This window comes from Bradyrhizobium sp. NBAIM08 (genome assembly GCF_020193935.1).
GTDB classification, from domain to species: Bacteria; Pseudomonadota; Alphaproteobacteria; order Rhizobiales; family Xanthobacteraceae; genus Bradyrhizobium; species Bradyrhizobium yuanmingense.
In genome coordinates this window covers 1-222,595 of the sequence record NZ_JADYVR010000008.1, presented here as the reverse complement: position 1 = coordinate 222,595, position 222,595 = coordinate 1, and the positions used below count along the sequence as shown (strand labels likewise).

At 65.2% G+C, this 222,595-nt stretch carries 215 protein-coding genes and 2 tRNA genes (1 of these 217 cut by a window edge); 90 read left to right on the top strand and 127 right to left on the bottom strand.

The window, feature by feature from the left end; translation table 11 throughout:
* From I6F37_RS26485 to I6F37_RS26475, 3 genes are all read left to right on the top strand, one after another.
* Nucleotides 1-2,296 carry the 3' portion of a DNA translocase FtsK gene (locus I6F37_RS26485; protein WP_225127960.1) on the top strand. It extends 185 nt beyond the left edge of the window, so only the last 2,296 of its 2,481 coding nucleotides appear in the window; its start codon lies beyond the left edge, outside the window; the stop codon is at nucleotides 2,294-2,296.
* A 152-nt stretch (nucleotides 2,297-2,448) separates the two neighbouring features.
* Nucleotides 2,449-3,207: an outer membrane lipoprotein carrier protein LolA gene (locus I6F37_RS26480; RefSeq protein ID WP_036003066.1), complete on the top strand. Its 759-nt coding sequence runs from the start codon at nucleotides 2,449-2,451 to the stop codon at nucleotides 3,205-3,207.
* Nucleotides 3,208-3,367: 160 nt separating this feature from the next.
* Nucleotides 3,368-4,183, top strand: coding sequence for an exodeoxyribonuclease III (locus I6F37_RS26475; RefSeq protein WP_036003067.1), 816 nt, complete (start codon nucleotides 3,368-3,370; stop codon nucleotides 4,181-4,183).
* Nucleotides 4,184-4,331: 148 nt separating this feature from the next.
* Here the strand turns inward: I6F37_RS26475 and I6F37_RS26470 are convergent, their stop codons facing one another.
* Together I6F37_RS26470 and I6F37_RS26465 are read right to left on the bottom strand one after the other, a co-directional pair.
* Nucleotides 4,332-4,775, bottom strand: a complete 444-nt coding sequence (locus I6F37_RS26470; RefSeq protein ID WP_025033074.1) for a Crp/Fnr family transcriptional regulator — start codon at nucleotides 4,773-4,775, stop codon at nucleotides 4,332-4,334.
* A gap of 58 nt (nucleotides 4,776-4,833) precedes the next feature.
* A complete protein-coding gene (locus I6F37_RS26465; protein ID WP_008142830.1) occupies nucleotides 4,834-5,520 on the bottom strand; it encodes a response regulator transcription factor in 687 nt (228 codons plus the stop codon).
* Nucleotides 5,521-5,723: 203 nt separating this feature from the next.
* Here I6F37_RS26465 and I6F37_RS26460 point away from each other — a divergent pair, with 203 nt between their 5' ends.
* The gene (locus I6F37_RS26460) at nucleotides 5,724-6,293 is read left to right on the top strand and encodes a L,D-transpeptidase (RefSeq protein ID WP_036003068.1); all 570 of its coding nucleotides are present in this window, start codon (nucleotides 5,724-5,726) and stop codon (nucleotides 6,291-6,293) included.
* Nucleotides 6,294-6,372: 79 nt separating this feature from the next.
* Here the strand turns inward: I6F37_RS26460 and I6F37_RS26455 are convergent, their stop codons facing one another.
* Complete coding sequence (locus tag I6F37_RS26455) at nucleotides 6,373-7,062, bottom strand: YggS family pyridoxal phosphate-dependent enzyme (protein WP_036003069.1); 690 nt, start codon at nucleotides 7,060-7,062, stop codon at nucleotides 6,373-6,375.
* Nucleotides 7,063-7,172: 110 nt separating this feature from the next.
* On the opposite strand from I6F37_RS26455, the gene I6F37_RS26450 reads away from it, so the two are divergent.
* Nucleotides 7,173-8,876: a diguanylate cyclase gene (locus I6F37_RS26450; protein ID WP_036003074.1), complete on the top strand. Its 1,704-nt coding sequence runs from the start codon at nucleotides 7,173-7,175 to the stop codon at nucleotides 8,874-8,876.
* Nucleotides 8,877-8,934: 58 nt separating this feature from the next.
* Here I6F37_RS26450 and I6F37_RS26445 read toward each other — a convergent pair whose 3' ends face one another.
* Complete coding sequence (locus I6F37_RS26445) at nucleotides 8,935-9,912, bottom strand: GGDEF domain-containing protein (protein WP_225153174.1); 978 nt, start codon at nucleotides 9,910-9,912, stop codon at nucleotides 8,935-8,937.
* Between the two features lie 258 nt (nucleotides 9,913-10,170).
* On the opposite strand from I6F37_RS26445, the gene leuS reads away from it, so the two are divergent.
* From leuS to holA, 3 genes are all read left to right on the top strand, one after another.
* The gene (gene leuS / locus I6F37_RS26440) at nucleotides 10,171-12,807 is read left to right on the top strand and encodes a leucine--tRNA ligase (protein WP_225153132.1); all 2,637 of its coding nucleotides are present in this window, start codon (nucleotides 10,171-10,173) and stop codon (nucleotides 12,805-12,807) included.
* Nucleotides 12,794-13,345: an LPS assembly lipoprotein LptE gene (gene lptE, locus I6F37_RS26435; RefSeq protein WP_225127968.1), complete on the top strand. Its 552-nt coding sequence runs from the start codon at nucleotides 12,794-12,796 to the stop codon at nucleotides 13,343-13,345. The genes leuS and lptE overlap by 14 nt, the downstream gene beginning before the upstream one ends.
* Nucleotides 13,346-13,410: 65 nt before the next feature.
* Nucleotides 13,411-14,439 carry a DNA polymerase III subunit delta gene (holA, locus tag I6F37_RS26430; protein ID WP_036024285.1) on the top strand — a complete coding sequence of 343 codons (1,029 nt, stop codon included), beginning with the start codon at nucleotides 13,411-13,413 and terminating at the stop codon, nucleotides 14,437-14,439.
* 160 nt (nucleotides 14,440-14,599) lie between these two features.
* Here the strand turns inward: holA and I6F37_RS26425 are convergent, their stop codons facing one another.
* The 7 genes from I6F37_RS26425 to hemJ all read right to left on the bottom strand — a co-directional run bounded on the left by I6F37_RS26425 (nucleotide 14,600) and on the right by hemJ (nucleotide 23,350).
* Complete coding sequence (locus tag I6F37_RS26425) at nucleotides 14,600-15,487, bottom strand: ParB/RepB/Spo0J family partition protein (protein ID WP_036024286.1); 888 nt, start codon at nucleotides 15,485-15,487, stop codon at nucleotides 14,600-14,602.
* 148 nt (nucleotides 15,488-15,635) lie between these two features.
* On the bottom strand, nucleotides 15,636-16,502 hold the full coding sequence (locus tag I6F37_RS26420; protein WP_025033064.1) for a ParA family protein: 867 nt from the start codon (nucleotides 16,500-16,502) through the stop codon (nucleotides 15,636-15,638).
* A 28-nt stretch (nucleotides 16,503-16,530) separates the two neighbouring features.
* On the bottom strand, nucleotides 16,531-17,163 hold the full coding sequence (gene rsmG / locus I6F37_RS26415) for a 16S rRNA (guanine(527)-N(7))-methyltransferase RsmG (RefSeq protein WP_225128102.1): 633 nt from the start codon (nucleotides 17,161-17,163) through the stop codon (nucleotides 16,531-16,533).
* 150 nt (nucleotides 17,164-17,313) lie between these two features.
* Nucleotides 17,314-19,194: a tRNA uridine-5-carboxymethylaminomethyl(34) synthesis enzyme MnmG gene (mnmG, locus tag I6F37_RS26410; RefSeq protein WP_225153130.1), complete on the bottom strand. Its 1,881-nt coding sequence runs from the start codon at nucleotides 19,192-19,194 to the stop codon at nucleotides 17,314-17,316.
* Nucleotides 19,195-19,727: 533 nt separating this feature from the next.
* Entirely contained in the window at nucleotides 19,728-21,083 is a 1,356-nt protein-coding gene (gene mnmE / locus I6F37_RS26405) for a tRNA uridine-5-carboxymethylaminomethyl(34) synthesis GTPase MnmE (protein WP_225127972.1), read from the bottom strand.
* 310 nt (nucleotides 21,084-21,393) lie between these two features.
* Nucleotides 21,394-22,659: a transcription termination factor Rho gene (rho, locus tag I6F37_RS26400; RefSeq protein ID WP_008133567.1), complete on the bottom strand. Its 1,266-nt coding sequence runs from the start codon at nucleotides 22,657-22,659 to the stop codon at nucleotides 21,394-21,396.
* 256 nt (nucleotides 22,660-22,915) lie between these two features.
* A complete protein-coding gene (gene hemJ, locus I6F37_RS26395; RefSeq protein WP_036003118.1) occupies nucleotides 22,916-23,350 on the bottom strand; it encodes a protoporphyrinogen oxidase HemJ in 435 nt (144 codons plus the stop codon).
* A 461-nt stretch (nucleotides 23,351-23,811) separates the two neighbouring features.
* Here hemJ and I6F37_RS26390 point away from each other — a divergent pair, with 461 nt between their 5' ends.
* The 4 genes from I6F37_RS26390 to dnaQ are packed head-to-tail and all read left to right on the top strand — an operon-like array spanning nucleotide 23,812 to nucleotide 26,650.
* Nucleotides 23,812-24,657 (top strand): pyruvate, water dikinase regulatory protein, encoded by an 846-nt coding sequence (locus I6F37_RS26390; protein ID WP_036003121.1) that lies wholly within the window; start codon nucleotides 23,812-23,814, stop codon nucleotides 24,655-24,657.
* A 9-nt stretch (nucleotides 24,658-24,666) separates the two neighbouring features.
* Nucleotides 24,667-25,275, top strand: coding sequence for a Maf family nucleotide pyrophosphatase (locus I6F37_RS26385; RefSeq protein WP_036024366.1), 609 nt, complete (start codon nucleotides 24,667-24,669; stop codon nucleotides 25,273-25,275).
* 23 nt (nucleotides 25,276-25,298) lie between these two features.
* The gene (coaE, locus tag I6F37_RS26380; RefSeq protein WP_225153172.1) at nucleotides 25,299-25,898 is read left to right on the top strand and encodes a dephospho-CoA kinase; all 600 of its coding nucleotides are present in this window, start codon (nucleotides 25,299-25,301) and stop codon (nucleotides 25,896-25,898) included.
* 29 nt (nucleotides 25,899-25,927) lie between these two features.
* Nucleotides 25,928-26,650 (top strand): DNA polymerase III subunit epsilon, encoded by a 723-nt coding sequence (gene dnaQ / locus I6F37_RS26375; RefSeq protein WP_036024295.1) that lies wholly within the window; start codon nucleotides 25,928-25,930, stop codon nucleotides 26,648-26,650.
* Here dnaQ and secB read toward each other — a convergent pair.
* Entirely contained in the window at nucleotides 26,641-27,129 is a 489-nt protein-coding gene (secB, locus tag I6F37_RS26370; RefSeq protein WP_109141965.1) for a protein-export chaperone SecB, read from the bottom strand. The two genes, dnaQ and secB, sit on opposite strands and share 10 nt — an antisense overlap.
* Before the next feature lie 397 nt (nucleotides 27,130-27,526).
* Here secB and I6F37_RS26365 point away from each other — a divergent pair, with 397 nt between their 5' ends.
* The 3 genes from I6F37_RS26365 to I6F37_RS26355 are packed head-to-tail and all read left to right on the top strand — an operon-like array spanning nucleotide 27,527 to nucleotide 30,331.
* Nucleotides 27,527-28,234, top strand: a complete 708-nt coding sequence (locus I6F37_RS26365; RefSeq protein WP_036044972.1) for a Tim44/TimA family putative adaptor protein — start codon at nucleotides 27,527-27,529, stop codon at nucleotides 28,232-28,234.
* Nucleotides 28,212-29,744, top strand: coding sequence for a murein transglycosylase A (locus I6F37_RS26360; RefSeq protein ID WP_225153128.1), 1,533 nt, complete (start codon nucleotides 28,212-28,214; stop codon nucleotides 29,742-29,744). The genes I6F37_RS26365 and I6F37_RS26360 overlap by 23 nt, the downstream gene beginning before the upstream one ends.
* Nucleotides 29,741-30,331 (top strand): Smr/MutS family protein, encoded by a 591-nt coding sequence (locus tag I6F37_RS26355; protein ID WP_036003140.1) that lies wholly within the window; start codon nucleotides 29,741-29,743, stop codon nucleotides 30,329-30,331. The genes I6F37_RS26360 and I6F37_RS26355 overlap by 4 nt, the downstream gene beginning before the upstream one ends.
* A 395-nt stretch (nucleotides 30,332-30,726) precedes the next feature.
* On the opposite strand, the gene I6F37_RS26350 is transcribed toward I6F37_RS26355, so the two are convergent.
* The 5 genes from I6F37_RS26350 to hslV all read right to left on the bottom strand — a co-directional run bounded on the left by I6F37_RS26350 (nucleotide 30,727) and on the right by hslV (nucleotide 35,069).
* Nucleotides 30,727-31,851, bottom strand: a complete 1,125-nt coding sequence (locus I6F37_RS26350; RefSeq protein ID WP_225153126.1) for a hypothetical protein — start codon at nucleotides 31,849-31,851, stop codon at nucleotides 30,727-30,729.
* A 28-nt stretch (nucleotides 31,852-31,879) separates the two neighbouring features.
* Nucleotides 31,880-33,184: an ATP-dependent protease ATPase subunit HslU gene (gene hslU, locus I6F37_RS26345; protein ID WP_225153124.1), complete on the bottom strand. Its 1,305-nt coding sequence runs from the start codon at nucleotides 33,182-33,184 to the stop codon at nucleotides 31,880-31,882.
* Between the two features lie 49 nt (nucleotides 33,185-33,233).
* A complete protein-coding gene (locus tag I6F37_RS26340; RefSeq protein WP_225153122.1) occupies nucleotides 33,234-33,851 on the bottom strand; it encodes a DUF2585 domain-containing protein in 618 nt (205 codons plus the stop codon).
* Nucleotides 33,848-34,330 carry a GNAT family N-acetyltransferase gene (locus I6F37_RS26335; RefSeq protein WP_225153120.1) on the bottom strand — a complete coding sequence of 161 codons (483 nt, stop codon included), beginning with the start codon at nucleotides 34,328-34,330 and terminating at the stop codon, nucleotides 33,848-33,850. The genes I6F37_RS26340 and I6F37_RS26335 overlap by 4 nt, the downstream gene beginning before the upstream one ends.
* 178 nt (nucleotides 34,331-34,508) lie before the next feature.
* Nucleotides 34,509-35,069: an ATP-dependent protease subunit HslV gene (gene hslV / locus I6F37_RS26330; RefSeq protein WP_036003154.1), complete on the bottom strand. Its 561-nt coding sequence runs from the start codon at nucleotides 35,067-35,069 to the stop codon at nucleotides 34,509-34,511.
* 192 nt (nucleotides 35,070-35,261) lie between these two features.
* On the opposite strand from hslV, the gene hisB reads away from it, so the two are divergent.
* The 8 genes from hisB (at nucleotide 35,262) to I6F37_RS26290 (ending at nucleotide 40,367) form a co-directional block, all read left to right on the top strand.
* Nucleotides 35,262-35,855 (top strand): imidazoleglycerol-phosphate dehydratase HisB, encoded by a 594-nt coding sequence (gene hisB, locus I6F37_RS26325; RefSeq protein ID WP_036044988.1) that lies wholly within the window; start codon nucleotides 35,262-35,264, stop codon nucleotides 35,853-35,855.
* 63 nt (nucleotides 35,856-35,918) lie between these two features.
* Nucleotides 35,919-36,449 (top strand): DUF2628 domain-containing protein, encoded by a 531-nt coding sequence (locus I6F37_RS26320; RefSeq protein ID WP_109141959.1) that lies wholly within the window; start codon nucleotides 35,919-35,921, stop codon nucleotides 36,447-36,449.
* Complete coding sequence (hisH, locus tag I6F37_RS26315; protein ID WP_036003163.1) at nucleotides 36,446-37,096, top strand: imidazole glycerol phosphate synthase subunit HisH; 651 nt, start codon at nucleotides 36,446-36,448, stop codon at nucleotides 37,094-37,096. The genes I6F37_RS26320 and hisH overlap by 4 nt, the downstream gene beginning before the upstream one ends.
* Nucleotides 37,093-37,830, top strand: coding sequence for a 1-(5-phosphoribosyl)-5-[(5-phosphoribosylamino)methylideneamino]imidazole-4-carboxamide isomerase (hisA, locus tag I6F37_RS26310; RefSeq protein ID WP_225153118.1), 738 nt, complete (start codon nucleotides 37,093-37,095; stop codon nucleotides 37,828-37,830). Before hisH ends, hisA begins: the two co-directional genes overlap by 4 nt.
* A 3-nt stretch (nucleotides 37,831-37,833) precedes the next feature.
* Nucleotides 37,834-38,607 (top strand): imidazole glycerol phosphate synthase subunit HisF, encoded by a 774-nt coding sequence (hisF, locus tag I6F37_RS26305; RefSeq protein WP_018646048.1) that lies wholly within the window; start codon nucleotides 37,834-37,836, stop codon nucleotides 38,605-38,607.
* A 102-nt stretch (nucleotides 38,608-38,709) separates the two neighbouring features.
* Nucleotides 38,710-39,033: a phosphoribosyl-ATP diphosphatase gene (locus tag I6F37_RS26300; protein WP_036044993.1), complete on the top strand. Its 324-nt coding sequence runs from the start codon at nucleotides 38,710-38,712 to the stop codon at nucleotides 39,031-39,033.
* Nucleotides 39,034-39,069: 36 nt separating this feature from the next.
* The gene (gene coaA, locus I6F37_RS26295; protein WP_036003185.1) at nucleotides 39,070-40,026 is read left to right on the top strand and encodes a type I pantothenate kinase; all 957 of its coding nucleotides are present in this window, start codon (nucleotides 39,070-39,072) and stop codon (nucleotides 40,024-40,026) included.
* 101 nt (nucleotides 40,027-40,127) lie between these two features.
* Nucleotides 40,128-40,367: a hypothetical protein gene (locus I6F37_RS26290; RefSeq protein WP_036003274.1), complete on the top strand. Its 240-nt coding sequence runs from the start codon at nucleotides 40,128-40,130 to the stop codon at nucleotides 40,365-40,367.
* A gap of 45 nt (nucleotides 40,368-40,412) precedes the next feature.
* Here I6F37_RS26290 and I6F37_RS26285 read toward each other — a convergent pair whose 3' ends face one another.
* The 5 genes from I6F37_RS26285 to I6F37_RS26265 form a co-directional block, all read right to left on the bottom strand.
* Nucleotides 40,413-41,471, bottom strand: coding sequence for an AI-2E family transporter (locus I6F37_RS26285; RefSeq protein ID WP_225153116.1), 1,059 nt, complete (start codon nucleotides 41,469-41,471; stop codon nucleotides 40,413-40,415).
* 71 nt (nucleotides 41,472-41,542) lie between these two features.
* A complete protein-coding gene (locus tag I6F37_RS26280; RefSeq protein WP_036024309.1) occupies nucleotides 41,543-42,172 on the bottom strand; it encodes a histidine phosphatase family protein in 630 nt (209 codons plus the stop codon).
* Between the two features lie 84 nt (nucleotides 42,173-42,256).
* Nucleotides 42,257-44,500, bottom strand: coding sequence for a PAS domain-containing hybrid sensor histidine kinase/response regulator (locus I6F37_RS26275; RefSeq protein WP_225153114.1), 2,244 nt, complete (start codon nucleotides 44,498-44,500; stop codon nucleotides 42,257-42,259).
* 228 nt (nucleotides 44,501-44,728) lie between these two features.
* Entirely contained in the window at nucleotides 44,729-45,196 is a 468-nt protein-coding gene (locus tag I6F37_RS26270; RefSeq protein ID WP_036003195.1) for a hypothetical protein, read from the bottom strand.
* A 108-nt stretch (nucleotides 45,197-45,304) separates the two neighbouring features.
* On the bottom strand, nucleotides 45,305-46,843 hold the full coding sequence (locus I6F37_RS26265) for a YifB family Mg chelatase-like AAA ATPase (protein WP_036003197.1): 1,539 nt from the start codon (nucleotides 46,841-46,843) through the stop codon (nucleotides 45,305-45,307).
* Nucleotides 46,844-47,071: 228 nt separating this feature from the next.
* Between I6F37_RS26265 and I6F37_RS26260 the strand changes: the two genes are divergently transcribed.
* On the top strand, nucleotides 47,072-47,317 hold the full coding sequence (locus I6F37_RS26260; RefSeq protein ID WP_018644993.1) for a PilZ domain-containing protein: 246 nt from the start codon (nucleotides 47,072-47,074) through the stop codon (nucleotides 47,315-47,317).
* Nucleotides 47,318-47,397: 80 nt separating this feature from the next.
* A complete protein-coding gene (locus tag I6F37_RS26255) occupies nucleotides 47,398-48,195 on the top strand; it encodes a tetratricopeptide repeat protein (protein ID WP_109141931.1) in 798 nt (265 codons plus the stop codon).
* A 119-nt stretch (nucleotides 48,196-48,314) separates the two neighbouring features.
* Here I6F37_RS26255 and I6F37_RS26250 read toward each other — a convergent pair whose 3' ends face one another.
* From I6F37_RS26250 to rsmI, 7 genes are all read right to left on the bottom strand, one after another.
* A complete protein-coding gene (locus I6F37_RS26250) occupies nucleotides 48,315-49,604 on the bottom strand; it encodes an AAA family ATPase (RefSeq protein WP_036003204.1) in 1,290 nt (429 codons plus the stop codon).
* Complete coding sequence (locus I6F37_RS26245) at nucleotides 49,601-50,332, bottom strand: CpaD family pilus assembly protein (protein WP_225127983.1); 732 nt, start codon at nucleotides 50,330-50,332, stop codon at nucleotides 49,601-49,603. Before I6F37_RS26245 ends, I6F37_RS26250 begins: the two co-directional genes overlap by 4 nt.
* A 49-nt stretch (nucleotides 50,333-50,381) precedes the next feature.
* Entirely contained in the window at nucleotides 50,382-51,899 is a 1,518-nt protein-coding gene (locus I6F37_RS26240) for a type II and III secretion system protein family protein (protein ID WP_057030542.1), read from the bottom strand.
* Between the two features lie 10 nt (nucleotides 51,900-51,909).
* A complete protein-coding gene (gene cpaB, locus I6F37_RS26235) occupies nucleotides 51,910-52,731 on the bottom strand; it encodes a Flp pilus assembly protein CpaB (RefSeq protein ID WP_036024324.1) in 822 nt (273 codons plus the stop codon).
* Nucleotides 52,732-53,089: 358 nt separating this feature from the next.
* The gene (gshB, locus tag I6F37_RS26230; RefSeq protein WP_036045008.1) at nucleotides 53,090-54,034 is read right to left on the bottom strand and encodes a glutathione synthase; all 945 of its coding nucleotides are present in this window, start codon (nucleotides 54,032-54,034) and stop codon (nucleotides 53,090-53,092) included.
* Nucleotides 54,035-54,044: 10 nt separating this feature from the next.
* Nucleotides 54,045-54,446: a YraN family protein gene (locus I6F37_RS26225; RefSeq protein WP_036003220.1), complete on the bottom strand. Its 402-nt coding sequence runs from the start codon at nucleotides 54,444-54,446 to the stop codon at nucleotides 54,045-54,047.
* On the bottom strand, nucleotides 54,433-55,383 hold the full coding sequence (gene rsmI / locus I6F37_RS26220) for a 16S rRNA (cytidine(1402)-2'-O)-methyltransferase (RefSeq protein ID WP_225153112.1): 951 nt from the start codon (nucleotides 55,381-55,383) through the stop codon (nucleotides 54,433-54,435). Before rsmI ends, I6F37_RS26225 begins: the two co-directional genes overlap by 14 nt.
* Before the next feature lie 354 nt (nucleotides 55,384-55,737).
* On the opposite strand from rsmI, the gene I6F37_RS26215 reads away from it, so the two are divergent.
* The gene (locus I6F37_RS26215; protein ID WP_225153110.1) at nucleotides 55,738-56,970 is read left to right on the top strand and encodes a penicillin-binding protein activator; all 1,233 of its coding nucleotides are present in this window, start codon (nucleotides 55,738-55,740) and stop codon (nucleotides 56,968-56,970) included.
* Between the two features lie 100 nt (nucleotides 56,971-57,070).
* On the opposite strand, the gene hemW is transcribed toward I6F37_RS26215, so the two are convergent.
* Genes hemW through rph form a run of 3 tightly spaced genes read right to left on the bottom strand, consistent with a single transcriptional unit; the run spans nucleotide 57,071 to nucleotide 59,575 of the window.
* A complete protein-coding gene (hemW, locus tag I6F37_RS26210) occupies nucleotides 57,071-58,228 on the bottom strand; it encodes a radical SAM family heme chaperone HemW (RefSeq protein ID WP_036003226.1) in 1,158 nt (385 codons plus the stop codon).
* The gene (rdgB, locus tag I6F37_RS26205) at nucleotides 58,215-58,850 is read right to left on the bottom strand and encodes an RdgB/HAM1 family non-canonical purine NTP pyrophosphatase (protein ID WP_036003228.1); all 636 of its coding nucleotides are present in this window, start codon (nucleotides 58,848-58,850) and stop codon (nucleotides 58,215-58,217) included. The genes hemW and rdgB overlap by 14 nt, the downstream gene beginning before the upstream one ends.
* A gap of 11 nt (nucleotides 58,851-58,861) precedes the next feature.
* A complete protein-coding gene (gene rph / locus I6F37_RS26200) occupies nucleotides 58,862-59,575 on the bottom strand; it encodes a ribonuclease PH (protein WP_036003231.1) in 714 nt (237 codons plus the stop codon).
* A gap of 168 nt (nucleotides 59,576-59,743) precedes the next feature.
* Here rph and hrcA point away from each other — a divergent pair, with 168 nt between their 5' ends.
* Nucleotides 59,744-60,832: a heat-inducible transcriptional repressor HrcA gene (gene hrcA, locus I6F37_RS26195; protein ID WP_036003234.1), complete on the top strand. Its 1,089-nt coding sequence runs from the start codon at nucleotides 59,744-59,746 to the stop codon at nucleotides 60,830-60,832.
* 94 nt (nucleotides 60,833-60,926) lie between these two features.
* Nucleotides 60,927-61,544 carry a nucleotide exchange factor GrpE gene (grpE, locus tag I6F37_RS26190; RefSeq protein ID WP_036003237.1) on the top strand — a complete coding sequence of 206 codons (618 nt, stop codon included), beginning with the start codon at nucleotides 60,927-60,929 and terminating at the stop codon, nucleotides 61,542-61,544.
* 151 nt (nucleotides 61,545-61,695) lie between these two features.
* Here grpE and pncA read toward each other — a convergent pair whose 3' ends face one another.
* Nucleotides 61,696-62,418, bottom strand: coding sequence for a bifunctional nicotinamidase/pyrazinamidase (pncA, locus tag I6F37_RS26185; protein ID WP_036003240.1), 723 nt, complete (start codon nucleotides 62,416-62,418; stop codon nucleotides 61,696-61,698).
* A 230-nt stretch (nucleotides 62,419-62,648) separates the two neighbouring features.
* Nucleotides 62,649-63,590, bottom strand: coding sequence for a hypothetical protein (locus I6F37_RS26180; RefSeq protein ID WP_225153108.1), 942 nt, complete (start codon nucleotides 63,588-63,590; stop codon nucleotides 62,649-62,651).
* A gap of 394 nt (nucleotides 63,591-63,984) precedes the next feature.
* On the opposite strand from I6F37_RS26180, the gene dnaK reads away from it, so the two are divergent.
* The 8 genes from dnaK to I6F37_RS26140 all read left to right on the top strand — a co-directional run bounded on the left by dnaK (nucleotide 63,985) and on the right by I6F37_RS26140 (nucleotide 71,423).
* Nucleotides 63,985-65,886 (top strand): molecular chaperone DnaK, encoded by a 1,902-nt coding sequence (dnaK, locus tag I6F37_RS26175; RefSeq protein WP_225113134.1) that lies wholly within the window; start codon nucleotides 63,985-63,987, stop codon nucleotides 65,884-65,886.
* A 272-nt stretch (nucleotides 65,887-66,158) separates the two neighbouring features.
* Nucleotides 66,159-67,295 (top strand): molecular chaperone DnaJ, encoded by a 1,137-nt coding sequence (dnaJ, locus tag I6F37_RS26170; RefSeq protein ID WP_225113133.1) that lies wholly within the window; start codon nucleotides 66,159-66,161, stop codon nucleotides 67,293-67,295.
* Between the two features lie 88 nt (nucleotides 67,296-67,383).
* Entirely contained in the window at nucleotides 67,384-67,983 is a 600-nt protein-coding gene (locus tag I6F37_RS26165; RefSeq protein ID WP_036003251.1) for a class I SAM-dependent methyltransferase, read from the top strand.
* Between the two features lie 55 nt (nucleotides 67,984-68,038).
* Nucleotides 68,039-68,617 (top strand): NADPH-dependent FMN reductase, encoded by a 579-nt coding sequence (locus I6F37_RS26160; protein WP_036024345.1) that lies wholly within the window; start codon nucleotides 68,039-68,041, stop codon nucleotides 68,615-68,617.
* 6 nt (nucleotides 68,618-68,623) lie between these two features.
* On the top strand, nucleotides 68,624-69,334 hold the full coding sequence (pyrF, locus tag I6F37_RS26155; RefSeq protein WP_036024347.1) for an orotidine-5'-phosphate decarboxylase: 711 nt from the start codon (nucleotides 68,624-68,626) through the stop codon (nucleotides 69,332-69,334).
* Between the two features lie 26 nt (nucleotides 69,335-69,360).
* Entirely contained in the window at nucleotides 69,361-69,672 is a 312-nt protein-coding gene (locus I6F37_RS26150) for a DUF1330 domain-containing protein (RefSeq protein WP_036003256.1), read from the top strand.
* A gap of 285 nt (nucleotides 69,673-69,957) precedes the next feature.
* A complete protein-coding gene (gene dapB, locus I6F37_RS26145) occupies nucleotides 69,958-70,773 on the top strand; it encodes a 4-hydroxy-tetrahydrodipicolinate reductase (protein ID WP_225114660.1) in 816 nt (271 codons plus the stop codon).
* A gap of 26 nt (nucleotides 70,774-70,799) precedes the next feature.
* Entirely contained in the window at nucleotides 70,800-71,423 is a 624-nt protein-coding gene (locus I6F37_RS26140; protein ID WP_036003261.1) for a 2,3-bisphosphoglycerate-dependent phosphoglycerate mutase, read from the top strand.
* 151 nt (nucleotides 71,424-71,574) lie between these two features.
* Here the strand turns inward: I6F37_RS26140 and I6F37_RS26135 are convergent, their stop codons facing one another.
* Both I6F37_RS26135 and I6F37_RS26130 read right to left on the bottom strand, forming a co-directional pair.
* Nucleotides 71,575-72,471, bottom strand: coding sequence for a bifunctional helix-turn-helix domain-containing protein/methylated-DNA--[protein]-cysteine S-methyltransferase (locus I6F37_RS26135; RefSeq protein ID WP_036024351.1), 897 nt, complete (start codon nucleotides 72,469-72,471; stop codon nucleotides 71,575-71,577).
* 54 nt (nucleotides 72,472-72,525) lie between these two features.
* The gene (locus I6F37_RS26130; RefSeq protein WP_036024353.1) at nucleotides 72,526-73,059 is read right to left on the bottom strand and encodes a DUF2244 domain-containing protein; all 534 of its coding nucleotides are present in this window, start codon (nucleotides 73,057-73,059) and stop codon (nucleotides 72,526-72,528) included.
* Between the two features lie 22 nt (nucleotides 73,060-73,081).
* Here I6F37_RS26130 and nth point away from each other — a divergent pair, with 22 nt between their 5' ends.
* Nucleotides 73,082-73,834 carry an endonuclease III gene (nth, locus tag I6F37_RS26125; RefSeq protein ID WP_225153106.1) on the top strand — a complete coding sequence of 251 codons (753 nt, stop codon included), beginning with the start codon at nucleotides 73,082-73,084 and terminating at the stop codon, nucleotides 73,832-73,834.
* Between the two features lie 20 nt (nucleotides 73,835-73,854).
* Here the strand turns inward: nth and I6F37_RS26120 are convergent, their stop codons facing one another.
* From I6F37_RS26120 to I6F37_RS26110, 3 genes are all read right to left on the bottom strand, one after another.
* Nucleotides 73,855-74,595 carry a sulfate transporter family protein gene (locus I6F37_RS26120; protein WP_225153103.1) on the bottom strand — a complete coding sequence of 247 codons (741 nt, stop codon included), beginning with the start codon at nucleotides 74,593-74,595 and terminating at the stop codon, nucleotides 73,855-73,857.
* A 137-nt stretch (nucleotides 74,596-74,732) separates the two neighbouring features.
* On the bottom strand, nucleotides 74,733-75,179 hold the full coding sequence (nikR, locus tag I6F37_RS26115) for a nickel-responsive transcriptional regulator NikR (protein WP_036003294.1): 447 nt from the start codon (nucleotides 75,177-75,179) through the stop codon (nucleotides 74,733-74,735).
* A gap of 124 nt (nucleotides 75,180-75,303) precedes the next feature.
* Complete coding sequence (locus tag I6F37_RS26110) at nucleotides 75,304-77,754, bottom strand: heavy metal translocating P-type ATPase (RefSeq protein WP_225114662.1); 2,451 nt, start codon at nucleotides 77,752-77,754, stop codon at nucleotides 75,304-75,306.
* 63 nt (nucleotides 77,755-77,817) lie between these two features.
* Between I6F37_RS26110 and I6F37_RS26105 the strand changes: the two genes are divergently transcribed.
* On the top strand, nucleotides 77,818-78,093 hold the full coding sequence (locus I6F37_RS26105) for a metal-sensitive transcriptional regulator (protein ID WP_036003300.1): 276 nt from the start codon (nucleotides 77,818-77,820) through the stop codon (nucleotides 78,091-78,093).
* A gap of 90 nt (nucleotides 78,094-78,183) precedes the next feature.
* On the opposite strand, the gene I6F37_RS26100 is transcribed toward I6F37_RS26105, so the two are convergent.
* Nucleotides 78,184-79,149, bottom strand: a complete 966-nt coding sequence (locus I6F37_RS26100) for a YiiX/YebB-like N1pC/P60 family cysteine hydrolase (protein WP_057030555.1) — start codon at nucleotides 79,147-79,149, stop codon at nucleotides 78,184-78,186.
* Nucleotides 79,150-79,338: 189 nt separating this feature from the next.
* On the opposite strand from I6F37_RS26100, the gene I6F37_RS26095 reads away from it, so the two are divergent.
* A complete protein-coding gene (locus tag I6F37_RS26095) occupies nucleotides 79,339-80,727 on the top strand; it encodes an NAD(P)/FAD-dependent oxidoreductase (RefSeq protein WP_225153101.1) in 1,389 nt (462 codons plus the stop codon).
* Nucleotides 80,728-80,917: 190 nt separating this feature from the next.
* Here I6F37_RS26095 and I6F37_RS26090 read toward each other — a convergent pair whose 3' ends face one another.
* The 5 genes from I6F37_RS26090 to rpmI form a co-directional block, all read right to left on the bottom strand.
* The gene (locus I6F37_RS26090) at nucleotides 80,918-81,688 is read right to left on the bottom strand and encodes a sulfite exporter TauE/SafE family protein (protein WP_225153099.1); all 771 of its coding nucleotides are present in this window, start codon (nucleotides 81,686-81,688) and stop codon (nucleotides 80,918-80,920) included.
* A complete protein-coding gene (pheT, locus tag I6F37_RS26085; protein ID WP_225153097.1) occupies nucleotides 81,685-84,093 on the bottom strand; it encodes a phenylalanine--tRNA ligase subunit beta in 2,409 nt (802 codons plus the stop codon). Before pheT ends, I6F37_RS26090 begins: the two co-directional genes overlap by 4 nt.
* Nucleotides 84,090-85,172 (bottom strand): phenylalanine--tRNA ligase subunit alpha, encoded by a 1,083-nt coding sequence (pheS, locus tag I6F37_RS26080; protein ID WP_057030559.1) that lies wholly within the window; start codon nucleotides 85,170-85,172, stop codon nucleotides 84,090-84,092. Before pheS ends, pheT begins: the two co-directional genes overlap by 4 nt.
* A gap of 214 nt (nucleotides 85,173-85,386) precedes the next feature.
* Nucleotides 85,387-85,746, bottom strand: coding sequence for a 50S ribosomal protein L20 (gene rplT / locus I6F37_RS26075; protein ID WP_027550107.1), 360 nt, complete (start codon nucleotides 85,744-85,746; stop codon nucleotides 85,387-85,389).
* A gap of 79 nt (nucleotides 85,747-85,825) precedes the next feature.
* Nucleotides 85,826-86,026, bottom strand: coding sequence for a 50S ribosomal protein L35 (gene rpmI, locus I6F37_RS26070; protein WP_008539890.1), 201 nt, complete (start codon nucleotides 86,024-86,026; stop codon nucleotides 85,826-85,828).
* A gap of 275 nt (nucleotides 86,027-86,301) precedes the next feature.
* Between rpmI and I6F37_RS26065 the strand changes: the two genes are divergently transcribed.
* Nucleotides 86,302-86,697, top strand: a complete 396-nt coding sequence (locus tag I6F37_RS26065) for a hypothetical protein (protein WP_036024380.1) — start codon at nucleotides 86,302-86,304, stop codon at nucleotides 86,695-86,697.
* Between the two features lie 68 nt (nucleotides 86,698-86,765).
* On the opposite strand, the gene infC is transcribed toward I6F37_RS26065, so the two are convergent.
* Nucleotides 86,766-87,305 carry a translation initiation factor IF-3 gene (infC, locus tag I6F37_RS26060; RefSeq protein ID WP_074447655.1) on the bottom strand — a complete coding sequence of 180 codons (540 nt, stop codon included), beginning with the start codon at nucleotides 87,303-87,305 and terminating at the stop codon, nucleotides 86,766-86,768.
* A 251-nt stretch (nucleotides 87,306-87,556) separates the two neighbouring features.
* Between infC and I6F37_RS26055 the strand changes: the two genes are divergently transcribed.
* Both I6F37_RS26055 and I6F37_RS26050 read left to right on the top strand, forming a co-directional pair.
* Nucleotides 87,557-88,345, top strand: a complete 789-nt coding sequence (locus I6F37_RS26055; protein WP_225153095.1) for a carboxylesterase — start codon at nucleotides 87,557-87,559, stop codon at nucleotides 88,343-88,345.
* Between the two features lie 194 nt (nucleotides 88,346-88,539).
* The gene (locus I6F37_RS26050; protein ID WP_225153093.1) at nucleotides 88,540-89,007 is read left to right on the top strand and encodes a nuclear transport factor 2 family protein; all 468 of its coding nucleotides are present in this window, start codon (nucleotides 88,540-88,542) and stop codon (nucleotides 89,005-89,007) included.
* Between the two features lie 129 nt (nucleotides 89,008-89,136).
* Here I6F37_RS26050 and I6F37_RS26045 read toward each other — a convergent pair whose 3' ends face one another.
* From I6F37_RS26045 to I6F37_RS26035, 3 genes are all read right to left on the bottom strand, one after another.
* Nucleotides 89,137-89,934, bottom strand: coding sequence for an acyl-CoA thioesterase domain-containing protein (locus I6F37_RS26045; protein WP_225153091.1), 798 nt, complete (start codon nucleotides 89,932-89,934; stop codon nucleotides 89,137-89,139).
* A 180-nt stretch (nucleotides 89,935-90,114) separates the two neighbouring features.
* On the bottom strand, nucleotides 90,115-91,290 hold the full coding sequence (gene queG, locus I6F37_RS26040) for a tRNA epoxyqueuosine(34) reductase QueG (protein WP_225153089.1): 1,176 nt from the start codon (nucleotides 91,288-91,290) through the stop codon (nucleotides 90,115-90,117).
* Complete coding sequence (locus I6F37_RS26035; RefSeq protein ID WP_036024387.1) at nucleotides 91,239-91,931, bottom strand: glutathione S-transferase family protein; 693 nt, start codon at nucleotides 91,929-91,931, stop codon at nucleotides 91,239-91,241. The genes queG and I6F37_RS26035 overlap by 52 nt, the downstream gene beginning before the upstream one ends.
* A 169-nt stretch (nucleotides 91,932-92,100) precedes the next feature.
* Here I6F37_RS26035 and I6F37_RS26030 point away from each other — a divergent pair, with 169 nt between their 5' ends.
* From I6F37_RS26030 to I6F37_RS26020, 3 genes are all read left to right on the top strand, one after another.
* Nucleotides 92,101-92,907, top strand: coding sequence for an undecaprenyl-diphosphate phosphatase (locus I6F37_RS26030; protein WP_225153087.1), 807 nt, complete (start codon nucleotides 92,101-92,103; stop codon nucleotides 92,905-92,907).
* 173 nt (nucleotides 92,908-93,080) lie between these two features.
* Nucleotides 93,081-94,406, top strand: a complete 1,326-nt coding sequence (locus I6F37_RS26025) for an FAD-binding oxidoreductase (RefSeq protein WP_225153085.1) — start codon at nucleotides 93,081-93,083, stop codon at nucleotides 94,404-94,406.
* Between the two features lie 3 nt (nucleotides 94,407-94,409).
* Nucleotides 94,410-95,150, top strand: coding sequence for an SDR family oxidoreductase (locus I6F37_RS26020; protein ID WP_225153083.1), 741 nt, complete (start codon nucleotides 94,410-94,412; stop codon nucleotides 95,148-95,150).
* Nucleotides 95,151-95,333: 183 nt separating this feature from the next.
* Here the strand turns inward: I6F37_RS26020 and I6F37_RS26015 are convergent, their stop codons facing one another.
* The gene (locus I6F37_RS26015; protein ID WP_225153081.1) at nucleotides 95,334-96,299 is read right to left on the bottom strand and encodes a complex I NDUFA9 subunit family protein; all 966 of its coding nucleotides are present in this window, start codon (nucleotides 96,297-96,299) and stop codon (nucleotides 95,334-95,336) included.
* 151 nt (nucleotides 96,300-96,450) lie between these two features.
* On the opposite strand from I6F37_RS26015, the gene I6F37_RS26010 reads away from it, so the two are divergent.
* Nucleotides 96,451-96,537: transfer RNA gene (locus tag I6F37_RS26010), tRNA-Leu, on the top strand.
* Nucleotides 96,538-96,694: 157 nt separating this feature from the next.
* Here the strand turns inward: I6F37_RS26010 and I6F37_RS26005 are convergent.
* The 3 genes from I6F37_RS26005 to I6F37_RS25995 form a co-directional block, all read right to left on the bottom strand.
* Nucleotides 96,695-97,192, bottom strand: a complete 498-nt coding sequence (locus I6F37_RS26005) for a lysozyme inhibitor LprI family protein (protein WP_057030568.1) — start codon at nucleotides 97,190-97,192, stop codon at nucleotides 96,695-96,697.
* A gap of 295 nt (nucleotides 97,193-97,487) precedes the next feature.
* Nucleotides 97,488-98,441 (bottom strand): tripartite tricarboxylate transporter substrate binding protein, encoded by a 954-nt coding sequence (locus I6F37_RS26000; RefSeq protein ID WP_050995914.1) that lies wholly within the window; start codon nucleotides 98,439-98,441, stop codon nucleotides 97,488-97,490.
* A 189-nt stretch (nucleotides 98,442-98,630) separates the two neighbouring features.
* A complete protein-coding gene (locus I6F37_RS25995; protein ID WP_225153079.1) occupies nucleotides 98,631-99,896 on the bottom strand; it encodes an MFS transporter in 1,266 nt (421 codons plus the stop codon).
* A 275-nt stretch (nucleotides 99,897-100,171) separates the two neighbouring features.
* Between I6F37_RS25995 and I6F37_RS25990 the strand changes: the two genes are divergently transcribed.
* From I6F37_RS25990 to I6F37_RS25940, 11 genes are all read left to right on the top strand, one after another.
* Nucleotides 100,172-101,482, top strand: coding sequence for a UbiA family prenyltransferase (locus I6F37_RS25990; RefSeq protein ID WP_225153077.1), 1,311 nt, complete (start codon nucleotides 100,172-100,174; stop codon nucleotides 101,480-101,482).
* 207 nt (nucleotides 101,483-101,689) lie between these two features.
* Nucleotides 101,690-102,304: a ribonuclease D gene (locus I6F37_RS25985; RefSeq protein ID WP_197955110.1), complete on the top strand. Its 615-nt coding sequence runs from the start codon at nucleotides 101,690-101,692 to the stop codon at nucleotides 102,302-102,304.
* 163 nt (nucleotides 102,305-102,467) lie between these two features.
* A complete protein-coding gene (gene lptC / locus I6F37_RS25980; protein ID WP_225153075.1) occupies nucleotides 102,468-103,199 on the top strand; it encodes an LPS export ABC transporter periplasmic protein LptC in 732 nt (243 codons plus the stop codon).
* Nucleotides 103,200-103,203: 4 nt separating this feature from the next.
* Complete coding sequence (locus I6F37_RS25975) at nucleotides 103,204-103,905, top strand: LptA/OstA family protein (RefSeq protein WP_225153074.1); 702 nt, start codon at nucleotides 103,204-103,206, stop codon at nucleotides 103,903-103,905.
* Nucleotides 103,906-104,129: 224 nt separating this feature from the next.
* Entirely contained in the window at nucleotides 104,130-105,143 is a 1,014-nt protein-coding gene (lptB, locus tag I6F37_RS25970) for an LPS export ABC transporter ATP-binding protein (protein ID WP_036024403.1), read from the top strand.
* Between the two features lie 90 nt (nucleotides 105,144-105,233).
* Nucleotides 105,234-106,856 (top strand): RNA polymerase factor sigma-54, encoded by a 1,623-nt coding sequence (rpoN, locus tag I6F37_RS25965; RefSeq protein WP_225153072.1) that lies wholly within the window; start codon nucleotides 105,234-105,236, stop codon nucleotides 106,854-106,856.
* A gap of 81 nt (nucleotides 106,857-106,937) precedes the next feature.
* Complete coding sequence (gene raiA / locus I6F37_RS25960; protein WP_036009184.1) at nucleotides 106,938-107,543, top strand: ribosome-associated translation inhibitor RaiA; 606 nt, start codon at nucleotides 106,938-106,940, stop codon at nucleotides 107,541-107,543.
* A gap of 219 nt (nucleotides 107,544-107,762) precedes the next feature.
* Nucleotides 107,763-108,224 (top strand): PTS IIA-like nitrogen regulatory protein PtsN, encoded by a 462-nt coding sequence (gene ptsN / locus I6F37_RS25955; RefSeq protein ID WP_008141251.1) that lies wholly within the window; start codon nucleotides 107,763-107,765, stop codon nucleotides 108,222-108,224.
* A gap of 347 nt (nucleotides 108,225-108,571) precedes the next feature.
* Entirely contained in the window at nucleotides 108,572-109,855 is a 1,284-nt protein-coding gene (locus I6F37_RS25950) for an O-antigen ligase family protein (RefSeq protein WP_225153070.1), read from the top strand.
* A 13-nt stretch (nucleotides 109,856-109,868) separates the two neighbouring features.
* Nucleotides 109,869-110,888, top strand: a complete 1,020-nt coding sequence (locus I6F37_RS25945; RefSeq protein ID WP_225153068.1) for a glycoside hydrolase family 5 protein — start codon at nucleotides 109,869-109,871, stop codon at nucleotides 110,886-110,888.
* A gap of 231 nt (nucleotides 110,889-111,119) precedes the next feature.
* Nucleotides 111,120-111,959, top strand: a complete 840-nt coding sequence (locus I6F37_RS25940; protein ID WP_225113822.1) for an outer membrane protein — start codon at nucleotides 111,120-111,122, stop codon at nucleotides 111,957-111,959.
* Between the two features lie 36 nt (nucleotides 111,960-111,995).
* Here I6F37_RS25940 and I6F37_RS25935 read toward each other — a convergent pair whose 3' ends face one another.
* Complete coding sequence (locus I6F37_RS25935; RefSeq protein WP_225113821.1) at nucleotides 111,996-112,622, bottom strand: GNAT family N-acetyltransferase; 627 nt, start codon at nucleotides 112,620-112,622, stop codon at nucleotides 111,996-111,998.
* A gap of 97 nt (nucleotides 112,623-112,719) precedes the next feature.
* A complete protein-coding gene (locus I6F37_RS25930) occupies nucleotides 112,720-113,355 on the bottom strand; it encodes a TetR/AcrR family transcriptional regulator (protein ID WP_050991851.1) in 636 nt (211 codons plus the stop codon).
* 316 nt (nucleotides 113,356-113,671) lie between these two features.
* On the opposite strand from I6F37_RS25930, the gene I6F37_RS25925 reads away from it, so the two are divergent.
* Genes I6F37_RS25925 through I6F37_RS25915 form a run of 3 tightly spaced genes read left to right on the top strand, consistent with a single transcriptional unit; the run spans nucleotide 113,672 to nucleotide 117,240 of the window.
* Nucleotides 113,672-114,475 (top strand): SDR family NAD(P)-dependent oxidoreductase, encoded by an 804-nt coding sequence (locus tag I6F37_RS25925; protein ID WP_057026597.1) that lies wholly within the window; start codon nucleotides 113,672-113,674, stop codon nucleotides 114,473-114,475.
* A 38-nt stretch (nucleotides 114,476-114,513) separates the two neighbouring features.
* Complete coding sequence (locus tag I6F37_RS25920) at nucleotides 114,514-115,644, top strand: DUF5938 domain-containing protein (protein WP_036024411.1); 1,131 nt, start codon at nucleotides 114,514-114,516, stop codon at nucleotides 115,642-115,644.
* 57 nt (nucleotides 115,645-115,701) lie between these two features.
* Nucleotides 115,702-117,240 carry an AMP-binding protein gene (locus I6F37_RS25915; RefSeq protein WP_225153066.1) on the top strand — a complete coding sequence of 513 codons (1,539 nt, stop codon included), beginning with the start codon at nucleotides 115,702-115,704 and terminating at the stop codon, nucleotides 117,238-117,240.
* Between the two features lie 210 nt (nucleotides 117,241-117,450).
* On the opposite strand, the gene I6F37_RS25910 is transcribed toward I6F37_RS25915, so the two are convergent.
* The 11 genes from I6F37_RS25910 to I6F37_RS25860 form a co-directional block, all read right to left on the bottom strand.
* Nucleotides 117,451-118,371 (bottom strand): xanthine dehydrogenase family protein subunit M, encoded by a 921-nt coding sequence (locus tag I6F37_RS25910; protein ID WP_225153063.1) that lies wholly within the window; start codon nucleotides 118,369-118,371, stop codon nucleotides 117,451-117,453.
* Nucleotides 118,368-121,055, bottom strand: a complete 2,688-nt coding sequence (locus I6F37_RS25905) for a molybdopterin-dependent oxidoreductase (protein WP_225153062.1) — start codon at nucleotides 121,053-121,055, stop codon at nucleotides 118,368-118,370. The genes I6F37_RS25910 and I6F37_RS25905 overlap by 4 nt, the downstream gene beginning before the upstream one ends.
* The gene (locus I6F37_RS25900) at nucleotides 121,052-121,693 is read right to left on the bottom strand and encodes a TetR/AcrR family transcriptional regulator (RefSeq protein ID WP_225153060.1); all 642 of its coding nucleotides are present in this window, start codon (nucleotides 121,691-121,693) and stop codon (nucleotides 121,052-121,054) included. Before I6F37_RS25900 ends, I6F37_RS25905 begins: the two co-directional genes overlap by 4 nt.
* 217 nt (nucleotides 121,694-121,910) lie before the next feature.
* Nucleotides 121,911-122,183: a DUF1150 domain-containing protein gene (locus tag I6F37_RS25895; RefSeq protein ID WP_007598581.1), complete on the bottom strand. Its 273-nt coding sequence runs from the start codon at nucleotides 122,181-122,183 to the stop codon at nucleotides 121,911-121,913.
* Nucleotides 122,184-122,233: 50 nt separating this feature from the next.
* Nucleotides 122,234-122,659: an Hsp20 family protein gene (locus I6F37_RS25890; protein WP_024338612.1), complete on the bottom strand. Its 426-nt coding sequence runs from the start codon at nucleotides 122,657-122,659 to the stop codon at nucleotides 122,234-122,236.
* A gap of 267 nt (nucleotides 122,660-122,926) precedes the next feature.
* Nucleotides 122,927-124,015, bottom strand: coding sequence for a sn-glycerol-3-phosphate import ATP-binding protein UgpC (locus I6F37_RS25885; RefSeq protein WP_225153058.1), 1,089 nt, complete (start codon nucleotides 124,013-124,015; stop codon nucleotides 122,927-122,929).
* A gap of 6 nt (nucleotides 124,016-124,021) precedes the next feature.
* A complete protein-coding gene (ugpE, locus tag I6F37_RS25880; protein WP_225153056.1) occupies nucleotides 124,022-124,870 on the bottom strand; it encodes a sn-glycerol-3-phosphate ABC transporter permease UgpE in 849 nt (282 codons plus the stop codon).
* On the bottom strand, nucleotides 124,870-125,751 hold the full coding sequence (ugpA, locus tag I6F37_RS25875; RefSeq protein WP_036009149.1) for a sn-glycerol-3-phosphate ABC transporter permease UgpA: 882 nt from the start codon (nucleotides 125,749-125,751) through the stop codon (nucleotides 124,870-124,872). Before ugpA ends, ugpE begins: the two co-directional genes overlap by 1 nt.
* Nucleotides 125,752-125,798: 47 nt before the next feature.
* Nucleotides 125,799-127,115, bottom strand: coding sequence for a sn-glycerol-3-phosphate ABC transporter substrate-binding protein UgpB (gene ugpB, locus I6F37_RS25870; protein ID WP_036009146.1), 1,317 nt, complete (start codon nucleotides 127,113-127,115; stop codon nucleotides 125,799-125,801).
* Between the two features lie 283 nt (nucleotides 127,116-127,398).
* On the bottom strand, nucleotides 127,399-128,601 hold the full coding sequence (locus tag I6F37_RS25865) for a CaiB/BaiF CoA-transferase family protein (RefSeq protein WP_036009143.1): 1,203 nt from the start codon (nucleotides 128,599-128,601) through the stop codon (nucleotides 127,399-127,401).
* A 178-nt stretch (nucleotides 128,602-128,779) separates the two neighbouring features.
* Entirely contained in the window at nucleotides 128,780-129,205 is a 426-nt protein-coding gene (locus tag I6F37_RS25860; protein ID WP_036009140.1) for an organic hydroperoxide resistance protein, read from the bottom strand.
* A gap of 156 nt (nucleotides 129,206-129,361) precedes the next feature.
* Here I6F37_RS25860 and I6F37_RS25855 point away from each other — a divergent pair, with 156 nt between their 5' ends.
* Nucleotides 129,362-129,820 (top strand): MarR family winged helix-turn-helix transcriptional regulator, encoded by a 459-nt coding sequence (locus tag I6F37_RS25855; protein ID WP_074447577.1) that lies wholly within the window; start codon nucleotides 129,362-129,364, stop codon nucleotides 129,818-129,820.
* Between the two features lie 3 nt (nucleotides 129,821-129,823).
* On the opposite strand, the gene I6F37_RS25850 is transcribed toward I6F37_RS25855, so the two are convergent.
* The 3 genes from I6F37_RS25850 to I6F37_RS25840 form a co-directional block, all read right to left on the bottom strand.
* Nucleotides 129,824-130,060, bottom strand: coding sequence for a GIY-YIG nuclease family protein (locus I6F37_RS25850; RefSeq protein WP_225142425.1), 237 nt, complete (start codon nucleotides 130,058-130,060; stop codon nucleotides 129,824-129,826).
* A 148-nt stretch (nucleotides 130,061-130,208) separates the two neighbouring features.
* A tRNA-Ala gene (locus tag I6F37_RS25845) sits at nucleotides 130,209-130,284 on the bottom strand.
* A gap of 97 nt (nucleotides 130,285-130,381) precedes the next feature.
* Nucleotides 130,382-130,789, bottom strand: coding sequence for a TIGR02300 family protein (locus tag I6F37_RS25840; RefSeq protein ID WP_036009126.1), 408 nt, complete (start codon nucleotides 130,787-130,789; stop codon nucleotides 130,382-130,384).
* 158 nt (nucleotides 130,790-130,947) lie between these two features.
* On the opposite strand from I6F37_RS25840, the gene aroA reads away from it, so the two are divergent.
* The 12 genes from aroA (at nucleotide 130,948) to I6F37_RS25780 (ending at nucleotide 143,273) form a co-directional block, all read left to right on the top strand.
* On the top strand, nucleotides 130,948-132,285 hold the full coding sequence (gene aroA, locus I6F37_RS25835; protein ID WP_225153054.1) for a 3-phosphoshikimate 1-carboxyvinyltransferase: 1,338 nt from the start codon (nucleotides 130,948-130,950) through the stop codon (nucleotides 132,283-132,285).
* Nucleotides 132,282-132,920 (top strand): (d)CMP kinase, encoded by a 639-nt coding sequence (gene cmk / locus I6F37_RS25830; protein ID WP_036024437.1) that lies wholly within the window; start codon nucleotides 132,282-132,284, stop codon nucleotides 132,918-132,920. Before aroA ends, cmk begins: the two co-directional genes overlap by 4 nt.
* 266 nt (nucleotides 132,921-133,186) lie before the next feature.
* A complete protein-coding gene (gene rpsA / locus I6F37_RS25825) occupies nucleotides 133,187-134,893 on the top strand; it encodes a 30S ribosomal protein S1 (protein WP_036009120.1) in 1,707 nt (568 codons plus the stop codon).
* Between the two features lie 377 nt (nucleotides 134,894-135,270).
* Entirely contained in the window at nucleotides 135,271-136,251 is a 981-nt protein-coding gene (gene sppA, locus I6F37_RS25820; protein ID WP_036024439.1) for a signal peptide peptidase SppA, read from the top strand.
* 172 nt (nucleotides 136,252-136,423) lie between these two features.
* A complete protein-coding gene (locus I6F37_RS25815) occupies nucleotides 136,424-136,729 on the top strand; it encodes an integration host factor subunit beta (protein ID WP_025032949.1) in 306 nt (101 codons plus the stop codon).
* Nucleotides 136,730-136,811: 82 nt separating this feature from the next.
* A complete protein-coding gene (locus tag I6F37_RS25810; RefSeq protein ID WP_036009133.1) occupies nucleotides 136,812-137,204 on the top strand; it encodes a lipopolysaccharide assembly protein LapA domain-containing protein in 393 nt (130 codons plus the stop codon).
* Between the two features lie 67 nt (nucleotides 137,205-137,271).
* Nucleotides 137,272-137,931: a phosphoribosylanthranilate isomerase gene (locus I6F37_RS25805; RefSeq protein WP_225153052.1), complete on the top strand. Its 660-nt coding sequence runs from the start codon at nucleotides 137,272-137,274 to the stop codon at nucleotides 137,929-137,931.
* The gene (trpB, locus tag I6F37_RS25800; RefSeq protein ID WP_225153050.1) at nucleotides 137,928-139,142 is read left to right on the top strand and encodes a tryptophan synthase subunit beta; all 1,215 of its coding nucleotides are present in this window, start codon (nucleotides 137,928-137,930) and stop codon (nucleotides 139,140-139,142) included. The genes I6F37_RS25805 and trpB overlap by 4 nt, the downstream gene beginning before the upstream one ends.
* Complete coding sequence (gene trpA / locus I6F37_RS25795) at nucleotides 139,139-139,975, top strand: tryptophan synthase subunit alpha (RefSeq protein ID WP_036009108.1); 837 nt, start codon at nucleotides 139,139-139,141, stop codon at nucleotides 139,973-139,975. The genes trpB and trpA overlap by 4 nt, the downstream gene beginning before the upstream one ends.
* A 171-nt stretch (nucleotides 139,976-140,146) precedes the next feature.
* The gene (gene accD / locus I6F37_RS25790) at nucleotides 140,147-141,088 is read left to right on the top strand and encodes an acetyl-CoA carboxylase, carboxyltransferase subunit beta (RefSeq protein ID WP_036009106.1); all 942 of its coding nucleotides are present in this window, start codon (nucleotides 140,147-140,149) and stop codon (nucleotides 141,086-141,088) included.
* Nucleotides 141,085-142,428: a folylpolyglutamate synthase/dihydrofolate synthase family protein gene (locus tag I6F37_RS25785; RefSeq protein ID WP_225153048.1), complete on the top strand. Its 1,344-nt coding sequence runs from the start codon at nucleotides 141,085-141,087 to the stop codon at nucleotides 142,426-142,428. Before accD ends, I6F37_RS25785 begins: the two co-directional genes overlap by 4 nt.
* A gap of 104 nt (nucleotides 142,429-142,532) precedes the next feature.
* Complete coding sequence (locus I6F37_RS25780) at nucleotides 142,533-143,273, top strand: metallophosphoesterase (RefSeq protein WP_225153046.1); 741 nt, start codon at nucleotides 142,533-142,535, stop codon at nucleotides 143,271-143,273.
* 99 nt (nucleotides 143,274-143,372) lie between these two features.
* Here the strand turns inward: I6F37_RS25780 and I6F37_RS25775 are convergent, their stop codons facing one another.
* The 12 genes from I6F37_RS25775 to ubiE form a co-directional block, all read right to left on the bottom strand.
* Nucleotides 143,373-144,380, bottom strand: a complete 1,008-nt coding sequence (locus tag I6F37_RS25775; protein ID WP_225128106.1) for an ATP-dependent DNA ligase — start codon at nucleotides 144,378-144,380, stop codon at nucleotides 143,373-143,375.
* Between the two features lie 157 nt (nucleotides 144,381-144,537).
* Nucleotides 144,538-144,858 (bottom strand): thioredoxin, encoded by a 321-nt coding sequence (gene trxA, locus I6F37_RS25770; protein ID WP_008540017.1) that lies wholly within the window; start codon nucleotides 144,856-144,858, stop codon nucleotides 144,538-144,540.
* A 70-nt stretch (nucleotides 144,859-144,928) separates the two neighbouring features.
* Complete coding sequence (gene addA / locus I6F37_RS25765; protein WP_225153044.1) at nucleotides 144,929-148,438, bottom strand: double-strand break repair helicase AddA; 3,510 nt, start codon at nucleotides 148,436-148,438, stop codon at nucleotides 144,929-144,931.
* Nucleotides 148,432-151,575, bottom strand: a complete 3,144-nt coding sequence (addB, locus tag I6F37_RS25760) for a double-strand break repair protein AddB (protein ID WP_225153042.1) — start codon at nucleotides 151,573-151,575, stop codon at nucleotides 148,432-148,434. Before addB ends, addA begins: the two co-directional genes overlap by 7 nt.
* A gap of 197 nt (nucleotides 151,576-151,772) precedes the next feature.
* Complete coding sequence (locus tag I6F37_RS25755; protein WP_225153040.1) at nucleotides 151,773-152,495, bottom strand: nucleotidyltransferase family protein; 723 nt, start codon at nucleotides 152,493-152,495, stop codon at nucleotides 151,773-151,775.
* Between the two features lie 118 nt (nucleotides 152,496-152,613).
* Entirely contained in the window at nucleotides 152,614-152,931 is a 318-nt protein-coding gene (locus I6F37_RS25750; protein WP_036009083.1) for a PilZ domain-containing protein, read from the bottom strand.
* 87 nt (nucleotides 152,932-153,018) lie between these two features.
* Nucleotides 153,019-154,536 (bottom strand): tRNA (adenosine(37)-N6)-threonylcarbamoyltransferase complex ATPase subunit type 1 TsaE, encoded by a 1,518-nt coding sequence (gene tsaE / locus I6F37_RS25745; RefSeq protein WP_036009080.1) that lies wholly within the window; start codon nucleotides 154,534-154,536, stop codon nucleotides 153,019-153,021.
* A complete protein-coding gene (locus tag I6F37_RS25740) occupies nucleotides 154,533-157,037 on the bottom strand; it encodes a PAS domain-containing sensor histidine kinase (protein WP_036009077.1) in 2,505 nt (834 codons plus the stop codon). Before I6F37_RS25740 ends, tsaE begins: the two co-directional genes overlap by 4 nt.
* A gap of 205 nt (nucleotides 157,038-157,242) precedes the next feature.
* Nucleotides 157,243-157,701 (bottom strand): dUTP diphosphatase, encoded by a 459-nt coding sequence (gene dut, locus I6F37_RS25735; protein ID WP_036009075.1) that lies wholly within the window; start codon nucleotides 157,699-157,701, stop codon nucleotides 157,243-157,245.
* On the bottom strand, nucleotides 157,698-159,140 hold the full coding sequence (gene coaBC / locus I6F37_RS25730; RefSeq protein WP_225153038.1) for a bifunctional phosphopantothenoylcysteine decarboxylase/phosphopantothenate--cysteine ligase CoaBC: 1,443 nt from the start codon (nucleotides 159,138-159,140) through the stop codon (nucleotides 157,698-157,700). The genes dut and coaBC overlap by 4 nt, the downstream gene beginning before the upstream one ends.
* Before the next feature lie 56 nt (nucleotides 159,141-159,196).
* Nucleotides 159,197-160,771, bottom strand: coding sequence for a 2-polyprenylphenol 6-hydroxylase (gene ubiB / locus I6F37_RS25725; protein WP_036009056.1), 1,575 nt, complete (start codon nucleotides 160,769-160,771; stop codon nucleotides 159,197-159,199).
* Nucleotides 160,768-161,529 (bottom strand): bifunctional demethylmenaquinone methyltransferase/2-methoxy-6-polyprenyl-1,4-benzoquinol methylase UbiE, encoded by a 762-nt coding sequence (gene ubiE / locus I6F37_RS25720; RefSeq protein WP_036009053.1) that lies wholly within the window; start codon nucleotides 161,527-161,529, stop codon nucleotides 160,768-160,770. Before ubiE ends, ubiB begins: the two co-directional genes overlap by 4 nt.
* Before the next feature lie 81 nt (nucleotides 161,530-161,610).
* On the opposite strand from ubiE, the gene mutM reads away from it, so the two are divergent.
* Nucleotides 161,611-162,492 carry a bifunctional DNA-formamidopyrimidine glycosylase/DNA-(apurinic or apyrimidinic site) lyase gene (mutM, locus tag I6F37_RS25715; RefSeq protein ID WP_036009051.1) on the top strand — a complete coding sequence of 294 codons (882 nt, stop codon included), beginning with the start codon at nucleotides 161,611-161,613 and terminating at the stop codon, nucleotides 162,490-162,492.
* 234 nt (nucleotides 162,493-162,726) lie between these two features.
* Here the strand turns inward: mutM and I6F37_RS25710 are convergent, their stop codons facing one another.
* The gene (locus tag I6F37_RS25710) at nucleotides 162,727-163,470 is read right to left on the bottom strand and encodes a ParA family protein (protein ID WP_036009049.1); all 744 of its coding nucleotides are present in this window, start codon (nucleotides 163,468-163,470) and stop codon (nucleotides 162,727-162,729) included.
* A gap of 273 nt (nucleotides 163,471-163,743) precedes the next feature.
* Entirely contained in the window at nucleotides 163,744-165,102 is a 1,359-nt protein-coding gene (locus tag I6F37_RS25705; RefSeq protein ID WP_036009066.1) for a serine protease, read from the bottom strand.
* Nucleotides 165,103-165,363: 261 nt separating this feature from the next.
* Here I6F37_RS25705 and I6F37_RS25700 point away from each other — a divergent pair, with 261 nt between their 5' ends.
* A complete protein-coding gene (locus I6F37_RS25700) occupies nucleotides 165,364-166,167 on the top strand; it encodes a molybdopterin-synthase adenylyltransferase MoeB (RefSeq protein WP_036009047.1) in 804 nt (267 codons plus the stop codon).
* Nucleotides 166,168-166,176: 9 nt separating this feature from the next.
* Here the strand turns inward: I6F37_RS25700 and I6F37_RS25695 are convergent, their stop codons facing one another.
* On the bottom strand, nucleotides 166,177-167,184 hold the full coding sequence (locus tag I6F37_RS25695; protein WP_036009063.1) for an aldo/keto reductase: 1,008 nt from the start codon (nucleotides 167,182-167,184) through the stop codon (nucleotides 166,177-166,179).
* Between the two features lie 112 nt (nucleotides 167,185-167,296).
* On the opposite strand from I6F37_RS25695, the gene I6F37_RS25690 reads away from it, so the two are divergent.
* Nucleotides 167,297-168,208, top strand: coding sequence for a LysR family transcriptional regulator (locus tag I6F37_RS25690; RefSeq protein ID WP_036009045.1), 912 nt, complete (start codon nucleotides 167,297-167,299; stop codon nucleotides 168,206-168,208).
* Nucleotides 168,209-168,211: 3 nt separating this feature from the next.
* On the opposite strand, the gene I6F37_RS25685 is transcribed toward I6F37_RS25690, so the two are convergent.
* Nucleotides 168,212-169,213 (bottom strand): D-glycerate dehydrogenase, encoded by a 1,002-nt coding sequence (locus I6F37_RS25685; protein WP_036009043.1) that lies wholly within the window; start codon nucleotides 169,211-169,213, stop codon nucleotides 168,212-168,214.
* 322 nt (nucleotides 169,214-169,535) lie between these two features.
* Between I6F37_RS25685 and I6F37_RS25680 the strand changes: the two genes are divergently transcribed.
* Complete coding sequence (locus tag I6F37_RS25680; protein ID WP_036009040.1) at nucleotides 169,536-170,066, top strand: SH3 domain-containing protein; 531 nt, start codon at nucleotides 169,536-169,538, stop codon at nucleotides 170,064-170,066.
* 182 nt (nucleotides 170,067-170,248) lie between these two features.
* Here I6F37_RS25680 and irrA read toward each other — a convergent pair whose 3' ends face one another.
* Complete coding sequence (gene irrA / locus I6F37_RS25675) at nucleotides 170,249-170,737, bottom strand: iron response transcriptional regulator IrrA (RefSeq protein WP_036009037.1); 489 nt, start codon at nucleotides 170,735-170,737, stop codon at nucleotides 170,249-170,251.
* Nucleotides 170,738-171,085: 348 nt separating this feature from the next.
* Between irrA and fabA the strand changes: the two genes are divergently transcribed.
* From fabA to fabI, 3 genes are all read left to right on the top strand, one after another.
* The gene (fabA, locus tag I6F37_RS25670) at nucleotides 171,086-171,607 is read left to right on the top strand and encodes a bifunctional 3-hydroxydecanoyl-ACP dehydratase/trans-2-decenoyl-ACP isomerase (RefSeq protein ID WP_036009034.1); all 522 of its coding nucleotides are present in this window, start codon (nucleotides 171,086-171,088) and stop codon (nucleotides 171,605-171,607) included.
* 39 nt (nucleotides 171,608-171,646) lie between these two features.
* Nucleotides 171,647-172,870, top strand: coding sequence for a beta-ketoacyl-ACP synthase I (gene fabB, locus I6F37_RS25665; RefSeq protein WP_036024480.1), 1,224 nt, complete (start codon nucleotides 171,647-171,649; stop codon nucleotides 172,868-172,870).
* A 136-nt stretch (nucleotides 172,871-173,006) separates the two neighbouring features.
* Nucleotides 173,007-173,807, top strand: a complete 801-nt coding sequence (fabI, locus tag I6F37_RS25660) for an enoyl-ACP reductase FabI (protein ID WP_036024482.1) — start codon at nucleotides 173,007-173,009, stop codon at nucleotides 173,805-173,807.
* A 130-nt stretch (nucleotides 173,808-173,937) separates the two neighbouring features.
* Here fabI and I6F37_RS25655 read toward each other — a convergent pair whose 3' ends face one another.
* Genes I6F37_RS25655 through I6F37_RS25640 form a run of 4 tightly spaced genes read right to left on the bottom strand, consistent with a single transcriptional unit; the run spans nucleotide 173,938 to nucleotide 176,858 of the window.
* Nucleotides 173,938-174,534: a glutathione S-transferase family protein gene (locus tag I6F37_RS25655; RefSeq protein ID WP_036024484.1), complete on the bottom strand. Its 597-nt coding sequence runs from the start codon at nucleotides 174,532-174,534 to the stop codon at nucleotides 173,938-173,940.
* Nucleotides 174,535-174,545: 11 nt separating this feature from the next.
* Nucleotides 174,546-175,409, bottom strand: coding sequence for a hypothetical protein (locus tag I6F37_RS25650; protein ID WP_146207651.1), 864 nt, complete (start codon nucleotides 175,407-175,409; stop codon nucleotides 174,546-174,548).
* 47 nt (nucleotides 175,410-175,456) lie between these two features.
* Nucleotides 175,457-175,924: a GNAT family N-acetyltransferase gene (locus I6F37_RS25645; RefSeq protein ID WP_036009017.1), complete on the bottom strand. Its 468-nt coding sequence runs from the start codon at nucleotides 175,922-175,924 to the stop codon at nucleotides 175,457-175,459.
* A gap of 7 nt (nucleotides 175,925-175,931) precedes the next feature.
* Nucleotides 175,932-176,858: a hydrogen peroxide-inducible genes activator gene (locus I6F37_RS25640; protein WP_036009013.1), complete on the bottom strand. Its 927-nt coding sequence runs from the start codon at nucleotides 176,856-176,858 to the stop codon at nucleotides 175,932-175,934.
* A gap of 114 nt (nucleotides 176,859-176,972) precedes the next feature.
* Between I6F37_RS25640 and katG the strand changes: the two genes are divergently transcribed.
* Nucleotides 176,973-179,147 carry a catalase/peroxidase HPI gene (gene katG, locus I6F37_RS25635; RefSeq protein ID WP_036009010.1) on the top strand — a complete coding sequence of 725 codons (2,175 nt, stop codon included), beginning with the start codon at nucleotides 176,973-176,975 and terminating at the stop codon, nucleotides 179,145-179,147.
* 64 nt (nucleotides 179,148-179,211) lie between these two features.
* On the opposite strand, the gene I6F37_RS25630 is transcribed toward katG, so the two are convergent.
* From I6F37_RS25630 to rimP, 9 genes are all read right to left on the bottom strand, one after another.
* The gene (locus I6F37_RS25630; RefSeq protein WP_036009007.1) at nucleotides 179,212-179,943 is read right to left on the bottom strand and encodes a superoxide dismutase; all 732 of its coding nucleotides are present in this window, start codon (nucleotides 179,941-179,943) and stop codon (nucleotides 179,212-179,214) included.
* Between the two features lie 203 nt (nucleotides 179,944-180,146).
* Nucleotides 180,147-182,309 carry a polyribonucleotide nucleotidyltransferase gene (pnp, locus tag I6F37_RS25625; RefSeq protein ID WP_036009004.1) on the bottom strand — a complete coding sequence of 721 codons (2,163 nt, stop codon included), beginning with the start codon at nucleotides 182,307-182,309 and terminating at the stop codon, nucleotides 180,147-180,149.
* Between the two features lie 376 nt (nucleotides 182,310-182,685).
* Nucleotides 182,686-182,955: a 30S ribosomal protein S15 gene (rpsO, locus tag I6F37_RS25620; protein WP_008540131.1), complete on the bottom strand. Its 270-nt coding sequence runs from the start codon at nucleotides 182,953-182,955 to the stop codon at nucleotides 182,686-182,688.
* Between the two features lie 2 nt (nucleotides 182,956-182,957).
* A complete protein-coding gene (truB, locus tag I6F37_RS25615) occupies nucleotides 182,958-184,076 on the bottom strand; it encodes a tRNA pseudouridine(55) synthase TruB (RefSeq protein WP_036009001.1) in 1,119 nt (372 codons plus the stop codon).
* A complete protein-coding gene (rbfA, locus tag I6F37_RS25610; RefSeq protein ID WP_036008998.1) occupies nucleotides 184,073-184,504 on the bottom strand; it encodes a 30S ribosome-binding factor RbfA in 432 nt (143 codons plus the stop codon). The genes truB and rbfA overlap by 4 nt, the downstream gene beginning before the upstream one ends.
* Nucleotides 184,505-184,661: 157 nt before the next feature.
* Nucleotides 184,662-187,370 carry a translation initiation factor IF-2 gene (gene infB, locus I6F37_RS25605; RefSeq protein ID WP_225144089.1) on the bottom strand — a complete coding sequence of 903 codons (2,709 nt, stop codon included), beginning with the start codon at nucleotides 187,368-187,370 and terminating at the stop codon, nucleotides 184,662-184,664.
* A gap of 70 nt (nucleotides 187,371-187,440) precedes the next feature.
* Nucleotides 187,441-188,124, bottom strand: coding sequence for an RNA-binding protein (locus tag I6F37_RS25600; protein ID WP_025032907.1), 684 nt, complete (start codon nucleotides 188,122-188,124; stop codon nucleotides 187,441-187,443).
* A 23-nt stretch (nucleotides 188,125-188,147) separates the two neighbouring features.
* Nucleotides 188,148-189,758, bottom strand: coding sequence for a transcription termination factor NusA (nusA, locus tag I6F37_RS25595; RefSeq protein ID WP_036008974.1), 1,611 nt, complete (start codon nucleotides 189,756-189,758; stop codon nucleotides 188,148-188,150).
* A gap of 2 nt (nucleotides 189,759-189,760) precedes the next feature.
* Nucleotides 189,761-190,516, bottom strand: a complete 756-nt coding sequence (gene rimP / locus I6F37_RS25590; protein WP_225153036.1) for a ribosome maturation factor RimP — start codon at nucleotides 190,514-190,516, stop codon at nucleotides 189,761-189,763.
* Between the two features lie 367 nt (nucleotides 190,517-190,883).
* Between rimP and I6F37_RS25585 the strand changes: the two genes are divergently transcribed.
* Nucleotides 190,884-191,966, top strand: coding sequence for a DUF2336 domain-containing protein (locus I6F37_RS25585; protein ID WP_225153034.1), 1,083 nt, complete (start codon nucleotides 190,884-190,886; stop codon nucleotides 191,964-191,966).
* 125 nt (nucleotides 191,967-192,091) lie between these two features.
* Here I6F37_RS25585 and trmB read toward each other — a convergent pair whose 3' ends face one another.
* From trmB to I6F37_RS25520, 13 genes are all read right to left on the bottom strand, one after another.
* On the bottom strand, nucleotides 192,092-192,805 hold the full coding sequence (trmB, locus tag I6F37_RS25580; RefSeq protein ID WP_225153033.1) for a tRNA (guanosine(46)-N7)-methyltransferase TrmB: 714 nt from the start codon (nucleotides 192,803-192,805) through the stop codon (nucleotides 192,092-192,094).
* Nucleotides 192,802-193,959 (bottom strand): M20 family metallopeptidase, encoded by a 1,158-nt coding sequence (locus I6F37_RS25575; protein ID WP_225153031.1) that lies wholly within the window; start codon nucleotides 193,957-193,959, stop codon nucleotides 192,802-192,804. Before I6F37_RS25575 ends, trmB begins: the two co-directional genes overlap by 4 nt.
* 85 nt (nucleotides 193,960-194,044) lie before the next feature.
* Nucleotides 194,045-194,458, bottom strand: coding sequence for a helix-turn-helix domain-containing protein (locus I6F37_RS25570; RefSeq protein ID WP_018319423.1), 414 nt, complete (start codon nucleotides 194,456-194,458; stop codon nucleotides 194,045-194,047).
* Between the two features lie 219 nt (nucleotides 194,459-194,677).
* A complete protein-coding gene (lnt, locus tag I6F37_RS25565; RefSeq protein WP_225153030.1) occupies nucleotides 194,678-196,291 on the bottom strand; it encodes an apolipoprotein N-acyltransferase in 1,614 nt (537 codons plus the stop codon).
* Nucleotides 196,288-197,406: a hemolysin family protein gene (locus I6F37_RS25560; RefSeq protein WP_036008986.1), complete on the bottom strand. Its 1,119-nt coding sequence runs from the start codon at nucleotides 197,404-197,406 to the stop codon at nucleotides 196,288-196,290. The genes lnt and I6F37_RS25560 overlap by 4 nt, the downstream gene beginning before the upstream one ends.
* Before the next feature lies 1 nt (nucleotide 197,407).
* Entirely contained in the window at nucleotides 197,408-197,917 is a 510-nt protein-coding gene (gene ybeY / locus I6F37_RS25555; RefSeq protein WP_225153028.1) for an rRNA maturation RNase YbeY, read from the bottom strand.
* Between the two features lie 59 nt (nucleotides 197,918-197,976).
* Nucleotides 197,977-198,972, bottom strand: coding sequence for a PhoH family protein (locus I6F37_RS25550; RefSeq protein WP_036008958.1), 996 nt, complete (start codon nucleotides 198,970-198,972; stop codon nucleotides 197,977-197,979).
* A gap of 64 nt (nucleotides 198,973-199,036) precedes the next feature.
* On the bottom strand, nucleotides 199,037-200,431 hold the full coding sequence (gene miaB / locus I6F37_RS25545; protein ID WP_225128081.1) for a tRNA (N6-isopentenyl adenosine(37)-C2)-methylthiotransferase MiaB: 1,395 nt from the start codon (nucleotides 200,429-200,431) through the stop codon (nucleotides 199,037-199,039).
* Between the two features lie 189 nt (nucleotides 200,432-200,620).
* Nucleotides 200,621-201,301: an HAD family hydrolase gene (locus I6F37_RS25540; protein WP_036024524.1), complete on the bottom strand. Its 681-nt coding sequence runs from the start codon at nucleotides 201,299-201,301 to the stop codon at nucleotides 200,621-200,623.
* Between the two features lie 53 nt (nucleotides 201,302-201,354).
* Nucleotides 201,355-201,810: a Fur family transcriptional regulator gene (locus I6F37_RS25535; protein WP_036024527.1), complete on the bottom strand. Its 456-nt coding sequence runs from the start codon at nucleotides 201,808-201,810 to the stop codon at nucleotides 201,355-201,357.
* Nucleotides 201,811-201,849: 39 nt separating this feature from the next.
* On the bottom strand, nucleotides 201,850-202,335 hold the full coding sequence (gene rimI, locus I6F37_RS25530) for a ribosomal protein S18-alanine N-acetyltransferase (protein ID WP_225153026.1): 486 nt from the start codon (nucleotides 202,333-202,335) through the stop codon (nucleotides 201,850-201,852).
* Nucleotides 202,332-203,027, bottom strand: a complete 696-nt coding sequence (tsaB, locus tag I6F37_RS25525) for a tRNA (adenosine(37)-N6)-threonylcarbamoyltransferase complex dimerization subunit type 1 TsaB (RefSeq protein WP_225113780.1) — start codon at nucleotides 203,025-203,027, stop codon at nucleotides 202,332-202,334. Before tsaB ends, rimI begins: the two co-directional genes overlap by 4 nt.
* A gap of 337 nt (nucleotides 203,028-203,364) precedes the next feature.
* On the bottom strand, nucleotides 203,365-204,006 hold the full coding sequence (locus tag I6F37_RS25520) for a carbonic anhydrase (RefSeq protein WP_036008941.1): 642 nt from the start codon (nucleotides 204,004-204,006) through the stop codon (nucleotides 203,365-203,367).
* A 101-nt stretch (nucleotides 204,007-204,107) separates the two neighbouring features.
* On the opposite strand from I6F37_RS25520, the gene I6F37_RS25515 reads away from it, so the two are divergent.
* Nucleotides 204,108-204,989: a CoA ester lyase gene (locus tag I6F37_RS25515; protein WP_225153024.1), complete on the top strand. Its 882-nt coding sequence runs from the start codon at nucleotides 204,108-204,110 to the stop codon at nucleotides 204,987-204,989.
* Between the two features lie 41 nt (nucleotides 204,990-205,030).
* Here I6F37_RS25515 and I6F37_RS25510 read toward each other — a convergent pair whose 3' ends face one another.
* Nucleotides 205,031-205,903, bottom strand: coding sequence for a Crp/Fnr family transcriptional regulator (locus I6F37_RS25510; RefSeq protein WP_225144079.1), 873 nt, complete (start codon nucleotides 205,901-205,903; stop codon nucleotides 205,031-205,033).
* Nucleotides 205,904-205,981: 78 nt separating this feature from the next.
* Here I6F37_RS25510 and I6F37_RS25505 point away from each other — a divergent pair, with 78 nt between their 5' ends.
* A complete protein-coding gene (locus I6F37_RS25505; protein WP_141697564.1) occupies nucleotides 205,982-206,170 on the top strand; it encodes a hypothetical protein in 189 nt (62 codons plus the stop codon).
* Nucleotides 206,171-206,221: 51 nt separating this feature from the next.
* Here the strand turns inward: I6F37_RS25505 and I6F37_RS25500 are convergent, their stop codons facing one another.
* A complete protein-coding gene (locus I6F37_RS25500) occupies nucleotides 206,222-206,977 on the bottom strand; it encodes an SDR family NAD(P)-dependent oxidoreductase (protein ID WP_036008930.1) in 756 nt (251 codons plus the stop codon).
* 194 nt (nucleotides 206,978-207,171) lie between these two features.
* Between I6F37_RS25500 and I6F37_RS25495 the strand changes: the two genes are divergently transcribed.
* Together I6F37_RS25495 and I6F37_RS25490 are read left to right on the top strand one after the other, a co-directional pair.
* Complete coding sequence (locus I6F37_RS25495) at nucleotides 207,172-208,065, top strand: AraC family transcriptional regulator (RefSeq protein WP_036008929.1); 894 nt, start codon at nucleotides 207,172-207,174, stop codon at nucleotides 208,063-208,065.
* Nucleotides 208,066-208,076: 11 nt separating this feature from the next.
* Nucleotides 208,077-208,850 (top strand): N-acyl homoserine lactonase family protein, encoded by a 774-nt coding sequence (locus I6F37_RS25490; protein WP_081494558.1) that lies wholly within the window; start codon nucleotides 208,077-208,079, stop codon nucleotides 208,848-208,850.
* A 9-nt stretch (nucleotides 208,851-208,859) separates the two neighbouring features.
* Here the strand turns inward: I6F37_RS25490 and I6F37_RS25485 are convergent, their stop codons facing one another.
* From I6F37_RS25485 to I6F37_RS25470, 4 genes are all read right to left on the bottom strand, one after another.
* Nucleotides 208,860-209,279: a hypothetical protein gene (locus tag I6F37_RS25485; RefSeq protein WP_036008979.1), complete on the bottom strand. Its 420-nt coding sequence runs from the start codon at nucleotides 209,277-209,279 to the stop codon at nucleotides 208,860-208,862.
* A 237-nt stretch (nucleotides 209,280-209,516) separates the two neighbouring features.
* Complete coding sequence (locus I6F37_RS25480; RefSeq protein WP_225153022.1) at nucleotides 209,517-210,302, bottom strand: hypothetical protein; 786 nt, start codon at nucleotides 210,300-210,302, stop codon at nucleotides 209,517-209,519.
* Nucleotides 210,303-210,381: 79 nt separating this feature from the next.
* Nucleotides 210,382-210,987, bottom strand: a complete 606-nt coding sequence (gene leuD, locus I6F37_RS25475; RefSeq protein WP_027573022.1) for a 3-isopropylmalate dehydratase small subunit — start codon at nucleotides 210,985-210,987, stop codon at nucleotides 210,382-210,384.
* 170 nt (nucleotides 210,988-211,157) lie between these two features.
* Nucleotides 211,158-211,556, bottom strand: a complete 399-nt coding sequence (locus tag I6F37_RS25470; protein WP_036008911.1) for a metallopeptidase family protein — start codon at nucleotides 211,554-211,556, stop codon at nucleotides 211,158-211,160.
* A gap of 156 nt (nucleotides 211,557-211,712) precedes the next feature.
* On the opposite strand from I6F37_RS25470, the gene I6F37_RS25465 reads away from it, so the two are divergent.
* The gene (locus I6F37_RS25465) at nucleotides 211,713-211,988 is read left to right on the top strand and encodes a hypothetical protein (protein WP_036008907.1); all 276 of its coding nucleotides are present in this window, start codon (nucleotides 211,713-211,715) and stop codon (nucleotides 211,986-211,988) included.
* Nucleotides 211,989-212,462: 474 nt separating this feature from the next.
* On the top strand, nucleotides 212,463-213,002 hold the full coding sequence (locus I6F37_RS25455) for a hypothetical protein (RefSeq protein WP_036040773.1): 540 nt from the start codon (nucleotides 212,463-212,465) through the stop codon (nucleotides 213,000-213,002).
* A 161-nt stretch (nucleotides 213,003-213,163) separates the two neighbouring features.
* Here the strand turns inward: I6F37_RS25455 and I6F37_RS25450 are convergent, their stop codons facing one another.
* The 7 genes from I6F37_RS25450 to ffh form a co-directional block, all read right to left on the bottom strand.
* Complete coding sequence (locus tag I6F37_RS25450; RefSeq protein ID WP_036008898.1) at nucleotides 213,164-213,373, bottom strand: hypothetical protein; 210 nt, start codon at nucleotides 213,371-213,373, stop codon at nucleotides 213,164-213,166.
* A 90-nt stretch (nucleotides 213,374-213,463) separates the two neighbouring features.
* Nucleotides 213,464-214,870 carry a 3-isopropylmalate dehydratase large subunit gene (leuC, locus tag I6F37_RS25445; protein ID WP_036008917.1) on the bottom strand — a complete coding sequence of 469 codons (1,407 nt, stop codon included), beginning with the start codon at nucleotides 214,868-214,870 and terminating at the stop codon, nucleotides 213,464-213,466.
* A gap of 409 nt (nucleotides 214,871-215,279) precedes the next feature.
* Nucleotides 215,280-215,660, bottom strand: a complete 381-nt coding sequence (gene rplS, locus I6F37_RS25440; RefSeq protein ID WP_036008895.1) for a 50S ribosomal protein L19 — start codon at nucleotides 215,658-215,660, stop codon at nucleotides 215,280-215,282.
* Between the two features lie 110 nt (nucleotides 215,661-215,770).
* Nucleotides 215,771-216,526, bottom strand: coding sequence for a tRNA (guanosine(37)-N1)-methyltransferase TrmD (gene trmD / locus I6F37_RS25435; RefSeq protein WP_036008892.1), 756 nt, complete (start codon nucleotides 216,524-216,526; stop codon nucleotides 215,771-215,773).
* Between the two features lie 117 nt (nucleotides 216,527-216,643).
* Complete coding sequence (gene rimM / locus I6F37_RS25430; protein WP_036008886.1) at nucleotides 216,644-217,201, bottom strand: ribosome maturation factor RimM; 558 nt, start codon at nucleotides 217,199-217,201, stop codon at nucleotides 216,644-216,646.
* Nucleotides 217,202-217,210: 9 nt separating this feature from the next.
* Nucleotides 217,211-217,543, bottom strand: a complete 333-nt coding sequence (gene rpsP / locus I6F37_RS25425) for a 30S ribosomal protein S16 (protein ID WP_025032875.1) — start codon at nucleotides 217,541-217,543, stop codon at nucleotides 217,211-217,213.
* Nucleotides 217,544-217,643: 100 nt separating this feature from the next.
* Complete coding sequence (gene ffh / locus I6F37_RS25420; RefSeq protein ID WP_036008883.1) at nucleotides 217,644-219,194, bottom strand: signal recognition particle protein; 1,551 nt, start codon at nucleotides 219,192-219,194, stop codon at nucleotides 217,644-217,646.
* Between the two features lie 454 nt (nucleotides 219,195-219,648).
* Between ffh and I6F37_RS25415 the strand changes: the two genes are divergently transcribed.
* Nucleotides 219,649-220,713 carry an MBL fold metallo-hydrolase gene (locus tag I6F37_RS25415; protein WP_036008880.1) on the top strand — a complete coding sequence of 355 codons (1,065 nt, stop codon included), beginning with the start codon at nucleotides 219,649-219,651 and terminating at the stop codon, nucleotides 220,711-220,713.
* A 176-nt stretch (nucleotides 220,714-220,889) separates the two neighbouring features.
* Nucleotides 220,890-221,300, top strand: coding sequence for a hypothetical protein (locus I6F37_RS25410; protein WP_225113772.1), 411 nt, complete (start codon nucleotides 220,890-220,892; stop codon nucleotides 221,298-221,300).
* 89 nt (nucleotides 221,301-221,389) lie between these two features.
* On the opposite strand, the gene I6F37_RS25405 is transcribed toward I6F37_RS25410, so the two are convergent.
* Complete coding sequence (locus I6F37_RS25405) at nucleotides 221,390-222,094, bottom strand: SIMPL domain-containing protein (RefSeq protein WP_225128100.1); 705 nt, start codon at nucleotides 222,092-222,094, stop codon at nucleotides 221,390-221,392.
* 5 nt (nucleotides 222,095-222,099) lie between these two features.
* On the bottom strand, nucleotides 222,100-222,595 hold a 496-nt coding region (locus I6F37_RS25400; protein ID WP_225153020.1), incomplete at its 5' end, for a GyrI-like domain-containing protein.

Below are 222,595 nucleotides of genomic sequence, written 5' to 3'. Positions count from 1 at the left end.
GCGGCCGATCCGCAACATCCTCGGCTATGCCGGCGCGATCGGCGCCGATCTCGCCATGCAGATCCTGGGGCTCGGCGCGATCATGCTGGTCCTGACCGCTGCGGTCTGGGGCTGGCGTATGATGACGCATCGGCCGTTCGACCGCGAGGCGCTGCGGCTCGGCTCCTGGATTCTCTGCACGGTGATCGCGGCAGGCTTCGTCAGTTGCTTTCAGCATGGCGGGGCCTGGCCGCTGCCGACCGGCCTCGGCGGTGTGGTCGGCGATGCGCTGGTGCGCGCGCCCGCGGTGATCTTCGGGCCGGCCGGTACGATCTATCGCATCGTGCTGGGCACGATCCTGTTCGCCGCGATGACAGCGACCTTCCTGATCGCCTGCGGCCTCGGCGCGCGCGAGCAAGACGACGAGATCGCTGAGGTCGCCGATGACGACAAGCCGCTCGACGAAGACGAGGAGAGCGATCGGGGTTCGGTCTCGCTGGGCTGGCTGTTCCATGCATTGATGAGCGCCAAGGCGCGGCTGATCTGGCTGTGTGGTGCCGCCTACCGCTCGCTGGTCTCGAGCGGACCGAAGACCAAGGCCGCCCAGTTCAGCCGGCAGGAGCCGAATCTCGGCGGCGGCCGCTCGGCGCCGTCGATCTCGCCGCAGTCTCAAGACGAGGACTACGAGGACGAGCACGAAGACGAATTGGAGGACGAGGAGGAGGAAGAGGAGGAGCCCGCCGCGCGCGCCCCGAAGAAAAAAGCCGCGCCGAAGCCCGCTTCCAAGAAATCCTCCGACAAGTTCGACCTCCCGTCCGTCTCCATGCTGGCCGCACCAAAGGCCGGCGATCGCCAGCCGCTCAGCAAGGCCGAGCTGGAGAACAATTCCCGTTCGCTCGAAGGCGTGCTGCAGGATTTCGGCGTGCGCGGCGAGATCGTGAAGGCCAATCCCGGTCCGGTCGTTACGCTGTACGAGCTGGAGCCGGCGCCCGGCATCAAGTCCTCGCGCGTGATCGGCCTTGCCGACGACATCGCCCGCTCGATGAGCGCGCTGTCGGCACGCGTCGCCGTCGTGCCCGGCCGCAACGCGATCGGCATCGAGCTGCCGAACGCGCATCGCGAGAAAGTGTATTTGCGCGAATTGCTGGTGGCGAAGGAGGCGACCGACACGGTGGCGAAGCTGCCGCTCTGCCTCGGCAAGACCATCGGCGGCGACCCCGTCATCATCGACCTCGCGCGCACCCCGCACATGCTGATCGCCGGTACCACCGGCTCGGGCAAGTCGGTCGCGATCAACACCATGATCCTCAGCCTGGTCTACCGGCTGCGGCCGGACCAGTGCCGCCTGATCATGGTCGATCCGAAGATGCTCGAGCTCTCCGTCTATGACGGCATTCCCCATCTGCTCACGCCTGTTGTGACCGACCCGAAGAAGGCGGTGGTCGCGCTGAAATGGGCCGTGCGCGAGATGGAAGAGCGCTACAAGAACATGGCCAAGCTCGGTGTGCGCAACATCGACGGTTACAACACGCGCCTGCTCGAATTGAAGGCCAAGGGCGAGGAGCCGACGCGCACGGTGCATACCGGCTTCGACAAGGAGACCGGCAAGGCGATCTACGAGGAAGAGAAGCTCTCGCTCGATCCGCTGCCCTACATCGTCATCATCGTCGACGAAATGGCCGACCTGATGATGGTCGCCGGCAAGGACATCGAAGGCGCGGTGCAGCGTCTGGCGCAGATGGCGCGCGCCGCCGGCCTGCACGTGATCCTGGCGACGCAGCGTCCGTCGGTCGACGTCATCACCGGCACCATCAAGGCGAACTTCCCGACCCGTATCGCCTTCCAGGTCACGTCCAAGATCGACAGCCGCACCATTCTCGGCGAGATGGGCGCCGAGCAGCTGCTCGGCCAGGGCGACATGCTCTACATGGCGGGCGGCGGCCGCATCAGCCGCGTGCACGGACCGTTCGCCTCCGACGAGGAAGTCGAGAAGGTGGTGCGTCACCTCAAGACCCAGGGACAGCCGGAATATCTCGAAGCCGTCACCGCCGAAGAGCCGACCGAGGACGAGGACGGTGCCGTGTTCGACGCCACCGGCATGGGCGGCGATGGCGGCGGCGATCTCTTCCAGCAGGCGGTCGCGATCGTCAAACGCGATCGCAAGGCCTCGACCAGCTACATCCAGCGCCGCCTGCAAATCGGCTACAACCGCGCCGCATCGCTGATGGAGCGCATGGAACTGGAGGGCATCGTCGGTCCCGCCAACCATGCCGGCAAGCGCGAGATTCTGGTCGAGGAAGAAGACAGCCATATGTGAGGCGAGGAGCCTCTGAGCAACATTTCACGCAAATTCGATATCTGCTTTTGCCCGAAATCACGGTAAAAGGGCGCCCAGCCACACAGGACGACGCGTTGATCAGACATCCGGACATTCGATTCGCTGCCACCATCGCCGCGCGAAGCGCGCGCATGGCCGGCGTGCTTCTCGTCACCGCCGCGATGGTGACCGCTGCGTCTTTCGCGCAGACCGTGCCGGTGCCGAAGCCCGCGCCGAAGGGGCGTGACGGCGGCGCGACCGCCGGTGGGCCGGCCGTCACCGGCGCGACGCAGGCGCCGCCCAATCCGGTGATCCCGGATCCGCGGCGCAACGTTCCGAGCAGCATCTTCCAGACCTTCGACGCCAACCAGAAAGCGCAGGCGGCCAAGGTCAGCGCCTATCTGTCGTCGCTGCAGACGTTGGTCGGGAATTTCGTCCAGGTCGGTCCCGACGGCAGCAAGACGCAGGGCGACTTCTACATCCAGAAACCCGGCAAGGTACGCTTCGAATATGATGCGCCGAGCCCGATCGACATCGTCGCCGACGGATCCTCGCTCGTGGTGCGCGACCGCAAGCTCGCGACCCAGGACGTCTACCCGCTGTCGCAGACGCCGCTGCGCTTTCTATTGTCCGACCGCATCGACCTGATGAGGGACACCAATGTCGTTGGCGTCTCGGCCGACGACGTCTTCGTCAGCGTCACCATCGAGGAGAAGCAGGCCCTGGTCGGCACCAGCCGCTTGCTGCTGATGTTCGGCGCCAAGGACGGCCAGCTCAAGCAGTGGACCGTCACCGATCCGCAGGGCTACGACACGACGATTGCGGTGTACAATCTGGACTCGAGCAAGAAGCTCGACCCCAACATGTTCAAGATCGATTTCACCAATTACAACACGCCGTCGCGGGGTTGAGCGCTCCGCTGCCGTAGGGTGGGCAAAGGCGCTCTTGCGCCGTGCCCACCACCTCTCCTCACGGCCATCACGGTGGGCACGCTTCGCTTCGCCCACCCTACGAGAGCTCGCTGTGGACAAGCATTTTCCCCACGCCAATCCATGCTAAGACGCATTTCCTATGCGTCTTTCCCTGACAACCTGGAACATCAATTCGGTGCGGCTACGCATCGACCTGGTCGCGAAATTTCTCAAGAGCGCGCGGCCAGAAGTGCTGTGCCTGCAGGAGACCAAGTGCATCGACGATGCTTTTCCGCTGAAGCGCTTCAAGCGGCTCGGCTACGAGCACGTCGCGCTGAACGGTCAGAAGGGCTATCACGGCGTCGCCATCATCTCGAAGATCCCGTTCGAATCGAAGGACATCCGCACCTTCTGCGACAAGGTGGATTCGCGCCACATCTCGGTGTCGTTCGGTGAAAAGGCGGGCATCGCAAAACCACTGGTGCTGCATAATTTCTACGTGCCCGCGGGCGGCGACATTCCCGATCCCGCGCTGAACGAGAAATTCGACCACAAGCTCCGCTTCCTCGACGAGATGAAAGCGTGCGAGCCGCTGCATCCGCGCGGTGAGGACCGCCACATCCTGGTCGGCGATCTCAACGTCGCCCCGCACGAGAACGACGTGTGGTCGCACAAGCAGCTGCTGAAAGTGGTCTCGCACACGCCTGTCGAAACGGAGAAGCTGAAGGCGGCGCTCGCGGCCGGCGAATGGGTCGACGTCGCGCGCGAGCGCATCCCGATGTCGGAGAAGGTCTATACGTGGTGGAGCTACCGCTCCGCCGACTGGACCATCGGCGATCGCGGCCGCAGGCTCGACCACATCTGGGTCTCGCGCGCGCTGAAGGATGCAGTCAGCGATTTCAGGATTCTGCGCGATGCGCGCAGCTGGGAGCGGCCATCGGACCACGTGCCTGTGACGGTGACGCTGGAGGTGTGAGCCGCCCTCGTCATTCCGGGGCGCGCCACTTGGCGCGAGCCCGGAATCCATTCATCAACTGACTCTGCCGCTCAATGGATTCTCAGGTGCGCAATTGCGCACCATAGTTCGCGACTTCGTCGCGCCCCGGAATGACGAGTGGAGAGAGCTACGACGTCAGCTTCGCACCCGCCATCAAAATATCGCTGGCGATCTGGCTGGAGCGCACCGCGAACTCGTCGCGCAGGCGCACCGCCGCAGCGGGATCGCTTTCGAGCACGCGCTGGAACAGGCTGCGGGCGACGCGGATGACGGAGGAATGCTCCAGCGCGACCGCGCTCGACGGCCGCTTCATCGGCACCACCAGCGCGAGCTCGCCGATCAACGCGCCGGGACCGGCGATCATTTCGGCGCCGGCGCCGTCTTCAACCCGGAAGGCGCCGCGCTGGACCACGAAGCCGGCGTCGGCGTCGTCGCCGAGATTGAACAGCACGTCGCCGCGGACGAAATCACGCTGCTCCGAGCCGATCGCCAGCATGCGCAACGAGGCGTCTCCCAACAGGCGCAGTGTCGGGACACGCTCGAGAAGCGCTACATCATCGTCGATTGACATTCAGGTCCGAGGCTCGAAGGCGTGCGATCTAAAACGATTCGCACGCCATCGAAGCGTATCACGGCACCAGCTTGTAGCCACCGGCTTCCGTCACCAGGATCTCCGGGTTGGCGGCGTCCTTCTCGATCTTCTGGCGGAGGCGGTAGATGTGGGTTTCCAGCGTGTGCGTGGTGACGCCGGAATTATAGCCCCAAACCTCCTGGAGCAGGGTCTCGCGCGACACCGGCATCTGGCCGGCCCGGTAGAGGAAGCGGAGAATTGCGGTTTCCTTCTCGGTGAGGCGGACCTTGCGGGCATTGGCCGCGGTGAGCATCTTCGAGCCGGGACGGAAGGAGTAGGGTCCGACCGAGAACACCGCGTCCTCGCTGGCTTCATGCTGACGGAGCTGGGCGCGGATGCGCGCCAGCAGCACCGCGAAACGGAAGGGCTTTGCCACATAGTCGTTGGCGCCGGATTCCAGGCCCAGGATCGTGTCGGAATCGGTGTCGTGCCCGGTCAGCATGATGATCGGGGCCTTGAAGCCGCCCTTCCGCAGCGAGCGGACAACCTCGCGGCCGTCGGTGTCGGGCAGGCCGACATCCATCAGAACCAGATCGGGGGAATTGGCCTTCGCGGCGCTGGCGCCCTTGGCGCCGGTATCGACCGCAGAGGCTTCGAATTCTTCGTGTAGCGATAATTGCTCCACCAACGTGTCGCGCAGATCGGTATCGTCATCCACGATCAGGATCTTGCGGGCATTGGCCATGGGGGGTCATCCTTTTGGGGTCCGGCTCGGCGGCACATCCATGCCGCACCCAGCCGCGAGGGGAAGTTTAAGGTCGCCGTGATTATTGTTGTTCGTGTTGAAGTAGTGGGCTGTTACCGATTCACAAGCCAGAAGCACTCTAACTCAGAATAGCAGGACGTTTTGATGAATGTCCTGTAATGAATTCGACATTGCACGTTCACATGAAAAACAAAGCAGCTTCAGTCGGTTACATCAGGAATCGAGGCCCCGGGCCGCTCTCGGCGATCCGCGTTAAGCCTGCTGCCGGCAACCCGCGCCGAGGCTGGCTGACGGCGGGAGCGCTGACCATTCCGGTTGCGCTGGGGCGAGGCGGCATTCTCGCCAACAAGCGCGAGGGCGATGGCGGCACCCCCAGAGGCAGCTTCCGGCCCAGGCAATTGTGGTGGCGGGGCGACCGGCACAGCCGTCCCCGGACGTTCCTGCCGGCCCGGATGATCACCGGCGTGGACGCCTGGTGCGAGGATCCGCGGGACCGCCGTTACAACCAGAGCATCCGGCTCGGCGAGGGGCAGGGCGGCGACCGGCTCCGGCGCGCCGACCATCTCTACGACTTCATCATCGAGATCGACCACAACACCCGACCCCGCATCGCCGGCCGCGGCAGCGCGGTGTTCCTGCACCTTGCACGCGACAATTTCGGCCCGACCGCCGGCTGCGTCTCCATGACGAAATCCGCCATGCTGCAATTGCTGCGGCGCCTGGGCCCGCGCACAAAGATCATCATCGGGTGAGGCACACCGCCGTCATTGCGAGGAGCCCTTGCGACAATATTGACAGCGTTCGGGCGGCATCGGCCCTCGCCAACGGCAACTAACGATGACCGAAGATCGCGCTGCCGACGCGCACATGGGTGGCGCCGAGCATGATCGCGGTCGCGAAATCGGCGCTCATGCCCATCGAGAGATTCGTCAAGCCATTGCGCGCGGCGATCTTGGCCGTGAGCGCAAAGTGGGCGGCGGGCGGCTCGTCGACCGGCGGGATGCACATCAATCCGGAGATCGTCAGCCCGTAGGTGTCGCGGCAGCTTGCAATGAAGGCATCGGCCTCGCCCGGGGCAATCCCGGCCTTCTGCGGCTCCTCGCCGGTGTTGATCTGGACGAACAGCTGCGGGTGCCTGTTCTGGGATTCGATTTCCTTGGCTAACGCTTGGCAAATGCTCGGACGGTCGACCGAATGGATGGCGTCGAACAGCGCAACCGCCTCTTTCGCCTTGTTGGATTGCAGCGGCCCGATCAGATGCAGCGCGATATCGGGGTAAGCAGACGTTAACGCCGGCCACTTGGCTTTGGCCTCCTGCACCCGATTCTCGCCAAATACGCGCTGTCCTGCGGCGATAACCGGGATAATTGCATCCGCCGCGAACGTCTTGGACACGGCGATCAGCGTGACCGAGGCGCGGTCACGCTGCGCGTCCCTGCAGGCGCGTGCAATTTCGGCTTCGACCGCGGCGAGCGCGTTTGGTGAATGGCCGGTGACCGGCGCGACGTTGGCTTCCGTCATGACGTCTCTTGGTTGTGACCTTAAGCCCGAGTTAGGTCCAATTTTACCGAGTTCAAGAAACAGTTTTTGAACCCTTCGCTTTACCTTAGCCCGCGGGGTGGGTAGCGAAAATGGCAAGCGTCAGTCTCAACCGCAAGCGCGCGAAACTCAAGCAGGTTCTCGGTATCCGGGCGCGGCTTGCGTTGCTCGCGGTGATTCTTGTGACGCCCTTGATGATCGAGCGCATCCGTTCCCTCGAAGACACGCGCGCGCGGCAAGTTGCGCAGGCCGCGGCTGAATTCACCACGGTGGCGAGGCACAGCGCCGATGCGCAGCGCCAGGTGATCTCGTCAGTCGAGACCATTCTGAAATCGGAGGCCTTCATCCGCGCCTCCGCCGGCGGCATCAGCAAGAGCTGCGACGTGCTGCGCGCGAGCCTGCCGTCGAGCCTGCCCTGGATCCGCACGCTTCTGATCGCCGGCCAGGACGGCCGCATCCAATGCGCCACCAACAACATGTATGTCGGCCTCGATCTCAGCGACCGACCGTACTTCCAGCAGGCCCAGGAAACCGGCCGCTTCGTGCTGAGCGACTTCATCATGTCGCGACCGGTACCGTCGCCAACGGTGATGGCGGTCTATCCGGTCTCCGCCTTCAGCGGTGTGGCCGATGCCGTCGTGCTCGCCACCGTCAATCTCGACTGGATGTCGAAGGTCATGAACAATCTGGGCGGTCGCGCCGGCATCACTGCGGTGCTGGTCGACAGCGCGGGCACCGTGCTGGCGGCCCCGGCCGATCAGCACAGCGCGGTCGGCCGTCCGCTCGACAACATGCCGCTGATGTCCGCGATCGCCGACAAGGCGCTGCGCTCCGATCAGGATGAGGGTTCGCTGTCCTTCCTCGCCGCCGACGGCTCCCGCCGCGCGGTCAGCTATATCCGCATCGCCGGCACCAATGCCCGCCTGATCGCCAGCATCGACGAAGACAAGGTATCCGCAGCGGTCAGCCGCGACATCCGCACCGCCTATCTGCAGCTCGCCTTCGTGCTCATGTTCGTCCTGCTCGGCGCGCTGATCGCCGCCGAAAAGCTCGTGATCAAGCCGATCGAGATGCTCGCCGACATGGCCAAGCGGCTCGGCGAGGGCGACCTGTCGGCGCGCGCCGCGCGCAATCGCCTGCCCGCCGAGTTCGTGCCGCTGGCCCGCGCGTTCAACGCGATGGCCGCGCAGCTGAGCCAGCGCGAGCGCGAGCTGATCGCAAGCAACGACCGCCTGACGGTGATGGCTTCGATCGACATGCTGTCCGGTCTCGCCAACCGCCGCGGCTTCCAGAGCCGGCTGGATTTCGAATGGATGCGCGCGCAGCAATATGGCAGCGAGCTGGCGCTTCTGATGATCGACGTCGACCATTTCAAGCTGTTCAACGACACCTACGGCCATCTCGAAGGCGATTCCTGCCTGACGCGGCTCGGCGAATCACTGTCCGGCATCGCCGCCGACACGATGGGCTTCGCGGCCCGCTACGGCGGCGAGGAGTTCTGCCTGCTGCTGCCGAACACCGACGTGACGCGCGCCGTCGCGATCGGCGAGCAGGTGCGTTCGGCCGTGCTGAGGCTCTGCCTGCCTCACATCACCTCGAACCACATGATCGTCACGGTCTCGATCGGCGTCGCCGCGACCAAGCCGAGCGAATCCTTGCGTCCCGGCGACCTGATCGAAGCCGCCGACGCCGCGCTCTACGCCGCCAAGCATCGTGGCCGCAACAATGTCGTCGAGCACGGCGTGCAGGCGATCGCGACCGGCACGGCCGAGATGATGATGGTGGCGAGCGCCTAAAGCGCTGGTCATCACCTCTCCCTGCTTGCGGGGAGAGTGAGCATACCGTCGCTGGCCGCTAGCCCGCAGCGCCGGCGCGATCGAGCTCGATCTCCGTCACCACACGATTGCGGCCGCCGCCCTTGGCGAGATAGAGCGCACGGTCGCAGCGTTCGATCAGATCCGTGATCGCCTCGCCGGCCCGGTATTGCGCCACGCCGATCGACACGCTGATGCCGGGCAGGGTCTCGCCGGTCGAACGACGCGTGAGCGTGCAATCTGCGATCGCGCGCCTGATCCGTTCGGCGATCTCGGCGCAAGCGGCCAGGTCGGCGTCCGGCAGCACCGCGATCAGCTCCTCGCCGCCATAGCGGGCCGGCAGATCTTGCGCGCGAACCTTCTCGCGCAGGACCTTGGCCATCAGGCGCAGCACCTGGTCGCCGACACCGTGGCCGAAATTGTCGTTGAACGACTTGAAGTGGTCGATGTCGAGCATCAGCACGCTGAGCGGCTCGCCCCATTCCGCCGTCGTCTGCGCCTTGCGCAGGAATTCGTCGAGGGCCCGCCGGTTCGCCAGCCCGGTCAGCGTGTCGGTCCGGGCGCGCTGCTCGGACCGCGACAGCGAATCGCGGATCACGTCGAGTTCGCGGGTCTTTTCCGCAAAGCCTGCCTCCAGCCGCGTCGCCCGCGTGGCCGCCCGCGCCAGCTCGTTCATGAGCTGGGCAACCAGCAGCTTTGGATCGACGCCGGCCTTGCCCTGGTCAGCCACCTGGCTGATGACCTGCATTTGCGAATGATTGTCGGCGATCGCCGTCGTCAGAAACTCCTTCGCCGTCCCCATCAGCGCCTGCAGCCGCTCGGAGGTGTCGACCACGGCGGCACTCACCTGGGGCGCGACGTAGGTCTCGAACAGATCCTGATTGGTTTGGGCGTCGAAGGGACGATTGTGGTCGATCAGGAGATCGATCGCGTTGCGCAGATCGTCATGGCTGCCCGCGAAATACTGGAACCAGACGGCAAAGTTGGCCGGGGTCGGTGCAATCCGCTGTTCGGCCATGCTCCGCATCGCCCGCCCGGCGACGGACGCGGCATAGTCGTGATCGGGATCGTCGAAGCTGGAATCCATGTGCGGTAACGCGACCTTGTCGGGCTGCAACTTGGCATCGACGCCTTAATCACACCCCAACGCGGACCTCGTAGTTATGCGGAGGGGTTGTCAAAGTTCCAAAACGCGGCAACCCATTGACCCCTTAAGGTCTTCTATGGCCTAGTCCGCCGTCTTGAGACGGCCGAACCACGAAAACCCAACGATTCCATGACCTCCGAACGCTATAACGCCCGCGACGCCGAACCGCGCTGGCAACGCCTCTGGGACGAGCAGGCGATCTTCGTCTCCAAGAACGACGATCCGCGGCCGAAATATTACGTGCTCGAGATGTTCCCCTACCCGTCCGGGCGCATCCATATCGGCCATGTCCGGAATTACACGCTCGGCGACGTGCTGGCCCGCTTCATGCGCGCCAAGGGGTTCAACGTGCTGCATCCGATGGGCTGGGACGCCTTCGGCCTGCCGGCCGAGAACGCCGCGATCGAGCGCAAGGTGGCGCCGAAGGCCTGGACCTACGACAACATCGCCGCGATGAAGAAGCAGCTCCGCTCGATCGGGCTGTCGCTGGACTGGTCCAGGGAGATCGCGACCTGCGACCCCTCCTACTACAAGCACCAGCAGAAGATGTTCCTGGATTTCCTGCGCGCAGGGCTTGCCGAGCGCGAGAAGCGCAAGGTGAACTGGGACCCCGTCGACATGACCGTGCTCGCCAACGAGCAGGTGATCGACGGCCGCGGCTGGCGCTCGGGCGCCGTTGTCGAGCAGCGCGAGATGAACCAGTGGGTCTTCAAGATCACGAAGTACTCGCAGGAGCTGCTGTCGGCGCTCGACGGGCTGGACCGCTGGCCCGACAAGGTGCGGCTGATGCAGCGCAACTGGATCGGTCGTTCGGAAGGCCTGTTGATCCGCTTCGCGCTGGATGCGGCGACGACGCCGGCCGGCGAGAGCGAGCTGAAGATCTTCACGACGCGGCCGGATACGCTGTTCGGCGCCAAGTTCATGGCGATCTCGGCGGATCATCCGCTGGCGCAGGCCGCCGCCGCAAAGAACCTTGAGCTTGCGGAGTTCATCGCAGAGATCAAGAAGATCGGCACCGCGCAGGAGATCATCGACACCGCGGAGAAGCAGGGTTTCGACACCGGCATCCGCGCCGTGCATCCGTTCGATCCGTCCTGGAAGCTGCCGGTCTATGTCGCCAATTTCGTGCTGATGGAATACGGCACCGGCGCCATCTTCGGCTGCCCGGCGCACGATCAGCGCGACCTCGACTTCGTCAACAAGTACGCTCTCGGCAACACGCCCGTCGTATGCCCGGAAGGCCAGGACCCGAAGAGCTTCGTCATCACCGACACCGCTTATGACGGCGACGGCCGCATGATCAATTCGCGCTTCCTCGACGGCATGACCATCGAGCAGGCGAAGGAAGAGGTGGCGAAGCGGCTCGAGACGGAGCTGCGCGGCAACGCGCCGGTCGGCGAGCGCCAGGTGAATTTCCGTCTGCGCGACTGGGGCATTTCGCGCCAGCGCTATTGGGGCTGCCCGATTCCCGTCATTCACTGTCCGAAATGCGACGTGGTGCCGGTGCCGGATGCCGACCTGCCCGTGAAGCTGCCGGACGATGCGACCTTCGACAAGCCGGGCAACGCACTCGATCATCATCCGAGCTGGAAGCACGTCACCTGCCCGCAATGCGGCGGCAAGGCTCAACGCGAAACCGACACCATGGACACGTTCGTGGACTCGTCCTGGTACTTTGCGCGCTTCACCGATCCCTGGAACGAGGCTTCGCCGACCACGCCTGCGGTCGCCAACCGGATGCTGCCGGTCGACCAATATATCGGCGGCGTCGAGCACGCGATCCTGCATCTGCTCTACAGCCGCTTCTTCACCCGCGCGATGAAAGCGACCGGGCATATCGCGCTGGACGAGCCGTTCGCCGGCATGTTCACGCAAGGCATGGTGGTGCACGAGACCTACCAGAAGGCCGACGGCAGCTATGTGCAGCCGGCCGAGGTGAAGGTCGAGGTCGGCGGCAACGGACGCCGCGCCACGCTGCTGACGACGGGCGAAGACATCGCGATCGGCCCGATCGAGAAGATGTCCAAGTCGAAGAAGAACACGGTCGACCCCGACGACATCATCGAGACCTATGGCGCCGACGTCGCCCGCTGGTTCATGCTGTCGGACTCCCCGCCCGACCGCGACGTGATCTGGAGCGACGAGCGCGTCCAGGGTGCCTCGCGCTTCGTGCAGCGGCTGTGGCGGCTGGTGAACGATGCCGCCACCCTCGGCAAGGCTGCGCCGGCAGCCCGGCCGGCCAGCTTCGGCCCGGACGCCACCGCCTTGCGCAAGGCCGCCCACGGCGCGCTGGACAAGGTCACCGCCGGCATCGAGCGGCTGCACTTCAACGTTTGCCTCGCCCATATCCGCGAATTCACCAATGCCTTCTCGGAGGTGCTCCAGCGCCCCGGCCAGCCTGCCCCGGACCTCGCTCCAGATTTGGCTTGGGCGATCCAGGAGGCCAGCCAGATCCTGGTCCAGCTGTTCTCGCCGATGATGCCGCATCTGGCCGAGGAGTGCTGGCAGGTTCTGGACCAAAAGGGGCTGGTTTCGGAGGCCGATTGGCCGCAAATCGAACGCGATTTGCTGGTTGAAGACAGCGTGACCCTGGTGGTGCAGGTCAACGGCAAGAAGCGGGGTGAGGTCACAGTTGCAACAGCGGCCCAAAATCCGGAAATCGAGGCTGCCGTTTTGGCCCTCGATGCGGTAAAGCTGGCCCTGGACGGCAAGCCCGTCCGCAAGGTGATCATTGTCCCCAAGAGGATCGTGAATGTTGTCGGCTAGGATCCGTATCGCAGCCCGCTTGCTGGCAGTTGCCGCACTGGCGGCGCTGACGGCCGGCTGCTTCCAGCCGATGTATGCCGAGCGCAGCGACGGCACCCCGGGCCTGCGCGAGAAGCTGATGGGGGTCGAGCTGCCCCCGATCAACAAGCCCAATGCCTCCCGCGAGGCCCGCGTCGGCGTCGAAATCCGCAACGCGCTGGCCTTCAAGCTTTACGGCACGGCGACGGGCATGCCGCCGACCCACCGGCTCGACATCCGCTTCACCACCAGCCGTTCCTCCCTGATCGTCAGCTCCGCGACGGGATTGCCGACCAGCGAAAATCTCGGCATCGACGCCCAGTACAATCTGGTCGAAGTCGTAACCGGCAAGTCTGTGATGACCGGCTCGACCTTCTCGCGCGTGTCCTATGACATGCCGGGGTCCTATCAGCGCTTCTCGCGCACCCGCGCCGTGCGCGATGCCGAAGACCGGGCCGCCAACGAGATCGCCGAGAACATCACCACCCGGCTCGCCTCGTTCTTCACCGCGGGAACGTAATACGCTTCCGTCATTCCGGGTTCGCCTTCTGACGAGGCATTCCGGAATGACGAGTATCGGACGATATGGTCGCACTGCGCGGAAAAGAGATCGACGCCTTCCTCGCCCGCCCCGATGCGGGCCGTCCGATCATCCTGCTCTACGGTCCCGATGCCGGCCTCGTGCGCGAGCGCGCCGACGCGCTGATCGCGTCCGGCGTCGACGATCCCAACGATCCGTTCTCGCTGGTCAAGCTCGACGGCGACGAGCTCTCCGCCGAGCCTTCGCGCCTCGTCGACGAAGCCATGACCGTGCCGCTGTTCGGCGGCCGACGCGCCATCCGCGTTCGCGCCGGCTCGCGCAGCTTTGCCTCCGGCATCGAGACCCTGGCCGAGATGAACGTGAAGGATTGCCGCATCGTGATCGAGGCCGGCGAGCTCCGCCCGGAATCGCCGCTGCGCAAGACCTGCGAGAAAGCCAAGACCGCCGTGGCGATCGGCTGTTATCCCGACACCGAGCGCGATCTTGCCAAGCTGATGGACGACGAGCTGCGTATCGCGAATTTGCGCATCGCGCCGGACGCCCGCGCGGCGCTGATGTCGTTCCTCGGCGGCGACCGTCAGGCCTCGCGTAACGAGCTGCGCAAGCTGACGCTCTACGCCCACGGCAAGGGCGAGGTCACGCTGGATGACGTCATGGCCGTGGTCGCCGATGCCTCGGAGCTGAAGCTCGATCCGATCGTCGACGGCGCGTTTGCCGGTCGGCCCGACATCGTCGAGACCGAGTTTGCAAAGGCGATGATCGCCGGGACCTATCCCGGCGTGATCATCTCGGCCGCGCAGCGCCAGGCCGCGTGGCTGCACAAATCCGCGCTGGCGATTGCAGACGGCACGCCTGCCTCCGCCGTGCTCGACGGCGGCTTTCCGCGCCTGCATTTTTCACGAAAGCCCGCGGTCGAAACCGCGCTGCGCAATTTCAGCCCGGCGCGGCTCGCCGCTGTGATCGAGCAGCTGGCGACCGCCGCCCTCGACACGCGCAAGCAGTCCACCCTCGCCGCCGCCATCGCCCAACGCGCGCTGATGGCGATCGCCGCGAATGCGAAACGGCGGGGCTAGACCTCCGCTCTCTCCACGTCATTGCGAGCGCAGCGAAGCAATCCAGAGTCCCTACGCGGAAAGATTCTGGATTGCTTCGTCGCTTCAGCGCAAAATTGCTTCGCAATTTTGTCGCGAGCTCCTCGCAATGACGCGTGGAGAGAGTGGCGTGAAAATGGCTCTACAGCGCGCCCTTGGCCAGCCGCTTCATCACCTCGTCGAGCTGATCGAGGTTGCGGTAGTTGATCTGCACGGAGCCGCCGGGATCGCGGTGATTGACGGTGACCTTGAGGCCGAGCGCGTCGCTGACGCGCTTCTCCAGATCGATCGTGTCGGGATCCTTCTCCTTGCCCCCGCTGGCGCGCGCCTTCTGCGGCTTGCGCTCCGGCACGCCCTCTTCATGCGCAAGCGCCTCGGCCTGGCGGACGTTGAGACCTTCCTCGACGATGCGCTTGGCGGCGGCGAGTGGATCGGGCACGCCGATCAGCGCGCGGGCGTGGCCGGCCGTCAGCTCGCCGGTCGCGATGAAGGCCTGCACTTCCGCCGGCAGCTTGGTCAGCCGCATCATGTTGGCGACGTGACTGCGGCTCTTGCCGACGACCTTGGCGATGTCCTCCTGGCTGCGTTTGAACTCGTTGGCGAGCGCATGATAGCCCTGCGCCTCTTCCATCGGATTGAGGTCCTCGCGCTGCACGTTCTCGACGATCGCGAATTCCAGCGCATCGCTGTCGCTGATGTCGACCGGGACGATCGGCACCTCGTGCAGCCCGGCCATCTGCGAGGCGCGCCAGCGTCGTTCGCCGGCAATGATCTCGAAGCGGTCCTGCGCGCCTTTCACCGGACGCACCACGATCGGCTGGATCACGCCATGCTGCTTGATGGACTCCGAGAGCTCCTTCAGCTCGGTGTCCGAAAAGGTGCGGCGCGGGTTGCGCGGATTGGCCTTGATGAATTCGATCGGCACCTTGCGCTGCGCGCGCGGACGATCGACGTGCTGAGCCTCGCCGCCGACGTCACCGATCAGACTTGCAAGACCCCGGCCCAGTCGCGAACGCGCTTCGTCGGCCATCGCCAGCTCCCTTGGATTCACGGTGCAGCACTCCAGAACTGAATTTCGAATCGTAGGGTGGGTTAGCGAAGCGTAACCCACCTCCTCTGTTTCCATTGAGATAGACCGTGGTGGGTTACGCCTTCCGCTAACCCACCCTACGGCATTGTCAATGCGTGGTGCGCAACTCGCGCTCGCGCTGGATCACTTCGGTGGCGAGGCGCAAGTAAGCTTCGCTGCCGACGCATTTGAGGTCGTAGACCAGCACCGGCTTGCCGTAGGACGGCGCTTCCGAGATGCGCACGTTGCGCGGGATCATGGTCTTGTAGACCTTCTCGCCCATGAACTGGCGGACGTCGGCGACGACCTGGTTCGACAGGTTGTTGCGCGAGTCGAACATGGTCAGCACGATGCCGTGGATCGACAGGTTCGGATTGAGCGTCGAGCGCACCTGCTCGACCGTCTGCAACAATTGCGACAGACCTTCGAGCGCGAAGAACTCGCATTGCAGCGGCACCAGGATCGCATCCGAGGCCGCCATGGCGTTGACCGTGAGCAGGTTGAGCGAGGGCGGGCAGTCGATCAGCACGTAGGTGTAGTCGGCGTCCGGGGAGACGTTGTTGTTGAGCGCGCCGATCGCATCGCGCAACTTGAAGGCGCGGCCGGGCGTAGTGCCGAGCTCGAGCTCGAGGCCAGAGAGATCCATGGTCGATGGTGCGATGTGCAGCCGCGGCACCGCGGTCGAGACCACCGCCTCGCGCAGGGCGGCTTCGCCGATCAACACGTCGTAGGTCGAGCAGGAGCGGTTGCGGCGATCGATGCCGAGGCCGGTCGAGGCGTTGCCCTGAGGATCGAGATCGACGATCAGGACGCGCTCCCCGATCGCCGCGAGCGCCGTGCCCAAGTTGATCGCTGTGGTTGTTTTCCCCACCCCGCCCTTTTGATTCGCCAGCGCGAGGATGCGCGGATGGCCGTGGGGGACCTCGTCGGTCTTTTGGGCCGTCTGTTCTTGCTGCGGTTCGTCAATCACGCTCATCGCAATTCCCCACTCACCCCTCAACGCCTCAGCTGCGCCGTTCGGCGGCATTGAGCTCCACGATCCAGCCGTCGCCCGTGCGGCTTTGGTGGAGCTGCGGCCGAATATTCCAATATTTAGCGGCTTCGGTCAATTCAGCCTCTACATCTTGACCCTTGGGAAACAACGCTTTTGCGCCCTGGCGCATCAGCGGCTCCGCAAAGCCGATGAGTTGATGTAGCGGAGCCAGCGCACGCGCGGTGACGCAATCGACGGGGCCGGTGATTCTATCCACATTATCCCCGATCTCAGCGAGATGTACGACTCCCGGAGATGTGGTGACGCGGATCGCTTCGCGCAAAAAAGCGGCCTTCTTGGCGATTCGCTCGACCAGATGGACGCTCGCGCCAGACGTGCCGGCCATGGCGCAGGCGAGCACCACGCCGGGAAATCCGCCGCCGCTCCCGAGATCAGCCCACCGTTTTGCAGCCGGTGCGAGATCGACGAGCTGGAGCGAGTCAGCGATGTGCCGGGTCCAGAGGTTTGGCAAAGTCGATGGCGCGACGAGATTGGTCTTGGCCTGCCACTCCCGGAGTAGCGCGATGTAGCGATCAAGCCGCTCCTCGGTTTCACGTGAAACGGGAGCGAGCTTGAGGGCGGCGATCTTGTCCGCGGCGATGATGGAATCGAGCGTCTTGTCGTTGGCTGTGGCCTTGCTGATCTTCGGGCTGGCCGACCCAAGTTCAATTCGCCGCCCAGCACCCTCACCCCCGCCGGGCTGTCGCGATGGCGGTCGATCCCCGCCCGATCCGCGCTGTTTCACGTGAAACGCCTATGCGATTGCTTTGGAAGTCTTCCGTGCCTCGCGGCGGAGATAGGCCGCGAGAATGCCGAGCGCCGCCGGCGTCATCCCGTCGATCCGGCCGGCCTGGCCGACGGTGAACGGTCGTGCCTTCTCCAGCTTGGCGCGCACTTCATTGGAGAGACCGGGAACGAGTTGGTAATCGACATTCGCCAGCACCATGCCCTCGTCGCGCCGGAAGGCTTCGACGTCGGCGCTCTGGCGCTCCAGGTAGACGTCGTACTTGGCGTCGATCTCGAGATGGGTCGCGATGACGGGATCGATGGCCGACAGCTCAGGCCAGATCGCGCGGACTTGGCTCCAGCCGATCTCCGGATAGGCCATCAGCTCGAACGCCGAGCGGCGTTGGCCATCCCGGTTCAGCGACAGCCCGTGCTTGATGGCTTCGTTCGGGGTGATGGTCAGGGACTTCGACAACGTCCGGGCAGCATTCAGGGCGTCCATCTTGGCGCGATGATGTCTGATCCGGGCGCTGCCGACACATCCCAGAGCGATCCCTTTCTCGGTCAGACGCTGGTCGGCATTGTCGGCCCGCAGGGTCAGCCGGTACTCGGCCCTGGAGGTGAACATGCGATAGGGCTCGCTGATCCCGCGGGTGACGAGGTCGTCGATCATCACACCGAGATAGCCGTCGGCACGGTCGAACACTGTGAGCGCGGCACCGCTGGCGGAGAGCGCGGCATTCAGGCCGGCGACAACGCCCTGCCCGGCGGCTTCCTCATATCCGGTGGTGCCATTGATCTGCCCGGCCAGGAAGAGACCGCGCAGACGCTTGGTCTGGAGGGTCGGATCGAGCTCGCGGGGATCGATGTGGTCGTATTCGATGGCGTAGCCGGGACGGACCATCCTCACCCGCTCCAGGCCGGGGATGCTGGCGAGGATCGCGAGCTGGACCTCTTCGGGAAGCGAGGTCGAGATGCCGTTGGGATAGACGGTCGTGTCGTCGAGCCCTTCCGGCTCCAGAAAGATCTGGTGACCGTCGCGGTCGCCGAAGCGGACGATCTTGTCCTCGATCGAGGGGCAATAGCGCGGTCCGGAGCTCTTGATCTGGCCGGAGTACATCGGAGAGCGATGGACATTGGCCCGGATCACCTCATGGGTCGCGACCGTGGTCCGGGTGATCCCGCACTGGATCTGCGGCGTCGTGATCCGCTCGGTCATCACCGAGAACGGCTCCGGCGGCTCGTCGCCGGGCTGCATCTCGACTGCGGACCAGTCGATGGTAGTGCCGTCGAGACGCGGCGGCGTCCCGGTCTTGAGACGTCCAAGAGTGAAGCCGGCGCGCTCGAAGGAGCTGGAAAGGCCCATCGCAGGCGCCTCGCCGACGCGTCCGGCGGGCCAGTTCTTCTCGCCGAGATGGATGAGACCGCGGAGGAAGGTGCCGGTGGTCACGACAACGGCCCCTGCCCGCAGCTCCCGGCCGTCGGCCAGGCGAAGCCCGGACACCCGGCCATCGACTACAACCAGCTCGTCGGCTTCGCCCTCGATGACGGAAAGACCTTCGGTCTGGCGGATCGCGGCCTGCATCGCCGCCGCGTAGAGCTTGCGGTCGGCCTGGGCCCGCGGACCGCGGACGGCCGGACCTTTCCGACGATTAAGAACGCGAAACTGAATGCCGCCGGCATCGCCCACACGGCCCATCAGGCCGTCGAGCGCATCGACCTCGCGGACCAGATGCCCTTTGCCGAGCCCGCCGATGGCGGGATTGCAGGACATCGCGCCAACGGTCGAGAAACGGTGCGTTACCAGAGCGGTCGTCGCACCCATCCGGGCAGAAGCAGCCGCGGCCTCACAGCCGGCGTGACCGCCGCCGATGACGATGACGTCGAAGCTCTCTCGCTCTGTTCGCATGGACGGACTTCTAGCTTAGCGGCGAGAAAGCCGGAAGTAGAAACTCGGGTGAAGTGTTTCACGTGGAACAAGCGCGGTCCAGGTCAGAAGCACTTTCGCGAAAACAACCCCATGCACAGTAGGAGCGGCATCGAGCCATATGGTGTTTCACGTGAAACACGATCGGGAGCTCACAGCGGCAGATGGCCAAGCACACAAGCCTTTATCACGTGCTCCTTGCCTGGTTACCGGAGCTGCGAGACGAACGCGGGCAGCTGCATCATAGGTCAATGCGAGCGCAGCGAAGCAATCCAGAATCTCGCGGCGAAGACAGTCTAGATTGCCTCGCCACAAGGGCTCCTCGCAATGACGAGATTCGAAGCACGGTCGTCGCCCTGACGCTCTCTTCGGGAATCGGAACGGCCGACCGACACGCGCCCCGGCGCAGTTTCACGTGAAACAACTAAAAAGACCACTGCGCGGAACCGGGGTCCCTGTTTCACGTGAAACAGAAGAAATGGAACCAGCGCTAGTTCTACAATGAAGAACTAGCGCTACTTTCCGATGCAGAACTTCTGGAAGATGGCCCCAAGGACGTCCTCGACGTCTACCCGGCCCAAGAGCCGGCCCAAGGCATAGGCGGCCGCCCGCAGCTCTTCGGCCGCGAGCTCCTCACCGTGTTCTACAAGGTCCAGACTCCGGCGCAAGCTGGCTGAGGCCCGGCTCAACAATTCGCGCTGGCGCGCCCGGGTCACCATGGCGCCCTCGGTGGTTCCGAAGAACTCCGAAGCGAATTTCACCAGGGCCTCGACCAGTTCGGGGATGCCGTCGCCCCGGCCTGCCGAGATCCCGAACTCGCTCGGCCTGGCTGCTCCGACCCTGCCGAGATCAATCTTGTTGCGCACGATCCAGACCGAGCCGCCGGACGGAACAGCACCGTCCGCCAATGTCCAGCGCGAGCGCATTGTATCCGGATCGATGGCTTGTCCGCCCTCCACCAGCCACAGCACCAGGTCGGCGTCCTCGGCGCGCGCGCGGGCGCGGCGCACGCCTTCCTGCTCGACCGGATCGTCGGTCTCGCGGATGCCAGCGGTGTCGATGACCGTGACGGGATAGCCGTCGAGATCGAGCTGCACCTCGATGACGTCGCGCGTCGTGCCGGCATGCGGCGAGACGATCGCGACCTCGCGGCGCGCGAGCTGGTTGATCAGCGTCGACTTGCCGACATTCGGCTCGCCGGCGATGGCAACGACAAGGCCCTCGCGCAGCCGTTCAGAATGCCCCTGTGCCGCAAGCACTTTCGTGATTTCGTCGTGAAGCGCTCTGATCGCTTTCACCGCCGGTGCCCTCAGCTCCGCCGGCACGTCGCCTTCATCGGAAAAATCGATGCCGGCCTCGATCAGCGCGGAGGCCTCGATGATGCGCTCGCGCCAGTCGCGCGCGCGGTCGCCAAGCAGGCCTTGCAATTGGCGCAGCGCTTGGCGGCGCTGGCGGTCGGTGTCGGCGTGAATGAGGTCGTCGAGCCCCTCGGCCTCGGTCAGGTCGAGCTTGCCATTCTCGAAGGCGCGGCGCGTGAACTCGCCGGGGTCGGCCGCACGCGTATTCGGGATATCGGAAATTGCAGCGAAGAGCGCCGCGAGCACCGCCCGGCCGCCATGAACGTGAAACTCGGCAACATCCTCGCCGGTGGCGCTGGCCGGTCCTGGAAACCAGAGCACGACCGCATCGTCGATCGGCTGGCCCGCGTCGTCCCGGAGCAGCCGACGGCTCGCCTGTCGCGGCGCCGGCAGCCGGCCCGCAAGCGCCGTCAGCACGAGGCCTGCTTGTGGGCCGGAGACGCGGACCACGGCGATCGCGCTCGGCGCCCGGCCGGATGACAGCGCAAAAATGGTCTGGTCTCGCGGATGCATGTCCTATTTGTCCAGCCGCTGCCGAAAACGCAAACATCCGATTGCTGCGATCAAGCTATGGCACTTTGCTGCACCAGGTTCCGCGGTAAATCGTATATTGCGATGCAACATAACCGCGCAATTTTGCAGCAGATTGCCTGAGCATCGGCGGAGAGGCCGACAAAAATCCACGATTAGTGCTATATATCAATGGATTAAGTAGACACGCAGATCGGGCATCGGCTGCCACTCATGCTGCACCTTCGCTGCAGCAAAGCCGCAACAAAAAGGGGCGCCCGAAGGCGCCCCAGAATTCTTTGTTGCAGTGCACTCAGGTGTTCATGGAGTCGAAGAACTCCGAATTGCTCTTGGTCGAGCGCAGCTTGTCGAGCAGGAAGTCGATCGCGTCCATCGTCCCCATCGGATTGAGGATGCGGCGGAGCACGTACATCTTCTTGAGCACCTGCGGATCGGTGATGAGTTCCTCCTTGCGGGTGCCGGAGCGCGAGATATCGATCGCCGGGAAGGTGCGCTTGTCCGAGACCTTGCGGTCCAGGATTAGCTCCGAATTACCGGTGCCCTTGAACTCTTCGAAGATGACTTCGTCCATGCGGCTGCCGGTATCGACCAGCGCGGTCGCGATGATGGTCAGGGAGCCGCCCTCCTCAATGTTGCGGGCCGCGCCGAAGAAGCGCTTCGGACGCTGCAGCGCGTTGGCGTCGACACCGCCGGTCAGCACCTTGCCGGATGACGGCACCACGGTGTTGTAGGCGCGGCCGAGGCGCGTGATCGAATCGAGCAGGATCACGACGTCGCGACCGTGCTCGACCAGGCGTTTTGCCTTCTCGATCACCATCTCGGCGACCTGGACGTGGCGCACCGCCGGCTCGTCGAAGGTCGAGGACACGACCTCGCCCTTCACCGAGCGCTGCATGTCCGTGACTTCTTCCGGACGCTCGTCGATCAAGAGCACGATCAAATAGCATTCGGGGTGATTGTGCGTGATCGAATGCGCGATGTTCTGCATCAGCACGGTTTTACCGGTACGCGGCGGTGCCACGATCAAGGCGCGCTGGCCCTTGCCGATGGGCGCGACGATGTCGATCACGCGTGCAGACAGGTCTTTCCGCGTGGGATCGTCGATCTCCATGCGGAAACGCTGATTCGGAAACAGCGGCGTGAGGTTGTCGAAATTGACCTTGTGCTTGGCCTTTTCCGGATCCTCGAAATTGAGCGTGTTGACCTTCAGCAGCGCGAAGTAGCGCTCGCCCTCTTTCGGGCTGCGGATGTGACCTTCGATGGTGTCGCCGGTGCGCAGGCCGAAACGGCGGATCTGCGAGGGCGACACGTAGATGTCGTCAGGACCCGGCAGATAATTCGCGTCGGGCGAGCGGAGAAAGCCGAAGCCGTCGGAGAGAACTTCGACGACGCCCTGGCCGACAATATCGGTCTCGGCGAGCGCCAGCTGCTTGAGGATGGCGAACAGCAGCTCCTGCTTGCGCATGGTGCTGGCATTTTCGACCCCATTCTCCTCCGCGAACGAGACGAGCTCGGCCGGCGTTTTGGACTTGAGGTCTTCGAGTTTGATTTCCCGCATTGGGGTGGTCCTGTGGGGTAACCTGAAAAGAAGGGGGTGCGAGGAGGCTCTGAAATGCGGACGCGAGCAGGTGCAGGTAAGGTCCGCAGGTCTGGCAAGGTGAACGCCGGTGAGGCTTCAATCCTGATGCGGGGTCCGGCCTCTGGAAGGCTCGGACACAACCACATCCGCCTGCGTTGGGTGGGATATCGATAATATAGAAAATCGCCTAGCGCTCCGCAAGCCGAAGCGCTGAGCGAATCGTCGCGCAGTTTGCCTAGAACGGCTTCACGATCACCATGATAACGATGAAAATCATCAGGACGGTCGGCACCTCGTTGATAATCCGATAGAATTTCTGGCTTCGCGGGCGGCGATCGGCGGCGAAATCCTTGACCCAGCGTGAAAAATAGCCGTGGACCGCCGAGAGCACCAGGACCAGTGCCAGTTTGACGTGCAGCCAGCCGAACGAGAACCAATGGCCGGACCAGGCGAGATAGAGCCCGGCGAGCCAGGTGACCATCATCGCGGGGTTGATGATCGCCTTGAGCAGCCGGCGTTCCATCACCTTGAACGTCTCCGACTGCTTCGAGCCGATTTCGGCCTCGCAGTGATAGACGAACAGCCGCGGCAGGTAGAGCATGCCGGCCATCCAGGAGATGACGGCGATCACGTGCAGCGCCTTGATCCAGAGATAGACGTCTTCGAACATTTTCGGGGGTCCGGCTTGCTGCCCAGCGCGGGGAACGCTGGGGATAGTAAGAACCCGTTAAGGTCTTACCCCGCACACATATCCCTCTGTAGCGCCTTCCTCAAATCTAGAATCTTAGATTCTTAAGGTTTGAGTCTATGTGACCGTGGATTGGACTCACGCAATTCCGTCCGCGCGTTCACGCGCGCTTGTTCACATCCATCCACATATTCCGGACAGCCTTTGTCGACTTCCGATAAGTCAGCCGGCTTCAAAGGCTTGCGCGATTGTATCGGCAGCTTATCAAGGGACTTGTCCGCGCAATCCCGCTTCCCTCTCGGCGGGGCGTCGGATTTGTCCTGACCGGCAGCGGTGTGAAGAAAATCACGCCTTGTCCCGCCCCTGGTGTCGCACATCCCTTTCCGAGAGGTTAAGCTCCACAGAAATCCACAAACCGCCCCAACGAAATTCAAAGGGTTTTTGTGCCGACCTCGAACAATTATTTCCATCTCCACCTGGTCTCGGACTCCACGGGTGAGACGCTCATCACCGTGGCGCGCGCGGTCGCGGCCCAATACGCCAACGTGACGCCGGTCGAGCACGTCTATCCGCTGGTGCGCAGCCAGAAGCAGCTCGACCGCGTGCTTGATGAGATCGAGGAAGCGCCAGGGATCGTGCTGTTCACGCTGCTCGAGAAGGATCTGGTCGCCAGACTCGAGGATAAGTGCAAGCAGATCAATGTTCCGAGCCTGTCGATCATCGGACCGGTGATGCAGCTGTTCGAGGCCTATCTGGGAGCAGCGACCACCGGCCGTGTCGGCGCCCAGCACGTGCTCAACGCGGAATATTTCAAGCGCATCGATGCCTTGAACTACACGATGATCCATGACGACGGTCAGCATGTCGAAGGTCTCGACGAGGCCGACGTGGTACTGGTCGGGGTGTCCCGGACATCGAAGACGCCGACATCGATCTATCTCGCCAATCGCGGCATTCGCACCGCCAACGTGCCGCTGGTGCCGGGCATTCCGGTGCCCCCGCAATTGGAGACGCTGACGCGGCCGCTGGTGGTCAGCCTGCACGCGACGCCGGAACGCCTGATTCAGATCCGGCAGAACCGCCTGCTGTCCATGGGCGCCGAGTCCAGCAGCGGTAGCGATACCTACACCGACAAGCAGTCGGTCACGGAGGAGGTCGCGTTCGCGCGCAAGCTGAGCGCCAAGCATGACTGGCCGCTGCTGGACGTCACGCGCCGCTCCATCGAGGAAACCGCGGCGGCGATCATGAAGCTGTATAGCGATCGCCAGCGCAACCGGCCGTCCGAGTAAGTGTCGCCGATGAGTCTGTGGCGCGGCAAAAGTCCGTTGATCCTGGCCTCGCAAAGCAGCGCGCGCAAAATGCTGCTGGCCAATGCCGGGCTCGAATTCGAAGCCGTCACCGCTGATATCGACGAGCGTGGCATCCAGGCCGCGTCAAAGCTCTCCAACCCGCGCGAGATCGCCCTGCTGTTGGCCCGCGAAAAGGCCAAGGCTGTTTCTGCCTGTTATCCCGGACATTATGTGATCGGCGCCGACCAGACGCTGGCGCTCGGGAGCCGTCTCTTCAACAAGCCGGCAGGCCGCACCCAGGCGCTGGCGCAATTGCGCGATCTCGCCGGTCAGACGCACGAGCTGAATTCCGCCGTCGCCGTGGCGCAGGATGGCAGGATCCTCTTCGAGGACGTTTCCGTGGCGCGCATGACCATGCGGGGAATGAGCGAAGCCGATCTTTCAGCCTATCTCGACGCCGCGGGCGACGCTGTGACCAGAAGCGTCGGCGCCTATCAGCTCGAGGGCCTCGGCATCCATCTGTTCGAGCGCATCGAGGGCGACCATTTCACCATTCTCGGCCTGCCGCTGCTGCCGCTGCTTGCGTATCTGCGCAGCGAGCAGCTAATTGCGGTGTAGATGCGAGAGAAGGCTGGGTGCTGATGCGAATTCTCGGACTGACCGGCTCGATCGGGATGGGCAAATCCACCACCGCGACATTGTTCGCGGAGGCCGGCGTCCCCGTCTACGACGCCGATGCCGCCGTGCATCAGCTCTATGAGGGCGAGGCCGCCCCCGCGATCGAGGCGGCCTTCCCCGGCACCACCGCGAATGGCAAGGTCGACCGGCAAAAGCTGTCGGCGCGTGTCGTGCACGATCCCGCCGCGATCAAGCAGCTCGAGCAGATCGTTCATCCCATGCTCGGCGCTTCCCGGCAGAAATTCTTTGCCGACGCCGAGGCCGCCAAGGCGCCGGTCGTGGTGCTGGACATCCCGCTGCTGTTCGAGACCGGCGGCGAGAAGCGGGTCGATGCCGTGGTCGTGGTCTCGACCTCGCCCGAGCTGCAGCGCGAGCGGGTGCTGGCGCGCGGCACGATGGACGAGGCCAAGCTCGATGCCATCATCGCCAAGCAGATGCCGGATGCCGAGAAGCGCAAGCGGGCCGATTTCGTAGTGGATACCTCACACGGACTTGACCCCGTGCGGGCCCAAATCGCGCACATCCTGGCCGAGGTCGTTAAGATGCCGCAGCGGCGGACCTGATTCGCCGCCTCACACGGCTTCCAAGAGACATGCGCGAAATCGTCCTCGACACCGAAACCACCGGCCTCGATCCGCTGCGCGGCGATCGGTTGGTCGAGATCGGCTGCGTCGAGATCTTCAATCGCATGCCGACCGGACAGACGTATCACGTCTACATCAACCCCGAGCGGGACATGCCGGCGGAAGCGTTTGCGGTACACGGATTGTCGTCCGAATTCCTGGCGACCAAGCCGTTGTTCCACGAGGTCGCCGACGACTTTCTCGCCTTCATCGGCGACGCCCCGCTGGTGATCCACAACGCCTCGTTCGACATCGGCTTCATCAACGCCGAGCTCGACCGCATCAAGCGCGCTGCGATCCCGCGCGAGCGCCTGGTCGATACGCTGCTGCTGGCGCGTCGCAAGCATCCCGGCGTGTCCAACCGGCTCGACGATCTCTGCTCGCGCTATTCGATCGACAATTCACACCGTACCAAGCACGGCGCGCTGCTGGACGCCGAGCTGCTCGCCGAGGTCTATGTCGATCTGGTTGGAGCGCGGCAGTCGCAGCTGCTGCTGGCCTCGGACGCCGAGGAGATCAGGGTCAATAGCGCCGGCGATGCGCCGCGGCGGCAACGCCCGGTGCCGCTCGCGCCGCGGATTTCCGAAGCCGAGCGCGAGGCCCATCGGGCCTTCATCGCAACGCTCGGCGACAAGGCGATCTGGAACGAGTACCTGCCCGCTCCAGTCGCGCTGGCGGCGGCTCAGGCCTGACCGGCCTGTCCGCCCTGAGCGGCCATTTGCCGCTCCATGTTCTGGCGGTAGAGACCGACGAAGTCGACCGGATCCAGCATCAGCGGCGGGAACCCGCCATCGCGCACCGCCGTCGCAATGATCTCGCGTGCGAACGGGAACAACAGGCGCGGGCACTCGATCATGACCAGCGGGTGCAGGTTCTCCTTGGGCACGTTGACGATCCGGAACACGCCGGCATAGGCGAGCTCGAACGAGAACATCACTTTACCGGCGGTCTCGGCTTTGCCCTCGACCGACAACGTCACCTCGAATTCCTGTTCATTGAGATTGTTGGCGTTGACGTTGATCTGGATGTTGATCTGCGGCGGCTGGCTCTGCGGCTGCAGCGAGCTCGGCGCGTTGGGATTTTCGAACGAGAGGTCCTTGGTGTATTGCGCCAGCACATTGAGCTGGGGAGCCTGGGCCGCCTCGGGAGGGGTACCGTTACCGTTGGTCATGAAAGTGTCTCCTTACCCGATTGGGGCTGAATTTCGCGGCGGTTGGCTAACATAGGGCCGGCTCGTTCCACAAGGACGAACGGTCCCGGACCGGGAATTCGGGCCGCAATCGCGCCTTTGACGTTCCTCCTGCCTTTTCCGCGAAATTTCGCCTTAAACGATTGAAGATGCGCCATTTCCGGGCAGGATCGGGTTTCCCCTTAAGCATAAAACGCGCTACACTTGGCGCTGTGCCAAAAGGCGCCATTGGCCGGGCCAGATTTCGTGCCTACATCCCACGGACCTGACGTGGACCCAAAATGGTGATGTAGACTTGCCGTTTCCGTAAGGAACGGTCTACTGGCCGGATTGATTTTCCCGGCAACGAGCCCTGCAAAGACCAGAAAGCGAATACGACGTGGACATCTACACCATCATATTCCTGGCGCTGGCCGTCTTCATCTTCTTGCGGCTGCGTAGCGTGCTGGGGCAGCGCACCGGCAACGAGCGGCCGCCGTTCGATCGCACCGCCGCCCGCAACGCGCTCGGAGGCGCCCAGGACAACAACGTCGTGACCATGCCGGGCAAGGTGATCGACCAGGCCCCGCTGGCGCCGACGGCCGAGCCGACCGCGCCGGCCGATCGCTGGAAGGGGCTGACCGAGCCGGGCACGCCGCTGGCGCAGGGTCTCGATGCTATCGTCGAGAAGGATTCCAGCTTCGACCCGCGCCATTTCCTCTCGGGCGCGCGCGGCGCCTACGAGATGATCGTGCTGGCCTTCGCCAATGGCGACCGCCGCGCGCTGCGCGATCTGTTGTCGTCGGACGTCTATGACAGCTTCGACGCCGCGATCAAGGAACGCGAGAAGAACGAGCAGAAGACCGAGACGCGGTTCGTGTCGATCGACAAGGCCGAGCTCGTCGGCGCCGAGTTGCGCGATCGCAGTGCGCAGCTCACCGTGCGCTTCGTCTCGCAGATGATCTCGGCCACCCGCGACAAGGCCGGCAACATCGTCGACGGCAGCGCCGACACGGTCGCCGATATCACCGATATCTGGACTTTCGCCCGCGACACCTCCTCTCGCGATCCGAACTGGAAGCTGGTTGGCACCGGAAGCGCGAATTAAGATCTTCCTGAAGAACGGCGCGACGGCGCTTTGCGCAGCCGCCGTCGCGCTGTCGTCGTTTTCGCTCGGTGCCGAGGCGGCGCGGCGTCACCATCGCAGCCACCACCATCTGCCGCGAACGCCTGCCGCTCCGCCGCGGGCCTTGCCCTATCCGCAGCTCACCCTGCCGTTCGAAATTCCCGGCGCGCAATATCTGCCGCTGGCCTGGGCGGACGTGAAGGGGTGGGGCGACGACAATCATCTCGCCGCGTACAAGACCTTCCGCGCCAGCTGCAAGCCGATCAATGCGCAGAACGGCGAAGCCAAGGCCGAGCCCAAAGCTTTGGGCACCTCGCTGGGCGAGCCCTGCCGGATTGCCAAAACCCTCGACCTCGCCGACGACGGCAAAGCGAAAGCCTTCTTCGAGGAGAATTTCACGCCGCTGCGGATCTCGCGGCTCGGCGAGCCCGAAGGCTTCGTCACCGGCTATTACGAGCCGGTGCTGGAGGGATCGCGAACGCCGACCGATGTCTACAACGTGCCGGTCTATCGCCGTCCCTCGAACTTGTTTGTGCGCGGCTACAAGCAGGATGCGCTCAGCCTGCCCAACAAGGGCCCGGTCTATCGCAAGATCGGCCGCCGCAAGCTGGTGCCCTATTACGACCGCGGCGAGATCGAGGACGGCAAGATCGCCGGCCGGGGGCTCGAGATCGCCTGGCTAAAGGATCCGACCGATCTGTTGTTCGCGCAGATCCAGGGCTCGGCCCGCATCAAGTTCGACGACGGCAGCTCGGTTCGACTCAATTACGACGCCTATAACGGCTATCCCTACACGGCGGTCGGCCGCATCCTGATCGAGCGCGGCATCATCCCGAGAGAGGAGATGTCGATGCAGAAGATCAGGGAGTGGATGGCGCAGAACCCCGACGGCGCCAAGGAGCTGCGCCGCGCGAACCGCGCCTACATCTTCTTCCGCGAGGTCAACCTCTCCGACAAGGACGAGGCGGTGGGCGCGCAGGGGATTCCGCTGACGGCGGGACGCTCGATCGCGGTCGACAAGGCGCTGCATGTCTACGGCACGCCGTTCTTCATCGAGGGCGAGCTTCCGATCGAGTCAGAACGCGCCAAGACGCCGTTCCGCCGGCTGATGATCGCGCAGGACACCGGCTCTGCCATCATCGGGCCCGCACGGGCTGATCTGTTTTTCGGCGCCGGCGCGGATGCCGGCCGTGTCTCCGGCCGGCTGCGCCACCCCATGCAATTCGTGATGCTGGTGCCGAAGAGCCTCGATCCCGCCCCGCGCGCCGCGAAGCTGCCGATCCCGGACCCCAGGCCCGCCGAGAAGATCGCAAAGCTGTTTCCGCAGACCGATCCGGCAAAGACCGGCACGCCCGTCGCCGCGGCGGCGCAAGGCAAGACCGAAACAGTCGCCGTCGCCGGCCCGGTTCCGCTGCCGGTGCCGCGTCCCGCGATCGAGCCTGCCCCTGAGCCGCGCCGTCCGGCAAAGAATCGTCCTCATCGCCCGCAATGAAACGGCCGTCCCGTCCGCCCGTGCTGGAGCCTCGCCCCTCGCCGCGCCGTCGCGCGCTGAGCGAGGAGGAGCGCGAGCTGTGGGATCTCGTCGCAAAGCATGTCAAGCCGCTGCGGAAGCATCGCGCGGCCAAGGCGCATGCTACCCCGCGCGCCGAATCTTCGCCCGGGTCCCAGGTGACGAGGACTTCGCCACCGTCAAGGCCGGTTGCCGCTGCACCGGCGCCGCGCGCTGCAAAGCCGTCGATTCCGCCGCTAGCGCCGCTCGGCAAGCGCGAGCGAACCAAGCTGTCGCGCGGCCGCAGCGAGATCGAGGCACGGCTCGATCTGCACGGCATGACTCAGATGCGCGCCCATCGCGCGCTGGCCGGCTTCCTGCACCGCGCCCATCAGGACGGCCTCACCTTCGTGCTCGTCATCACCGGCAAGGGACGCAGCGGCGGCGAAAGCGGCGTGCTCCGCCGCCAAGTGCCGGAATGGCTCAGCCTGCCGGAATTCCGCGCCTTCGTGGTCGGCTTCGAGGAAGCCGCGATCGGCCACGGCGGCGAGGGGGCGCTGTATGTGCGGATCAGGCGGGCGAGAGGGTAGCAGTCTCGGCGCATGCGGCTTCCCTTGCCTCTCCCGCTTGCTGGAGAGGCCGACGCGCGAAGCGCGCGGGTGAGGGTTCTCTCCTCTTGGGGAATCCCTCTGCGGAGACACCCTCTCCCCAACCCTCCCCCGCAAGCGCAGGGCAATCGCATATGACTTGTGGCGGCGGTCTGCGCGCACGGCTCGTCCTTCGAGACGGCGCTGACGCGCCTCCTCAGGATGAGGCTAATCGGTGTCAGTGCCCGTTGAAACTGCTGCCGCGCACTCCGACCTCATCCTGAGGAGCCCGCCTCAAGCGGGCGTCTCGAAGGATGGCCGCAGGGAAAATCTCAAATGCGATAGCCCTGCCCGCAAGCGGGTGAGGGAGCTCACCTTCTCTGAGGCTGGGTCTACCTCTAAAACGGTCGGATGATTCCGACGCGTGGGATCAGCGTGAGGATCAAACCGAAAATGTTGGTCTTGCGATCCTCCGCCGGAATCAGCGCAGCTTCCTGCTTGGCCGGCAGCATCTTCACCGCGTGCAGGATCAGGAACATGCAGACCGCCCAGTTCGAGATCCAGCGTGAATAGTCGAACACCATCGCGAACATCACGAGATAGGCGACACTGATGCCGACCAGTGCTGCGATGACGAGCCGCTTGTGCAGATCGCTGGCGAGCGCGCCGATCAGGCTGGCAAAGAAGCGCCACAGCGGCGCGTGCAGCCAGATCAGAGCTGCGAACACGGGCACGCCGAGGATGTTGTGCGGCAGGCGGCCCCAGGTGTCGGCAACCTCCTTCGCCAGCGGCTGGTACCAGATGTAGGCAAATTGCAAGAGGTCGATGCGCGCAGGATCGGCCATCCGGCTTTTGAGATAGGCGACGAAGTCCGCTTCGGGGACCGGCATCGTTCCCAGAAACTGCGCGGCGAAGAACAGCGCGGAGACAATGGCGAGAGCGACCCCGCCGAAGACAACATTGCTGCGGTCACAACCGTAAGCAAGGTAATGCCGGATCACGACGATGGTGATGATCGTCGGCACGTACATCAAGAGATGAATGTGGTGGATCAGCACGAGAACGATCGAGAACAGCGCAGCCGTCGCCACGAAGACCAGCGAGCCCGCCGGCATCAGCAGCAGGATGATCGCCAGCGCGCAGCCATAGATGTCGAAATGGCCGAGCGTGTGCATGAAGTTCTTCAGGAAGAACGGCGAGCCCGCGGTGAAGACGAACAGCGGCAGCGTTTTCGCGGAGAAGCCGAACGTGTTCTGGAAGAGCCTGGCATAGAGGCCCAGCGTTGCAAGCCACGTCGCCCCGCCGAGCGCGAACACCAGCCATACCGGCACCTTGTCGGTGAACAGCGCGACGATTGCCCCGATCAGCGCGCGCTTGATGAAGCCAAAATGATAATCGACCAGGAGGTGGATGTAGGGGACGTAAGGCGGCAGCTGGATCTTGTGAATGAGCACGCCGACGATGACCGCCGCGTTGATCGCGAGCAGGAGCCGCCAGGGATTTTGCAGGATGCGTACGGTCACGCCGCATCAATAGCGTGACCGCTCCGAATCACAAAATGAAGCGGCTCAGATCCGCATTCTTGGCGAGGTCGCCGATGTGCTTTTGCACGTAATCCGCATCGAGCCGGACCGTCTCGCCGTTGCGGTCGGGGGCGGTGAAGGAGATCTCGTCCAGCACCCGCTCCATCACGGTCTGCAGCCGCCGGGCGCCGATATTCTCGACCGTTGAATTGACGGCAACCGCAATGTCGGCCAGCGCATCGATGGCGCTGTCGGTGATGTCGAGTGTCACGCCTTCGGTCTGCATCAGGGCGACATATTGCTTGATCAGCGAGGCCTCGGGCTCGGTCAGGATGCGGCGCATGTCGTCGCGGGTCAGCGCCTGCAATTCGACGCGGATCGGCAGGCGGCCCTGCAATTCCGGCAAGAGGTCGGACGGCTTGGCGACGTGGAAGGCGCCGGAAGCGATGAACAGGATGTGGTCGGTCTTGACCGCGCCGTGCTTGGTCGAGACCGTGGTGCCCTCGATCAGCGGCAGGAGATCGCGCTGCACGCCCTCGCGCGAGACGTCGCCGCCGACCCGGCCGTCGCGGGCGCAGATCTTGTCGATCTCGTCGAGGAACACGATGCCGTTGTTCTCGACCGCGCTGATCGCCTCGAGGGTCAGTTGCTCGGTGTCCAAGAGCTTGTCGGATTCCTCGTTGACGAGGATCTCGTGCGAGCTCTCCACCGTCAGCCGGCGCGTCTTGCTGCGGCCGCCGAGCTTGCCGAAGATGTCGCCGAGCGAGATCGCGCCCATCTGGGCGCCCGGCATGCCCGGAATCTCGAACATCGGCATGCCGCCGCCCGACGACTGCGTCTCGATCTCGATTTCCTTGTCGTTCAGTTCGCCGGCGCGCAGCTTCTTGCGGAAGGATTCGCGCGTCGCCGAGCTCGCATTGGCGCCGACCAGCGCATCGAGCACGCGCTCCTCGGCGGCAAGCTGGGCGCGCGCCTGCACGTCCTTGCGCTTTCGCTCGCGCACTTGCGCGATTGCGACCTCGACGAGATCGCGGATAATCTGCTCGACGTCGCGGCCGACATAGCCGACCTCGGTGAACTTGGTCGCTTCGACCTTCAGGAACGGCGCATTCGCGAGCTTGGCGAGTCGCCGCGCGATTTCCGTCTTGCCGACGCCGGTGGGGCCGATCATCAGGATGTTCTTCGGCAGCACCTCCTCGCGAAGTGAGCCTTCGAGCTGTTGCCGGCGCCAGCGGTTGCGCAGCGCGATCGAGACGGCGCGCTTGGCGTCGGCCTGGCCGACGATGAAACGGTCGAGTTCGGAAACGATTTCGCGGGGCGAGAAGTCTGTCATGTCTGCTTAGCTAGGGCGGGAGACGGCCAAGGACAAGCCGCATTTTGGGTCAGATGATCGGCGGGCCGGATTGCCACTGCTTCACGGCATCGATCGGATGGATCAGCATCAGGATATTGAGCGTCAGATTGTCGCGAATGTGGAGCGCCAGCACGATCTCGAAGGCGATGCCGAGCAGCACGGTCGCGGTGACAGGCAGCGCGCGAGCGGCCAGGAACCCCAAGATCATGGCCAGATTGTCCGAGACCGAATTGAGGATGCTGTCGCCGTAATAATCCAGCGAGATCGTGCCGGCGCGGTAGCGCTCGATGATGAAGGGCGAGTTCTCGACGATCTCCCAGGCGCCTTCGATCAGCATCGCGATGATCAGCCGTGCGGGCCAGGAGAGAGGCAGCAAGGGTAACCGCGCGAACAGCAGCCAGGTCAGGCCGTAGAACAGGAAGCCGTGCAGGACGTGTGAGAACGTGTACCAGTCTGCAATCTGCTGAGAATTCTCCGAGCTGTTCACCACGCCGTGCCACAGCTTGATCGTGCCGCAGGCGCAGATCGGCACCCGCCCCATCGCAAGCAGGATCCCCGCCTGCAGCGCCAGCAGCAGTAGCGCGATGCCGGCCCAGGCGAGCGGTGGGAATGTGGTCTTGGCGGCGGGGCTTGCGGCGAGCGTCATGGGTCTCGGATCATCAGGAGTGCGGGACCATCGGGCGTGACGATCTCGTGCTGCGGCACGAAGCCAGCTTTCTCATAGGCACGAATCGCGCGCGCATTGGAAGGACTCGGGTCTATCACGATGCGCGGCACACCGCGCGCGAAGAGCTGGTCGATGAAGGCGCGGATGAAAGCGGAGCCGTGGCCGCATCCGAGCATGTCGGCCTCGCCGATGAACTGATCGAGGCCGCGAGTGCCCACGGGCTGCGGGCCGAAGCTGATATGCCAATCGCCGAGCCGGTAGCACTGCAGGTAGGCGAAAGGCCGGCCGTCAAGGCTGACGATGAACTGCGCCAGGTCAGGATGATCGAGGTCGCCGCCGACGAATTCAAGCGTCTCCGGATCATGCCACCATTCGGCGACATGCGGTGCGGCGAGCCAGCGCCGGATCAGCGGCATGTCGGCCGCGGTCATGGGGCGGAAGGTGTAGCTTTGCGTCATCTAGCGCCCACAGCGGTGCTGCTCTCCCTCTCCCGCTTGCGGGAGAGGGTGTTTCCGCAATGGGCCAATCCCCCAGAGGGAAGAGCCCCCACCCGGCGCTTCGCGCCGACCTCCCCCGCAAGCGGGAGAGGTTGCACCGACCGTGCGGAGAGGCACTCGGACAAATGACCCCTCCGCCCTACCCCGTAGCCAGGCTCTCGATCGTCAGATTCCGGTTGGTGTAGACGCAGATGTCCGCGGCGATGTCCAGGGAGCGGCGGACGATGGTCTCGGCGTCCTTGTCGGTGTCGAGCAGGGCCCGGGCCGCCGCCAGCGCGTAATTGCCGCCGGAGCCGATCGCCATCACGCCGGCCTCGGGTTCGAGCACGTCGCCGGTGCCTGTCAGCACCAGGGAGACGTCCCTGTCAGCCACGATCATCATGGCCTCCAGCCGCCGCAAATAGCGGTCGGTGCGCCAGTCCTTGGCGAGCTCCACCGCCGCCCGGGTCAGCTGCCCCGGATATTGCTCGAGCTTGGATTCGAGCCGCTCGAACAGCGTGAAGGCGTCAGCCGTGGCGCCGGCAAAGCCGCCGATCACGTCGCCCTTGCCAAGCTTGCGGACCTTCTTGGCATTGGACTTGATTACGGTCTGGCCGATCGAGACCTGGCCGTCGCCGCCGACCACCACCTTGCCGCCCTTGCGGACCGTTAGAATCGTGGTGCCGTGCCAGCCCGGCGAGCTGTTCTGGGAGTCCTGCATGAATGATCCTCGTTGTCCGGCCTGATTTAGGCGGTCGGGACCAATGGCACAACGGGCCGTTCCGGGCCGAATTCGCTCACCATAGGCAGAAGTAGAGGTCCGGCCGGCCGTTCCCGCAGTAGCGAAGGTGTCATTTGGCTGTTAAGAGACTGGCGTTTTCGGCTCCCTAGCTAGGATGAAAGCCAGCTTTCAATGCGCACCGCGACGATCAAGCGCAAGACCAAGGAAACCGACATCGAGGTCTCCGTGAACCTCGATGGCACCGGCGTGGCCAATATCGCGACCGGCATCGGCTTTTTCGACCATATGCTCGATCTCCTCGCCCGCCATTCCCGCATCGACCTCACGGTCAAGGCGGTGGGCGATCTGCACATTGATTATCACCATACCACCGAGGACACCGGCATCGCGCTTGGCCAGGCGGTCAAGCAGGCGCTCGGCAACATGGCGGGTATCACCCGCTACGCCGGCGTGCACATGCCCATGGACGAGACGCTGACGCGCGTGGTGATCGACATCTCGGGCCGCCCGTTCCTGGTGTTCAAGGCCGACTTCCCCCGGCACAAGATCGGCGAGTTCGACACCGAGCTGGTGCGCGAGTGGTTCCAGGCTTTTGCCATCAACGCCGGCGTGACTCTCCACGTCGAGACCCTATATGGCGATAACAGCCATCATATCGCCGAGTCCTGCTTCAAGGGTCTGGCGCGGGCGCTGCGCACGGCCGTGGCGATCGATCCGAAGGCGGCGGGCGAAATCCCGTCCACCAAGGGCTCGCTCGGCGGCTGACATCTTCCGTCTTGCGGCGAACGCTGCTGGCGGCATCACTGAATTCGAGAACGGGGCATCACCATGCCTGTCTACACAGTTCACGCTCCCTCACCCGCAGGAGCCGACCCGCGCGCGACCGACAAGTTCGTGTTCGTGCGCGACGGCTTTCATTTCTGGGCGATGATCTTCGGTCCGTTCTGGCTGTTGTGGAATCGGCTGTGGCTGGCGCTGATCGGCTATCTGATCTTCCTGGCCGCGTTCAACGCGGGGCTGTCGAGCCTCGGCGTCGGGCGCTCCTCGATCTTCTTCGCCGATTGCATCGTCGCGGTGCTGATGGGCCTCGAAGCCTCGAGCCTGCGCCGCTGGACCTTGTCGCGCGGAAAGTGGCGGCAGCTGGATATCGTCGTCGCCGACGACAGCGACACTGCGGAGCGCCGCTTCTTCGAACGCTGGAGCCAGAAGCAGAACGGCAGCGCTGGCGATCAATGGGCCGTCGATCGCGGCGGCCCGCCGCCGACCCGGAATGTGCCGGGCCAGCCATTCTCGAACCCGCCGCCGATTCCAGCCGGCGGCATCATTGGGTTGTTTCCAGAACCGGGAGGGTCAAGATGAGCGTCGCCATCATCGATTACGGTTCCGGCAATCTGCATTCCGCCGCGAAAGCCTTCGAGCGCGCCGCGCGCAGCCTGGAGAGCCCGCAAAAGGTCTTTGTTACCAGCGATCCGGACCAGGCTTACGAGGCCGATCGCCTGGTGCTGCCGGGTGTCGGTGCCTTCGCCGATTGCCGCCGCGGGCTCGATGCCGTCAACGGCATGGTCGAGGCCATCACCGAAGCGGTGCGCGTCAAGGCGCGGCCGTTCTTCGGCATCTGCGTCGGCATGCAGCTGATGGCGAGCCGCGGCAAGGAACACGTCGTCACCGAGGGCTTGAACTGGATCGGCGGCGACGTCGAGAAGATCACGCCGCGCGATGAAAGCCTGAAGATCCCGCACATGGGCTGGAATACGCTGGACCTGCTGCAGGAGCATCCGGTGCTGAACAAGCTGCCGCTCGGTCCCAAGGGCCAGCACGCTTATTTCGTGCACTCCTACCATCTCAACGCCGCCAGCGAGGCGGACGTGCTTGCGCGCGCCGATTACGGGGGGCCCGTCACGGCGATCGTCGGCAAGGACACCGCCATCGGCACGCAATTCCACCCCGAGAAGAGCCAGCGCTTCGGGCTGGCCCTGATCTCGAACTTCTTGCGATGGAAACCGTGATTCTCTTTCCCGCGATCGACCTCAAGAACGGCCAGTGCGTGCGCCTCGAGCAAGGCGACATGGCGCGCGCGACCGTGTTCAATCTCAATCCGGCCGCACAGGCGCAGAGCTTTGCCGAGCAGGGGTTTGAGTTTCTTCACGTCGTCGACCTCGATGGTGCCTTCGCCGGCAAGCCGGTGAATGCTGACGCCGTCGAGGCGATGCTGAAGACGATCGAGATCCCGGTCCAGCTCGGCGGCGGCATTCGGGATCTCGCGACCGTCGAAGCCTGGCTCGACAAGGGCATCACCCGCGTCATCATCGGCACCGCCGCGGTGCGCGATCCTGAATTGGTGAAAAGCGCCGCCAAAAAATTCCCCGGCCGCGTCGCGGTCGGGCTCGATGCGCGCGACGGCAAGGTCGCGGTCGAAGGCTGGGCCGAGACCTCGCAAGTGACTGTGCTCGAGATCGCCAAGCGCTTCGAGGATGCCGGCGTTGCCGCCATCATCTTCACCGACATCGCGCGCGACGGCTTGCTCAAGGGCTTGAACTTAGAGGCGACCATCGCGCTCGCCGAGGCCATCTCGATTCCCGTGATCGCCTCCGGCGGCCTCGCCTCGATCGAGGACGTGAAAGCCATGCTGACGCCGCGCGCGAAGAAGCTCGCCGGCGCGATCGCCGGGCGCGCGCTCTATGACGGCCGGCTCGATCCCGCCGCCGCCCTCACGTTGATCCGCGACGCGCGCAGGAGCTGACCCATGTTCAAGGTGCGCGTGATCCCCTGCCTCGACGTCAAGGACGGCCGCGTCGTCAAGGGCGTCAACTTCGTCGATCTCAGGGATGCCGGCGATCCCGTCGAAGCCGCCATCGCCTATGACGCCGCCGGCGCCGACGAGCTCACCTTCCTCGACATCACCGCGACCCATGAGAACCGCGGCATCATGCTGGACGTGGTCCGGCGCACGGCGGAAGCCTGCTTCATGCCTGTCACCGTCGGCGGCGGCGTGCGCGAGGTCAACGACATCAAGACGCTGCTGCGCGCCGGCGCCGACAAGGTGTCGATTAACAGCGCCGCGGTGTCGCGGCGCGAATTCGTCAAGGAAGCCGCTGAAAAATTCGGCGAGCAGTGCGTGGTGGTCGCGATCGATGCCAAGCGCGTCAAGCGTCCGGGCGGCGACCGCTGGGAGATCTTCACCCATGGCGGGCGCAACTCGACCGGCATCGACGCGATCGAATACGCGCAGGAGGTGGTTTCGCTCGGCGCCGGTGAAATCCTGCTCACCTCGATGGACCGCGACGGCACAAGGCAGGGATTCGATATTCCGCTGACCCGCGCGATCGCCGACAGCGTTCCCGTTCCCGTGATCGCCTCGGGCGGCGTCGGCAATCTCGACCATCTCGTCGACGGTATCCGCGACGGGCACGCCACGGCGGTGCTGGCGGCTTCGATCTTCCATTTCGGGGAATTTACGATTCGTGAGGCCAAGGAGCACATGGCGCGGCGTGGGCTGCCGATGCGCCTGGATGCCTGACGACTCCGGTTCGTAACGATGCTAACATTGGCGGACGGGGATGGCCGCCGTGGCCAAATCTGTTGCCAAGCTTGCTTTCAAGCGTGTTTCCGAGTGAGTCCGATGCCGCGTTTCACGATCCATGATCTGGCCGAAACCATCGACGCCCGCGCAGCGTCCGGCGGCGAAGCATCGTATACCCGCAAGCTGCTCGACAAAGGTCCCGAGCATTGCGCCAAGAAGTTCGGCGAGGAAGCAGTCGAAACCGTAATCGCTGCAGTCGAAAACGATCGCGCGCATCTGATCGCTGAAAGTGCCGACCTGCTCTATCATTTCCTTGTGCTGCTGAAGGCGCGCGGCATAAAGCTGGAAGAGGTCGAGGCCGCGCTGGACAAGCGGACCTCGATGTCGGGGCTGGAAGAGAAGGCGTCGCGCAAGGGCGGCTAGGCAAGGGCGAATAGATCGCAACGGAAAGGCGGCGTCATGGATATCCGCGCACCCGAGCAGCAGTACAATCCCTACCGCGTTTATACGCGCGAGGAATGGGCGCGACTGCGCGACGATACGCCGATGACGCTCGAGCCGGGCGAGTTCGACCGGCTGCGTTCGCTGCACGATCGCCTCGACCTGCAGGAGGTCGAAGACATCTATCTGCCGCTGTCGCGCCTGTTGTCGATCTACGTCGATGCCATGCAGCGGCTGTACTACGCCGAGCGCCAGTTCCTCAACATCAGGGACCGCAAGGTGCCCTACATCATCGGCGTCGCCGGCTCGGTGGCGGTCGGGAAATCCACCACGGCACGCGTGCTCCAGGCCCTCTTGGCGCGCTGGTCGCCGCGGCCGAAAGTCGAGCTGATCACCACGGACGGATTTCTCTATCCCAATGCGGTGCTCGAGCGGCACGGCATCATGCAGAAGAAGGGTTTTCCGGAGAGCTACGATCTGCCGATGCTGCTCAACTTCCTCTCCGACATCAAGGCCGGCCGCCGCCACGTCCGTGCGCCGGTCTATTCGCATCTGACCTACGACATCGTGCCGAACCAATGGGCCGAGATCGACCAGCCCGACATCCTGATCGTCGAAGGCGTCAACGTGCTGCAGACCGGCAAGCTGCCGCGCGACGGCAAGGCGGTGCCGGTGGTTTCCGACTTCTTCGATTTCTCGGTCTATATCGACGCCGACGAGGCGGCGCTGCGGCAATGGTACATCAAGCGCTTCCTGGCGCTGCGCGACACCGCATTCACCAATCCAAAATCCTACTTCAACCGCTATGCTCTGTTGTCGGACGAGGAAGCCACCGCGACCGCGATCGCGATCTGGGAGCGTACCAACCTCGCCAATCTCGAGGACAACATCCTGCCGACCCGGCCCCGTGCGACGCTGATCCTCAAGAAGGGCGCCGACCACACGGTGGAGAGCGTGGCGCTCAGGCGGCTGTAATCGCCTTGGTGCCCGGGCCCTGCCCATTCGCGCAGAGTATCTTTTGATGCAGACCAACGATGGGTATTCCGCTATTCCTTGGAAAACGGCGGGGGCACACCATGGTTGATCGTCTCAGGAGCGCTGCGGAGCAGCTGGAAGCTCCGGTCTGCCCGGACTGCCATGTCGAGATGAAGTGGTTCCGCTCGGAATTGCTCACGGACGAGCCGACCCCGGTCATCGCGCATCTCTTCGTGTGCCCCCATTGCAAGCGCGCCGCGCAGGCAAATACCGTCTTCCGGGGAGGCCAGACGACGCCGGACAAGCTGTCTGCACCGCGCTTTATTGTCTCTGCTGCATGAGATTGCGCATCGGCCGGATCGCCCGCTCCAGGCCCGGCATGACGATCATTTCGGGGCCCCCTGTTTCGACTTCGAGACGACGAAGATGTGCCACGTCGTCAGAAACATTGCAGCGACGAGCGGGCCGATCACGAACCCGTTCGCTCCGAACGTCGCAAGGCCGCCCAGCGTGGCGAGCAGCACGATATAGCTCGGCATCTGGATCGACTGGCCGACCAGGATCGGGCGGAGAAAATTGTCCGCAAGGCCGATCACGAAGGTGCCGAAAGCGAGCAGGATGAGTCCCTTCGTGACCGAACCTGCCACAAGCAGGTAAAGCGCAACCGGAACCCAGACCAGCGCGGAGCCGAGCACCGGCAGCAGCGAGAGCAGCGCCATCAGCGCGCCCGCCAGCAGCGGCGCGGTGAGGCCGAGCAGCCAGAAGATGAGCCCGCCGAGTGCTCCCTGTATCAACGCGACGAGAACGATCCCCTTGATCGTTCCACGAACCGCCAGGGTGAAGACATCGAGAATTTCCGCGGTATGGTTCGGGCTCAGCGGGAGCGCCTCGCGAATGCGGGCATTGAGCTCGTCACCGTCGCGCAGCAGGAAGAACAGCAGGTACAGCATCACGAGCAGGCTTGCGACGAACTCCAGCGTCACCTGACCGATGTTGATCGCATGCCCGGCCAGCTGTTGGCCGGCAGGGACGACCAGACCCGACAGGCGTTCCCTCAGGGCCGAAAAATCGATGCCGGCCAGGCGGTCCCCGAGCGACGCAGCCCAGGCGGGCAGCGCGGATTTCAGCTGCTGCAGGGGATGAACGAGGCTGGTCTCCCCGCTCTGAACGCGCTGATACAGCTCCCCGCCCTGGTCGATCAGCGACGCGATGATGATCGCCACGGGGATCAGGACCATAACGACCACCACGATGACGGTGACGAGGGCGGCAAGGTTGTGCTTTTCGGGCACGGATTTCAGGATCCGTCGATAGAACGGGGCGAAGATGATAGCCAGCAGCGTGGCCCACAACACGGCACCGGAGAACGGCCAAAGCACCCAGACGAACGCGACGGAGATCGCGCCGAGCAGGATGAGGAATGAACGATTCTCCGATGTTCTCACGTGTTCGCCAGCTCTTCGCTCGTTCGCCAGATGATGTCCGTAGCACAACATCGTGGCGGAGCGGCAGGTCCTCACCTGCCCGCTTTTGCGATCCAATCCGCAAGCGTGATGCGCCCTGCGAAGGTGGCGGGACCCGAGCTGCCGGCCTTGTAGACGAAGGCCTCGCCTTCCCCGACGTTGCCGGCGTCCTTGCCGAAGGCATCGGCGATGTTGGTCTTGTGGGTGACCAGGACGGTGTTGGTGCCGGACTGCGGCGGCGCATCGACGAGCTGACGCACGGCCTGCCCGGCCTTGGCATTGGCGCCGGTCGGGTTTGCCATTCCCGATGCGCTGGCGTTGCTGCTGTCGGTCAGGGCATCGACCGGCTTGACCTCACGGCCGGAGATCAGCTTGCCGGCCTCGACCGCGCGGTTCAGCCGGCTGGTGTAGACGTCGCCGATGGGGATCGCGAGGTCCTTGATCGCCGTCCCGATCTGGCGCGCCGCGTCCCTGCCCTTCTCGCTGAGCTGACGCTGGGCACTCATGTCGTCGAACTTGAAGGGATAGACATCCTTCTGGCTGTCGTCAGTTGCGGTGTGTCGGAAGATCAGGACGTAGCCGCCCTGCTTGAGCGACGAGATGAGGTCCGGTGTGTCGGCGGCTGCGTGGCGGGAGATTCCAGCCAGGAGAACAATCAGGGCGAGGCGGCAAAGCACGTTCATGCGCAAATCCTTTGGTTGCAAAATGCCCCCGGTGGGATCGTGACGCGCAACGCGCTCAATTTCAATTGCGATCGTCAGACGAGATCAGGTTCCCGTGAGATCCGGAACCGTCTGGTGCCGGGATGCGGCGAGGCCCGCCAGAGCCTCCTCGAGTTTCTCACGGTCGACCGGCTTGATCAGAAATCCGTTCATGCCTGCCTCGAAGCAGGCATAACGATCCTCCACCAGCGTGTTGGCGGTGAGCGCCAGGATCGGCGTCCGGGAATCGCCCAGCGCGGCCTCGTGCGCGCGGATGCGCTTTGTCGCCTCGATGCCGTCGAGCTGCGGCATCTGGATGTCCATCAGCACGAGATCGTAGGGCGTGCCGGCCGATGAGGCGGCGAGCCAGGATTCCAGCGCGGCCTCGCCTTGGACGGCAATGACGACGCGGTGGCCGAGCTTGGTCAGCAGCGAGCGCATCAGCAAGGCGTTGATCTCGTTGTCCTCGGCAACGAGGATCGACAGGCCTTTCACCGGCGCGGGGCCGGCGGAGGCCGGCGGCGGCTCCGGCGCGAGATCGGGCGAGGCGACCTCCGGCGTCAAAGCGAGGCGTGCGGCAAGCGAGGCCGCGCGCAGCGGCTTCACCAGAAAGCCGGTGAAGGCCGCCGACAGCTTCTCGTGCCGCGAGCTCGACGTCAGCAGCACGAGGCGCTGCAAGGCATGCGCGCGGGCGGCCTCACCGAGCTGATCGGCCGCGGCGGGGCCGATCGCCCGATCGATCAGCACCGTGTGCCAGGAGCGTTCCGGCAGCAATGCTTCGGCGACCGCCGCATCTGCAACCAGGCAGGTCTGGCCGCCCCAGCGTTCGAGCCGCCGCGCGATGAGCGAGGCTTCGATGCCGTCGGCGACGAGGAGCATCGACTTGCCGGTGAGGTCGGGACTCGGAAATGCGGTCTGCCCGGCGCCGCCTTGCGACGGCGGAAGCGGCACCGCGACCTCGAAGGTCGAGCCCCTGCCCGGCTCGCTCGTGAGCGTGATCCGGCCGCCCATGCGCTTGACGATGCGCTCGCTGATGGCGAGGCCAAGTCCGGTGCCGCCATAGGTGCGGGCGACGCGCTCGTCGGCCTGCTCGAATTCGCGGAAGATGCGCTGCTGGGCTTCGGCTGCGATGCCGATGCCGGTGTCGCGAACCAGGAAGCTGATCTCGTTCGGCCAGATGCCGGGCTCGACGATCAGCGCCACGCCGCCGCTGCTCGTGAACTTGATGGCGTTGCCGGCGAGGTTGAGCAGCACCTGGCGCAACCGCGCGGCGTCGCCGACCACTTCGAGCGGCAGGCGCTCGTCGACATAGGCGGCGATCTCGAGCGACTTCGCCTGCGCGCGCGGCGCGAGCAGCTCGGTGATCTCTTCGACAAGTGTCGAGAGCGCGAAGGGACGTTGATCGAGGTCGAGCTTGCCGGCCTCGATCTTGGAATAGTCGAGCAGCTCCTCGATCAGCGCCATCAAGGCTTCGCCCGAGGTCTTCACCGCCCTGGCATAGGTCGCCTGCTCCGGCGTCAGATCGGTGTCGAGCAACAGGCCGCCCATACCGATGATGCCGTTCAGGGGGGTGCGGATCTCGTGCGAGGCCATCGCCAGGAAGCGCGACTTGGCGCGGTTGGCGGCGTCGGCCTGGTCGCGCGCGTCGGACAATGCGCGCTCGGTCTCGGTGCGGTCGGTGACGTCGCGTCCGACGCTCTGCAACTCGGCGGGCTGGCCGGCATCGAGGCGGACATAGCCCTCGCGCCAGGCGATCCAGCGCGCGCCGAGCGGGGTTGCGATCTTCTGGTCGTGGATGCGCGTGCCGCTGCTCTCGCGGGCACTGTCGCCCTGCTCCAGCACGTCGAAATCGAATCGCGTGCCGACCAGCGCGCTGCGCGCCTGTCCCGCGAGCGCGCAATAGGCCTCGTTGGCAAAGGTGACGCGGCCGTCGGTAGCGCGCAGCACGATGAGGTCGCCCTGCTGCTCGAACAGGCTGCGGGCGCGCTCTTCCGCTTCCTTCAGCTCCCAATTGCGGTCGATCAAGGCTTCGTTGTGGGCGGCGAGCGTCCGCAGCCGCTTATTGACGAAGCGCAGACGCATGCTCAGCGTCGCAAGGCCGAGGCAGGCGAGCGCGAACAGGAAGCTGGCGCCGATCGCAAAGGTGTGGGGATCGTAGCCGGAATTGTCGGACCGGCTGCCGGAGACGAAACCATAGGCGCCGCCGAACGTCGCCGAGAAGATCATGAAGGAGCGGATCGCGAAAGCGAGCCTCGGATGCCGTCGCCTGAAACGACGCATGCGCACTTTGATCCGGAACGTCCGACCCATCGCAACCGACCCTTGCCTGAAACCCCGCCGCCGCGTGCGACGATGGCCCGCCGACCTTGCGAACAAATTGCGGCGGTGGCGCCGCCTCCGAACAGGGTTGACGAGACGTTAACGGGTCAGAGCATGATCCGGACCCGAAGGGCCGCGTTAGCGAAAAGTGTGCAGCGGTTTTCCTTCGCGACAAACGCGGAACGCGTTTGCGCGGAGATCATGCTCAAACACAAAGCTCTAAAGCGATGCCGCCTGGAAGCGGCCATGGCCGCCGCGGGCGCCGACGATCAGCGCCGCCGCCTCGCGCGGCGAGAACGTCTTTGAGCGCACATAGATGCGGTAATCCGCCGGTCCTTCGCTGGAGAGATAGACCACCTGGCCGCCGTCGACCGGCTGCGCGGCGATCGAGACGAGACGCGTCGAAGGGCTGGCCTGGCAGGTGTCAGGCTCGGAGCCGAGGCCGTCGTCGACCACGGCAAAATCCGCGGCGTCGGCATCCTCGGTGATCTGGACCCGCACCGTTGCCCGCGCGGGATCGTCGGTGAAGGCGACATGCACACCGGCGGTCCAGAACAGCGAGGTGAGCTCGACCGATGTGTCGCCCAGCGCGATGCAGGGATGCGACACCGATCCGATCTCGGCGCGGGCGAACACCGCAGCCGCCAACAGGGGAACAGCCGAGGCCAGGAACTTGAAACGCAACATGACGCTCTACTCGCTAGGCCCCGGGAACTCACAACCGAAACGCGTCGGGCCTTATGGTTTGCAGAGCGTAAAGGAAAGTCGTTACCGCCGGGTTGATGCGCGGAATGATCAAGCCAGCTGGCGCACATCCTCCGCGAGTGCGCGGTACGACAGCGCTTCGGCGAGGTGCAGCCGGCCGATCTTGTCGGCATGGTCGAGGTCGGCCAGCGTGCGCGCCACCCGCAGCACGCGGTGATAGCCGCGCGCCGACAGGCGCATGGTCTCCGCGGCGTCGCGCAGCAGTTTTTGGCCCTGCGCGTCCGGCTTTGCGATCTCCTCCAGCACGGAGGCGGGGGCTTCAGCATTGGTGCGGACATGGGGCAGGCCTGCATCCGCATAGCGCGCCAGCTGGATGTCGCGCGCCGCCGCCACGCGGGCAGCGACCTCGGCCGATCCTTCCGACGGCGGCGGCAGGATCAGGTCGGCGGCCGTCACCGCCGGCACCTCGATGCGCAGATCGATGCGGTCCATCAGCGGACCGGAGATGCGCGCCTGGTAATCGCCGGTGCAGCGGTCGATGCGGCCGCGCTTGCAGGCATAGCCGGGCTCGAACGCATTGCCGCAGCGGCAGGGATTCATCGCCGCGACCAGCATGAAGCGGGCAGGGTAGGTGACGCGATGATTGGCGCGCGACACCGCGACCTCGCCGTTCTCCAGCGGCTGGCGCAGCGAATCCAGCACGCGCGGATCGAACTCCGGCAATTCGTCGAGGAACAGCACGCCCTGATGTGCCAGCGAGATCTCGCCGGGCTTGGCGCGCGCGCCGCCGCCGGTGAGCGCGGCCATGCTGGCGGAATGGTGCGGCGAGCGGAACGGGCGCCGCGCCGTCAGCGCGCCGCCTTCGATCTCGCCGGCGACCGAGGCGATCATGGAGACCTCGAGCAGCTCGCTCGGCGACAGCGGCGGCAGGATCGAGGGCAGGCGCGCGGCCAGCATCGATTTGCCCGCGCCCGGCGCGCCGATCATGAGCAGGTGGTGCCCGCCGGCGGCCGCGATCTCCAGCGCGCGCTTGGCGCTTTCCTGGCCCTTGATGTCGCGCAGGTCGAGCGTCGAGGCGGCGGCCTCGTGCACCTTCGGCGTCGGCCGCGACAGCACCTGGGTGCCCTTGAAATGGTTGGCGATCTGGATCAGCGAGTGTGCGGCAATGATCTGGATGTCCGGGCTCGCCCACGCCGCCTCGGAGCCGCAGGACGCCGGGCAGATCAGTCCTTCCTCGCGCATATTGGCGCCGATCGCGGCGGGAAGGACGCCGGCCACCGGCGCGATCGAGCCGTCGAGGCCGAGCTCGCCGAGCACGGTGAAGCCGGTCAGCGCATCGGGCGGGATGGCGCCTATCGCGGCCATCAGCCCAAGCGCAATCGGCAGGTCGTAATGGCTGCCCTCCTTCGGGAGGTCGGCCGGGGCCAGATTGACGATGATCCGCCGCGCCGGCAGCGCCAGCCCCGAGGCGATCAGCGCCGAGCGCACCCGCTCGCGCGCCTCCGACACCGCCTTGTCCGGCAAGCCGACGATGGCAAAGGCCGGCAGGCCAGGCGCGACCTGCACCTGCACGTCGACCGCGCGGGCCTCGATCCCCTCAAAGGCGACGGTAGAAACCCGCTGAACCATGCCGAACCAGCCTGCCCATTGCTGCAATTAGGGGTAGCAGAGCGCGGCCGTTTCCGCAAGAACAATACGGGAACAATCGCTTGGCGGCCGGTCAAATCCTAACCAATCGTAAACGCAGCCCAGACACTACGTCTCGAATGCCGCCTTCTCTCCTCAGCACATTCCAACGAATGTCCGCTACTCCTAGGGCTGCGGGATGGGCCGTGGTCTAACGGGTGAACAGTTCAAATGCTTGCAAATCGCCGGAGAAGCGAACGTCGGGTGTGCAGCCGCCTCGCCAAGATCCATTTTGGCGCGGGCTCGCTGCCGCGGGATTGCACGATCACGGACATTTCGGATGGCGGCGTGAAAGTGGTGGCGGAATTTCTGGAAGTGCCGCCGCAATTCACCATCATCTTCGCGCCTGATTATTCCCGCCAATGCCGCCTGCGCTGGCGCATCGGCTGCGAATTCGGCGCCGAGTTCGTCGACTGAACCTCAACAGGCGCGCCTCCTTAACGGGACTTTAGCGTTAATGGGTAAGCATCTCTGATCAGTTGCCGAGTGATCAGAGTATGCCCAAGCGTTCGTTCCTCGCCTTATCCCCGGCGGGATATCTGTGTTCCGCCGTCCTGATCCTCGCCCTCGGCGGCTGTCAGACGGCCGGCATCGACGACGTCACCGGTGCGCTCGGCGGCAAGCGGGAGTCCGCCGCCAAGTTTGACGGCAAGTCCGACAGCAAGGCCGACCCCACGCCGGAGATGGACGCACTTCGCGAGCGTTATCGCGCCAAGCCGAGCGATCCCGCCATTGCTCTCGAATACGGCAAGGCGCTGCGTGGCAGCGGCCAGCGCGCGCAGGCGGTCGCAGTGCTGGAGCAGGCCGTGCTCGCCCGTCCTGGCAACAAGGCGCTGCTCGCCGGCTACGGCCGCGCGCTCGCCGACAACGGCAATTTCCAGCAGGCCTTCGACGTCCTCGGCCGGGCGCATTCGCCCGAGGATCCCGATTGGCGCATCCTGTCGGCGCAGGGCGCTGTGCTCGACCAGCTCGGCCGCAACGAGGAAGCCCAGCAATATTACGCTGCGGCGTTGAAGATCGTGCCGAACGAGCCGACCGTGCTGTCCAATCTCGGCCTGTCCTACATGCTGCAGAATAATCTATCGAAGGCCGAACAGGTGCTCGGCCGCGCCCATCAGCGCAATCAGAACGATGCGCGGGTCCGCGCCAATCTGGCGCTCGTGCTGGGATTGCAGGGTCGCGAGGCCGAGGCCGAAATCCTCGTCAAGGCAGATCTGCCGCCGGACCAGGCCGCGGCCAAGGTCGCGGCGCTGAAGCAGCTGCTGGCGAAAAAGCAGCAGCGGGCGGACAGGTAGTCCGCCCTAGAGCATGATCCGGACCCGAAGGGCCGCGTCAGCGCAAAGTGTGAAGCGGTTTTCCCTCGCGACAAACGCGGAAGGCGTTTGCGCGGAGATCATGCTCAAATAAGCCGCGCCTACGACGCCTTGCGATGCGGGGCCGAGCTGCGCCCCGACTTGCCCTTCAGCTTCTTCAAAAGCGGCTCGAGCAGCGAGCGCTTCGGCTTCTTCACCTCGCCGCGGCCGGCGAGGCGGTTCGCCATATTCTGGAACAGAACGGTGGTGCGGTGGGTCCTGGAGACCTCCGCGATCATCTGGCCGTTATTGGCCGCGGTCGAGAACAGTTTCGAATCGAACGGGATCACCGCGATCGGCTGGCTCTCCATGGTCTTGGCGAAGGCCTTGACCTCGATCTCCGCACGCTTGTGCATGCCGACCTGGTTGAGGCAGTACAGCGGCGGCCGGTCGTTCGGTCGCGCCGCCTTCAGCACGCTCAGCATGTTCTTGGTGTTGCGTAGATTGGCGAGATCGGGCTCGGCCACGATCACGATGTCGTCGGCGTTCACCAGCGCGCGCCGGGTCCAGCCGGACCATTGATGGGGCACGTCGAGCACGATGCAGGGCGTCGTCATGCGCAGCGTGTCGAACACGGCATCGAAGGCTTCAGCACCGAAATCGTAGACGCGGTCGAGCGTGGCGGGCGCCGCCAGGAGGCTGAGGCGATCGGTGCATTTGGCGAGCAGGCGCTCCATCAGCGCCGTGTCCGGCCGGTCCTGCGACAGCACCGCGTTGGCGATGCCCTGCACCGGATCCTGGTTGTAGTCGAGGCCCGCGGTGCCGAAGGCGAGGTCGAGATCGATCACGACGGAATCGAGCGAGAGATCGCGGGCGATGGTCCAGGCCAGATTATGCGCGACGGTGGACGCGCCGACGCCGCCTTTGGCGCCGACCACGGCGATGACGCGGCCGGTGATGATGGCTTCCGAGGCCGAGAACAGGCTGCAGATCGAGCGGACCACGTCGATGGTTTCGACCGGGCCGACCACGTAGTCGTTGACGCCGCGGCGCACCAGCTCGCGATAGGGCGCGGTGTCGCTGGGGCTACCGATCACGACCACGCGTGTGCCGGGATCGCAGACGCCGGCGAGGTCGTCCAGTCCTTCGAGGATGTCGCGCGTGCCGTCGGACTCGATGACGATCACGTTCGGCGTCGGCATCGATTCATAGGCTTCGATCGCCGCGGCGAGGCCGCCATCCTTGGCGCTGAGATGGGCCTTGGCGAGCCGGCGGTCCTGGCCAGCCGCGGTCACCGCCTTGAGCGTCTGCTCGGTCTCGCAGAAGGCTTGCACCGAAATGCGAGGAACCGGGGCGATGTGTTCCTCGGGATGCTGCGGATCGTCCGCGTCTTCGTCGTGGATGCCTGTCATTTGGCGGTATCGCTGAGTTTGGCCTTGTCGGATTCGGGATAGGTGGTCGTCGTCGTCGTGCCCTTGCGATAGCGATCGAACGCGATCTCGCGCCGTGCGGTATAGGCGGGCGTCTCGGCGCGCGGTTGCTCGAGGTCAGCCGGGTTGTCGATCATCGCGGCGAGATTGCGCTGGCTGGCGCAGCCCAGATTGAAATAGGGGCGGTTCTCGGTGTAGCCGGGGTTGAGGATGTTGGGGCCGACGTCTTCGGGCCAAAGCCCGCAGGGGCCGGCGACCGCGGTGATCTTGGAATAGCTCAGGCGGATGGTGGGCAGCAGCCCGGGATCATCGGGGCGATAGGGCCGCCGGACGATGGCGCGCGACGGCACGCCGCCGGACATGAGCACCGAGCGGATCTCCTGATAGGTTGCGGCGGCCGCGCGCGAATTGGCGGTGTCGACCGGCACATCGACGGCGACCGAGCCGGTGCCTTCGCGCATCCAGTCCCGCGCGATGCCCGCGACGTCCGAATGCTGCGCAGCCGAGAGGCCGCCCCTGCTATTGCCGACGAAGATCACGATCGACTTCTTGCCTTCCTGCACCGCAATCGGATGGCGCTGGCGATAATCGGTCGGCACCGTCTGGGTGACGATCTCGGTGGTGTTGCAGGCGCCGAGCATGACGGAGAGGCCCGTCAGTGCCAGTGCGAACCGCAAATTGCGCCGTCGATCGGCTGATGTTGTCGTCATCCCCTGATCCCTCCTGCCCCTGCCTTGCCCGGTCCCCGAACCGTTCGTCTCAGTCGATGATGAAGCCGAAATCGCCCGGCGTGCCGGCGACCGGATCGACACGGCTCGCGATGCCATAGAGGCGGTTGACCCGGCCGAGCAGCGCCCTCTGTGCGTCCGAGGCCGGCGCGAAGCCGTCGTCGGGCCGCGACAATTCCTTCTGGGCAACCGCGCGCACCACGTAAGGCGTCACGATCACCATCAGCTCGGTCTCGTTGTTGACGAAGTCCTGGCTGCGGAACAGCGCGCCGATGATCGGCACCTGGTCGACACCGGGCAGTCCGTTGATCGCCTGCTTGGTCTGCTGCTGGATCAGGCCGGCCATCGCCATCGAGCCGCCCGAGGGAATCTCCAGGGTCGTTTCGGCGCGGCGGGTCTGGATCGATGGAATGGTGATCGAGTTGGTCGAGGACCCGGTCACGGCCTGCGTCAACGTGATCGAGTTGGTGTTCGACAGCTCCGAGACCTCGGTCATCACGCGCAGGCTGATGCGGCCTTCGCTGAGCACGACCGGGGTGAAGTTCAGCGAGATGCCGAACTTCTTGTAGGTGACCTGGGTGGTACAGACGTGAGTGACCGGATCGCAGGCGTAGCCCCCGGGAATCGGGAATTCGCCGCCGGCGATGAAAGTGGCGGATTCGCCCGAGATCGCGGTCAGACTCGGTTCGGCCAGGGTCCGCATGACGCCGGCGCTTTCCATTGCCCGCATCGTGGCGTTGACGGTGGCGACGCCCTTGGCGAGGCCGGTGACGCCGAGCCCATTACTGCTGACGATCGGTCCGCCAGAGACCGAGAATGGGTTGGAATTGTTGAAATTCACCACCGCCGTGCCGGCATTCAGGCTGGCGCTGAGATCGACGCCGAGCTGCTTGACGATGTCGCGGCGGACTTCGCCGACCACGACCTTGAGCATGACCTGGTCGCGGCCGCGCACGACGATGTTGTTGACGACCTTGTCCGCGCCGCCGACCAGCTTTGCGGCAACGTCGCCGGCCTGCTGGGCCTCGACCGGGCTCGACACCGAGCCGGTCAGCATCACGCTGTCGCCGACGCCCTCGATCTGGACGCCCGGCAGCGACTGGCGCAGCGCTGCTCGCATGCCGTTGAGGTCGCGCTTCACCGCGATGTCATAGGAGGCGACCTGCTGGCCGTCGGCGGCGAAGAACACGACGTTGGTCTGGCCGACCTGGCCGCCGATGATATAGGCGCGCTGGGCCGAGCGGATCACCGCATTGGCGATCTTGGGATCGGCCACCAGCACGTCCTTGACCTCGCGCGGCAGGTCGATGACGACGGACTTGCCGATGCCGAGCGACAGAAAGCGCGACCGCGCCGGTGCGATAGTCCCAACCGACGATAAGCCGAGATCCGACGCCTGCATCGGCGCCTGGTCGCCGACCGGCGCCTCCGCAGCACTGAGGACGCCGGAAGCCGCGAGCAGCCCCAGCACCAACATCGTCCCCGCCAGGACCGAGCGCACGCGCTTCCCCCGAATGCGCAAGCCCGTCCGATCACCCCCGTAGTTCATGCTGTCCCCATCACTTCTGTGACGTCAGTTGCCGTGCCTGGACGCCGTAACGGATTACGTTCACGCCGCCCGGGCGCTTGATCGCCTGGTCCTCGGGCGTGCCGTCGACTGCGTTGGCATCGACGATGCTGCGCAGCGCGAGTGTCAGAGTGCCGCCCTGGCGTGCGGCCGAAAGCGTAGCGATCTGGTCGGGCCGCAGCTCGAGCGTGACGGTCTTGCCGACCACCGCGTTCTGGCCCTCCTTTTCCTTCGGGGCCTGGTCGATCGCGAGCACACGAATGTTGGTGAGAATGACCTCGGACAGGATGAGGTCGTTGCCGCCGGTCGGGCCGTTGGTGTTGCCGCCGTCCGGATTCTTCAGCCGGCGGGTCAGGACGATGTCGACGCGGTCATTCGGCAGGATGAAGCCGCCGGCGCCGGTTTCGGCTGAAATCTCGGTGGAGACGGCACGCATCCCGGACGGCAGGATCGCGGCCATGAAGCCGGAGCCTTCGGCCTTGACCAGCTTCTGCTCGCGGATCGGCTCGCCCTGCATCAACGGCACGCGCGCGATCGAGCCCGCGATCTGGGTCGGTGCCTCGGGCCTGCTGTCGCGGCGGATGAAGGCGCTGCTGGCTGTTGCCGCGGGCCAGGCCTGCCATTGCAGGTCCTCGGGCTTGACGGCCTGGCCGAGCTGGATGTCGTTCTTGGCGATGAGGACCTCGACCGTCGGCAGCTTCTCGGCGACGGGCAGGACGGCCGCGGGCGGATTCTGATAGCCGCTCGCCAGATATGCAGCGACGCCGCCGGCGCCGAGAGCGATGACGAGAACGACAATGCGTGCGGTATTCATACGCTTCTACTCTTACGCGGGGCACTCGAACCGCACCTGGCGTGTTCCCCCGCGTCGATGAGTAGGCAGCAAAAGTATAAGGGGTGTTGCGAGGCCGAACGTGATCGCCGGCCGCGATGCTGGTTTTCGGCAGATGGTGAACGCGGCGTTATTGGGTCGGCCAACGGCCCCGTAGTTTCACCTACGCGGGCACGTACGTTCGCATGACGCGCGCGGCGTCATGGTGAATACGTCGTTAGCGCGCGAGGTGGCCGCGAGCGTCGTCCGTAGCCGGGATGGAGACCAAGCGTAATCCGGGGCCGGTGCAAGTGGGGGGCGTCAGATTCTCTAACGCTCCATCCGGGCTGCGCGCAGAGCTCTACTTCTTCCGCTTCGCTTCGATCACGTCCCAGATCTTCGCCGCGACATCCGGGCCGCCGAGCCGTGCGATGGCGCGGATGCCGGTCGGTGAGGTCACGTTGATCTCGGTGAGATTGCCGTTGATGACGTCGATGCCGACGAACAGCAGGCCGCGCTCGCGCAGCGCCGGGCCGACCGTGGCGCAGATCTCGCGCTCGCGCGGGGTGAGCTCCGTCTCCTGCGCCGCGCCGCCGCGCACCATGTTGGAGCGGAGGTCGTCGGCGGCCGGCACGCGGTTCACCGCGCCGGCGAACTCGCCGTCGACCAGGATGATGCGCTTGTCGCCGTGCTTCACCTCGGGGATGAATTGCTGGATCACCCAGGGCTCCCTGAACGTCACCGAGAACATGTCGAACAGCGAGCCGAAATTCATGTCCTGCGGCATCACGCGGAACACCGCCGCGCCGCCATGGCCGTGCAGCGGCTTCATGACGACCGCGCCGTACTTGTCGCGGAACGCGTTGATCTCATCCAGGTCGCGCGAGATCAGCGTCGGCGGCATCAGTTGCGGAAAATTCATCACGAACAGCTTTTCCGGCGCGTTGCGCACCGAGGCGGGATCGTTGACGACCAGCGTCTTCGGATGGATGCGCTCCAGGAAATGCGTCGAGGTGATGTAGGCGAGGTCGAACGGCGGATCCTGGCGCAGCAGCACCACGTCGAAGGCGTTCAGCGCCTCGCGCCTGGGCTCGCCAAGGGTGAAATGGTCGCCGGGCTCGTCGCGCACGGTCAGGAGCTGAACCGGCGCGACCAGCTCCTCGCCGACCATCGAGAGCTTGTCGGGCGTGTAATAAGACAGGCCATGGCCGCGCTTCTGCGCCTCCAAGAGCAGCGCGAAGGTGGAATCGCCCTTGATGTTGATGCGGGCGATGGGGTCCATCTGGACGGCGACGTTCAGTTTCATGGGCTGCCTTTCAGGTCGAGGCGTCGAATGCCGCCAACACATGGCGCGGAAGCGAGCGCGGCGCAATCAGCATGGCGTCGAATCGCAATTCGAATTCGGCATGCTCGGGATGCGCTGCGAGCCAGCCTTGGGCGGCGTCGATGATGCGCTGCTGCTGGCGCGGCGTCACGGCGAATGCGGCCTCGTCCAGCGTGGCGCGGGCCTTAACCTCGACGAAGGCGATCAGATTGCGGCGCCGCGCCACGATATCGATCTCGCCATGCGGCGTGCGGTAACGTTTGGCGAGAATGCGGTAGCCCTTGGCCATGAGGTAGGCGGCGGCACGGCTCTCAGCGGAAATACCGGTCTGGAACGCTGCGACGCGCTCGGGCGACGCGACCTTCGGTTCCGCAGGAATCTCAGTCTTCGCCATCGCTGCTCCGCGAATCCTTTGCGAGCTCGAGCGCGCGGGCATAGACCTCGCGGCGCGGCCGGCCCGACAACGCGACCGCGTGCGCCACGGCATCCTTGACGCTGTGCGCGGCAAGCTGCTCGCGCAACAGACTATCGAGCGCGTCCGATGTCAGAACCTCGGCGTCGGCCGCGGGCGGAGCGATCACCAGCACGAATTCGCCGCGTGTCTCCAGCGTTGCAGCCTCGCGCGCCAGCTCGCTCAGCGTTGCGCGCGAAATCTCCTCATGCAGCTTGGTCAGCTCGCGGCAGATCGCGGCCTCGCGCGGTCCCATGATCTCGGCGAGATCGGCCAGCGTATCCTGCACGCGGTTGCCTGACTCGAACATCACCAGCGTCGCGTCGATGCGGGCGAGCTCGGCGAGACGGCTGCGCCGCGCGGCTGATTTCGCCGGCAAGAAGCCTTCGAAGAAAAAGCGGTCGGTCGGCAGGGCGGCGACCGACAGCGCGGCCAGCACCGAGGACGGGCCGGGCAGCGCATACACCGCATGGCCGGCGGCGCAGACCTCGCGCACCAGCTTGAAGCCGGGATCGGAGATCAGCGGCGTGCCGGCGTCCGACACCAGCGCGACCGAGCCGCCTTGCCCGAGGGCTTCGAGGATTTTGGGACGCGCGGCCTCCGCATTGTGCTCGTGATATGGCTTGAGCTGGGCCGTGATCGCATAGCGCTCGGTCAGGCGGCGCGTGATGCGGGTGTCCTCACAGGCGATGACGTCGACGCCGGCGAGCGTCTGCAGCGCCCGCAGGGTGATGTCGCCGAGATTGCCGATCGGGGTCGCGACCAGATGGAGGCCCGGCGCGGCCTTCGGCGCCGCGAGCCGATGGGCATCGATGGAGAAACCGCGCGAGGCGGCGTCTTGAGCTTCAGGCGTATTTATCGGGGCCGGCTTTGCGCGCATAATGGAGCCAACTTAGGCACGATCGCTAAGGCTGGGAACCGGCTCGCCGAAAAAGATCGTGCCCAAAGATCGTATCCAGGTGAGGGGCGAGGAACGGACGGGAATGTGATCGGTCGAGATCGCGCCGGGAGGCAGGAGGGGCCCTCGCGCCATATTCGCGACGGAAACGCCGCCTTGATGAGTGAATGAGTGACGGCGAAGAGCTGCCGGGACGGGATTGCGGCCGCGTTAAGCGGTTGTTATCCTTTTGTTTTGGTTAACTATTTGCCGACACACTGCCTGAATCCGCGGCCCCCCGTCGCGGAAAGCAATGTCGTGATCAGCCGGCGACGGCGGGTCGGAAGAGAAGCTGCCATGGTCGGCCCGCGTCATCCAAAGTCTCACCTTCCGGGATCCCCATCGCCAGGGGCGACCCGGCGGACTGCGCTCGGCCTGTTGCTCGGCGCGCCCGTGCTGTCGGCCTGCGCCGGCGTGCAGCAAAGCCTCAGCCAGTTCTCCAACCCGTTCTCGAGCTCCGCGCCGCCGGCCCAGCCGGCAGGACCGCAGCAGCAGGCGACGACCGCCGGCACCGGCGGCGTGAAGGTCGGCCTGATCCTGCCGCTCTCCGCAGCCGGCAATGCCGGGCTCGCCGCGCAATCGATGCGCAACGCCGCCGAGATGGCGCTGGCCGAGTTCCAGAACCCGAACATCCAGCTCCTGATCAAGGACGACAATGGCAGCCCGCAAGGCGCGCAGGCCGGCGCGCAGCAGGCGGTCGACGAGGGCGCCGAGATCATCCTCGGGCCGCTGTTCGCGCAATCGGTGCCGGCGGTGGCGCAGGTCGCGCGCACGCGCGGCATTTCCGTCATCGCCTTCTCGACCGATTCCAGCATCGCCGGACGCGGCGTCTATCTGCTCTCGTTCCTGCCGGAGTCCGACGTCAACCGCATCGTCGAATATTCCGCCGGCATCGGAAAGCGCTCCGTCGCGGTGCTGGTGCGCGACAACGCCTATGGCAATGTCGTCGAGGCCGCGGTGAAGGCGGCGGTGCCGCGGCGCGGCGGGCGCATCGTTGCGTTCGAGAAATACGGTGCCGATCGCGCCACGCCCGCGCGCACCGTGGCGCAGCAGCTCGGCAGTGCGGACGCGCTATTCATTGCCGATGACGGCGATGCCGTCGTGTCAGTGGCGGATGCGATGACGGCCGCGGGCGCGAACCTGCGCAACATCCAGCTGCTCGGCACCGGCCTGTGGGACAATCCGCGCGTCTATGCCAGCGCCGCGCTGCAGGGCGGCCTTTACGCCGCGCCCGATCCGGCCGGCTTCCGCGCCTTCTCCGGCCGCTACCGCACGAAATACGGCGCCGAGCCGATCCGCACCGCGACCCTTTCCTATGACGCGGTCGCGCTCGTTGCCGCGCTGGCGCGCACGCAAGGCGTCCAGCGCTTCTCCTCCGACGTGCTCACCAACCCCTCAGGCTTCGCCGGCATCGACGGCCTGTTCCGCTTCCGTGCTGATGGCACGAATGAACGCGGACTTGCCGTGATGAAGGTGACGCAAGGCGGCGGCGTTGCGGTGGCGGGCTCGCCGAAGAGCTTTGGGGCGTAATGGTTTCGTAGCCCGGATGGAGCGCAGCGTAATCCGGGTTCTGTCCACGCGGTGAGACCGTCCCGGATTGCGCTACGCTCCATCCGGGCTACGAGATCCGCTAAGCCGCCAAATCCGCGACCACGGCATCCAGCACCGGAAAACCGCTGCTGGTCACGCGCAGCCGTCCCGTCGCATCCACGGTGATCGCGCCTTCCTCGCGCAAGAGCGCGATGCGGCGGGGGTCGAGCGGGCGGCCGGCGAGGGCCTTGTAGCGTTCGGGATCGATGCCTTCGGCGAGCCGCAATCCCATCAGCAGGAATTCGTCGGCGCGCTCCTCGCTGTTGAGGAGCTCGTCGCTGACGACACCGTCGCCGTTGGTCTCGACCCGCATCAGCCAGGCCTCGGGACGCTTCTCGGTGGCGGTGGCGTGGCGCACGCCGTCGATGTCGAGACGGCCATGTGCGCCGGGGCCGATGCCGGCATATTCCTCGCCGCGCCAGTACACCAGATTGTGCCGGCATTCGGCACCGCGCCGCGCGTGATTGGAGATCTCGTAGGCGGGCAGCCCGAGCTTGTCGCAGGTCTCCTGCGTGACGTCGTAGAGCGCGCGGGCGACCGCTTCGTCCGGCGTCTTCAGCTTGCCGGCCTGGTGCAGGCCGAAGAAGGGCGTGCCTTCCTCGATCGTCAATTGATAGAGCGACAGATGCTCGGCCGCTTCATCGATGGCGTGCCGCAGCTCGCCCGCCCACATCGCCGGCGTCTGGTCGGGGCGGGCGTAGATCAGGTCGAACGAATAGCGGTCGAACGCGCGGCGCGCGATGGCGACGGCATCGAGCGCTTCGCGCGCGCTGTGCATGCGGCCGAGCGCTTTGAGCGAGGCGTCATCGAGCGCCTGCACGCCGAGCGAGACGCGGTTGACGCCGGCGATGCGATAACCGGCAAAGCGCGTGGCTTCGACGCTGGTCGGGTTCGCTTCCAGAGTCACCTCGACGTCGCCTGCGACGGACCAGTGCTTGCCGATCGCGTCTAACACCGCGCCGACGGTGGCGGGCTGCATCAGTGACGGCGTGCCACCGCCGAGGAAGATCGAGGTGACCTCGCGGCCGGGCGCGCGCTCGGCGGTCGTTGCGATCTCGCGGGCGAAGGCGGCGGCGAAGCGCGTCTCGTCGATCGCGGCGTGGCGGACGTGGCTGTTGAAGTCGCAATAGGGGCACTTCGACAGGCAGAACGGCCAGTGCACATAGACGCCAAACGCATCCTTGTTAGCGCGGCTCAAGGCAGATCTCCGCCAGTTTCCGAAAAGCGCGGGCGCGGTGCGACAGGCCGAGCCCAAGCGGCGGCAGGCCGTGCTTCTCGATGCTGGTCATCTCGCCGAAGGTGCGGCTGTGCCCGTCCGGCAGGAACATCGGGTCGTAGCCGAAGCCGGCTGTGCCGCGCGGTGGCCAGATCAGCGTGCCGTCGACGCGCGCCTCGACCTCCTCGCGATGATCGTCGGGCCAGGCCACACAAAGCGCCGAGACGAAGTGGGCTTTGCGCTTGTCCGGCGTGGTGGCGCCGCGCTCCTGCAGCAGGCGCTCGATCTGCGCCATCGCCGCGTTGAAATCCTTGGTCGGGCCGGCCCAGCGCGCGCTGTAGATTCCCGGCGCACCGTCGAGTGCGTCGACGACGATGCCGGAATCGTCGGCGAAGGAGGGCAGCTTGGTCGCCTCCGCCGCGGCGATCGCCTTGATCGCGGCGTTGCTGCGGAAATCGTTGCCGGTTTCCTCGGGCTCGTCTAGGCCGAGCTCGCCGGCCGACACCGCCTCGATCCCGTACGGCGCGAGCAGCTCCCTCATCTCGGCGAGCTTGCCGGGATTGTGGGTGGCGATGACGAGCTTGTCGGTGATTCGGCGGTGCATGGGCTTATTGACTACGCCACGGCCAGTTTCTGCAAGTCCACCAGGCGCGCAATGCCCTTCTGCGCCAGGGCGATCAGCTTCAGGAACTCGTCCTGCGTGAACGGCTCGCGTTCCGCGGTGCCCTGCACCTCGATGATGCGGCCATCGCCGGTCATGACGAAATTGGCGTCGGTCTCGGCTTCCGAATCCTCGGCATAGTCGAGATCGAGCACCGGCGTGCCGTTGTAGATGCCGCAGGAGATCGCGGCGACGTTGTCGCGCATCACGTTGGCCTTCACCATGGTGCGCGCCTTCATCCAGTTGAGGCAATCGGCAAGCGCGACCCAGGCGCCGGTGATCGAGGCCGTGCGCGTGCCGCCGTCGGCCTGGAGCACGTCGCAATCGACCGTGATCTGGCGCTCGCCGAGAGCTTCGAGATCGACGATGGTGCGAAGCGAGCGGCCGATCAGGCGTTGGATCTCGACGGTGCGGCCGCTCTGCTTGCCGGCGGAGGCCTCGCGGCGGGTGCGTTCGGAGGTCGCGCGCGGCAGCATGCCGTATTCGGCGGTGACCCAGCCGCGGCCCTGCCCCTTCAGCCACGGCGGCAGGCGGTCCTCCAGCGTGGCGGTGACCAGCACATGGGTGTCGCCGAATTTAACGAGGCACGAGCCTTCCGCATATTTGACCACGCCGCGCTCCAGCGTCACGGGGCGCAATTCGTCGGGCGCACGGCGGCTTGGCCGCATGGGAAATCTCCAAAACTCACGGGAATAGGCTGTTCGCGGTGCTTGTAGGTGGGGCGGGGGTGGGCGGCAAGGGCTTATTCACCCCCTGACCGTCGGCCTGCAAACGCCACGCTTGTCAGACGCGGCCCGGATGGACAAATTATAAGGATCTGAGAGGAGTTACCGTCTGTGGCCCATCACGATCCGATCCATCTGATCGCGCCGCGCGCAGGCCTTGCCCAGCTCAACGAGCGTTCCCGCGACATCTTTCGTCAAATTGTCGAAAGCTATCTCGCGACCGGTGAGCCGGTCGGCTCGCGCAACATTTCCCGCCTGATTGCGATGCCGCTGTCGCCGGCATCTGTGCGCAACGTCATGGCCGATCTGGAACAGCTCGGCCTGATCTATGCCCCGCACACCTCCGCCGGCCGGCTGCCGACGGAATTGGGCCTGCGCTTCTTCGTCGATGCCCTGATGCAGGTCGGCGACCTCAACGAGGCCGAGCGGCAGGCGATCCAGAGCCAGCTCTCGTCCGTCGGCGAGGCGCAATCGGTCGAGGCGGCGCTGGACCAGGCCTTGATGCGGCTCTCCGGCCTGACCCGGGCCGCCGCCGTCGTGCTGACGCCGAAATCCAATGCGCGGCTGAAGCACATCGAATTCGTCCGCCTGGAACCGGAAAAAGCGCTGGTGATCCTGGTCGGCGAAGACGGCCAGGTTGAAAACCGCGTGTTGACGCTGCCGCCCGGAGTTCCCTCTTCGGCGCTGACAGAGGCCGGCAATTTCCTCAATGCGCGGATCCGCGGCCGGACCTTGGCCGAAGCGCGGCTCGAGCTCGAGACCGCACTCGGCGAGGCCCGTGCCGAGCTCGATCAGCTGACACAGAAAGTGATCTCGGCCGGCATTGCCAGCTGGTCCGGCGGCGAGAGCGAGGACCGTCAGCTCATCGTCCGCGGCCACGCCAATCTGCTCGAAGATCTGCACGCGCTGGAGGATCTGGAGCGGGTTCGCCTGTTGTTCGACGACCTCGAGACCAAGCGCGGCGTGATCGATCTGCTCGGCCGGGCCGAGACCGCCGAAGGCGTGCGCATCTTCATCGGCAGTGAGAACAAGCTGTTCTCGCTGTCGGGGTCCTCCACCATCATCTCGCCCTATCGGGATGCCGCCGGCCACATCGTCGGCGTTCTCGGCGTGATCGGCCCGACGCGGCTGAATTATGCCCGCGTGATCCCGACCGTGGACTACGCCGCCCGCATCGTCAGCCGCCTGTTGGGGGGCTGACCGGCCTTTCTGCCGATCACGGGCGCTTGATTTTCGCGGGCTTAAGCACGATATCCGGGCCAACATCCCTGAAACGAGTTCGAGATCAGAGCCGATGACCGAGCAAGACCGGCAACCCCAAGACACGACTGCAGCGACCGGCGAGCCCGTGGTGTCGAAACCCTACATCATGCCCGACGATCCCGAGCCGGGTTCGGTCGAAACCCTGCAAAAGGAAGCGGCTGAAGCGCGCGACCGCATGCTGCGGACGCTGGCCGAGATGGAGAATTTGCGCAAGCGCACCGCAAAGGAAGTCGCCGACGCCCGCCTCTACGGCATCACCGGCTTCGCGCGCGACGTGCTCGACATCGCCGACAATCTCCAGCGCGCACTCGATGCCGTTCCGGCGGAGGCGCGTGCTGCGGCCGATCCCGGCCTGGTCTCGTTGATCGAGGGCGTCGAGCTCACGGAGCGCGCGCTGCTCAACGCGCTGGAAAAACACGGCGTGAAGAAGCTCGATCCTCAGGGCCAGAAGTTCGACCCGAACTTCCACCAGGCAATGTACGAAGTGCCTGACGCGTCGGTGCCGTCGGGCACCGTGGTGCAGATCATGCAGGCCGGCTACACCATCGGTGACCGCGTGCTGCGCCCGGCGCTGGTCGGCGTCGCCAAGGGCGGCGCGAAGACTGCGCCCGCGGCGAACAACAACGAATCGAGCAGCGCGGCGAACTGAGTGTTGGCGTCATTCCGGGGCTCGACGAAGTCGAGAACCCGGAATCCATTGAACAGCAGAGACAACCGCACAATGGATTCTCAGGTGCGCAAATTGCGCACCATAGCTCGCGCTGAAGCGCGCCCCGGAATGACGGAGGATAGCGCGCCGCCTACGCGCTCACCGCGATATCCGCAGACTGAATCCGCTTCACGCCCGCCTTGGCCATGTCGGCCCAGGCCTTGGCGAGCGAGCCCTGCGTGTCGATGCCGCGGCAGGCGTCTTCCACCACATAGACCTCGAAGCCCGCCTTGCGCCCGTCGAGCGCGGTCCAGGCGACGCAGAAGTCTGTCGCAAGACCAGCGACGAAGACGCGCTTGATCTTGCGGCCCCGCAGGTAGCCGGCGAGCCCGGTCGAGGTCTTGCCGTCGGCCTCGAGGAAGGCCGAATAGCTGTCGACGTTCTTGTGAAATCCCTTGCGGATGATGAGCTCGGCGTGCGGGATCGACAGGTCCTTCGACAGCGCCGCGCCCTCGGTGCCCTGCACGCAATGGTCCGGCCACAGCACCTGCTTGCCGTAGGGCAGGTCGACCGTTTCGAACGGCTTCTTGCCGGAATGAACCGACGCAAACGAAACGTGGCCCGGCGTGTGCCAGTCCTGCGTCAGCACCACATTCGCAAATGCCTTCGAGATCTTGTTGATGACCGGCACCACCTGCTCGCCTTCCTTTACCGCGAGGCTCCCGCCGGGCAGGAAGCAGTTCTGCACGTCGATCACGAGCAGCGCGGACGCTTCGTCCGGCTTGATCGGTGCGGCCGCGAACAGCGCGCTTGGCGCGAGCGTCGCCAGCGCCGTCGTTCCAAGCATTGCCAAGACCTGTCGCCGAACCAGCATGTCTACCTCCCCTCCAGGATGATCCAACGGGAGGAAGCCTAGTTCCGTTCGTGTACGAACAGAAGCCCGAAAATGCGGCCGGTTCTGTCCAGCGCGTGGGCTGACAAAGCCCATAGCGCCGTCATCCCGGGGCGCGCAAAGCGCGAACCCGGGATCCATAACCACAGGGAGAAGTTGGGCGAAGGTTCTTCGTGAAACTGCGACCAACCACGATTAGCGCCGGCTTCGTCCTACCCCTTCGGCTGAATCCCGTCGCGTACGGTGCGGAAGCGGGTGAAGGCGGCTTGCCATTGGTCGCGCGGGGCGCTGGCGATGATGCGCAATGATGCGCCGCCGCTCGAGAAGCGGATCCACTGCACCACCGTCACCGGGACCTTGTCCTTGCCGCTGACGCCGTCGATCCGGGTCTCGAAGCCTTGCTGGCCGTTGATGCGGATCGGCTCGGACATAGTGATGCGCGACTCGCGCACGCCGGGAATCTGGAGCGCCGCCTCCCGGGCGAAGCGGGCGCGGTCGTCGGCGGCTTGCGGGGTGGCGCCGATCAGGCCGAGGATCATGAACGGCCTCGCCTCGTAGCCCACGCTCTCATCGCCGTCGGCCAGGATGATGCTCGAGCCCGGTGCCAGGGTCTTGATGTCCTTGAAGTCGGCGAGATCGGTGATCTTGAACGGCAGCAGCGCGATCTGCTCCTCGGCAGAGACCTGCCTGCGGGTCGTGGCGCTCGCGAACATCTGCCGCACCGCCTCGTCGGTGTAGATCTTGGTCGCATTCTCCGGGATCTGCACCGCGACATAGCCGGAGAAGCCGGCGCCGGGCACGATCATCGAATAGCGCTTCACCGGAGTGTCGCCGGCCTTGCCGCTTTCGGTGGTGAAATAGGCAAGGCCTGCGGGGGTCTCGACCTTGTCCTGCTTGACGCCGCCGGTCCCCCCGGGATTGGAATTGAAGGCGCTCACGACCTCGCCATAGGCGGCCGGCGGCAGCTCGGTGACCAGCACCTTGACGTTGCCGTCCTCGCTCTCGAAGCCCGGAAAGGTCTTGGCCGTGCTGAGGCCGATCAGCGGCACCATGCCGAGACGCAAGCCGGGTGGGAAAACGACGTCGGCGGCGAAGGCCGGAAGCGCTGTTACGGTGAGGAGGGCGAGCGCGGCGAGGGGGCGGATCAGCTTCATGGCCACTCTGATTGGTTCACATTGAGGCCGTTCGATGGTCGGCCACGGGGCCGCTTTGTCGCGCGAAGCAGCTGCGCCGGCTGTGCGGTCGGTCCGCCTTTTAGCCGGTTTGGCCTCGCCGCAACAGGGCGGGCGGGCTTGCGGGTGCGGGGGCTTGCCGACGCCCGGACCTGTTAATAATTCCTCACCCGCAAGGGCGGTTGAGCCCGGATATCACCTTCCAAAACCCGATGTTTTAGCGGCAGAAACCTAGCTTCGGTCCTTGCGGGCCCCTCCCCCCCTCCTATATGAGCCTCAATCATCGCAATATCGCGGATGTTTGATCTTAGGGGGTTTCGGTTCGGGTGCCTCTTGGGCCCAGCCAACCTGCCGCAAAAAGAAGGATATCAGGACCATGGGAAAGGTCATTGGGATCGACCTCGGCACCACGAATTCGTGCGTCGCCGTGATGGATGGCAAGAACGCCAAAGTCATCGAGAATTCCGAAGGCATGCGCACGACGCCTTCGATCGTCGCCGTCACGGATGACGGTGAGCGCCTCGTCGGTCAGCCCGCCAAGCGCCAGGCCGTCACCAATCCCGAGCGCACCTTCTTCGCAGTGAAGCGCCTCATCGGCCGCCGCTACGACGACCCGATGGTCGAGAAGGACAAGAAGCTCGTTCCCTACAAGATCGTGAAGGCTTCCAACGGCGACGCCTGGGTCGAGGCCGACGGCCAGACCTACTCGCCCTCGCAAGTCTCGGCTTTCATCCTGCAGAAGATGAAGGAGACCGCCGAAGCCCATCTCGGCCAGAAGGTCGAGCAGGCCGTCATCACCGTTCCTGCCTACTTCAACGACGCTCAGCGCCAGGCGACCAAGGACGCCGGCAAGATCGCGGGCCTCGAAGTGCTGCGCATCATCAACGAGCCGACCGCGGCCGCGCTCGCCTATGGCCTTGACAAGACCAAGGCCGGCACCATCGCGGTATATGACCTCGGCGGCGGTACGTTCGATATCTCCATTCTCGAAATCGGCGACGGCGTGTTCGAGGTGAAGTCGACCAACGGCGATACCTTCCTCGGCGGCGAAGACTTCGACATGCGCCTCGTGGGTTATCTCGCCGACGAGTTCCAGAAGGAGCAGGGCATCAACCTGCGCAACGACAAGCTCGCGCTGCAGCGCCTGAAGGAAGCCGCTGAAAAGGCCAAGATCGAGCTGTCGTCGACGACGCAGACCGAGATCAACCTGCCCTTCATCACCGCGGACCAGACCGGCCCGAAGCATCTGACGATGAAGCTCACCCGCGCCAAGTTCGAGGCGCTGGTCGACGACCTCATCCAGAAGACCGTCGAGCCCTGCCGCAAGGCGCTGAAGGACGCCGGCGTCACCGCCGGTGAGATCGGCGAGGTCGTGCTGGTCGGCGGCATGTCGCGCATGCCGAAGGTCCAGGAAGTCGTGAAGCAGCTGTTCGGCAAGGAGCCGCACAAGGGTGTCAACCCGGACGAAGTCGTGGCGATCGGCGCTGCGATCCAGGCCGGCGTGCTCCAGGGCGACGTCAAGGACGTGCTGCTGCTCGACGTCACCCCGCTGTCGCTGGGCATCGAGACGCTGGGCGGCGTGTTCACCCGCATCATCGACCGCAACACCACGATCCCGACCAAGAAGAGCCAGGTGTTTTCGACGGCTGAGGACAACCAGAACGCCGTCACCATCCGCGTCTTCCAGGGCGAGCGTGAAATGGCGGCCGACAACAAGATGCTTGGTCAGTTCGACCTGATGGGCATTCCGCCGGCGCCGCGCGGCATGCCGCAGATCGAGGTGACCTTCGACATCGACGCCAACGGCATCGTCAACGTCTCGGCCAAGGACAAGGCCACGGGCAAGGAGCAGCAGATCCGCATCCAGGCCTCCGGCGGTCTGTCGGAAGCCGACATCGAGAAGATGGTCAAGGACGCCGAGGCCAATGCCGAGGCGGACAAGAAGCGCCGCGAGGCCGTCACCGCCAAGAACGAGGCGGATGGCCTGGTGCATTCGACCGAGAAGGCTTTGGCCGAGCACGGCTCGAAGGTTGCCGAGACCGAGCGCCGCGCCATCGAGGATGCCGTCAGCGACCTCAAGGAAGCGCTGAAGGGCGACGATGCCGAGGCGATCAAGGCCAAGACCCAGACGCTGGCGCAGGCTTCGATGAAGCTCGGCGAGGCCATGTACAAGCAGCAGGCCGAGGCCGACGCCAAGAAGGATGCGGCCAAGGACGACGTCGTCGACGCGGAATTCACCGAGGTCGACGACGACAAGAACAACAAGAAGTCCGCTTAAGCCCCGAGAGGGTGACGATGCGGACGGCTTGGACCCCACACACGCTACCGGCCTCCTCCCTCGCGGGGGAGGCCGTCGTGTCGGGACGGACGGGCCAGGACTCCTTTCAAGGCTCCTTCAAAGTCGGCCCCGTTACGATCGATCAATTCCCAGCCGTTATTCTCAGCGCTGCCAGGCTGCCCTCTGCTGCAAGGTCGAAGGGCGCTCATTCCGCCGCATGTCAGCGTTGTTCCGCGCCAACTTGAATCGCGATTGGATAGACCGAGCCCATCATGTCCACGTCCACCAAGCGCTGCTATTACGAGACCCTCGAAGTCGAACGCGACGCCGACGAAGGCAAGCTGAAATCGTCGTTCCGCAAGCTGGCGATGAAATTCCATCCCGACCGCAACCCCGGGGATGAGACCAGCGAAGTCAAGTTCAAGGAAATCAACGAGGCTTACGAGGTCCTGAAGGACAAGGACAAGCGCGCCGCCTATGACCGTTACGGCCACGCCGCGTTCGAGCAGGGCGGCGGCTTCGGCGGTGGCGCCGGTTTCGGTGCCGGCTTCGCCTCCTCTTTCTCCGACATCTTCGAGGACCTGTTCGGCATGGCCGGGCAGCGCGGCCGCGGCGGCCGCGAGCGCGGCGCCGATCTGCGCTACAACATGGAAATCACCCTCGAGGAAGCCTTTGGCGGCAAGACCGCGCAGATCGAGATTCCTGTCTCGGTCACCTGCGAGGCCTGCTCGGGCATCGGTGCCAAGGCCGGCACCAAGCCGAAGACCTGTTCGACCTGCGGCGGCGCCGGCCGCGTGCGGCAGTCGCAGGGCTTCTTCACGCTGGAGCGGACCTGCCCGGGCTGTCAGGGCCGCGGCCAGATGATCGAAGACGCCTGCCCATCCTGCTCGGGACAAGGGCGGGTGACCCGGGAGCGGACGCTCTCGGTCAACATTCCCCAAGGTGTCGAGGACGGCACACGGATCAGGCTCGCCGGCGAGGGCGAGGCTGGCGTCCGCGGCGGGCCGCCCGGCGATCTCTACATCTTCCTGTCGCTGGCCCAGCACCAGTTCTTCCAGCGTGACGGCGCGGATCTGCATTGTCGCGTGCCGATCTCGATGGTGACCGCCGCGCTCGGCGGCGAATTCGAGGTGCCGACCATCGAGAAGGGCAAGACCAAGGTGAAGGTGCCCGCCGGCACCCAGTCGGGTCGCCGATTCCGCATTGCATCAAAGGGCATGCCGGTGCTGCGGTCGCGCCAGATGGGCGACATGTACGTTCAGGTCATGGTCGAGACCCCGCAGAACCTCACCAGGAAGCAGCAGGAATTGCTGGCCGAGTTCGAGAAGCTCTCCTCCGGCAATACCCAGCCGGAAGCCGAGGGTTTCTTCGCCAAGGTCAAGGATTTCTTCGGCAATCGGGCGAACTGACGCGTCTTGACCGTATCGCCTCCGGCCTATACGTCTTTATGACCATTTTCTGACACGCCGCGGTCCTGCGGTTCCGTCCGGTCCCGACATGCCATTGCCATCGTCCGCGCGTGCGTTGAAGAAGCCTCGTCTCGATGACGAGGTGCGCTTTCTCAGGTCGTGGATCGAAAAGCCCTTGCACATGGGCGCGGTGATGCCGTCCGGCAAGCTGCTGGCGCGGACCATGGCTCATTATGTCGATCCCGATTCCGACGCACCGGTGGTCGAGCTCGGACCCGGCACCGGCGCCATCACGTCCGCGCTGATCGAGCGCGGGGTCGACCAGAAACGTCTCGTTCTCGTCGAATACAATCCCGGCTTCTGCGCGCTGCTGCGCGACCGCTACCCGCAAGCCAAGGTGGTGCAGGGCGATGCCTACCGCCTGCGCGACACGCTCTGGAATGTCTTGAGCGCGCCGGCCAGCGCGGTCGTGTCCGGCCTGCCGCTCGTCACCAAACCGATGCTGACGCGGCTGCGGCTCATTCGCGATGCCTTCACCGCGCTCGCGCCCGGTGCGCCCTTCATCCAGTTCACCTATGCGGTGGTGCCGCCGATCCCGAAATCGCTATCCGGCGTGTCCACAGAGGCCTCGGAACGGATCTGGATGAACCTTCCGCCGGCCCGCGTCTGGGTGTATCGCAAGCATTAAATCCGCCGGCTCCTCTTTGCGCGGCGGGCTCGTTTCGCCGAATGCATGAGATTGGATGCCAGCCCCCAAGATCCTGATCATTCCCGGCTCGCTGCGCACCGGCTCGCACAATGCGAAGCTGGCGGCTGTCGCTGCTTACGAATTCGTCCAGGCCGGCGTCGACGTCACCCGCATCTCGCTCGCCGATTTTCCGCTGCCGATCTATGACGGCGATCTCCAGGCCAAATCGGGCGTGCCCAAGCACGCGATCAATCTGAAGCGCATGATCGGCGCGCATCACGGTGTCCTCATCGTCTCGCCCGAATACAACGCCTCGGTGCCGCCGCTCCTGAAGAACGCGATCGACTGGGTCAGCCGCGTGCACGAGCTGCACGAGGCGCGCGGAGAGGTGTTCCGCAACCGGGTCTTCGCGCTTGCCGGCGCGTCCCAGAGCCGGTTAGGTGCCGCCCGCGCGCTGCAGGCGCTGCGGCTGATCCTCTCCGCCTGCCACGCCAACGTGATTGCCAGCCAGCTCACGCTCGCCTTTGCCGACCAGGCCTATGACGATAGGGACAGGCTGAAGAACGAGGGCGATATCGCCGCGCTGAAGGAGCTGGTGACGCAGTTGATCGACGTTTCCCAACGCATGATGTGAGGTGACATGACGCCAGCCGAGATCGCCCCGAAGGACCGCCTGATCGTTGCGCTCGATCTGCCGAGCGTTGATGCCGCGGAGGCGATGATCGCGAAGCTCGGCGACAGCGTCACGTTCTACAAGATCGGCTATCAACTCGCTTATGCCGGCGGCCTGCCGCTGATCGGCAAGCTCGCTGATGCGGGCAAGAAGGTGTTCGCCGATCTCAAGATGCACGACATCGGCAACACCGTGACGCGCGGCGTGGAGAGCGTCGCCAAGCTGGGCGCGACCTTCGTCACCGTGCACGCCTATCCTCAGACCATGAAGGGCGCCGTCGAAGGCCGCGGCAGCGCCAGCCTGAAGATCCTCGCCGTGACGGTGCTGACGTCCTACGACGACGACGATTTGCATGCGGCCGGTTATCGGCTCAGCGTGTCGGAGCTGGTCGAGGCGCGTGCGCAGCAGGCGCAGGTGCTCGGTGTCGATGGCCTCGTGTCCTCGCCGGAGGAGGTGGGTAGCCTGCGCAAGATCGTCGGCCACCAGATGAGCCTCGTCACCCCCGGCATTCGTCCGGCGGGCGCCGCCAGCGGCGACCAGAAGCGCATCATGACGCCTAGCCGTGCGATCGCCGCCGGCGCGGATTATCTGGTCGTCGGGCGCCCGGTTGTGGAAGCCGCCGATCCCAAGGCGGTCGCGGACACCATCCACGCCGAGATCGCGCAAGCGCTCGGCTAACCCACTAAACAACAGGGAGAAGAACAATGGCAAAAGGCTACTGGATCGGGCGTGTCGACGTCAGCAATGACGAGGGCTATAAGCCCTACGCCATCGCCAACGGCCCGATCTTCAAGAAATGGGGCGGCCGCTTCGTCGTCCGCGCCGGCAAGTTCACCGCCGTCGAAGGCGCCAGCCGCAACCGCAACGTCGTGATCGAATTCCCTGACTACGAGACCGCGCTCGCCTGCTACAACTCGCCGGAATACCAGGCCAACATCAAGGTGCGCCAGCCGCACTCGATCGCCGACCTCATCGTCATCGAAGGCTACGACGGCCCGCAGCCGCAGGACGGCTGAGGCTCGATCCCGTCTTACCCTCCCTGGAGGGGCCTGGAGGGGAAGGGTCGATCGCGCGCAGCGCGAGCGGGGCGGGGTGATCTCTCCACCGGGCACTGTTCGTCGCGGAGAGACCGTCACCCCACCACGCAATCTCGCTTTGCTCGATCGCGTGCCGACCCACGGGCGAGCTACGCTCGTCCCGAACCCCTCCAGGGGAGGGTAAGAGCGCCTGCGCCCCCCCGATTCCCCTCGGTTGCCGGAACTGCCTCCCCCCGCTACAACGGCCTCGAAGAGGATCGCACCATGTCCGACATGCGCTTGATTGTTGCGGGAGCCGGCGGCCGGATGGGCCGGGCGCTGGTGCGGGCGATTGCTGAAAGCGAGGGCGCCGTGCTGGCGGGCGCGCTGGAGGCGCCGGGCTCCGAGCTGCTCGGCAAGGATGCCGGCGTGCTCGCCGGCCTGCCCGCCAACGGCATCAAGCTCTCCGCCGATCTCTGGGCGATGTGCAAGGAGGCCGACGGCATCCTCGATTTCACAGTGCCTGCGGCGACCATCGCCAATGTCGCGATCGCCGCCGAACGCGGCCTCGTGCACGTCATCGGCACGACCGGCCTGTCCGGCTCGGACAATGCCGTGATCAAGAGCGTCACCAATCGCGCCGTGGTGGTGCAGTCGGGCAATATGAGTCTCGGCGTCAATCTGCTCGCCGCCGTGGTCAGGCGCGTTGCCAAGGCGCTCGACCAGAGTTTTGATATCGAGATCGTCGAGACCCATCACCGCATGAAGGTCGATGCACCCTCGGGCACCGCGCTGATGCTGGGGCAGGCCGCAGCGAGCGGCCGCGGGGTTACTCTCGATGACCATTCCGAACGCGGCCGGGACGGCATCACCGGCGCCCGTCGGCCGGGCAATATCGGCTTCGCCTCCTTGCGCGGCGGCACCGTGGCCGGCGATCACAGCGTGACCTTCCTCGGCCCGTTCGAGCGCCTGACGCTGTCGCATCAGGCCGAGGACCGCATGCTGTTCGCCCATGGTGCGCTCAAGGCGGCGCTGTGGGCGCACGGCAAGAAGCCGGGGCACTACACCATGGCCGACGTGCTCGGCCTCGACGATATCTGATCCAATCAAGCAACGGAAAGCAGTCAATGAGCGAACGCCTTCTCGTGCTCGTGCGCCACGGCCAGAGCGAATGGAATCTGAAGAACCTGTTCACGGGCTGGAAGGACCCTGACCTCACCGAGCTCGGCGTGAAGGAAGCCAAAGAAGCCGGCCGCAAGCTGAAGGCACAGGGCCTGGTGTTCGACGTCGCCTACACCTCGGTGCTGACGCGCGCGCAGCACACGCTCGATCTCATCCTCGCTGAGCTCGGCCAAGAGGGTCTGCCGACTTCGAAGGACCTCGCGCTCAACGAGCGCGACTACGGTGATCTCTCCGGTCTCAACAAGGACGACGCCCGCAAGAAATGGGGCGAGGAGCAGGTGCTGATCTGGCGCCGCTCCTACGACGTGCCGCCGCCCGGCGGCGAAAGCCTGAAGGACACGCTCGCGCGCGCGTTGCCGTACTACGTGCAGGAGATCCTGCCCGGTGTGCTCAACGGCAAGCGCACGCTGGTTGCCGCCCACGGCAACTCGCTGCGCGCGCTGATCATGGTGCTGGAGAAGCTCTCGCCCGAAGGCATTTTGAAGCGCGAGCTCGCCACCGGCGTGCCGATCATCTACCGCCTCAACGCGGATTCGACCGTGGCCTCGAAGCTGGATCTGGCGGGGTAGACTTTGCCGCAAGCGCGGTGCCGTAGGGTGGGTTAGACGGCGACTGCGCAAAGCGCAGTCGCTGGCGTAACCCACCACTTCTGTTCTGCGGAAACCAGAGAGGTGGGTTACGCTGCGCTAACCCACCCTACGAAATCCTACTGCATCTTGCCTACTGCAGCCCCAGCTGCCCGGCCTCCCAGCCCAGCATCGCCTGCTTGCGGGTGATGCCCCAATGATAGCCGGTGAGCGTGCCGCTCTTGCCGAGTGCGCGGTGGCAGGGCACGACGAAGGAGACCGGGTTCTTGCCGACGGCGGCACCGACGGCGCGTGAAGCCTTGGGATTCCTGATGTTGCAGGCGATGTCGGAATAGGACACTGCGCGGCCCATCGGAATCTTCAAGAGCGTCTCCCACACCCGCACTTCGAAATCGGTGCCGATCAGCACCACGCGCAGCGGCTGATCCGGCCGCCACAATTTTGGATCGAAGATGCGCGCGGCGAGCGGCGCGGTGCCTTCGTGATCTTCCACATAGGTGGCGTTCGGCCAGCGCCGCGTCATGTCGGCGAGCGCGATCTTCTCCTCGCCGTGATCGGCGAAGGCGAGGCCCGACAGGCCGCGATCGGTGGCGATCACGATCGCGGTGCCGAACGGCGAGGAATGGAAGCCGTAGCGCAGGGTGAGGCCGGCACCGCCGTTCTTCCATTCGCCCGGCGACATCGCTTCATGGGTGACGAAGAGGTCGTGCAGCCGGCCCGGCCCGGACAGGCCGGAGTCGAGCGCCGCGTCAAGGATGCTGGCGGAATCCCTGAGCAGGTTCTTGGCGTGGTCGAGGGTGAGCGCCTGCATGAAAGCCTTCGGCGTGATCGAAGCCCAGCGGCGGAACAGATGGTGCAGCTCATCCGGCGTGACGCCAGCGGCATCCGCCATCGCCTCGATGGTCGGTTGCGCGCGCCAGTTCGCCGAGATGAAGGCGATCGCCCGCCGCACCGAATCATAGTCGCGCAACGCGGCGTTCTGGGTGCCCGGCCTGGCCAGGCGCTGGTCATGTATCGCAAGGGTCATCATGACCGGAAATGTAGGGGAGGCGCTGGCGCGAAACCACCCGATTTCCGACTGTGCTCAGGTCGCCGGATGATAGGTCGGGCCGCGCCGCGCGGCGTTGAGAGCCCCCACCAAGGCATTGTAAAAGCTGGCCTTTTCTGCCGGCCCGAGAAAGCCCGCGATAAGCAGGCGGCGGCCGCGGGAGATCAGATAAAGGTGCTCGATGCCGTATTCCTCATCGACCTCCTGGTCGAGCCGGACCCAGAGCGGATTGAAGGTCCATTCGGCAACCTGGCCACGATGGCTGACGCGTCGCACCCGCAATTCCGACGGCGTCACCACGATTTCCTCGCTGGCCCGTGCGGCGCGAAAATTGACCTTGAAGGCCCACCAGATCACGAGCACGTCGAGACCGAAGAAGCCGAGCACCGGCCAGGCGCCCATCATCAGGAAAGCAAGGCCCGTGACGAAGCCGACGGCGCTCAGGAACAGCATCACGGCGAGAAAGCCGGTGCGGTTCAGCGAGCGGTGCGGCGTCAGCAGCGCGGAGAAGATCTGAGGCTCGTCCTCGCTCTCGGATCGCGTCCGCGCAATTTCGTTGCCAGTGCTCATCGTCCATCAGTATATCCCGATCATGGCGAAAATCACCCGCAAGCCGGTCCCGCGCAAAGCGGCGGTGCCGAAGAAAACGGCAAGACCGGTCGCGACCAAGCCGAGAGCACCCGCGAAGAAATCACTCAAAGCCACAAAGCCGTGGACGCCGGCCGAGGTCCACGAGGTCTTCAGCCGCTTCCGCAAGGCCAATCCGGAGCCCAAGGGCGAGCTCGAGCACGTCAACCCGTTCACGCTGCTGGTCGCGGTGGTGCTGTCGGCACAGGCGACCGACGCCGGCGTCAACAAGGCGACGCGTGCGCTGTTCGAGGTTGCCGACACCCCGCAGAAGATGCTCGATCTCGGCGAGGAGCGCTTGCGCGACTACATCAAGACGATCGGCCTCTACCGCACCAAGGCCAGGAACGTGATCGCGCTGTCGGCCAAGCTGCTCAGTGAATTCGGCGGCGAGGTGCCGCGCACGCGGGCCGAGATCGAGTCGTTGCCCGGCGCAGGCCGCAAGACCGCCAACGTCGTGCTCAACATGGCCTTCGGCGAGCACACGATGGCAGTCGACACCCACGTCTTCCGCGTCGGCAATCGCACGGGCCTAGCGCCCGGCAAGACGCCGCTCGAGGTCGAGCTCGGCCTCGAAAAAGTGATCCCGGCCGAGTTCATGCTGCACGCGCATCATTGGCTGATCCTGCACGGCCGTTATACGTGTCTCGCGCGCAAGCCACGCTGCGAGGTCTGCCTGATCAACGATCTCTGTCGCTGGCCGGAGAAGACGGTGTGAGGCAGCGCCGCCCCGGGCCGCTATCGCACCTGCCGCGCCGGCTCGATCAGCTCGGGCCGCGGGCCTGACAGGCGCTTGTGCATGTGGACCATGAAGGCCATGCCGAAGATCGGCGTCGCCAGATTGACGATCGGGATCGAGACGAAGGCGGCGATGAACAGGCCGGCGGTGAAGATGGTCGCGGCATTGTCGCGCCGCATCGCCTTGGCTTCCTCCGGCGGGCGGAAGCGCATCGCGGCGAGCTCGAAATATTCGCGGCCGAGCAGCCAGGCGGCGGCGAGGAAGAAGATCAGGAAACCGGCGCCAGCGAACAGCACCAGCGGCAGAGCGGCGAGATAGACCAGGATGGCCACGAGCGCGGTCTTGATGCCCTCGAGCATCGCCCGGCTGAACGGCAGTGCCGCGCCCGGCCGCTCGGCCGGATAATGCTCGCGCTCGACGATGTCGGCGACGTCGTCGACGAACAGGCTCGCCACCAGCGAGGTGATCGCCGGCATCAGGAAGATGCCGCCGAACACGACGCCGAGACCCGTCGCGATCGAGACGATCCAGGAGAGAATCTCGATCGAAGAATGCCAGCCCGGCCCGAGCAGGCCTTCCAGCCACACCTCGCCGGAGGTCGCAAACCAGCTGAGCAGCCGCTGCAAGCCGATCGCCAGCACGGTGATCAGCACCAACGCGAGCCCGATCGACCGCCACAGGATCGAGCGCATCGGCGGCGAGATCAATTGCGACAGCGCCTTAATGGCGGCATCCAGCATGGGGGACCCTCTGAGGTAAACACTGCGCGAGAGGTAGACACCCAATGCGGCTTCGGCAAGGGCGGTGGGCCGTCTCCCCTTGTCGGTGAAGGTGGCGCGATTTCTTCTTTACCCTCCCCTGGAGGGTAAGATTCAGCCTAGTCGTGTCTATGCCCGTGCTTGCGCGCCTTCGCCGGCTTGCCATCCCCGGTCGGGATCATCACCACGCGGCCGTAGCGCACGCCGCGTTCGGCGATGATGTGGTCGGCGAAATGTCTGACTTCGGAGGCAGCGCCGCGCAACGCCGTCATCTCCATGCAATTGTTGTCGTCGAGGTGAACATGCAGCGTCGCCAGCGCGAGGTCGTGGTGGCCGTGGAATTCCTGCACCAGCCGTTTCGACAGATCGCGCGCCGCGTGGTCATAGACGTAGACGAGGCCGGCGACGCATTGGCCAGTTTGCGCGGTGTCCTCGGCGCTCTGCTGCAGGCCGGCGCGCGCGAGGTCGCGGATGATCTCGGAGCGGTTCTGGTAACCGCGCGCTTCGGCCGCGGCGTCGATCTCCGCCAGGAGATCGTCCTCGATCGTGATGGTAATCCGCTGCATCAGATGCTCCCGCTTATGTCCTCTGAACCGTAGCCCGGATGGAGCGAAGCGCAATCCGGGACGGTGCAATATGCGGCAGGACCCCCGGATTTCGCTTACGCTCCATCCGGGCTACGCAGCGTCCTTACAGCCGCGTCGCACGCAGCCGCAGCGCGTTGCCGACCACGCTCACCGAGGACAGCGCCATCGCCGCCGCGGCGATGATCGGGGAGAGCAGCAGACCGAACGCCGGATAGAGAACGCCGGCGGCGATCGGAATCCCGGCGGCGTTGTAGATGAAGGCGAAGAACAGGTTCTGCCGGATGTTGCTCATCGTCGCCTGCGACAGTTTTCGCGCGCGGACGATGCCGACGAGGTCGCCCTTGAGCAGCGTCACGCCGGCGCTCTCCATCGCAACGTCGGTGCCGGTGCCCATGGCGATGCCGACCTCGGCCGCCGCCAGTGCCGGCGCGTCGTTGACGCCGTCGCCGGCCATGGCGACGCTGCGGCCGGCCTTCTGCAGCTTGGTCACTACCGCGCTCTTCTGGTCCGGCAGCACTTCGGCCTCGACCTCGGCGATGCCGAGCCGGCGCGCCACGGCCTCGGCCGTGGTGCGGTTGTCTCCGGTCAGCATGATCACCTTGATGCCTTCCGCCGCGAGCGCCTTCAGCGCCTCCGGCGTCGAGGCCTTGACCGGATCTGCGATCGCAAACAGGCCGGCAAGCCGGCCGTCGACGGCCATGTTGATCACGGTGGCGCCGTCGCCGCGCAGCCGTTCGGCTTCGGCGGCGAGCGAATGGGTGTCGACGCCGATCGACGACAGATATCTGGCATTGCCGAGCACGATGGTCTTGCCGTCGACCTTGCCCGTCGCGCCCTTGCCCGTCGGCGAGTCGAACTGCTCGACCTGGCCGAGGGTGAGCTGCTTTTCCTTGGCCGCGCGCACGATGGCGTCGGCCAGCGGATGCTCGCTGGCGCGCTCGACGGTGGCCGCCAGCCGGAGGATGTCGTCTTCCGCGAAGCCGGACGCCGGCGCGATCGTCACCACCTTGGGCTTGCCCTCGGTCAACGTGCCGGTTTTGTCGACCACCAGCGTGTCGATCTTCTCCATCCGCTCCAGCGCCTCGGCGTTCTTGATCAGGACACCGCCTTGCGCGCCGCGGCCGACGCCGACCATGATCGACATCGGGGTCGCCAGGCCCAGCGCACAGGGGCAGGCGATGATCAGCACGCTGACCGCGGCGACGAGGCCGAAGGCGAGCCGCGGCTCCGGCCCGAACCAGGCCCACGCGGCAAAGGCGGCGATTGCGACGACGATCACGGCGGGGACGAACCAGCCGGCGACCTGGTCGGCCAGGCGCTGGATCGGCGCACGCGAGCGCTGCGCATCCGCGACCATTTGCACGATCTGCGACAGCATCGTCTCGCGCCCGACCTTGTCGGCACGCATGATGAAGCTGCCGGACTGGTTCAGCGTGCCGGCAATGACCTTGGCGCCAGTCTCCTTGGTGACCGGCATGGATTCGCCTGTCACGAGTGATTCATCTAGCGACGAGCGGCCTTCGAGGATGACGCCGTCGACCGGCACCTTCTCGCCGGGACGGACGCGCAGGCGATCGCCGGCGTGCAGCGTGTCGATCTCGACCTCGTGCTCGCTGCCGTCGGCGTCGACGCGGCGCGCGGTCTTCGGCGCGAGCTGCAGCAGCGCCTTGATCGCGCCCGAGGTCGCATCGCGGGCGCGCAGCTCCAGCACCTGGCCGAGCAGCACCAGGACGGTGATGACGGCGGCCGCCTCGAAATAGACTGCGACCGCGCCCTCATGGCCGCGGAAGGTGGCGGGGAAGATCTGCGGCGTGACCGTGCCGAGCACGCTGTAGACATAGGCAACGCCCGTACCCATCGCGATCAGCGTGAACATGTTGAGATTGCGCGTCAGCAGCGATTGCCAGCCGCGAACGAAGAACGGCCAGCCGGCCCACAGCACCACGGGCGTTGCAAAGACGAGCTGGATCCAGTTCGACAGGGTCGGATCGATCCAGCTGTGGGGGCCCGCGAGGTGGCCGCCCATCTCCAGCGCGATCGGCGGCAGCGACAGCACGCCGCCGATCCAGAACCGTCGCGTCATGTCGGCGAGCTCGGGATTGGGGCCGGTCTCAAGGCTTGCGACCTCAGGCTCCAGCGCCATGCCGCAGATCGGGCACGTGCCCGGACCGACTTGGCGGATCTGCGGGTGCATCGGACAGGTGTAGATCGTGCCCGCGGGCATCTCCGGTTCGGGCACCTTGTCCTTGGCAAGATACTTGGCGGGATCGGCGGCGAACTTGGTGCGGCAGCCGGACGAGCAGAAATGGAAGGTCTCGCCGTGATGTGTGATGCGATGCTTTGAGGTCGCGAGATCGACCATCATGCCGCAGACGGGATCTTTGACCTTGGTTGCGGCGTCGCCGTGGTGATGGTCATGGCCGGCATGATCGCCGTGGCCGCCGCAGCACGAGGAAGCCTCGGGTTTCGCCGCCGGCGCTGCAGCTTGCGTGGAACAGCCGCATCCGGAATGCGTTCCCGCGCTGTGACGATGCTCGTGCTCGTTGTCGTTCATTGCCATGTTCCGGCCTTTGCGCTTGCTCTTGAAACCTATACCCGGTAGGGGTATATAGACCCCATGCGCAAAGACATCAAGGCATCCGTCGGAAAACGCCTCGGCCGGATCGAGGGCCAGGTTCGTGGCCTCTCGAGAATGGTAGAGGAAGACCGCTACTGCATCGACATCGTGACGCAAATCGCGGCGGTGCGCGCCGCGTTGCGCCGGGTCGAGGAAGAGGTTTTGAAGGATCACGTCGCCCATTGCGTCGAGCACGCCATCGCGAGCGGCGACAAGGCCGACCAGCGCGCCAAGATCGCGGAGCTGATGGCGGTGATCGGACGGGCGGATCGGTAGCGCGTGCGCTCTCCACCATCGGTCAGTGATCGCGCCAGAACGTGGGCACGGCGCATGGCGCCTTTGCCCACCCTACGAGACCGTGCGAACCTAAGCCGTCATCTCCCGCGCCCGCGCGCGATACATCGCGAGCTCGCTCAGTTGTACAAAATGCTCGGAGAAAGCCACGCTGGCTCGCGCAGGCGGCGCGCTCACTTCTTGAGCCGGAATTTCACCCGACGTCGCTTCGTCAGCCGCTTCAGGAGCGAGCGGCGGCGCCACGAGCGCTTCTGGAAACACACTGAATGAGCCCGCCACCTCCTCGAGCGGCTTCTGCTTGTCTGCCCAGTGCAAGGCGGTGTAGTCGAACCCGTGCACGATGGTGGGCTTGACGACTTCGAAATAGGGCGAGATATCGAAGTCGCGGGGCATGTAGAGCGAGGAATCGCGGATGTGCAGGATCTCGCGCCGTGCGGCGCGGCTGCCGGCCTTGGTGATCTTCGGCAGGATCGGGTAGCGCACGGCGTCGAAGGCCTGCGCGATCAGCGCCGAGCAGATGATCTTGGTCGGGTCGCCCGAGCCGATCGCGATCATGCGCCGGCGCCAGCGCTGCGGTATCGGCAGCGGGAACAGATAGCGCATGAGGTCGACGATGTTCTTGGTGTCGTAGCCGAAGCCGATGCGGTTGATCGCATAGCGGCACACCGTGGTGCGATCCTCATAGGACAGCCCGACCGGGCGGCAGACGCGGGTGTGATAGGGGAAATATTTCGACAGCGGCGCCGAGGTGACGCCCTCGCCGATATTGGCCTCGATCAGAACATGCGGCTCGCCATTGGGCTCCTCTGCCCCATCGATCGGACCGACATAGAGCGCGGCGTGCGACCAGGTCGACTGCGTCAGGTATTTGATGATGCCGGAGATGCGGTTGTTGCCCTCGACCAGCAGCACGTCGCCGGGCTCGATGATGCCGCGCAGATGCTCGGGGTCGCTCGGCGTGAACGGCTCATAGCCCGGCACCTCCTTTGAGAGGTACGCGGCAATCACCTTGCCGACAGAATCCAGGACCGTCCCCATCTCAACCCCCCACGGCCTTTTCCGGCCGTCTTTTTCCCTTCTCTATCATGGTCGAAACGTGTTGCAATTCGGTTCATCACTCTGTGAGATCAAGCATGGTTGATTCACCATCCTGGTTGCTGCGCAACATCGGATACGGCAAGGTTCGCGGGCTGTTCACGTTCGCCGCAAGTCCCCGGAAACCATGACATGACAATCACGCGCCGCGGCTTTCTTTCGGCGTCGGCGGCCCTTGCGGCGATGCCGGTGCTGCGCGCATCGGCCGCGCCCCTGCCGCGCGAGGCTGACATCGTCGTGATTGGCGCGGGGGCGGCGGGAATCGCCGCGGCGCGGCGCATCATCGCGACGGGCCGCAAGGTCATCGTGGTGGAGGCGGCCGCGCAGGTCGGCGGCCGCTGCATCACCGACAGCACCACCTTCGACACGCCGTTCGACCGCGGCGCGCGCTGGATGTACAATCCCGACACCAACCCGATGATCCGGCTGGCGCGCAGTGCCGGGCTGGACGTGCTGCCGGCGCCCTCGGGCCAGAAGATGCGCATCGGCCGCCGCAATGCCCGCGCGGGCGAGACCGAGCAGTTCCTGGCCGCCCTAGTGCGCGCCAACCGCGCCATCGACGAGGCCGGGCGGGGCAAGCTCGACACCTCCTGCGCATCGGTGATGCCGAAGGATCTCGGCGACTGGGCCGGCGCGGCCGAGTTCATGCTGGGCGCGAGCTTTGCCGGCAAGGACCTGAAGGAGCTCTCCGCGATCGACAAGGGACGCGCGCAGGACCGCAACGCGGCGATCGCCTGCCGCCAGGGTTTGGGCACACTGATCGCTAGGCTCGCCGAGCAGGCGCCGGTGGCGCTGTCGACGCCGGCGAGCCGCATCGCCTGGAGCAATCGCGACGTCAGCATCGAGACGCAAGCCGGCAAGATCGCGGCGCGCGCCGCCATCGTCACGGTCTCGACCAATGTGCTGACATCGGGCGCGATCAAGTTCGCGCCCGACATTCCCAAGCGGACGCTGGATGCGGCATCGAAGCTCAGCCTCGGTAGCTACGATCGCATCGTGCTGCAGCTGCCGGGCAATCCGCTCGGCCTGTCGCGCGACGACATCCTCATCGAGCAGAGCAACTCGACCCGCACGGCGCTGATGTTAGCCAATATCGGCGGCTCCTCGCTGTGCTCGATCGATGTCGGCGGCTCGTTCGGCCGCGATCTCGCCGAGCAGGGCGAGAAGGCGATGGTGGCTTTCGCCAGGGAATGGATCACGAAGCTGTTCGGCAGCGAGGCCGCTTCCGTGGTGCAGAAGACCAGCGCCACGCGCTGGAACGCCTCGCCTTACGTCATGGGCGCGATGTCGGCAGCCTCGCCGGGCGGCCAGCTGTCGCGAAGGACCCTGGCCGAGCCGATCGGCAATGTGTTCCTCGCCGGCGAAGCCACGCACGAGACGCTCTGGGGCACCGTCGACGGCGCCTGGGAAAGCGGCGAACGCGCCGCGGACGCCGCCTTGCGCAAGATCGGCGCGCTGAAGGACGAGCCGGCCGACGTGCCGACCCAGTCGACGAAGAAGCGGCGCGTGCCGAAGCAGTAAGACGATCAAGCCGCGATAAATTCCACTGTCGTCCGGACAGGCGCAGCGAAGCGGAGCGCAGATTCGTGACCCATACTCACAGGGAGTGGTTTGGCGAAGACTCGGAGTTGCCACCTTGCCCCATAACCACTCCCCGGGGTTATGGGTCCCGGGCTCGCGCTACGCGCGCCCCGGGACGACAGCGGAGATGTTATCGCAGCACGCCATCCAGCACCGGCAATCCAAAGATCACCGCCATCGCAATCAGCGCGTAGCAGATGCCGCGAAACACCCTCTCGCTGGCGCGGCCGAACAATGAGCTGCCGAACGCAACGCCAACCGCATAGACCGGGCCGACGATCAGCGACAGCACCAGCGATTCGCGGCTGATCAGGCCGGTCGTCGCGTAGCTGACCATCGAGAAGAAATCCGAGGCGCCGAAGAACAGCACGATATTGGCGCGCGCGACCATCGGCGCGATCGGGCGGCCGAGCCAGTAGCCGACGATCGGCGGGCCTCCGGTCTGAGCGAGCCCGCTGCAGAAGCCGGAGAGGCCGCCGATGCCAACCGATAGCCAAGCGTGGTCCTTGCCGCGATAGCGCCAGCCCGACAGCAACAGCAGCAACAGCGCCGCAACGAAGCAGGAAATGATCCAGCGCGTGGTGACGGGTTCGAGTACGCTGAGGAAATAAGTGCCGATGGGGACGCCGATCAGCGCGCCCAGCACGATCACCGCGGTGGCCTTGCGATCGGCCTTTCGCCACGCATCCGGCAGCAGCGGCACGGCCGCGACGAAATCGATGACGAGCAGCAGGGCAGCGACGAGCCGCGGCGCCGCGATGCTGCTCGCCAGCGGCATGAAGATCAGCGCCGAACCGAAGCCGGAGAAGCCGCGCGCCGTGCCCGAAACGAAAGCGACGGCGCAGAGCGCCGCCGCAACCGTGAGGCTGACGTCCTTTGGAAGGAAGTCAGCAGGACTCATCCGCGCAACGTGCCGCCGGTCTTCTTGGTGACCTCGGCCACGATCTTCGTGGCGACCGCCTCGATCTCCTGATCGGTCAGGGTTTTCTCGCGCGGCTGCAGCGTGACCGCGATCGCGATCGACTTCTTGCCGTCATCGATGCCCTTGCCTTCGTAGATATCGAAGACATTGACGCCGGTGATCAGCTTCTTGTCGACGCTCTGAGCGGCGCGGACGATGTCGCCGGCCTTGACGGCGCGGTCGACGATGAAAGCGAAGTCACGCGACACCGGCTGGAACGCCGAGAGCTCGATCAAGGGCTTGGCGCGCGTCGGCTTCTTCTTCGCCTCGGGGATGCGGTCGAGGATCACCTCGAACACGACAAGCGGCCCGTCGGCGCCGAGCGCTTCGAGCGCTCTGGGGTGCACTTCGCCGAAATATCCGAGCACGTTCTGCGGCCCGATCTGGATCGTGCCGGAGCGGCCCGGATGCAGCCAGCCGGGACCACCCGCCACGATCTGCAGCGCCTGCATCGGCGCGCCGGCGGCCGCCAGCACCGCCAGCGCATCGGCCTTGGCGTCGAACACGTCGGCCTGCGCCGAGCCGGTCCAGTGCCGGCCGAGCCCTTCGGACGAAGCAAGGCCGCGGCGCACGCCACTCGCCGCCATGAACTGGTCCTGCGGGAGATCGCCCTTGAACACCTGGCCGACCTCGAACAGCGCGACATCGCCGAAGCCGCGATCGGCATTGGCCTGCGCCGCCGCCATCAGGCCGGCCAGCAGGGTCGGGCGCATGTCGGAGAGATCCGAGGCGATCGGGTTGGCAACCTCGAGCTCGCGCTGTCCGCCGCCGAACAATTCGGCCGCAGATTTTGCGATGAACGACCAGGTCACGGCTTCGACCATGCCGCGGCTCGCGAGCGCGCGCCGCGCGCGGCGGTTGCGCAGCTGCAGCGGCGTCAGCACCGGCTTGCGCGGCTCGTCGCCGCGCTCGAACGGCGTCATCGGCACCTTGTCGACGCCGAAGATGCGGACGATCTCCTCGACGATGTCGGCCTTGCCGTGCACGTCGGAGCGCCAGGACGGCACCGCGACCTTCACCACCGGGCCGGGACCCGCCATCATGAAGCCGAGATGGGTCAGGATGCGCTTCATCTCAACCTGCGGCACCTCAATGCCAGACAGGCGCTTGACTTCGGTGATCGGGAATTCGATCAGGCGGTCGTCGCCAAAGGTCTTGCCGACCAGGACGGTTTCAGAGGGCGCGCCGCCGCACATCTCCATCACCAGCTTGGTCGCGAGCTCGATGCCGGGCACCATGAAGGCCGGATCGACGCCGCGTTCGAAGCGGTAGCGCGCGTCCGAATTGATGCCGAGCTTGCGGCCGGTCTGGGCGATGTTGATCTCGTTCCACAGCGCCGATTCGATCAGCACGTCTGTGGTGTTCTCGTCGCAGCCCGATGCTTCGCCGCCCATGATGCCGGCGAGCGATTCGACGCCGTGCTCGTCCGCGATCACGCAAATGGCGGGATCGAGATTGTAGGTGCGGCCGTCGAGCGCCAGCAGGCTCTCGCCCTCGCGCGCGCGGCGCACGACGAGATTGCCCTTCACCTTCTTGGCGTCGAACACGTGCAGCGGGCGTGCGCGGTCGTAGGTCACAAAATTGGTGATGTCGACCAGCGCGTTGATCGGACGCAGGCCGATCGCGGTCAGCCGCTTCTGCAGCCATTCCGGTGACGGCCCGTTCTTGACCCCGCGCACGAGACGGAGCGCAAAGCCCGGGCACAGCGTGGCATCCTCGACCGTCACCTTCACGGGACAGGGGAATTCGCCCTTGACCGGCTTGATGGTGGGATCCTTGAACTTGCCCATGTCGGCGGCGGCGAGATCGCGCGCGATGCCGTGCACGCCGGTGCAGTCCTGCCGGTTCGGCGTCAGATTGATCTCGATGACGGGATCTCCGAGGCCGGCCCATTCGGCATAGGCAGCACCGATTGGCGCGTCCGCCGGCAATTCCATGATGCCGTCATGATTGTTGGAGATCTGCAGCTCGGCCGCCGAGCACAGCATGCCGCGGCTCTCGACGCCGCGGATGGTGCCGACACCGAGCGTGATATCCTTGCCGGGAATGTAGGTGCCGGGCGGCGAGAACACGCTGACGAGCCCGGCGCGCGCATTCGGCGCGCCGCACACCACCTGCACCGGCGCACCACCGTCGCCGGTGTCGACCATGCAGACGCGCAGGCGATCCGCATTCGGATGCTGCTCGGCCGAGATCACCTTCGCAATGGTGAACGGCTTCAGCGCCTTCGCCTTGTCCTCGATGTTCTCGACCTCGAGCCCGATCATGGTGAGCTTGTCGGCGAGTTGTTCGAGCGGCTCGTCGGTCTCGAGATGATCCTTCAGCCAGGAGAGGGTGAATTTCACGTGCTGAGCCCTCCGGCAAGCGTTGGCACTTCGAGCGGCTTGAAGCCATAGTGGCTCAGCCAGCGGACGTCGCTGTCGAACAGCTGGCGCAAATCGGCGATGCCGTATTTCAGCATGGCGATGCGGTCGATGCCCATGCCCCAGGCGAAGCCCTGGTACTCGTCGGGATCGATGCCGCAGGCGCGCAGCACGTTGGGATGCACCATGCCGCAGCCGAGAATCTCGAGCCAATCCTCGCCCTCGCCGAAGCGGATCTCGCCCTTGTCGCGGCGGCACTGGATGTCGACTTCGAGCGAAGGCTCGGTGAACGGGAAGAACGAGGGCCGGAAGCGCATGTTGATGTGGTCGACCTCGAAGAACGCCTTGCAGAACTCGTGCAGGATCCATTTGAGATGGCCGAGATGCGAGCTCTTGTCGATGACGAGGCCCTCGACCTGGTGGAATTGCGGCGTGTGGGTCGCGTCCGAATCGATGCGATAGGTGCGGCCCGGGCAGATCACGCGGATCGGCGGCTTCTGGCTCAGCATGGTGCGCACCTGCACCGGCGAGGTGTGGGTCCGCAGCAGCATGCGCGAGCCGTCCTGCTTCGGATGGAAGAAGAACGTGTCGTGCATTTCGCGCGCCGGATGGCCTTCCGGGAAATTCAGCTTGGTGAAGTTGTAATCGTCGGTCTCGATGTCGGGGCCTTCGGCCACCGAGAATCCCATGTCGGCGAAGATGGTGGTGAGCTCGTCCCAGACCTGGCTCAGCGGATGGATGCGGCCGGCCTCAGCCGGCGCATCGCGCAGCGGCAGGGTCACGTCGACGGTCTCGGACGCCAGCCGCGCATCGAGCGCCGCCGACTTCAGCACGTCGCGCCGCGCAGCAAGCGCCTGGCTGACTTCGTCCTTGGCCTGGTTGATCGCCGCGCCTTGCGTCTTGCGCTCGTCCGGCGACATCTTGCCGAGCGTGGCGAGCAGCGCCGAGATCGAGCCCTTCTTGCCGAGGGCTGCAACACGCACGGCCTCGAGCGCGGCCTCGTCGGCAGCGGCGGCGATGTCGGCGATGATCTGGGCTTGGAGCTGGGCAAGATCGGTCATGGCAATCCCTTTTGGCCAGGATGCTGAGCCGATGATCCTAGCCCGTCACGCCCGGCCAAAAGCGCGAAGCGCATCTTCGCGTTAGATTCGCCGGGCATCCACGTCGGAGAAGTGTATGCGCGAGAGATGACGGCCGGGGCGATGAACGCGCGACACGCGCCTCTGCCCGGGCCATCACAAGCTGAACGCTGCGCAAGTCGCGCAGTGGGGCGGCTTACGCCGCCAGCGCGGCTTTGGCCTTCTCGGCGATCGCTTGGAACGCGGCGGGCTCGCGGATCGCGAGATCCGACAGCACCTTGCGGTCCACGGTGATGCCCGACTTGGCAAGGCCGTCGATAAATCGGCTGTAGGTCAGGCCGAACGGACGGACCGCGGCGTTGAGGCGCTGGATCCAGAGCGCGCGGAAGGTGCGCTTGCGACGCTTGCGGTCGCGGAAGGCGTATTGCTGGGCCTTTTCCACGGCCGGCTTGGCGGCGCGGATGGTGTTCTTGCGGCGGCCATAGAAGCCCTTGGCGGCCTTGTAGACTTTCTTGTGCTTGGCGTGGGCGGTCACACCGCGTTTGACGCGAGACATGACGAGATCCTTCAGAGATGACTTGGTTATCGGATCGCCGCGGGATGCGCGGCAGAGGTGGCAATGATCGTGGACCCGATCAGGCGTTCGGCAAGAAGTACTTCTTGACGTTGTCGCCGTCGGTCTTGAACAGCACGCGGGTGCCGCGGAGCTGACGGATCTGCTTCTTCGTCCGCTTGATCATGCCGTGACGCTTGCCGCGCTGGGCGTGCATCACTTTGCCGGTGGCAGTCACCTTGAAGCGCTTTTTAGCGCCCGATTTGGTCTTCAGCTTGGGCATTTGGCTCTCCTAATGGCCACAGAGATCCGCCCGCGAAGGCGGCTGGACCGTCAAAAATGCTCGTTAGAGCGTTGATTGTGCTCAAGTTTTGCGAACAGGCGCGAAACCCGCACGAGACACCGCCACGGCAGCCCGTAAATCAGCCGGGCGGTGAAGGCTGGGCTTATGACAGAGGAGAGGCCAATTGGCAACGATGAACCGCCGCAACCTGCCCGCCGACTATTGAACGCTGCCACCCCTCATGTCCAAGCCTTCTCGCCTGAAGCAGGTCCAAAATGGCTCATTTCCCGCAACTTCTGATTTCATTCGCCCGCCCGCGCCCTCTGGCGCTGTTCGCCGTGCTCGCCGCGGCTGCGCTGCCACAGGCGGCTGACGCCCGCGCCGGCGGCTATGATGGCATCTGGAACGTCACCTTCGCCACCACCCGCGGCAATTGCAGCTCGGGCTACAGCGTTCCCTTCACCGTGACCGGCACCCGCGTCTCCTCCGCCGGCGGCGGCCGGGTCTCGGGCCGGGTCAACCGTTCCGGCGCTGTCGCCGTGCAGGTCTCGGTCGGCGCCTCCCACGCCAGTGGCGGCGGCCGGCTCGCCGGCGTGAACGGCGCCGGGTCGTGGAAGGGAATTATCTCCGGCGACCAGTGCAGCGGAACCTGGCAGGCGACGAGGACCTGACACACAAAACGGCCCGCCGGGGATCCGGACGGGCCGTTGAAATTCTCGAGGTCCTAAAGCGTTGCGCGTCAGCGCGGCGCCAGCACCATTACGACCTGGCGACCTTCGAACCGCGCGTCCTGCTCGACCTTGGCGAGCTCGGCGACGTCGGTCTTGATCTTGTCGAGCAACTTGGTGCCGATCTCCTGGTGCGCCATTTCGCGGCCGCGATAGCGCAGCGTGATCTTGACCTTGTCACCCTCTTCGAAGAAGCGCTGCATCGCGCGCATCTTCACGTCGTAATCGTGGTCGTCGATCATCGGACGGAGCTTGATCTCCTTGATCTCGACGGTCTTCTGCCGTTTGCGGGCTTCCGCGGCTTTCTTCTGAGCGGAATACTTGTACTTCCCGTAATCCATGATCTTGCAGACGGGAGGGCTGGTATTCGGCGAAATCTCGACCAGATCCATCCCGACTTCCTGCGCCATGCGGATGGCGACGACGGTCTCGACCGTGCCTTTGTTGTCACCGGTCTGGTCGATCAGCTGGATCTGCGCATTGCGGATATCATCATTGATGCGCGGCCCGTCTTTGCTGGCAGCGGGCGGAGCTTTATTAGGACGGCGAATGGGTGGTTCTCCAAAGTTGTGAAAGAAGCGGCTATTTTGAAGGAAGATGCGTTTGCCGGCAAGCAAGTCGCTGGTGCGAGGCGCGAAAAACCCTCAAATGCGATGCATTTTGGTCACGGCCCTCGGCACGCTGACCGACATAGACACCTTGCCTCTGTTCCGCAAGCGTCCCAAAGGACCAATAGCGATGCCGGTCGTGCTTTCGGAACAGGTCCGGACAGCTCAAACCGCACAATCAGAGTAAACGTTCCATGACCGACGCAATTCCCGATGCCGCGCTTGAATTCATCGATGTGGGCGAAGGGCCGTCCGCCCGCAGGATCGCGGTGCGCCGCCGTCCCGGAAAAGGCCCCGGCCTGGTCTGGCTCGGCGGATTCAAGTCGGACATGCAGGGCGGCAAGGCCGTGGCGCTGGATGCCTGGGCCCACGAGCGCGGCCGCGCAATCGTTCGCTTCGACTATTCCGGCCACGGCGAATCCAGCGGCGATTTCGCCATTGGGACGATCGGCAGCTGGCTCGAGGATAGCGTTGCGGTGTTCGAACGCTTCTGCGACGGCCCGCAAATCCTGATCGGCTCGTCGATGGGCGGCTGGATGGCGCTGCTGCTCGCCCGCAAGATCAGGAAGCGTGCCGGCAAAGCGTCGCTTGCAGGGCTCGTGCTGATCGCGCCGGCGCCCGATTTCACCGAAGAGCTGATGTGGAAGAATTTTTCGCCCGCAGTGAAGAAGGAGATCGAGACCAAGGGCTTCTGGCTGCGCCCATCGGAATATGGCGACGGCTCGCCCTATCCGATCACGCGCAACCTGATCGAGGAGGGACGCAACCACCTCGTGCTGGGCAGCGCCATCGATCTCGGCTGCCCCGTCCGCATCCTGCAAGGCGCGAAGGACCCTGATGTGCCCTGGCAGCACGCGTTTGCGCTGACCCATCGCCTGCCGGCCGACGACGTGGTGCTGACCATGATTCAGGACGGCGATCACCGCCTCTCCCGCCCGCAGGACATCGCGCGCATTCTTGCGGCGGTGGCTGAGATCGGGTGATGTGTCATCTTCCGTCTCCCCTTGCGGGAGAAGGTGGCTTCGCGAAGCAAAGTCGGATGAGGGGTTCTCTCCACGGGCCCGAATGAGAGTTGGACTCGCGGAAGCAACCCCTCACCCGAACGAAATGCGCGTCAACGAGCGGAGCTGGCCTCTCCCGCAAGGGGAGAGGGCATAACAACTGGGAGGCAACGCCAATGACCACCACCGCCATGCTGCGCGCCTTCTGCGATGCCGTCGAGCAGCGCAACGGCGAAGCCTTCGCCCAGCTGTTCACCGAGGACGGCGTCTATCACGATGTCTTCTACGGCGCCTTCGCCGGCCGCGCGAAGATCGCCGCGATGATCGACGACTGGTTCTACCGCACGGCGACCGATTTCCGCTGGGACATGCACGATCCCGTCACCGACGGCACCACGCTCTATGCGCGCTACACCTTCAGCTACAGATCGACATTGCCGGAAGCAAACGGCGCGCGGGCGATGTTCGAGGGCGTGGCGATCATGACGCTGAAGGGCGGCAAGATCGCGAGCTATCACGAGGTCGCCAACACCGCGCCGGCGTTCGTCGATTTGAACTTTGCCCCGGAGCGGATCGCGAAGATCTTCGCCAAGCAAGGTGCCGAGCTGAAGGCACGGCCGGAGATGCAGCGGCATTTGGACTAGGTCGTCATTCCGGGGCGCGCGAAGCGCGAACCCGGAATCCATTTCAACTCTTGGCCTGCGGCCCGATGGATTCCGGGTCTGCGCCTGACGGCGCATCCCGGAATGACGACCGGAGAGAGGCGCGCGCTCCTACCGCTTCGACGGATTCATCATCGGCTTGCGCTGCGCCAGTGCGGCCACCGTCGCGGTGCCGATCGGACCCTGTTCGTCATAGAGCCAGCATTCGCCGATCGCGACACCGTCGGTGGCGTGGTGGTTCACCACCTCGAAGCCGATCCACTCCGTCGCCGGCAGGCGGTGCAGATAGATCGTGACGTCGCTGTTGATGTAGCCGAGCCCCTGGTCGCCGGCGTTCGCAAACGGGCTGGCAAAATCGGCGCCGGTGGCGACGCGGACGAACGGCGTCATCGGGGTGCCCGCGACGAGCTCACGCACCTCGCTCATCCACAATCTGCGCGGGCCGAGCGAGCCCATATGGCCGACGATCGGGCGTGTCGCCCATTTGCCGTTCATGCCGAGCCTGGGATCGGTCGGCTTGGGGATCTCGGCCGGCTTCGGTGCGTCCCAGTTCGGCGGCGACCAGACATTGCCATCGGGATTTTGCGTCTTGCGCAGCAACTGGCACGAGGCGCGCGCCATGCTGACCCCGCCGGAAAAGAACTCCGCTTCCACCACGCGGATGCGCATGCCGTCGCGCACCAGCCGCGTCGTCACTTCGATCGGCTTGTCGATGGTCGGCAGCCGGAACATGTCGACCGTGAGCCGCGCCGGCACGAATTCGGGCCCGGAATGGCGCTCCTCGATGACGAAGCCGAGCAGGCCGACGATGACGCGTCCGTGCAGCGATTTCGGATCCCATGGACCGTTGGCGACTTCCGTCGGATGGAATGTACCACCGTCGCGGGTGAAGAAAGGCATGCTTGTCATGACGCGCGAGATTGCGGGAATGGGCGGGGAAATCAAGGGTGGTGAGAGCATGTGCCAGCCACAACACGAGTGTCATCGCCCGGCTTGACCGGGCGATCCAGTACTCCGCGGCAGTTGTGATTGAATCGATAGGCCGCGGCGTACTGGATCCCCGCCTTCGCGGGGAATGACTACGGTGAGCTAGGAAGCGGCGCGCCACTCCTTGCGCACACTCTCGTCGTGCTCGTTACTGATCGCAGCACCCTTCATCGCCTCAAACTCTTCGCGCGCCAGCAACTGGCCCAGCGCCCACACCGCCGCGCCGCGCACCAGCGGACTTGCGTCATCCAACAATCGCCGCGCCGCCTCAGCCAGCGCCACCTCGCCTGAGTTGCCGATCGCAATCAGCACATTGCGCACGAACCGGTCGCGGCCGATGCGCTTCACCGGCGATTTCGTGAACAGCGCACGGAATGCCGCGTCGTCCAGCCGTGCCAGCTCAGCGAGCGAGGGCGCGCGCAACTCGTCGCGCGCGGCGAGTTTTGCCTCACGCCCCTCTTGCGCAAACTTGTTCCAGGGGCAGGCGGCAAGGCAATCATCGCAGCCATAGATGCGGTTGCCGATGCTCTTGCGAAACTCGTGCGGGATCGGACCCTTGTTCTCGATGGTCAGATACGAGATGCAGCGCCGCGCATCTAGCTTGTAGGGCGCTGGAAACGCCGCGGTCGGGCAGATGTCGAGGCAGGCTCGGCACGAGCCGCAATGATCGATCTCGGGTTCGTCGCGCGGCAGCTCCAGCGTGGTGTAGATCGCGCCGAGAAACAGCCACGAGCCGAACTCGCGCGAGACGAGATTGGTGTGCTTGCCCTGCCAGCCCAGATGCGCGGCCTGCGCCAGCGGCTTCTCCATCACTGCCGCGGTGTCGACGAATACCTTCACCTCGCTCGACGCGGTCGCGACCAGCCAGCGCGCCAGCGCCTTCAGCCGCTTCTTGATGAGGTCGTGATAGTCGTCGCCTTGCGCATAGACCGAGATCGCCGCGCGCGCGCGCTGCTTCAGGATCGCGAGCGGATCGGAGTCGGGACCGTAATTGACGCCGAGCATGATCACGCTGCGCACATCGGCCCACAGCCCGCGCGGGTCGACGCGGCGCTCCGGCTGGTTCGCAAGCCAATCCATGTCGCCATGGCCGCCCGAGGCGATGAATTCGAGGAAGTGTTGTCCGGCTGCATCGATCGAGCCCGGCGCGGTGACGCCGATGCAGTCGAAGCCGAGCGCGTGCGCTTCGCGCGCCAGCGCCGCCTTCAGTTCAGTCGGGTCGCAGCTCAGAAATCCAGGTCCACATAGGTCCGCGACGCCGGCACGCCGGCCAGCCATTCGCTGAGGAGCGGACGGAACGACGGGCGGGATTTCACCCGCGCGTACCACGCCTTTGCTGCGTCGTCCTCGCTCCATGGCACGTCGCCCAGATAGTCGATCGCCGAAAGGTGCGCCGCGGCGGCGAGATCCGCGTAGGTGAGCCGGTCGCCGGCGAGGAAGTTGCGGGTCTGCGCCAGCCAGCCGATATAGGCCAGATGATAGCGCACATTGGCCTTCGCTGCGCGCATCACGTCGGCCGAAGGCGGCCCGCCGCCGTTCTCCTCGCTCATGAAGCGCTTGTAGATGCGCTCGGTGACGAGTGGATGCGAGACTTCCTCGAAGAACTTTTCGTTGAACCAGGCCATCAGCCGGCGCACCTCGACACGCTCGGCAAGCGTCTCCGGCATCAGGCGCTTGGGGCCCATCCCGGCCCCATAGGCCTCATCGACATATTCGGCGATGATGGCCGCGCCCGGAATCGGCGGCTGCTCGTCGTCCACCAGCACGGGCGTGGTGCCGGCCGCATTGAGCAGCAGAAACGCCTCGCGCCGCTCCCAGCTGCGCTCCTCGATCAGCTTCAGGTCGAGCCCGTATTCACCCGCGATCAGGCGAATGAAGCGCGAATGCGGACAGAACGGATGATGAAACAGCGTAAACATGAAGCCTTTGACTATGTGATGGTGCTTAAGAATCCATCAATGTTTGTGCGGCGCCACACTAGTCCTTCAAAACCTCGAAGCAAGGGCGTGATTTGGCATTTTGCGATTGCGGCATGGGGTCGAATAGGCGAGAAGAGCCCCGCTTTTCCAGCCGAAATGGACCGTAAATATGTCAGACGCTATACGGGCAGTGATCCTCGGCATCATCGAGGGCGTGACCGAGTTCCTTCCCGTATCCTCGACCGGCCACCTCCTGATCGCCGAGCGCTTCTTTCATCTCGGCGAAGGCGCGTTCTGGGATTCGTTTACGGTTCTGATCCAGCTGGGCGCGATTCTCGCGATCGTGGGGCTGTACTTCCGCAAGCTGTGGGACGTCGTGATCGGCCTGTTCAAGGGCGATGCCTATGCTCGCCGCTTCGTGATCGGCGTGCTGGTCGCATTCCTGCCCGCTGTCATCGTCGGCCTCGTCGCCGGTAAGTACATCAAGCTCCTGCTGTTCAATCCGTGGGTCATCTGCTTCACACTGATCGTCGGCGGCGCCGTCCTGCTCTGGGTCGACAAGCTCGAGCTCAAGCCGCGCGAGTATGATGCCACCAGATTTCCGCTCTTGATGTATCTCTATATCGGCATCGCGCAGTGCGTGGCCATGATCCCGGGCGTGTCGCGCTCCGGCGCCAGCATCGTCGCCGCGATGTTGCTCGGAGCCGACAAGCGCGCGGCGGCGGAATTCTCGTTCTTTCTGGCGATCCCCACCATGATCGGCGCGTTCGCCTACGACTTCTACAAGAGCCGCGCCGAGATGACGATGGACCACATCAACATCGTCGCGATCGGCTTCGTGGTGTCGTTCATCACCGCGATCATCGTGGTGAAGACGTTTTTGACCTATGTCACCCGGCACGGTTTCCTGCTGTTCGCCTGGTGGCGCGTCATCGTCGGCACCCTCGGCCTGATCGCGCTGGCGCTGGGACGGTAGGCCCTTGGTCCGTAGCCCGGATGGAGCGCAGCGCATCCCGGTCCGTCATCACTTGGGCACGATCCCGGTATACGCTGCGCTCCATCCGGGCTACGCCTTCAACGCAATATAAGCTTTTGATCGGTACTCAGTTTCGCAATGCCGGGCGGCGCGCCCGGCGCAGGAGCTGAGCCATGACCCTCGTCAGCGGCTGGGGGCGCTTCCCGGTCGTCGATACCGAGATGCTGCGTCCGCGCGCGTTCGCGTCGGTTGCCGACGCCATCGTGTCCGGCACCGTGGCGCGCGGCAATGGCCGTGCCTACGGCGATGCCGCGATCGGGACCGTCAGGACCGTGACGATGACGGGCTTCGACCGCATCAGGTGGTTCGATCCGGCGACCGGCCGAATCCGCCTCGAGGCCGGCGTGCTGCTCTCGGGCCTGATCGAGACCTTCGACCCGCGCGGCTTCCTGCCCTTCGTACTGCCCGGCACGCGTTTCGTGTCGATCGGCGGCGCCATCGCCGCCGACGTGCACGGCAAGAACCACCATTGCGAAGGCGGCTTCGGCCGCTATGTCGACAGCATCCTGCTGCGCACGGGCGAGGGCGAATTGATCGAAGCCTCGCGCGAGCAGAACTCCGACGCATTCTTTGCGACAATCGGCGGCATGGGCCTGACCGGGGTCATCCTCGAAGCGACCTTGCGGCTGCGCAAGGTCGAAACGGGATGGATCCGCGAGCGCGTGATCTCGGCATCCGATCTCGATGCCGCGATGCGCGCGCTCGATGCAGGCGATGCCGCAACCTATTCGGTGGCCTGGATCGATTGCGCTGCCCGCGGCAAGGATCTCGGCCGCTCGCTGATCTATCTCGGGGAGCACGCCGGCAAGGACGAGCTTCCTGCCGGCGCCGCGGCGTTTCCCGCCGGCAAGCATCCCAGTCTTGGCGTGCCCATCGATTTGCCCTCGATGACGCTGAACCGCTTTGGCATCCGCGTTTTCAACGAGCTGTATTATCGCATGGGCGCGCGCCGCGCCGGCGGCAGCCATGTGGTCTCGCTCTATCCCTATTTCTTTCCGCTCGACAGCATTGCCGACTGGAATCGCATCTATGGCAAGCGCGGCTTTCTGCAGCATCAATGCGTGATACCCGAGAACGGCGCGCGCGACGTGCTCGGCGAGATTCTGGGTCGCGTCGCGCGGCGCGGCGATGCCTCCTGCCTCGCGGTGCTGAAGAAGCTCGGCCAGGGCGAGGGCATCCTGTCGTTTCCGCTGCCCGGCTACACGCTGGCGCTGGATTTCCCTGTGCGCGGCGACATCCTGAATTTTCTCGACGAGATCGACCGTCTCGTTGTCGCGGCCGGTGGCCGGCTCTATCTTGCCAAGGATGCACGCCAGTCGCGCGAGACGCTCGAAGCCGGCTATCCCGCCTTGCCGCGCTTCAACGCGATCCGCAAAGCGCTCGACCCCGCCGGCAACATCCGCTCCAAGCTTTCACAACGTCTGTTCGATGAGGTCTAGGCCGTGACGTCGCGCAAGTCTGTACTGGTGCTGGGCGGCTCATCCGACATCGGCCGCGCCACGGCGCGCGCCTTTGCCAAAGCGGGATACGATGTGGGGCTCGCCGGCCGCGACGTCGGCGCGCTGGAGCCTGACGCCGCCGATCTTCGCGCGCGCTACGATGTCGAGGTCGGTGTTCACACATTCGACGTGCTCGACACCGCCTCATTCGAGGGCTTCGTCGGCGGCCTGCCCGCGCTGCCCGATGTCGTCATCTCGATCGTCGGCCTGCTTGGTGTGCAGCAACAGGCCGAGAGCGATCTCGCCCAAGCCACCGCGGTCATGCGCTCCAACTACGAAGGTCCGGCCCTGATCCTCGGCCTGTTCGCGGAGAAGTTCTTGGGCCGCGGCAGCGGCACGCTGGTCGGCGTTTCCTCGGTCGCCGGCGATCGCGGCCGCGCCTCCAACTATGTCTATGGCTCGGCCAAGGCCGGCTTCTCCGCCTTCCTGTCCGGCCTGCGCGCCCGCGCCAGCCGTGGCGGCGTCCACGTCGTCACGGTCAAGCCCGGCTTCGTCCGCACCAGGATGACCGAAGGCATGAAGCTGATCGGCCCGCTCACCGTCGAAGCCCCCGTCGTCGGCGCTGCGATCCTTCGCGCCGTCGAGAGCAAGACCAACATCGTCTATGTCAGCGGCAGATGGCGTCTCGTGATGCTGATCATCAAGACGCTGCCGGAAGCGGTGTTCAAGAAGCTGAAGTTTTGAAAGTCGTGTAACAGGCCAGTCTTCGCTCCAGCGACAGTGCACCCCCTCGCCCCGTTCTTACGGGGAGAGGGTTGGGGTGAGGGGTCTCTCTCCGGAGCGGTCTTCGAGAGACCTGTACCCCTCACCCGGATTGCTGCGCAATCCGACCTCTCCCCGCAAGCGGGGCGAGGTAAAGAAGATCCCTCACACGCTCATGCGCTGGAACTGGCCCTGCGGGCGGAAGCGCCAGAGATATTGCGGGGCGATCGCTTCCAGCGAGTCGGCCTGGATGCCGAGGCCTTCCAGCGTCAGCCCGGCCGCCTTCGCCGCGTCCGACACGATATTGTCGCGCTCGAGCAGCGTGACCTGGTCCGGCGTCAGCTTGAACGCGCCCGGCGCGAATTGCAGGAAGTTGGCCTGGAAGCGGGCGAGGCCGAACGTCAGCGGCACCAGCATGCGCTTGCGGTCGGTGATTTCGAGGATCGCCTCGATGATCTCGCGCATGGTCAGCACTTCCGGCCCGCCGAGCTCGTAAGTGGCGCCCGCCTTGGCTTTGCCGTCGGCAGCATCCGCGATCGCGCTGGCGACGTCGCCGACATAGACCGGCTGCATCTTGGTCTCGCCGCCGATCAGGGGCAGCACCGGCGACATCCGGGCCAGCGCGGCAAAGCGGTTGGTGAACTGGTCCTCGGGGCCGAACATCACGGACGGGCGGAAGATCGTGGCGGAGGGAACCGCGGCCAGAACCGCGGCTTCGCCGGCCGCCTTGGCCTTGGCATAGCGTGAGGGCGACTGCGCATCGGCCCCGATCGCCGAGACATGCACCAGCGCGCTACCTGCGGCGGCCGCCGCCTTGGCGACGGTCTCGGCGCCCCTGGCCTGGACGGCGTCAAACGTCTGCCCGCCGCTCTCGGTGAGCACGCCGACCAGATTGATCACGACATGCGAATCACGCAGCGCCGCCTCAACCGAGGCCGGATAGCGCAGATTCGCCTGCACGCTGTGAACCTGCCCGACCCGGCCGAGCGGCTGCAGGTATCCGGCGAGTTCCGGCCGCCGCACCGCAACCCGAACCCGGTAATCCCGCTTGCACAGGGCGCGGACGACGCTGCGGCCCAAAAACCCAGATCCGCCGAAAACCGTGACGAGCGTGTCCAGATTCGATGCCATGGGAGCCGTTCCTGCGGAAAAGAGTGTGTCGTGTCAGGCTTGTATCGGGCCGGTTTGCGATGCGCAATCGGCATCCCGACCCCGGCCTCACGCATGAATTGACAACGGCGTCACCGAACCGTAGTAACCGCCTCCGTGCCCCAAACGGCATGCCCAGGTGGTGGAATTGGTAGACGCGCTGGCTTCAGGTGCCAGTGGCTTAACGGCCGTGAAGGTTCGAGTCCTTTCCTGGGCACCATCCCTGCTCAAGCGATTGAAATCGCTCATCCGCAGGACATCGAGCTGCTGACCGGTCTGCGACACCGAAGCACGGCGCTCATGGCGCACCGAATGGCCGTCGTCGCCACGTCGGAAGGTGCCGGCAAGGCCGGTGACCCGAGCCCCCCTAGGAAGCCTCAGTGCTCGTTGACCGCAGCGCCCAGCTTGATCAGGCTCAGCGAGCGGTTCGCGGTCTCGCGCAGGCGGCAGTAGCTCGCGCCGCCCCGGTACATGCCGGGGTCGACGTTGTCGAAGACCGCGCAGAGGCGATCACGCGAGGCGGCGAAAACTTTCTGCGAGTCATTGACGGCCTTGATCGCGTCGGCGAACCCGCCGGCCTGAACCTTCTTCAGCGCCTCACTGGTTTTCTGCGTCCAGACGGCGAGTTCGCGCGCCGCGCAGGCCTTCCATCTGGCGACATCGTCATTCGCGCCCTCTGCCGCCTTGATGCAGGGGTCGGCGACGAGCCCGACGCAGGCACTGCCGAAACCGCCGGTTTTCTCCACCTTCTTCAGGCAGGCATCGATCACGGCAAGGTCGGCTGGCGCGGTGCTCTGGGCGGTGTCTTGGGCGAAAGCCATCGATGCCAGCGGGAGGCCTGCGGCGAGAATCGCGGCGGCAAGCTTGAATTTCACGGGAGATCTCCGTTCGGCGCATCGATGCAACCTTGGTCACCGGAGGCCCGGCGTGGGTTCACCCGAATGTGGAGCAGGAGCCGTTCCTCACACCACCTTCTTCCCGGTCCGCTCCGCCACCGCCTTCTGCACGTCATATCTGGAAACCATCTGGGCGGCTCCGCAACGACGACCGTGCATTTGACACGCCGGCAGACGCCCGGAGTGTCGCCATGATCCGCTCGATGTCGGCTGGGCGCCGAATACGGAGAGCCACGACGAGCAAAGCGGGCTGGGCTGCTAGGCCGCGACGCGGCTAATCCGACGGCTTGACGCCGAGATCGCCCAGGATGCGGAGCATCACGTCGCTGTCGCGCTTGAAGATCCGATTCGTCGTTTCGAAATCGGCCGGCGATGACAGGATGAAGTTGTTCAGCATCTGCTGAACTTTCGGATCGGTTCCGGCTTGGATCAGCAGCGGCGAGAGGCGATCGACGATATCTCGCGGCGTGCCGGACGGCACCGCAAACGTGGTGAAGGGACGCAGATTGTAGAAGTCGCCGACGGCGCCTTGCTCGGTCATGGTCGGCGTGTCCGGATGGGGCGGCAGACGGGTGCCGACCACGCCGATCAGGTTGCCGGTGCCGGCCTGGATGACGGGCGCGGCTGCGGCATAGCTCCCGGCGGCGCCATCAAGCGTCTGTCCGGCGACGTCATTCCACATCGGCGCCTCGCCGCGATACTGGATGACCTGAACCTTTATGCCGTATTGCTTGGCGATCGTCTCGATCAGGACGTGCGGCGTCGAGCCCACGCCGTAGGATCCCCAGTTCACGCTGCCGACTTTCTTGCAGTATTCGATGAACTCGCGCAGGTTGGTCGCACCGGTCTTCTTCGCCGCCACGACCGGACCGCCAGCGCCGATGACCATCGTCAGATAGGTAAAATCATTTTCGGGATCGTAGGGCAGGTCTCTTACCGTGACGCGGTTCTGGATCAGCGACGACGAGATCGTGCACAGGATGGTGGTGCCGTCCGGATCGGCGCGTTTCGCTTCTGCCACGCCGATGACGCCGCCGGCGCCGCCCTTGTTCTCGACGATGACCGGCTTGCCCACCTGCCGCGCCAGGAAGTCGCCGAACGCGCGCGCGATGCCGTCGGTCTGGCCGCCCGGTGGATAGGGCACGATGATCCTGATCGATTTGGACGGCCACGCGGATTGCGCCTCGGTCCTTACAGCCGGCGCGCACAACGCGACGGCCGAACCCATCACGAATGTTCGTCGTGTCAGCTTTCTCATTTCCCGCCCTTGGACTTGTTGTTTCTTGTCGAGTCGCGAGGACCGATCGGATGAAACTAGCGAAGAACGTTGCTGCGTGACGTGCGGCACTGTGTCCGCAACAAAGCAGGTGACTTCCACCACGCGGAAAACGCATTCGGACGGCGGCTCCTCTCCCCCTCACACCACCCGCTTTCCCGTCCGCTCCGCCACCGCCTTCTGCACGAAATACATCATCACCAGCGTGACGATCGTCGTGGTGACGACGACGTAGCCGATCCGGTCGAAATGGAGTAGCGCGCCGTCCGCGCCTTGCGCGATGATCGCGCTGGCGAGCACCGAGCCGAGCCCGCCGGACAGTTGCTGGAGCGAGGCGCTGACCGCGCTGAACGAGCCGCGCTGGCCGGGCTCCGGGATCGCCGACATCAGCGCCTGCGAGGGGATCATGCGCGAGAAGATGCCGACGAACATCAGCACGTTGACGATGATTGCCGTCGCGAGCGAGACGTGGCCGAGATGGGTGTAGATCAGCACCATGAGGACGGTCATGGCGCAGCCGAACACGAAGGTCGGATATTTGCCGAACGCGTCGCTGGCGCGGCCGACCAGCGGTCCCGTGACGATGCTGAACAGGCCGGAGACGAGATAGATCGTCGGCAGATGCGTGATGTCGATGCCGAGATTGTGCACGGTGTAGGCGCTGGAGAACGGCATCAGCATGTAGCCGCCGGTCGCCAGCAGCGTCGTGACGGCGAAGGCGAGCGTGTAGCGCGGCTCACCGACCGTCGCGACCAGATGGCGGAACGGGTTTCTGTCCTGCTTCAGCTTCAGATGCGCGTCGACCGGCTCCATGGCAAAGGCGATGATGGCGATCGTCACGATCGACAGCACCACGATGGCGATGAAGCAGACATGCCAGCTCCAGTGATTGGCGAGAAACAGGCCGGCGGGAATGCCGAGCACCTGGCTGGCGGCGAACGCCGTCTGGATGATTCCCATCACGCGGCCGCGCATCTGCAACGAGAACAGGTCGGTGATGATGGCGAGCACGACCGCGCCGATCACGCCGCCGAACAATCCGGTCACGATCCGGCCGATCAGCAGCACATGGTAGTTCGGCGCCACCGCGCACAGCAGCGTCCCCAGCGTGAAGCCGACATAGAAGAACAGCAGGAGGCGCTTGCGATCGAAACGATCGGCAAAGCCGGCGGCGAGGATGCCCGATAGTCCCGCACTGAACGCGTAGGCCGATACGGCAACGCCGAACTGCCCCGCCGTGATGCCGAGCGCGGGCATCAGGATAGCGCCGAGCGGCGACATGATGATGAAATCGAGGATGATCGTGAACTGCGTCAGCGCCAGCAGCGCGATGAGGAGCGCCTGGTAGCGCGAAAATCCGCGCGGACGCTGGTCGTCGATCGGCGCAGCGAGCGTTGGTTCGGTCATGGCACCTGATCCAGGGTGGGACCCCCGGGGAGGGAAATTGGCAGATAGGGTGGGCCGGGACGATATCCACGGCGCGCGAAGCAAAAGTTCTGACGGTACAGGAAGCTCGCGCCGGATTGTGGGATCCGGGCAACAGCGCCTCGGGCGGAAGCCGCCCCCATCTCTCCAGGTGAATTAAGCCGCCTTTAGTGAATGTTCCCATAGGGTTGGCCGTCCAATTTCCTGCTCCCCCGGCCGAATGCCGGTCATGTCACGGCAAGTCAGAGCGTTTTCGGATGGAGCAGCGTGCCTCCCAGTATGATCCTGGCCTGTCCGAGCCGTCGGCGGCCCGGACCCTCGTCATCGACCTCGAAGGCGCGCTGCTGCGTTCCGAGCTGCTGATGGAGGCGCTGTTCTCCAGCCCCGGCCGCATGCTGGCGCGCTTCGGTGCGGGCGGACGGGCGGGGATGGCGGCGCTCACGGCGATCCTGGCGCGAGCCGAGATCGACTACGCCCATCTGCCCTATGATTCCGATGTGATGAACCGGGCGCTGGCGGCACGGGCGCGCGGTGAGAAGATCTATCTCGTCGCGGATCGGCTCGCCGCTCATGCCGCGGCGATCTCAGCGCATCTCGGCTTCGATGGCGTCGTCACGCACGCCGATCTCGCGGCGGGGCGCGTGCCGTTCGATTGTGCCTCCATCACGCGCATCGAAAATCGCGAGGTCCGTAGAGCCGGCCTCGCCACCTGGGTGAAGGCGCTGCGGGTCCATCAATACGCCAAGAACACGCTGGTGTTCGTGCCTGCGCTCACGGCGCATCAGCTGAACCTTTCGACGCTCGGCTACGCGCTGCTCGCATTCCTGGCGTTCTCGGCCTGCGCCTCGGGCGCCTATCTGATGAACGATCTGCTCGATCTCGCCGCCGACCGGCAGCATCCGAGCAAGCGCCACCGCGCGCTCGCAGCCGGCGATTTGCCGATCTCGTCGGCGCTGTCGGTCATTCCTGCATTGTGGTTGTTCGCGCTTGCCGCCAGCCTCTGTATCTCGCCGCTGTTTCTCGGCGTGCTCGGCCTCTATCTCGCCACCACGATCGCCTATTCGCTCGTGCTCAAGCGCAAGATGCTGGTCGACATCGTCACGCTCGCCGGCCTCTACACGCTTCGCATCGTCGCCGGCGCGGTCGGCGTCGGCGTGGTGCTGTCGGAATGGCTGTTGATCTTCTCGCTGTTCGTGTTCACCTCGCTCGCCCTGATCAAGCGCTTCAGCGAGCTCAGCATGCGCGAGAGCGTGGGCCTCGCCGATCCCTCCAACCGCGACTATCGCGTCACCGACCTTAACGTCATCGCCGCGATGGCGGCGGCAAGCGCCATGAATGCGGTGACCGTGTTCTCGCTCTACGTCTCGTCCTCGGCGGTGACGCCGCTCTACAGCCGCCCCTGGATGCTGTGGCTGCTCACGCCGCTGCTGCTGTACTGGTTCGGCCGTGCGCTGATGATGGCGCATCGCCGCGAGATGCCGGACGATCCGATCCTGTACGCGTTCCGGGACGGCCCCAGCCGCACCGCAGTCGCGGCGATGATCTGCATCATGCTCGCTGCGATCTGACCGGCTGTAAGGTCACGGCCGCTTGCGTGACCTGCTGCGACTGGCTACATCGCGATCCATTCGACTAAAGCGCGATGCGATTAAGATGAATCGTCATCGCGCTTTAGGTTATTGATTGAGCATGATCTTTTCGGAAAACCGCTGCACACTTTTCCGGATCATGCTCTAGCCTATGATATCGACGCACCGATTCGACCCGAGGGTTTCATGACCGTACGCCTGCACCGCGGCGACCTGCCCGACCTGTCCCGCTACACCGGAGCGGTCGCGATCGACACCGAGACCATGGGGCTGAACCCGCACCGCGACCGGCTCTGCGTGGTGCAGCTCTCGCCCGGCGACGGCAGCGCCGACGTGGTGCAGATCCCCAAGGGCCACACCGACGCGCCGAACCTGAAGGCGCTGCTGGCCAATCCGGCGGTCACGAAGATCTTCCACTTCGCGCGGTTCGATATCGCGGTGCTGTACCAGACCTTCGGCGTGATGACCGGGCCGATTTATTGCACCAAGATTGCCTCCCGCCTGACCCGCACCTACACCGACCGCCACGGCCTCAAGGACCTCGTCCGCGAGGTACTCAACATCGACCTTTCCAAGCAGCAGCAGTCCAGTGACTGGGGTTCCGACAGCCTGACCGAGCCGCAGCTCGCCTACGCCGCCTCCGACGTGCTGCATCTGCATGCCTTGCGCGAGCGGCTGGACGCCATGCTGGTGCGGGAAGGCCGCAGCCAGCTGGCGCAGGCCTGTTTCGACTTCCTGCCGACCCGCGCTCTGCTCGACCTCCAGGGCTGGGCGGAGGAGGACATTTTCGCGCACTCCTGAACGCCCCCGCGCGGCGGTTAGCCTGACCCTGCCGCCCCGTTTCGGACACTTTCGTAACGGCCTGTCGCCGGCTGCATATTTGGGCGGCGCCGGATAGAATGGCGTGCCCCCTCGACCGGACACGGCGAGCAATCCGTCAGGAGACAGGTAAGTAGGAACCCCGGTGAACTCGGCTCAGAACCCCGCCTACGACGCCGCCCTTGCGGCGAAGTTCGCCAGCGCGGCGCGCCACAGCCGCCTGGTGCGGATTCTGCGCATCGCAGTCCCCGGTGCGGTGCTGCTGTCCATGGCTGTCATCGTCGGCGTTTCGATCTTCAATCCGTTCCGCATCCTGATGCCGAAGCTGCCGCTCGACTCCGGAAATCTGGTGGTGTCGGGCACCAAGATCACGATGGAATCGCCGCACCTCGCCGGTTACACGCCGGACCAGCGGCCCTACGAGCTCTGGGCCAAGACCGCGACGCAGGACATCACCGATCCCGATCATGTCGATCTCAATGACCTGCGTGCGAAAGTGCTGATGGAGGACAAGTCGACGCTGTTCCTCGATGCCCGCACCGGCCGCTTCGACAACAAGCAGCAGCAGCTCGACCTGCGCAAGGACATCTTGCTGCGCACCTCGACCGGCTATGAGGCGCGGCTGAACTCGGCCTTCGTCGACATGGGCAAGGGCACGGTCTCCTCGGACGAGCGCGTCGACGTCAAGCTGACCAACGGCACGCTGAGCGCGGATCGCCTGCGAATTACTGAAGGCGGCGAAGTCATCCGCTTCGAGGGCAATGTGGTGATGCACCTCGACAAGCTCGACGAGCCCGCCGCAACGCAGCCGCCACCGCCCGAGCCGGCACCGACGAAGACACGCACGCCTCAGAACAAGTCTGCCAATTCGAAATGATTTCATGATGACCTGTTTTCCGCGCGACGCTTTTGTCAGCAAGGCCGCGCTCGCTATCGGCCTCGCGCTGCTCGCCACGGGGGCGGCCCTTGCTCAGAGCACGATGCAGGGCGTGCCCAACGCGATGCAGGGCTTTTCGCAGAACCGCGATCAGCCGATCCAGATCGAAGCCGCCGCGCTCGAGATGCGCGACAAGAAGAAGGAGGCGACCTTCTCCGGCAACGTGAAGGTCGTGCAGGGCGACACCACCATGACCTCGAAGACGCTGGTGGTGTTCTATGACTCCGGGGGCGACAAGCCGGCCGCGCCGCAGCCCGCGGCGAAGGGCGCGAAATCGGCGCCGATGCAGTCGGCGCAGCCGGGGCCGGGCGGCAGCTCCTCGATCAAGCGGCTTGAGGCGCGTGGCAATGTCGTTGTCACCCAGAAGGACCAGGTGGTGACGGGCGAGACCGCCGTGTTCGACACCAAGACCAACCTGATCACCATGTTCGGCGGGGGCTCGGGCCAAGTCGTCATGACCCAGTGCAAGAACGTCATGCGGGGCGATCGGCTGACTGTCGATATGACGACCGGCGTGTCACGTGTGGAATCCGACAGCGGTCGGGTTCAGGTCCTGCTGCCGCAGGGCTCCAGCAACGATTGCGGTTCGGGCAAGCCCGGCGGCGCGCCGCCTTTGCAGTTACCCGGTGCAAGTAAACCAAAATGAATTCAACGGCTTGGTTCGGATGCGGCCGAACCGAGGGTTGAAGCCTGCCCGGCGAGCCTGTATCTAGCGCGCAGGGCTTTCGAAGCGGGGTCCGCCGCTTTTCGGGCGTGTTTCACTGGGCATGAGACATTCCTTCACCCATGCTGCGTCGGCCAATCGCTCAGGCTGGCGCGACAGATCGCGCGGATTTCGCGCAAGACGACGCCAAAGGCTAGAAGGCGGGGATGGTCGATCTCTTCAGCATGTTCCGTCGGCGCCCCGCCAAGCGCGGCCGGCCAGGATTTGCGCGTCAGGACATCACTGCGCTCGGGGACAGCGTCGGCGGCCTCGTGCCCAGTCCCGTCAGGGACACGCCGATTGCCCGCGACCAGCCCCGCGGGCCCGACCAGTTCCAAGGTGACTACACGGGCGACTACGAGGCCGACTATCAGGCCGAGCCGCGTCCGCAGGCGGTTCATCCCGTCCGAACGGCCGCCAGGTCCAACGGTGCCGGCGCGCCGCAGCTGTTGAAGCGGCCCGGATTCCTGGCTGTGCATAGTGTGGAAAAGGCCTTCGGCAGCCGCCAGGTGGTGCGCGGCGTCAGCATCTATGTGCGTCGCGGCGAGGCCGTCGGCCTGCTCGGCCCGAACGGCGCCGGCAAGACCACCGTGTTCTACATGATCACCGGCCTGATCAAGGCCGATCGCGGCGCGATCGAGCTCGACGGCCACGACGTCACCAAGCTGCCGATGTATCAGCGCGCGCGGCTCGGCATCGGCTATCTGCCGCAGGAAGCCTCGATCTTCCGCGGCCTCACCGTCGAGCAGAACATCCGCGCCGTGCTCGAAGTGGTCGAGCCCTCGCGCAAGAAGCGCGAGCAGCAGCTCGACTCGCTGCTCGACGAGTTCAACATCACGCGCTTACGGAAATCACCGTCGATCGCGCTGTCCGGCGGCGAGCGTCGCCGCGTCGAAATCGCGCGCGCGCTGGCGACGCGGCCGAACTACATGCTGCTCGACGAGCCCTTCGCCGGCATCGACCCGATCGCGGTCGGCGACATCCAGGACCTCGTCCGCCATCTCACCAATCGCGGCATCGGCGTGCTGATTACCGACCACAATGTCCGCGAGACGCTCGGCCTCACCGACCGTGCCTATATCGTCTATGCCGGGGAAATCTTGACCGAGGGAACCCCGGATGAGATCGTTGCCGATCCGGACGTGCGCCGCCTTTACCTTGGCGAGGAATTCCGCCTCTAGCCCTTTTTTCCAATTCGTCAAGCCGTGTACATCGGGCTGAGACTAGGATAAGCAAAAATCGGACCAACTTTTGGGATCGGTTCTTGCTTCATGGCGCTTACGCAGAGATTAGAGTTCCGGCAATCGCAGTCGCTGGTCATGACGCCGCAGCTGATGCAGGCGATCAAGCTGCTGCAATTGTCCAATCTCGATCTCACGACCTTCGTGGAGGAGGAGCTCGAGCGAAACCCGCTGCTGGAACGCGCCAGTGACGAGGCCCCCGCGGGCGAAGCTTCGGCCGAGGCGGCCAATTACGGCGATTCCGACGGCCAGAACGACGGTTCGGGCGAGGACGGCTTCGGCGGCAGCGCGGAAGGCTTCGAGCCGGGCCAGGAAGAATGGATGAGCAAGGATCTCGGCACCCGCGCCGAGATCGAGCAGACCCTGGACACCGGCCTCGACAACGTCTTCTCCGAGGAGCCGGCCGAGGCGGCCGCGCGCAACGCGCAGGATGCCGCGCCGACGACCTATACCGAATGGGGCGGCGGCGCCTCCGGTGACGAAGACTACAATCTCGAAGCTTTCGTCGCGGCCGAGACGACCTTGTCGGGCCATCTCGCCGAGCAGCTCTCGGTTGCCTTCACCGCGCCCGCGCAACGCATGATCGGCCAGTACCTGATCGACCTCGTCGACGAGGCCGGCTATCTGCCGCCCGATCTCGGCCAAGCCGCCGAGCGTCTCGGCGCGTCGCAAGCCGAGGTCGAAAGCGTCCTCGCCGTGCTGCAAAAATTCGATCCGCCCGGGGTCTGCGCGCGTTCCTTAAGCGAATGCCTGGCGATCCAGCTGCGCGAGCTCGACCGCTACGACCCCGCGATGCAGGCGCTGGTCGAGCATCTCGATCTGCTCGCCAAGCGCGACATCGCGGCTCTTCGCAAGATCTGCGGCGTCGACGACGAGGACATCGCCGACATGATCGGCGAGATCCGCCGCCTCAATCCCAAGCCCGGCATGAAGTTCGGCTCGGCGCGCCTGCAGACCATGGTGCCCGACGTCTATGTCCGCCCGGGTCCCGACGGCGGCTGGCATGTCGAGCTCAACAGCGACACCTTGCCGCGCGTGCTGGTCAACCAGACTTATTATTCCGAGCTGTCGAAGAAGATCGGCAAGGACGGCGACAAGTCCTATTTCACCGATGCGTTGCAGAACGCGACCTGGCTCGTGCGCGCGCTCGACCAGCGCGCCCGCACCATCCTGAAAGTGGCGACCGAGATCGTGCGCCAGCAGGACGGGTTCTTCACCCACGGTGTCGCCCATTTGCGCCCGCTCAATCTGAAGGCCGTCGCCGACGCCATCCAGATGCACGAATCCACGGTGTCGCGTGTCACCGCCAACAAATACATGGCGACCAACCGCGGCACGTTCGAGCTGAAATATTTCTTCACGGCCTCGATCGCCTCGGCCGACGGGGGCGAAGCGCATTCGGCGGAAGCGGTGCGTCACCACATCAAGCAGCTGATCGATTCGGAGGAGCCCTCCGCGATCCTGTCGGACGACACCATCGTGGAACGCTTGCGCGCCTCGGGCATTGATATTGCCCGCCGCACGGTCGCGAAGTACCGCGAAGCCATGCGCATACCTTCCTCGGTGCAACGCCGCCGCGACAAGCAGAGCGCTCTTGGTAACGTCCTCTCTACCGCCTTGTCCGATCGCTCCCGCAATCCCGAACCGGCCTGATTGCGCTGGCGCCAAATCGCGCTACTCTCGATGCCCCATCGAGACCGATCCAAGCTGGGCACCAACCAAGCGAGGCATCACATGACTCTCAGAATCTCGGGAAAGAGCATCAGCGTCGGCGAGGCGCTGCGCGGCCGCGTTGCCGACCGCACCGACGAGGTGCTGCGCAAATATTTCGACGGCAATTATTCCGGCCACATCACGCTGAGCAAGGACGGCTTCGGCTTTCGCACCGATTGCGCCCTGCATCTCGATTCGGGAATCACGCTGGAAGCCGATTCGAACGCACCGGATGCCTATGCCAGTGCCGACCAGGCGCTGGTGATGATCGAGAAGCGGCTGCGGCGCTACAAGAACCGGCTCAAGGACCGCTCCGCGCGCAAGGCCCATGCCGCCTCCGAGGCGATGGCTGCGCTCGACGCCACCAGCTATGTGCTGGAAGCGCCCGGAGAGGGCGAAGAGGAAGTCGCCGGCTACAGCCCCGTCATCATCGCGGAGCAAACCACGTCGCTGAAGCGGCTCTCGGTCAGCGAAGCCGTCATGGAACTCGATCTCAGCGGGGCACCCTGCCTGGTATTCCAGCATGGCTCGTCCGGTCGGGTGAACATCATTTACCGCAGGGCGGACGGCAATGTGGGTTGGATCGACCCGCCGGGAGCCAAGGTGGACGGCCAGGGCGGTGGCTAGGCCCGCCAGCCGGCGCCCGTACCATCCCGGCCCTTAACAATGACGGGGGCAAAGCCGCACGCGGGAGTTGGCACCGGGATTGCGTTGGAGTAGAAGCCCCCCACATCTGGATCGGGGCTAAGTCCGCCTCCTGCTTCATGTTATTGACGCCGGCCGAGCTTGGTCTATCAAGCTGGCCAAATCGGAACCTGACGGTTTAATTCACCTCGGAAAGCTTCCATGCCGATTACCGATCTGGTCGCACCCGAGGCGATTCTCCCGGCATTGAAAGTCAACAGCAAGAAGCAGGCGCTGCAGGAGCTGGCGGCCAAGGCCGCCGAGCTGACCGGGCAGAACGAGCGCTCGGTGTTCGAGGTGCTGCTGCAGCGGGAGAAGCTCGGCACCACCGCGGTCGGCTATGGCGTCGCCATTCCGCACGGCAAGCTGCCCAAGCTGGAGAAGATCTTCGGCCTGTTCGCGCGGCTCGATCGTCCGATCGACTTCGAGGCGATGGACGGCCAGCCGGTCGATCTCGTCTTCCTGCTGCTCGCCCCTGAAGGCGCCGGCGCCGATCACCTCAAGGCGCTCGCCCGCATCGCCCGCCTGCTGCGCGACCAGGACATCGCCAAGAAGCTCCGCGCCTCGCGCGATGCGCAGGCGATCTATTCCGTGCTGGCGCTGCCGCCGGCAACGGCGGCGTAACCTTCCGTCCTTCCCACCCGGCAAGGGCCCGATCGTCCCTCGCACCTGATTGTGAGGGCAGCGTCCCGTCATGCCACCTTGATCTCAAAGGTAGAAGGTAGGACAATCTTCCCGCCTGAGACGCACGGCACATTGGGCGGCGCCAACATCCGCTGAGAGCCGTTCGAAGCCGTGGACTGAGCGGACGTGACTGGGAATGGAATGACGCCGTTGCGCCTCGCGGCCGCGGCGGGAGAACGGCCCTGGGAATCAGGCCTCGACCGGCCGATGCCCGCGGCAGGCGCGCGTGCGAAGGCGCCCGTGGTGCGCGGTGAGGCAAGATTTGCCGCGCGTCAGGCGGTCAGCTCATGACCAGCCTGCACGATTCCGAGGAGGACGACAGAGCGATCTGGCAAGCGCCCGGCGTCGGCGTGGAAAAGCTCGCCAGAATCGTGATGCGTGGCTCGATCACCGTCAATGTGATCGCGTCGATGGGTGTCTTCAACCCCGCGCTGCTTCCCGCAGAATGGAGCTTCGTGCAACAGGCCGTTGCGCTTCTGATGTGGGTCATCCTGATCTACGCCAGTGCCTTCGTGCGACCCTGCCTGCGCGTGCAGCCAAATCCCGATTTCATCGCGCTGGTCGCATTCTATGCTCTCGCCGCTGTTTCTGTGCTCTGGACCGGCCTCGCCACCGCGGCGATCATGAAGAGCGCGGCCCTCGTGATGACGACCTTTGGTGCGTACTGCCTGATCACGCGGATCGACATCGACGAGATCGTCGGAGCGACGGCGCTGGGACTCTTCATCTTGGTCGCCGCCTCGGCCCTGTGCGCGGTTTTCGTGCCCGAGATCGGCGTCGATCAGAGCTGGATGCACAACGGCCAGTGGCAGGGAATCTACGAATCGAAGCAGACCCTCGGTTTCATCAGCGCCTATCTGATGTTCTTTGCCTGCTATCAGAAGATGACGGGCCAGGGCTGGACAGTTTTTCTGCTGACGTTTCTCCTGGCATCGACATGCGTCATCGCCTCGGAATCCCGTGGTGCCGGTGCCGTTGCAATTGCCGCCGGTGCACTGCTCATGACCTCGCTATGGTCGATCCGCTGCATGAGGATTTACGCGGTGCTGCCGGTCGTCATGTGCATCCTGGCTGCGCTGCTGATCCTGTATTTCTATGTCACCGGGTACGATTCCATCCATCTCGGCGAATCGACCATCAATCTGACCGAGCGGACCTTCATCTGGCAGTACGCCATCGGCCATTTCGACGATGCGCCGCTGCTGGGCTTCGGCATCAACGGGTTCTGGACGCGCCCTGCGATTTACGACTATTTCAACCAGAACCACGGCTGGGTGCTGGACAATTATCATAGCGGCTATATCGCGGTGGCAATGGAAACCGGATTCCTGGGATACGTGCTGTTCGTAGCGAGCGTCTATCTGTTCTCGGAAAAGGTCCTGTACCTGATCGACACGCGGTCGATCGATCGTCGCCACTGCGCTCTCATCATCGGATTCGTCGTCCTCAGCTTTCAATCGAATTTCACGGAGACGATGTTCCTTCGCTCGACCATGTTCACCTCGGTGCTGCTCGTCGCATTCTTCTTCGCGGTGTGCAGGCCGGTGCCACAGCAAGGCCTGCAGCAATGATGGGGCAGGCAGGATGAATGCCATCTGCGTCCGCTGGGCTGTGATTTTCGGTCTCGCCTTCGCGCTCTCCGTGCTTGCTATCTGCTCCCCGGCAGAGGCCGCCGGACAGGCCGCGTCCGCTACCCCAAAATTGGGGCGCGGCATCAACATCCTCGGCTATGACGGCATTTGGGAGGGAGGCCGGAACGCGCCATTTCGTCTGGACAACCTCACCGCGATCAGGCGCGCCGGGTTCTCGCACGTCCGGATCAATTTCTTCGGCTTCAAGTTCATGGACCCGGAGAATGCGCTGGATGAGATCGTCTTGAGGCGGCTCGATGCCGTGATCGAGGAGGTGCTCGCCCGAAATCTCATCCCCATCCTGGACGAGCACGATACCCATATCTGTCAGCGCGACGTCTCCGCGTGCGCCGGGAAGCTGAAAGCGTTCTGGACGCAAATCGCCGCGCGCTATGCCGGAAAATATCCGAGGCTCGTCTTCGAGGTGCTCAATGAGCCGGGCGGGCAGATGACGTCCGCCGCCTGGAACGCCCTTCTGAACGAATGTCTCGGCATCATCCGCGCCACCAACCCCCGGCGGCCCGTGATCGCCGCGGTTCTCAACGTCGACGAGATGCCCGTCGAGGACCTGGTCCTGCCGTCAGATGACCGAAACATCATCGTCACGTTCCACTATTACGCGCCGATCCGTTTCACCCATCAGGGCGCACCGTGGTCGCCGACGTTCTCGCAAATAGGCCCGCTCGATTGGGGCACGCCGGAGGACGAACGGAAGGCGCGCGCCGATTTCGACAAGATCCGGTCCTGGTCCGAACGGGAAAAGCGTCCGATCTATCTCGGTGAGTTCGGCGTGTACGAGGCCGCGCCAGCCGAAGCACGGACGAGATATCTGTCGTTCGTGGCGCGAAGCGCGGAGCGGCTCGGCTGGGCCTGGGCCTATTGGCAATTCGATCATGATTTCGCAGCCTTCGACAGCGCGCGTCAAAGCTGGAAGCCGGAGATCATGCGGGCGCTGATGCCGGCGGGGCGGTGAGGCAGGGGCGTGACCTGAACTCAGCCGCGCCGGTGCGAAGCCATCCGACGATCGGATAGTTCAGCCTGGAGCGCCGTCATTAAGCCTAAGGCGCCGTGTTGCGGCGCGTTGTGATCAAACAGTATCGAAGTACCAAATGTATCGGAGTGTTGCTCCTCGAATACAGCGCGCGGAGGCCGGCCGATGTACCTTACCGGAGATTTCTATCGCTGATTGCTTCGGGGGTGACGAATGAAACGACTGCTGCTGGCGACGTCGGCTCTGATTGTCGCAGGCTCCGCTCAAGGTGCCGATCTGGGAGCTCGTCCCTACACGAAAGCGCCGGTTGCGGCGGCCGTGCCTTTCAGTTGGACCGGCTGCTATGTCGGGGGTCATGTCGGCGGCGGTGCGAGCCGAACGGGCTTCACGGATCCCGGCATCGGAACGGGGGCGGTCATCTCGCCTGCAATGACTATAGGCAGTGTGCCTGGTGATCGCATTGGGGTGAACGGAGACGTCGGAATTGTAGGAGGCGTTCAGGTAGGTTGCGACTACCAATTTGCCAGCAATTGGGTGCTCGGGATTGCCGGCGATTTCACGGCCACCGATCTTCACGGCACCGCCAACGATCCCTTCTTCGCCGGAAAGACCGGCGCGCCCGCCACTCTATCGAGCCGCACCGACTGGGTCGCCAGCGTCACGGGTCGGGTCGGCTACACATGGGATCGCTTGCTCGTTTATGGCAAGGGCGGCGTCGGGTTTGCGCATGACCGATACAATCTGAACAATTTCTCGTCGATTGGCGGCTTCTTTTGTCCCGGTGTGGGATTCCTCGTTTTTGAGCCCTGCAATTCAAGCGCCAGCGCCGATCGTGTCGGCTGGGTGGCAGGTGCCGGTGTCGAGTGGGCCTTCGCCCCGAACTGGTCGGCCTTGGTCGAGTACACTCACTACGGCTTCGACAGCAAGCGCGTGGGATTCGCCAATCCAGCCGCCGCCACCACCGCGTTGATCGATATTCGTCAGGACATCGATATCGTGAAGGTAGGTATCAACTATCGGTTCGGCGGGTCACCCGTCGTCGCGAAGTACTGATTGATCGCTTAAGCAGACAAAGGGAGCGGCCGGGGCTCAACCTCGCGCCGCTTCCATGCGATTCACGATCCGCTGCCCGATCGGGCTCTTCAACCAGGCCTGGAAACCGGGCCGGTGCCAGATCATCCGACGCAATACCAGAAGCGATCCATCCGTATGCGATCGCACCGGTTTTTCGGGTTCGGGCTCGAGCGTCCATCCGAGCTTGGACAGATATTGAATGGTCGTCTGATTGCGCTCCAGCACGAACGCGCGGATGCGGCTCAGCTTGAGATCGTCGAACACGAACCTGAGCAGCGGAATGAAGGTGTTCACCGTCGCTCCGGCATTGCGGTGCTCCTTTTCTCCGATCACGGCGCTGACGAGCGCCTCGCTCGCCGCCGCGTTGATGTCGAGGCGGATGAAGCCGACATGGATGCGGCTGCCACGCTCGAATATCCCGAGCAGGAGCCGTTCGCGCTGATCGAAGGATTTGATGTAGTCGGCGATCTCCGCCTTGGTCATCGCGCGCGGTGACGTGTTGAGGACATGCACCGTCCAGGGATCGGACAACCAGTCCGCCCAGCGCTGCGAGGCGTCATCGCGCTTGATGGTGCGCAGAAAATAGCGCCCGGCCGGAAACCACAATTGCTGCTTGGGCAGACGTTCGACTTTCGGCGGCATGCCGCATCTAAGCAGTTTCGAGACGGACGATCAATTTGGATGGCGCTAACGTGCAGGTCTCGTGCGGCGACGACTTCGGGGGCGCCGCTTCCGCGCTTCAGCAGACCGTCGGCAGCAGGCGCCGGACTTCGTCGAGCAGTTCGGGGACCGCCCTCTTGTCACCCGCGAGGTGCTTGAGCAGCGCACTCTGGAACAGACCGTCGAACAGCGCGTAGAGCGCGCCTGGCGACGACGCCGGCCGCTTGCCGCCGAGCTCGGCATAGCGCGAGGCAATGCGCCAGATCATCGCTTCCAGGCTCTTGTCGATCTCGAGGACATCCTTGCGAAACGCCGCCTCGAACATCGCCTGCGAGCGCAAATCGTACCAAAGCCGGTGCATGCGGGCTTCGTTCTGCAGCGTTGCTGCGAGCTTGGCGAGGAAGCCCTCCGTCAATTCGTCGCGGCTCGTCGCTGTCGCGACGACCTCGTCATAGCGCGTCACGCACTTGGCCTTGTAGTGGCGAACGCAGCAGCAGATCAGGTCGAGCTTGTCGCTGAAATAATAGTGGAACACGCCGTGCGTGAACGCCGAGTTCTGCGCGATCTCCCGCAGGCTGGTCCGGGCGAAGCCGAGCTCTCCAAGCGTTTCGAGCGCGGCCTCGGCAAGCTCGATGCGTCGCGCGTTGAACTTGTCGTCTCGCACGATCTCCGCCACGGCCTCTCGCTTCGCCGCTCCTGTCGCTTGCCGCGCCATCGTCGCGCTGTCTCCCGTCTCTTGGTCACCACGATCACGTCGTCGGTCATCGTCTACAGACCATCCTCTTTGACAACTGTCAAATTTTGTCCTTGACAACTGTCAAGTTCCGGGAGGAGTGTGCGCGCCAAGAAATTTGGACAGTCGTCAAGACGTCAGCAAATGGAGGAAATGCACTCGCCGGCGCCGCGCCGCCGGAACGGACTCGCATGCCGTTGCGCAACCGCGCCGGCACCGTGCTGCCAACCCAGCACGCACCGATCATCAGCGAACAGATCAGTCCAACAGATCAGTCCAAGCCAAGGGAGGACGTGCGATGAGTGAGAAGAGTCTTGATGGCCGCAAAGCCCTGGTCACCGGCGGAGCCCGCGGGATAGGAGCGGCTATTGCAGAAGCACTGGCGCGCTCCGGTGCGGCGGTCATGATCGGCGACATTCTCGATGACGTCGGCAAGGATAGCGCCGGCGAGATCGCCAGGCTCGGAGTGAAGACCGGCTTCGTGCATCTCGATGTCGCCGACGATGCGCAGTGGGAGAAAGCGACTGCTGCGACGGTCGCCACCCTCGGCGGCTACGACATCCTCATCAACAATGCCGGCATCGAGATCACGTCGCTGGTCAGCGAGATCAGGGCCGAGGATGCGCGGCGGATGTGCGACGTCAACATCGTCGGCACCGTGCTCGGCATGAAGCACGCCTTCCGCGCGATGCGGCCGGGCGGAGCGGCGGGCAAAGGCGGCGCGGTCGTCAACATCGCGTCTGTCGCGGCGACGATCGCCTTCCCGAGCATCGCGGTCTATTCCGGCACCAAATCTGCGGTCGATCGCATGACACGGGTCGCTGCGATGGAGGCCGGCAAGCTCGGTTATGGCGTCCGCGTCAACTGCATCTATCCTGGCTTGATCCCGACCGACATGGGCCTGCAGCTGGCCAACGACATCGTCAAGATCGGTCTCGCGCCCGACGTCAACGCCGCGGTCGGCTCGGTGGTGGAGCAGACGCCGCTCGGCAAGCTCGCGGAGGTCGGCGACATCGCCAATGCTGCGGTGTTCCTGTGCTCGAACGAAGCCCGCTTCATCACCGGCATCGGACTGCCGGTCGATGGCGGCATGGGAATGTGAGCTGCAAACCCGACAACGAACATTTCGGAGGAACGACAATGAGCGCGAAGAAGCCCGTCATCGTCTATGGCGCGTCCGGCTACACCGGCCGCCTGGTCTGCGAATACTTACGCGAGTACAACATCCCCTTCATCGCCGCGGGGCGCAGCGCGGAGAAGCTCAACGCCGCAATGAAGGCGAACGTGGCCGGTATCGAGACCGCCGACTACGAGGTGGTGGAAGTGCCGCACACCGTGAGCGCACTGACGGAGTTGTTCAACGGTGCCTCGGTGGTGCTCAACACCGTGGGTCCGTTCGCCAGGTTCGGCGCCGAGGTGGTGCAGGCCTGTTGGGCGTCCCGATGCCACTACACCGACACGACCGGCGAGCAGGACTGGCTGATCACGCTCGAGCAGGAATGGGGTACGAAGTTCGCCAATGCCGGCCTGCTGCTCGCGCCGGGCATCGCGCAGATGTACACCACCGGCGAGATCGCCGCGCAGCTGTGCCTGGAGACGCCCGGCCTCGATACGCTAGATATCGCCGTGTTCTGGGGCGGTAGCCCGACCATCGCCTCGACGCAGACCATCCTGGTCAACGCCGCGATGGCAAAGGCCTACTATCTGGAGCAGAACAAGTATGTCGAGCATCAGGCGGATGCCGGCCTCTACAACCTCGCCATCCCCGGCCAGCATGAGCTCGCACTGGCGCTGCCCTGGGGCGGCACCTCGCACCCGGTGTGGTTCAAGCGCGATCCGCGCGTGGCCAACGTGAAGGTGCTGGGCGGCGTGTTCAACCGCGCGCTGATGCTGGGCGTGCCGCAGATCGTCGCCGCCGCGCTGGACGCGACCAAGAACATGAACCCCGACGACCGCTACACTGCTTTGGCGCAGACCGCCGCCGGCGTGATGAACACCATGCCGCCGCGCGAGAACCCGCGCGTCAACAAGTCGCTGGATTCGGTGCATGCCTCTGGCCCGCTCGGGCGCGCGCACTGCGTCATCAACGGCAACAGCAATTACAAGCAGACCGGCTTGTTGCAGGCCTATGCCGCGGCGCATCTGCTGCAGCAGCCGCCCAAGCGCGTGGGTTTCGCCTCCGGTTGCCAGGCGTTCGGTCATCACGAGCTGCTCGGCCAGCTGCGCAGCTTCGGGCTGGTCAGCAGACCGATCCTCACCGTGCACGACTGAGCAAGATCACGGGTGGCGCGGCCGCGCGCCACCCGCCAGCTGCTTCCGGGATTGATCATGCGCTTCATCGATTACCTCGACAAAGGTGCCTCGCTCGGCCCCGATGCGCCGTGCCTGACCATGGACGGGCGCGATCTCAGCTACCGCGAGGTGCAGTTGCTGAGCTATCGCGTCACGCGCGGGCTCGCGCGATCGGGTATTGCTGCCGGCGAGAAGGTCGCAATCCTTTCCGGCAACGATCCGGTCGCGTTTGCATGCGTGTTCGGGATTTCCCGCGCGGGCTCGGTTTGGTGCCCGATCAATCCGCGCAACGAGGCGGCCGAGAACCGGCTCATCCTCGACCAATTCGACTGCAGCCTGCTGCTGTTTCACTCGAGCTTCGCGCCGATGGTCGAGGCGGTGCGTGCAGAGCTGCCGAAGCTGCGTGTCCTCGTCTGCCTCGATGCCGAGTTGCCCTTCGCGCCCTCGTTCGACGGCTGGCTCGCGGGCCTGTCCGCCGACCGATATCAACGCGAGACGGTCGACGATCTCGCGATGCTTCCCGGCACCGGCGGCACCACCGGAAAGCCGAAGGGAGTCATGCTGTCGGGTCGCAACATCGAGGCCATGACGGCACTGACGCTGATGGGCTATCCCTTCAAGGGTCGTCCGGTCTATCTCGCGCTCGCGCCGTTGACCCATGCGGCCGGTGTGCTGTGTTTCCCGATCATGGCGCTCGGCGGCCGCATCGTGATCATGCATCGCCCCGACATCGCCGAATTCCTCGAATTGATCGAGCGCTACCATGTCACGCACACCTTCCTGCCGCCGACATTGATCTACATGCTGCTCGATCATCCCAAGCTCGACTCGGCGAAGCTCGGGTCTCTGCAATGCTTCTGGTACGGCGCGGCACCGATCTCGGCCGCACGGCTTGCGGAGGCGCTCCGGCGCATCGGGCCCATGGCGCAGTTGTTCGGTCAGACTGAAGCGCCGATGATGATCTCGACGATGGCACCGGATGAGCATTACAATGCCGATGGCACGATCGCGATGGAGCGCCTCGCCTCGGCGGGGCGGATCAGCCCGTTGGTGCAGGCCGGCATCATGGATGGCGACGGCAATTTGCTGCCGACCGGCTCACGCGGCGAGATCGTGGTTCGCGGCTCGCTGGTGATGGAAGGCTACTACAAAAATCCCGAAGCCACGGCGGAGGCCTCCGCGCATGGCTGGCACCACACCGGCGACATCGGCTACATCGACGACGATGGCTACCTCTACATCGTCGATCGCGCCAAGGACATGATCATCACCGGCGGGTTCAACGTCTATTCGATCGAGGTCGAGAACGCGCTGCGGGCGCATGAGGCGGTACAGGATTGCGCCGTGATCGGCCTTCCGGACGAGAAATGGGGTGAGCGTATCGTTGCCGTGGTGCAGCCCCGTGCCGGCCAGAGCGTCGATGCGACGGCGCTGGCGGCCTTCGTCAAGCAGCGGATCGGCAGCGTCAAGACACCGAAGCAGATCGAAGTCTGGGACGATCTGCCGCGCTCCAAGGTTGGCAAGGTGCTGAAGCCGGATATCCGCGCGCGGCTGGCAGATCGCTCAGGCGGTTAGTTAGAGCGAAATGGCTTTAGGTTGATTCGATTGTCGCGGCTTGTTCACCTCTCCCGCTTGCGGGAGAGGTCGCGCCGAAGTCGCGGGTGAGGGCTTTCTCCTCTTGGGGATTGTCCCATTGCGGAAGCACCCTCTCCCCAACCCTCTCCCGCAAGCGGGAGAGGGAGCGCACCTCCGGCGTTGCGTGATCAAGCCACATCTCATCGCGCTTCAGCCCGAAAGCCGCTCCAGCACGTCGCGCACCAGCCCTTGCAGGAGATCGAGCTTGTAGGCCGTCATCGGCAATGGTTTGGCACCCGAGCTCGCCGCTTTTGCCGCTTCTGCGATCGAAGCCGCATTCGCAAGCTTGCCGCTGAGCTGGACTTCCACGGCGGTGAGGCGAAGCGGCACGGGCGCGACGCCGCCGGCAGCGAGACGCACGAGCTCGAACTTGCCGCCGGCGATCACGACGCGGGCGCAGAGTTCCACCAGCGGCCATTCCGCATAGGTCCGGCTGATCGCCCGCTTGTAGGAAGCGCGCTCGCCCTCGAGCGGAGCAGGAAGCGCAATGTTCTTGATCATCTCGCCTGCTGCGAGTGTATGATCGGCGTGCGCGACCGAGCCGTCGCCGAGGAGACCGCTAATCGTCAATCCGCTGCGCCGGTCCGTGGTGATGGTCGCATCATAGGCGAGCAGAGCCGCCGCCATGGTCGAGGGATGCGGCGCGATGCACGGTCCGAGATCGAAGGCAACGCCATAGAGATGATTGCCGGAACGGGCAGGGCAGGTGCTGCCGCCTTTCTTCAGGCAATCGATGTCGGCCCGGCGGAAATACCAGCAGCGTGAACGCTGCGCGAGATTGCCGCCGAGCGTGGCAACGTTGCGCACCTGTGGCGTGGCGAGTCCCTGCGCGCTCGCCGCAATGCCGGGATAAGCGGCGAGGATGCGAGCGTCGGTCGCGATCGTGGCGATGGTTGTGAGCGCGCCGATCCGGGCCGCTCCATCGGCTCCCCAGCTGATCGTCTTGTCGCCGCTGGTCGAGATATCGATCAGCATTCCCTGCGACACCCCGCTGCGGCGGCGTTCGCTGAAGTCGGTGCCTCCGGCGCGGAATTCAGGCGTGGGATTGGCGGTCATGACGGCGACACTCATGCTGCATCCCTCCCTTTCAGCGCGGCCACCAGACGATCGGGCCGGAACGGAATTTCAGTCAGTCTCACGCCGATCGCATCGCGGATGGCGTTGGCGATCGCGGGCGAGGTCGGCACGGTGGCGACTTCGCCGATGCCGACGCTGCCACCCGGCACATGCTCGAAACCGGCCTCGTCGAAATGCACGTCCAGTTTCGGCATGTCGGCAATGCCCGGAATGCGGTAATCCTCCATGCTGCCGCTCAGGATGTGGCCGCTCGAAGGATCGGTCTCCCGCGTCTCATAGAGTGCGTAGCCGATGCCCTGAATCACCGCGCCCGCGGCCTGGCTTCGCGCCAGCGCCGGCGCGGCGAGCTTGCCGACCGCGAGGCCCGTGTAGGCGTTGAGCACGCGCACATGGCCGAGCCAGGTGTCGACCTCGACTTCCATCACCTGCACCGAGCTCGGCACGCCGGCGCCGACCACCATGTGGCTCATCAGACGCAGCACCCAACCGAACACCCGGCCCATGATGCCCGCCTCGTGCAGCGCGGGCCTGACGCCGGGCGGCGGCTTGCCGTCCTCCTGGCGCTTGGCCGACACGGCGATATCAGGAGAAGCCGCGATCATCTCGCGCCACGGCGCGTTCGAGCCCGGAGCAGGTGTGCGAGAGGCGGTGCGCCTGATTTCCGCTTTCAGCTTGTCGATGGCGAGCAAGGTCGGCGGCACCACCGAGGCGGTGACGCGGCTGCCGCCGGAGCCCGGTCCGCGCGGCAGGCTGGAGCGGCCGATGCGAACGTCCACATCATGCGGCTCGAGATCGAACGCCTTCGCGACGGTGTTGGCGATCACGCTGCGTGTGCCCGTGCCGATATCCTGGACCGCGCAGCTTGCGACGATGCGGCCGCCCTTGATCGCGAGTTCGACCGAGGAGCCGGTCTGCCAGAGATAGAGCCAGTAACCGGTGGCGACGCCGACGCCGCGCCGGTAGCGGCCGGTCTGCGATGCGGCTGGCTTGCGGCTCTTCCAGACGTCGAGGCCGGCAGCCCAGTCGTACAGTCGCTGGCGGTTGGGATCGGGGTCCCAGAGCTTGCGCAGCTGAATCGGATCGACCTTCATGCGCAGCGCCGCTTCGTCGACCGCCTGCTCCAGCGCAAACGACATCGGCGGACCGCCGGGGCCGCGGAACGGCGCGCCGGGCGGCAAATTGCTGAGCACGTCGAAGTCGACGAGCTCCTTTGCTTCGGCCGGATAGATCAGCCGCGCCAGGCCCGCGATCAGCGAGTTCACGGCGGCGCCGGTGTCTGCATGGGCAGTGAGCGACAGCGCCTTGAGGCGGCCTTCCGCAGAAGGCAGCAAGGACAGCTTCAGCTCGGCGGCCGGACGATAGCCGGTGACGGAAAGCTCCTCTTCACGATCGAAGGCGACGCGCACCGGCGCTTTCGCGGCGCGCGCAAGCTCGATCGCGGCGATGGTCTCCAGCCCAACGCTGCCCTTGGAGCCGAATCCGCCGCCGACATGATCGGCGATCACACGCACCTTGTCGTGCGGAAGGCCATAACGCTTGGCGATCTTCTCCATGCTCTCGTGGATGGCCTGGGTCGAGATGTGCACAATGAGCTGATCGCCATCGAACCTGGCCACGGCGGCATGTGGTTCGAGGCTTGCGTGCTGTTGCGTCGAGACGCGAAAGGTCTCCTCGACCAGCAGCGGATTGCGTTGCTGGCGCGCCTCGTCAAGCCAGCTCTTGGCGCGCTTGGCTTTCTGCGAGAACGGCGCCGAGGGCCCGCGCACATTGCCCTTCCACGACACCGGAGCGCCGCCTGCGCCCTCGGACACGTTGCCGGCACGCTTGCGGTCCTTCTTTTCGAACACGACCGGTGCATCGTCGCGTCGCGCTGCATCGAGCCCGATCACAGCGGGCAAAGGCTCGGGCTTGAAGCTGATCGCGGCGATGGCCTGCAGTGCGGTGCGGCGATCCTTGGCCGCGACGGCTGCAATCGGCGCGCCGACGAAGCGGACCATGTTGTCGTCGTCGAGCAGCGGAACGACCGCGGCAACACCGGCAATGGCGCGGGCCGGCGCCAGATCAAGCCCGGTGATCCTCGCATGCGCGACGTGCGCGCGCAGGATGACGCCTTCGAGCTGTCCGTCATGGTGGACGTCGACGGTGTAGCGGGCCAGTCCCGTCACCTTGTCGCGGGCTTCCAGCCGCGGCGCGATGGGCTCGTTACCGTCGAAGCGGCCCGAGCATGCTTCGGCGACGGCGCGATAGATGCCTTCATAGGCGCCGCAGCGGCAGAGATGTCCCGATAGCGCGGCGGCGATCTCCTCGCGCGAGGGTGTCGCCGCGCCCTTGGTCGCGCGCCAGCCGCCATGGAAGGCGGCGGCTTCGACGACGAAGCCGGGCGTGCAGAAGCCGCATTGCAGGGCGTCGTGCGCCATGAACGCTTTCTGTACAGGATGCAATCCGGTCGCCCCGACGCCCTCGATGGTCGTCAGCGATTTGTCGGCGACCGCCTGCGCCGGCAACAGGCAGCTCACGACGGGCGTGCCGTCGAGCAGCACGGTGCAGGCGCCGCAGACGCCGGAGCCGCAGACGAGCTTGGTGCCGGTGAGGCCGCCATCGCGGATCACGTCGATCAAGAGCGCATCCGGATCGTCGGGCAGCAGGAGAGGCCGTCCATTGATGGTCGTGCTGGTCATTTTCGAACTCCCGTTTTTCGGTGGGACTTCTTTGCGGACGGCGCCATCGCGCCGGCGATCAGCATGCGCAGCATGGTCTCGAGCTGTTTCAGGAACGCGTCGACCGGCTGCATGGAAGGGAAAGCGGATTTGGCGCCGTGGATCGCCATCTCGACGCAACGCGCGAGCTCGCGCACGCTGACGCCGCTTTCGAGCTTGAGCTTTCGCTTGCGGCATACCCGCGCGATCGTGGTTGCGATCTCCTCAGCGAAACGGCTGGAATAGCTCTGGTAGAGGTCGCGCGCCTGCGCGAGGTGCTCGGAAAACAGCTCCTCGGTATGGGGCGAGTCCTTCAGCGAAGCGAGCAGCGACTGCATTCGCGCGCCGATCTCGGCGACCAGGATGTCGGCAAGATCGAGGCCAGCTTCTTCCGCCGCCTTCGCGGCCGCGATTTCGGCAGCGAGCCCCTGCGCGTAGATCCGCTCGAGCACGGCGCGAAACAGCGCCTCCTTGGAGGCGAAGTGATGATAGAGCGCCTGCCGCGTCAGTCCGGCTTCCTCCGCCGCCAGCTCGATCGAGGAGCGGCGGAAGCCGTGGCGCCGGAACACGCGCAAGGCAGCGTCGAGGATCCGGTCCTGGGGAGGGGCCTTGGCCTGCATTTTGTCAGATTTGACAAACGCGAACGAAATGTCAAATCACGGATTGATGACGGGTCTCGTGCGCGCAAGAGCCAAGGCCGCCCCGCGCGGGCGGGAACATCGCCGAATTCCCGTTGGCTGGCGATGGCGACGCGAAAACATCACGCTCAAATGAAAACGGGCACGCCTTCTTGCGAAGGCATGCCCGTTTGAAACCCTATTCGTGCGACGCGCGTGCTTAGTGCACGCTCACCGCTTGCAGCTCGTTGCTCCAGGCGTTGGCGATCGCAGCTTCGCGGCTGTCGGTCAGCATGATCGGCGTGCCGTCGGCGGCGTGGAGCGCGAAAAGCTTGAGGCCCGGCGCGATCTTGGGCGCCTCGGGGAACAGGCCCGGCACGTCCTCGGAGCGGATCTGCTTCACATAGGCGATATGGCCTTCGCCCAGGGTTGCCAGTGTCTCCGGAGAGACGTTCTTGGCTTCGTATTCGAACGCAACGTGACCTTCACTCATGGTCTCGACTCCTCTGGAACACTAAGCGGTCGAGTCCGCTACTCGTTCCATTATTCGTGCTCATTGATAGCGATTGTCTTAACGATCCGCTCCGGTTCAGGCCGGGCCAGATCGATCGACAACAACCCGTTCTTCAGATCCGCACCCAGCACCAGCATCCCCTCCGCCAGCACGAAGGTGCGCTGGAAGTGGCGCGCGGCGATGCCGCGATGGATGTATTGCCGGGTCTTGTCGTCCTGCTGCCGCCCGCGGATCACGAGCTGGTTTTCCTCAATGGTTACATCGAGTTGGTCGCGCGTAAATCCGGCGACCGCCAGCGTGATGCGCAAACGCTCGGGCTGGCCGTCCGTGCGGTCGCACCTCTCGATATTGTAGGGAGGATAACCGTCGGCGCCTTTGACGACCCGATCGAGCACGCGCTCGATCTCGTCGAAGCCCAGCAGGAAGGGACTGGAGAGCGTTGGAACACGAGACATAGTTTACAAAGTCCTCTCGAAGCGACTTTGGTGCATCAGGGCCCGCGAGCGGCGCCCCTTGATGAGCAATATGGGCATGTTCCCCTGTGGGTTCAAGCAGGTAGCGGGGGAGCTGTGGACGGGCCACTTTCCGCCATCGCCCGAATGCCTGGTTCGTCGTGGTTGGCATGACGCGTCGCGCGAGGCGATTTATCCCAACAAAAACAAACCCCCCTCTACTGTGCATGGGGTTGTTTTCGCACTTTTGTCGTCACGCCCCGGAGCCGCTCAGCCCTTGAGCCGCGTCCGCCCGTCGTCGCTGAACAGATGCAGCTTGGCCCGCACCGCCGCGACGCGGATTCTCGCGCCGATGGCGGGCGCTTGGGTTCCGGGAATGCGGACGATGACCTCGCCCGGCGGCAGCTCGCCGGGCGTCGCGGCGACGCGCTGGTCCTCCTGCTCGCGCGAGCCGTAGACGAAGGTCTCGGCGCCGACGCGCTCGATCGCTTCCACGGTGAGCGGCAGGGCGACGCCGCCGGCCGGGACTTCGTCGGTGATGACGAAATCCTCCGGGCGGATTCCGACGATGCCGGCATCGGCCGCGGCGCTGCCGGCGAGCTGCGACCGGATCTCCTCGGGCCGGGTCGACATCAAGTTCATCGGCGGCGCGCCGATGAAGGAGGCGACGAAGGTCGTCGCCGGTTTCTCGTAGATATCAAGCGGATTGCCGACCTGCTCGACCTGGCCGCCGTTCATCACGACAAGAATGTCGGCGAGCGTCATCGCCTCGAGCTGGTCATGGGTGACGTAGATCGACGTCGTGTTGAGCCGGCGCTGCAATTTGCGGATCTCGACCCGCATCGCGATGCGCAGCTTGGCGTCGAGGTTGGACAGCGGCTCGTCGAACAAAAAGACTTTCGGCTGGCGCACGATGGCGCGGCCCATGGCGACGCGCTGGCGCTGGCCGCCGGAGAGCTGGCGCGGCTTGCGCTCCAGCATGGCGGAGAGCTCGAGCACACGCGCGGCTTCCTCAACGCGGGTCTTGATTTCGGCCTCGGCCATGCCGCGGTTGCGCAGGCCATAGGCCATGTTGTTGTAGACGCTCATATGCGGATAGAGCGCGTAGTTCTGGAACACCATCGCGATGTCGCGATCGGCGGGCTCTACTCCGTTGACGACGCGGCCGCCGATGTCGATCTCGCCGCCGGTGACCGTCTCCAGCCCCGCGACCATGCGCAGCAGCGTGGACTTGCCGCAGCCGGAGGGGCCGACCAGCACGCAGAACTGTCCGTCGCCGACATCGACGTCGACGCCCTTGATGGCCTCGAAGCCGCCGGGATAGGTTTTGCGGACGCTGCGCAGGGTGACGTTGGCCATAAGTCTCTACTTCTCCGTCTCGACCAGGCCGCGCACGAACAATTTCTGCATGACGACGACGACGAACACCGGCGGCAGCATGGCCAGCACGGCGGTTGCCATCACGATCGGCCATTCGGTCAGCGCGTCGGTGGTGGTGATCATCTTGCGGATGCCGATCTGGATGGTCTGCATGTCGTCGCGCGTGGTGATCAAGAGCGGCCAGAGATACTGATTCCAACCGAGGATGAACAGGATAACAAACAGCGCCGCCATGTTGGTGCGCGACAGCGGCAAGAGCGTATCCCAGAAGAAGCGGAAGGGGCCGGCGCCGTCAATGCGCGAGGCCTCCAGCAGCTCGTCCGGCACGGTCATGAAGAACTGGCGGAACAGCAGCGTCGCGGTGGCCGATGCGATCAGCGGCAGCGACAGGCCGGCATAGCTGTCGAGCATGCGCAGGTCGGCGACGATCTTGTAGGTCGGATAGATGCGGACCTCGACCGGCAGCATCAAGGTGATGAAGATGAGCCAGAAGATCGACATCCGGAACGGGAAGCGGAAGTACACGATCGCATAGGCCGAGATGATCGAGATCGCGATCTTGCCCAGCGCGATCAGCAGCGCCATCACCAGCGAGTTCAGCATCATGTTGCCGACCGGCTCGCGGGTCGAGCCGCTCGTGCCGATGAAGATGGTCTGGTAGTAGGTCTGGAAGAAATGACCCCCGGGCAGCAACGACATCTGCCCGTTGGCGATCACCGCGTTGTCCTGGGTGGACGCCACGAAGGCGAGATAGACCGGGAAGGCGACGATCGCGATCCCGATCCAGAGGATGATATGGGCAATGTAGCGCCGAAAGCCTTCTTCCTCGACCATCAGTAGGTCACCTTGCGTTCGACGAAGCGGAACTGGATGCCCGTCAGCACGATCACCATGATCATCAGGATCACCGATTGCGCCGCGGAGCTGCCGAGGTTTCCGCCGAGCAGGCCGTCGGTATAGACCTTGTAGACCAGCGTCTCCGTCGACTTGCCGGGGCCGCCCCGGGTCATGGTGTCGATGATGCCGAACGTGTCGAAGAAGGCGTAGACGATGTTGACGACCAGGAGGAAGAAGATGGTCGGCGACAGCAGCGGGAAGATCACGGTCCAGAACCTGCGCATCGGGCGGGCGCCGTCGATCGCAGCCGCCTCGATCACGCTTCTGGGGATGCTCTGCAGGCCGGCGAGGAAGAACAGGAAGTTGTAGGAGATCTGCTTCCAGGCGGCGGCCAGGATGATCAGCGCTGCGGCCTGGTCGCCGTCGAGCAGTGGATTCCAGTCGATGCCCAGCGCCCGCAGGTAGCGCGAGAGCACGCCGAGCGAGGGATGCAGCATGAAGATCCAGAGCACGCCGACGACCGGCGGCGCCACCGCATAGGGCCAGATCAGCAGCGTGCGGTAGAGCATCGAGCCGCGCAGCGGCTTGTCTGCCATCACGGCCAGCAGCAGCGCGAACGACAGCGACGACACCGCGATCGCGAATGAGAAGAAGAAGGTGCGCAGGATCGCCTCGAAATAGGCGGGCTCCTTGAACAGCTCGATGTAGTTCTCGAACCAGACGAAGCTGGTCGACAGGCCGAAGGCGTCCTGCAGCAGGAACGACTGGATCATCGCCTGCAAGGCCGGCCAGTAGAAGAAAATCAGGACGATCGCGAGTTGCGGCGCCACCAGCGCATAGGGCAACAGCTTCGATTGGAAAATGGCTTGCTTTTGCATGATGCCCCAGCGCGGCAGGCCGGGCGACCGGCCTGCCGCTTGTCGCCTTACTTCACGGCGGTCTTTTCGAACTGGCGCAGCATGGTGTTGCCGCGCTCGACGGCCGCGTCCAGCGCCTGCTTGGCGGTCTTCTTGCCGGCCAGCGCCTGCTCGATCTCCTCCGCCCAGACGTCACGGAGCTGCACCATGTTGCCGAGGCGCAGGCCGCGCGAATTCTCGGTCGGCTCCTTGTTGGTCAGCTCGAGCAGCGGCGTCTCCAGATAGGGCTGATCCTTGTAGAAGCCATCCGCCTTGGCCTTCTCATAGGCTGCCTTGGTGATCGGCAGATAGCCCGAGGCCTTGTGGATGTAGACTTGGCGATCGGTGTCCGAGAGGAAGGAGAAGAATTTGGCGACGCCCTTGTAATCGTCCGCCGGTTTGCCGCCCATTACCCAGAGCGAGGCACCGCCGATGATCGAGTTCTGCGGCGCGCCCTTGGCGTCCGGGTAATAGGGCATCGGCACCGCGGTGAAGGCGAACTTGGCCTGCGCCTTGACGTTGCCGAAGAACGCGGACGAGGTCAGGTAGAGCGGACATTCGCCCGACGTGAAGCGGCCTTCGCCGGTGTTGGTGCGGCCGGCATAGTCGTAGGTCTTGTCCTTCTGGAGCTCGACCAGATTTTCGAGATGCTTGACCTGGAGCGGACCGTTGAAGGACAGCACGGTGTCGAAACCGTCGAGGCCGTTGGCCTTGCTGGCGAGCGGCACGTTGTGCCAAGCGGAGAGCTGCTCGAGATTGACCCAGGTGACCCAGGAGTTGGAGAAGCCGCAGGTGGCGTGGCCGGCCGCCTTCAGCTTCTTGGCGGCGTCGAACACTTCGGGCCAGGTCTTCGGCACCTCGACATTCGCTTTCTTCAGTGCGTCGAGGTTGACCCACATCACGGTCGAGGACGAGTTGAACGGGAAGGACAGCATCTCGCCCTTCGAGGTCGAGTAATAGCCGGTGATCGCAGGCAGATAGGCCTTCGGATCGAACTTCTCGCCGGTCTCGGCCATCAGCTTGTAGACCGGCTTCACGGCGCCGGTCGCGGCCATCATGGTGGCGGTGCCGACCTCGAACACCTGCATGATGTGCGGCGCGTTGCCGGCGCGGAACGCGGCGATGCCGGCGTTCATCGTGTCGGCGTAGTTGCCCTTGTAGGTCGGGATCACCTTGTAGTCGCTCTGCGTGGTGTTGAAATCGTTGGCGAGCCTGACGATGACGTCGTTGTTGGCGCCGGTCATCGCGTGCCACCACTGGATTTCGGTCACGGCAAGCGCCGGCGACGCGCCGAGACCAATTGTGAGTGCGACGGCCGCCGCCGTGCCAAAATGTCGAAGAGCCATCAAGAACCTCCCTTGCCCGTCACTAAAGAAGCGCTTGCGCTAGCAGCGCCATATGACGTTCACATGACTGTGTAAGCGGGAGAAACGAAAGCAGCAAGCGCGGCCAAATGGGAAGTTGTCAAATAGGCCAAGACGGAGCCGTCAGCCAACTCCGTTCGCGCTGCACATGCGTGCGCGCGCCGCAGTGCGGCATTGAGATGAGGCACTATCGTGCCGCGGGCTCCGAACCTCTCCCACTTGCAAGCGGGAGAGGGAGCGCACCACCGTTGACGCTCGCCTTAGCTCAGCGTTTCCGCTCGGGACCGCAGACAGTGCCTTTTTCGACCATCGCGTCGATCTCGGCCTTGGAGTAGCCGAACTCGCCCAGCACCTCGGCCGCATGCTGGCTGAATTTCGGCGGCACGCGGCGCAGGCTCGGCTTGCTGCGGTCGAGCCGGATCGGCGAGGCAACGCCCTTGTACCAGTCCTTCTCGATAATATCGCCACGCGCGATCGTGTGCGGATTGGTCAACGCCTGGTCGATCTTCTGCACGGGACCTGCAGGCAGGCCGGCTGCGAGCAGGCGGTTGCACAGCGGCTCGGCCTCGTGCTGGCTGAACACGGCCGCAAGCTCGGCGCGCAGTGCCTCGCGATTGGCGATGCGGTCCTTGTTGCGGGCAAAGCGCGGATCGGTGCCGAGCTCGGGCTTGCCGATCTCCTTCGCCAGCTTGCGGAAGGTGCCGTCATTGCCGACGCCGATGAAGATGTTGTCGGTCTTGGTCGGGAAGATCGCGTAAGGCACGAGGTTCGGATGCTCGTTGCCGGTGAGACCAGGCGGCTTGCCATGCATGAAATAATTCGCGGTGTGCGGATGCATGATGGCAAGGCCGGTCTCGTACAGCGTCGTCTCCAGGAACTGGCCCTTGCCCGACCGCTGCCGCTCCGACAGCGCCATCAGGATGCCGATCGCCGCATAAAGTCCGGTGGTGATGTCGACCAAGGGCACGCCGATCCGCATCGGCCCGCTCTCGGGCGAGCCGGTCGCTGCGATCATGCCGGTCATGGCCTGGATGATGGCATCGTAGCCGGGGTTGCCGCCGCGCGGGCCGTCGGCGCCGAAGCCGCAGATCCGGCAATGCACGAGGCGGGGATATTTCTTGCTGAGGACGTCGTTGCCGATGCCCCATTTCTCCAGCGTGCCCGGCTTGAAATTCTCGATCAGGACGTCGGCGGTCTCCAGCATCTTGAGCAGCACGATTCGGCCGCCCTCGGAGGCGAGGTCGAGGCCGATCGAGCGCTTGTTGCGGTTGATGCCGACGAAATAGGCCGCATCCTCCTCGTGGAACGGAGGGCCCCATTCGCGCACCTCGTCGCCCGCGGGCGGCTCGACCTTGATCACGTCGGCGCCGTGGTCGGCGAGGATCTGGGTGCAGTAGGGACCGCCGAGCACGCGCGTGAGATCGATGACGCGCAATCCGCTCATGGCGCCCGTTGCTGCTTCAGTCATGCCTTCGCTTCCCTGTGTCGATCATTGGATCACAGGCCTAGCGAGGTTTGTTTGCGCCAGCAATGGCGCCGAGCGTGGAGCCGTATGCGCCGCCGAGCAGCCATGCCGCGGGGTGGCAAATTCCCTCGTAAGCGGCCGGCCCGAGGGGGGCCCCGGGCCAGCCGATCCGCGCTGCCGATCAGACCACCGTCAGGCGAACGTCGACATTGCCGCGCGTGGCATTGGAGTACGGGCACACCTGATGCGCCTTCGCCACCAGCGCCTCGGCGTCTGCGCGGGCAAGGCCCGGCAGCGAGACCGCGAGGTCGATATCGAGGCCGAAGCCGCCCTCGGAGCGCGGGCCGATGCCGACGGTCGAGGTGACCGAGGCGTCGGCAGGCACCTTCGGGCCGCCCTGCGAGGCCACGAACTTCATCGCGCCGATGAAGCAGGCGGCATAGCCGGCCGCGAACAGCTGCTCGGGATTGTTGCCAGCGCCGCCGCCACCGCCGAGCTCCTTCGGCGTGGTGAGCTTGACGTCGAGCGCGCCGTCGAGGGTCGCAGCATGGCCGTCGCGGCCGCCGGTGGCCTTGGCGCTGGTTTTGTAGAGGACGTTCACGGACATTGTCGTCTCCTCGGGTCTTTCCGGGTTGGGGTGTAAGCTTTATCGCAGACAATTAGATTGCGCGCAATCTAATTCGATCGCGCGTCACATTTAATTGTTCGCAATTGAATGTGGCGCCGGCCGGGCCCAGAATGGGAGAAACGCGCAGGATTCTTCATGGCCCGGAAATCAACGGCGGTAGACCCGCTTCGTCTCGACAACCAGATCTGCTTCGCGGTCTATTCCGCTACGCACGCCTTTAACCGCGTCTACAAGCCGCTGCTCGATCGGCTCGGCCTGACCTATCCGCAATATCTGGTCATGCTGGTGCTGTGGGAGCGCGACGACGTGCCGGTCAAGGAGATCGGCGAGAAGCTGTTCCTGGATTCGGGCACGCTGACGCCGCTGCTGAAGCGCCTCGAGGCCGCCCATCTCGTCAGGCGCACCCGCTCGCGTGAGGACGAGCGCCAGGTTCTGATCGCCCTGACGCCGCAGGGCCATGCGCTGAAGGAAAAGGCCCGCAGCGTGCCGCAATCGATCCTGGCGGCATCGGACTGCTCGGTGTCGGAGCTGGTCGCGATGAAAGACGAGATCGTCGCGCTGAGGGATCGGCTGAATGCGGTGATCGGGGAGTAGGGGCTAAAGCCGCTTCTTGGCGAAGGAGCGGCCTGATGCTGACTTCAAGTACTTTTCGAATGCGACGGCCTGCTTCTCGTCGCTGAATGCGACGTAAGTCTTGAGCCGCCAAGGTCCGTATTTCGAAGTGTGGGGCACCTCGCCAGCATTGTGCTTTGCCAGTCGGGCGCGGAGGTCGTCAGTGATCCCGACATAGAAGTGGAGAGAATCAAGGCTCTCAAGGATGTAGACGTACTTCACGGGCACACTCCTCGGTAGGCGAGGAGAGCTTACACCCGCTCTTGTTTTGCTGAAGCCGGCTTCGCCCTTCGGGCTTCGCCGCGGCAGCCTTCGCTAGCTTCGCCACGAGGGAGCGGAGCTGGCTTGCCGAGCCGTAGCTGGCGAAGCCTGGTGGAGCCAGGCGGGATCGAACCGCCGACCTCTTGCATGCCATGCAAGCGCTCTCCCAGCTGAGCTATGGCCCCTTAGTCCAAATGGGAGGATCCTGGGGGACCCGTCCCGGCCGGCGAGCGCTCTAGGCGACTCGCGCGGTGCACCCTTTTTCACAGATCAGGGCTGATCTCAAGTCTCTTCATCACCGCCGACATCACCAATGATGTCGGTCACGTCCTCATCGCCCTCTTCCTCGTCGGCAATGAAGGTCGAATCGTCGTCATCATCGTCGTCGAGGGTCTCGTCGACCTCGATATCGTCCTCCGATTCGGGCACGACCGCCTTGACCTTGCCGGTGTTCTCCTCGGCATCGGCCTCCTCGAGCGAGACCAACTCCTCGGTCTCCGCCGGCTCCGGCGCGTTGTCCTGGGCCATGTTGCGGGCCTCGGCCGCACGGGGGCCGCGGGCAGGAGCGACCGGGGCGATCGGCACCACTTCGCCGGTATAGGGCGAGATCACCGGATTCTTGTTGAGGTCATAGAACTTCTTGCCCGTGGTCGGGCAAATACGTTTGGTTCCGAGTTCGGACTTGGCCACGGCAGGAATCCTGGGAATGTCTGAAAAGCGGTGCTTCACTTGGCTAGTTGGCGGCCCGCTGTCAATAGCGCATTACGGGAGAACGACATGCCCGTGACGGGGCGCGGACCATGTGGTACCTGCGCGCCAGCCCACCGGGCCTATTCAAGGACACAATCTTGACCCATTCCGATCAACCGAGGCCGCTCCAGTCTCGCGCCAGCGGTCCCCTGGCCGGGAAAGTACGGGTGCCCGGCGACAAGTCGATCTCCCACCGCGCCCTCATCCTGGGCGCGCTCGCGGTCGGCGAGACCAGGATTTCGGGCCTGCTCGAGGGCGAGGACGTCCTCAACACCGCCAAATCGATGCAGGCGCTGGGCGCCAGCGTCGAGCGCACCGGCGATTTCGCCTGGACCGTCAACGGCGTCGGGGTCGGAGGCTTCGCCCAGCCCAAGGCAGCACTGGATTTCGGCAATTCCGGCACCGGCTGCCGGCTGGTCATGGGCGCCGTCGCCGGCTGCCCGATTTCGGCGGTGTTCGACGGCGACGCCTCGCTGCGCAGCCGACCGATGCGCCGGATCCTCGATCCCCTGGAAAAGATGGGTGCCAGAGTCACCGCCGGCGGCGAGGGCGGGCGCCTGCCGCTGACCCTCCAGGGCGCGCGCGACCCCCTGCCGATCGTCTACACGACCCCTGTCGCCTCGGCCCAGATCAAATCGGCCGTGCTGCTGGCGGGCCTCGCCGCTCCCGGCACCACCACGGTCATCGAGACCGAGGCCAGCCGCGACCACACCGAGCTGATGCTGAAGCATTTCGGCGCCGACATCACCTCGGTCCAGGAAGGCCGGCACGGCCGCCGCATCACGCTGGTGGGCCAGCCCGAGCTGCATGGCGCCAATGTCGTGGTGCCCGCCGATCCCTCTTCGGCCGCCTTCCCGATCGTCGCGGCGCTGATCGTGGAGGGCTCCGATGTCGTGCTGTCCGACGTCATGACCAATCCGCTGCGCACTGGGCTGTTCACCACGCTGCGCGAAATGGGCGCCTCCATCGAGGAGAGCGAAGTGCGCGGCGATGCCGGCGAGCCGATGGCGCGCTTGCGCGTGCGGGCGTCGAAGCTGCGCGGCGTCGAGGTGCCGCCCGAGCGCGCGCCGTCGATGATCGACGAATATCTGGTGCTGGCGGTGGCGGCGTCGTTCGCCGAAGGCACCACGATCATGCGCGGCCTGCAGGAGCTGCGCGTCAAGGAATCCGACCGGCTTGAAGCCACCGCCGCCATGCTGCGCGTCAACGGCGTCAAGGTCGAGGTCTCCGGCGACGATCTGATCGTGGAGGGCCGCGGCCACGTCCCGGGCGGCGGCACTGTCGCCACCCATATGGACCATCGCATCGCGATGTCCGCGCTGGTGATGGGCTGCGCCTCCGATCAGCCCGTGACCGTCGACGACACCGCCTTCATCGCCACTAGCTTCCCGGACTTCATTCCGATGATGCGTTCGTTAGGGGCCGAGTTCTCATGATCATCGCCATCGACGGGCCCGCGGCTTCGGGCAAGGGGACGCTCGGCAAGCGTCTCGCCCACCATTACGGCTATCGTCATCTCGATACCGGCGTGATCTATCGCGCGGTCGCCTATGCCCTGATGCAGTCGGGGCACGATCTCAACGATGAGGCGGCTGCGGTGCAGGCCGCGTTGGAGCTCGATCCCGAAAAGTTCGGCAATCCTGCGCTGAAGACCCAGAAGGCCGGCGAGGGAGCCTCGATCGTGTCGGCAATCCCTCGGGTTCGCGAGGTCCTGGTCAATTTCCAGCGCCAGTTCGCCGCCGATCCGCCCGGCGCCGTGCTCGACGGCCGCGATATTGGAACCGTGATCTGCCCCCATGCCGACGTGAAGATCTTCGTGGTCGCCGACCCCAAGGTCCGCGCCCGGCGCCGCACCATGGAGGCCAAAGCGCGCGGCGAGGAGGCGGACGAGGCGGCCGTACTCGCCGACATCCTCCAGCGTGACGAACGTGACAAGAATCGGCCGATTGCGCCTCTGAAACCGGCCCCGGATGCTTACTTGCTAGATAACTCCCAACTGGATATAGAAGGCGGCGTCCGGGCCGCCATCGACATTATCGAGGCTGTCCGAGCGGGCCGGTCGCGGGGTTAAGCCGCCGCCGTCATTGGAGGAAGTGCCCGCTCCCGCTCTTTGAGGTCGATACGCTTCGTCCCGGTTTCGGGACCGGCGCGATCCAGGTTCCGGACAAGCTTTCAACGTATCGAACGCGCGGGCCTCAGCCGGCCCGCTTCCGCTGTTCTGGTCGCTAGATCAGGGCAACGAGCGGTCGCTCGAAGGTCTTGCGGACCTTCCGACACTGCGCGCGCGATGCGCCCATGAACCCAACGGCCGGCAAGACATCCGCAACTGGAGAACAAATGGCTTCGACTTCTGCTGATACCTATAGCCCGTCGCGCGACGATTTCGCCGCGATGCTCGACGAGTCCTTCGCAGGTGGCAACCTGCAGGAAAGCTCCGTCGTCAAGGGCAAGGTGGTTGCAATTGAAAAGGACATGGCCGTCATCGACGTCGGCCTGAAGACCGAGGGCCGCGTCGCGCTGCGCGAATTTTCCGGCCCCGGCCGTGAGAGCGACCTCAAGGTCGGCGACGAGGTGGAAGTGTTCCTCGATCGCATCGAAAACGCTCTCGGCGAAGCCGTGCTGTCGCGCGACAAGGCGCGACGCGAAGAGAGCTGGGGCAAGCTGGAGAAGGCGTTCCAGAACAACGAGAAGGTCAACGGCGTCATCTTCAACCAGGTCAAGGGCGGCTTCACCGTCGACCTCGACGGTGCCGTGGCCTTCCTGCCGCGCTCGCAGGTCGACATCCGGCCGATCCGCGACGTTGCGCCGCTGATGAACAACTCGCAGCCGTTCCAGATCCTGAAGATGGACCGCCGCCGCGGCAACATCGTCGTGTCCCGCCGCACGGTGCTCGAAGAGACCCGGGCCGAGCAGCGCCAGGAGCTGGTGCAGAACCTCGAAGAGGGTCAGGTCATCGACGGCGTGGTCAAGAACATCACCGATTACGGTGCGTTCGTCGACCTCGGCGGCATCGACGGCCTCCTGCACGTCACCGACATCGCGTGGCGCCGCGTCAACCACCCGACCGAGGTGCTCTCGATCGGCCAGACCGTGAAGGTCAAGATCATCAAGATCAACCACGAGACGCACCGCATCTCGCTGGGCATGAAGCAGCTGCTGGACGATCCGTGGCAGGGCATCGAAGCCAAGTACCCGCTGGGTGCCCGCTTCACCGGCCGCGTCACCAACATCACCGACTACGGTGCGTTCGTCGAGCTCGAGCCGGGCATCGAAGGCCTGATCCATGTCTCCGAGATGTCGTGGACCAAGAAGAACATGCACCCCGGCAAGATCGTGTCGACCTCGCAGGAAGTCGACGTGCAGGTGCTGGAAGTGGATTCCGTCAAGCGCCGCATCTCGCTCGGCCTCAAGCAGACCATGCGCAACCCCTGGGAGGTCTTCGTCGAGAAGCACCCGACCGGTTCGGTGGTCGAGGGCGAGGTCAAGAACAAGACCGAGTTCGGTCTGTTCCTGGGCCTCGAGGGCGACGTCGACGGCATGGTCCACCTCTCCGATCTCGACTGGAAGCTTCCGGGCGAGCAGGTGATCGACAACTACAAGAAGGGCGACATGGTGAAGGCCGTGGTGCTCGATGTGGACGTCGAGAAGGAGCGCATCTCGCTCGGCATCAAGCAGCTCGAAGGCGATCCCTTCGCCGAGCCGGGCGATGTCAAGAAGGGTGCGGTCGTGACCTGCGAAGTGCTCGAAGTGAAGGAAAGCGGTATCGAGGTGAAGATCGCCGGTACCGACTTCACCACCTTCATCAAGCGCTCCGAGCTCGCCCGTGACCGCAACGACCAGCGCGCCGAACGCTTCGCCGTCGGCGAGAAGGTCGATGCCCGCGTCATCCAGTTCGACAAGAAGGCCCGCAAGGTCCAGGTGTCGATCAAGGCGCTCGAAGTCGCCGAAGAGAAGGAAGCCATCGCGCAGTACGGCTCCTCGGATTCGGGTGCGACGCTGGGCGACATCCTCGGCACCGCGCTGAAGAACCGCGACAGCAAGTAAGCGAAACGTCCGTTTTGCGACATCAAGGCCCCGGCGCAAGCCGGGGCTTTTTTGTTGCTGTCTCCACGAACTCCGCTGTCGTCCCGGACAAGCGACGCGAAGCGGAGCGCCGATCCTGGACCCATAACCCCAGGGAGGAGTTTGACGAAGACTCGGAGTTGCCAGCTCGCTCGACGACTCCTCCTTGGGGTTGTGGGTCCCCGCCCCCGTGCGCAATTGCGCACTAGGCGGGGACGACGACCGAGTCTGCGACGACTTGCTTGCCCCACATGAGGCCTTGTTTTCTTCAAATTGCGCCGCAATTGATGTATCGAGATAGGCCAATGGTCACGCCGTGACGGCACAACGCGCCTGATCTTTCATTTGGAGATATTCCGATGTCGCTCGATTCGGACATCATCGTCGATCGCCGCAGGATCCGCCGCAAGCTGACGTTCTGGCGGGTGATGGCGGCGCTGATCGCGATCGCGGCGATTGCAAGCTTCGCGCTGATTGCGACGCCCGGTGCACGCGGCACCCTCGCATCCGCCGGCTCGATCGCGCGCGTCCAGATAGAGGGATTGATCCGCAGCGATTCCGACCGCACGCAGGCGCTGGAGCGGCTCGAGAATTCGCAGGCCGCCGCCGTCATCGTTCACATCAACTCGCCCGGCGGCACCACCGCAGGCTCCGAGCAGCTCTATGACTCGCTGGTCCGTCTCAAGGCGAAAAAGCCGCTGGTAGTGGTGGTCGAGGGGCTGGCCGCCTCCGGGGGCTACATCACCGCGATTGCGAGCGACCACATCGTCGCCCAGCAAAGCTCCCTGGTCGGCTCCATCGGCGTGCTGTTCCAGTACCCCAACCTCTCCGAGCTCATGAAGACGATCGGCGTCAAGGTCGAGGAGGTGAAGTCCTCGCCGCTGAAGGCGGCGCCCAACGGTTTTGAGCCGACCAGTCCCGAGGCGCGCGCCGCGCTCGATGCGCTGGTGAAGGATTCCTATGCCTGGTTCAAGGGGATGGTGAAGGAGCGGCGTGGCATGGATGACACGCAGCTCGAAAAAGTCGCCGACGGCCGCGTCTTCACCGGGCGCCAGGCGATCGATCTCAAGCTGATCGACCAGATCGGCGACGAGAAGACGGCCGTGACCTGGCTGGTCGAGCAGAAGGGCGTCAAGAAGGGGCTACCGGTGCGCGACTACAAGCTCCAGCCGCGCTTCGGCGACCTGCCGTTCCTGAAGACGGCGGCCGCATTGACGCTGGAAGCGCTCGGTTTGGGCTCGATCGCGCACCAGATCGGGCAAACCGGCGTCGCGCAGGCGGTGGATCGGCTCGGAATGGATGGAATGCTGGCCTTGTGGCAGCCGGCTGCGTCCAACTGACCGTCGGCAGGCGAGTTTCAGAGCTTTTTCGCGTCTGACGCGTGCTGGCGCAGCCTGCTTTTTCGGCATTTGTCACGCATTTTCACGACGCCCATCCTTGATTTAGCGTCTTGACAGATCACGGTATTTTCACGGAAATGGTCATCCGCACGCTCCCGGGTCCTATCTCTCGATGATCAAATCCGAACTTGTTCAGCGTATCGCCGAGCACAACCCGCATCTGTACCAGCGGGATGTCGAGAACATTGTGAATGCGATTCTCGAAGAGATCGTAGCGGCGCTTGCACGCGGTGATCGCGTGGAGCTGCGCGGCTTCGGTGCCTTCTCGGTCAAGCATCGCCCTGCGCGTGCAGGGCGCAATCCACGCACCGGCGCCCATGTGCCCGTCGATCAGAAGAGCGTTCCGTTCTTCAAGACCGGCAAGGAAATGCGCGAGCGGCTGAACCGCGACCATCCGGATCCCGGCGGCGTAGACTAGAGCGCGATGTGAGCGCGCTTTGGGGTTTTTCGCGGTCGCACAGGATGCGGCCGCAAGCTTGATTCAAGGCGAGCGAAGCCAGATGCGAAAGTTCCTGACCGCGCTGATCGTACTTCCGCTGGGCCTGATCCTGGTGGCGTTCGCCGTCGCCAACAGGCATTTCGTCACGGTCTCCTTCGACCCCTTCATTGCCGACGACCCCTCGCTGTCGATCACCCTGCCGCTGTTCCTGTTGCTGATCCTGGCGGCGGCCCTGGGCGTTGTCGCGGGCGGCTCCGCCGTCTGGCTCGGCCAGCGGCGCTGGCGGCGCGCGGCACGCCGGAATGACGCGGAGGCCCGGGCCGTCAGGGCCGAACTGGCCGATCTGCGGGCCCAGGCGACGGCAGCGAAGGCGGAGTCCCAGCGCCTTCCCGTTCCCTCCGGGATGGGCCTGTACGGGCCCGTCGGGCGAGACAAGCAGCGCGCGACGTTGTAGAAGCGGCCCCGACCGAAAAGCCCCGTTTTCCGGCCGCGGACCCGCGGCCTCTACCCGCTTTGAGACCATGTCCCTGCTCGTCAAGATCTGCGGCCTGTCCACGCCCGAGACGCTCGAAACGGCGCTCGAGGCGGGCGCCGACATGGTCGGGTTCGTGTTCTTTCCGCCGTCGCCCCGGCACCTGTCCCTGGAACTCGGCCGTGACCTCGGCCGTCAGGTCAAGCGGCGCGCGCTCAAGGTGGCGCTCACGGTCGATGCCGATGACGCAACGCTCGACAGCATCATGGACGCGCTGTCGCCGGACATCTTCCAGCTCCACGGCGGGGAGAGCGTGGCGCGGCTGCGCGACCTCAAGCAACGCTTCGGCCGCCCGGTGATGAAGGCGGTCCCGGTCGCGACAGCGGCCGATCTCGCGGTGCTGCCCGGCTACGCCGCGGTCGCCGATCGCATCCTGTTCGATGCGCGCGCGCCGAAGGACGCGACGCGGCCCGGCGGCCTCGGGGAGCCCTTCGACTGGCACCTGCTCGAAAAGCTCGATCTGAAACTGCCCTATATGGTTTCGGGGGGGCTGCACGCCGAGAATCTCGCCGAGGCCCTTCGTGTCACCCGCGCCAGCGGCGTCGACGTGTCCTCGGGCGTCGAGAGCGCGCCCGGCGTCAAGGATCCTGACATGATCAAGGCCTTCCTCCGCGCCGCGCGCGCCACCCAAGAGTTAAGCGTCCGATGAACATTGCCAAGCCAAACTCCTACCGCAGCGGCCCCGACGATCGCGGCCATTTCGGCATTTTCGGCGGACGCTTCGTCGCCGAAACTTTGATGCCGCTGATCCTCGACCTGGAGAAGGCCTACACCGAGGCCAAGGCCGATCCGGCGTTTCAGGCCGAGATGAACGGCTACCTCAAGAACTATGTCGGCCGGCCCTCGCCGCTCTATTTCGCCGAGCGCCTGACCGAGCATCTCCGCGGCGCCAAGATCTATCTCAAGCGTGAAGAGCTCAACCACACCGGCTCGCACAAGGTGAACAACGTGCTCGGCCAGATCATGCTGGCACGGCGCATGGGCAAGAAGCGCATCATCGCCGAGACCGGCGCGGGCCAGCACGGCGTTGCCACCGCGACGCTGTGCGCGCGCTTTGGCCTCGAATGCGTGATCTATATGGGCGCCGTCGACGTCGAGCGGCAGCAGCCCAACGTCATCCGCATGGAGATGCTGGGCGCCAAGGTGATGCCGGTGCAGTCGGGCACGCGCACGCTGAAGGATGCCATGAACGAGGCGCTGCGCGACTGGGTCACCAACGTGCATAACACCTTCTATTGCATCGGCACGGTGGCCGGTCCGCATCCCTATCCGACCTTGGTGCGCGATTTCCAGTCGGTCATCGGCGACGAGACCAAGGCGCAGATGCAGGAGATCGAGGGGCGCCTGCCGGATTCGCTGGTGGCCTGCATCGGCGGCGGCTCCAACGCGATGGGCTTGTTCCATCCGTTCCTCGATGATTCCTCCGTGGAGATCTTCGGCGTCGAAGCCGCCGGCCATGGCCTGACGCAGCTGCATGCGGCCTCGATCGCGGGCGGCCGCCCCGGCGTGCTTCACGGCAACCGCACCTATCTCTTGATGGATGCCGACGGCCAGATCCAGGACGCGCATTCGATCTCGGCCGGTCTCGATTATCCCGGCATCGGCCCTGAGCATTCCTGGCTGCACGAGGTCGGCCGCGTCAATTATCTCTCCGCGACCGATGACGAGGCGCTCGCCGCGTTCCAGCTGCTGTCAAAGCTCGAAGGCATCATCCCCGCGCTCGAGCCCGCGCATGCCATCGCCAAGGTGATGGAGCTCGCGCCGAAGCGGCCGCGGGACCACCTGATGGTCGTCAATCTCTCCGGCCGCGGCGACAAGGACGTCCCGCAGGTCGGCGACATCCTGAGGGGCAAGAAGTGACCACGCGTATCGATACCCGTTTTGCCGAGCTGAAAAGCCAAGGCCGCGCGGCCTTTGTCACCTATGTGATGGCCGGCGATCCCGATCCCGCGACCTCGCTCGAGATCGTCAAGGCGCTGCCGAAGTCCGGCGCCGACGTCATCGAACTCGGCATTCCCTTCACCGATCCGATGGCGGATGGTCCTTCGATCCAGGCTGCAGGCCTGCGTGCGCTCAAGATCGGCATGACCTTGAAGAAGACGCTGGAGCTGGTGCGCGACTTCCGCAAGGACGACAATGTCACGCCGCTGGTGCTGATGGGCTATTACAATCCGATCTACATCTACGGCGTCGACAAGTTCTTGGCTGATGCCAAGACGGCCGGCGTCGACGGCCTGATCATCGTCGATTTGCCGCCGGAGGAAGACGACGAGCTCTGCATTCCTGCGCTGAAGGCGGGGCTCAACTTCATTCGCCTGGCGACGCCGACCACTGACGACAAGCGCCTGCCTGCGGTGCTCGCGAACACATCAGGCTTTGTCTATTACGTCTCGATCGCCGGCATCACTGGTGCGGCGGCGGCGGACGCCAATGCCGTCGGCGAAGCTGTCGCGCGCATCAAGCGGCATACCAGGCTGCCGATCTGCGTCGGTTTCGGCATCCGCACGCCGGAGGCGGCGCGCGCCATTGCCGAGAAGGCCGATGGGTCGGTGGTCGGCACCGCGCTGGTGGACGCCCTCAAGAACAGCCTCGATGCCGAGGGACGGGCGACCGCCAAGACCGTTAACGCCGTCGCCGAATTGACGGCCGCTCTGGCCCAGGGCGTCAAGGGCGCGCAGCAGGCGGCGGAATAGGCCATAATTCCGCTGTAGCTCTTTAGTTTGAGCATGGTCTGGTCGGAAAACCGCTTCACACTTTTCCGGATCATGCTCTAACGCGGGCGACACGGCGGCTTGCCGGGCAGATGTCCGGCCGCCATATATCCTTCAGGCGATTCCCGGCGGGATCGCACATCGGAGCAAACCATGAACTGGCTTACCAACGTGGTCCGGCCGAAGATCCGCAACATGCTGCGGCGGGAGACGCCGGAGAACCTGTGGATCAAGTGCCCGGATTCCGGACAGCTCGTGTTCTACAAGGACGTCGAGGCCAACCAGTTCGTCATTCCCGGCTCGAACTATCACATGCGCATGGGCGCGGTCGCGCGGCTCAAGTCGATCTTCGACAACGAGACCTGGTTCGACGTGGCGCTGCCCGAGGTCACCCCTGACCCGCTCAAGTTCCGCGACGAGAAGAAATATGTCGACCGCGTCAAGGATGCGCGGGCGCGGACCAATCTGAACGATGCGGTCAAGGTCGGCTACGGCAAGCTCGAAGGCTCCGCGGTCGTCGTCGCCGTGCAGGATTTCGACTTCATGGGCGGCTCGCTCGGCATGGCCGCGGGCGAGGCCATCGTGCGCGGGATGGAGCTTGCGGTCGAGAAGAAGTCGCCGTTCATCGTGTTCGCCGCGAGCGGCGGCGCACGCATGCAGGAAGGCATTTTGTCCCTGATGCAGATGCCGCGCACCACCGTTGCGGTGCAGATGCTGCGCGAGGCAAAGCTGCCCTACATCGTCGTGCTGACCAATCCGACCACCGGCGGCGTCACCGCGTCGTATGCGATGCTCGGCGACGTGCAGATCGCCGAGCCCGGCGCGCTGATCGGCTTCGCCGGCGCGCGCGTGATCGAGCAAACCATCCGCGAGAAGCTGCCTGAAGGCTTTCAGCGCGCCGAGTACCTCAAGGAGCACGGCATGGTCGACATGGTCGTGCATCGCCACGAACTGCGGCCGACGCTGGCGCGGCTCTGCCGCCTCTTGACCAAGGCGCCGGCGCAGGAGGGTGCATCGAAGTCCGTGCAGCCGGTCGCAAGCCCGGCGCAGATCGTATCGGCCGCCGAGACGGCGCCGGCTGCGCCGCACGCGTGAACGCCTCCCCTGACAGTGCAAAGACACCGCTCGATGAAGTGATCGGGCGGCTGTCGGCCCTGCATCAGAAGCGCATCGATCTCGGGCTGGAGCGGATGCACCGTCTGCTCGAGCGGCTCGGCCACCCCGAGCGCAAGCTGCCGCCCGTGATCCACATTGCCGGTACCAACGGCAAGGGCTCGACGCTCGCTTATCTGCGCGCGACGCTGGAGGCTTCAGGTCTGGGCGTCCACGCCTATACGTCCCCTTATCTCGTCCGCATCAACGAATGCTTCCGGCTCGGCCGCCTCAGTGGTGGCGTGCTCGTCGGAGACGACGAACTGCGCGCGGCGTTGGAAGAGGTCGAGCGCGTCAATGCCGGCGAGGCCGCGACATTGTTCGAACTGAAGACGGCGGCTGCCTTCTTGCTGTTCGCGCAGAACCCGGCCGACATCGTGCTGCTCGAAGTCGGCCTCGGCGGCCGGCTGGATTCGACCAATGTGGTCGATCAGCCGGCGGCCTCTGTGATCACGCCCGTCAGCATGGATCACATGGATTTCCTCGGCGATACGTTGGCGTCGATTGCCGGCGAGAAGGCCGCGATCATTAAGCGCGGCGTGCCCGTGATTTGCGCTGAGCAGATGCCGGAGGCGATGGCCGTGATCGAAGCGCAGGCGCGGCGCATGCGCGCGCCGCTGTTCGCCGCAAACGAGAGCTGGCACGTCAATGTCGAGCGCGGGCGTCTGGTCTATTCCGACGACCGCGGCTTGATGGATCTGCCGGCGCCGCGTCTGTTCGGGCGCCACCAGTTCGCCAATGCCGGGCTCGCGATCGCGACGCTACGCGCGCTGCCGACCATCAAGGTCAATCACGCCGCGTTCGAGGCCGGCATCGTCGGTGCCGACTGGCCGGCGCGGATGCAGCGCCTCACCTCGGGCGAGTTGCTGTCCTGGGGTCCGCAGGGCTCGGAGATCTGGCTCGACGGCGGCCACAATGCCGAGGGCGGCCGCGTGGCGGCGGCCGCGCTCGGCGATCTCGAGGAGCGGGTGTCACGGCCGCTGGTGATCATCGCCGGCATGATGGCCAACAAGGATGCGCACGCCTTCCTCGCCAATTTCGCCGGCCTCACCCGCCACATCATCGCAGTGCCGATTCCCGACACGGAGAATGCGATGCCGGTCGACCGTCTCGCCGATGCCGCGCGCAGCCTCGGCATGCGCGTCGAGCCTGCCCCCGGCGTCGAGGCCGCCCTGCGCGCGCTGGCGCAGCTCGCCTACGAGCTGCCGCCGCGGATTCTGATCGCCGGCTCGCTGTATCTCGCCGGCCACGTGCTGGCGATCAACGGCACGCCGCCTGCATAGAGGTTGCCGTAGCCCGGATGGAGCGAAGCGCAATCCGGGATCGTGCCACAAGCAAGGAAGGTCCCGGATTACGCTGCGCTCCATCCGGGCTACAGGAAATGCCAATGCGCTTCGCCGCGATTGCCGATGTCCACGGAAACTATCTCGCGCTGGAGGCCGTGCTCGCCGACATCCGCGCGCTCGGTATTGCCGACATCGTCAATCTCGGCGACATGCTGAGTGGCCCGCTCGATGCGCGCCGCACCATCGAGATCCTGATGCCGCTCGACGCCGTGCACGTCCTCGGCAATCACGACCGCTATCTGCTCGACCGTCCGCCGGAGAAGATGGGCTCGTGGGATCGTCCCGCCTATGAACAGCTCGACGCCGCCCACCTCGATTGGCTGCGCGCGCAGCCGATGACGCGTGTCTTCCGTGAGCAGGTGTTTCTCTGCCATGCGACGCCAGACAATGACGAGGTGTACTGGCTCGACAGCGTGCATCCCGACGGCACGGTGGCGCTGTCCGCGCTCGACCACATCGAGCCACTCGCCCAAGGCGTCACGCAATCGCTGATCCTGTGCGCCCACACCCATCTCGCCCGCGCGGTGCGCCTGCGCGACGGCCGGCTGATCGTCAATCCCGGCAGCGTCGGTAGCCCTGGTTTTCGCGACAAGCATCCGTACGCGCATGTGGTCGAGGCCGGCACGCCGCACGCGCGCTATGCGATCCTCGAACGTGCCGATGCTGCCTGGCAGGTGACGTTCCGCCACGTCGCCTACGATCACGAGGCCATGGCCGCGCTGGCGCGCCGCAATGGTCAGCCGGAGCTTGCGAACGCGCTGGCGACGGGGTGGATCAAGTAGGTGTTGCTGCGTAGCCCGGAGAGAGCGGAGCGCAATCCGGGGCCATCGTTGCTTGGGGCATGATTCCCGGATTACGCTGCGCTCCATCCGGGCTACGCGCTACTTCAACAGCTTCATCGGATCGGCCGCCTTCTGCTTCAGCTGCTCGAACGTGCATTGCCGCGGCGCCTTGTCCGGGCGCCAGCGCAGGATTGAGGTGCCGTGACGGAAGCGTTCGCCGCTGAAATGGTCGTAGCAGACCTCAATCACCAGCTTCGGCTTGAGCGGACACCACTTTGCGGAACGCTCGGTCGACCAGCGGCTCGGCCCGCCCGGCGCGTTGCCGGTGAAGCCGGGCTCGCCGATCAGTGCTTCGAGCCGATCGGTCATACCAGGCTTCGCCTCCGCCTTGATCGCCGAGGTGAAGCCGACGTGATGCAGCAGGCCGTCATCGTCGTAGAGCCCGAGCAGCAGCGAGCCGACGACGTTCCGGCCGGCGATCTTGTTGGTGGCATAGCGGAAGCCACCGACCACGCAATCGGCGCTGCGGAATTTCTTGATCTTCTGCATGCCGTCGCGATTTCCCGCCTGATAGGGCAGATCGATCCGCTTGGCGATGACGCCGTCCGAGCCGCCGCCGGATTGCGCGAGCCACTTTTTGGCTGTGGCGTAGCTCGTCGTCGTCGGCGAAAGACGGAAGAGGCTGCCCTTGAGGTTGGCTTTCGCGAAGGCTTCCAGCGCCGGCCGCCGTTCGCGCAGCGTCTTCTCAGCCAGGCCCTTCTGTCCGGATGTCGCGAGCAGATCGAAGACGAGGTAGAGCGCCGGTGTCTCCACCGAGAGCTTCTTCACGCGGCTTGCCGCCGGATGAATGCGTTGCAGCAGCGCGTCGAAGGAAAAGCTCTTGCCGTGCGGCACGACGATTTCGCCGTCGAGCGTGAAACGGTCGGCCTTCAGCTCCAAGGCAGCAGTGACGACTTCCGGGAAGTAGCGCGCGAGGTCTTCGCCGGATTTGGAGCGCAGGTCGACGTTGCTGCCGTTGCGCGCCAACAGGCAGCGGAAGCCGTCCCACTTGGGTTCATATTGCCATTCACCGCCGCGCGGGATCGCGTCGACCGAGCGCGCCTCCATTGCGGCGAGAGCGGTGGGCTTGCGGTCGCGCTTTCGGGGAGGAGCAGGCAAGGGCGGGACTCGTCATACGCTGAACACGCCCCATCAACGCCAAACGGCCGGCTTTCGCCGGCCGTTGTCGAAAATAATCTTGCGCCAATAATCCTGCGCCAGTGGATCAGACCGCGGAGGTGATCCACTGCTGCAGCTTCGCCTTCGGCGCGGCGCCGACCTGGCGCGAGGCCATCTCGCCGCCCTTGAAGATCATCAGGGTCGGGATCGACATCACGCCGTACTTCGAGGCGGTCTTCGGGCTCTCGTCGACATTGAGCTTCACGATCTTGACCTTGTCGCCCATCGCGCCGGCGATCTCGTCGAGCGCGGGTGCGATCATGCGGCAGGGGCCGCACCATTCGGCCCAGAAATCGACGACCACGGGGCCGTTCGCCTTGAGCACTTCGGCTTCGAAATCGGCGTCGGAAACCTTGCTAACGGCCATTGGGAGTACCTCACTCGGTTGAAAGAGAATCGGCGCGACCTGGAATCGCGCCCGGGATCATGGGGTCAACCTATGAACGGCCCCTTGCCGGGTCAAGGACGCTCACACCGAGATGAAGGGATGCCAGCGCCGCGTCCAGCGCGGGGGCCGAAATCTCCATATATTCAAGGGCCTCGGTCCAGAGCAGGACGGCCCTGACCGGCTTTTGGGGATAAAGCCGCGACAGCACCGCCCGGTATAGCGCAAGCTGCCGGACATAGGCCGCCGGCGCCTCGGCCGCGCTTTTAGGCGCTGCTTGGTTGGTCTTGAAGTCGACGATCAGGACCTCCTCGGGGCGCACGACCAGCCGGTCGATCTGCCCCGACACCAGGGCCGGCGTGCGGCCCGGCCGCTCCAGCCGCCCGGCGATCGCGACCTCCGCCCGGCTGCCGGCGGCAAAGACGGGCGCGAAACGCGGCTCCGTGATCAGGGCGAGCACCTTGTCGGCCAGTGCGATGCGATCGGCCTCCGGCCAGTCCGCGGCGTTGCGCGCCATGAAGCCGAGCGCGGCCTCGCGCTGGCGCTCGCCGGCGATCTCGGGCAGCGATTGCAACAGGCGATGCACCAGCGTGCCGCGTTGCAACGCCCGCGCGCGCGACTGCACCGATTCGCCCGATCGGACGCTGCGGCCCTCCTCGGCAGGCTGGCCCGAGGGGCGCACGGGATCCTCGTCGATGGTCTCGCGCGGGGCCGGTGTCCGCAGCCACTCCGGCAGCGCGATGGTCTGGTGCACGGAGGCCGCCGGCGCGCCCAGCGCCGCGACGTCCTCAGGACGGGCGAACCGGGTGACCTTGCCGAGCGGCGTCTCGATCACCTGCTTGTCGAGGCCCGAGCCGGCAAGGCCGGTGTCGACGAGGTCGTACCAGCTCAGCTTGCGCACCGTCTTCATGTTGCCGGGCATGCAGCCGCCGACGATCAGCCGGTCGGCCGCGCGCGTCATCGCGACGTAGAGCAGGCGGCGATATTCGTCCTCGGTCTCCTCCAGCATCGCCTTGCGCGCTTCGGCAACGGGCTTGGGATCGTCGGCCTTGCGGCCGGCCCAGACCACGACCTCGCCGCCATTGCCGCGCGGCACATGAATCAGCCGCAGCCGCTGCGAGTCCGCGGGCGAGGACGTGGTGTCGACCATGAACACGACCGAGGCCTCGAGGCCCTTGGCGCCGTGCACGGTCATGACCCGCACCTCGTCGCGCGAGATCTCCATGTCGCGCTTCACTTCGGTGTCGGCCGAGCGGAGCCACGCCATGAAGCCCTGCAGCGAAGCCGGCGCCTTGCGCTCGTAGTTCAGCGCGAGCTCCAGGAATTCGTCGAGCGCGTCATTGGCCTCGTGGCCGAGCCGGCGCAGGATGCGCGCACGTCCGCCATCGCCACCCAGCAGCCAGGCGTAGAACGCGAACGGCGTCTCGTCGCGGGCGCGGATCTCGCAGGCTTCCAGGCGACGCAACGCCGTGGTGAATTTTTCGCTTGTGGCCGCGTGCTCGCCGAGCGCGCGGCGCAGCGAGCCCTTGCGGTCCCAGGCGAGAGTGAACAAATCGTCGTCATCGAGCCCGAACAGCGGGCTCTTCAGCGCCACCGCGAGCGCGAGATCGTCCTGCGGCAGCAGCAGCGCGTCGGCCAGGTTCATCAAGTCGATGATGGCGATGTGCTCGGTGAGCTTGAGGCGGTCGGCACCGGCGACCGGAATGCCGGCGTGCTTCAGCGCCTGGATCACGGCATCGAATGCGTTGCCGCGCCGGCGCACCAGGATCAGCATGTCGCCATAGCGCAAGGGACGGCGCTCGCCCTCGTGCCCTGTCAGCGTGCCGCTCTCGACCAGCCGCTTGATCTCGGCCTGGATGCGTCGGGAAAGCTTGACCTCGGGGCTGGTGACTGCGACGCCATCGAACGGCGCACGCCAGCCCTCGATGTCCTGCCGATCGTCGGCCTCCGCGAGGTCCCACAGCTCGATCACGCTCGGGCCGGCATCGCTCAGCGAATTGTGCAGGGGATGGCCGATCTCGACCGAATGGATGCTCTTGTAGATCGCGGGATCGCGGAAGACGTGGTCGACCGAATGCAGGATCGTCGCACCCGAGCGGAACGAATAGGTGAAGGCGACCGGATCGAATTTCAGGCCGGCGGCGGTGAACTTGCGATGCAGCTCGCGCCTGCGCGCGTCGAACTCGTGGGGAGCTGCGCCCTGGAACGAGAAGATCGACTGTTTCTCGTCGCCGACAGCGAAGATGGTGCGGTTCAGCCCCTCGCGCGCACCTTCGCCGGCGGTGAACTCGGAGATGATGTGCGCGATGATGTCCCATTGCCGCGGGCTGGTATCCTGCGCCTCGTCGATCAACACGTGATCGACGCCGCGGTCGAGCTTGTAATGCACCCAGCCCGAGGCGATGCGGTCCAGCATCGCCAGCGTCTTGTCGATGAGGTCGTCGTAGTCGAGCAGGCCGCGCTCCTGCTTCTCGCGGCGGTAATTCGCGGCGGCCGCTGTCGCGATATGCAGCAGGGCCGCGGTGCGGTCCCGAACCGTCACGGCGCGGCGCTTTTCGATCAGCCCTGCAAGGCGCTGCGCCTCGGCTTCGAACAGGCGGGCCACGGAGGGATTGTGATCGCAGAACTTCTTGGTCAGCACCGCCTTGCGCGGCAGCTTGTCGTCGGTGAGGAAGACGGACAGATAGGCGTCGACCTGATCGCTGCCGGAAAACACCTTTGCCGCGCGCAGCCGCCCTGCCTGGTCATTGTCGGATTTGCTGCCGTCCTCCAGCGCGAAGGCAATGTCGTCCCAGCGCGCGCGCGGCAGGAACGGGCCGTCGAGAATTTCCGTCTCGACGGCTTCGATACGGTCGCCGATGTCAACGCCCAGCACCGCAGCCATCTGCGCCGCTGCGGCTTCCGCATTGCCGGCCTGGTCGGTCCAGGCCATGAAATGATCGCGGCTGAGGCACGCCTCGCGCACGACCTCCTTGAAGGTGACATCCGCGGCGCTCGCCATCGCCGTCAGCAGCGCGCGGCCGGTGACGCTCTCCGGATCGCGTGCGGCTTCCAGCAGCACCTTCAAATTGGCGCGTTCCATCATGTCGGTCTGGTCGCGCTCGTCGATCACGGCGAAGCGTGCGGGAACGTTGGCCTCGAACGGAAATTGCTGGAGCAGGCGGGTACACAGTGCGTGGATGGTCTGCACCTTCAGCCCGCCCGGCGTCTCCAGCGCGCAGGCGAACAGCTTTCTCGCATCGCGGCGCAGTTTTGCGCCGGGATGCGGGATGCCGACCGCGCGGATCGCCGCGTCGAGCGCGTCATCGTCCAGCGTCACCCAATGACCGAGCGTGGTGAACACGCGCTCGGCCATGTTTGCGGCGGCAGCTTTTGTGAAGGTGATGCAGAGAATTTTCTCCGGTGGCACGCCCGAGAGCAGCAGGCGGATCACGCGCTGCACCAGCACATGCGTCTTGCCCGAGCCGGCGTTGGCCGAGACGAAGGCCGACGCGGTCGGATCGGATGCGCGCGCCTGCCGCGCGCGCACCTCGTCGGGGATGGGACGCGGCGCCTTCACCATTCCTCGATCCCCAACCCGCCGGCCGCGGACCATTCCTTGATCCGGGCAAGGTCGTCATAGGTGCCGTAGCGATTCGCCCACATCGGCAGGTTCAGCGATGTATAAGCTTGGTTCTCGTCCTCGAAGGCGCGGATCAGCGCTTCCAGCTTTGCCCTCGCCTCGGCGGCCGCGGTGTCCGGCGGCTGCGGCTCGTCGCCCGGCTTGAACTTGAGCTCGAGGATGCGCTCCTCGCCGGGTGGATTGTTGCCGCTGAGGCGGACATAGACGAGCTGGCTCACGGAGGCGCCGGCGTCGATGTCGGGAAAGCCGCCCTCGCGCAGGATCGCGGCTTCCAACGTCAGCTGCGGCGACAGGCCCATGCGGACCTGCTTGCCGGTCGGCGGCTGGCCGGTCTTGTAGTCGAGGATGGCGTAGCCGCCGCCCTGGCGGCGTTCGATGCGGTCGGCGCGCGCGGAAAGGCGGAAGCTGCGCTGAGGATCGAGCATGATCGAGATCTCGCCACGGGTCTCCGCGACGATCGCCGCGATCGCCTCGCGCCGCGACGTCTCCCATTCGCCGAACCAGCGCGCGATGCGCTGGAAGCGCGGCCACCACAGCGCCCGTGCTTCGGGCCGCTCCATCAGCGGTGCAAAGTGCTTCTCGCCGATCGCGCGCAGCACCCGCGCGGGATCGTCGGGCAGACGCGCCGCATAGCTTTCCGTGAATTCGCCGATGGCATCGTGAATCGCCGATCCGCGGTCGGCGGCCGAGAGCGGCATGTCGACGGGATCGAGCGCATCGAGCCGCAAGATACGTTTGGCGTAGATCGTGTAGGGATCGCGCAGCCAGTCCTCGATCTCGGTGACGGACATCTTGAGCGGCCGTGTCGCGCGCGGCGGCCGTGGTTCCGGCTGCTTGATCGGCTTGACCTCGTCGGGCTGTTCGAGCGCCGCGGCGAACTGCACATATGTCTCGCCGGCGCGAACCGCCGCCTTCCAGAGCTCATCGCCGGCCACCGCCTCCAGCCGATGAAGGAAGCGCGAGGCCACCGCCGGCGCGCCGCCGGCCTTTGCGGAATGAGTGAGAATGACCTCGTCGCCGCCGAGCAATTGCGCGAAGTCATGGGCGGACAGGCCGATGCGGCGCTCCGGCAGATCGAGCCCGAGCTCGTGGCGCATCGGCCGGCTGAGCCAGGGATCGATGCGCGGCGCCGGTGGCCAGACGCCTTCGATCAGGCCGCCAATGATGATGCGGTCGGCCTGCATCAGGCGCGATTCCAGCGGGCCGTAGATTTGCAGCCGCGCGCCCGGCCTGTCGCGCCGCCGCACCGCGCGATCGCTGAACGCGGTCTGGAAGACGTCCGGGTAATCCGCTAGCTGCACCAGCAATCCGCTGGTCGTGCCGCCGCGCAAGAGATCGTCGAAGGCGCCGGCGAGCGCGAGACCATCGCGATCCTCGAAGGCGAGCGGAATGCCCTGCTCGTCGCGCGACAGCTCGATCATGATCTCGCGATGCCGATGCGCAAGCTCCGCGAAATCATACGGCTTCGCCGGCGGCAGGCTCTCGATCGACGCCAATGCCTTTTGCAGGGCGTCGATCAGAGCCTGGATGCGATCGAGATCCTCGGCCTTGAGACGCGCCCGCGGCTCGGCGCGATGCAGTGCGGAGACCTCGCTGCGCCACAGCTTTGCCAGCTCCTCGCGGAAGCGGTTGAACTCGCGCAGGAGGCCGGCCGTGCCTGCCGGCGGGCGCGTGCCGCGCAGCAGCGCAAGCTCCAGGCTCTCGATTGCCATCTTCCACGCGCCCGGCGCGCGGCCGAGCCGGCACAGCGGATGCTTCAGCATCGCCAGCAGCGTCGGCGGCTCCAGGCCCTTGGTCGCCGCCTCCGTCGCAAGGCGCGCAAACGTGCCGGCGGATGTCTCCATCAAGACGTCGCCGCCGGAATCGTCGAAGGCGAGATCCCATCGGGTCAGCGCCGCCATCACCCGCCGCGCCAGGGCGCGGTCGGGCGTGACCAGCGCCGCGGATTTGTCCAGGTGTCTGGCCTCGCGCATGGCGATGGCGATGGCGAGCGCTTCCATTTCAGGATTGGGCGCTTCGACCACCGCGAGGTTCTTCATGCCGCCCGCGATCTTCGCGGCAACATCGGGCTGCTTCAGCCGGTCGTGCCAGACCTCGGTCTTGGCGGACGGCCGCATCGATTCCGACGCGAGCAGGTCGCGGCCGTCTTCCGCTGGCGGCTGCAAAATCTCGACGTCGCTGCGCTTGATGCCGAAGCGATCCAGCAGCGCATGCATGGCATATTGCGGATGGTTCGAGGCCGGATTCTCGGTGATGCCCAAGAGGTCCCTGCTGCCGCCGATGCTGCGCCAGGCATCCTCATCGAGATCGGTATCGAGGCCCGGCAGCACCACGGCGCCATGCGGCAGCGCGGCGACCGCATGGAGAAATTTGGCGGTGGCCGGCATCGAGCCGGTCGAACCCGCCGCAACCACGGGTCCATTTGGATGCGCGGTCAAGCGCCTCGCTTCCGCGGCGATCAGAAGATCGCGCCGCGCGGCCGGCTCGATCCGGTTGATCTCGGTGAGATGATTGGGCCAGGCGATGCGGGCGATGCGCAGGAATTCGAGCGAGTGCTGCCAGTAGCGGTCGAGGTTATCGGGCACGAGGCCGTCGAGCGCGCTCCAGTCGACGCCGCGCGTCACCATGTCGTCGATCAGGCGCGCGAGATCGGAAGCAAGCGCCAGCGTCGAGGCGGGGCCGCCGACGACCAGCGGCGCCAGGACCGGACCCTTGGCCCAGGCGGCGACGAGCTGCGCCAGCGTCAGGCGCCGTTCGAGCTCGCCCAGGCGCGGCGGAATGTCGAGCGGCGCGGTCCCGGAAAACTGTTCGCTCTCGCCCGCGAAAGCGAGCTCGTCCTCGTCGATATCGCCGAGCGCGACGATGCGCGGCAGCACGACGGCATCCGCCTTCATTTCATCGAGGAAAATCTCGCGCACGATCCGCATGGCGCGCCGCGTCGGCAGATACAGCGTGGCGTCCGCCAGCCGCGCCGGTTCCTTGCGCGCCTCGAATCCCTCCACCAGCCGCCCATCGAGCAGGGCGGTGACGACCGTGCGCAGGAACGGAACTGAGATGGGAACGCTGAAGACGCGCATGAGCTGCCTGATTCGAAGGATCAGGCAATATAGGGAGGCGGGGTCAAATGGTCATGGGTGGAGGAGGAGTCGTCCCCGCTGTTCGCCGAGGTTCGTAGCCCGGATGGAGCGCAGCGCAATCCGGGATGCTGCTCCGCGGCGAGAGGCCCCGGATTACGCTACGCTCCATCCGGGCTACGGCCTCTTCGAGGCAGCCCCTACGCCACGCTCTCCAAAAACGCCTCTTCCGCGGCGAGCACGGCGTCGGGCGTTCCGACATGCATCCAGACGCCGTCGAGGCGCAAGCCGAACAGCCGTTCCTGCTCGCCCGCGCGATCGAACATCTTCGTCAGCGAGAATTCGCCCTTGGGTGCGTCCACGAAGATCGCGGGCGACATGATCGCCGCGCCGGCATAGACGAACGGAACGACCTCCTTCTCCTTGCGCTTGCGCAAGGCGCCGTCGGGCAGCATGCCGTAATCGCCGCGGCCGCCATAGCCGATGCTGGTCGCGGTCGGCGCCATCAGGAGCAGGATGTCCATGCGATCGGGATCGAAGTTTTCAGCGAGCCGCAAAAGGTTGGAGCGCACACCGTCGATCCACAGCGTGTCGGAATTGACGTGGAAGAACGGCGTATCGCCGAGCAGCGGCAGCGCCTTGACGACGCCGCCGCCGGTGCCGAGCACCTGGTCGCGCTCGTCGGAGATCGTCACGCGCGGAAGCTGGCGTGATGCGACGTGGTCGATGATCTGGTCCGGCAAATAGTGCACGTTGACCACCGCCTCGGTCACGCCGGCCTGGCCGAGCTTGTCGAGCACGTGGTCGAGCAACGGCTGGCCTGCGACCGGCACCATCGGCTTCGGCATCTTGTCCGTCAGGGGGCGCATGCGCAGGCCAAACCCTGCGGCGAGCACCATGGCTTTGGTCGGCTTGACGGACATCCTTCGCTTTCTCAGACCTTTCGCGTGCGCAGCAATCCTAACACGGGGCTCGATCTGCCGCACCGCATCTCAACCGCCTTAACCACCCGCCGTGACGGTTGTACGACGGGTGTTGCCGTCACGCCCCAACGGCTGTGGAACGTACCTTCTTCTTCTTGTCGCCCACTTTCAGGAAATTGACGCCGATCTGGTCGCCATTGACCCAGGCCAGCTCGCAACGCCGGTAGGCGAGCCCCGTGGACGACAGCAGGAGAAAGAATTCCTTCAGATGCAGGCCTTCGACCGAGCCGTCGATGGTCAGCTTGGCGCCGGTCTCGGAGACGTCCTCCATGGTGCAGTCGCGCCGCCAGGTGCCGTCGATTCCCATCATCTGGGCCGAAAACCCGCGCTCGAAAATGACCCGGCTATTTCCGCGCTGATCCGCTTTCGCTGCCATCTGCCCCGCTCCAGCCCCGCAATGTTCCGGCTCCCTCGGCGCCAGAATAGCGACATCTTGGCTAACGGCCGGTAAATCGGTCCTGAATCAGCCCGGCGGCGGGACGTTGGCGAGATACCAGTCGCGCAGATGGGCGAGCGCGGGATGCGCCAGCGAGCGCTGGAGATAGGTCCAGATCCGCGGCTGATGGCGCAGGTAATGCGGCTTGCCATCGCGGCGGTTGAGCCGGGCGAAGGTGCCGAGCAGGCGCGTGTTCCGCTGCGCCGACATGATCGCGTAGAGCTCGGCGAAGCCGGCGGTGTCGAAGCTCGTGTCCTGCGCCCGCCGCGCCTTGATGTAGCGCGACAGCAGCGTCAGCTCGATAGTCTCGGGTACGTCGATGCGAGCGTCCTGGAGCAGCGACACCACGTCGTAGGATTGCGGCCCCAGCACGGCGTCCTGGAAATCGATCACGCCGACGCGCTCGATGCCGCTGCGCTCGCCGAGCCAGATCAGATTGGGCGAGTGATAATCGCGGATGATCCACGTCCGCGGCGCCGCCAGCGGCCGCTTCAGCAATTCGCGCCACATCGCAAAAAATTCCGCGCGCGCCTCATCGCTCAGCGGCGCGTTGCGATCGGGCAAATACCATTCCGGCATCAACCCGATCTCGATCAGCAGCGCCTCGACGTCGAAGACGGGGATCGCGTAGGTCTGCCCGTCCAGCGGCAGCGTCTCCGGTAGCGTCTTGCCGTGCATCATCGCCAGCACGTCGGTGGCGGCTTCGTAGCGCTCGAGTATCGGCCGCGGCGGATCGCCCTCAATCACGCCCTCGCTGCCGAAATCCTCGGAGATCAGAAAGCCCTGGTCGAGATCGAAATGATGGATCGCAGGCGCGGAGATCCCCTGCGCCCGGAGGCCTTCGTCGATGGCGACGAAGGGTTTTACGTTCTCGGCCAGATGCACCGCGGCGCTGTAGGATTTTCCGTCGTAGAGCGCCGCGCCGTCGGGCCGCTGCGGGAAGTTCATGAGGATGACGAGTTCCTCATCGCGCACCAGCCGCGCGTAGGAGCGTGTCGAGGCGTCGCCCGGCATGCGCTTGCGCGTCGCATCGATGTAACCGGATGCGTCGAGGAAGTCGCGCAGCGCCTTCAGCCGCGCAACTATAGCTGCGCTCTTGCCATGGCCGGTGATGTCGGCGGCACGCGCGTTCGAGCCCAGCGCCGGCCGATGCGTCAGCGCGATGTCGATGCGGTTCTCGGGCATCGCCGACGGGGCGCGCTCCGGCCATTCGATCAGCACCAGCGTGGCATCGGGCAGCGGCGACAGCCCGATCTCCTCGAGCTCGCTCTCGTCTTCGACACGGTAGAGATCGGCATGCAACACCGGGAAGGGCGGCAGCTCGTAGCCCTGCACCAGCGTGAAGGTCGGGCTCGGCACTTCCAGCGCATCGTCGCCGGCGAGATAGCGGATCAGGCTGCGCGCCGCCGCGGTCTTGCCGGCGCCGAGATCGCCGGTCAGCGTAATGACGTCACCGGGGCCGACCAGCAGCGCGAGGTCGGCCATCAATTGCGCCGTGGCCGTCTCGTTGTGAAGCGCGACGGAGAATGTGGTTGCATCAGTCATTCGGCGGCGTCGCGATGCGCCGCCTGGTCGGTCGGGAAATCGCAGATCACGACCGTGCCCCGGCCGACGATCGAATCCACCCGCACCTTGCCGCCATGCAGCTCGACGAAGGAGCGCACCAGCGACAGGCCGAGCCCGGCGCCGCGGTGACGCGAGCCCTGGGAGCGGCTTTCGAACCAGTTGAACACCTTGTCCTTCATGTCGGCAGGTATTCCAGGGCCCGAATCTGTCACGGTGAAGACCACGCTGCGGTCCGTGCGCCGCGCGCTGATGCCGACGGTGGAATCCTGTGGAGAAAACCCGACCGCGTTGGCGAGGAGGTTATAGAGCACCTGCACGACGCGCTTCTCGTCGCCGACGAAGCTGCCGACGTCGGGCGCGATCTCGACCTTGAGGCGGATGCGGTCGGTGGCGAGCCGGTCCTGGATGCCCTCGGCGGCAAGCTCGATGGCCTTGCTGACGTCGACCTGCCCGAGTTCCAGCTTCATCGCGCCGGCGTCGATGGTGGCGAGATCCAAGATGTTGTTGGTGAGCGCGAGCAGCGCGTTGGTCGATTTGGTGACGTAGTCGAGATATTCGGCCTGCTTCGGCGTCAGCGGACCGGTCGAGGGATCGCTGAGGAAATGCGCAAAGCCGATGATGGTGGTGAGCGGCGAGCGCAGCTCGTAGGAGACGTGGTGGACGAAATCCACCTTCATTTGGTCGGCCGCCTCCAGCGCCTCGTTGCGCTCGCGCAGCGCGCGCTCGACATTCTCGGTGTCGGTGATGTCCTGGAAGGTCAGCATGGTGGCGCCGTCCGGCAGCGGCCGGATCATGCCGTCGAGCACGCTGCCGTCCTTGCGCTCCAGCTTCAGCGGCAGGTCGGCGCGGTTCTCGATCGCGGTGATGGCCTCGCGGATCTGGCGCCAGACTTGCGGATCGTCGAACAGCTGATGGCACCAGCCTTCGACGGTCTGGATATGCGGCTCGTCGCGCATGGCATCGCTCGACAGCTTCCACATCCGCACGAAGGCCGGATTGAACAGCTGCGCCTTGCCGTTGCTGCCGAACACCGCGACGCCTTCGGCGAGGCTGTCCAGCGTCTCGCGCTGGACGCGGATCAGGCCGTCGAAGCGGCGGGCGAGGTCGAGGCTTTCGGTGACGTCGTCGAACAGATAGGTGACGCCGCCCTCGGGATTCGGCGTGGTGACGACCGAGAGCGCGCGGCCGTCAGGCAGGAACCAGGTGTCCTTGGCCGTCTCGACCGCGCGATAGGCCTCGTGCAGCTTGGCCTTCCAGGCGCGGAAATCCGGCTGCTCCGGCAATTTGCGCGCGGCGCGGAGCTGGTCGAGCACGCTGGAATCGTCCGGATGGGCGTCGAGGAAGTTGCGATCGAGATCCCACAGCCGGCGATAGGAATCGTTGTAGAAGGCAAGGCGCCGCTGGCCGTCGAACACGGCAACGCCGGAGGAGAGCTGGTCGAGCGTGCGGCGGTGCGCCTCCGCCATGCGCACCAGCGCCGAGCTCAGCGCATCCGCCTCGCTGGCATCGATGGCGACGCCGACGCTGCCGCTGCCGACATTGACGGCGCGCACGTCGTAGATGCGCCGTTCGCCGCCGATCACGATCGGCAGCCGCGAGGTGAAATTGGCGGCGTCCTTGAGCCCCCGCTCCATCGCATTGCGGTCGTCACTGTCGAGCAGCTCGAGCTTGCGCTCCTGGGCATCGATGGCGCTGGTCGCCTCGGTGGCGCGCACATAGGCCGGGTTGGCGTAGGTCAGCGCGCCGTTCTCGCCCTTCGCCCAGATCGGCCACGGTGCGGCCGCGGCAAAGCCGCGAAGCATCTCGGTCTCGTCGGAGAGCGCCTTGTAGCGCAGATTGGTTTCGGCCAGATCACGGCGCAGGCCCGAGAGCTCGCGAATGCGGACGATGGCCTGGCCGCCGATGGCGCGCCCGATCGCTTCCAGCATATGGCCGTGCGCGGTGGTCAGCGTCAGCTGGAACCCGTCGCCGCGCTCGCGCAGCGCATCGACCGCATGGTCCATCAGCAGCGCCGGTTCCGGCGGCAGCCAGGTTCCGAACGCCAGCACGCGCTGCGGCGAGGAATCGCGCGGCAGCACCAGCGCGATATCGCCGGAAATCTGCGCGCGGTTGTCGCCCGCCGGCCATGAGATCAGGATCTGCGGCTCGGCGAACAACAGTGCGCCGAAGCGGTCGGCCTGGAGCTGAAGTTCCCCGATCCGCGCGCGCAGCCGCGCCTCGTTCTTCGCCGTGCGCACCCGCGTCCGCATCAACAGGATCGCGGCCATCACCGAAAAGCCGAGCAGGGCCAGCGCGGTGGCGAGCACCGCGAGTTCCTGCCGGTTGAGATCCATCACGAGGGCGAGGGTGTCGATGAGGTCGGCGGCCTTGGCCGGCGCAGCCGGCAGCAGCGCTGCGAGAGCGCCTCCCACCAAGCCGTTGCGCGCCAGCGATGTGCACGACAACAGCGTCCGACGCATCGACACGATCACGCCTGACATAGTTGCCCCAAGACGCGGAAATTCAAGACCGCACGAATCTGCGCGCGGCGACCCCCGTCGCGCGCGAATCAAAAGACAATACCCTCACCGCGACTCCGCCGGTAAGAGTCCAGATCGTGAACGCAAGGGCGGCCCCAAAAAAATGCGGGCCGCGCGGTTCCAAGGCGCGTGATTCTGCGGATGATTCGGCTGGAGTTGTCTTGGGTTAGCGCCCGGTCGAACCAAAACCGCCGGCGCCGCGGTCGGTCGACGACAATGTGGCGACGGGAACCAGCGCGGCCTGCAGCACCGGCGCGATCACCATCTGGGCGATGCGCTCGCCGCGCTTGATCACGAACGGCGCGGTGCCGTGATTGATCAGGATCACCTTGATCTCGCCGCGGTAGTCCGCATCGATCGTGCCTGGCGAATTCAGCACGGTGACGCCGTGCTTGGCCGCCAGCCCCGAACGCGGCCGCACCTGCGCCTCGTGTCCCGGCGACAAGGCGATGGCAAGGCCCGTCGGCACCAGCGCGTATTGGCCTGGTGCGAGCGTCATGGGCTCGTTGTCCGGCACCGCGGCCATCAGATCGAGGCCGGCGGCCTCGCTGGTCTGATAGGCCGGCAGCGGCAGGCCCTCAGCGTGGGCGAGGCGTTGCAGCTCGACGGTCACCTTCGTGCTCAAGATGCGGACTCCAGGGATTTGCCGGTCACGCTCTTCGCGATCTGCGCGACCAGTTCGATCGCGACCTGTTCCTTGGTCATCGCCGGCCAGGAATCAACTGCAATCTCACCGTCCGGCGCACCGGTCTTGCGGCTGAGCAGGTGGACCGTGTTGCGGTCGCCGCCCATCACGCCGGTGGCGGGCGAGACGTCGTTGGCGACGATCCAGTCGCAGCCCTTGCGCGCGAATTTTGCTTTGGCGTTGTCGATGAGGTGCTCGGTCTCGGCGGCAAAGCCGATCACGAGCCTCGGGCGCTTGTCGGCGAGCTTGGAGATGGTGGCGAGAATGTCGGGGTTCTCGACCAATTGCAGCGGCGGCATGCCGGCCGCGGTTTTCTTCAGCTTCTGCTCGCCTTCATTGGCGACGCGCCAGTCGGCGACTGCGGCGGCGAAGATCGCGACGTCGCTGGGAAGCGCGGCCTTGACCTGCTCCAGCATCTGCCGCGCCGATTCGACATGCTTCACCGTCACGCCCGGGGGATCGTCGAGGTCGACCGGACCGCTCACCAGAGTAACCTCGGCGCCCGCGGCCTGTGCAGCGGCGGCAATGGCAAAGCCCTGCTTGCCGGAGGAACGGTTGGCGATGTAGCGCACGGGATCGATCGCCTCGTGGGTGGGACCGGCGGTGATTAGCACGCGCTTGCCGGCGAGCGGCTTCGGCGTCGGCGGCCGCAGCAGCCGCTCGGCGGCATTGGCGATCTCGATGGCTTCCGACATGCGGCCCGTTCCGGCTTCGCCGGCTTCGGCCATCTCGCCCGCATTCGGGCCGATCAGCACCACGCCGTCGCGCTGGAGCTGGGCGACGTTGCGCCGCGTCGCCGCGTTGCTCCACATCAGCGGATTCATCGCCGGCGCCAGCAGCACCTTGCGGTTGGTCGCGAGCAGGATGGCGCTGGCGAGGTCGTCGGCATGGCCGTTCGCCATCTTCGCCATCAGGTCGGCCGTGGCCGGCGCCACCACGATCAGGTCGCAGTCGCGCGCGAGGCGTATATGGCCGGCATCGAACTCGCTCTGCGGGTCGAACAGGTCGGTATAGACGCGCTCATGCGACAGGGCGCTCGCGGCCAGCGGCGTCACGAATTGCTGCGCCGCCTTGGTCAGCACGCAGCGGACCTCGATGCGGCGCTCCTTCAGCCTGCGGATCAGGTCGAGCGACTTATAGGCCGCGATCCCGCCGCCGATGATCAGGGTGACGCTGACCTCGGGAACGGCGCCGCTGCGCTGCGGCGTCGGGGCGGCGGAGGGCACCGCAAACGGCGTCAGCGGCTCCTCGCGGCCCTCGATCAGCTCCCGCAGGATGACCCGGACCTCCTCTTCGACCGACCTGTGGTTCTTGGCCGAGCGCAGCCGCAAATAGGTTTTGACGGCGTCGTCGAGCTTGCGGATGGTCAGGCTTGCCATGACGCCCTCCGGCACGGAATGATAGCGATGCTATCACTCCAGTGATTGCAGTGCAATCACAGATTCCGGACGGCGATCAGAATCCCGATGAAGGTCGCGGCGATGATCCAGAGCGCCACGGTGCGCCAGCGGTTCTTGCGGCCTTCGCTGCGTCCCATCGCCGCGATGCTCTCCGGCGAAAGCCTGATGCCCTCCCGCGTCATGGTCTCGAGCTGCTCGAGCACCTTCACCGACCGCTCGGCGATCTCCGGCAGGCGCATCAAGACCCGCGCGATGTCCCCGGTCCCTGTGAGCGCGCCCTCGATGCGGCCGATCGGTCCGAGGTTGCGCTCGATCCATTCGCGCACCACGGGGTCGGCGATCCGCCAGATGTCGAGCTTGGGATCGAAGCCGCGCGCCACGCCCTCGACCACCACCATGGTCTTCTGCAGCAGGATCAGCTCGGGCCGCGTCGTCATGTCGAACAGGCCGGTGACCTCGAGCAGCAGCGTGAGCAGCCGCGCCATCGAGATCTCCTCGGCGGTGCGGTTGTGGATCGGCTCGCCGATGGCGCGGATGGCTTGCGCAAAATTCTCGACCGAATGATGCGCGGGCACATAGCCGGCCTCGAAATGCACCTCGGCCACGCGGCGATAATCGCGGGTGATGAAGCCGAGCAGGATCTCGGCGAGGAAGCGCCGCTCCTTCATGCCGAGCCGGCCCATGATGCCGAAATCGACCGCGACGAGGCGGCCGGCGTCATCCAGGAACAGATTGCCCGGATGCATGTCGGCATGAAAGAAGCCGTCGCGCAGCGCGTGGCGCAGGAAGCTCTGGATCACCTTGCGGCCGAGATCGGGCAGGTCGACCCGCGCCTCGGCGAGGCGCTTGTGATCGTTCAGCGCGATGCCGTCAATCCATTCCATCGTCAGCACGTTGTGCGTGGTGCGGTCCCAGTCGACGGCGGGCACGCGGAAATCGGGATCGTCGCGCGTGTTCTCCGCCATCTCCGACAGCGCGGCAGCCTCTAACCGTAGGTCCATCTCCATCGCGACCGAGCGCGACATGGTGTTGATGACCTCGATCAGGCGCAGGCGCCGCGCCTCGGCCGAGTAGGCCTCAGCCTTGTGCGCGACGTAGAAGAAATCGGAGAGATCGCGGCGGAAGCGCGCGGCGACGTTGGGTCTCAGCACCTTGATCGCGACGGACTTGCGGATGCCGCCGCGCACCACCTCGCCGCGATGCACCTGCGCGATCGAGGCAGCCGCGACCGGCGGGCCGAAGCTCACAAAGATGTCCGTCAGCGGCCGTTCCAGCGAGGTCGCGATCGTGGCCTCGGCTTCCTGCTGCGGAAACGGCGGCAGGCGGTCCTGCAGGCTTTCGAGGTCGCGCGCCATGATGACGCCGACCACGTCGGGGCGCGTGGCCAGGAACTGGCCGAGCTTGAGATAGGCCGGGCCCATCCGCGTCAGCGCGCGCGAGATCCGCGGTCCCTGCTTGGCGCCACGGCGCTCGATGATGCGCGCCAGCTTCAGCGCGAGCTGTCCCGGCGGCGGCACCAGGCTCGGATCGACCGCGCCGAACACGCCTTCGTGCGCAAACACGAACGCGGCGCGGATCAGGCGCGCAATGTGGGTGACGGCAGAGATCACAAACGCCAGCCCGAATGCAATGCGACGATGCCGCCGGAGAGTGTCTGCCAGCTGACGCGGGCAAAGCCAGCCTCGCGGATCATGTCGGCGAAGGCGGCGGGCTTCGGAAATTTGCGGATGGACTCGACGAGATACTGGTACGATTCGGCGTCGCCCGTGACCATGCGCCCGAGCGGGGGGATCACCTTGAACGAGAACAGATCATAGAGCTTGTCGAGGCCGGGCATCTCGACAGTGGAGAATTCCAGGCACAGGAAGCGGCTGCCGGGTCTCAGCACGCGATAGGCCTCGCGCAGCGCAAGGTCGATCCGGGGCACGTTGCGGATGCCGAAAGCGATCGTATAGGCATCGAAGCTGCGGTCGGCGAAGCCGAGCGATTCGGCATTGCCTTCGACGAAATCGACCTGGGTGTCCAGATGACGCTTGGCGGCGCGTTCGCGCCCCACGGCCAGCATGTCCGCATTGATGTCGCACACCGTGGCGTGGAAGCCGGGGCCGGCGGCCTTGGCGGCACGGAACGAGATGTCGCCGGTGCCGCCGGCGACGTCAAGCAGCGCGAACGGCCGGTCGCCCCTCGGCGGATCCAGCGCGGTGATCATGATGTCCTTCCAGACCCGGTGCAGGCCACCGGACATCAAATCGTTCATCAGGTCATAGCGCGACGCCACGCTGCGAAACACATCGTTCACCAGCGTCTGCTTGTCCCCGAGGGGAACGTCCCTGAAGCCAAAATGCGTGGTTTCGCCCGGCCGATCCATTACTCTACTCCACTCGGCGGACCATAGCCCGCCCGCCGCAATGGCGCTATCACACCGCCTTCATAAGGTGAATGCCCGACCATGCCTGAATTGCCCGAAGTCGAGACCGTCCGCCGCGGCCTTCAGCCCGTGATGGAGGGCGCGAAAATCCTCGATGCGGAGGCCCGCCGGCCGGATTTGCGCTTTCCGTTCCAGCCCGACTTCGTGGCCCGGCTCAAGGGGCAAGTCGTCACGGGCCTCGGGCGCCGTGCAAAATATCTCATGGCCGATCTCGCCTCCGGCGACGTGCTCTTGATGCATCTGGGCATGTCGGGCTCGTTCCGCGTCATCAAGCCGGACAACGAGGCTCAGCCAGGCGAGTTTCATTATCCGAAGGCTAAGGATTCCGCCCACGACCACGTGCTGTTTCGGATGTCCTCGGGCGCCGACATCGTCTTCAACGATCCGCGCCGCTTCGGATACATGAAAGTGATTGCGCGTGGCGCGCTCGAAGACGAGCCGCTGCTGCGCGGGCTCGGCCCCGAGCCGCTCGGCAACGAATTCGACGCCGCGATGCTGGCGCGCTCCTGCCAAGGCAAGACCACGAGCCTGAAGGCCGCGCTGCTCGACCAGCGCGTGGTGGCCGGGCTCGGCAACATCTATGTCTGCGAGGCGCTGCACCGCTCGCATCTGTCGCCGCGGCGCATTGCTGCGACGCTATCCACCAGGAAGGGCGAGCCGACGGATCATGCGCAGCGCTTGGTCGGCGCGATCCACACCGTGCTGAACGATGCCATCAAGGCCGGCGGCTCCAGCTTGCGCGACCATCGCCAGACCTCGGGCGAGCTCGGCTATTTCCAGCATTCGTTCAGGGTCTATGACCGCGAAGGCGAAAAATGCACGACGCCGCGCTGCGGCGGCACGATCAAGCGGTTCGTGCAGAACGGTCGTTCGACGTTCTGGTGCGCGAAATGTCAAAAGTGACCGTCGGGATTGCCGCAGCGTCGTAGCCCGGATGGAGCGCAGCGTAATCCGGGGCCGGCCTCTCCGCGGAGAGACCTTCCTGGATTGCGCTTCGCTTCATCCAGGCTACGGGAGCCCTCGCTACAACGCGCGAGGCGAAGCAATCCGGCCGGGCTGGTGGCCGAACTGCTTCGTCGCTTGGGCCCGTTCACCGGATGGCGAAGAGCCCGACTGTCGTCCGAGCGATCGCCCCGCTCAGGACGCCAGTGCCGTGGTCTCGTCCGCCGCCTGTTCCGCAGCGATCTGCAGCATGCCGTGCGCAGCCGAGATGACCTGGTCGATCAGGACATTGGTGGTGGCTTCGAGCTCGAGCCGGGTTTCGATCCAGCGCCAGAGGCCGCGGATCTCGTCCGCCGATTTGCCGTTCGGCGCGAATTCACTCACGGCAAGGCCGCTCGCAAGCGCGTCCTGGTGATCGTTGCGCATCACGATCAGCGGACGCGCGAGCACCTCGGCAAGATCGAGCGCGGCTTCCTCGGCGAGCGCGGTCGCGGCGTTGTCGATGCGCTGTCCGCGGATCGGCGTCTGGTTGAGCACGAAGCTGTAAGGCCGCTTCCAGGCGCGGGCGACGCTGAGCGTCGAGACGGTCGCCTCGATGTCGGCGACGCTGGGACGGGCCGGGATCAGGCAGAGGTCGGAATGGCGGATCGCGGCGGTGGTGGCGGCGCTGAGGCCGGCGGCGGTGTCGACGATCGCGAGCTGGAGGCCGCTGTCGGCGAGCATCTTGAGACGCGGCGCGATATCGGCGGCGTGATAGATCGGCTCGACGACGAGATCGTCGGTAGAGCGGCGGCGCTGCCAGTTGGAGAGGGTGCCCTGCGGGTCGGTCTCGATCAGGCGGACGGTGAAGCCGGCCTGCTTGGCGGCCAAGGCGAGGCCGATGGCGAGCGTGCTCTTGCCGCTGCCGCCCTTTTGGGTGGCCAGTACGATCGTGTGCATTGAAGGTCAATCCTTTGGAGTGCTGGGTCAGGGATACGCCACGCGAACGTGCATCGCTTCTGGATGCTGAGCGCTTCTCGCTCAGGACGTGCCGGCCCGATCCAAAGGGGATCGCGGAGGTCCGAATCAACGGCAACGATGATGGCGGAATCGCGAATGCCAGCGAATCCGTACCATTACCGGCTCCGTAATCGTACGTAAGGTGGCCCGCACGGCCGTGCCCCGGCTCTGCGCGGCAGCGCAAGCGCTGCAACGCGTCCAGGGGCACGAGACCTACTTGCGCACGCAGATCACGCGCACGACGGCGGCTTTGGCGTCGGTCGACGTGCCATTCGGGCTGACGCCCTTCGCCTTGAGAAACCCGCGCACCGCCTCGGCAGAGACCATCATCGCCTGTGATGCCGGCACCGACGTCGCGGGTCCCGCGACCACCGCCGGCTTCAGCAGCGCGATGCCGGCGAACTTGCCGTCGCCGTCGACGGCTGGGCTGCCGGAGAAGCCGACCGCCGGCGGCGGCGAGAGCGCGGAATTGCTGCTCATCGCCGGCGTCAACGCGGCCTTGAGGTTCGACACGGCGGCGGCGCCGCCCTGGCTTTGCGGATCGGCGATGCCGACGACATCGACATTGGTCTTCGCGGCCCCGCCGGCGAGGCTGAGCGGCCTCAGGTCGCGCGCGCCGTAGATGCGCAGCAGCGCGAGATCGTGCTCCTTGTCCTCGGCGAGACGGTCGGCGCTGCCATGGCCGGCGATCGTGATCGCAAGGCAGCTGTCGGTGACGAGGCGGTCGGTGACGATCGCGCCGTCCTCGCTGACGACGATGCCGGTGCCGTATTCAACGTTCTTGCGCGGCGGCGGCCCGGCCAGCGGTCCCGAGGGAAACGCGTTGAACGCGCTCGACATCGCGATCACGACCGGCTCGACCGTATTCTCTGTCGCCTGGTCGTAGAGGATCGTCATGGTGCGGACCTCGTCACCCTTGAAGGTGCCGCGGACGTAGAACTTCTTCTGGCCCTGCAAGCCCGACAGCACGAAGAAATCCGGCTTCACCACGGTGTAATCGACCTTGCGGCCGGACGGCTCCTTCTCGAGATCGGCGAGCTTGGCCGAGGTCGGGCTCACTTCCTTGCGGCGGCTGAGAACCACCTGCACCGTCCCTGTCGGCGAGGTCCATTTCGAGCCGTTGGCGTCGCTTGCCTGCTGCGGCACCAGCTTGCCGGGAATGCCGAGCCGGGCGCCGCTGGTCGGCTCCGTCACGATCTTCCAGCCGACGCTCTCCTGCTTCTTGCGTGCCGCCTCGGCGAGCGCGGTGCGCTCCTGCGGATTGAGCACGCCGGTCGGCTTGCCGCCCTTGGCCTTCTGGTACTCCTTGATGGCGTTGACCATGCGCTCGCTGACGTCGCCGGTGATGGCGCCGTTATATTGTCCGACCCAGGCGAGGTCGGACTGGAGCGCCAGCCGCTCGGCTTTGGCCATGCCATCGGCCGTCGCGGACGGCGTCTGCATCGCAGGGGGCTTGACCGGAACGGTCTGGACCGTCTTCGGGGTGGCGCCTGGCACTTGGGGCGTCGTCATCTGGGCGTGCGCGCCCGTGGCAGCCGCCAACATCAGTGTTGCCGCAAGCATCGATCTCATGACAAATCCAGCCAGCCCGTTGAACGCCAAAACATTGAAAAGCATGCGATTGAAGCACATCTCGTTGGTCGCGAACAATGTTGCGGTGGTTCAGTGGCGTAGAGGCCGCGAGCTGAGATCCTCATCCTGCGGAGCGGCCTCGAGGCCGCGTCTCGAAGGATGGCCGCGGCGAAATCGGGACCTGCATGGTTCGAGACGGCGCTTTGCGCCTCCTCACCATGAGGGTTGAGAGCGGCGGCTTGGTAGGAGAGGCGTACGACGATGCTGAGCCCGGACGAACTCGAACGCTATGCCCGCCACATCGTGTTGCGCGACGTCGGCGGCCCCGGCCAGGCGGCGCTGAAGCGGGCCTCGGTGCTGGTGATCGGCGCCGGCGGGCTCGGCGCGCCCGCGCTGATGTATCTGGCCGCCGCCGGCGTTGGCACGCTCGGCGTGGTCGACGACGACGTGGTGTCGCTGTCCAACCTGCAGCGCCAGGTGATCCATACGACGCCCGACATCGGCCGGCACAAGGTCGAGAGTGCCGCCGAGCGGATCGCGGCGCTCAACCCGCATGTCCGCTTCGTCGGCCATGCCACCTGGCTCAACGCGGATAACGCGCTCGGCCTGATCGGCGATTACGACCTGGTGCTCGACGGCTCCGACAATTTCTCGACGCGCTATCTCGTTTCCGATGCCTGCTTCTTCGCCAAGCGGCCGCTGATATCAGCGGCGCTCGGCACCTTCGACGGCTCGCTGACCACCATCCGCGCGCATGAGACGAACGAGCAGGGCGAGTTCAATCCGACCTACCGCTGCCTGTTTCCGGAAGCGCCGCCGCCCGGCACGGTGCCGGCCTGTGCAGAGGCCGGCGTCATGGGTGCGCTCGCGGGCGTGCTCGGCTCGATGATGGCGCTGGAGGCCATCCGCGAGATCGTCGGCTTCGGCGACGGCCTCGTCGGCCGCCTCCTGATGATCGATGCGCGCGCGATGCGCTTCGAGACGCTGCGCTATTCACGCGATCCCGCCAATCCGCTCAACGGCGACGGGCCTGTGTTCGAGGATCTCAGCGTCCATCGCACCTGATCGCCGCGGTTACGCCGTCGCTGGCTTCTCGCTGTCGAGATGCGCCATATGCTCGGCCGGGTAGCGCGTGCCGGCCGCGATATTGGGTGGAAACGCCTTGGCCAGCGCCGCGACATGCACCGGCGTCAGCGTCACCTTCGTTGCGCCAAGCGCTTCGCTGAGGCGGTTGCGGGTGCGGGCGCCAACCAGCGGCACGATCGCGTTGTCCTGTGCAGCGACCCAGGCGATCGCAACCTGTGCCGGCGTTGCGCCGATCTCGTCCGCGATTGCGCGCAGCTGCTCCACCAGCGCGAGATTGGCGTCGAGGTTCGCCCCCTGGAAGCGTGGCGTCATCAGCCGGTAGTCACGGCCGGCCTTGCCTGAGTCCTTCGACCAGTGACCGCTGATCAGGCCGCGCGCGAGCACGCCGTAAGCGGTGATGCCAATGCCGAGCTCGCGGCAGGTCTTCAGGATATCGCGTTCGATGCCGCGCTCGATCAGCGAATATTCGATCTGGAGATCGGCGATCGGATGCACCGCATGCGCGCGGCGGATGGTGTCGGAGCCGACCTCGGACAGGCCGATATGCCTGACATAACCGGCCTTCACAAGATCGGCGAGACCGCCGATGGTCTCCTCGATCGGCACATTGGGATCGAGACGCGCGGGACGGTAGATGTCGACATAGTCGGTGCCGAGGCGCTGCAGCGAATAGGCGAGGAAGTTCTTTGTCGCCGCCGGCCTCGTGTCCATTCCCGCGAATTCACCGGCGGGGCCGCGCAGCGCGCCGTACTTCACACTGAGCTGCACCTTTTCGCGCGACACCTCCTTCAGGGCTTCCCGCAACAGCATCTCGTTGTGCCCCATGGCGTAGAAATCGCCGGTGTCGAGCAGGGTGATGCCGCCGTCGAGCGCCGCGTGCACCGTGGCGATGGCCTCGCCGCGATCGGCGGCGCCGTAGACCTCCGACATGCCCATGCAGCCGAGGCCGAATGTGGAGACGGTCGGGCCGGTTGAACCGAGTTTGCGCTGTTCCATGATGATCATCCTCGAAAAGGCGGCTGCGCCGCGTCACGAGGACAGATATGAGCCAGAGCGATTGCGCCGATAAGCTGGACAATCCAGAACGCCTTGTTCACATTGACGAACAATGGCCGAGCCCGATTTGCGCGATCTCGATGTCTTCGTGGCGGTTGCCCGCACCCGCAATTTCCGGCGGGCGGCGGTCGAAGTTCGCGTGTCCGTATCGAGCCTTAGCCAACGGCTGCGGGACCTGGAGGAACGCCTCGGCGTCCGCCTGATGAACCGCACGACCCGCAGCGTCGCGCTGACCGAGGCGGGCGAGCTGCTGTTGTCGCGCGTCGCACCGGCGCTGCGCGATGTCGGCGATGCCCTGGAGCAGGTCCGGGGCCTGCGCGGGGTCGCCTCGGGCCGCCTGCGCATCAATGCGCCGCCGCCCGCGGTCGATCTGGTACTGGCGCCGCTGGCCGGGCCGTTCCTGAGCGCCCATCCGCAGGTCGATCTCGACATCGTCAGCGAAAGCGGCTTCGTCGACATCGTGAGCGGGGGCTATGACGCCGGCGTGCGCTATGGCGAGCATCTCGCGCAGGACATGGTGGCGATCCCGCTGAGCGGCCCACAGAGCTACGTCGTGGTCGCTTCGCCCGGTTACATCGCGCGGCGCGGCAGGCCGAAGCATCCGAAGGACCTGCTCGACCATGATTGCATCCGCGCACGCTATTCGAGCGGCGTCATGCACGATCTGGAATTCGAGAGAGCCGGGCAGGTGGTGAAGGTCGATCCGCCGGCGAAGCTGATCTCGACCAATATGAATCTTGCAATGCGCGCCGCGCTCGACGGCGTCGGCATCTGGGCCACGCTCGACGGCTATGTTGGCGATGCCGTGAAGTCGGGCGATCTGATCAGCCTGATGGAAGAATGGTGCGAGCCGTTTCCAGGCCCGTTCCTGTATTATCCGAGCCGGCGCCAGACGCCGCCAGCGCTGCGCGCGTTCATCGATTTCGTTGCGGATTGGCGCAAGCGCGAAGGGCGTGGGAAGTAAACCTCAAAGCATGCTCGGCAGCACGCGGTCCGGCGGCTTGTGGGCATCGAGGAAGGTGCGGATGTTGATGATCACCTTCTCGCCCATCTCGACCCGGCCCTCGATCGTGGCCGAGCCCATATGCGGCAGCAGCGTCACCTTGCCGGCCCTGGCGAGCCGCACCAGTTTCGGATTGACCGCGGGCTCGTGCTCGTAGACGTCGAGGCCGGCGCCGCCGATCTCGCCGCCTTCGATCAGCTTGATCAGCGTGTCCTCGTCGGTGACCTCGCCGCGCGCGGTGTTGACGATATAGGCGTCTTTCCGGATCAGCTTCAGCCGCCGCGCCGAGAGCAGGTGATAGGTCGCCGGCGTGTGCGGACAGTTCACCGAGATGATGTCCATCCGCGCCAGCATCTGGTCGAGGCTTTCCCAATAGGTCGCCCCCAGCTCCTCGGCGATCACGGGGGCGACGGGACGGCGGTTGTGATAATGGATCTGCAGGCCGAAGGCGCGGGCGCGGCGTGCCACCGCCTGGCCGATGCGGCCCATGCCGATGATGCCGAGGCGTTTGCCCCCGATGCGGTGGCCGAGCATCCAGGTCGGCGACCAGCCGGCCCAGGGCTTGCCTTCGGTCAGGATCGAGGCGCCTTCGATCATTCGCCTGGGCACCGCGAGGATCAGCGCCATGGTCATGTCGGCGGTGTCTTCGGTCAGCACCTTCGGCGTGTTGGTGACGGTGATGCCGCGGGCATGGGCGGCTGCGACGTCGATATTGTCGACGCCATTGCCGAAATTGGCGATCAGGCGGAGCTTGCAGTCGGGCTGGTTCACGACCTCGGCGCTGATGTGATCGGTCACGGTCGGAACCAGCACGTCGGCGGTGCGGGCGGCTTCCGCGATCTGCTCGGGCGACATCGGCGTGTCGTCGAGATTGATCCGCGCGTCGAACAGCTCGCGCATCCGCGTCTCGATCGAATCCGGCAGCTTGCGCGTCACCACGACGAGGGGCTTTTTCTTCACCGACATGTCCTGCTCTCATGAGGCATCGCAGGCCGCCTCTGTCGCCAAAGGCCGGTCGTTGAGGCCTCATTAACCCGGTTGTTCGACACTGCCCTTGCCGTGTCCGTCCCCGGCGTTTCCTCCAAGCTCACCCGACATTTCCGGCCGGAAAATCGGGGCCAATTGGTTGCTCAAGTGCCCGTTCTCTCTAGCAGAAGGCCGGGCCAAGACAAGAACCACGGCTCAAGGCTTGGAACCCGCGTGGGGCGGGGAGAAGGGGCAGGCGCGGCAGGGTTTTGGAATTTGGGGTGAGGGCCCGGTGTGCCGGGTCTTCGAAGGAGACGGGTTGATGGCGTTGGGGCGTTTTTGTTGGGTGATGGCGCTCGTTTGCACTTGGTTGAGCGCCTCGGTCGGGCCCTCGCATGCGGCGAAGGACAATACCCCGCAGACCACCAGCGGCTTGCCGGTGCCGCGCTATGTCAGCCTCAAATCGGATCACGTGAACGTCCGCGCCGGCCCGACCAAGGACAATGACGTCGCCTGGGTCTACACCCGTGCCGGCCTGCCGGTCGAAATTACCGCCGAGTTCGAGAACTGGCGCCGGGTGCGCGATTCCGAAGGCGCCGAGGGCTGGGTCTATCATTCGCTGCTGTCGGGCCGCCGCACCGCGGTCGTCACCATGAAGCACAAGGACGATCTGGCTCCGATCTATGACCGGCCCGATCCCGACAGCGCGGTTGCGGCCAAGCTCCAGGCCGGCGTCGTCACCCAGGTCAAGAAATGCGCCGCAGGCTGGTGCCGCGTCATCGGCAATGGCTTCGACGGCTGGATCCAGCAGGAGCGCCTCTGGGGCGTCTATTCGGACGAGCAGGTCAACTGACGCCGTCGGGCGGCGGAGCAATCTGCCGCCCCAACGTCATGCCCGGGCTTGTCCCGGGTATCCACGCTCTTCTGACTAGTCCCAAAACGTGGATGGCCGGGACATAGGCGAGCGCAAGCGACGCCGTCCCTTTGGACGGCTATGCCCGGCCATGACGACCAAATCAGTGATGCAGGATTAGCTCAGCGCTTCTTGCGCAGGCGCACGACCATGTCGATGCGGGAGATCTCGTAGCCCTCGGGCACCTCCGGCATCTTGGACAGCGCCAGATGCGGATCCTCGATGTCGACCAGCTCGTGGCTGTTCTCGAGATAATAGTGGTGGTGGGTGGTGACGTTGGTGTCGAAATAGGTCTTGGTGCCGTCGACGCTGACCTGGCGCAGCAGGCCGGCATCGGTGAGCTGGTTCAGCGTGTTGTAGACGGTCGCCAGCGACACCGGGACCTTGGCGAGGGTGGCTTCCTCGTAGAGCATTTCAGCCGTGAGGTGGCGTGCGCCCTTGCCGAACAGCAGCCAGCCCAGCGCCATGCGCTGGCGCGTCGGCCGCAACCCCGCGGACTGCAGCATTTCGTTGACGTCGTGCCAGGGACACCCGGTCAGGGCCGGCTGGCGGCCGGACAGGAGGGCCGCGGCATGGTCGTCGTCGTGTTGGGACGCGGTATTCTCGTTCATTTCCAAGATTTCGGGCACGCGTGAACAATATCTACTTGTAACATAAGAAGAGAAAGATGCAGATGCAAGTTTCTCGCAACTAGAGACGTTCTAATTAGGCTCGGAACCGGTTGGGGGAGCCCGTCATTTTACCTTCATCTCTGCGCTTTGCTACCCGAAATGGCCTGTGTTAGAGAGCGCGCGGTTCCGCTTAGCCGATTTTGGCGCAGCCGGGCATGGAGGCCCGGTTGGCAATCCATGCGAAGCTTGCGCAAGTCGCGGCCGGCGGTGGCGATTGGCGGTCCGATCGAGACGGGCCCATTTTCGCCAGGAACGCCGCTCAATCGGGATTTGAACAGAGGCTCGTGAATGCTGAACAGGCGCAACGGTTACGACTATGAAGATCTGCTGGCCTGTGCCCGCGGCGAGATGTTCGGCCCAGGCAACGCCCAGCTGCCGCTGCCGCCGATGCTGATGTTCGACCGCATCACCGACATCAACGACAATGGCGGTGAGTTCGGCAAGGGTCTGGTGCGCGCCGAGCTCGACGTGAAGCCCGACCTCTGGTTCTTCGGCTGCCATTTCAAGAACGATCCGGTCATGCCCGGCTGCCTCGGACTCGATGCGCTGTGGCAGATGGTCGGCTTCTACCTCGGCTGGAGCGGGGGGGAAGGCCGCGGCCGGGCGCTTGGCCTGAGCGAGCTGAAGTTCGGCGGCCAGGTGCTGACCGACGCCCGCAAGGTTGTGTACAACGTCGATATCAAGCGCGTGATGCGTTCGAAGCTCGTGCTCGGCATCGCCGACGGGTGGCTTTCGGTCGATGACCAGATTATCTATCGCGCCAAGGATCTGAAGGTCGGCCTGTTCAAGCAGGGCACGAGCCTGGGCTGAGCGCATCACTAAGAAGACAACGATTGAGGCGAGGCTGTCATGAGGCGGGTTGTGGTCACCGGGATGGGCATCGTCTCGTCGATCGGAAACAACACCCAGGAAGTGCTTGCGAGCCTTCACGAGGCGAAGTCGGGCATTTCGCGGGCTGAGAAATATGCCGAGCTGGGCTTCCGTTCGCAGGTGCAAGGCGAGCCGTCGCTCGATCCGTCGACGGTGGTCGACCGCCGCGCGATGCGCTTCCTCGGCCAGGGCGCGGCGTGGAATCACATCGCCATGGAGCAGGCGATCCAGGATTCCGGCCTGTCGCCCGACGAAGTCTCCAACATCCGCACCGGCATCATCATGGGCTCCGGCGGCCCCTCGGCGCGCACCATCGTCGAAGCCGCCGACATCACCCGCTCCAAGGGACCGAAGCGCGTCGGCCCGTTTGCGGTGCCGAAGGCGATGTCCTCCACGGCATCCGCGACGCTCGCGACCTGGTTCAAGATCAAGGGCGTGAACTATTCGATCTCATCGGCCTGCGCGACCTCGAACCATTGCGTCGGCAATGCCTATGAGACCATCCAGATCGGCAAGCAGGACGTCATCTTCGCCGGCGGCTGCGAGGAGCTGGACTGGTCACTGTCGGTGCTGTTCGACGCCATGGGCGCGATGTCTTCGAAGTACAACGACACGCCGGCCACGGCCTCGCGTCCCTACGATCTCAATCGCGACGGCTTCGTCATCGCCGGCGGCGCCGGCGTGTTGGTGCTGGAGGAGCTCGAGCATGCAAAGGCGCGCGGCGCGCGCATCTATGGCGAGGTGGTCGGCTATGGCGCGACCTCTGATGGCCACGACATGGTGGCGCCGTCGGGCGAAGGCGCCGAGCGCTGCATGCGCATGGCGATGTCGACGGTGAAAACCAAGGTCGACTACATCAACCCGCACGCGACCTCGACGCCGGCCGGCGATCCGCCGGAGATAGAGGCGATCCGCAAAGTATTCGGCGTCGGCGAGAAGTGCCCGCCGATCTCGGCGACCAAGGCGCTGACCGGCCATTCGCTCGGCGCCACCGGCGTGCAGGAAGCGATCTATTCGCTGCTGATGATGAACAACGGCTTCATCTGCGAGAGCGCGCACATCCAGGAGCTCGACCCCGTGTTCGCCGACATGCCGATCGTGCGCAAGCGCATCGACAACGCCAAGATCGGCACCGTGCTGTCGAACTCCTTCGGCTTCGGCGGCACCAACGCCACGCTGGTGTTCAGCCGGCTGGATGCGTGATCTCTGACTTTGTCATGCCCCGCGAAGGCGGGGCATCCAGTACGCCGCGGCTTCTCTATTTATCACGACGGTCTCTGGAATACTGGATCGCCCGCCTGCGCGGGCGATGACGTCGAAAATAGGAGCGATGGCGGCAATGGAAGGTTTGATGAAAGGCAAGCGCGGTCTGATCATGGGCATCGCCAATGATCATTCCATCGCCTGGGGCATGGCGCGGACGCTTCATGCCCATGGCGCCGAGCTTGCCTTCACCTTCCAGGGCGAGGCGCTCGGCAAGCGCGTCAAGCCGCTGGCGGAGCAGCTCGGCGTCGATCTGGTGCTGCCTTGCGACGTCGAGGACATCGCAAGCGTCGATGCCACCTTCGCGGTGCTCCGCGAAAAGTGGGGCAAGCTCGACTTCGTGATCCACGCGATCGGCTTTGCCGACAAGAACGAGCTGAAGGGCCGCTATGCCGACACCAGCCGCGAGAATTTCTCGCGCACCATGGTGATCTCCTGCTTCTCGTTCACGGAGGTCGCAAAGCGCGCCGCCGAGCTGATGACGGAGGGGGGCAGCATGATCACGCTGACCTTCGGCGCCTCAGAGCGCGCGATGCCGAACTACAACGTGATGGGCGTGGCCAAGGCGGCGCTGGAGGCCTCCGTGCGCTATCTCGCCGCCGATTTCGGACCGCGCGGCATCCGCGTCAACGCGATCTCCGCCGGCCCCATCCGCACGCTCGCCGGCTCCGGCATCGGCGAGGCGCGGGCGATGTTCGCCTTCATGCAGAAGCATTCGCCGCTGCGCCGCGGCGTCACGCTCGACGACCTCGGCGGCTCGGCGCTATATCTGTTGTCGGATCTCTCCGGCGGGGTGACCGGCGAAGTCCATTATGTGGATTCCGGCTACAACGTCATCCTGATGCCGCGGCCGGATGATCTGAAGTCATCGGAATAGCTTCGTAGCCTGGATGGAGCGCAGCGAAATCCGGGACAGGCTCATCCGCGGATGCGATTGCCCCGGATTGCGCTGCGCTCCATCCGGGCTACTGCAGCTACTTCGCTTTGCCTACCCTACGAGAGCTTGCTTAACCCGCCGCGATCTTCTCCGCGCGCTGGAACGCCGGCCGCGCCGTGCAGCGCGCGAGATAGGCGTCGAACGCCGGGCGCGACGGCACCATCTTGAACAGGCGCACCGCGAAATTCAGGCCGGAGCCGATGACGACGTCGGCTGCGGAAAATTCCTCGCCGAGAATCCACGGGCCCTTCTCGAGCGCGGCCTCCAGCACGTCGAACACCTGCGTCGCGCTGCCCCAGGCCGCGGTCGAGGTCGGGATCTCGATCTTGGTGAAGATCTGGATAATGGCGGGCTCGATGCAGCCCGGCGAGAAGAACAGCCATTGCAGGTAGCGCGCCCGGCGCGGATCGGTCACGGCTGGCGCGAGCCTGGTTTCGGGATAGCGGTCGGCGATGTAGGCGCAGATCGCGGCGGCTTCGGCGAGCGCGGCATCGCCGTCGGTCAGCGCCGGCACCTTGCCCATCGGATTGATCTTCAGATAGTCCGGCGCCTTCTGCGCGCCGGTCGAGATGTCGGTCAGCACGCGCTCATAGGGCAGGCCGCTCTCCTCCATCAGCCAGAGCGTCGTGAACGAGCGCGAGCGGGGCGACCAATAAAGCTTGATCATGGCGGGAACCTTTATTGCTGGAGCAGCTGAGGTAGCGTTTTGTCGAGACTCGTCGTCAGCAGCGTGCGGACACCATCGCGCAGCGCTTGGTTGCCCGCCACCTCGTTGGCAGACGCCGGAAAGGCCGTCTCATCCAATTCCTTGTTGGGGCCGCTGATCGGGTTGATCCCGATCAAGCGTGACATCATGGGTTCGGCATCCGTTGACGCCGCGCCCTTCTTGACGACCTCGAACGACTGTCCGTCGTACACGGTGATATAGGTCAGCGCGAACAGGAACGTGCGTCGCTTGATGGGATTGCCCCACTTCACGATGCCAAATCCTTCGACGGATTGATTCGTGTTGCTGAAGCCGTTCTGAAATCTCTCGACCAGGACATAGAGCTGACATTTGGTGCCTGCCGCGCTCTGCTGAACGAATTCCTGCCGCTCCTGGTTTCGTCTCAGCATCGGCGATCCGGATCCGCCAGCCTGCGCCCAGGCGCTCGGTGAATAAGCGAGGCGCTTGACAGATTTGCCGGCTGCGGCCGCGCGAACCCGCGACATGACGATGTCATCAAGTCCCCAGCCATCGATCGCGACGGGCACGTACTCGTTGCCAAACATGGTGAAGCCAACCTGCTGAACACCGAACCGGTTGCCGACGACGGAAATGAGACCAATCCCGCACGGTCCTGCATCCGCAGCGACAGCCTGTTTGGAGCTCGGGGCGGCTTTCGGCGTGGTGCTCTTGGCTGGCCGAGCCGGCGATGGAGCGGATTGGGCCGCCGCGCCTGCGATGAGCCCTAACAGAAAGATCGTAGTCAAGCAGATGCGAAACATGGGACGGCTGATGCAGGTTGCGGTTTCCAGGATATTCTCATCGACGAGAGACATCTACTAGTGCGCGCCGATGACAACCGCAAGGTGAAGACCCGCTCGTCCTACCCGCCGCCTGGCCGTTGCCGCTTCCACCGGTAACACTTCATCACGAACCCGTTCGACGGCTCGATCTCTTCCTTCTCGAACACAAAACCTTCGCGCTCGTACCAGCGCCAGGCCTTCTCGTTCTCGCGGACGCAGCGCAGATAGATCTCGTCGGGCATTTGCGTGCGCGTGAAAGCGAGCAATTGCCGGCCGAGCGATCGGCCCTGATGGGCAGGCGCGACGAACAGCATGTCGAGATAGAGCTTCGGCAGGTGCAGCGCGAGCATCGCTCCGATCGTGCCGCGATCGTCGGCGACGAACAGGCTCCAGCCGTTCTCGATCTCGCGCTTGATGCGCGCACGCAAATTGGCCAGCAGGAAGTCGCTGGCTTCGCCGAGCCCGGTCGAGACCCAGCTCTCCATCCAGACGCGGCCGATCTCATCGTATTCGTCGGAGCGGGCGAGGCGGATGACCGGATGCGACATGAGCCAGTCAAGCCTTCTGGCCGCGCAGGGATTGCCGCGCGCGCACCTTGCCCGCGGACAGGCACACCACCTCGGAGATCTGCAGCAGCTGCCGCGACAGCGGGCTGGTCTTGCGCCAGACCATGCCGATGGTTCGCGACGGCTCGGGGTCGCGGAAGCGCGCCAGCGAGACCGAGGCGGAGCGCGTCTCCACCGGCACCGCCATCTCCGGGATCAACGTGACGCCGATGCCGGCGCTGACCATCTGCACCAGCGTCGATAGCGAGTTCGCATCGAGCATCTCGCGCGGCGGCGCGGCCTGCATGTTGCAGAAGGAGAGCGCCTGGTCGCGGAAACAGTGCCCTTCCTCGAGCAGCAGAAGCCGCATCTCGCGCATCATCTCGCGCGACGGCACCGGCGTGCCTTCATCGGCGCCCGGCCGCACCAGCAGAAACTTCTCCTCGAACAGCGCGACCTCGGTGAGCGAGGGCTCCGACACCGGCAGCGCCACGATGGCGGTGTCGAGCCGGCCCTCCACCAGCTCCTGGATCAGCCGCGGCGTCATGGTCTCGCGCACGCGGATGTCGAGCTCCGGGTGCATGCGCGTGAGGTTCTTGGTGATCTTGGGCAGCAAATAGGGCGCGATGGTCGGGATCATGCCGATGCGCAGGCGGCCGGCGAAGCGGTCCTGCGAAGCGCGCGCGAAATCGCCGAGCTCGTCGACCGAGCGCAGGATGTCGCGGACCCGTTGCGCCAGCTCCTCGCCGAACCGGGTCAGCGCGACCTGGCGCGCGCTGCGCTCAAGCAACAGGCCGCCGAGCGTCTCCTCCAGTTCCTTGATCTGCATCGACAGCGCCGGCTGCGAGATCGAGCAGGCCTCGGCGGCACGGCCGAAATGGCCGTGGCGCGCCAGCGCATCGAAATACCGGAGCTGGCGCAGCGTCAGATTGATCATCAGAAAATCCTATCGCAGCGATCACTAAAGTCAACTTCCCCTGATAGGACGCGACGCTTAGAGTGGTTCTACCTGGCCAAGGGCGCGAGTTCGACGCCGCCAGAGGAGGTATTCATGGACGACACTTCGAAGTGCCCGTTTTCGGGCGGAAAACCCACGCGCTCAAACCGCGATTGGTGGCCGACGCAGCTCAACATCGAGGTGCTGCACAAGAATTCCGACAAGTCCGATCCGATGGACAAGGACTTCGATTACGCCAAGGAGTTCAAGTCGCTCGACCTGAACGCGGTCATCAAGGACCTGACCGCGTTGATGACGGATTCTCAGGAATGGTGGCCGGCCGACTTCGGCCACTATGGCGGCCTCATGATCCGCATGGCCTGGCACAGCGCCGGCACCTATCGCACCACCGACGGCCGCGGCGGCGCCGGCGCCGGTCAGCAGCGTTTCGCCCCGCTCAACAGCTGGCCCGACAACGCCAATCTCGACAAGGCGCGCCGTCTGCTCTGGCCGATCAAGCAGAAATACGGCCAGAAGATTTCCTGGGCCGACCTGATGGTGCTCGCCGGCAACGTCGCGCTCGAATCGATGGGCTTCAAGACCTTTGGTTTCGCCGGCGGTCGCGTCGACGTCTGGGAGCCGGAAGAGCTCTATTGGGGGCCGGAAGGCACCTGGCTCGGTGATGAGCGCTACAGCGGCGAGCGCCAGCTCGCCGAGCCGCTCGGCGCGGTGCAGATGGGCCTCATCTACGTCAATCCGGAAGGCCCGAACGGCAAGCCGGATCCGGTCGCCGCGGCCAAGGACATCCGCGAGACCTTCGCCCGCATGGCGATGAACGACGAGGAGACCGTCGCGCTGATCGCTGGCGGCCACAGCTTCGGCAAGACCCATGGCGCCGGCGATCCCTCGCTGGTCGGTCCAGAACCGGAAGCCGGTGCGCTTGAAGACCAGGGCCTCGGCTGGAAGAGCAAGCATGGGGCGGGCCACTCCGCCGACTCCATCACCAGCGGTCTGGAAGTGACCTGGACGAAGACGCCGACGAAGTGGAGCAACAACTTCTTCGAAAATCTCTTCAACTTCGAATGGGAGCTGACGAAGAGCCCGGCCGGCGCTCAGCAATGGACCGCCAAGAACGCCGAAGCGATCATTCCGGACGCGTTCGATCCGTCGAAGAAGCATCGGCCGACCATGCTGACGACCGACCTCTCGCTGCGCTTCGATCCCGCATATGAGAAGATCTCGCGTCGCTTCCTGGAGAACCCGGATCAGTTCGCGGACGCCTTCGCCCGTGCCTGGTTCAAGCTCACCCATCGCGACATGGGTCCGATCCAGCGCTATCTCGGCCCGCTGGTGCCGAAGGAGACGCTGATCTGGCAGGATCCGATCCCGGCCGTGAACCACGAGCTGGTCAGTGAGCAGGACATCGCGGCCCTCAAGTCGAAGATCCTGGCCTCGGGCCTGACGGTGCCGGAGTTGGTCTCGACGGCCTGGGCCTCGGCCTCGACGTTCCGCGGCTCGGACAAGCGCGGCGGCGCCAACGGTGCGCGCATCCGCCTTGCTCCGCAGAAGGACTGGGAGGTCAACGAGCCGGCTCAGCTCGCCAAGGTGCTCGGCAAGCTCGAAGCGATCCAGAAGGACTTCAACGCCTCATCCGGCGCCAAGAAGGTCTCGCTCGCCGACCTGATCGTGCTCGGCGGCACCGCCGCCGTCGAGAAGGCTGCCAAGGATGCCGGCGTCGACGTCAAGGTCGGCTTCACGCCGGGCCGCATGGATGCTTCGCAGGAGCAGACCGATGCGGCCTCCTTCGCCCCGCTGGAGCCGCGAGCCGATGGCTTCCGCAACTACATCGGCAAGCGGCATCAGTTCATGCAGCCCGAAGAGGCCCTCGTCGACCGCGCCCAGCTGCTGCGGCTGACCGGTCCGGAGATGACGGTGCTGGTCGGTGGCCTGCGTGTGCTCGGCGCCAATGCCGGCGGATTGAAGCACGGCGTCTTCACCTCGAAGGTGGGAACGCTAAGCAACGACTATTTCGTCAACCTGCTCGACATGAGCACGCAGTGGGCACCGCCCGGTGCGGACGGCGTCTACGAAGGCCGCGACCGCAAGACCAACACCGTCAAGTGGACCGCAACGCGCGTCGATCTGATCTTCGGCTCGCACTCGCAGCTTCGCGCCTTCGCCGAGGTCTATGCCACCTCGGACTCCAAGGAGAAGTTCGTGAAGGACTTTGCGAAAGCCTGGACCAAGGTGATGAACCTCGACCGCTACGACATCGCGGCGCGATCCTGATCGGGGGCCCGCAAACAAAAGGGCGGCCGAGAGGCCGCCCTTTTTTCATCATCCCGGATCGGCGTTACACGTCGAGTATGCCGGCCTTCGCGGCAGCGTAGCGCTCGCCCACCGCCTTCCAGTTCACCGTATTCCACCATGCCTTGAGATAATCGGCGCGCCGGTTCTGGTAGTTCAGATAGTAGGCGTGCTCCCAGACGTCATTGCCGAGCAGCGCCCGCTTGCCGTCCATCATCGGATTGTCCTGGTTGGGTCGCGTTTCGATGGCGAGCTTGCCATCCTTGCTGACAGTCACGAACACCCAGCCCGAGCCGAACACGCGCCCGCCGGCAGCGTTGAAGTTCGTTTGCAATTTCTCCATGCCACCGAGATCGCTGTCGATCGCAGCGAGCAGGGCACCTTCCGGCTTGCCGCCGTGCGGTCCCATGATCTGCCAGAACATCGTGTGGTTGGCGTGGCCGCCCATGTTGTTGCGGACGCCAGTGCGGATCGCGTCGGGAACGGCGCCGAGATTGCCGAGCACCTCGCCGACCGGCTTTCCCGCGATCTGCGGATTGTCCTTGGCGAAATTGTTCAGGTTGGTGACGAACGCCTGATGATGGCGGTCGTGGTGGATCTCCATCGTCTTGGCATCGATATGCGGTTCCAGCGCATTCGCAGGATAGGCCAAAGGATCGAGCTTGAACGGCCCTGCGGACGCCGCGGCGGCTTGCGCAAACGCCATGCGCGGGGCAGCGGCAGCCGCGACGAGGCCGGTTGCAGTGAACATGAGGCGGCGCCGGGATATGGACGTCATTTGGTTCTCCTGTCTTGGGACGATCCGCTGATGAAGCGTACGGCGGTACGATAGTTACGCAACACCAACCATTCCGGGTTTCGAACGCGGTCACTCCGACGCTGCGGCGGAAGCGCGCATGGCCTGCGATGATGCAGGCGGCACGGCAAAGAAAAAGGGCGGCCTCTCGGCCGCCCTTCGCGTTTCCGGACTGTCGCGAGGCCTTACTCGCCGGCGGCTTCGCGCGGGGCCTTCTCGCCCTCGCCGCCCTTGTCCTTGCCTTCGAGGTCTTCGCCCGTGGTCTGGTCGACCACCTTCATCGACAGGCGGGTCTTGCCGCGATCGTCGAAGCCGAGCAGCTTGACCTTGACCTTGTCGCCTTCCTTGACGACGTCGGAGGTCTTCTGCACGCGGTTGGCCGCGAGCTGGCTGATGTGGACGAGACCATCCTTGGAACCGAAGAAGTTCACGAAGGCGCCGAACTCCATCACCTTGACGACAGTGCCGTCATAGATCTGGCCGACTTCCGGATCGGACGCGATCGACTTGATCCACTTGATCGCCGCCTTCATCGCCTCGCCGTCGCTGGAGGCGACCTTCACGGTGCCGTCATCCTCGATGTTGACCTTGGCGCCGGTCTTCTCGACGATCTCGCGGATCACCTTGCCGCCGGTGCCGATCACCTCGCGGATCTTGTCGGTGGCGATCTTGAAGGTCTCGATGCGCGGCGCATATTCGCCGAGCTCGGCGCGGGCCGCGGTGAGGGCCTTGGCCATCTCGCCGAGGATATGGATGCGGCCGTCCTTGGCCTGAGCCAGCGCGACCTTCATTATCTCTTCGGTGATGCCCTCGATCTTGATGTCCATCTGGAGCGAGGTGATGCCCGCTTCCGTGCCGGCGACCTTGAAGTCCATGTCGCCGAGATGGTCCTCGTCGCCGAGGATGTCCGAGAGAACCGCAAAGCGCTTGTCTTCGAGGATCAGGCCCATCGCGATGCCCGCGGTCGGCCGCTTCAGCGGCACGCCCGCATCCATTAGCGCCAGCGAGGCGCCGCAGACCGAAGCCATCGAGGACGAGCCGTTGGACTCGGTGATCTCCGAGACCACGCGCGTGGTGTAGGGGAATTCATGGTGCGGCGGCAGCACCGGACGAATCGCGCGCCAGGCCAGCTTGCCGTGGCCGATCTCGCGGCGCTTGGTGCCGCCGAGGCGGCCGGTCTCGCCGACCGAATAGGGCGGGAAGTTGTAGTGCAGCAGGAACGTTTCCTTGTACGTCCCGGACAGCGCGTCGATGTACTGCTCGTCCTCGCCGGTGCCGAGCGTGGTCACGACCATCGCCTGGGTCTCGCCGCGGGTGAACAGCGCCGAGCCGTGGGCGCGGGGCAGCACGCCGACCTCGGCGACGATGTTGCGGACCGTCTTGCTGTCGCGGCCGTCGATGCGCTTGCCGGTATCGAGGATATTCCAGCGAACGATCTTGGCCTCGAGCTCCTTGAACACGCCGGCGACACGGAGCTTGTCGTATTTCGGCTCCTGGCCCTCCGGGAAGTAGTGGGCCATCACCTTTTCCTTGACGACGCCGACGGCGGCATAACGCTGCTGCTTGATCGGAATCGCATAGGCGGCGCGCAGCTCCTGCTCGACCAGGCCGAGCATCTCCTTCTCGAGCGCGGCGTTGTCGATGACGGTGACTTCGCGCGGCTCCTTGGCGGCCTTCTCGGCGAGCTCGATGATCGCGTTGATGACAGGCTGGAAGTGGCGGTGACCAAACATCACCGCGCCGAGCATGATGTCTTCGTTCAGTTCCTTGGCTTCCGATTCCACCATCAGCACGGCGTCGGCAGTGCCGGCGACGACGAGGTCGAGCTGGGTGTCGACCATCTCGTCGAGCGTCGGATTGAGAATGAACTCGTCGTTGGCGAAGCCGACGCGGGCCGCGCCGATCGGGCCCTTGAACGGCACGCCGGACAGCGTCAGCGCCGCGGAGGCCGCGACCATCGCCACGACGTCGGGATCGTTCTCCATGTCGTGCGACAGCACGGTGACGATCACCTGGGTCTCGTTACGCCAGCCGTCGACGAACAGCGGGCGGATCGGTCGGTCGATCAGGCGGGAGACCAGCGTCTCCTTCTCGGTCGGACGGCCCTCGCGCTTGAAATAGCCGCCGGGAATGCGGCCCGCAGCGTAGGCCTTTTCCTGGTAATCGACGGTCAGCGGCAGGAAGTCGACGCCCTCGCGCGGCGCCTTCGCCGCGACGACGGTGGCGAGCACCACGGTCTCGCCATAGGTGGCGACGACGGCGCCGTCGGCCTGGCGGGCGATCTTGCCGGTTTCGAGCTTGAGTGGGCGTCCGCCCCAGTCGATCTCGACTGAATGCTTATTGAACATAGAGGTCTTCTTTCATGGGTTCGCGAAAGAAGGGACGGCTCTCGAAAAACAAAAACCATGCGCAAGATTGCGGGACGCTGATCGGAGCGGATGATCAGCGTCCTGCGATCCTGCCATGGTTTTTGGATGTCGGATGGCGTCCATCCTTTCGGGTCATACGGGCGCCTTGCCCGTTGTGCCCAGCCGCCGGATTGCTGCTGGACTGTCAGTCGGCACGAATGCAAACACCGAAACTTCGATCTTCGCTCATCATGCCCGGAGGCGAATCAACAATCCGCATCCGACGCGCACGCAACCTCGATCAAAAAGCTTAAAACAAGCGCTTTCGTTCGAAACCACGCGCGAAAACGCGCGCCGGTGGCGCGCGCAGGAACTCTTAACGACGAATATTGTGCTTCTCGAGCAGCGCCTTGTACCGCGCCTCGTCCTTCTTCTTGAGATAGTCGAGGAGCGAGCGGCGGGTCGAGACCAGCTTCAAGAGGCCGCGACGCGAATGGTTGTCCTTCACGTGGGTCTTGAAATGGTTGGTGAGGTTGTTGATGCGTTCCGACAGGATCGCGACCTGAACCTCGGGCGAGCCGGTGTCGCCGGCCTTGGTGGCATTCGTCTTGATGACTTCCGCTTTGCGTTCTGCGGCAATCGACATCGTCAATTTCTCTCGTTGCGACCGGGGCTGGCAGTCAGGCCGGTCAGGTTGAACACACGCTTGGGGATGATTTCGCCATTGCCAACTTCGGCAAGCGCCAAAAGACGGCCTGCCACCGTGACATAGACTGTGCCGCTACAAGTGGGCGCATCCCGTCCGCGCAACAAAACGGCCTGGCCCCGATGGAGCCTTGCCGCATCAGCCCGAGTGACGGCCAGTGCCGGGATGTCGTCCAGCGCGGTCTCAACGGGCAAAAGCGCGTCGGCGAGGCTGCCCTCGCCGGACGCGGCTCTATCGCACAAAGCCTCCAACTGATCCAGCGGAATCATGTCGTTTTCGCCAAATGGGCCGACCAGGGTCCGCCTCAGCGCGCAGATATGGCCGTAAGTGCCGAGAATCCGGCCCATATCGCGGGCGAGCGCCCGCACATAGGTGCCCTTGCCGCATTCGGCCTCGAACACGGCCCGGTCGTTATCTGGTTGATCGACAAGGGTTAAATGGTGAATCTCGACCGGGCGGGGCGCCAGTTCCACAACCTCGCCGTCGCGGGCGAGGTCATAGGCGCGCTCGCCCTGGACCTTGATCGCCGAATAGCGCGGCGGGATCTGCTCGATCACCCCGGTGAAGCGGGGCAGCAGCGCCAGGATGGCCTCCCGGCTCGGACGCTGGTCCGAGGTCGCGGTCACCCGGCCCTCGATGTCGTCGGTATCGCGCTCCTCGCCCCAGCAGACCGTGAAGCGGTAGCGCTTGCGGCCGTCCATCACGAAGGGGACGGTCTTGGTGGCTTCCCCGAGCGCGATTGGCAAGCCCCCCGAGGCGAGCGGATCGAGCGTGCCGGCGTGTCCGGCGCGCTTGGCGTTGAACAGGCGCTTGAGCACGGCGACGGCCTGCGTCGAGGTCATGCCGATCGGCTTGTCGAGCACGACCCAGCCATGGACGTCGCGACGGTCGCGGCGGACCTGGTTGCCCTTCTGCTGCTTGGCGCGCGGATCGTTGTTGACGCGGCGCGGCTCCTGATGCGGCTGCGAATTGCCGCCCATCTCCGCGAAATCGTTGGTCTGCGCGTCGCGCTGATCGGTGTCGTTGCCGCCGATCGTGCCGTGAGCGGGGTCCATGGTCATTGCTCTTCTTCCCGATCCGAATGCGGATCCTGTTCCAGGTCCTTCTGCACCGCAGGCGTTCGCAAAAGTTTCTCGATCCGTTCCGCTTCGTCGAATCGTTCGTCGACGCGGAAGCGAATGTCAGGTGCAAATTTCAGGTTAACGCGCCGCGCGACCTCGCCGCGCAAGAACTTCTTGTTGCGCTCGAGCGCAGCGATGACGATCTCGGTGTCGCGGCCACCGAGCGGCATCACGTAGACCGTTGCGAGCTTCAGGTCGGGCGACATCCGCACCTCCGGCACGGTGATGATGTGACCTTCGAGGTCGGCATCATGCACATTGCCTTGCGCCAGAATATCGGCCATCGCGTGGCGAACCTGCTCGCCGACGCGCAGCTGACGCTGCGAGCCGCCGGGCGCGGAACTCTTCTTCTGATGATGCCGTGGCATTTTTTCGAAAATCACCTCGTCATGCCCGCATCTGGGACACGGGCATTGTCATTTGTCCTGTTGAAACGAAGAGGGGGTGGATGGCCGGAAACATCCGGCCATCGCACTCCCGCAATCTCAGTTCAAAAAGATCCGAACGCTTCGGTAAGATTTGGACTTACAGGGAGCGCTGGATCGTCTCCACGCGATAACACTCGATCACGTCACCGGCACGCATGTCGTGATAGTTCTCGAAGGCCATGCCGCATTCCTGGCCGGACTGGACTTCCTTCACTTCGTCCTTGAAGCGCTTCAGCGTCGACAGCTTGCCTTCGTGCACGACGACGTTGTCGCGGATCAGGCGCACATTGGCGCCGCGTTCCACCGTGCCGTCGGTGACGCGGCAGCCGGCTACCTTGCCGACCTTGGAGATGTTGAAGATCTCCAGGATCTCGGCATTGCCCAGCATGGTTTCGCGCAAGGTCGGCGCGAGCAGACCGCTCATCGCCTTCTTCACGTCGTCCACGAGGTCGTAGATGATGTTGTAGTAGCGGATCTCGATGCCGTTGCGCTTGGCGGCCGCAGCGGCCTCCTTGTTGGCGCGAACCGAGAAACCGATGATTGCGGCGTTGAAGCCTTCGGCCAGCGTCACGTCGGATTCCGAGATACCGCCGACGCCGGCATGCAGGATGCGGGCGGCGACCTCGTCGGTGCCGAGCTTCTCCAGCGAGCCGAGGATGGCTTCCAGCGAGCCCTGCACGTCGGCCTTGACGATCAGCGGGAATTCCTTGCGGCCCGCCGTCTTCAATTGCGACATCATCTGCTCGAGCGAGCCGCGCATGCCGGAGATCGAGGCTGCCGCGTTCTCGCGCTTCTGGTGCGCGCGGTAGCTGGTGACCTGGCGGGCGCGGGCTTCGTTCTCGACCACCGCGAGACGATCGCCGGCCTCGGGCGGGCCGTTGAAGCCGAGCACCTCGACCGGCACCGAGGGGCCGGCCTCCTGCACGGTCTCGCCCTGATCGGAGATCAGCGCGCGGACGCGGCCCATTTCGGCACCGGCGACGATGATGTCGCCGACGCGAAGCGTGCCGCGCTGGACCAGCACGGTCGCGACCGGACCGCGGCCGCGATCGAGCTTGGCCTCGATCACGGTGCCTTCGGCGGGACGCTCCGAATTGGTCTTGAGGTCGAGGATTTCGGCCTGCAGCGCGATCATCTCGAGCAGCTTGTCGAGATTGGTCTTGTTCTTGGCGGACACCTCGACGTCGACGACTTCGCCGCCGAAAGATTCCACCTGCACCTCGTGCTGGAGCAGCTCGGTGCGCACGCGCTCGGGCTTGGCATCGGGCTTGTCGATCTTGTTGATGGCAACGATGATCGGCACGCCGGCCGCCTTGGCGTGATTGATGGCTTCGACCGTCTGCGGCATCACGCCGTCATCGGCCGCGACCACCAGCACGACGATGTCGGTCACCTTGGCGCCGCGGGCACGCATCGCGGTGAACGCGGCGTGGCCGGGCGTATCGATGAAGGTGATCTTCTTGCCGGTTTCAGGCGATGTCACCTGATAGGCGCCGATGTGCTGGGTGATGCCGCCGGCTTCGCCGGAGACCACGTTGGCGTGACGGAGCGCGTCGAGCAGCGAAGTCTTGCCGTGATCGACGTGGCCCATGACGGTCACCACGGGCGAACGGGTCTCGGTGTCGGTCGAATCGTCGGTAGCGTCGAACAGACCTTCTTCAACGTCGGAGGCGGCAACGCGCTTGACGGTGTGGCCAAGCTCTTCGGCAATCAGCTGCGCGGTGTCGGCGTCGATCACGTCGGTGATCTTGTGCATCGCGCCCTGCTTCATCAGCATGCGGATGACGTCGACCGCGCGTTCGGACATGCGGTTGGCGAGTTCCTGGATGGTGATCGCTTCCGGAATGACCACTTCGCGGATGAGCTTTTCCTTGGGCTCGTTCGAAGCGTGGCCCTTCAGGCGCTGGGTGCGGCGGCGGAACGAGGCGATCGAGCGCTCGCGCACCTCATCGGCATTGAGCGCGGTGACGACGGTCAGGCGGCCGCGCTCCTTCTGCGGGCCGGGCTTGTGGGTGGGCTTGGGGGCTACCACGGGACGCGCGGCGCCGCCGGGACCGCGGCGGATCTGGCGCGGCGCCTCGTCGTCGTCAGCTTCGGCCGCAACGGCGGGGCCGCGGCCAGCCGGTCCACCCGGACGCTGCGCGGTCGTGGTTGCAGGGCGCGCCGTCGTGGTTCCCGGACGCGCTGTGGTGGTGGTTCCAGGCCGGGACGCAGGCGCACCGGGGCGCGGTGCGGAAGCGGCGGGTGTTGCGGTCGCGGGGCGCGCGGCGGATGTCGGCTGCTCACCCTCGCCGAAACGCTTCTTGGCCTCGGTCTCGGCCTTGCGCTTGGCTTCGTCCTCGTGACGGTGGCGCTCTTCCTCGGCCTTGCGGCGGGATTCGGCGGCTTCGCGCTCGGCGCGCTCGGCAGCCTCACGGGCGGCGCGGCGCTGGGCCTCTTCCTCGGCCTGGCGGCGTTCCTCGACCTCGCGCAGCTTGGCATCGGCCAGCGCACTGGCACGGGCCGAACGCTCATCCTCGGTGAGGGTGCGAAGCACCACGCCGGAACCGGCGTTGCGCGGCGGGGGCGGAGCCGGACGCGGCGGCGCGGCGGGTGCGGCCGGCGCCGGCTTTGCCGTCACCTCGGGCGCGTGCGGCTCGGGTCCATCGCCAATGCGGCGCTTGCCGCGCTTCTCGACCACGACCTGCTTGCTGCGGCCATGGCTGAAGCTCTGGCGCACGGTGCCCGTTTCGACGCGCGGCTTGAGCGATAGCGTCTTGCTCGGAACGCTCAGCTTCTTGTCGCCAGGGGTCTTGGTATCAACCATTCAGCAGTCCTAATCCTGATTTATCAGTGTTGTGCGTTGCCGCACCATCCAATCGGGTCGTCGTTGTCTCTCAGAAATCCTGGCCGGGTTTTTCGGCAGTCTTGTCGTCGTCCGCCATCCGGTATCGGACCAGGATCTGGCTACGTGACAGGAATGACTTGCTCGCCGGGCCCGCGAGCAGGGCAGCATGTATCACATTTGACCGGGTCAGTGCCAAATCCAATTCTACCGATTTCAGAGCGGTGACGACGGGAATCTGCGCCTTAGCACCGCGATTCCCGGCATTCTGACGCGCCAGCATGTCCAATTTGCGGATTCCGTCCGCGGCCCCGTCGCTGGCATGGATCAGGACCTCGACCGTTCCTTCCCGAAGGGCGCTCTCGACCTTGCCGAAACCGGCCACGACCTGGCCCGCCTTGGCGGCGATCCCAAGGGCTTCGGTCACGCTCCGGACCAGGAGCGCCTCGATGTCGGTGGGAAGCGTCTGAGGGATGCGCAGCTCGCGCTTGAAGGCCTTGCTAAATTGGTGACGCCGCACCGCTTCCGCAACCGTCTTGCGGGAGGCGGTGAGCCACATCCCGCGTCCGGGCAGCTTGCGCTTGAGATCGGGAACTATTTGTCCGTCAGGCGATGCAACGAAGCGGATCAGCTCGTCGATCGGCCGGACCTCGCGGCTGACCGCGCACATGCGCATGGTCGCGGACCTTTCGGTCCGCGGCCCATGGTCAAGTTCGAGGTCGGAATCTGCAAGCATCCGGGCGACATTCTCCTTTGCCCTTAAGCCGGTTGATCTTCGGTCGCCTCGGCCTCCTCGGTGGGCTTGGCGAGATCGGCTTCGGTGATCCAGCCGGCCTTGACGCGGGCCTGCATGATCATCGCTTCGGCGTCGTCACGGGAGATGTCGATGCCGTCGAGCGCGCCGGCGTGCTTGGTCGGCTCGCTGCCTTCCTTGCGCTCGGTCCAGCCGACCAGATCGTCGGTGGCGCAGCCGGCGAGGTCCTCGACGCTCTTGATGTCGTTCTCGCCGAGCTTCACCAGCATCTTCGAGGTCACGCCGGGCACGTCCTTGAGCGCGTCCTCGACGCCGAGCTCCTTGCGCCTCGCCTCGAGCTCGGCTTCCTGCTGCTCCAGATATTCGCGGGCGCGGTTCTGCAGCTCCTGCGCGGTCTCCTCGTCGAAGCCCTCGATGCCGGCGAGCTCCTTGACGTCCACCATCGCGAGCTCCTCGACCGAGGTGAAGCCCTCGGACGCCAGCAGCTGGCCGACCACTTCGTCGACGTTGAGCGATTCCATGAAGACGCGGGTCGAGTTCTCGAAGTCGGCCTGGCGGCGCTCCGATTCCTCCTGCTCGGTCAGGATGTCGATATCCCAGCCGGTGAGCTGCGAGGCCAGGCGCACGTTCTGGCCGCGGCGGCCGATCGCGAGCGAGAGCTGGTTGTTGGTGTCGGGCACCACGACCTCGATGCGCTCGCGGTCCTCGTCGATCACGACCTTGGAGACTTCCGCCGGCGCCAGCGCGTTGACCACGAAGGTCGCGATGTCGGGCGACCATGGAATGATATCGATCTTCTCGCCCTGCAGCTCGTTGACCACGGCCTGCACGCGCGAGCCGCGCATGCCGACGCAGGCGCCGACCGGATCGACCGAGGAATCGCGGGAAATCACGCCGATTTTCGCGCGCGAGCCCGGATCGCGGGCCACCGCCTTGATCTCGACGATGCCGTCATAGATCTCCGGCACTTCCTGCGCGAACAGCTTCGCCATGAACTGCGGATGGGTGCGGGAGAGGAAGATCTGCGGGCCTCTCGTCTCGCGGCGGACGTCGAAGATGTAGGCGCGAACGCGGTCGCCGTTGCGGAATACTTCGCGCGGCAGCATCTCGTCGCGGCGGATGATGGCTTCGCCGCGGCCGAGATCGACGATCACGCTGCCATATTCGACGCGCTTGACGACGCCGTTGACGATGTCGCCGATGCGGTCCTTGAATTCCTGGTACTGCCGGTCGCGCTCGGCCTCGCGCACCTTCTGCACGATGACCTGCTTGGCCGATTGCGCGGCGATGCGGCCATATTCCAGCGGCGGCAGGGTGTCGGCGATGGTGTCGCCGACCTGGGCGCCGGGATTGGCGCGCTGCGCGTCCACCAGCGAGATCTGGTTGGAGTGATTCTCGACCTTGTCGACCACCAGCATGTGGCGCGACAGCCGCAGCTCGCCCTTCTTCGGGTCGATCTCGGCGTGAACGTCAGTCTCGCTGCCGTAACGTGCGCGCGCCGCCTTGGCGATGGCGTCCTCCATCGCCGCGATGACGATGCCGCGGTCGATCGACTTTTCGCGTGCGACGGCGTCGGCGATCTGAAGCAATTCGAGTCGGTTGGCGCTGACTGCCATGGCTAGTCTCCTTGGTCAGGCTCGATCTCGCCGCGCCGCGCGCGTTCGGCGGCAAGGCGATGTTTCTTCGTGTTGGTCGGGGCCGGCTTCTTCTTCGGCTTGGTGTTCTTGGTGATCTTCGCACTGATCTCCGCGTGCGGTGCAGCCGGCGGCTCCAGTCCGAGATCCCTGCGCATCTTGCGCTCCTCGGCCTTGCCGCGGCGCATGGATTCGACGATCAGCTCGTCGGTCAGCACCAGCCGGGCCTCGCCGATATCCTCCATGGTCAGGAGAACGTCGGCATCGTCGCCAGCCTTGGCATCGTCGCGATGCAGATGCACGCGGTCGCCCTCGACCGCGCCGAGCGTGCCGCGGAAGCGCTTGCGCCCCTCATGCGCGACCGCCATCTCGATCTTCACCAGGTGCCCGGAATAGCGCTCGAAATCGGAGCGGCGCACCAGCGGGCGGTCGATTCCCGGCGAGGAGATCTCGAGCCGATAGGCGCGGTCGATGGGATCGGCGACGTCGAGCACGGGCGACAGGGCCCGCGAGATCGCCTCGCAATCCTCGATCTGCATCGAGCCGTCCGGCCGCTCGGCCATGATCTGCACGGTGCAGCCGGCCTCGCCGGAAATGCGGATCCGGACCAGGCGGTAGCCCATGCCCTGGAGCACGGGAGCTGCCACCGCGGACACCCGTGCCGCGACGCCGGGCTCGACCACGAGCCGCGGCTCGGCCAGCAATTCGGCATCCGTGGAACCAGGGTTCGGTTCGGTCATGTCCAGGGTCAGAGCGCTCGTTGGTTAAGGCTTGGGTTAAGGCTTGGTTACGATTTCAAAGCCCGCTTCGGAACTTTCCCGACAACGCGTCGGGCGCATCTCCCGCCGAGCCGCGTTCAGGTAATAAAAAAGAGCGGGTCCTTGCGGGCCCACTCTCACTACGCGGATCGTATGAGAAGATGAATTGGCGCTGATATAGCGCTTTCTTAACCCCCGGACAAGGCCCATTGCAGCGGGAACGGGGCCTTTTTGCGCCCGTCGGACCCTGCGCAACGCTTCCTTCATCAAGCAGGCCTAGATTTCCCGATTGTGGGGCGGCTTGGACCAAGGGCGCACCCGCGGCGTGCCCCGTTCGAGTTGCGTTTTCATGACCGTTGCCACGTCGCTCATTCCTGGACTGGACGATATCGTCAAGCGCGGCGATCCGCGCCGCCGCGGCGAGATCGCGCGTGCCATCTCCCAATTGTTCTTCCGGGATGCGGACAAGCTCCGCCCCGAGTTGATCGATCTGTTCGACAATCTCCTGATCGATCTCGTGCCCCATGCCGAGCTGGCATCGCGCGTCGATCTGTCCGAGCGCTTCTCGCGTCTGAACAACGCGCCGCCGCACCTCGTCAATCAGCTCGCGCGCGAAAACGAGATCGCGGTCGCCGGCCCCGTGCTGCGCCGCTCACCAGTGCTCGACGACGCGGCACTGGTCGAGATCGCGCGCTTGAAGGGCCAGGGCCATCTGCTGGCGATGACCGAGCGTCCCGCTTTGTCGCCCGTCGTCACCGACGTGCTGGTCGAGCGCGGCGATCGCGACGTGGTGCGCCGTGCCGCAGCCAATGCCGGTGCAGTGTTCTCGCCCGGAAGCTATTCCGAGCTGATCAAGCGCGCGGCGCAGGACGGGGTGCTGACGCTGAGGATCGGCCAGCGCAACGACCTTTCCGGGGAGCACCTGAAGCAGCTGCTCGACGGGACGCTCGACGTCATCCGCCGTCGCCTCTCCACCGTGGTTAATCCCGCGCGCCAGGCCGAGATCAAGCGCGCGATGGCGGCGATCGAGGAGGCCGCATTGCCGCCGGGTCCGCGCCGCGACTACTCCGCGGCACAGCACACCGTGCTGACCTTGAATCGCGAGGGCCATCTCGGCGAGAGCGCGCTGCTCGGCTTCGCCAAGGCGCACAAATACGAGGAATCGGTCGCCGCGCTGTCGGCGATGTCGGGCGTTCGCCTCCAGGTCCTCGACCGCCTGATCGCAGGCGACCGCTACGATCCGCTGCTGATCCTCGGTCGGGTGCTGAACCTCGGCTGGCCCACGGTACGCGCGCTTATCCTGCTCTGGTACGGCTCGAACCGCACGCCGGCCGACGCCGACATCGAGGCCGCCCGCATCAACTTCACGCGCCTGATGCCGACGACCGCCGAACGCGTCGTGAATTTCTGGCGCAACCGGCAGACGATCTAGCGTCCCACTCCGTCATTGCGAGCGAAGCGAAGCAATCCAGAACTCGTTCCGCGAAAACGCTCTGGATTGCTTCGTCGCCAGCGCAAATTGCCTTGCAATTTGTCGCGGGCTCCTCGCAATGACGGCTAACCCACCCGCCTGAACCGCAGATAAGCCGCCTTGCGTCCCTCGCGCGCGGCCTTTTGGCCGTAGCGCGTCATGGTGTAGCCCGGCCATGGAAGCCGGAAATCGTCGGCGCGTTCGGCCAGCCAGACGAAGTCCTGCGAGCGCGCAAGATGCGACAGTGTCCAGGCGCAGTAATCGTCGATGTCGCAGACGAAGCGGAATTCGCCGCCTCGCTTGAGCACGCGCGCCATCGCGGCAATGGTGCGGTCCTGGACGAAGCGCCGCTTCCAGTGTCGCCGCTTCGGCCAGGGATCGGGATGGATCAGGTCGATCCGCGACAGCGACTCCTTGGGAAGCCAAGCCAAGAGCTCGGCGGCATCGCCCGCGAACAGGCGGATGTTGCCGATGTTGGCCGCCTCGATCTGCGCGAGGATCTTGGCCATGCCGTTGACATAGGGCTCACAGCCGATGAAGCCGGTGGTGGGGAAGTTCTGTGCCTCGGCCGCGAGATGCTCGCCGCCGCCGAAGCCGATCTCGAGCCTGACGTCGTCGGCTGCGGGATCGAAGATGTCGCGGGCGTCCGCCGGCGCCTCACCGTCGATATCGAGGGCAAGATGCGGCAGCAGCTGCTCGATCAAGCCGGCCTGGTGTTGCCTCAGCTTGTGGCCCTTGCGGCGCCCGAAGAAGGCGCGCTCGCTGTCGTCGCGGTCGGGGCTTGATTTACGTTCGCTCATCGCAGCGTCTGATAAAGCCGATGGAGCAGCCGCGCGCGTGGGGCCAGCGAGGAGACATAGAGCTGCTCATAATGGGTGTGTGCACCCTTGCCGTCGACGCCGAGCCCGTCGAGCGTTGCGGTGAAGGGAGCGGTGAAATTGCCGTCCGAGCCGCCGCCGGTGTGGGTGTCGATCAGCTCGAAGCCGATCTCGCTGGCGAGCGTCTTGGCATGCTCGTACAGCGCGGCACCTGCATTGCTCTTCTCGTAAGGCGGCCGGTTGAGCTCGCCCGTGACCGTGACCGTGACGCCATCGGTCTTCGAGGTCAAAGAGAGAATCTTGCCGACGAACTCGTCCGCGTCCTTGAGGCTCACGACGCGCAGATCGACTTCGGCATAGGCCTCCTCGGGCGTGACGTTGGGGCGCGTGCCGCCGCGCACCACGCCGACATTGACGGTCACGCCGCGCGCAACATCGTTCATTCCTTCCAGCGCGAGGATGACGTTGCCGAGTTCGCGGACGGCGCTGCGGCCGTCTTCGGGCCGCGAGCCGGCATGCGCGGGCACGCCCTTGATGAATACCCGGAAGCGTCCGACGCCCTTGCGCCCGGTGACGATCTTGCCGCCGTCGCGCGCCGGCTCGGTCACCAGCACGTATTTGGCCTTGCGCCCTTCCTGCTCGATCAGCGCACGCGAGGTCGGGCTGCCGATCTCCTCGTCGGAGGTGAACAGATGCGTGATGCCGAGCGGCGAGCGATCGCCCGTCGCGCAAAGCGCGCGGAAGGCGCGGTGGGCGATGTAGGCGCCGCCTTTCATGTCGTAGATGCCCGGACCGAACGCGACGTCGCCTTCGACCTTGAACGGCAGGCGCTCGATGAAGCCGATGGGATGGACGGTATCGAGATGGCTCAGCACCAGGATGCCCGGCTGATCTTGCCCCCAATTCGTGCGCGCCACGAGATGATCGCCGCAGCCGTCCGTGCCGGCGATGCGCTCGAGCGTGACGGGCAGGTCGCCGTATTGCTCCGCGACCACGGAGACCAGCTTGTTGACCTGTTCAGGTGCTTCCGTCGGCGTCTCGATCTCCACCCAGCGACGGATGCCATCGAGAATAGTTTGTGAATCGAACCAATTGGAGCCGGTCATGGACGCATCTGTGCCTTTGAATCGCATCATCGAAGCGGACGCGCATCAAAGCGCGGTCGTAAATGACGACATAGGCCAGATTTGATGCAGTCTCAAATCGCGGGGGACATGAGCTTCAACGCTTGTCCGGACCTTCGCGGGCCGCAATCTGCTCGACGAGATCGACGATCGAGCGGCGCATCTTCGAATCAGTGATTCGCGTGAACGCCTTGGTCAAAGCGAGCCCTTCGGAGGTGGCGAGAAAGTCCGAGACGTAAGAGGGCGAGGCGCCTTCGCTGAAGCCATCCGGACCCGGCACGCCGCTCGGGCCGCCCTCGAACAGGAAGGACACCGGCACCTGCAGAATCTCCGCGATCTGCTGGATGCGGCTTGCGCCAACCCGGTTGGTGCCCTTCTCGTACTTCTGAATCTGCTGGAAAGTCAGGCCCAAAGCTTCACCGAGCTTCTCCTGGCTCATGCCCAACATGATGCGGCGCATGCGCACGCGACTGCCGACATATTTGTCAACAGGGTTGGGCGCTTTCGACATTTCCTCAGCCCTCCAAACACCACCTTCGGCGCAATGATCAAGCATGCCTCGGGTGCAGCACCGTCAAAATCAAACCCTGTTATTGGGAAACATTGCGGAGAAATTTAGCAATGCACCGCCATCTTTCGCAGCCGGTGCAGAATGGGGAGCCCGCGTGCGGTCTGTCAACCGTGGGACTACGGTTGTCAAAGGATTCCGGCCGCTGCGGCGGCGGTGCGATCAGGGCTGGCGTTTGCCTATTCGTCGGCGGACCGCCAACAGCACGGCCACCGCGACGAGCATGATTGCGGGCACATCACCCACCCGTGCATAAACCGTCGGTGGGATCGCGGCCGGCAGGTTTGCGTCCAAAATGCCTTCGAGGCCGAGACCGAGGCTCGCGACGGTGCGGCCGACCGGATCGATCACTGCGGAGATGCCGGTATTGGCCGAGCGGACCAGCGGCAATCCGAGCTCGATCGCGCGCATCCGCGACTGTTCCAGGTGCTGGTAGGGACCGGTCGAGATGCCGAACCAGCCGTCATTGGTCAGGTTCACGATCCAGCCCGGACGTTCTTTGCGTACAGCCACTTCGTCGGGAAAGATCGCCTCGTAGCAGATCAGCGGCAACGCGGGCGGCGCGCCGGCAACGGGGAGCGCATGCCGCACGGTGCCTGGAATGAAGCCGCCGCGCACACGCGTCAGTTGCTCGAAACCGAGCTTCTCCATCAACGACTGGTACGGAAGAAATTCTCCGAACGGTACCAGATGCAGCTTGTCGTAGACGGCGAGCACGCTGCCGTCGTGATCGATCACGTAGATCGAGTTGTAGGCGCGCGTGATCGGCGTGCCCCGCGGCACATCGGGCGCGCGGACCGATCCCGTGATCAGCACCGTGCCCTTCGGCAACAGATCGGCGATTTGCGCCATCGCGTCGGCTTCGCGGGTCAGGAAGAACGGGAAGGCGGATTCCGGCCAGATCAGGATGGTGGCATCGCGCACGCCGGTCGATTGCGGGCCGGAGGCGCGGTCCGACAGCGCAAGGTACTTCTTCATCACCTCCGGCTTGGCGGCATAGTTGAATTTCTCGTCCTGCTGCAGGTTGGGCTGCATCAGGCGCAGCTTGGCGCCGGATACGATCGTGGTCGGATGCAGCGACAGGCGGATTGCGCCAAAGATGCTCATGACGAGCAGGAGCGCGACGGCCGCGGCCGGCACCCGCCATTGCAGGCGCCGATCCGGCGTGCGGTCGATCAGCGTCGCCGGGCTCGCGAAGATCGCAATCGTCAGGAACGTCACGCCCCACAGGCCGATCAGCGAGGCCGTCTGCGCCAGCGGCAATGGCTCGGACAGCGCATAGCCGAACGTGTTCCAGGGAAAGCCGGTCAGCGCATGGCCGCGCAGCCATTCGCTGATGGTGAGGCTCGCTGCGAGCGCCAGCACGCGCGTGGCGTTCTTGCTCCAGAGCAGGCGCGCCAGCGCAAAGCCGATCGCCGTGAAGATCGAAAGATAGGCCGGCAGGCCCAGCACCGCGAACGGCGTCAGCCAGGCGAATGTGTCGGCTTCGACGAAGAAGGCGTAGCCGATCCAGTAGAGGCCGGGCACGAAATAGCCGAGCCCGAACCAATAGCCGGTCAAGGCGGCGGCGGGCACGCCGCCATAGCGGCCGGCCCCGGCGCCGTCGATCAGCCAGACCAGCACCGGGAAGGTGACGAACAGCACCGGAAAGAGGTTGAACGGTGCCAGCGCCAGCACCGACAGCGCTCCGGCCGCCATGGCGACGACTGCGCGCTGCCATCCCCAGGTGAGGATGATGGCGAGCGCAATTTGCCGAAGGCGCTGCGATGGGCTCACTGCGAGGCGGCCCCGTCGCGCGGCGGCGATGTCGGCGTGTCGCTGGCCGGCGCTTGTCCGCTCTCCGGCGTGGCTTCACGCCGCCGGCTCTCGCGCTGGGTGCGGGGCGCCGGGCGTTCCTTCCGCGTCGCGATGCGCAGCCGCTTGACGCGGCGCGGATCGGCATCGAGCACCTCGACCTCGTAATTGCCGGGGCCCGAGATCACCTCGCCGCGCACCGGCAGGCGCCCGACGAAGCTGACGAGATAGCCGCCCAGCGTCTCCACCTCCTCGCCGGCCTCGCCGGTGACGAAATCCTCGCCGATCACAGAGCGGACGTCGTCGAGGCTGGCGCGGGCGTCGGCGATGAAGGCGTTGTCGGGCAGGCGCACGATCGAGGGCGGCTCGTCGCTATCGTGCTCGTCGTCGATCTCGCCGACGATCTGCTCGACGATGTCCTCGATCGAGACCAGCCCGTCGCTGCCGCCATATTCGTCGACCACCAGCGCCAGATGGATGCGCGAGGCCTGCATCTGCGCGAGCAGGTCGATCGCCCGCATCGACGGCGGTACGTAGAGCAGCTTGCGGATGATGTGTGCCTCGTGAAGCGGCAGCGCGAGATCGACCGCGCGCAAATCGAGCCCGGCCGGCAGCGGCTTCTTGCGCTTGGTCTTGGTGGCTTCCGACACGCGGGCGCGCGCGGTCATGAAGGCGAGCAAATCGCGGATGTGGACGATGCCGACGGGATCGTCGAGCGTCTCGTTGAAGACGACGAGGCGCGAATGGCCGGCGCTCTCGAAGCGGTCCATCAATTCCCCGAGCGGGATGTCGCGTTTCACCGCGACGATGTCGGCGCGATGCACCATGACGTCGGCGATGCGGCGCTCGTGCAGGCTGAGGATGTTGCGCAGCATGGTGCGCTCGACCGCGGAGAAGCCGGTGTCGTCGGGCGTCGAGGCGTCGAGCACGACCTGGAGGTCGTCGCGCACCGACCCCGCCTTCCAGCCGAACAGCGTGCGGATGGCGCGCAGCAGCCAGCTTTCGGCGCTCGGGCGCAGCACCTCGCCCGGCGTCACCACAACCGGCAAATTGGCCGTGGTGCGGGGATTGTCGTGGGTAGGCTCGGAATCCGGCATCTCAGTGCGTCCCCGGGCGGTCGGCATAGGGATCGGGGATGCCGAGATGGGCGAGGATCTCGGTTTCGAGCGCTTCCATCTCCTCGGCGTCGTCGTCGTTCTCGTGATCGTAGCCGATCAGGTGCAGGAAGCCGTGCACGGCGAGATGGCTCAGATGATGCTCGAACGGCTTGTGTTCCTCGTCCGCCTCGCGCCGCATGGTCTCATAGGCGATCGCGATATCGCCGAGCATGCGCGGGGCATCGCCCGGCTTCCACGCGCCCTCCGGCTGCAGCGCCGGGAACGACAGCACGTTGGTCGGCTTGTCGATGCCGCGCCAGTTGCTGTTGAGCGTGCGGATGCCGGCATCATCGGTCAGCATCACGGCCACTTCGGCGTCGGCAACGTCCTCGTCGACGCTCTCGGCGGCCGCCGCCAGTGCGCGCTGGATCACGGCTTCAGAATCGGGCTCGCGCTGCCAGCAATCGGCGACGACGAGGACCTCGGTCATGGGAAGGTTGGAATGGGACATTGTGTTGTCTCGGACGAAGGGTGCCGTGCTCGCGCCCTGTTTGGTCCGGTGTTGCCTCGTCAGGATTGACCGGTGGCCGGCCGCTGCGGCGGCCCTTCATAGGCGGCGACGATCCGCGCCACGAGCTCGTGGCGGATCACGTCCTCCGCCTTGAAATGAACCTGGGCGATGCCCTCGACGCCGCTCAGGAGGCGGGTCGCCTCGGCCAGGCCCGAGGTCTGGCCGTTCGGCAGGTCGATCTGGGAGGGATCGCCCGTCACGATCATGCGGCTGTTCTCGCCGAGACGCGTCAGGAACATCTTCATCTGCATCGACGTGGTGTTCTGGGCCTCGTCCAGGATGATGGCGGCGTTGGTCAGCGTGCGGCCGCGCATGAAGGCGAGCGGCGCGATCTCGATCTCGCCGGTCTGCAGCGCGCGCTCGACGATGCGCGCATCCATGAGGTCGTAGAGCGCATCGTAGATCGGCCGCAGATAAGGATCGACCTTCTCGCGGAGATCGCCGGGCAGAAAGCCGAGCCGCTCGCCGGCTTCCACCGCCGGGCGCGACAGGATGATCTTGTCGACCTCCTTGCGCTCGAACAGCTGCGCGGCATGCGCGACGGCGAGCCAGGTCTTGCCGGTGCCGGCGGGGCCGATGCCGAACACCAGTTCGTGCCGTTTCAGCGCGCGGATGTAGGAATCCTGTGCGGCGGTGCGCGCCCGCACCGGACGCTTGCGCAAGTTGATGCTGTCGAAGGTCGATTTGGCCGATTTGGCGTCGAACTCGAACAGCGAGCCCTGCGCGATCACGGCGCGGATCGCGCCCTCGACCTCGCCCTGGTCGAGATCGTGCCCCTTCGCGGCCTGCGCGTAGAGCATCTCCAGCACGCGGCGCGCAGCGTCGCAGCCGTCGCGGGTGCCGCCGATCGTGATGTGGTTGCCCTTGGAATCGACGATGACGCCGAGCCGCCGCTCGATCTGCGCCAGGTGCTGGCCGTAGGGGCCGACCAGCGCGGAAGCGGCGCGGTTGTCGTCGAAGTCGATGACGACCTGGGTCTCGGGCGGAACTTGCATGTCGCGGTCAAATTTGCGGCTGGGAGCGAACGAAGACGAATCCGATGCGCTTTTGGGCAAGGGTTCAGGCTCCACTGGCTTGCGATAAAGCGGGCTCGCGCGCCTTGCGCGGCATCACGAGCTCGCCGAGAAAACTGTAGCGCTCGAGGCTGTCGATTCTGACAGGCAGGATCTGTCCAATGATGTCGGGCGCGGCCATTACGTGGGCGGGCTGGAGGTAGGCGGTGCGGCCCACGATCTGGCCCTCCTTGCGCGCCGGACGCTCGAACAGCACGTCGACCGTTGAGCCAATCGCGGCCTTGTTGAAGGCCGATTGCTGGCTGTCGATCAGTTCCTGGAGCCGCTCCAATCGCTGGTCCATCTCGGCGGGGGACACCGTCTCCTGCATATCCGCGGCCGGCGTTCCCGGCCGGGCGGAGTATTTGAACGAATAGGCCGCAGCGTAGCCGATTTGCGTGACAAGCGCGAGGGTGGCGAGAAAATCTTGCTCGCTCTCGCCGGGGAAGCCGACGATGAAATCCGATGAAAAAGCAATGTCTTGGCGTGCGGTACGAAAACGGTCGATGACCCGCCGGTAATCATCGGCGGTATGTTTGCGGTTCATGGCCGCCAAAATGCGGTCCGAGCCCGACTGCACCGGCAGGTGCACGAACGGCATCAGGGCACCGAGGTCGCGATGGGCCGCGATCAGGCTGTCGTCGACATCGCGGGGGTGGCTGGTCGAATAGCGCAGCCGCGCGATGCCGGGAATCGCCGCCAGATGTTCGAGCAGCCGGCCGAGCGGCCAGGTTTTTCCGTCCGGTCCGTCGCCGTGATAGGCGTTGACGTTCTGCCCGATCAGCGTGAGCTCGCGCACGCCGTTGTCAGCGAGCCGCTTCACGTCCTCGACGATCTTCGCGACGGGGCGCGACACCTCTGCGCCGCGCGTATAGGGCACGACGCAGAAGGTGCAGAACTTGTCGCAGCCTTCCTGCACCGTGACGAAGGCGGAAATGCCACGCGCGCGGATCGCGTCCGGCTTCGGCTGGGCCAGGAAGCCGAACTTGTCGGCGGCGGGAAATTCGGTCTCGATCGCGCGGCCTTCGCCCTCGGCGCGCTTCAACAGCTCCGGCAGATGATGATAGCTCTGCGGGCCCACCACGACGTCGACGACAGGCGCGCGCCGCACGATCTCCTCGCCCTCGGCCTGCGCCACGCAGCCCGCCACCGCGATCTGCATCGCGCGGCCTGCACGCGCGGCCTCGTCCTTGGCGACGCGTAGCCGGCCGAGCTCGGAATAGACCTTCTCCGAGGCCTTCTCGCGGATATGGCAGGTGTTGAGGATGACGAGGTCGGCATCCTCCGCGCTCGCCGTCTCCACGAATCCTTCCGGGGCCAGCGTGTCCACCATGCGCTGGGCATCGTAGACGTTCATCTGGCAGCCATATGATTTGATGTGCAGCTTGCGCGGCGGCGTCATGGAACCCGAAATGGAGCTGGAGGACGGCCCTCAGATATAGGCTGCAGGGCCGAAAATCCAGCGAATGGAGCCATTTCCGCCCGTCATTCCGGGGCGCGACGCAGTTGCGAACCCGGAATCCAGAGTTTTGCTGCGAGATTCCGGGTTCACGCGCCCACGCGTGCCCCGGAATAACGGTCTGGGCGAAAATCAGCCCGCCAGAGCGTCCGCCTCAACCCGCCGGACCAGTTCCGGCAATTGCCGCATATCGTCGAATGTCAGGTTGGCGCCTGCGGCGCGCAACCGTTCGGCGTGGCCCGGCGGGCAGTGGCCGCCGCCATGAAAGCCGAGCACGGTCATCCCGGCGGCGTGCGCGCCTGTGACCCCGGGGACGCTGTCCTCGATCACGAGACACCGCTCGGGTGGGACCTTCATCTGCGCCGCGGCGAAGAGGAACAAATCGGGCGCGGGCTTGCCGCGCGCGACTTGGTTGGCGGAAAAGATGTTCGGGGCGAGCAGGTCGTAGAGCCCGGCGCAGGTCAAGCCGTGGTGGATCTTGTCCGGCGTGCCGCTCGACGCAACGCATTTGGGCAGGTCGATCGCGGCGATTGCTGCCGCGACATGGATGATCGGCTGCAGATCGCTGGCGTAGGATTGCAGCGTGGCCGCATTGATCTGCTGCTCCAGATCGTCGGGAAGACTGCGGCCGATCTCCTGTTCGACCATCCGCCGCGCGTCTTTCTCGGACACGCCGAGAAATCGGACCAGCACCTGCTCCGACGTGATCGGATAGCCGTGCTTCGTCAGCACGTCTGCATGCGCGCGACAGGAGATCACCTCGCTGTCCACTAGCACGCCGTCGCAATCGAAGATGATGAGATCGATGGGCATTAAGGCATGACCCGGAAAAGTGTGAAGCGGTTTTCCGACCAGGTCATGCCCAATCAAGACGTCGGCTTGTCGTCGTCGAGCGGGACGCAATAGAGCTCGAGCCGGTGATCGACCAGGCGATAGCCGAGCTTGCGGGCGATCTCGGCCTGCAGCTTCTCGATCTCCTCGGAGGTGAACTCGATCACCTTGCCGTCGCGCAGATTGATGAGGTGGTCGTGATGGCTGTCGCGCATCTGCTCGTAACGCGCGCGGCCCTCGCGGAAATCGTGGCGTTCGATGATGCCGGCGTCCTCGAACAGTTTCACGGTGCGATAGACCGTCGAGATCGAGATCTTGTCGTCGACCGCAACGCAGCGCCGGTACAGTTCCTCGACATCGGGATGATCGATCGCTTCGGCCAGCACGCGGGCGATGACGCGGCGCTGCTCGGTCATGCGCATGCCCGTTGCGGCGCAGCGCGCCTCGATCTCGGATGTCTTGGACGCAGAAGAATGTTTCAGTGTGGTCATAGCGTTGTCTGCCTGGGCGGGCGCTTTCTGCCACCGATGTTACGACAAGTCACGCCGCATCAGAAGGGCGTTCAATTGTTCCCCGTTGGGCTGCTTATAGTAGCGATCGCGGCGTCCGACCACCACGAATCCGGCTCGATCGTAAAGCCGCCGCGCCGGCCGGTTGTTCTCCTCCACTTCCAGAAATATGGTGCGTACGCCGCGCCCGGCGAGGTGGCCGAGATGGGTCATCAGCAGCGTGCGGGAGAGGCCGCGGCCGCGATAAGCCCCGTCCACCGCGATCGAGAGAATCTCCGCTTCGTCCGCGCCGATCCGCGACACCGCAAAGCCGATCGTCTTGCGGCCGAGCCGCAAGCGATGCACCAGCGTGTTGCGCTCGCTCATCATGCTCTCGAACTCGCCTTCGCCCCAGCCGTGCGCGAAGGAGGCGCCGTGCAGCTGCGCGAGGCGCGCGGCATCGCGCATGGTCGCGGGCTCGACGGCGGCGGTGCCGCCGCGCCACCACTCCGACAGCCATCCCATCATGAGGTCGCGGCTTGTGCTGCGAGCGGCGTCGATGCCGCCGGCTTGGCGTCGGGCGCTTTCAGATAGAACGGCCGCGCTGGTGTGGTGTCGGGATTGGCCGCCGCGCCGAGCCAGGCGACCCAACTGATGTCGGGCGCGGGCTGCGCGTCGACCGCGATGGGTTGCGGTCCGTCCTTCGGCCAGCGACCTGCGAGGATCCCGGCGGCATTGCCGACCAGATGCGGCGCGCCGAATTGCGAGGCCGCGATCGCCGCGTCGATGGAGGCGACAGCCGGCCGCACCAGCTGGCTGCCATCGCCGGCGACGATCTGGAAATAGACGTGATCGTGCCGCGCATCGATCGCAGAGATCACCGGCACCGTTCCGCTCTTGGCGACGACCCCAGCGGCATAGGCCGACAGCGTCGTCAGCCCGACCGCCGGCCGTTTCGCCGCAAGCGCAAGGCCCCGCGCCGCCGAGATGCCGACGCGCAGGCCGGTGAAGCTGCCGGGCCCGACCGTGACGGCGATGCGGTCGAGCGAGGTGAAGGAAAGGCCGGCCGATTGCATCACGCGCGCGATCATCGGCATCAGCGCCTCGGCATGGCCGCGCTTCATCAGCTGCGATTCCCGTGCGAGGAGCTCGCCGGCGTCGGTGTCGAGAACGGCGGCCGCGCAGGCTTCGAGCGCAGTATCGATGGCAAGGATCAGCATGATGGAGCAAATGGCGAGTGGCGAATGGAGAACACTCTAGCGAACCAGGCGCCTGTCCGCCATTCGTCAGGCAGGATTTGCACTTCCGATATGCCCTATTGCGCAAGGAGGGCTATCGCTTTGAGAGTTTTTCCCTGCGGCCATCCATCGAGACGCCCGCTTGGGCGGGCTCCTCAGGATGAGGGCGGAGTGCGCGGCAACAGTTTCAAGGAGCACTGACGCTGATTAGCCTCATCCTGAGGAGGCGCGTAAGCGCCGTCTCGAAGGACGAGGCGTGCGCGCAGGCCGCTGCCACAAATCATATGCGATAGCCCCGCATTTCGCTGGGTGGGCAGGATTATCCCTCGCGTGCGTTCCTGAATTCCTTGGTCGCCTTGTCCAGCACGAACAGCGATCCCTCCGCCACGCCGAAATAGGCGCCGTGGGTCTGCATCCGGCCGCTCTCCACGGCCTTGCGGACGAACGGGAAGGTCATCAGGTTTTCCAGGCTGCGGAACACGGCGGCCTTCTCGATGCGCTCGACGAATTGCGCCATGGTCTCGTGCTCGCGCTGCTCCACAACCTCGCCCGGCTTGATGAACATCTGCATCCAGCGGCCGATGAAATCGCCGGGCGTGAGCGGCTCGATCTTGTCGATGAAGGCACGGATGCCGCCGCATTGGGCGTGGCCGAGCACCACGATGTGCTTCACCTTCAGCACTGTCACCGCAAACTCCAGCGCTGCCGAGACGCCGTGCGCGCCTTCGTCAGGCTGATAAGTCGGCACCAGATTGGCGATGTTGCGGACGACGAAGAGCTCGCCCGGCCCCGCGTCGAAGATCACCTCGGGGGAGACCCGGGAGTCGCAGCAGCCGATCACCATGGTCTCAGGCGACTGCCCTTTGACCGAGAGCTCACGATAGCGGTTCTGCTCGGTCGGCAGCCGCTGGGTGGCGAAGGCCTTGTAGCCTTCCAGCAAGTGCGTCGGGAATGTCGTCATGGCCCATGCCTAATCACATACCGCCAAGGCCGACAAGCCTTTCGAATGGGCAGGCCAAATGCTATCGCCTGGGGGACGACAGACCAGGAAGGAACGCCAGCATGACCCGCCCGCGCCGCAGCCATCTGTTCATGCCCGGCTCCAACCCGCGCGCGCTGGAAAAGGCGCGCAATCTCGCCGCCGACGGCCTGATCCTCGATCTCGAGGATTCCGTCGCCCCGGAGGCCAAGGGGGCGGCGCGCGACGGCATTGCGGCGGCGATCGCCGCCAAGGGTTTTGGCAGGCGCGAGGTCCTGATCCGGACCAACGGCCTCGATACGCCCTGGTGGCCAGATGACGCCGCCATGGCCGCCAAGGCCTCGCCGGACGGCATCCTGGTTCCAAAAGTTTCAAGCGTCGAGGATCTCGACGCCATCGGCCGCAAGCTGGCCGAGCTCGGCGCCGCGCCGACCGTCAAAGTCTGGGCCATGATCGAGACCGCGCGCGCCGTGCTGCATGCCGAGGAACTGGCCGCCGCCGGCCGCGATCCTTCGCGCCGTCTCTCGGGCTTCGTGTTCGGCCCGAACGACATCTCGCGCGAGACGCGGATCCGGATGCTGCCGGGCCGCGCCGCGATGATCCCGATGATCACCCATTGCATCCTGGCGAGCCGCGCGCACGGCCTCGAGATCCTCGACGGCCCCTACAGCGACATCGCAAATTCCGACGGTTTCGCCACCGAATGCGCGCAAGGCCGCGACCTCGGCTTCGACGGCAAGACGCTGATCCACCCCTCCCAGATCGACGCTTGCAACGCCATCTTCACCCCGCCGGAGGAGGAAGTCGCCCGCGCGCGAAAGATCATCGCGGCGTTCGAACTGCCGGAGAACGCCTCGCGCGGCGCGATCCGCCTGGATGGTGCGATGGTGGAACGCCTGCACGCCGACATGGCCCGGCGCACGATCGCGATTGCGGACGCGATCGCTGCGATGGGGAAGGGCTGAGGCGCGAGATCCACTTCTCCACGCGCCGCAGGTTTTGCACTCTATCGTCCCGCCCGCGAAACGGCTTTGAATTCACCGCCTGCTCCGTGGGAGGCGGCGATGGCGCTTTGCCGGAATCGCGCATCGGCAGGCTGGGGCGCCGCCAATTCCTGGCAATACATTCGATCGATCGTGCGCTGCATGAGCGCATAGCAATCGCATGCGATCCTCTCGAGCCGCGACCGATGGATCTCGACAAACCCGCGCCGCTCGGACGGGATGGCGCCGGCCTCGCGTAGCTTGCTCATCGTCAAAGTCACCGTCGTCCGCCGGACCCCAACCAGTTGCGCCAGCGCCTCCTGCGTCACCGGAAGCAGGTCCTCGGGAACGCGGTCGTGAAGCTGCAGGAGCCACCGCGCCATGCGGCCATCCACCCGGTGCAGCGCGTTGCAAGCGGCGACATGCTGGAGCTGCAGCAACACGGCGCGGGCGTGGACCTGCACGACATTCCTGATCGCTGCGCTTTGCACATGGGCAGCGCGAAATTTGGCGGCGGAAATCACCGATGCAGTGCCGGCTGTGCGAGCAATCGCGGTCACGGATGAAGGCGAGGGGCCGAGCACGGAGAACGAGGCCAAAGCGCCTTCGCGTCCCATCAAGCTGGTCGCGACCGTTTGCCCGTCCGGCATATCGAGCATGAAGGCGATCGCGCCGCTATGGGGAAAATAGACAGGGTCGAGTTCGTCGCCCGATCGCACCAGGACGGCATCGGGTTCGAACGAGACCTTCTGGAAGTGGGGCGTCAGCAAAGCGAGATCCGCCGGCGGCAGCGCCGCCAATAGCCGATTCCCGATGCCCTTGCGGTGGGCAGTCACGGTGTCCTCTGTTGAACGAGCACCCAACGAACGACGGGAATCATCTGTTTCATTCGCCATGATTATCCGAAATGCGAATTGCGGAACGGCAGCGATCCAAACAGAGCTAATAATCGAGATCAAGCACGGATATTTGCGGTGAGCTTTCCCCGCATCCTCGCCGCGCAAACAGTCATACTATTTACGCCCGTTGCCATCCGACGATGCGCACAAGCGAAAGCTCTGCTGTACGCTGCCATCAGCGGTCCGGCAGATGGTCGGGTCTTTCTCGGTGACGGTAGCGGTGACGAAATCGCGGATGCGATCGCGGTGATGCGGAAGGGCTGAGGGCTCGCACACTCCGTCGCCTCGCGACGGAGTGCGCCAATGCCGCCGCACTCAGATCGTCTGGCCGCCGGACACCTCGATGCGCTGGGCCGTAACCCAGCGATTCTCCGGACCGAGCAGGCTCGCGACCATCGGCCCGATGTCGTCGGGCACACCGACGCGGCCAAGCGCGGTCATTTGCGCGAACTGCTTGTTCAAATCCGGCACGTCGCGGACGGCGCCGCCGAGGAAGTCGGTCTCGATCGCGCCCGGCGCTACGACGTTGGCGGTGATGCCGCGTTCGCCGAATTCTTTTGCCATGTAGACGGTCAGAACCTCGATGGCGCCCTTGGCGGCGGCATAGGCCGAGAAGCCGGGGAAAGACACGCGCGTCAGCCCGCTCGAGAAGTTGACGATCCGGCCATTGTCGCCAAGCAGCGGCAGCAAGGCCTGCGTCAGAAAGAACGGCCCTTTGACATGGGTGTCGAAGAGTGCGTCGAACTGCTGCTCCGTCGTCTCGGCTATGGCGGCCATTTCGCCCTGGCCGGCATTGTTGACGAGATGATCGAACTTGTCGGCGTGCCAATGCTCCGCCAGCGCCGACGCGACTTTTGCGGCGAACGCCGGAAAGGTCGATACGGAGGTGACGTCGAGCTGGAGCGCGACCGCTTTTCGGCCGAGCGCCTCGATCTCGGTGACGACCTCGCGGGCGGCGGCGGCGCCGCTGCGATAGGTCACGATGACGTCGCCGCCGTGACGCGCGATGGCGATTGCGGTATTGCGGCCAAGGCCCCGGCTGGCGCCGGTGACGAGCGAAATGGTGGGCATTTGAGGCTTCCTCGTGAAGTTTCGGTGGGGCCTTTCTGCCTGTGATCGAGCATCCGATGTTGCCGGATCCTGTGATCGTCTTGCCCAATCCTCCAGGAATGCGGCCGGCGGCAGCCTTGCCTGAAACTCCCGTCTTCTTGCCCGATCGCCCCTCGGCAATTGCCCGCATGCATGGCGCGGCCTAGATTGGGCCCGTGACCGAAACGCTGCTCCAGATCGCCAGCCGTTACGCCGCAGCTCACGCCGACGGCAAAGGCCTTGCGTCCACGCCTTTCGCCGGCATCTCGATCATTCGTGAGACCGCGCCGAGCGCGCTCCAATTTGCGATCTCCAAGCCGCTGGTCGCTTTGGTGCTGCAAGGTGCCAAGCGTGTTGCGGTCGGCGCCACGTCGTTCGACCTGGGTGCGGGCGATTCGCTGGTGATCTCGAGCGACGTGCCGACGGTCAGCCAGATCACGCGCGCCACAGCCGCGGTGCCCTATTTGTCGCTCGTCGTCGAGCTCGATCCCATCGTCATCGAGGGGCTGGTCGTCGAGATGGGGGCCGCGCCTTATGTTCCGTCGCAGCCGCTTCGGGTCGAGCCAGCGGAGCGGGATGTGAGCGATGCGGCGCTGCGGTTGTTGCGCCTGATCGATCGGCCCTCGTCCGCCTCAATTCTCCAGAGCCAAGTGCTGCGGGAGCTGCATTATTGGCTGTTGGTCGGTCGGCACGGTGGTGCCATCAGGGCGCTCGGTATGGCCGACAGCCATGCGCAGCGGATCGGCCGTGCGGTTGCGATCATTCGCGCCGACTATGCCAAACCTTTGCGTGTCGACCGGCTCGCCAAGGCCGCGGGGATGAGCCACTCGGCCTTTCACCTGCACTTTCGCAGCATCACGTCGCTGACCCCGCTTCAGTTCCAGAAGCAGTTGCGTCTGATCGAGGCGCGCCGCACCATGCTGGCCGATGGCGCGAGCATCGCGACCGCCTCTCATCGGGTCGGCTACGAAAGCGTCACGCAGTTCACGCGGGAATATTGCCGATTGTTCGGCATGCCGCCTGGGCGCGACATGCGCGAGGCGAAGCGGCGCGTCGAATCGGCGGCTTGAAGAGTTCTCACATGGCGACGATCGACAGGATCTACATCCTCGACGGAGGCATTGCTGAGGTCGAAGACGGTTCGATCTATTCTCCCGGCATCAATGTCGGCATTCCCATGACATTGAGCTGCAATGCCTATCTCATTCGTCACCGCGGCGAGTGGCTGATCTGGGATACGGGAATAGCGGATGAGCTGGCGAAGCATCCGGAAGGACGGATCATCGCACACGGCATACGCGGCATCGTGCGCCGGCCTCTCGCGGACCAATTGGATGAAATCGGGGTGCGGCCCCGCGATATCGGCACCATCCTCCTCTCTCACGCGCATTTCGATCATATCGGAAATGTCGACCTGTTCGAAAACGCAAGATGGATCGCTCAACGGGCCGAGTTCGAAGCCATGTTCGGACCTGACCCCGACGAGTTCGGCTACTCACTGCCGCACTACGAGGCGTTGCAGGAGCGGCCTTTCGAGATTGTCGATGGCGACCACGACCTATTTGGCGACGGCGCGGTGCGCATGATCTTCACGCCCGGCCATACTCCCGGGCATTGCTCGCTGCTGGTGAAGCTGCCGCGGCGCGGCGCCGTGCTGCTGAGCGGTGACGTCGCGCACAACCGGGAGAACCTCCGGCACATGCGCGTGCCGTCGTTCAATGCCGACCCGCAGGCGACGGTTGCGTCGATGGCCAAGGTGGTCGAGCTGCTACGCGTCGAGAACGCCGAAATCTGGATCAATCACGATACGGCGCAAAGCCAAGGAATGGCTTACGCGCCGAAATGGATCGAGTAGCGCAATGCCTCACCGTGGCACGAGGTCGGCACGCTCGAGCGTCTCCAGGGTCGAGGCGTTGGCGCAATAGCCGTGGTAATTCTCCGCGGCGGTGCCCTCAGTGAGATCGCGGTCGCACTGTCCCTTGTGATTGCAGAGCGAGCAGACCCGCTCGAGGTCGCGGAGCAGCAGCGGCTGCGCGCGGCCGAGCGCCTCACTGCTGATGCCGAGCTGTTCGAGCATCTTCGGCAGCTCGTCGGCGGCGTGCCGGCCATGACGGACCAGCTCCTCCAGATCGTCCGGCGCGATCCTGAGATCATTGGCGATCCGGTCGAAATCGGCGCGGTCGAGCTGCCGCATTTCGTTGATCTCGCGGCGGTGCTTCACCCAGTTCGCGAAGGACTCGATGAGATCCTGGACGATGGGGTAGGGCCTGGTTGCGGTGCTCATGGAAAGCTCCATTCGGACGGTCGGAATTGGAGCGAGATAAGCACAATGATGCAGAAGCGCGTTGCGCTGGATCAAACAGGAAAGAGCGGGGTTGCCAACCTCTCCCGCTTGCGGGAGAGGTCGCGCCGAAGGCGCGGGTGAGGGCTCTTTCCTCTGGGGGATTGTCCCATTGCAGAGAGACCCTCTCCCCGACCCTCTCCCGCAAGCGGGAGAGGGAGCGCACCTCCTGCGCAGCAGCTACCTGAATCTCTCCGCCGCCCAGGCATACAGGCTGCCGGGAATCGGCTTCTCGCCGCCGCGTCCCTTCGGCGAGATGTGCAGGCCGATGATGGCGGGGTCGGTGACCAGGCCAAGATAGCTCGAGGGATCGAAGAACAGCTTTGGCTCGGCATGCACGGCGTAGAACGATTGCTTCGGCAATGCGTTCTGCAGCTCGCCGGCACGGCGCGCGAGCGCGGTGAGCGCCGCGGGCCCGTAGATCGCGACGCGAATATCGGCGAGCCGGTTCGAGCCGCCGCGCAGGCGGCGCATCATGAAGGTGATGCGATGGCGCACGGACAGCCAGTTCGGCGTCAGCTCCTCCTGCTCCATCAGCTGTTCGAACGCGCGCACGATGCCGTGCGCGGGCGGCAGATAGAGCACGGAATTGCCGAGCTGGCGCGGCCGCTCCCAGGCGAAGTACGGTTTGGCCGGATCGATCTCGACCGGCCTCAACAGCAGCACGTCGGCATCCAGCCAGAGGCCGAGGCCCTTCGCCATCAGCTTCATGCGGAAGAAGTCGCTGAACTGCAGAATGGTCCAGTCGCGCCAGCTGCCGTCCGGCTGCGGCGGGCGCAGGCGTTCGGAGAACGCATGCGGCAGGATCGCCTCGGCCTCGGCATTCGCGACGCCGGCCGGCAATCCGGGAATAGTGTCGAAGCTGTAGACCGTGACCTTGTGCCCGGCAGCCAGTTGCGAGCGCAGACAGGTCTGGCGCAGCGCATCCATCGGGCCATGCCAGAAGGTGACGATCTCGGGCAGCATGCGGGAAGTCATAAGGGATAATCAGAACAAAGAAAAAGCCCCGGCGCTTGCGGCACCGGGGCTCAACAAAAACTTGCGATCAGGCCCAGGCGCGTTCGCGCTTGAGCTTGTCCTCATAGGAGTCGATCGAGGCCTTCTTCTCCATGGTGAGGCCGATGTCGTCGAGGCCGTTGATCAGGCAGTGCTTGCGGAACGGGTCGATCTCGAACTTGACCTTGCCGCCGTCGGGGCCGCGGATCTCCTGGTTCGGCAGGTCGATCGTCAGCGTCGCATTGGCGCCGCGCTCGGCGTCATCGAACAGCTTGTCGAGGTCTTCCTGCGACACGCGGATGGGCAGAATGCCGTTCTTGAAGCAATTGTTGTAGAAGATGTCGCCGAACGAGGTCGAGATCACGCAGCGGATGCCGAAGTCGAGCAGCGCCCAGGGCGCGTGCTCGCGGCTCGAGCCGCAGCCGAAATTGTCGCCGGCGACCAGCACCTTCGCGTTGCGATAGGCGGGCTGGTTGAGCACGAAATCCGGATTCTCGCTGCCGTCGTCCTTGTAGCGCTGCTCGGAGAAGAGCCCCTTGCCAAGGCCGGTGCGCTTGATGGTCTTGAGGTACTGCTTCGGAATGATCATGTCGGTGTCGACATTGATGATCTTCAGCGGCGCCGCGACGCCTTCCAGCGTGGTGAACTTGTCCATGGTTGCGCTTTCCCGCACGTGGTTCAGGGAACCGGCTATTTATCGCGATCGGGCCGGAAATCCTAGGCCGAATTCGGCAGGGCTAGTCTGCCGTAGGGGGTTTGAAGCCGAACTGGCGCGGCATCGGGATTTCACCTCTCCCCGGTGGGGAGAGGTGGACCGAGAGCGTCCTACTCCGCCTTAGCCTCAATCGCGGCCATATCATCGTCCGACAGACCAAAATGGTGGCCGATCTCGTGGATCAGGACATGGCGGACGATGTGGCCGAGGCTTTCGTCGTGCTCGGCCCAATAATCCAGGATCGGGCGGCGGTAGAGCCAGACCATGTTGGGCAGCCGTGCCACGTCGCCAAAGCTCTGCTGGGGCAGGCCGACGCCCTGGAACAGGCCGAGCAGGTCGAACTCGCTCTCGCATTCCATCTCGTCCAGGACCTCCTCGGTCGGGAAGTCGTCGACGCGGACGATCACGCCCGCGCAAAGCTTGCGAAATTCCGCCGGCAGGCGCTCGAACACGTCGTGAGCCATCGCTTCCATTTCGGCCAGCGAAGGGGCTTTCAATTCCGTCCACATGAGCACCTCTTAGCGCGGGTTTCCCGCTGATGCATCTGGCTTTATAAGCGCGGCGAGGTTGACGGGCGCCGCAAAAACGGGGAGCGTGGGTCGTCAACGGGACGGTTCAGGGTGGGCGGAAAAATGCGAACGAAAACAGCGCTGACTCTACTGTGCATGGGGTTGTTTTCGCAGTTTTGCGTCGGCGCCGAGGCGCAGGCCGCCAGTTCCGAAATCCGGATGGCCCAACTGGTCTCGCCGGACGATGTCCCCCCGCCGCGCAAGCGGCCGCGCCTGCGCATCACGCCTTATTATAGCCCGGACGGCGTCTATCCCCGCTACAATCCCGGCCCCGACGCGGTCCGGGTCTGCAACGCCACCTATGTGCAGGAGTACCGGCCGAGCGGCACGGTGATCGTGCCGCGCGTGAGCTGCTACTGGCGTCGGGGCTGACTTCGCGGCGACCTCGTGAGGGTGTGATGGCGAGATGGATCGCATGGGCCTTTGCCGTCGCGCTGGCCACTGGGCTGCCTCGCGCATCCGCCGCGCCAAGGGCGACGGTCCCGGAGGCATCGGCGGGAATCGCGGTTTTCGATGTGCGACGACACGCGCGAACCTATGACATCGCACGGCCTGCCATACGCCGCGATCCGCGCTACTACGCGCGGCCTGTCTACTATCGTCCCTATCCCTACGGCGTGCCGGCACCGTTTGTGTTCACCTACGGCCCCTTCTGGTAAGGCGCCGCTTTGGCGGCCGGCTTTGCGATCACGCGAGGCATGGGGTCGCATCGCGGCGCCGCGCCTTGTTCATTCATGGCGCGTTCACATCGCTGTCCGCAACTTGATCCCGGGAGCGACCGCAATTGAACGGCAATGGCGCGGCGGAGACGTCGCAGCTCTGCCGTCCGGATTCAGGGAGGATTCCATGCTGAGGATGTTGGGCCGCCGGGTCGGCTCGGTGCGCTTGCTCGGGCTTGCGGCCGCCGCGACGCTGATGCTGTCGGCCGGCAGCGTGCGCCGCGCTGAAGCGCTCACCTTGATCAATCCGGCGACGTCGCCGATGACGAAGGCCGCGACCGACGATCTCGTCACGCAGGTTCGCCGTGGCGGGCACGGCGGACATGGCGGCGGGCATTTTCACGGCGGCGGTTTTCGCGGCGGCGGCGGGCATATCGGCCGCGGTTTCCACGGCGGTGGCTTCCGCGCCGCGCCGGCCTTTCACCACAGACATGTCGGCATCCATCGCCATGGCGGCTTTCGCCACGGCGGATATGGCGGGGTCCACCGGCACTGGGGCCATCACCGCCCCCATTTCCGGCATCGTCACTTCTACCGGCCCTATTATGTCGGCGGCTACTATCCTTCCTACTCTTATCCGCGCCGCTGCCGGATCATCTGGACCTATTACGGCCCGCGCCGCGTCTGCCACTGGCCGCGGTGGCACTATCCGTACCGCTATTGGTGACGTGAGTGAATTGCTGGCTCTGCATTCGTCATGGCCGGGCATAGCCGTCCGAAGGACGGCGTCGCTTCCGCTCGCCTATGTCCCGGCCATCCACGTTCTTGGGGCTTGTGCAGAGAGTTCGTGGATGCCCGGGACGAGCCCGGGCATGACGGAGAACTTGATTACAGCCAATCCTTCAGCTTCCACGACGAAGCCTTCCACCGCATCAGGTTCTCCAGCTTCCATTGCTTGAACATCGCCGGTGGCCAGCGGCTGAGCTTGGAGATCTCCTCGACCTCCGGCTTGGCGACGATGCGCAACGGCGGCGCGCGTCGCCGGTGCTGGCGCGTGGCCTCGCTGATGAGATCGACATATTCCGGCTTGTTGGCCATGACGTGTCCTCGCGAAACCGTCGCGAGGACATCGTCGGCGCCGTCGATTAACGACGCTTTGCCGCGATTGCTACAATTGCAGGGACCAGCTTAGCGCCAGTCCCTGACGTCGACGAAGTGGCCCGCGATCGCCGCCGCTGCCGCCATCGCCGGCGACACCAGATGGGTGCGACCCTTGAAACCCTGGCGGCCTTCGAAATTGCGGTTTGAGGTCGAGGCGCAGCGCTCTTCCGGCTTCAGCTTGTCCGGGTTCATCGCAAGGCACATCGAGCAGCCCGGCTCGCGCCATTCAAAGCCGGCCTTGATGAAGATCTTGTCGAGACCCTCGGCTTCGGCTTGCTCCTTCACGATGCCGGAGCCCGGCACGACCATGGCATTGACGTTCGCCGACACGGTCTTGCCTTCGGCGATCTTCGCCGCGGCCCGCAGGTCCTCGATGCGGCCGTTGGTGCAGGAGCCGATGAAGACGCGGTCGAGCTTGATGTCGGTGATCTTCGTGCCCGCCGTCAGGCCCATATATTTCAGCGCGCGATGCTTGGAGATGCGCTTGGCCTCATCCGCGATCATGTCGGGATCGGGCACGATACCGGTGACAGAAATCACGTCTTCAGGCGAGGTGCCCCAAGTCACGATCGGCGGCAGCTTTGCGGCATCGAGGCGCAGCTCGTGGTCGAAATGCGCGCCGTCATCGGAACGCAACTTCTCCCAGTAGCGCATCGCCGCGTCCCAGGCCGCGCCCTTCGGAGCCTTCGGACGATCACGCAGGAAGTCGAACGCCTTCTGGTCGGGCGCAACGAGGCCAGCGCGCGCGCCGCCTTCGATCGACATGTTGCAGACCGTCATGCGGCCTTCCATCGAGAGCGCACGGATCGCTTCGCCGGCATATTCCAGCACGTAGCCGGTGCCGCCGGCGGTGCCGATCTCTCCGATGATGGCCAGGATGATGTCCTTGCCCGTCACGCCATCAGGCAATTGGCCGTCGACGGTGACGCGCATGTTCTTCGCCTTCTTCTGGATCAGCGTCTGCGTCGCCAGCACGTGCTCGACCTCGGACGTGCCGATGCCGTGGGCGAGCGCGCCGAACGCGCCATGCGTCGAGGTGTGGCTGTCACCGCAGACGATGGTGGTGCCGGGCAGCGTAAAGCCCTGCTCGGGGCCGATGACGTGGACGATGCCCTGGCGCTTGTCGAACTCGTTGTAATATTCGATGCCGAACTCCTTGGCGTTTTCGGCCAGCGCCTTGATCTGCTCGATGCTTTCAGGGTCGGGATTCGGCTTGGTGCGGTCGGTGGTCGGCACGTTGTGGTCGACGACGGCGAGCGTCTTCTCGGGCGCATGGACCTTGCGCCCCGTGGCGCGCAGGCCTTCGAACGCCTGCGGCGAGGTCACTTCGTGCACCAGATGGCGGTCGATATAGAGCAGGCAGGTGCCGTCCTCGGCTTCGTGCACCAGATGGTCGTTCCAGATCTTGTCGTACAGGGTGGTCGGCTTGGACATGAGCTTGAGCTCCGAAGAATGTGTGTCAGCGATGAGCGCGGCAGAGCGCGCGGGCAACAAAATCGTCAGCGCAGCTTTTAGGCTGCGCGGCTAAGCTCTGACGTTGCCGAGGTCGCGAAGCGTCCGAAGAACCGGCCAGGCAGCCGCGAGCGATCGTCGATGACGATGCGCTGGATGGGGGCGAAGCTGGTCAGATCTGGAAACATTCTAGAAGCTATATAGCACGCGGAAGCTAAAGCGCGAGAGCTTCAGCTCGTCATTGCGAGCGGAGCGAAGCAATCCAGAAATGCATCCGCGGCCACAGTCTGGATTGCTTCGTCGCAAGGGCTCCTCGCAATGACGGCGGGGACAACAAAAAAGCGCGGAGCCGAGCCCCGCGCTTTCGAAAGACCTGCCTGGTGGCGAAAGCTTACTCGCCGACGGCAGCAGCGCGGTCCTGCTTCTCGACGATGCGGGCCGACTTGCCGCGAAGATTGCGGAGATAATAGAGCTTGGCGCGACGCACCTTGCCGCGGCGCACCACCTTGATCGAGTCGATCATCGGGGAGAGCAGCGGGAACACGCGCTCGACGCCCTCGCCATAGGAGATCTTGCGCACGGTGAAGCTCTCGTTGAGGCCACCGCCGGAACGGCCGATGCAGACGCCCTCATAGGCCTGCACGCGGGTGCGGTCGCCTTCGACGACCTTCACGTTGACGATCACGGTGTCGCCGGGGGCGAATTCCGGGATGTCCTTGCCGGCCGACAGCTTGTCGAATTGCTCCTGCTCGAGCTGCTTGATCAGGTTCATGGGTAAATCTCCATCGGCGCGCCCAGCCCTGGAAACGGGGGGCTGCGCAAAATTCGTCTATCCAGCCATTGCGGATTTGGCCGCTCCTATAAGGCAAGCCGGAGCGTTTGTCACCCGTCTGTCTTGGTTTTTGGCGTTTTTTGGCCGCTCCCCCGATTCGCGGCCTTTTCCCACAAATCCGGGCGCCGAGCGGCCGTCAGGGCCTCGGATTCGACCCGCCGCCAGGCGGCCACCTTGGCGTGGTCGCCGGAGGTGAGGACAGCAGGGATCGGAACCCCCTCGAACAGCTGCGGGCGGGTGTATTGGGGGTACTCCAGCAGGCCGTCCGAAAAGCTTTCCTCGGTTCCGGAGGCTTCCTTGCCCATCACCCCCGGCAGCAGCCGGACGCAGGCGTCGATCAGGGCTAAAGCTGCGATTTCGCCCCCGGAGAGCACGTAATCGCCGATCGAGACCTCTTCCAGGCCGCGCGCGTCGATCACCCGCTGGTCCACCCCCTCGAACCGCCCGCAGACGATCAGGGGGCCGGGGCCCTCGGCGAGCTCGGTGACGCGCGCCTGGGTCAGTGGCCGACCCCGGGGGCTCATCAGCAGGCGCGGCCGCGCTTTTGTCGGGTCTTGCCCGATCTCGGCAGCATCGATCGCCGCGGCCAGAACGTCCGCCCGAAGCACCATGCCCGGCCCGCCGCCGGCCGGGGTGTCGTCGACGCTGCGGTGGCGGTCGGTCGCGGACGCCCGGATGTCGCGAGCCTCGATCTGCCAGAGCCCGGACGCGAGCGCCCGGCCGGCGAGGCTCACGCCGAGCGGCCCCGGAAACATCTCCGGAAACAGCGTCAGCACCGTCGCGCGCCAGGGTGAGGGATTGGTCATTGCATCCTAGTCTCGTCGTCCCGGGGCGCGCAAAGCGCGAGCCCGGGACCCATAACCACCGCAGCCCGTTTTGCGATGGCTGGAGCGATCAGCTTAGCGAAAAATTCCGGCCTGTGGTTATGGGTCCCGGCCTTCGCCGGGACGACTAGCGGAAGAAGCTTCGTCACGATCCTCCCCCTCGATCTCCTGCGGCAACGCGATCACGACGCGGCCGCCTTTGAGGTCGACTTCCGGCACCACCGCGTTGGAGAACGGCAGCAGCATCGTCGGGCCCTTGAGCGGCGCGATCTCGATGATGTCGCCGGCGCCGAAATTATGGATCGCGAGCACGCGGCCGAGCGCATCGCCATCAGTTGTGACGGCGGCGAGCCCGATCAGATCGGTGTGGTAATATTCGTCCTCGTCCGTCGCGGGCAGTTTTTCGCGCGCGACGTAGAGCTCGATGCCGTTGAGGCGCTCGGCCTCATCGCGGGTCACGACACCCTTGAATGTCGCGACCAGATGATCTTTGGCCTCGCGCACCTGCGCGATTTCGAACTGGCGCCTGCCGTCCTTGGTCGACAGCGGACCGTAGCGGCGGACGGCAAAGGGATCCTCGGTGAAGGTCCACAGCTTGACCGCACCGCGCACACCATGCGCGGCGCCGATCCGCGCGACGCAGACCAGCGCCGACATGATCCGGCCTTACGCCTTGGCGGCGGCTTCGGCCTGCGCCTTGCGCTCCTTGCGCGGCACGGCCTTCTCAGGGTTGTTGCGCGCTTCGCGCTTCTTGACGCCGGCGGCATCGAGGAAACGCGCGACGCGATCCGACGGCTGCGCGCCCTTAGCGAGCCAGGCCTTCACCTTGTCCATGTCGAGCTTGAGGCGGGTCTCGTTGTCCTTCGGCAGCAGCGGATTGAAATGGCCGAGACGCTCGATGAAGCGGCCATCGCGCGGAAAGCGCGAATCGGCGACGACGACGTGATAGACGGGACGCTTCTTGGTGCCTGCACGGGCGAGACGGATAACGACGGACATTCAGTTCTCCTTGAAAGTGTGGTTTGCAAAGTACGTTTTGTTCGGTGGATTGGTATTTCCGCGCCGCGCGAGATGCTGATGATCCCGTGCGACGAATTCCTCATTTCTTCTTGCCGGGAAAGCCGCCCAGACCCGGAAGGGTCGGCTTGCCGCTGAGACCCGTAAGTCCCGGCAAATTCGGTAGGCCCGAGCGAAGACCAGGCGGCAGATCCTTCGGCAGATTCGGCAGGCCTTGTCCGCCGCCCGCGCCTTGCATCTTCTCCTGCAGCGCCTTCATCTCTTCGGGCGAGGGCATCTTCATGCCGCCGCCGAAGCCCATCGCCTGCGCGATGCCGGCGAGCGGGCCGCGCTTGCCCGAGCCCATGGCCTTCATCACGTCGGCCATGTTCCGGTGCATCTTCAGCAGCTTGTTGACGTGCTCGACGCTCTGGCCGCTGCCGGCCGCGATGCGCTTCTTGCGGCTGGCCTTCAAGAGGTCCGGATGACGCCGCTCATCGCGCGTCATGGAATCGATGATCGCGACCTGACGCTTCAGGATCTTGTCGTCGATGCCGGCCGCCGCGATCTGGTTCTTCATCTTGGAGATGCCGGGCATCATGCCCATCAGCCCGCTGATGCCGCCCATATTGGCCATCTGCAGCAGCTGCTCGCGCATGTCGTTGAGGTCGAACTGACCCTTGCGCATGCGCTCGGCGGTGCGCGCGGCCTTCTCGGCGTCGATATTGGCGGCGGCGCGCTCCACCAGCGACACCACGTCGCCCATGCCGAGGATGCGGCCGGCGATACGATCCGGGTGGAAGTCTTCCAGCGCGTCGGTCTTCTCGCCGGTGCCGATCAGCTTGATCGGCTTGCCGGTGACGGCGCGCATCGACAGCGCGGCGCCGCCGCGGCCGTCGCCGTCAACGCGTGTGAGCACGATGCCGGTGAGGCCGACGCGCTGATCGAACGAGCGCGCCAGGTTCACGGCGTCCTGGCCGGTGAGCGAGTCCGCAACCAGCAGCACTTCATGCGGATTGGCCGCGGCTTTGATCGCGGCCGCCTCCGCCATCATCTCTTCGTCCAGCGTGGTGCGGCCGGCGGTGTCGAGCAGCACGATGTCGTAGCCGCCGAGCTTGCCGGCTTCCAGCGCGCGTTTGGCGATCTGCGGCGGCTGCTGGCCGGCAACGATTGGCAAAGTGGGAATGTCGAGGTCGCGGCCGAGCACGGCCAGCTGCTCCATCGCCGCCGGGCGGTAGACGTCGAGCGAGGCCATCAGCACCTTGCGCTTGTCGCGCTGGACCAGGCGGCGGGCGAGCTTTGCGGTGGTGGTGGTCTTACCGGAGCCCTGCAGGCCGACCATCATGATCGGCACCGGCGGCACCGAATTGACGTCGATGGTCTGGCCTTCGGCGCCCAGCGTGTTGACCAGCTCGTCATGGACGATCTTGACCACCATCTGGCCGGGCGTGACCGACTTGACGACGGTGGCGCCGATCGCCTGCTCGCGGACGCGCTCGGTGAAGCTGCGGACCACTTCGAGCGCGACGTCGGCCTCCAGCAGCGCGCGGCGCACCTCGCGCATCGCGGCGTCGACGTCCTTCTCGGTCAGCGCACCGCGCCCCGTCAGACGATCGAGAATGCCACCAAGCCGTTCCGACAGATTGTCGAACAATGCCGTTGTCCTGTTGCTGTCTTCCCGATGGGAAGAGCGCTCCGTAACTCACCGCTGTCATGCCCCGCGAAGGCGGGGCATCCAGTACGCCGCAGCACCTCAGATCAAGCCGAGCCGCCTCTGGGATACTGGATCGCCCGATCAAGTCGGGCGATGACACCTTCCTGGATAAGCATCTTCCAAACACCTTTGCGCCCGAGGGCGCACAGCGCTGTCGGGCGTTGACCTCCGGCCCCCGGGGCCGGTCGGCGGGTCGAAAAGAAAGCCTTTCCGAGAAAGTGGCGGGGTTAAACGCCGCTCCCGCTCAAAAGTCAAGGAAAGTTAGGGTGTCGGCCCGCCCTTGGTAAGGCAAGGTTTTGAAAACGTGATCCTTTTGTCGCAGGTTCCTTTTCCGCCAGCCCCGCCCATATAGGCGGTGATGTCTTACCCCTCCAACCATCCCTAGAAGCCCGCCGTGCCGATCACCCGCCGCCGCCTTTTCGGACTATTCGCCGGAACCGGTGCGCTGGTCGGCGTCCCCTCCCTCTGGATGTCCAGCATGAAAACCTATGACGGCCCCGCCTCCGATCATTTCGACGGCCTGACCTTCTTCGATCCGGACGGGGCGCCGCCGAAATCGCTGCGCGAGGTGCTGCGCTGGCAGCTCGGCGGCAAGCGGCAGCGCGCGACCTGGCCGGATTGGGCGCCCAGCCCACACGCCGACACCCCGCCGGCGCGCGTCGACGGCGACAAGGTGCGGCTCTCCTTCGTCGGTCATGCCAGCTGGCTGATCCAGGCCGGCGGCCTCAACATCCTGGTCGATCCGGTCTGGTCGGAGCGGGTCTCACCGGTCGCCTTCGCCGGGCCGAAGCGGCACAACGACCCCGGCATCGCCTTCGAGAAGCTGCCGAAGATCGACGTCGTGCTGGTCTCGCACGGCCATTACGACCATCTCGACATCGCGACGCTGTCGCGGCTCACCAAGAATTTCGCCCCGCGCGTGGTCACCCCGCTCGGCAACGACGTCACCATGCGCAGCTGGGATCCCGGCATCAAGGTGGAGGCGTTCGACTGGCATGATCGCGTCGAACTCGGCGAAGGCGTCGCGGTGCATTTAGTGCCGACAAGGCACTGGACCGCGCGCGGCCTGTTCGACCGCAACAAGGCGCTGTGGGCGAGCTTTGTCCTGGAGACGCCGGCCGGGAAGATCTACGTGGTCTGCGATTCCGGCTACGGCGATGGCCGCCATTTCCGCCGCGTCGCCGAGAAGCACGGCAAGCTGCGCCTGGCGATCCTCCCGATCGGCGCCTACGAGCCGCGCTGGTTCATGCGCGACCAGCACATGAACCCCGAAGATGCGGTGAAGGCGCTGGCCGATTGCGGCGCCGAGCAAGCGCTCGGGCATCACCACGGCACGTTCCAGCTGACGGACGAAGCGATCGACGCGCCGGCGACAGCGCTGGTCGAGGCGCTGGATGCCGCGAAGATTCCGCAGGAAAGATTCGTGGCGATGCTGCCGGGGCAGGTGGTGGAGATTTAGGTCGTGTATCCATAAACCCGGCGGCTTGATGCGACGAAAGCAATGTCCGCTTTGCTCCCATTGCGGCAGGTGCGTGCGGTTCTGCGCCGTTGAACCAGAAAGCCCATGACGCAACAAAGCACCATGGATTTCTTTTGGTCGGAAGACCTTTATTAATCGATGGATGGAGCCGGCCTGTGGGATTTTTGCTGAGAATTGTGCTTGCAACCGCTCTCGTGAACCTTGCTCCGGCCGCCGCCCAGGCGAGGAACGCCGTCGCTTCTCCTGCCTTGCAGAAGGAATTCGATGGCTTCATCGAGAAGTTTCGCGCGGCGCTGAAGGCAAACGATTCCGCCGCCGTCGCCGGTATGACACGGTTGCCGTTCATGAACGACAACGCAATTCGCGACGCCGCGCAATTTGGCGCCAAGACCTATCGGACCTCGTTCACGGCGAAAAATCGCGCGTGTATCCAGCGCGGCAAGGCCGTCTACGATCGCGATGACTATAAGAACGACAGTTACTTCGTCTTCTGCGGCGAGCTCATCTTCGTCTTTACCAAGACGCCGACGGGGTTTCTTTTTACTGATATCAGCGTGAATGATTGATCGGGCAACAATGCCATCCCCTGCCGCCGGACGTATGATCGGGTCGCCGGCCCATTGGTATTGCGGCGATGCGCCTCTTACGAAAGAGGCTACTGCCCCTGCTTGATCGCCCAGCTCACATTCACCGTCACCGTCAGCGTCTCCTCGCCCGGCGCGACCGCGGCCTGTGGGGCTGCGGCCATCCGTTCGGCCATACGGCCCTTGAACAGCGGCACCGGGCCGCCGCCCTCGGTGACGCTGAGCGGCGCGCCCAGCGTGACGCCGGCAGCCTTGGCATAAATCTCCGCCTTGCGCCGCGCATCGGCCACCGCCTGCTCGCGCGCGCCATCCAGCAGCTTCGAGGCCTGCGTCACCTCGAACGAGATATTGCCGATGTCGTTGGCGCCGGCGGCAACCAGCGTGTCGATGATGCCGGCCACTTTGGTGACGTCGCGAATCTTGACGGTGACGCGGTTACTCGCGCGGAAGCCGACCACCGGCGAGGCGCCGGTGGATTTGTTCTGGCCGTATTGCGGCTGCAGCGACAGTCGCGAGGTCTGGTAATCCTTCTCGGCGATGCCTGCGCCCTTCAGCGCCAGCAGCACCTTGCCCATCGCGGCGTTGTTGGCATCGGAAGCCTCCTTCGCCGTCTTGGCGTCGTTGGCGACGCCTGCATCGATTTGCGCGAGATCGGGCGCCGCGGATACGGAGGCTTCGCCGCTCACCGAGATTGCGGAGGGAAAATCCTCGGCGCGCGCGGGTGCGGCGAGCAGCGTGATGGCGAGGACGGCGGCAAGTAGGGCAGGCTTTTTCATCAGTCTCACTTCAGTGGCACGTAAACATTGATCACGAGCTTGTCCTCGGACGTCTTCAGGGGATCGGTGAGGTACTCCTCGATGAAGGTGTCCTTGGCTTCCAGCCTCTTGTCGTCGAGGTGGTTGGTGATCGCCTCATAGGTGTTGTCCATGTTGTCGTAGGAGCCGCGATGGACGAATTTCAGCGCCTTTCCTTCAGGCGATTTGCCGATGCTCATGTCCTTGGACAGGTTCTTCGGGTCCTGATCGACCGGGATTTGGGCAAGGAAGGTGAAGCCGGTATCGTCCGTCGAGGTGTAGACGATCATCGAATTGCCCGATGGCTTGATGCCCTGCTTGTCGAGCAGCGTGGTCAACGCCTTGAAGGCGTCGATCAGCGTGTCGAAGGCGGAGTCCCAATTGGCGGTGCCCTTGACCATCACGACCTTCTTCGGCTCGAGCGTGGTCTCGAGGCCGAAGGGATCGGCGGTCTGAACCGGGGCGGGGGTCGCGGCGGCGGCC

What these genes read in the sequence shown, in the direction of transcription:
- pncA (WP_036003240.1), bottom strand. Translation starts at nt 62,418, where the DNA reads ATGCTGGTTCGGCGACAGGTCTTGGCAATGCTTGGAACGACGGCGCTG.
- I6F37_RS25405 (WP_225128100.1), bottom strand. Translation starts at nt 222,094, where the DNA reads ATGAAAAAGCCTGCCCTACTTGCCGCCGTCCTCGCCATCACGCTGCTC.
- katG (WP_036009010.1), top strand. Translation starts at nt 176,973, where the DNA reads ATGGACGACACTTCGAAGTGCCCGTTTTCGGGCGGAAAACCCACGCGC.
- I6F37_RS26050 (WP_225153093.1), top strand. Translation starts at nt 88,540, where the DNA reads ATGACCACCACCGCCATGCTGCGCGCCTTCTGCGATGCCGTCGAGCAG.
- I6F37_RS26160 (WP_036024345.1), top strand. Translation starts at nt 68,039, where the DNA reads ATGCCAGCCCCCAAGATCCTGATCATTCCCGGCTCGCTGCGCACCGGC.
- I6F37_RS25650 (WP_146207651.1), bottom strand. Translation starts at nt 175,409, where the DNA reads ATGTCTCTCGTCGATGAGAATATCCTGGAAACCGCAACCTGCATCAGC.
- I6F37_RS26355 (WP_036003140.1), top strand. Translation starts at nt 29,741, where the DNA reads ATGAAACGGCCGTCCCGTCCGCCCGTGCTGGAGCCTCGCCCCTCGCCG.
- I6F37_RS25515 (WP_225153024.1), top strand. Translation starts at nt 204,108, where the DNA reads ATGACCCGCCCGCGCCGCAGCCATCTGTTCATGCCCGGCTCCAACCCG.
- hisF (WP_018646048.1), top strand. Translation starts at nt 37,834, where the DNA reads ATGTTCAAGGTGCGCGTGATCCCCTGCCTCGACGTCAAGGACGGCCGC.
- I6F37_RS25485 (WP_036008979.1), bottom strand. Translation starts at nt 209,279, where the DNA reads ATGAGCACCGCAACCAGGCCCTACCCCATCGTCCAGGATCTCATCGAG.
- I6F37_RS25490 (WP_081494558.1), top strand. Translation starts at nt 208,077, where the DNA reads ATGGCGACGATCGACAGGATCTACATCCTCGACGGAGGCATTGCTGAG.
- I6F37_RS26045 (WP_225153091.1), bottom strand. Translation starts at nt 89,934, where the DNA reads ATGACAAGCATGCCTTTCTTCACCCGCGACGGTGGTACATTCCATCCG.
- I6F37_RS26255 (WP_109141931.1), top strand. Translation starts at nt 47,398, where the DNA reads ATGCCCAAGCGTTCGTTCCTCGCCTTATCCCCGGCGGGATATCTGTGT.
- I6F37_RS25935 (WP_225113821.1), bottom strand. Translation starts at nt 112,622, where the DNA reads ATGCCGCCGAAAGTCGAACGTCTGCCCAAGCAGCAATTGTGGTTTCCG.
- I6F37_RS26090 (WP_225153099.1), bottom strand. Translation starts at nt 81,688, where the DNA reads ATGAGTCCTGCTGACTTCCTTCCAAAGGACGTCAGCCTCACGGTTGCG.
- I6F37_RS25465 (WP_036008907.1), top strand. Translation starts at nt 211,713, where the DNA reads ATGGGGTTGTTTTCGCAGTTTTGCGTCGGCGCCGAGGCGCAGGCCGCC.
- I6F37_RS25995 (WP_225153079.1), bottom strand. Translation starts at nt 99,896, where the DNA reads ATGACCGAACCAACGCTCGCTGCGCCGATCGACGACCAGCGTCCGCGC.
- mnmE (WP_225127972.1), bottom strand. Translation starts at nt 21,083, where the DNA reads ATGCATCCGCGAGACCAGACCATTTTTGCGCTGTCATCCGGCCGGGCG.
- pheS (WP_057030559.1), bottom strand. Translation starts at nt 85,172, where the DNA reads ATGACCGATCTTGCCCAGCTCCAAGCCCAGATCATCGCCGACATCGCC.
- I6F37_RS25640 (WP_036009013.1), bottom strand. Translation starts at nt 176,858, where the DNA reads ATGATCAATCTGACGCTGCGCCAGCTCCGGTATTTCGATGCGCTGGCG.
- I6F37_RS25700 (WP_036009047.1), top strand. Translation starts at nt 165,364, where the DNA reads ATGCTGAGCCCGGACGAACTCGAACGCTATGCCCGCCACATCGTGTTG.
- I6F37_RS26320 (WP_109141959.1), top strand. Translation starts at nt 35,919, where the DNA reads ATGCCTGTCTACACAGTTCACGCTCCCTCACCCGCAGGAGCCGACCCG.
- cpaB (WP_036024324.1), bottom strand. Translation starts at nt 52,731, where the DNA reads ATGAATACCGCACGCATTGTCGTTCTCGTCATCGCTCTCGGCGCCGGC.
- I6F37_RS26065 (WP_036024380.1), top strand. Translation starts at nt 86,302, where the DNA reads ATGGCTCATTTCCCGCAACTTCTGATTTCATTCGCCCGCCCGCGCCCT.
- coaBC (WP_225153038.1), bottom strand. Translation starts at nt 159,140, where the DNA reads ATGGCAAGCCTGACCATCCGCAAGCTCGACGACGCCGTCAAAACCTAT.
- I6F37_RS25915 (WP_225153066.1), top strand. Translation starts at nt 115,702, where the DNA reads ATGCGCTTCATCGATTACCTCGACAAAGGTGCCTCGCTCGGCCCCGAT.
- fabI (WP_036024482.1), top strand. Translation starts at nt 173,007, where the DNA reads ATGGAAGGTTTGATGAAAGGCAAGCGCGGTCTGATCATGGGCATCGCC.
- I6F37_RS25560 (WP_036008986.1), bottom strand. Translation starts at nt 197,406, where the DNA reads ATGCCGGATTCCGAGCCTACCCACGACAATCCCCGCACCACGGCCAAT.
- ubiE (WP_036009053.1), bottom strand. Translation starts at nt 161,529, where the DNA reads ATGGATCGGCCGGGCGAAACCACGCATTTTGGCTTCAGGGACGTTCCC.
- I6F37_RS25975 (WP_225153074.1), top strand. Translation starts at nt 103,204, where the DNA reads ATGATGACCTGTTTTCCGCGCGACGCTTTTGTCAGCAAGGCCGCGCTC.
- nikR (WP_036003294.1), bottom strand. Translation starts at nt 75,179, where the DNA reads ATGCAGCGGATTACCATCACGATCGAGGACGATCTCCTGGCGGAGATC.
- I6F37_RS26110 (WP_225114662.1), bottom strand. Translation starts at nt 77,754, where the DNA reads ATGAACGACAACGAGCACGAGCATCGTCACAGCGCGGGAACGCATTCC.
- I6F37_RS26420 (WP_025033064.1), bottom strand. Translation starts at nt 16,502, where the DNA reads ATGAGCGTGATTGACGAACCGCAGCAAGAACAGACGGCCCAAAAGACC.
- ugpA (WP_036009149.1), bottom strand. Translation starts at nt 125,751, where the DNA reads ATGCAAAAGCAAGCCATTTTCCAATCGAAGCTGTTGCCCTATGCGCTG.
- I6F37_RS25810 (WP_036009133.1), top strand. Translation starts at nt 136,812, where the DNA reads ATGCGAAAGTTCCTGACCGCGCTGATCGTACTTCCGCTGGGCCTGATC.
- I6F37_RS26150 (WP_036003256.1), top strand. Translation starts at nt 69,361, where the DNA reads ATGGCAAAAGGCTACTGGATCGGGCGTGTCGACGTCAGCAATGACGAG.
- I6F37_RS26100 (WP_057030555.1), bottom strand. Translation starts at nt 79,149, where the DNA reads ATGGGGACGGTCCTGGATTCTGTCGGCAAGGTGATTGCCGCGTACCTC.
- I6F37_RS26095 (WP_225153101.1), top strand. Translation starts at nt 79,339, where the DNA reads ATGACAATCACGCGCCGCGGCTTTCTTTCGGCGTCGGCGGCCCTTGCG.
- trxA (WP_008540017.1), bottom strand. Translation starts at nt 144,858, where the DNA reads ATGGCCGTTAGCAAGGTTTCCGACGCCGATTTCGAAGCCGAAGTGCTC.
- tsaB (WP_225113780.1), bottom strand. Translation starts at nt 203,027, where the DNA reads ATGCTGATCCTTGCCATCGATACTGCGCTCGAAGCCTGCGCGGCCGCC.
- I6F37_RS26055 (WP_225153095.1), top strand. Translation starts at nt 87,557, where the DNA reads ATGACCGACGCAATTCCCGATGCCGCGCTTGAATTCATCGATGTGGGC.
- nusA (WP_036008974.1), bottom strand. Translation starts at nt 189,758, where the DNA reads ATGGCAGTCAGCGCCAACCGACTCGAATTGCTTCAGATCGCCGACGCC.
- I6F37_RS25885 (WP_225153058.1), bottom strand. Translation starts at nt 124,015, where the DNA reads ATGGCCAACGTCACCCTGCGCAGCGTCCGCAAAACCTATCCCGGCGGC.
- leuC (WP_036008917.1), bottom strand. Translation starts at nt 214,870, where the DNA reads ATGTCCAAGCCGACCACCCTGTACGACAAGATCTGGAACGACCATCTG.
- I6F37_RS25755 (WP_225153040.1), bottom strand. Translation starts at nt 152,495, where the DNA reads ATGTCCGTCAAGCCGACCAAAGCCATGGTGCTCGCCGCAGGGTTTGGC.
- I6F37_RS25510 (WP_225144079.1), bottom strand. Translation starts at nt 205,903, where the DNA reads ATGGCGAATGAAACAGATGATTCCCGTCGTTCGTTGGGTGCTCGTTCA.
- rimP (WP_225153036.1), bottom strand. Translation starts at nt 190,516, where the DNA reads ATGACCGAACCGAACCCTGGTTCCACGGATGCCGAATTGCTGGCCGAG.
- I6F37_RS26475 (WP_036003067.1), top strand. Translation starts at nt 3,368, where the DNA reads ATGCGTCTTTCCCTGACAACCTGGAACATCAATTCGGTGCGGCTACGC.
- rpsP (WP_025032875.1), bottom strand. Translation starts at nt 217,543, where the DNA reads ATGTCCGTCGTTATCCGTCTCGCCCGTGCAGGCACCAAGAAGCGTCCC.
- mnmG (WP_225153130.1), bottom strand. Translation starts at nt 19,194, where the DNA reads ATGCGAACAGAGCGAGAGAGCTTCGACGTCATCGTCATCGGCGGCGGT.
- accD (WP_036009106.1), top strand. Translation starts at nt 140,147, where the DNA reads ATGAACTGGCTTACCAACGTGGTCCGGCCGAAGATCCGCAACATGCTG.
- I6F37_RS25920 (WP_036024411.1), top strand. Translation starts at nt 114,514, where the DNA reads ATGAGCGCGAAGAAGCCCGTCATCGTCTATGGCGCGTCCGGCTACACC.
- ugpE (WP_225153056.1), bottom strand. Translation starts at nt 124,870, where the DNA reads ATGGTCGAGGAAGAAGGCTTTCGGCGCTACATTGCCCATATCATCCTC.
- leuS (WP_225153132.1), top strand. Translation starts at nt 10,171, where the DNA reads ATGACCTCCGAACGCTATAACGCCCGCGACGCCGAACCGCGCTGGCAA.
- rdgB (WP_036003228.1), bottom strand. Translation starts at nt 58,850, where the DNA reads ATGCACCGCCGAATCACCGACAAGCTCGTCATCGCCACCCACAATCCC.
- I6F37_RS25690 (WP_036009045.1), top strand. Translation starts at nt 167,297, where the DNA reads ATGGCCGAGCCCGATTTGCGCGATCTCGATGTCTTCGTGGCGGTTGCC.
- leuD (WP_027573022.1), bottom strand. Translation starts at nt 210,987, where the DNA reads ATGGACAAGTTCACCACGCTGGAAGGCGTCGCGGCGCCGCTGAAGATC.
- I6F37_RS25470 (WP_036008911.1), bottom strand. Translation starts at nt 211,556, where the DNA reads ATGTGGACGGAATTGAAAGCCCCTTCGCTGGCCGAAATGGAAGCGATG.
- I6F37_RS26335 (WP_225153120.1), bottom strand. Translation starts at nt 34,330, where the DNA reads ATGACGCAAAGCTACACCTTCCGCCCCATGACCGCGGCCGACATGCCG.
- I6F37_RS25860 (WP_036009140.1), bottom strand. Translation starts at nt 129,205, where the DNA reads ATGTCCGTGAACGTCCTCTACAAAACCAGCGCCAAGGCCACCGGCGGC.
- I6F37_RS26000 (WP_050995914.1), bottom strand. Translation starts at nt 98,441, where the DNA reads ATGGGTTCGGCCGTCGCGTTGTGCGCGCCGGCTGTAAGGACCGAGGCG.
- rbfA (WP_036008998.1), bottom strand. Translation starts at nt 184,504, where the DNA reads ATGCCACGGCATCATCAGAAGAAGAGTTCCGCGCCCGGCGGCTCGCAG.
- I6F37_RS25855 (WP_074447577.1), top strand. Translation starts at nt 129,362, where the DNA reads ATGGCCCGGAAATCAACGGCGGTAGACCCGCTTCGTCTCGACAACCAG.
- rimM (WP_036008886.1), bottom strand. Translation starts at nt 217,201, where the DNA reads ATGTCGGCGCTGGTCTGCGTCGCGCGGATCGGCGCCGCGCATGGTGTG.
- secB (WP_109141965.1), bottom strand. Translation starts at nt 27,129, where the DNA reads ATGACCAACGGTAACGGTACCCCTCCCGAGGCGGCCCAGGCTCCCCAG.
- hslU (WP_225153124.1), bottom strand. Translation starts at nt 33,184, where the DNA reads ATGACAGACTTCTCGCCCCGCGAAATCGTTTCCGAACTCGACCGTTTC.
- I6F37_RS25945 (WP_225153068.1), top strand. Translation starts at nt 109,869, where the DNA reads ATGAATGCCATCTGCGTCCGCTGGGCTGTGATTTTCGGTCTCGCCTTC.
- I6F37_RS25540 (WP_036024524.1), bottom strand. Translation starts at nt 201,301, where the DNA reads ATGCCCATCGATCTCATCATCTTCGATTGCGACGGCGTGCTAGTGGAC.
- I6F37_RS26025 (WP_225153085.1), top strand. Translation starts at nt 93,081, where the DNA reads ATGACCCTCGTCAGCGGCTGGGGGCGCTTCCCGGTCGTCGATACCGAG.
- I6F37_RS26260 (WP_018644993.1), top strand. Translation starts at nt 47,072, where the DNA reads ATGCTTGCAAATCGCCGGAGAAGCGAACGTCGGGTGTGCAGCCGCCTC.
- I6F37_RS26120 (WP_225153103.1), bottom strand. Translation starts at nt 74,595, where the DNA reads ATGCTGGATGCCGCCATTAAGGCGCTGTCGCAATTGATCTCGCCGCCG.
- rsmI (WP_225153112.1), bottom strand. Translation starts at nt 55,383, where the DNA reads ATGCGCGCAAAGCCGGCCCCGATAAATACGCCTGAAGCTCAAGACGCC.
- I6F37_RS25600 (WP_025032907.1), bottom strand. Translation starts at nt 188,124, where the DNA reads ATGCTTGCAGATTCCGACCTCGAACTTGACCATGGGCCGCGGACCGAA.
- I6F37_RS26135 (WP_036024351.1), bottom strand. Translation starts at nt 72,471, where the DNA reads ATGATGACCCTTGCGATACATGACCAGCGCCTGGCCAGGCCGGGCACC.
- I6F37_RS26385 (WP_036024366.1), top strand. Translation starts at nt 24,667, where the DNA reads ATGAGTCTGTGGCGCGGCAAAAGTCCGTTGATCCTGGCCTCGCAAAGC.
- I6F37_RS25685 (WP_036009043.1), bottom strand. Translation starts at nt 169,213, where the DNA reads ATGTCGGTGAAGAAAAAGCCCCTCGTCGTGGTGACGCGCAAGCTGCCG.
- I6F37_RS25895 (WP_007598581.1), bottom strand. Translation starts at nt 122,183, where the DNA reads ATGAGTGAAGGTCACGTTGCGTTCGAATACGAAGCCAAGAACGTCTCT.
- I6F37_RS25710 (WP_036009049.1), bottom strand. Translation starts at nt 163,470, where the DNA reads ATGCACACGATCGTACTGGCCACCCAAAAGGGCGGCAGCGGCAAGAGC.
- rpmI (WP_008539890.1), bottom strand. Translation starts at nt 86,026, where the DNA reads ATGCCCAAGCTGAAGACCAAATCGGGCGCTAAAAAGCGCTTCAAGGTG.
- pnp (WP_036009004.1), bottom strand. Translation starts at nt 182,309, where the DNA reads ATGTTCAATAAGCATTCAGTCGAGATCGACTGGGGCGGACGCCCACTC.
- rpoN (WP_225153072.1), top strand. Translation starts at nt 105,234, where the DNA reads ATGGCGCTTACGCAGAGATTAGAGTTCCGGCAATCGCAGTCGCTGGTC.
- I6F37_RS26280 (WP_036024309.1), bottom strand. Translation starts at nt 42,172, where the DNA reads ATGAACGTGCTTTGCCGCCTCGCCCTGATTGTTCTCCTGGCTGGAATC.
- I6F37_RS26225 (WP_036003220.1), bottom strand. Translation starts at nt 54,446, where the DNA reads ATGGCGAAGACTGAGATTCCTGCGGAACCGAAGGTCGCGTCGCCCGAG.
- sppA (WP_036024439.1), top strand. Translation starts at nt 135,271, where the DNA reads ATGTCGCTCGATTCGGACATCATCGTCGATCGCCGCAGGATCCGCCGC.
- nth (WP_225153106.1), top strand. Translation starts at nt 73,082, where the DNA reads ATGGCGAAAATCACCCGCAAGCCGGTCCCGCGCAAAGCGGCGGTGCCG.
- fabB (WP_036024480.1), top strand. Translation starts at nt 171,647, where the DNA reads ATGAGGCGGGTTGTGGTCACCGGGATGGGCATCGTCTCGTCGATCGGA.
- ptsN (WP_008141251.1), top strand. Translation starts at nt 107,763, where the DNA reads ATGCCGATTACCGATCTGGTCGCACCCGAGGCGATTCTCCCGGCATTG.
- I6F37_RS26425 (WP_036024286.1), bottom strand. Translation starts at nt 15,487, where the DNA reads ATGGCCGACGAAGCGCGTTCGCGACTGGGCCGGGGTCTTGCAAGTCTG.
- rplS (WP_036008895.1), bottom strand. Translation starts at nt 215,660, where the DNA reads ATGAACCTGATCAAGCAGCTCGAGCAGGAGCAATTCGACAAGCTGTCG.
- rplT (WP_027550107.1), bottom strand. Translation starts at nt 85,746, where the DNA reads ATGTCTCGCGTCAAACGCGGTGTGACCGCCCACGCCAAGCACAAGAAA.
- rph (WP_036003231.1), bottom strand. Translation starts at nt 59,575, where the DNA reads ATGCGGCCAAGCCGCCGTGCGCCCGACGAATTGCGCCCCGTGACGCTG.
- dnaK (WP_225113134.1), top strand. Translation starts at nt 63,985, where the DNA reads ATGGGAAAGGTCATTGGGATCGACCTCGGCACCACGAATTCGTGCGTC.
- lptB (WP_036024403.1), top strand. Translation starts at nt 104,130, where the DNA reads ATGGTCGATCTCTTCAGCATGTTCCGTCGGCGCCCCGCCAAGCGCGGC.
- hemJ (WP_036003118.1), bottom strand. Translation starts at nt 23,350, where the DNA reads ATGTTCGAAGACGTCTATCTCTGGATCAAGGCGCTGCACGTGATCGCC.
- addB (WP_225153042.1), bottom strand. Translation starts at nt 151,575, where the DNA reads ATGCGCGTCTTCAGCGTTCCCATCTCAGTTCCGTTCCTGCGCACGGTC.
- I6F37_RS26250 (WP_036003204.1), bottom strand. Translation starts at nt 49,604, where the DNA reads ATGACAGGCATCCACGACGAAGACGCGGACGATCCGCAGCATCCCGAG.
- I6F37_RS26265 (WP_036003197.1), bottom strand. Translation starts at nt 46,843, where the DNA reads ATGGTTCAGCGGGTTTCTACCGTCGCCTTTGAGGGGATCGAGGCCCGC.
- I6F37_RS25780 (WP_225153046.1), top strand. Translation starts at nt 142,533, where the DNA reads ATGCGCTTCGCCGCGATTGCCGATGTCCACGGAAACTATCTCGCGCTG.
- I6F37_RS25905 (WP_225153062.1), bottom strand. Translation starts at nt 121,055, where the DNA reads ATGACCAGCACGACCATCAATGGACGGCCTCTCCTGCTGCCCGACGAT.
- infB (WP_225144089.1), bottom strand. Translation starts at nt 187,370, where the DNA reads ATGGTTGATACCAAGACCCCTGGCGACAAGAAGCTGAGCGTTCCGAGC.
- I6F37_RS25865 (WP_036009143.1), bottom strand. Translation starts at nt 128,601, where the DNA reads ATGACTGAAGCAGCAACGGGCGCCATGAGCGGATTGCGCGTCATCGAT.
- I6F37_RS25985 (WP_197955110.1), top strand. Translation starts at nt 101,690, where the DNA reads ATGACCGTACGCCTGCACCGCGGCGACCTGCCCGACCTGTCCCGCTAC.
- rho (WP_008133567.1), bottom strand. Translation starts at nt 22,659, where the DNA reads ATGCGGGAAATCAAACTCGAAGACCTCAAGTCCAAAACGCCGGCCGAG.
- I6F37_RS26340 (WP_225153122.1), bottom strand. Translation starts at nt 33,851, where the DNA reads ATGACGCTCGCCGCAAGCCCCGCCGCCAAGACCACATTCCCACCGCTC.
- cmk (WP_036024437.1), top strand. Translation starts at nt 132,282, where the DNA reads ATGATCATCGCCATCGACGGGCCCGCGGCTTCGGGCAAGGGGACGCTC.
- trpB (WP_225153050.1), top strand. Translation starts at nt 137,928, where the DNA reads ATGAACATTGCCAAGCCAAACTCCTACCGCAGCGGCCCCGACGATCGC.
- I6F37_RS25450 (WP_036008898.1), bottom strand. Translation starts at nt 213,373, where the DNA reads ATGGCCAACAAGCCGGAATATGTCGATCTCATCAGCGAGGCCACGCGC.
- I6F37_RS25705 (WP_036009066.1), bottom strand. Translation starts at nt 165,102, where the DNA reads ATGAGATCGATGCTTGCGGCAACACTGATGTTGGCGGCTGCCACGGGC.
- dapB (WP_225114660.1), top strand. Translation starts at nt 69,958, where the DNA reads ATGTCCGACATGCGCTTGATTGTTGCGGGAGCCGGCGGCCGGATGGGC.
- tsaE (WP_036009080.1), bottom strand. Translation starts at nt 154,536, where the DNA reads ATGACTGATGCAACCACATTCTCCGTCGCGCTTCACAACGAGACGGCC.
- I6F37_RS26270 (WP_036003195.1), bottom strand. Translation starts at nt 45,196, where the DNA reads ATGTTGCGTTTCAAGTTCCTGGCCTCGGCTGTTCCCCTGTTGGCGGCT.
- I6F37_RS25940 (WP_225113822.1), top strand. Translation starts at nt 111,120, where the DNA reads ATGAAACGACTGCTGCTGGCGACGTCGGCTCTGATTGTCGCAGGCTCC.
- I6F37_RS25535 (WP_036024527.1), bottom strand. Translation starts at nt 201,810, where the DNA reads ATGACCACACTGAAACATTCTTCTGCGTCCAAGACATCCGAGATCGAG.
- I6F37_RS26290 (WP_036003274.1), top strand. Translation starts at nt 40,128, where the DNA reads ATGGTTGATCGTCTCAGGAGCGCTGCGGAGCAGCTGGAAGCTCCGGTC.
- I6F37_RS25750 (WP_036009083.1), bottom strand. Translation starts at nt 152,931, where the DNA reads ATGGCAGCGAAAGCGGATCAGCGCGGAAATAGCCGGGTCATTTTCGAG.
- I6F37_RS26480 (WP_036003066.1), top strand. Translation starts at nt 2,449, where the DNA reads ATGGCCGGCGTGCTTCTCGTCACCGCCGCGATGGTGACCGCTGCGTCT.
- addA (WP_225153044.1), bottom strand. Translation starts at nt 148,438, where the DNA reads ATGGTGAAGGCGCCGCGTCCCATCCCCGACGAGGTGCGCGCGCGGCAG.
- I6F37_RS26015 (WP_225153081.1), bottom strand. Translation starts at nt 96,299, where the DNA reads ATGGCATCGAATCTGGACACGCTCGTCACGGTTTTCGGCGGATCTGGG.
- miaB (WP_225128081.1), bottom strand. Translation starts at nt 200,431, where the DNA reads ATGACGCCGCCGCGCAAGCTGCACATCAAATCATATGGCTGCCAGATG.
- I6F37_RS25520 (WP_036008941.1), bottom strand. Translation starts at nt 204,006, where the DNA reads ATGACGACATTCCCGACGCACTTGCTGGAAGGCTACAAGGCCTTCGCC.
- I6F37_RS25805 (WP_225153052.1), top strand. Translation starts at nt 137,272, where the DNA reads ATGTCCCTGCTCGTCAAGATCTGCGGCCTGTCCACGCCCGAGACGCTC.
- I6F37_RS25775 (WP_225128106.1), bottom strand. Translation starts at nt 144,380, where the DNA reads ATGGAGGCGCGCTCGGTCGACGCGATCCCGCGCGGCGGTGAATGGCAA.
- I6F37_RS26275 (WP_225153114.1), bottom strand. Translation starts at nt 44,500, where the DNA reads ATGGGTCGGACGTTCCGGATCAAAGTGCGCATGCGTCGTTTCAGGCGA.
- I6F37_RS26245 (WP_225127983.1), bottom strand. Translation starts at nt 50,332, where the DNA reads ATGACGACAACATCAGCCGATCGACGGCGCAATTTGCGGTTCGCACTG.
- irrA (WP_036009037.1), bottom strand. Translation starts at nt 170,737, where the DNA reads ATGAACGAGAATACCGCGTCCCAACACGACGACGACCATGCCGCGGCC.
- I6F37_RS26140 (WP_036003261.1), top strand. Translation starts at nt 70,800, where the DNA reads ATGAGCGAACGCCTTCTCGTGCTCGTGCGCCACGGCCAGAGCGAATGG.
- fabA (WP_036009034.1), top strand. Translation starts at nt 171,086, where the DNA reads ATGCTGAACAGGCGCAACGGTTACGACTATGAAGATCTGCTGGCCTGT.
- holA (WP_036024285.1), top strand. Translation starts at nt 13,411, where the DNA reads ATGGTCGCACTGCGCGGAAAAGAGATCGACGCCTTCCTCGCCCGCCCC.
- I6F37_RS26450 (WP_036003074.1), top strand. Translation starts at nt 7,173, where the DNA reads ATGGCAAGCGTCAGTCTCAACCGCAAGCGCGCGAAACTCAAGCAGGTT.
- I6F37_RS25630 (WP_036009007.1), bottom strand. Translation starts at nt 179,943, where the DNA reads ATGACGTCCATATCCCGGCGCCGCCTCATGTTCACTGCAACCGGCCTC.
- I6F37_RS25910 (WP_225153063.1), bottom strand. Translation starts at nt 118,371, where the DNA reads ATGAGTGTCGCCGTCATGACCGCCAATCCCACGCCTGAATTCCGCGCC.
- rimI (WP_225153026.1), bottom strand. Translation starts at nt 202,335, where the DNA reads ATGATGGGATGGCTGTCGGAGTGGTGGCGCGGCGGCACCGCCGCCGTC.
- ybeY (WP_225153028.1), bottom strand. Translation starts at nt 197,917, where the DNA reads ATGTCCCATTCCAACCTTCCCATGACCGAGGTCCTCGTCGTCGCCGAT.
- I6F37_RS26455 (WP_036003069.1), bottom strand. Translation starts at nt 7,062, where the DNA reads ATGACGGAAGCCAACGTCGCGCCGGTCACCGGCCATTCACCAAACGCG.
- I6F37_RS26445 (WP_225153174.1), bottom strand. Translation starts at nt 9,912, where the DNA reads ATGGCCGAACAGCGGATTGCACCGACCCCGGCCAACTTTGCCGTCTGG.
- hisH (WP_036003163.1), top strand. Translation starts at nt 36,446, where the DNA reads ATGAGCGTCGCCATCATCGATTACGGTTCCGGCAATCTGCATTCCGCC.
- I6F37_RS26105 (WP_036003300.1), top strand. Translation starts at nt 77,818, where the DNA reads ATGCGCAAAGACATCAAGGCATCCGTCGGAAAACGCCTCGGCCGGATC.
- pyrF (WP_036024347.1), top strand. Translation starts at nt 68,624, where the DNA reads ATGACGCCAGCCGAGATCGCCCCGAAGGACCGCCTGATCGTTGCGCTC.
- mutM (WP_036009051.1), top strand. Translation starts at nt 161,611, where the DNA reads ATGCCTGAATTGCCCGAAGTCGAGACCGTCCGCCGCGGCCTTCAGCCC.
- trmB (WP_225153033.1), bottom strand. Translation starts at nt 192,805, where the DNA reads ATGAGCGAACGTAAATCAAGCCCCGACCGCGACGACAGCGAGCGCGCC.
- I6F37_RS25900 (WP_225153060.1), bottom strand. Translation starts at nt 121,693, where the DNA reads ATGCAGGCCAAGGCCCCTCCCCAGGACCGGATCCTCGACGCTGCCTTG.
- I6F37_RS25575 (WP_225153031.1), bottom strand. Translation starts at nt 193,959, where the DNA reads ATGATGCGATTCAAAGGCACAGATGCGTCCATGACCGGCTCCAATTGG.
- rpsA (WP_036009120.1), top strand. Translation starts at nt 133,187, where the DNA reads ATGGCTTCGACTTCTGCTGATACCTATAGCCCGTCGCGCGACGATTTC.
- queG (WP_225153089.1), bottom strand. Translation starts at nt 91,290, where the DNA reads ATGGCTGGCCGGCGTGCCGGCGTCGCGGACCTATGTGGACCTGGATTT.
- I6F37_RS25815 (WP_025032949.1), top strand. Translation starts at nt 136,424, where the DNA reads ATGATCAAATCCGAACTTGTTCAGCGTATCGCCGAGCACAACCCGCAT.
- I6F37_RS25950 (WP_225153070.1), top strand. Translation starts at nt 108,572, where the DNA reads ATGACCAGCCTGCACGATTCCGAGGAGGACGACAGAGCGATCTGGCAA.
- dnaJ (WP_225113133.1), top strand. Translation starts at nt 66,159, where the DNA reads ATGTCCACGTCCACCAAGCGCTGCTATTACGAGACCCTCGAAGTCGAA.
- I6F37_RS25990 (WP_225153077.1), top strand. Translation starts at nt 100,172, where the DNA reads ATGGAGCAGCGTGCCTCCCAGTATGATCCTGGCCTGTCCGAGCCGTCG.
- I6F37_RS25890 (WP_024338612.1), bottom strand. Translation starts at nt 122,659, where the DNA reads ATGTCTCGTGTTCCAACGCTCTCCAGTCCCTTCCTGCTGGGCTTCGAC.
- hslV (WP_036003154.1), bottom strand. Translation starts at nt 35,069, where the DNA reads ATGCAGGACTCCCAGAACAGCTCGCCGGGCTGGCACGGCACCACGATT.
- I6F37_RS25480 (WP_225153022.1), bottom strand. Translation starts at nt 210,302, where the DNA reads ATGCTGCCCGAGATCGTCACCTTCTGGCATGGCCCGATGGATGCGCTG.
- I6F37_RS25680 (WP_036009040.1), top strand. Translation starts at nt 169,536, where the DNA reads ATGGCGTTGGGGCGTTTTTGTTGGGTGATGGCGCTCGTTTGCACTTGG.
- I6F37_RS25930 (WP_050991851.1), bottom strand. Translation starts at nt 113,355, where the DNA reads ATGGCGCGGCAAGCGACAGGAGCGGCGAAGCGAGAGGCCGTGGCGGAG.
- hisB (WP_036044988.1), top strand. Translation starts at nt 35,262, where the DNA reads ATGCGCACCGCGACGATCAAGCGCAAGACCAAGGAAACCGACATCGAG.
- I6F37_RS26165 (WP_036003251.1), top strand. Translation starts at nt 67,384, where the DNA reads ATGCCATTGCCATCGTCCGCGCGTGCGTTGAAGAAGCCTCGTCTCGAT.
- I6F37_RS26470 (WP_025033074.1), bottom strand. Translation starts at nt 4,775, where the DNA reads ATGTCAATCGACGATGATGTAGCGCTTCTCGAGCGTGTCCCGACACTG.
- I6F37_RS25585 (WP_225153034.1), top strand. Translation starts at nt 190,884, where the DNA reads ATGACCGTTGCCACGTCGCTCATTCCTGGACTGGACGATATCGTCAAG.
- I6F37_RS26180 (WP_225153108.1), bottom strand. Translation starts at nt 63,590, where the DNA reads ATGAAGCTGATCCGCCCCCTCGCCGCGCTCGCCCTCCTCACCGTAACA.
- I6F37_RS26240 (WP_057030542.1), bottom strand. Translation starts at nt 51,899, where the DNA reads ATGAACTACGGGGGTGATCGGACGGGCTTGCGCATTCGGGGGAAGCGC.
- I6F37_RS25655 (WP_036024484.1), bottom strand. Translation starts at nt 174,534, where the DNA reads ATGATCAAGCTTTATTGGTCGCCCCGCTCGCGCTCGTTCACGACGCTC.
- I6F37_RS25455 (WP_036040773.1), top strand. Translation starts at nt 212,463, where the DNA reads ATGCTGAGGATGTTGGGCCGCCGGGTCGGCTCGGTGCGCTTGCTCGGG.
- gshB (WP_036045008.1), bottom strand. Translation starts at nt 54,034, where the DNA reads ATGAAACTGAACGTCGCCGTCCAGATGGACCCCATCGCCCGCATCAAC.
- I6F37_RS26300 (WP_036044993.1), top strand. Translation starts at nt 38,710, where the DNA reads ATGCCGCGTTTCACGATCCATGATCTGGCCGAAACCATCGACGCCCGC.
- I6F37_RS26030 (WP_225153087.1), top strand. Translation starts at nt 92,101, where the DNA reads ATGTCAGACGCTATACGGGCAGTGATCCTCGGCATCATCGAGGGCGTG.
- coaA (WP_036003185.1), top strand. Translation starts at nt 39,070, where the DNA reads ATGGATATCCGCGCACCCGAGCAGCAGTACAATCCCTACCGCGTTTAT.
- I6F37_RS25570 (WP_018319423.1), bottom strand. Translation starts at nt 194,458, where the DNA reads ATGTCGAAAGCGCCCAACCCTGTTGACAAATATGTCGGCAGTCGCGTG.
- coaE (WP_225153172.1), top strand. Translation starts at nt 25,299, where the DNA reads ATGCGAATTCTCGGACTGACCGGCTCGATCGGGATGGGCAAATCCACC.
- I6F37_RS25740 (WP_036009077.1), bottom strand. Translation starts at nt 157,037, where the DNA reads ATGTCAGGCGTGATCGTGTCGATGCGTCGGACGCTGTTGTCGTGCACA.
- I6F37_RS26460 (WP_036003068.1), top strand. Translation starts at nt 5,724, where the DNA reads ATGAAAAACAAAGCAGCTTCAGTCGGTTACATCAGGAATCGAGGCCCC.
- I6F37_RS25500 (WP_036008930.1), bottom strand. Translation starts at nt 206,977, where the DNA reads ATGCCCACCATTTCGCTCGTCACCGGCGCCAGCCGGGGCCTTGGCCGC.
- dnaQ (WP_036024295.1), top strand. Translation starts at nt 25,928, where the DNA reads ATGCGCGAAATCGTCCTCGACACCGAAACCACCGGCCTCGATCCGCTG.
- lptE (WP_225127968.1), top strand. Translation starts at nt 12,794, where the DNA reads ATGTTGTCGGCTAGGATCCGTATCGCAGCCCGCTTGCTGGCAGTTGCC.
- rpsO (WP_008540131.1), bottom strand. Translation starts at nt 182,955, where the DNA reads ATGTCGATTGCCGCAGAACGCAAAGCGGAAGTCATCAAGACGAATGCC.
- ugpB (WP_036009146.1), bottom strand. Translation starts at nt 127,115, where the DNA reads ATGGCTCTTCGACATTTTGGCACGGCGGCGGCCGTCGCACTCACAATT.
- I6F37_RS25925 (WP_057026597.1), top strand. Translation starts at nt 113,672, where the DNA reads ATGAGTGAGAAGAGTCTTGATGGCCGCAAAGCCCTGGTCACCGGCGGA.
- I6F37_RS26035 (WP_036024387.1), bottom strand. Translation starts at nt 91,931, where the DNA reads ATGTTTACGCTGTTTCATCATCCGTTCTGTCCGCATTCGCGCTTCATT.
- I6F37_RS26215 (WP_225153110.1), top strand. Translation starts at nt 55,738, where the DNA reads ATGGTCGGCCCGCGTCATCCAAAGTCTCACCTTCCGGGATCCCCATCG.
- I6F37_RS25645 (WP_036009017.1), bottom strand. Translation starts at nt 175,924, where the DNA reads ATGTCGCATCCGGTCATCCGCCTCGCCCGCTCCGACGAATACGATGAG.
- grpE (WP_036003237.1), top strand. Translation starts at nt 60,927, where the DNA reads ATGACCGAGCAAGACCGGCAACCCCAAGACACGACTGCAGCGACCGGC.
- I6F37_RS26130 (WP_036024353.1), bottom strand. Translation starts at nt 73,059, where the DNA reads ATGAGCACTGGCAACGAAATTGCGCGGACGCGATCCGAGAGCGAGGAC.
- raiA (WP_036009184.1), top strand. Translation starts at nt 106,938, where the DNA reads ATGACTCTCAGAATCTCGGGAAAGAGCATCAGCGTCGGCGAGGCGCTG.
- trmD (WP_036008892.1), bottom strand. Translation starts at nt 216,526, where the DNA reads ATGACCAATCCCTCACCCTGGCGCGCGACGGTGCTGACGCTGTTTCCG.
- I6F37_RS26465 (WP_008142830.1), bottom strand. Translation starts at nt 5,520, where the DNA reads ATGGCCAATGCCCGCAAGATCCTGATCGTGGATGACGATACCGATCTG.
- I6F37_RS25550 (WP_036008958.1), bottom strand. Translation starts at nt 198,972, where the DNA reads ATGCAAGTTCCGCCCGAGACCCAGGTCGTCATCGACTTCGACGACAAC.
- truB (WP_036009001.1), bottom strand. Translation starts at nt 184,076, where the DNA reads ATGACCATGGACCCCGCTCACGGCACGATCGGCGGCAACGACACCGAT.
- I6F37_RS25695 (WP_036009063.1), bottom strand. Translation starts at nt 167,184, where the DNA reads ATGGAACAGCGCAAACTCGGTTCAACCGGCCCGACCGTCTCCACATTC.